Source organism: Streptomyces bottropensis ATCC 25435, from assembly GCF_000383595.1.
GTDB classification, from domain to species: Bacteria; Actinomycetota; Actinomycetes; order Streptomycetales; family Streptomycetaceae; genus Streptomyces; species Streptomyces bottropensis.
In genome coordinates, this window is record NZ_KB911581.1 from 6,983,657 (window position 1) to 7,214,342 (window position 230,686).

At 72.1% G+C, this 230,686-nt stretch carries 185 protein-coding genes, 1 tRNA gene and 4 pseudogenes (1 of these 190 only partly in view); 94 read left to right on the forward strand and 96 right to left on the reverse strand.

Annotation, left to right across the window (positions count from 1 at the left end):
- From STRBO_RS0131055 to STRBO_RS0131075, 5 genes are all read left to right on the forward strand, one after another.
- A protein-coding gene (locus STRBO_RS0131055) for an HNH endonuclease family protein (protein ID WP_005478717.1) crosses the window boundary here: on the forward strand, positions 1 to 378 show its 3' portion. Its footprint begins 267 nt before the window's first position; the window shows 378 of its 645 coding nt (coding positions 268-645); the start codon falls outside the window, past its left edge; it ends in the stop codon at positions 376 to 378.
- Between the two features lie 136 nt (positions 379 to 514).
- Positions 515 to 2,185 (forward strand): alkaline phosphatase D family protein, encoded by a 1,671-nt coding sequence (locus STRBO_RS0131060; protein WP_020115341.1) that lies wholly within the window; start codon positions 515 to 517, stop codon positions 2,183 to 2,185.
- A 195-nt stretch (positions 2,186 to 2,380) separates the two neighbouring features.
- Complete coding sequence (locus tag STRBO_RS0131065; RefSeq protein ID WP_005478724.1) at positions 2,381 to 4,339, forward strand: FAD/NAD(P)-binding protein; 1,959 nt, start codon at positions 2,381 to 2,383, stop codon at positions 4,337 to 4,339.
- A gap of 85 nt (positions 4,340 to 4,424) precedes the next feature.
- Entirely contained in the window at positions 4,425 to 4,880 is a 456-nt protein-coding gene (locus STRBO_RS0131070; protein ID WP_005478726.1) for a DoxX family protein, read from the forward strand.
- 228 nt (positions 4,881 to 5,108) lie between these two features.
- Positions 5,109 to 5,720: a DedA family protein gene (locus STRBO_RS0131075; protein WP_005478728.1), complete on the forward strand. Its 612-nt coding sequence runs from the start codon at positions 5,109 to 5,111 to the stop codon at positions 5,718 to 5,720.
- A gap of 124 nt (positions 5,721 to 5,844) precedes the next feature.
- Here the strand turns inward: STRBO_RS0131075 and STRBO_RS0131080 are convergent, their stop codons facing one another.
- A complete protein-coding gene (locus STRBO_RS0131080) occupies positions 5,845 to 6,072 on the reverse strand; it encodes a DUF2277 domain-containing protein (protein ID WP_005478730.1) in 228 nt (75 codons plus the stop codon).
- Between the two features lie 193 nt (positions 6,073 to 6,265).
- Between STRBO_RS0131080 and STRBO_RS0131085 the strand changes: the two genes are divergently transcribed.
- Positions 6,266 to 7,183, forward strand: coding sequence for a ketopantoate reductase family protein (locus tag STRBO_RS0131085; protein ID WP_005478732.1), 918 nt, complete (start codon positions 6,266 to 6,268; stop codon positions 7,181 to 7,183).
- A gap of 90 nt (positions 7,184 to 7,273) precedes the next feature.
- Here STRBO_RS0131085 and STRBO_RS0131090 read toward each other — a convergent pair whose 3' ends face one another.
- Positions 7,274 to 8,194, reverse strand: a complete 921-nt coding sequence (locus tag STRBO_RS0131090) for a LysR family transcriptional regulator (protein WP_005478733.1) — start codon at positions 8,192 to 8,194, stop codon at positions 7,274 to 7,276.
- A gap of 144 nt (positions 8,195 to 8,338) precedes the next feature.
- On the opposite strand from STRBO_RS0131090, the gene STRBO_RS0131095 reads away from it, so the two are divergent.
- Positions 8,339 to 8,665, forward strand: a complete 327-nt coding sequence (locus STRBO_RS0131095) for a hypothetical protein (RefSeq protein WP_005478735.1) — start codon at positions 8,339 to 8,341, stop codon at positions 8,663 to 8,665.
- A 117-nt stretch (positions 8,666 to 8,782) separates the two neighbouring features.
- Here the strand turns inward: STRBO_RS0131095 and STRBO_RS0131100 are convergent.
- Positions 8,783 to 8,854 (reverse strand) — tRNA-Val (locus STRBO_RS0131100).
- A 162-nt stretch (positions 8,855 to 9,016) separates the two neighbouring features.
- Here STRBO_RS0131100 and STRBO_RS0131105 point away from each other — a divergent pair.
- The 3 genes from STRBO_RS0131105 to STRBO_RS0131115 all read left to right on the forward strand — a co-directional run bounded on the left by STRBO_RS0131105 (position 9,017) and on the right by STRBO_RS0131115 (position 12,069).
- Positions 9,017 to 9,802: a DUF4097 family beta strand repeat-containing protein gene (locus STRBO_RS0131105; protein ID WP_028796943.1), complete on the forward strand. Its 786-nt coding sequence runs from the start codon at positions 9,017 to 9,019 to the stop codon at positions 9,800 to 9,802.
- 101 nt (positions 9,803 to 9,903) lie between these two features.
- Positions 9,904 to 11,316, forward strand: coding sequence for a coiled-coil domain-containing protein (locus tag STRBO_RS0131110; protein WP_005478738.1), 1,413 nt, complete (start codon positions 9,904 to 9,906; stop codon positions 11,314 to 11,316).
- A gap of 99 nt (positions 11,317 to 11,415) precedes the next feature.
- Positions 11,416 to 12,069, forward strand: a complete 654-nt coding sequence (locus STRBO_RS0131115; protein ID WP_005478740.1) for a DUF4383 domain-containing protein — start codon at positions 11,416 to 11,418, stop codon at positions 12,067 to 12,069.
- 27 nt (positions 12,070 to 12,096) lie between these two features.
- Here the strand turns inward: STRBO_RS0131115 and STRBO_RS0131120 are convergent, their stop codons facing one another.
- From STRBO_RS0131120 to STRBO_RS0131130, 3 genes are all read right to left on the reverse strand, one after another.
- Positions 12,097 to 13,227: an amidase domain-containing protein gene (locus tag STRBO_RS0131120; RefSeq protein ID WP_020115344.1), complete on the reverse strand. Its 1,131-nt coding sequence runs from the start codon at positions 13,225 to 13,227 to the stop codon at positions 12,097 to 12,099.
- Between the two features lie 127 nt (positions 13,228 to 13,354).
- Complete coding sequence (locus tag STRBO_RS0131125) at positions 13,355 to 14,644, reverse strand: polysaccharide deacetylase family protein (RefSeq protein ID WP_005478743.1); 1,290 nt, start codon at positions 14,642 to 14,644, stop codon at positions 13,355 to 13,357.
- 47 nt (positions 14,645 to 14,691) lie between these two features.
- Complete coding sequence (locus tag STRBO_RS0131130) at positions 14,692 to 16,818, reverse strand: transglycosylase domain-containing protein (protein ID WP_005478745.1); 2,127 nt, start codon at positions 16,816 to 16,818, stop codon at positions 14,692 to 14,694.
- A gap of 470 nt (positions 16,819 to 17,288) precedes the next feature.
- On the opposite strand from STRBO_RS0131130, the gene STRBO_RS42340 reads away from it, so the two are divergent.
- Both STRBO_RS42340 and STRBO_RS0131140 read left to right on the forward strand, forming a co-directional pair.
- The gene (locus STRBO_RS42340) at positions 17,289 to 17,510 is read left to right on the forward strand and encodes an FmdB family zinc ribbon protein (protein WP_005478746.1); all 222 of its coding nucleotides are present in this window, start codon (positions 17,289 to 17,291) and stop codon (positions 17,508 to 17,510) included.
- A 155-nt stretch (positions 17,511 to 17,665) separates the two neighbouring features.
- Complete coding sequence (locus tag STRBO_RS0131140; protein WP_005478747.1) at positions 17,666 to 18,370, forward strand: DedA family protein; 705 nt, start codon at positions 17,666 to 17,668, stop codon at positions 18,368 to 18,370.
- Positions 18,371 to 18,392: 22 nt separating this feature from the next.
- On the opposite strand, the gene STRBO_RS0131145 is transcribed toward STRBO_RS0131140, so the two are convergent.
- Genes STRBO_RS0131145 through STRBO_RS0131155 form a run of 3 tightly spaced genes read right to left on the reverse strand, consistent with a single transcriptional unit; the run spans position 18,393 to position 22,995 of the window.
- Positions 18,393 to 19,211, reverse strand: a complete 819-nt coding sequence (locus STRBO_RS0131145) for an HAD family hydrolase (protein WP_005478748.1) — start codon at positions 19,209 to 19,211, stop codon at positions 18,393 to 18,395.
- On the reverse strand, positions 19,211 to 21,808 hold the full coding sequence (locus tag STRBO_RS0131150; RefSeq protein WP_005478749.1) for a phosphoribosyltransferase: 2,598 nt from the start codon (positions 21,806 to 21,808) through the stop codon (positions 19,211 to 19,213). The genes STRBO_RS0131145 and STRBO_RS0131150 overlap by 1 nt, the downstream gene beginning before the upstream one ends.
- Before the next feature lie 20 nt (positions 21,809 to 21,828).
- Positions 21,829 to 22,995 (reverse strand): HpcH/HpaI aldolase/citrate lyase family protein, encoded by a 1,167-nt coding sequence (locus tag STRBO_RS0131155; protein ID WP_005478750.1) that lies wholly within the window; start codon positions 22,993 to 22,995, stop codon positions 21,829 to 21,831.
- 190 nt (positions 22,996 to 23,185) lie between these two features.
- Here STRBO_RS0131155 and STRBO_RS0131160 point away from each other — a divergent pair, with 190 nt between their 5' ends.
- Positions 23,186 to 24,016: a TerD family protein gene (locus tag STRBO_RS0131160; protein WP_005478752.1), complete on the forward strand. Its 831-nt coding sequence runs from the start codon at positions 23,186 to 23,188 to the stop codon at positions 24,014 to 24,016.
- 21 nt (positions 24,017 to 24,037) lie between these two features.
- Here STRBO_RS0131160 and STRBO_RS0131165 read toward each other — a convergent pair whose 3' ends face one another.
- The 6 genes from STRBO_RS0131165 to STRBO_RS0131190 form a co-directional block, all read right to left on the reverse strand.
- Positions 24,038 to 24,778, reverse strand: coding sequence for a TerD family protein (locus tag STRBO_RS0131165; protein ID WP_020115346.1), 741 nt, complete (start codon positions 24,776 to 24,778; stop codon positions 24,038 to 24,040).
- A gap of 113 nt (positions 24,779 to 24,891) precedes the next feature.
- The gene (locus STRBO_RS0131170) at positions 24,892 to 26,037 is read right to left on the reverse strand and encodes a DUF475 domain-containing protein (RefSeq protein WP_005478757.1); all 1,146 of its coding nucleotides are present in this window, start codon (positions 26,035 to 26,037) and stop codon (positions 24,892 to 24,894) included.
- Positions 26,038 to 26,162: 125 nt separating this feature from the next.
- The gene (locus STRBO_RS0131175) at positions 26,163 to 26,738 is read right to left on the reverse strand and encodes a TerD family protein (protein ID WP_005478759.1); all 576 of its coding nucleotides are present in this window, start codon (positions 26,736 to 26,738) and stop codon (positions 26,163 to 26,165) included.
- 172 nt (positions 26,739 to 26,910) lie between these two features.
- On the reverse strand, positions 26,911 to 27,486 hold the full coding sequence (locus tag STRBO_RS0131180) for a calcium homeostasis/redox stress adaptation protein (RefSeq protein WP_005478762.1): 576 nt from the start codon (positions 27,484 to 27,486) through the stop codon (positions 26,911 to 26,913).
- A 114-nt stretch (positions 27,487 to 27,600) separates the two neighbouring features.
- Positions 27,601 to 28,059: a peroxiredoxin gene (locus STRBO_RS0131185; RefSeq protein ID WP_020115347.1), complete on the reverse strand. Its 459-nt coding sequence runs from the start codon at positions 28,057 to 28,059 to the stop codon at positions 27,601 to 27,603.
- Between the two features lie 120 nt (positions 28,060 to 28,179).
- Complete coding sequence (locus STRBO_RS0131190) at positions 28,180 to 28,617, reverse strand: DUF3052 domain-containing protein (RefSeq protein WP_020115348.1); 438 nt, start codon at positions 28,615 to 28,617, stop codon at positions 28,180 to 28,182.
- A 413-nt stretch (positions 28,618 to 29,030) separates the two neighbouring features.
- On the opposite strand from STRBO_RS0131190, the gene aceE reads away from it, so the two are divergent.
- Both aceE and STRBO_RS0131200 read left to right on the forward strand, forming a co-directional pair.
- The gene (aceE, locus tag STRBO_RS0131195) at positions 29,031 to 31,778 is read left to right on the forward strand and encodes a pyruvate dehydrogenase (acetyl-transferring), homodimeric type (RefSeq protein WP_005478765.1); all 2,748 of its coding nucleotides are present in this window, start codon (positions 29,031 to 29,033) and stop codon (positions 31,776 to 31,778) included.
- Between the two features lie 71 nt (positions 31,779 to 31,849).
- A complete protein-coding gene (locus STRBO_RS0131200; RefSeq protein ID WP_005478766.1) occupies positions 31,850 to 32,608 on the forward strand; it encodes a potassium channel family protein in 759 nt (252 codons plus the stop codon).
- A 131-nt stretch (positions 32,609 to 32,739) separates the two neighbouring features.
- Here the strand turns inward: STRBO_RS0131200 and STRBO_RS0131205 are convergent, their stop codons facing one another.
- A complete protein-coding gene (locus STRBO_RS0131205) occupies positions 32,740 to 33,048 on the reverse strand; it encodes a hypothetical protein (RefSeq protein WP_005478767.1) in 309 nt (102 codons plus the stop codon).
- 261 nt (positions 33,049 to 33,309) lie between these two features.
- Positions 33,310 to 34,957 (reverse strand): annotated as a pseudogene (locus STRBO_RS0131210) (MFS transporter); the annotation flags it as partial.
- A gap of 100 nt (positions 34,958 to 35,057) precedes the next feature.
- On the opposite strand from STRBO_RS0131210, the gene STRBO_RS0131215 reads away from it, so the two are divergent.
- From STRBO_RS0131215 to STRBO_RS0131225, 3 genes are all read left to right on the forward strand, one after another.
- On the forward strand, positions 35,058 to 35,729 hold the full coding sequence (locus tag STRBO_RS0131215; protein ID WP_005478769.1) for a TetR/AcrR family transcriptional regulator: 672 nt from the start codon (positions 35,058 to 35,060) through the stop codon (positions 35,727 to 35,729).
- A 115-nt stretch (positions 35,730 to 35,844) separates the two neighbouring features.
- Positions 35,845 to 37,053, forward strand: coding sequence for an alpha/beta hydrolase (locus STRBO_RS0131220; protein ID WP_005478770.1), 1,209 nt, complete (start codon positions 35,845 to 35,847; stop codon positions 37,051 to 37,053).
- Between the two features lie 75 nt (positions 37,054 to 37,128).
- A complete protein-coding gene (locus STRBO_RS0131225) occupies positions 37,129 to 37,983 on the forward strand; it encodes a DUF4429 domain-containing protein (RefSeq protein ID WP_005478771.1) in 855 nt (284 codons plus the stop codon).
- Between the two features lie 32 nt (positions 37,984 to 38,015).
- Here STRBO_RS0131225 and STRBO_RS0131230 read toward each other — a convergent pair whose 3' ends face one another.
- Both STRBO_RS0131230 and STRBO_RS0131235 read right to left on the reverse strand, forming a co-directional pair.
- The gene (locus tag STRBO_RS0131230; RefSeq protein ID WP_005478772.1) at positions 38,016 to 39,029 is read right to left on the reverse strand and encodes an aldo/keto reductase; all 1,014 of its coding nucleotides are present in this window, start codon (positions 39,027 to 39,029) and stop codon (positions 38,016 to 38,018) included.
- The gene (locus tag STRBO_RS0131235; protein WP_005478773.1) at positions 39,026 to 39,520 is read right to left on the reverse strand and encodes a MerR family transcriptional regulator; all 495 of its coding nucleotides are present in this window, start codon (positions 39,518 to 39,520) and stop codon (positions 39,026 to 39,028) included. Before STRBO_RS0131235 ends, STRBO_RS0131230 begins: the two co-directional genes overlap by 4 nt.
- A 96-nt stretch (positions 39,521 to 39,616) precedes the next feature.
- Between STRBO_RS0131235 and STRBO_RS0131240 the strand changes: the two genes are divergently transcribed.
- The gene (locus STRBO_RS0131240; protein ID WP_005478774.1) at positions 39,617 to 40,087 is read left to right on the forward strand and encodes a GNAT family N-acetyltransferase; all 471 of its coding nucleotides are present in this window, start codon (positions 39,617 to 39,619) and stop codon (positions 40,085 to 40,087) included.
- Positions 40,088 to 40,106: 19 nt separating this feature from the next.
- Positions 40,107 to 40,928, forward strand: coding sequence for a serine hydrolase domain-containing protein (locus STRBO_RS0131245; protein ID WP_020115351.1), 822 nt, complete (start codon positions 40,107 to 40,109; stop codon positions 40,926 to 40,928).
- A gap of 23 nt (positions 40,929 to 40,951) precedes the next feature.
- Here the strand turns inward: STRBO_RS0131245 and STRBO_RS0131250 are convergent, their stop codons facing one another.
- Entirely contained in the window at positions 40,952 to 41,359 is a 408-nt protein-coding gene (locus STRBO_RS0131250) for an ATP-binding protein (RefSeq protein ID WP_005478776.1), read from the reverse strand.
- Between the two features lie 116 nt (positions 41,360 to 41,475).
- Between STRBO_RS0131250 and STRBO_RS0131255 the strand changes: the two genes are divergently transcribed.
- Both STRBO_RS0131255 and STRBO_RS0131260 read left to right on the forward strand, forming a co-directional pair.
- On the forward strand, positions 41,476 to 42,324 hold the full coding sequence (locus tag STRBO_RS0131255) for a helix-turn-helix domain-containing protein (RefSeq protein ID WP_005478777.1): 849 nt from the start codon (positions 41,476 to 41,478) through the stop codon (positions 42,322 to 42,324).
- A complete protein-coding gene (locus STRBO_RS0131260) occupies positions 42,284 to 42,478 on the forward strand; it encodes a DUF397 domain-containing protein (protein WP_005478781.1) in 195 nt (64 codons plus the stop codon). Before STRBO_RS0131255 ends, STRBO_RS0131260 begins: the two co-directional genes overlap by 41 nt.
- 195 nt (positions 42,479 to 42,673) lie before the next feature.
- Here STRBO_RS0131260 and STRBO_RS0131265 read toward each other — a convergent pair whose 3' ends face one another.
- On the reverse strand, positions 42,674 to 43,009 hold the full coding sequence (locus STRBO_RS0131265) for an ankyrin repeat domain-containing protein (RefSeq protein WP_005478782.1): 336 nt from the start codon (positions 43,007 to 43,009) through the stop codon (positions 42,674 to 42,676).
- Positions 43,010 to 43,232: 223 nt separating this feature from the next.
- Between STRBO_RS0131265 and STRBO_RS0131270 the strand changes: the two genes are divergently transcribed.
- Entirely contained in the window at positions 43,233 to 45,074 is a 1,842-nt protein-coding gene (locus STRBO_RS0131270; protein WP_342364960.1) for a serine/threonine-protein kinase, read from the forward strand.
- A 6-nt stretch (positions 45,075 to 45,080) separates the two neighbouring features.
- Here STRBO_RS0131270 and STRBO_RS0131275 read toward each other — a convergent pair whose 3' ends face one another.
- Entirely contained in the window at positions 45,081 to 45,740 is a 660-nt protein-coding gene (locus tag STRBO_RS0131275) for a pirin family protein (protein WP_020115353.1), read from the reverse strand.
- Between the two features lie 289 nt (positions 45,741 to 46,029).
- Here STRBO_RS0131275 and fasR point away from each other — a divergent pair, with 289 nt between their 5' ends.
- The 5 genes from fasR to fabF all read left to right on the forward strand — a co-directional run bounded on the left by fasR (position 46,030) and on the right by fabF (position 51,017).
- Entirely contained in the window at positions 46,030 to 47,232 is a 1,203-nt protein-coding gene (fasR, locus tag STRBO_RS0131280) for a fatty acid biosynthesis transcriptional regulator FasR (RefSeq protein WP_005478789.1), read from the forward strand.
- Between the two features lie 89 nt (positions 47,233 to 47,321).
- Positions 47,322 to 48,251 (forward strand): ACP S-malonyltransferase, encoded by a 930-nt coding sequence (locus tag STRBO_RS0131285; RefSeq protein ID WP_005478790.1) that lies wholly within the window; start codon positions 47,322 to 47,324, stop codon positions 48,249 to 48,251.
- Between the two features lie 13 nt (positions 48,252 to 48,264).
- The gene (locus STRBO_RS0131290) at positions 48,265 to 49,296 is read left to right on the forward strand and encodes a ketoacyl-ACP synthase III (protein ID WP_005478791.1); all 1,032 of its coding nucleotides are present in this window, start codon (positions 48,265 to 48,267) and stop codon (positions 49,294 to 49,296) included.
- 103 nt (positions 49,297 to 49,399) lie between these two features.
- Positions 49,400 to 49,648 (forward strand): acyl carrier protein, encoded by a 249-nt coding sequence (locus STRBO_RS0131295; RefSeq protein ID WP_005478792.1) that lies wholly within the window; start codon positions 49,400 to 49,402, stop codon positions 49,646 to 49,648.
- Between the two features lie 97 nt (positions 49,649 to 49,745).
- Complete coding sequence (gene fabF / locus STRBO_RS0131300) at positions 49,746 to 51,017, forward strand: beta-ketoacyl-ACP synthase II (RefSeq protein ID WP_020115354.1); 1,272 nt, start codon at positions 49,746 to 49,748, stop codon at positions 51,015 to 51,017.
- Between the two features lie 105 nt (positions 51,018 to 51,122).
- Here fabF and STRBO_RS0131305 read toward each other — a convergent pair whose 3' ends face one another.
- Positions 51,123 to 51,617: a DUF3145 domain-containing protein gene (locus STRBO_RS0131305; protein WP_020665639.1), complete on the reverse strand. Its 495-nt coding sequence runs from the start codon at positions 51,615 to 51,617 to the stop codon at positions 51,123 to 51,125.
- Between the two features lie 343 nt (positions 51,618 to 51,960).
- Between STRBO_RS0131305 and STRBO_RS0131310 the strand changes: the two genes are divergently transcribed.
- Both STRBO_RS0131310 and STRBO_RS0131315 read left to right on the forward strand, forming a co-directional pair.
- Complete coding sequence (locus STRBO_RS0131310; protein ID WP_028796946.1) at positions 51,961 to 52,860, forward strand: SGNH/GDSL hydrolase family protein; 900 nt, start codon at positions 51,961 to 51,963, stop codon at positions 52,858 to 52,860.
- Positions 52,861 to 52,893: 33 nt separating this feature from the next.
- Positions 52,894 to 53,883: an aldose epimerase family protein gene (locus STRBO_RS0131315; protein WP_005478801.1), complete on the forward strand. Its 990-nt coding sequence runs from the start codon at positions 52,894 to 52,896 to the stop codon at positions 53,881 to 53,883.
- On the opposite strand, the gene STRBO_RS0131320 is transcribed toward STRBO_RS0131315, so the two are convergent.
- Entirely contained in the window at positions 53,859 to 56,366 is a 2,508-nt protein-coding gene (locus STRBO_RS0131320; RefSeq protein WP_005478802.1) for a glycoside hydrolase family 3 protein, read from the reverse strand. The genes STRBO_RS0131315 and STRBO_RS0131320 overlap by 25 nt on opposite strands.
- Before the next feature lie 122 nt (positions 56,367 to 56,488).
- On the opposite strand from STRBO_RS0131320, the gene STRBO_RS0131325 reads away from it, so the two are divergent.
- On the forward strand, positions 56,489 to 57,070 hold the full coding sequence (locus tag STRBO_RS0131325; protein ID WP_005478803.1) for a TetR/AcrR family transcriptional regulator: 582 nt from the start codon (positions 56,489 to 56,491) through the stop codon (positions 57,068 to 57,070).
- A gap of 199 nt (positions 57,071 to 57,269) precedes the next feature.
- The gene (locus STRBO_RS0131330; RefSeq protein ID WP_005478804.1) at positions 57,270 to 58,586 is read left to right on the forward strand and encodes a pyroglutamyl-peptidase I; all 1,317 of its coding nucleotides are present in this window, start codon (positions 57,270 to 57,272) and stop codon (positions 58,584 to 58,586) included.
- A gap of 46 nt (positions 58,587 to 58,632) precedes the next feature.
- Here STRBO_RS0131330 and STRBO_RS0131335 read toward each other — a convergent pair whose 3' ends face one another.
- The 4 genes from STRBO_RS0131335 to STRBO_RS0131350 form a co-directional block, all read right to left on the reverse strand.
- Entirely contained in the window at positions 58,633 to 59,451 is an 819-nt protein-coding gene (locus STRBO_RS0131335) for an EI24 domain-containing protein (protein ID WP_005478805.1), read from the reverse strand.
- 10 nt (positions 59,452 to 59,461) lie between these two features.
- A complete protein-coding gene (locus STRBO_RS0131340; RefSeq protein WP_005478806.1) occupies positions 59,462 to 60,736 on the reverse strand; it encodes a GDSL-type esterase/lipase family protein in 1,275 nt (424 codons plus the stop codon).
- A 72-nt stretch (positions 60,737 to 60,808) separates the two neighbouring features.
- On the reverse strand, positions 60,809 to 61,387 hold the full coding sequence (locus STRBO_RS0131345; protein WP_020115356.1) for a TetR/AcrR family transcriptional regulator: 579 nt from the start codon (positions 61,385 to 61,387) through the stop codon (positions 60,809 to 60,811).
- 78 nt (positions 61,388 to 61,465) lie between these two features.
- Positions 61,466 to 62,542: a BUD32 family EKC/KEOPS complex subunit gene (locus tag STRBO_RS0131350; protein ID WP_005478808.1), complete on the reverse strand. Its 1,077-nt coding sequence runs from the start codon at positions 62,540 to 62,542 to the stop codon at positions 61,466 to 61,468.
- A 147-nt stretch (positions 62,543 to 62,689) separates the two neighbouring features.
- Between STRBO_RS0131350 and STRBO_RS0131355 the strand changes: the two genes are divergently transcribed.
- Positions 62,690 to 63,874, forward strand: a complete 1,185-nt coding sequence (locus tag STRBO_RS0131355) for an EstA family serine hydrolase (RefSeq protein WP_020115358.1) — start codon at positions 62,690 to 62,692, stop codon at positions 63,872 to 63,874.
- 112 nt (positions 63,875 to 63,986) lie between these two features.
- Here STRBO_RS0131355 and STRBO_RS0131360 read toward each other — a convergent pair whose 3' ends face one another.
- On the reverse strand, positions 63,987 to 65,009 hold the full coding sequence (locus STRBO_RS0131360; RefSeq protein ID WP_005478812.1) for an NADP-dependent oxidoreductase: 1,023 nt from the start codon (positions 65,007 to 65,009) through the stop codon (positions 63,987 to 63,989).
- Positions 65,010 to 65,135: 126 nt separating this feature from the next.
- Here STRBO_RS0131360 and STRBO_RS0131365 point away from each other — a divergent pair, with 126 nt between their 5' ends.
- Both STRBO_RS0131365 and STRBO_RS0131370 read left to right on the forward strand, forming a co-directional pair.
- A complete protein-coding gene (locus STRBO_RS0131365; protein WP_005478813.1) occupies positions 65,136 to 65,573 on the forward strand; it encodes a MarR family winged helix-turn-helix transcriptional regulator in 438 nt (145 codons plus the stop codon).
- A 113-nt stretch (positions 65,574 to 65,686) separates the two neighbouring features.
- Positions 65,687 to 66,109 (forward strand): GNAT family N-acetyltransferase, encoded by a 423-nt coding sequence (locus STRBO_RS0131370; RefSeq protein WP_005478814.1) that lies wholly within the window; start codon positions 65,687 to 65,689, stop codon positions 66,107 to 66,109.
- Between the two features lie 70 nt (positions 66,110 to 66,179).
- Here STRBO_RS0131370 and yjfF read toward each other — a convergent pair whose 3' ends face one another.
- From yjfF to STRBO_RS0131400, 6 genes are all read right to left on the reverse strand, one after another.
- Positions 66,180 to 67,214 (reverse strand): galactofuranose ABC transporter, permease protein YjfF, encoded by a 1,035-nt coding sequence (gene yjfF / locus STRBO_RS0131375; protein WP_020115360.1) that lies wholly within the window; start codon positions 67,212 to 67,214, stop codon positions 66,180 to 66,182.
- Positions 67,214 to 68,344: an ABC transporter permease gene (locus STRBO_RS0131380; protein WP_005478817.1), complete on the reverse strand. Its 1,131-nt coding sequence runs from the start codon at positions 68,342 to 68,344 to the stop codon at positions 67,214 to 67,216. The genes yjfF and STRBO_RS0131380 overlap by 1 nt, the downstream gene beginning before the upstream one ends.
- 11 nt (positions 68,345 to 68,355) lie before the next feature.
- Positions 68,356 to 69,888, reverse strand: coding sequence for a sugar ABC transporter ATP-binding protein (locus tag STRBO_RS0131385; RefSeq protein WP_020115362.1), 1,533 nt, complete (start codon positions 69,886 to 69,888; stop codon positions 68,356 to 68,358).
- A 100-nt stretch (positions 69,889 to 69,988) separates the two neighbouring features.
- Positions 69,989 to 70,999 (reverse strand): ABC transporter substrate-binding protein, encoded by a 1,011-nt coding sequence (locus STRBO_RS0131390; RefSeq protein ID WP_005478821.1) that lies wholly within the window; start codon positions 70,997 to 70,999, stop codon positions 69,989 to 69,991.
- Positions 71,000 to 71,141: 142 nt separating this feature from the next.
- Positions 71,142 to 72,176 carry a LacI family DNA-binding transcriptional regulator gene (locus tag STRBO_RS0131395; RefSeq protein WP_020115363.1) on the reverse strand — a complete coding sequence of 345 codons (1,035 nt, stop codon included), beginning with the start codon at positions 72,174 to 72,176 and terminating at the stop codon, positions 71,142 to 71,144.
- A 426-nt stretch (positions 72,177 to 72,602) separates the two neighbouring features.
- The gene (locus STRBO_RS0131400; protein WP_005478825.1) at positions 72,603 to 73,454 is read right to left on the reverse strand and encodes an SCO2400 family protein; all 852 of its coding nucleotides are present in this window, start codon (positions 73,452 to 73,454) and stop codon (positions 72,603 to 72,605) included.
- A 258-nt stretch (positions 73,455 to 73,712) separates the two neighbouring features.
- On the opposite strand from STRBO_RS0131400, the gene STRBO_RS0131405 reads away from it, so the two are divergent.
- The 10 genes and pseudogenes from STRBO_RS0131405 (at position 73,713) to STRBO_RS0131455 (ending at position 86,807) form a co-directional block, all read left to right on the forward strand.
- Positions 73,713 to 74,870 carry a mandelate racemase/muconate lactonizing enzyme family protein gene (locus STRBO_RS0131405; protein WP_005478828.1) on the forward strand — a complete coding sequence of 386 codons (1,158 nt, stop codon included), beginning with the start codon at positions 73,713 to 73,715 and terminating at the stop codon, positions 74,868 to 74,870.
- A complete protein-coding gene (locus STRBO_RS0131410; RefSeq protein ID WP_005478834.1) occupies positions 74,867 to 75,907 on the forward strand; it encodes a zinc-dependent alcohol dehydrogenase in 1,041 nt (346 codons plus the stop codon). The genes STRBO_RS0131405 and STRBO_RS0131410 overlap by 4 nt, the downstream gene beginning before the upstream one ends.
- Before the next feature lie 122 nt (positions 75,908 to 76,029).
- Positions 76,030 to 76,998: a hypothetical protein gene (locus STRBO_RS0131415; RefSeq protein ID WP_005478839.1), complete on the forward strand. Its 969-nt coding sequence runs from the start codon at positions 76,030 to 76,032 to the stop codon at positions 76,996 to 76,998.
- A gap of 136 nt (positions 76,999 to 77,134) precedes the next feature.
- On the forward strand, positions 77,135 to 78,247 hold the full coding sequence (gene chvE, locus STRBO_RS0131420; protein ID WP_028796949.1) for a multiple monosaccharide ABC transporter substrate-binding protein: 1,113 nt from the start codon (positions 77,135 to 77,137) through the stop codon (positions 78,245 to 78,247).
- Between the two features lie 43 nt (positions 78,248 to 78,290).
- On the forward strand, positions 78,291 to 79,841 hold the full coding sequence (mmsA, locus tag STRBO_RS0131425) for a multiple monosaccharide ABC transporter ATP-binding protein (RefSeq protein WP_005478843.1): 1,551 nt from the start codon (positions 78,291 to 78,293) through the stop codon (positions 79,839 to 79,841).
- The gene (mmsB, locus tag STRBO_RS0131430) at positions 79,838 to 81,082 is read left to right on the forward strand and encodes a multiple monosaccharide ABC transporter permease (protein WP_005478845.1); all 1,245 of its coding nucleotides are present in this window, start codon (positions 79,838 to 79,840) and stop codon (positions 81,080 to 81,082) included. The genes mmsA and mmsB overlap by 4 nt, the downstream gene beginning before the upstream one ends.
- A 57-nt stretch (positions 81,083 to 81,139) precedes the next feature.
- Positions 81,140 to 82,198: pseudogene (locus tag STRBO_RS0131435) on the forward strand (aldose epimerase family protein); the annotation flags it as partial.
- Positions 82,199 to 82,383: 185 nt separating this feature from the next.
- Positions 82,384 to 84,090: a pyridoxal phosphate-dependent aminotransferase gene (locus STRBO_RS0131440; RefSeq protein ID WP_005478848.1), complete on the forward strand. Its 1,707-nt coding sequence runs from the start codon at positions 82,384 to 82,386 to the stop codon at positions 84,088 to 84,090.
- Between the two features lie 637 nt (positions 84,091 to 84,727).
- Entirely contained in the window at positions 84,728 to 85,963 is a 1,236-nt protein-coding gene (locus STRBO_RS0131445) for an ABC transporter substrate-binding protein (protein ID WP_005478849.1), read from the forward strand.
- A gap of 382 nt (positions 85,964 to 86,345) precedes the next feature.
- Positions 86,346 to 86,807 (forward strand): ATP-binding protein, encoded by a 462-nt coding sequence (locus STRBO_RS0131455; protein ID WP_020115366.1) that lies wholly within the window; start codon positions 86,346 to 86,348, stop codon positions 86,805 to 86,807.
- Positions 86,808 to 86,912: 105 nt separating this feature from the next.
- Here the strand turns inward: STRBO_RS0131455 and STRBO_RS0131460 are convergent, their stop codons facing one another.
- The gene (locus STRBO_RS0131460) at positions 86,913 to 87,371 is read right to left on the reverse strand and encodes an RrF2 family transcriptional regulator (RefSeq protein ID WP_005478853.1); all 459 of its coding nucleotides are present in this window, start codon (positions 87,369 to 87,371) and stop codon (positions 86,913 to 86,915) included.
- A 74-nt stretch (positions 87,372 to 87,445) separates the two neighbouring features.
- A complete protein-coding gene (gene arfA / locus STRBO_RS0131465) occupies positions 87,446 to 88,960 on the reverse strand; it encodes an arabinosylfuranosidase ArfA (protein ID WP_020115367.1) in 1,515 nt (504 codons plus the stop codon).
- Positions 88,961 to 89,342: 382 nt separating this feature from the next.
- Here arfA and STRBO_RS0131470 point away from each other — a divergent pair, with 382 nt between their 5' ends.
- From STRBO_RS0131470 to STRBO_RS0131480, 3 genes are read left to right on the forward strand one after another with little or no spacing between them, the layout of a single operon-like run.
- A complete protein-coding gene (locus STRBO_RS0131470; RefSeq protein WP_020115368.1) occupies positions 89,343 to 89,960 on the forward strand; it encodes a helix-turn-helix domain-containing protein in 618 nt (205 codons plus the stop codon).
- Positions 89,957 to 90,802: a hypothetical protein gene (locus STRBO_RS0131475; RefSeq protein WP_005478856.1), complete on the forward strand. Its 846-nt coding sequence runs from the start codon at positions 89,957 to 89,959 to the stop codon at positions 90,800 to 90,802. The genes STRBO_RS0131470 and STRBO_RS0131475 overlap by 4 nt, the downstream gene beginning before the upstream one ends.
- Positions 90,799 to 92,181, forward strand: a complete 1,383-nt coding sequence (locus tag STRBO_RS0131480) for an MAB_1171c family putative transporter (RefSeq protein ID WP_005478857.1) — start codon at positions 90,799 to 90,801, stop codon at positions 92,179 to 92,181. Before STRBO_RS0131475 ends, STRBO_RS0131480 begins: the two co-directional genes overlap by 4 nt.
- Before the next feature lie 98 nt (positions 92,182 to 92,279).
- On the opposite strand, the gene STRBO_RS0131485 is transcribed toward STRBO_RS0131480, so the two are convergent.
- Genes STRBO_RS0131485 through STRBO_RS0131495 form a run of 3 tightly spaced genes read right to left on the reverse strand, consistent with a single transcriptional unit; the run spans position 92,280 to position 94,291 of the window.
- Entirely contained in the window at positions 92,280 to 93,392 is a 1,113-nt protein-coding gene (locus STRBO_RS0131485; protein ID WP_005478859.1) for a hypothetical protein, read from the reverse strand.
- An 8-nt stretch (positions 93,393 to 93,400) separates the two neighbouring features.
- Positions 93,401 to 93,811, reverse strand: coding sequence for a peptidase inhibitor family I36 protein (locus tag STRBO_RS0131490; RefSeq protein ID WP_020115371.1), 411 nt, complete (start codon positions 93,809 to 93,811; stop codon positions 93,401 to 93,403).
- A gap of 48 nt (positions 93,812 to 93,859) precedes the next feature.
- On the reverse strand, positions 93,860 to 94,291 hold the full coding sequence (locus STRBO_RS0131495; protein ID WP_005478862.1) for a peptidase inhibitor family I36 protein: 432 nt from the start codon (positions 94,289 to 94,291) through the stop codon (positions 93,860 to 93,862).
- A 196-nt stretch (positions 94,292 to 94,487) separates the two neighbouring features.
- On the opposite strand from STRBO_RS0131495, the gene STRBO_RS0131500 reads away from it, so the two are divergent.
- A complete protein-coding gene (locus tag STRBO_RS0131500) occupies positions 94,488 to 97,397 on the forward strand; it encodes an AfsR/SARP family transcriptional regulator (protein WP_005478863.1) in 2,910 nt (969 codons plus the stop codon).
- Positions 97,398 to 97,600: 203 nt separating this feature from the next.
- Positions 97,601 to 98,647, forward strand: coding sequence for an AraC family transcriptional regulator (locus tag STRBO_RS0131505; RefSeq protein ID WP_245170630.1), 1,047 nt, complete (start codon positions 97,601 to 97,603; stop codon positions 98,645 to 98,647).
- Positions 98,648 to 98,698: 51 nt separating this feature from the next.
- On the opposite strand, the gene STRBO_RS0131510 is transcribed toward STRBO_RS0131505, so the two are convergent.
- The 4 genes from STRBO_RS0131510 to STRBO_RS43965 form a co-directional block, all read right to left on the reverse strand.
- The gene (locus STRBO_RS0131510) at positions 98,699 to 99,598 is read right to left on the reverse strand and encodes an SMP-30/gluconolactonase/LRE family protein (RefSeq protein ID WP_005478866.1); all 900 of its coding nucleotides are present in this window, start codon (positions 99,596 to 99,598) and stop codon (positions 98,699 to 98,701) included.
- Positions 99,595 to 100,368 carry an IclR family transcriptional regulator gene (locus tag STRBO_RS0131515; protein WP_028796950.1) on the reverse strand — a complete coding sequence of 258 codons (774 nt, stop codon included), beginning with the start codon at positions 100,366 to 100,368 and terminating at the stop codon, positions 99,595 to 99,597. The genes STRBO_RS0131510 and STRBO_RS0131515 overlap by 4 nt, the downstream gene beginning before the upstream one ends.
- A 759-nt stretch (positions 100,369 to 101,127) precedes the next feature.
- On the reverse strand, positions 101,128 to 102,372 hold the full coding sequence (locus tag STRBO_RS0131520) for a PucR-like N-terminal domain-containing protein (protein WP_005478869.1): 1,245 nt from the start codon (positions 102,370 to 102,372) through the stop codon (positions 101,128 to 101,130).
- Between the two features lie 3 nt (positions 102,373 to 102,375).
- Positions 102,376 to 102,528: a hypothetical protein gene (locus STRBO_RS43965; protein WP_005478871.1), complete on the reverse strand. Its 153-nt coding sequence runs from the start codon at positions 102,526 to 102,528 to the stop codon at positions 102,376 to 102,378.
- Between the two features lie 222 nt (positions 102,529 to 102,750).
- Here STRBO_RS43965 and pgfA point away from each other — a divergent pair, with 222 nt between their 5' ends.
- The 12 genes from pgfA (at position 102,751) to STRBO_RS0131585 (ending at position 116,776) form a co-directional block, all read left to right on the forward strand.
- Positions 102,751 to 103,728, forward strand: a complete 978-nt coding sequence (gene pgfA, locus STRBO_RS0131530; protein ID WP_005478874.1) for a cell envelope lipid trafficking protein PgfA — start codon at positions 102,751 to 102,753, stop codon at positions 103,726 to 103,728.
- Positions 103,729 to 104,036: 308 nt separating this feature from the next.
- Positions 104,037 to 105,188, forward strand: a complete 1,152-nt coding sequence (locus tag STRBO_RS0131535) for a glycosyltransferase family 4 protein (protein ID WP_005478876.1) — start codon at positions 104,037 to 104,039, stop codon at positions 105,186 to 105,188.
- A 149-nt stretch (positions 105,189 to 105,337) separates the two neighbouring features.
- Positions 105,338 to 106,018, forward strand: coding sequence for a class I SAM-dependent methyltransferase (locus tag STRBO_RS0131540; protein WP_202498949.1), 681 nt, complete (start codon positions 105,338 to 105,340; stop codon positions 106,016 to 106,018).
- Positions 106,015 to 110,439 (forward strand): alpha-(1->3)-arabinofuranosyltransferase, encoded by a 4,425-nt coding sequence (locus STRBO_RS0131545; RefSeq protein ID WP_005478880.1) that lies wholly within the window; start codon positions 106,015 to 106,017, stop codon positions 110,437 to 110,439. Before STRBO_RS0131540 ends, STRBO_RS0131545 begins: the two co-directional genes overlap by 4 nt.
- The gene (locus STRBO_RS0131550) at positions 110,436 to 111,884 is read left to right on the forward strand and encodes a hypothetical protein (RefSeq protein WP_005478881.1); all 1,449 of its coding nucleotides are present in this window, start codon (positions 110,436 to 110,438) and stop codon (positions 111,882 to 111,884) included. Before STRBO_RS0131545 ends, STRBO_RS0131550 begins: the two co-directional genes overlap by 4 nt.
- Positions 111,881 to 112,642, forward strand: a complete 762-nt coding sequence (locus STRBO_RS0131555; RefSeq protein ID WP_005478882.1) for a class I SAM-dependent methyltransferase — start codon at positions 111,881 to 111,883, stop codon at positions 112,640 to 112,642. Before STRBO_RS0131550 ends, STRBO_RS0131555 begins: the two co-directional genes overlap by 4 nt.
- Positions 112,643 to 112,645: 3 nt before the next feature.
- Positions 112,646 to 113,695: a hypothetical protein gene (locus STRBO_RS0131560; RefSeq protein ID WP_020115374.1), complete on the forward strand. Its 1,050-nt coding sequence runs from the start codon at positions 112,646 to 112,648 to the stop codon at positions 113,693 to 113,695.
- Positions 113,589 to 113,834, forward strand: a complete 246-nt coding sequence (locus tag STRBO_RS0131565; protein WP_237547361.1) for a Trm112 family protein — start codon at positions 113,589 to 113,591, stop codon at positions 113,832 to 113,834. The genes STRBO_RS0131560 and STRBO_RS0131565 overlap by 107 nt, the downstream gene beginning before the upstream one ends.
- Complete coding sequence (locus STRBO_RS0131570) at positions 113,831 to 114,679, forward strand: FkbM family methyltransferase (protein ID WP_005478888.1); 849 nt, start codon at positions 113,831 to 113,833, stop codon at positions 114,677 to 114,679. The genes STRBO_RS0131565 and STRBO_RS0131570 overlap by 4 nt, the downstream gene beginning before the upstream one ends.
- Positions 114,639 to 115,262 carry a hypothetical protein gene (locus STRBO_RS0131575; protein WP_051085306.1) on the forward strand — a complete coding sequence of 208 codons (624 nt, stop codon included), beginning with the start codon at positions 114,639 to 114,641 and terminating at the stop codon, positions 115,260 to 115,262. The genes STRBO_RS0131570 and STRBO_RS0131575 overlap by 41 nt, the downstream gene beginning before the upstream one ends.
- 189 nt (positions 115,263 to 115,451) lie before the next feature.
- Positions 115,452 to 116,372 (forward strand): MEDS domain-containing protein, encoded by a 921-nt coding sequence (locus tag STRBO_RS0131580; protein ID WP_005478890.1) that lies wholly within the window; start codon positions 115,452 to 115,454, stop codon positions 116,370 to 116,372.
- Positions 116,369 to 116,776: an ATP-binding protein gene (locus STRBO_RS0131585; RefSeq protein WP_005478891.1), complete on the forward strand. Its 408-nt coding sequence runs from the start codon at positions 116,369 to 116,371 to the stop codon at positions 116,774 to 116,776. The genes STRBO_RS0131580 and STRBO_RS0131585 overlap by 4 nt, the downstream gene beginning before the upstream one ends.
- On the opposite strand, the gene STRBO_RS0131590 is transcribed toward STRBO_RS0131585, so the two are convergent.
- From STRBO_RS0131590 to STRBO_RS0131600, 3 genes are all read right to left on the reverse strand, one after another.
- Complete coding sequence (locus STRBO_RS0131590; RefSeq protein ID WP_020115377.1) at positions 116,754 to 119,165, reverse strand: ATP-binding protein; 2,412 nt, start codon at positions 119,163 to 119,165, stop codon at positions 116,754 to 116,756. The two genes, STRBO_RS0131585 and STRBO_RS0131590, sit on opposite strands and share 23 nt — an antisense overlap.
- 137 nt (positions 119,166 to 119,302) lie before the next feature.
- Positions 119,303 to 120,193, reverse strand: a complete 891-nt coding sequence (locus tag STRBO_RS0131595) for an ATP-grasp domain-containing protein (protein ID WP_005478893.1) — start codon at positions 120,191 to 120,193, stop codon at positions 119,303 to 119,305.
- A 121-nt stretch (positions 120,194 to 120,314) separates the two neighbouring features.
- Positions 120,315 to 121,175 (reverse strand): DUF3152 domain-containing protein, encoded by an 861-nt coding sequence (locus tag STRBO_RS0131600; RefSeq protein WP_005478894.1) that lies wholly within the window; start codon positions 121,173 to 121,175, stop codon positions 120,315 to 120,317.
- A gap of 368 nt (positions 121,176 to 121,543) precedes the next feature.
- On the opposite strand from STRBO_RS0131600, the gene STRBO_RS0131605 reads away from it, so the two are divergent.
- On the forward strand, positions 121,544 to 122,620 hold the full coding sequence (locus STRBO_RS0131605) for a MerR family transcriptional regulator (RefSeq protein ID WP_005478895.1): 1,077 nt from the start codon (positions 121,544 to 121,546) through the stop codon (positions 122,618 to 122,620).
- Positions 122,621 to 122,638: 18 nt separating this feature from the next.
- Here the strand turns inward: STRBO_RS0131605 and STRBO_RS0131610 are convergent, their stop codons facing one another.
- The 3 genes from STRBO_RS0131610 to STRBO_RS0131620 all read right to left on the reverse strand — a co-directional run bounded on the left by STRBO_RS0131610 (position 122,639) and on the right by STRBO_RS0131620 (position 125,158).
- A complete protein-coding gene (locus tag STRBO_RS0131610) occupies positions 122,639 to 123,637 on the reverse strand; it encodes a nucleotidyl transferase AbiEii/AbiGii toxin family protein (protein ID WP_005478896.1) in 999 nt (332 codons plus the stop codon).
- The gene (locus STRBO_RS0131615; protein WP_005478897.1) at positions 123,634 to 124,356 is read right to left on the reverse strand and encodes a hypothetical protein; all 723 of its coding nucleotides are present in this window, start codon (positions 124,354 to 124,356) and stop codon (positions 123,634 to 123,636) included. Before STRBO_RS0131615 ends, STRBO_RS0131610 begins: the two co-directional genes overlap by 4 nt.
- A gap of 91 nt (positions 124,357 to 124,447) precedes the next feature.
- Entirely contained in the window at positions 124,448 to 125,158 is a 711-nt protein-coding gene (locus STRBO_RS0131620; protein ID WP_005478898.1) for a FadR/GntR family transcriptional regulator, read from the reverse strand.
- A gap of 223 nt (positions 125,159 to 125,381) precedes the next feature.
- On the opposite strand from STRBO_RS0131620, the gene STRBO_RS0131625 reads away from it, so the two are divergent.
- From STRBO_RS0131625 to STRBO_RS0131645, 5 genes are all read left to right on the forward strand, one after another.
- Positions 125,382 to 126,800, forward strand: coding sequence for an SLC13 family permease (locus tag STRBO_RS0131625; RefSeq protein WP_005478899.1), 1,419 nt, complete (start codon positions 125,382 to 125,384; stop codon positions 126,798 to 126,800).
- A gap of 51 nt (positions 126,801 to 126,851) precedes the next feature.
- Positions 126,852 to 128,339 carry an acyl-CoA synthetase gene (locus tag STRBO_RS0131630; RefSeq protein ID WP_005478900.1) on the forward strand — a complete coding sequence of 496 codons (1,488 nt, stop codon included), beginning with the start codon at positions 126,852 to 126,854 and terminating at the stop codon, positions 128,337 to 128,339.
- Positions 128,332 to 129,798, forward strand: a complete 1,467-nt coding sequence (locus STRBO_RS0131635; protein ID WP_005478906.1) for a carboxyl transferase domain-containing protein — start codon at positions 128,332 to 128,334, stop codon at positions 129,796 to 129,798. The genes STRBO_RS0131630 and STRBO_RS0131635 overlap by 8 nt, the downstream gene beginning before the upstream one ends.
- 238 nt (positions 129,799 to 130,036) lie before the next feature.
- Complete coding sequence (locus tag STRBO_RS0131640) at positions 130,037 to 131,074, forward strand: rod shape-determining protein (RefSeq protein ID WP_028796951.1); 1,038 nt, start codon at positions 130,037 to 130,039, stop codon at positions 131,072 to 131,074.
- A 267-nt stretch (positions 131,075 to 131,341) separates the two neighbouring features.
- Positions 131,342 to 131,833, forward strand: a complete 492-nt coding sequence (locus tag STRBO_RS0131645; protein ID WP_202498806.1) for a hypothetical protein — start codon at positions 131,342 to 131,344, stop codon at positions 131,831 to 131,833.
- Between the two features lie 52 nt (positions 131,834 to 131,885).
- On the opposite strand, the gene STRBO_RS0131650 is transcribed toward STRBO_RS0131645, so the two are convergent.
- Positions 131,886 to 132,800, reverse strand: a complete 915-nt coding sequence (locus STRBO_RS0131650; RefSeq protein ID WP_005478910.1) for a DUF4231 domain-containing protein — start codon at positions 132,798 to 132,800, stop codon at positions 131,886 to 131,888.
- 228 nt (positions 132,801 to 133,028) lie between these two features.
- Between STRBO_RS0131650 and STRBO_RS0131655 the strand changes: the two genes are divergently transcribed.
- The 5 genes from STRBO_RS0131655 (at position 133,029) to fxsT (ending at position 141,605) form a co-directional block, all read left to right on the forward strand.
- Positions 133,029 to 133,208, forward strand: a complete 180-nt coding sequence (locus STRBO_RS0131655; RefSeq protein WP_005478914.1) for a hypothetical protein — start codon at positions 133,029 to 133,031, stop codon at positions 133,206 to 133,208.
- Positions 133,209 to 133,305: 97 nt separating this feature from the next.
- Positions 133,306 to 135,465, forward strand: a complete 2,160-nt coding sequence (fxsBH, locus tag STRBO_RS0131660; protein WP_020115380.1) for a radical SAM/SPASM protein FxsBH, inactivated beta-hydroxylase extension form — start codon at positions 133,306 to 133,308, stop codon at positions 135,463 to 135,465.
- On the forward strand, positions 135,458 to 136,231 hold the full coding sequence (locus STRBO_RS0131665) for an AAC(3) family N-acetyltransferase (RefSeq protein ID WP_005478917.1): 774 nt from the start codon (positions 135,458 to 135,460) through the stop codon (positions 136,229 to 136,231). The genes fxsBH and STRBO_RS0131665 overlap by 8 nt, the downstream gene beginning before the upstream one ends.
- Before the next feature lie 95 nt (positions 136,232 to 136,326).
- On the forward strand, positions 136,327 to 137,646 hold the full coding sequence (locus STRBO_RS0131670) for a TIR-like protein FxsC (protein ID WP_158690962.1): 1,320 nt from the start codon (positions 136,327 to 136,329) through the stop codon (positions 137,644 to 137,646).
- An 8-nt stretch (positions 137,647 to 137,654) separates the two neighbouring features.
- Entirely contained in the window at positions 137,655 to 141,605 is a 3,951-nt protein-coding gene (fxsT, locus tag STRBO_RS0131675) for an FxSxx-COOH system tetratricopeptide repeat protein (protein ID WP_005478920.1), read from the forward strand.
- 50 nt (positions 141,606 to 141,655) lie between these two features.
- Here fxsT and STRBO_RS0131680 read toward each other — a convergent pair whose 3' ends face one another.
- Positions 141,656 to 142,558 (reverse strand): alpha/beta fold hydrolase, encoded by a 903-nt coding sequence (locus STRBO_RS0131680; RefSeq protein ID WP_005478921.1) that lies wholly within the window; start codon positions 142,556 to 142,558, stop codon positions 141,656 to 141,658.
- 277 nt (positions 142,559 to 142,835) lie between these two features.
- On the opposite strand from STRBO_RS0131680, the gene kstD reads away from it, so the two are divergent.
- The gene (gene kstD / locus STRBO_RS0131685) at positions 142,836 to 144,644 is read left to right on the forward strand and encodes a 3-oxosteroid 1-dehydrogenase (RefSeq protein ID WP_005478922.1); all 1,809 of its coding nucleotides are present in this window, start codon (positions 142,836 to 142,838) and stop codon (positions 144,642 to 144,644) included.
- Here the strand turns inward: kstD and STRBO_RS45740 are convergent.
- Positions 144,641 to 146,164: a GNAT family N-acetyltransferase gene (locus STRBO_RS45740; protein WP_005478923.1), complete on the reverse strand. Its 1,524-nt coding sequence runs from the start codon at positions 146,162 to 146,164 to the stop codon at positions 144,641 to 144,643. The two genes, kstD and STRBO_RS45740, sit on opposite strands and share 4 nt — an antisense overlap.
- Before the next feature lie 70 nt (positions 146,165 to 146,234).
- Here STRBO_RS45740 and STRBO_RS0131695 point away from each other — a divergent pair, with 70 nt between their 5' ends.
- Positions 146,235 to 147,158 carry a LysR family transcriptional regulator gene (locus tag STRBO_RS0131695; RefSeq protein WP_005478925.1) on the forward strand — a complete coding sequence of 308 codons (924 nt, stop codon included), beginning with the start codon at positions 146,235 to 146,237 and terminating at the stop codon, positions 147,156 to 147,158.
- 56 nt (positions 147,159 to 147,214) lie between these two features.
- Here the strand turns inward: STRBO_RS0131695 and STRBO_RS0131700 are convergent, their stop codons facing one another.
- Together STRBO_RS0131700 and STRBO_RS0131705 are read right to left on the reverse strand one after the other, a co-directional pair.
- Positions 147,215 to 147,775 carry a TetR/AcrR family transcriptional regulator gene (locus STRBO_RS0131700; RefSeq protein ID WP_005478926.1) on the reverse strand — a complete coding sequence of 187 codons (561 nt, stop codon included), beginning with the start codon at positions 147,773 to 147,775 and terminating at the stop codon, positions 147,215 to 147,217.
- A gap of 115 nt (positions 147,776 to 147,890) precedes the next feature.
- Complete coding sequence (locus STRBO_RS0131705; protein ID WP_005478927.1) at positions 147,891 to 150,107, reverse strand: MMPL family transporter; 2,217 nt, start codon at positions 150,105 to 150,107, stop codon at positions 147,891 to 147,893.
- Between the two features lie 595 nt (positions 150,108 to 150,702).
- Between STRBO_RS0131705 and STRBO_RS0131710 the strand changes: the two genes are divergently transcribed.
- Together STRBO_RS0131710 and STRBO_RS0131715 are read left to right on the forward strand one after the other, a co-directional pair.
- Positions 150,703 to 152,019, forward strand: coding sequence for an FAD-dependent oxidoreductase (locus STRBO_RS0131710; protein WP_245170631.1), 1,317 nt, complete (start codon positions 150,703 to 150,705; stop codon positions 152,017 to 152,019).
- A 66-nt stretch (positions 152,020 to 152,085) separates the two neighbouring features.
- On the forward strand, positions 152,086 to 153,333 hold the full coding sequence (locus STRBO_RS0131715) for a cytochrome P450 (protein WP_005478931.1): 1,248 nt from the start codon (positions 152,086 to 152,088) through the stop codon (positions 153,331 to 153,333).
- Positions 153,334 to 153,570: 237 nt separating this feature from the next.
- Here the strand turns inward: STRBO_RS0131715 and STRBO_RS0131720 are convergent, their stop codons facing one another.
- The 5 genes from STRBO_RS0131720 to STRBO_RS0131735 all read right to left on the reverse strand — a co-directional run bounded on the left by STRBO_RS0131720 (position 153,571) and on the right by STRBO_RS0131735 (position 159,371).
- Positions 153,571 to 154,821, reverse strand: coding sequence for an MFS transporter (locus STRBO_RS0131720; protein WP_005478934.1), 1,251 nt, complete (start codon positions 154,819 to 154,821; stop codon positions 153,571 to 153,573).
- Between the two features lie 109 nt (positions 154,822 to 154,930).
- Positions 154,931 to 155,125 carry a hypothetical protein gene (locus STRBO_RS43555; RefSeq protein WP_005478936.1) on the reverse strand — a complete coding sequence of 65 codons (195 nt, stop codon included), beginning with the start codon at positions 155,123 to 155,125 and terminating at the stop codon, positions 154,931 to 154,933.
- Positions 155,118 to 156,743 (reverse strand): phosphopantetheine-binding protein, encoded by a 1,626-nt coding sequence (locus STRBO_RS0131725; RefSeq protein ID WP_005478938.1) that lies wholly within the window; start codon positions 156,741 to 156,743, stop codon positions 155,118 to 155,120. Before STRBO_RS0131725 ends, STRBO_RS43555 begins: the two co-directional genes overlap by 8 nt.
- Positions 156,733 to 158,316, reverse strand: a complete 1,584-nt coding sequence (locus STRBO_RS0131730) for a class I adenylate-forming enzyme family protein (RefSeq protein WP_005478940.1) — start codon at positions 158,314 to 158,316, stop codon at positions 156,733 to 156,735. The genes STRBO_RS0131725 and STRBO_RS0131730 overlap by 11 nt, the downstream gene beginning before the upstream one ends.
- Positions 158,313 to 159,371, reverse strand: coding sequence for a ketoacyl-ACP synthase III family protein (locus STRBO_RS0131735; protein WP_028796953.1), 1,059 nt, complete (start codon positions 159,369 to 159,371; stop codon positions 158,313 to 158,315). The genes STRBO_RS0131730 and STRBO_RS0131735 overlap by 4 nt, the downstream gene beginning before the upstream one ends.
- A 220-nt stretch (positions 159,372 to 159,591) precedes the next feature.
- Between STRBO_RS0131735 and STRBO_RS0131740 the strand changes: the two genes are divergently transcribed.
- The 3 genes from STRBO_RS0131740 (at position 159,592) to STRBO_RS0131750 (ending at position 162,192) form a co-directional block, all read left to right on the forward strand.
- Positions 159,592 to 161,148: an MFS transporter gene (locus tag STRBO_RS0131740; protein ID WP_020115382.1), complete on the forward strand. Its 1,557-nt coding sequence runs from the start codon at positions 159,592 to 159,594 to the stop codon at positions 161,146 to 161,148.
- A gap of 139 nt (positions 161,149 to 161,287) precedes the next feature.
- Entirely contained in the window at positions 161,288 to 161,815 is a 528-nt protein-coding gene (locus tag STRBO_RS40685) for an SRPBCC family protein (protein ID WP_020115383.1), read from the forward strand.
- On the forward strand, positions 161,812 to 162,192 hold the full coding sequence (locus tag STRBO_RS0131750; protein WP_005478945.1) for a YrdB family protein: 381 nt from the start codon (positions 161,812 to 161,814) through the stop codon (positions 162,190 to 162,192). The genes STRBO_RS40685 and STRBO_RS0131750 overlap by 4 nt, the downstream gene beginning before the upstream one ends.
- A 106-nt stretch (positions 162,193 to 162,298) precedes the next feature.
- Here STRBO_RS0131750 and STRBO_RS0131755 read toward each other — a convergent pair whose 3' ends face one another.
- Together STRBO_RS0131755 and STRBO_RS0131760 are read right to left on the reverse strand one after the other, a co-directional pair.
- Positions 162,299 to 163,105, reverse strand: a complete 807-nt coding sequence (locus tag STRBO_RS0131755; protein WP_237547323.1) for a thioesterase II family protein — start codon at positions 163,103 to 163,105, stop codon at positions 162,299 to 162,301.
- Positions 163,106 to 163,250: 145 nt separating this feature from the next.
- Positions 163,251 to 164,087: an AfsR/SARP family transcriptional regulator gene (locus tag STRBO_RS0131760; protein WP_005478947.1), complete on the reverse strand. Its 837-nt coding sequence runs from the start codon at positions 164,085 to 164,087 to the stop codon at positions 163,251 to 163,253.
- 296 nt (positions 164,088 to 164,383) lie between these two features.
- Here STRBO_RS0131760 and STRBO_RS0131765 point away from each other — a divergent pair, with 296 nt between their 5' ends.
- From STRBO_RS0131765 to STRBO_RS0131780, 4 genes are all read left to right on the forward strand, one after another.
- Positions 164,384 to 164,710 (forward strand): TIGR04351 family putative TOMM peptide, encoded by a 327-nt coding sequence (locus tag STRBO_RS0131765; protein ID WP_005478950.1) that lies wholly within the window; start codon positions 164,384 to 164,386, stop codon positions 164,708 to 164,710.
- Complete coding sequence (locus tag STRBO_RS0131770) at positions 164,707 to 167,082, forward strand: TOMM precursor leader peptide-binding protein (RefSeq protein WP_005478952.1); 2,376 nt, start codon at positions 164,707 to 164,709, stop codon at positions 167,080 to 167,082. Before STRBO_RS0131765 ends, STRBO_RS0131770 begins: the two co-directional genes overlap by 4 nt.
- A gap of 53 nt (positions 167,083 to 167,135) precedes the next feature.
- Entirely contained in the window at positions 167,136 to 168,761 is a 1,626-nt protein-coding gene (locus STRBO_RS0131775) for a SagB/ThcOx family dehydrogenase (protein ID WP_005478954.1), read from the forward strand.
- Between the two features lie 79 nt (positions 168,762 to 168,840).
- Positions 168,841 to 170,094: a sensor histidine kinase gene (locus tag STRBO_RS0131780; RefSeq protein WP_005478955.1), complete on the forward strand. Its 1,254-nt coding sequence runs from the start codon at positions 168,841 to 168,843 to the stop codon at positions 170,092 to 170,094.
- Between the two features lie 132 nt (positions 170,095 to 170,226).
- Here STRBO_RS0131780 and STRBO_RS0131785 read toward each other — a convergent pair whose 3' ends face one another.
- The 6 genes from STRBO_RS0131785 to STRBO_RS0131810 form a co-directional block, all read right to left on the reverse strand.
- Complete coding sequence (locus tag STRBO_RS0131785) at positions 170,227 to 170,832, reverse strand: response regulator transcription factor (RefSeq protein WP_005478956.1); 606 nt, start codon at positions 170,830 to 170,832, stop codon at positions 170,227 to 170,229.
- A 98-nt stretch (positions 170,833 to 170,930) separates the two neighbouring features.
- Entirely contained in the window at positions 170,931 to 171,962 is a 1,032-nt protein-coding gene (locus STRBO_RS0131790; protein WP_005478957.1) for a ScbA/BarX family gamma-butyrolactone biosynthesis protein, read from the reverse strand.
- A gap of 51 nt (positions 171,963 to 172,013) precedes the next feature.
- Positions 172,014 to 173,660, reverse strand: a complete 1,647-nt coding sequence (locus STRBO_RS0131795; protein WP_005478958.1) for an FAD-dependent monooxygenase — start codon at positions 173,658 to 173,660, stop codon at positions 172,014 to 172,016.
- Positions 173,657 to 174,403, reverse strand: coding sequence for an HAD family hydrolase (locus tag STRBO_RS0131800; protein ID WP_237547324.1), 747 nt, complete (start codon positions 174,401 to 174,403; stop codon positions 173,657 to 173,659). Before STRBO_RS0131800 ends, STRBO_RS0131795 begins: the two co-directional genes overlap by 4 nt.
- Positions 174,404 to 174,930: 527 nt before the next feature.
- Complete coding sequence (locus tag STRBO_RS0131805; RefSeq protein ID WP_005478964.1) at positions 174,931 to 177,282, reverse strand: MMPL family transporter; 2,352 nt, start codon at positions 177,280 to 177,282, stop codon at positions 174,931 to 174,933.
- A gap of 105 nt (positions 177,283 to 177,387) precedes the next feature.
- Entirely contained in the window at positions 177,388 to 178,419 is a 1,032-nt protein-coding gene (locus tag STRBO_RS0131810; RefSeq protein ID WP_020115384.1) for an SMP-30/gluconolactonase/LRE family protein, read from the reverse strand.
- A gap of 407 nt (positions 178,420 to 178,826) precedes the next feature.
- Here STRBO_RS0131810 and STRBO_RS0131815 point away from each other — a divergent pair, with 407 nt between their 5' ends.
- The 5 genes from STRBO_RS0131815 (at position 178,827) to STRBO_RS0131835 (ending at position 186,257) form a co-directional block, all read left to right on the forward strand.
- Positions 178,827 to 180,701 carry a 2-oxoacid:acceptor oxidoreductase subunit alpha gene (locus tag STRBO_RS0131815; RefSeq protein WP_245170672.1) on the forward strand — a complete coding sequence of 625 codons (1,875 nt, stop codon included), beginning with the start codon at positions 178,827 to 178,829 and terminating at the stop codon, positions 180,699 to 180,701.
- Positions 180,691 to 181,749, forward strand: a complete 1,059-nt coding sequence (locus STRBO_RS0131820) for a 2-oxoacid:ferredoxin oxidoreductase subunit beta (RefSeq protein WP_005478967.1) — start codon at positions 180,691 to 180,693, stop codon at positions 181,747 to 181,749. The genes STRBO_RS0131815 and STRBO_RS0131820 overlap by 11 nt, the downstream gene beginning before the upstream one ends.
- Positions 181,750 to 181,831: 82 nt before the next feature.
- Positions 181,832 to 182,143 (forward strand): ferredoxin, encoded by a 312-nt coding sequence (gene fdxA, locus STRBO_RS0131825; RefSeq protein WP_005478968.1) that lies wholly within the window; start codon positions 181,832 to 181,834, stop codon positions 182,141 to 182,143.
- A gap of 268 nt (positions 182,144 to 182,411) precedes the next feature.
- A complete protein-coding gene (locus STRBO_RS0131830; protein ID WP_005478969.1) occupies positions 182,412 to 183,437 on the forward strand; it encodes an AfsA-related hotdog domain-containing protein in 1,026 nt (341 codons plus the stop codon).
- A 75-nt stretch (positions 183,438 to 183,512) separates the two neighbouring features.
- On the forward strand, positions 183,513 to 186,257 hold the full coding sequence (locus tag STRBO_RS0131835; protein ID WP_005478970.1) for an AfsR/SARP family transcriptional regulator: 2,745 nt from the start codon (positions 183,513 to 183,515) through the stop codon (positions 186,255 to 186,257).
- Between the two features lie 90 nt (positions 186,258 to 186,347).
- Here the strand turns inward: STRBO_RS0131835 and STRBO_RS0131840 are convergent, their stop codons facing one another.
- From STRBO_RS0131840 to STRBO_RS0131910, 14 genes are all read right to left on the reverse strand, one after another.
- Positions 186,348 to 187,376, reverse strand: coding sequence for an alpha/beta fold hydrolase (locus STRBO_RS0131840; protein WP_005478971.1), 1,029 nt, complete (start codon positions 187,374 to 187,376; stop codon positions 186,348 to 186,350).
- 3 nt (positions 187,377 to 187,379) lie between these two features.
- On the reverse strand, positions 187,380 to 187,622 hold the full coding sequence (locus STRBO_RS40690) for a hypothetical protein (RefSeq protein ID WP_005478973.1): 243 nt from the start codon (positions 187,620 to 187,622) through the stop codon (positions 187,380 to 187,382).
- 349 nt (positions 187,623 to 187,971) lie between these two features.
- Positions 187,972 to 189,309, reverse strand: coding sequence for an alpha/beta fold hydrolase (locus STRBO_RS0131850; RefSeq protein ID WP_005478974.1), 1,338 nt, complete (start codon positions 189,307 to 189,309; stop codon positions 187,972 to 187,974).
- A 375-nt stretch (positions 189,310 to 189,684) separates the two neighbouring features.
- Positions 189,685 to 190,527, reverse strand: coding sequence for a 4'-phosphopantetheinyl transferase family protein (locus tag STRBO_RS0131860; RefSeq protein WP_005478976.1), 843 nt, complete (start codon positions 190,525 to 190,527; stop codon positions 189,685 to 189,687).
- On the reverse strand, positions 190,508 to 191,374 hold the full coding sequence (locus tag STRBO_RS0131865; RefSeq protein ID WP_020115387.1) for a 2-oxo acid dehydrogenase subunit E2: 867 nt from the start codon (positions 191,372 to 191,374) through the stop codon (positions 190,508 to 190,510). Before STRBO_RS0131865 ends, STRBO_RS0131860 begins: the two co-directional genes overlap by 20 nt.
- Positions 191,371 to 191,598, reverse strand: coding sequence for an acyl carrier protein (locus tag STRBO_RS0131870; RefSeq protein ID WP_005478980.1), 228 nt, complete (start codon positions 191,596 to 191,598; stop codon positions 191,371 to 191,373). The genes STRBO_RS0131865 and STRBO_RS0131870 overlap by 4 nt, the downstream gene beginning before the upstream one ends.
- Positions 191,599 to 191,650: 52 nt before the next feature.
- The gene (locus STRBO_RS0131875) at positions 191,651 to 192,709 is read right to left on the reverse strand and encodes a 3-oxoacyl-ACP synthase III family protein (RefSeq protein ID WP_005478983.1); all 1,059 of its coding nucleotides are present in this window, start codon (positions 192,707 to 192,709) and stop codon (positions 191,651 to 191,653) included.
- 61 nt (positions 192,710 to 192,770) lie between these two features.
- Positions 192,771 to 195,818, reverse strand: coding sequence for a type I polyketide synthase (locus STRBO_RS0131880; RefSeq protein WP_005478984.1), 3,048 nt, complete (start codon positions 195,816 to 195,818; stop codon positions 192,771 to 192,773).
- Positions 195,815 to 196,123, reverse strand: a complete 309-nt coding sequence (locus tag STRBO_RS0131885; RefSeq protein ID WP_005478986.1) for an acyl carrier protein — start codon at positions 196,121 to 196,123, stop codon at positions 195,815 to 195,817. The genes STRBO_RS0131880 and STRBO_RS0131885 overlap by 4 nt, the downstream gene beginning before the upstream one ends.
- Before the next feature lie 46 nt (positions 196,124 to 196,169).
- On the reverse strand, positions 196,170 to 197,969 hold the full coding sequence (locus STRBO_RS0131890; RefSeq protein ID WP_005478988.1) for an acyl-CoA dehydrogenase family protein: 1,800 nt from the start codon (positions 197,967 to 197,969) through the stop codon (positions 196,170 to 196,172).
- A complete protein-coding gene (locus tag STRBO_RS0131895) occupies positions 197,963 to 199,915 on the reverse strand; it encodes an acyl-CoA dehydrogenase family protein (RefSeq protein ID WP_005478989.1) in 1,953 nt (650 codons plus the stop codon). The genes STRBO_RS0131890 and STRBO_RS0131895 overlap by 7 nt, the downstream gene beginning before the upstream one ends.
- Positions 199,916 to 199,918: 3 nt before the next feature.
- Positions 199,919 to 201,724: a fatty acyl-AMP ligase gene (locus STRBO_RS0131900; RefSeq protein WP_005478995.1), complete on the reverse strand. Its 1,806-nt coding sequence runs from the start codon at positions 201,722 to 201,724 to the stop codon at positions 199,919 to 199,921.
- A gap of 129 nt (positions 201,725 to 201,853) precedes the next feature.
- Positions 201,854 to 202,186 carry a DUF6059 family protein gene (locus STRBO_RS0131905; protein ID WP_005478996.1) on the reverse strand — a complete coding sequence of 111 codons (333 nt, stop codon included), beginning with the start codon at positions 202,184 to 202,186 and terminating at the stop codon, positions 201,854 to 201,856.
- A 10-nt stretch (positions 202,187 to 202,196) separates the two neighbouring features.
- Complete coding sequence (locus STRBO_RS0131910; protein WP_005478997.1) at positions 202,197 to 204,155, reverse strand: HAD-IIIC family phosphatase; 1,959 nt, start codon at positions 204,153 to 204,155, stop codon at positions 202,197 to 202,199.
- A gap of 332 nt (positions 204,156 to 204,487) precedes the next feature.
- On the opposite strand from STRBO_RS0131910, the gene STRBO_RS0131915 reads away from it, so the two are divergent.
- Positions 204,488 to 207,388: a helix-turn-helix transcriptional regulator gene (locus tag STRBO_RS0131915; protein ID WP_005478998.1), complete on the forward strand. Its 2,901-nt coding sequence runs from the start codon at positions 204,488 to 204,490 to the stop codon at positions 207,386 to 207,388.
- Positions 207,389 to 207,464: 76 nt separating this feature from the next.
- Here the strand turns inward: STRBO_RS0131915 and STRBO_RS0131920 are convergent, their stop codons facing one another.
- The 9 genes from STRBO_RS0131920 to STRBO_RS0131960 all read right to left on the reverse strand — a co-directional run bounded on the left by STRBO_RS0131920 (position 207,465) and on the right by STRBO_RS0131960 (position 220,445).
- A complete protein-coding gene (locus tag STRBO_RS0131920) occupies positions 207,465 to 208,322 on the reverse strand; it encodes a hypothetical protein (protein WP_028796955.1) in 858 nt (285 codons plus the stop codon).
- 216 nt (positions 208,323 to 208,538) lie between these two features.
- Positions 208,539 to 211,544, reverse strand: a complete 3,006-nt coding sequence (locus STRBO_RS0131925; protein ID WP_005479002.1) for an aminotransferase — start codon at positions 211,542 to 211,544, stop codon at positions 208,539 to 208,541.
- A gap of 66 nt (positions 211,545 to 211,610) precedes the next feature.
- Entirely contained in the window at positions 211,611 to 212,051 is a 441-nt protein-coding gene (locus STRBO_RS0131930; protein WP_005479003.1) for an Lrp/AsnC family transcriptional regulator, read from the reverse strand.
- A gap of 292 nt (positions 212,052 to 212,343) precedes the next feature.
- Positions 212,344 to 213,171, reverse strand: coding sequence for an ATP-binding cassette domain-containing protein (locus STRBO_RS0131935; RefSeq protein ID WP_005479009.1), 828 nt, complete (start codon positions 213,169 to 213,171; stop codon positions 212,344 to 212,346).
- On the reverse strand, positions 213,171 to 215,132 hold the full coding sequence (locus STRBO_RS0131940) for a dipeptide/oligopeptide/nickel ABC transporter permease/ATP-binding protein (RefSeq protein ID WP_005479010.1): 1,962 nt from the start codon (positions 215,130 to 215,132) through the stop codon (positions 213,171 to 213,173). Before STRBO_RS0131940 ends, STRBO_RS0131935 begins: the two co-directional genes overlap by 1 nt.
- On the reverse strand, positions 215,122 to 216,153 hold the full coding sequence (locus tag STRBO_RS0131945; protein ID WP_005479012.1) for an ABC transporter permease: 1,032 nt from the start codon (positions 216,151 to 216,153) through the stop codon (positions 215,122 to 215,124). Before STRBO_RS0131945 ends, STRBO_RS0131940 begins: the two co-directional genes overlap by 11 nt.
- Positions 216,150 to 217,577, reverse strand: coding sequence for an amidase (locus STRBO_RS0131950; RefSeq protein ID WP_005479014.1), 1,428 nt, complete (start codon positions 217,575 to 217,577; stop codon positions 216,150 to 216,152). The genes STRBO_RS0131945 and STRBO_RS0131950 overlap by 4 nt, the downstream gene beginning before the upstream one ends.
- A gap of 197 nt (positions 217,578 to 217,774) precedes the next feature.
- Positions 217,775 to 219,355 (reverse strand): ABC transporter substrate-binding protein, encoded by a 1,581-nt coding sequence (locus STRBO_RS0131955; protein ID WP_005479017.1) that lies wholly within the window; start codon positions 219,353 to 219,355, stop codon positions 217,775 to 217,777.
- A 406-nt stretch (positions 219,356 to 219,761) separates the two neighbouring features.
- The gene (locus tag STRBO_RS0131960) at positions 219,762 to 220,445 is read right to left on the reverse strand and encodes a TetR/AcrR family transcriptional regulator (RefSeq protein ID WP_245170632.1); all 684 of its coding nucleotides are present in this window, start codon (positions 220,443 to 220,445) and stop codon (positions 219,762 to 219,764) included.
- A 194-nt stretch (positions 220,446 to 220,639) separates the two neighbouring features.
- Here STRBO_RS0131960 and STRBO_RS0131965 point away from each other — a divergent pair, with 194 nt between their 5' ends.
- Positions 220,640 to 221,080, forward strand: coding sequence for a DUF1775 domain-containing protein (locus tag STRBO_RS0131965; protein WP_005479030.1), 441 nt, complete (start codon positions 220,640 to 220,642; stop codon positions 221,078 to 221,080).
- A 617-nt stretch (positions 221,081 to 221,697) separates the two neighbouring features.
- Here STRBO_RS0131965 and STRBO_RS0131975 read toward each other — a convergent pair.
- Positions 221,698 to 222,399 (reverse strand): response regulator, encoded by a 702-nt coding sequence (locus tag STRBO_RS0131975; RefSeq protein WP_020115390.1) that lies wholly within the window; start codon positions 222,397 to 222,399, stop codon positions 221,698 to 221,700.
- Positions 222,396 to 223,679 (reverse strand): sensor histidine kinase, encoded by a 1,284-nt coding sequence (locus tag STRBO_RS0131980; protein WP_005479036.1) that lies wholly within the window; start codon positions 223,677 to 223,679, stop codon positions 222,396 to 222,398. Before STRBO_RS0131980 ends, STRBO_RS0131975 begins: the two co-directional genes overlap by 4 nt.
- A 228-nt stretch (positions 223,680 to 223,907) precedes the next feature.
- Here STRBO_RS0131980 and STRBO_RS0131990 point away from each other — a divergent pair, with 228 nt between their 5' ends.
- On the forward strand, positions 223,908 to 225,194 hold the full coding sequence (locus tag STRBO_RS0131990; protein ID WP_020115391.1) for an alpha/beta hydrolase family protein: 1,287 nt from the start codon (positions 223,908 to 223,910) through the stop codon (positions 225,192 to 225,194).
- Positions 225,195 to 225,475: 281 nt separating this feature from the next.
- Positions 225,476 to 225,764 (forward strand): annotated as a pseudogene (locus tag STRBO_RS45135) (dihydrodipicolinate synthase family protein); the annotation flags it as partial.
- A 130-nt stretch (positions 225,765 to 225,894) separates the two neighbouring features.
- On the opposite strand, the gene STRBO_RS0132000 reads toward STRBO_RS45135, so the two are convergent.
- Positions 225,895 to 226,566 (reverse strand): response regulator transcription factor, encoded by a 672-nt coding sequence (locus STRBO_RS0132000; protein WP_005479045.1) that lies wholly within the window; start codon positions 226,564 to 226,566, stop codon positions 225,895 to 225,897.
- A 156-nt stretch (positions 226,567 to 226,722) separates the two neighbouring features.
- Here STRBO_RS0132000 and STRBO_RS46110 point away from each other — a divergent pair.
- Positions 226,723 to 226,942 (forward strand): annotated as a pseudogene (locus STRBO_RS46110) (helix-turn-helix domain-containing protein); the annotation flags it as partial.
- Positions 226,943 to 227,208: 266 nt separating this feature from the next.
- On the opposite strand, the gene STRBO_RS0132005 reads toward STRBO_RS46110, so the two are convergent.
- Positions 227,209 to 228,474, reverse strand: coding sequence for a sensor histidine kinase (locus tag STRBO_RS0132005; protein WP_005479048.1), 1,266 nt, complete (start codon positions 228,472 to 228,474; stop codon positions 227,209 to 227,211).
- A 58-nt stretch (positions 228,475 to 228,532) separates the two neighbouring features.
- Entirely contained in the window at positions 228,533 to 230,611 is a 2,079-nt protein-coding gene (locus tag STRBO_RS0132010) for an MMPL family transporter (RefSeq protein ID WP_005479049.1), read from the reverse strand.
- Positions 230,612 to 230,686: the final 75 nt, after the last annotated feature.

Consider the following 230,686-nt stretch of genomic DNA (forward strand, 5'->3'; position numbering starts at 1 on the left):
GTCGTCACCAGCTCCGCCTGCGCCGCCACCAGCGGCAGCTGGTACTCCCCCTACGACGGCGCCACCTGGACCGCCGCCGCCGACCTGGACATCGACCACCTGGTGCCGCTGGCCGAGGCCTGGGACTCCGGCGCCGACGGCTGGACCAGCACCCAGCGCCAGAACTTCGCCAACGACCTCACCCGCCCCCAGCTCATCGCCGTCACCGACAACGTGAACCAGTCCAAGAGCGACCAGGACCCGGCCGAGTGGATGCCGTCGCGCACGGCGTACCGCTGCACGTACGTCCGCGCCTGGGTCCAGGTGAAGTACTACTACGACCTCTCCGTCGACTCCGCCGAGAAGAGCGCCCTCACCAGCTACCTGGCGAGCTGCTGACCCACCCGCCCGGCGGGCCGCCGTCCTCGGCGTGTCCCCGGATCCGGCGAACAATGTGGGCCGGAAACGGTCCGGAACCTCGCCGATCACCTCCGTCGTTCCGTACGGTACGGGGCGACGGAGGAAGGTGATCGCGATGACCGGGCTACGCCTGGGACCACTGCTTCGCTATGTGGACGGCTCGTCCGCGACCGTGTGGATCGAGGCGAGCCGTCCGTGCGTCGCCGAGGTGCGCTGTGCCGGCGGCGGGCGCGGCGAGACCCGCACGTTCCAGATCGCCGGCCACCACTACGCGCTGATCCCGGTGACGGGCCTCACGCCGGGCACGGCCTCGGCGTACGAGGTCCTCCTGGACGGCGCGCCCGTGTGGCCGGAGCCGGACTCCCCCTTCCCGCCCTCCGAGATCCGCACCCCGGCCGAGGGCGACACCGTCCGGGTCGCCTTCGGCTCCTGCCGCTGGGCCGCGCCGCCCGCCGGCGAGCCCGACCCGGTGGGCCCCGACGCGCTGGACACCCTGGCGGTCCGGCTGGCCGCCGCACCCGAGGCCGAGCGCCCCGACGTGCTCCTCCTCCTGGGCGACCAGGTCTACGCGGACGAGACCTCCAAGGCCACCCGCCTCTGGCTCGCCGCCCGCCGCGACCTGAAGGAGCCGCCGGGCGACCAGGTCGCGGACTATGAGGAGTACACCCACCTCTACTACGAGTCCTGGCTCGACCCCCAGATCCGCTGGCTGCTCGCCACCGTCCCCAGCTGCATGATCTTCGACGACCACGACGTCATCGACGACTGGAACACCAGCGAGTCCTGGCTCACCGACATGCGGGCCACCCCCTGGTGGCGCGAGCGGATCCTGAGCGGCCTGATGTCGTACTGGGTCCACCAGCACCTCGGCAACCTCTCCCCCGTCGAACTGGCCGCCGACCCCCTGTACGCCGCCGTACGCGCCACCCCGGACGGCACGGACGCGCTGCGCGCCCACGCCGCCACGGCCGACGAGGACCCCGCCTCGGTCCGCTGGAGCTACCGGCGGGACTTCGGACGTGTACGCGTGCTGATGCTCGACAGCCGGGCCGCCCGCGTCCTCGACGAGCGCGACCGCTCGATGCTCAACCCCGGCGCGGCGCAGTGGCTGCGCACCCAGGCCCTGGACGCGCGCGGCTCCTACGACCATCTGCTCATCGGCACCTCCCTGCCCTGGCTCCTTCCCCACCTCGTGCACGACGCCGAGGCGTGGAGCGCGGCGCTGTGCCGGGGCGAGCGCGGGGAGCGCTGGGCGCGGTTCGGGGAGAAGCTGCGCCGCGGCGCCGATCTGGAGCACTGGGCGGCCTTCCCCTCCTCCTTCGAGGACCTGACCCGGCTGATCGCCGAGGCGGGTACGGGCGAGGACGCCCCGGCGACGGTGCTCGTGCTCTCCGGGGACGTGCATCACGCGTACGTCGCCGAACCGTCGTGGCCGAAGGGGGACACCTACGGCGAGGCGGGGCGTCCGGGCGGGGGCCCCGACGCGCGCGTCCTGCAACTCACCTGTTCGCCCGTGCACAACTCCATCCCGCTCTCGATAAAGCTCGGTTTCCGCTTCGGCTGGAGCGGGACGGGGCGGGCGCTCGGCCGGTGGTTCGGGCGGCACGGGCGGGGTGCGCGGCCGTCGATCGACTGGCACCGGACGGACGGCCCCTGGTTCGGCAACCACCTCATGACGCTGACCCTGCGGGGCCGTTCGGCACGGCTGCGGCTCGACCGCGCGCGGGCCCGGCGGGACGGCGGGGCACGGCTGGAGACGGCATCCGACTCGACGCTCGCCCCTTGATCCACCCCTTGCGCACGGTTGTTACCCCTGTTGTCCGAGATGCTCGTGAGGCATCCCACACCTGACCCGCCCAGGGGTTTCAGAGCTCTGTTCCCGTGACGTACGGCGGCATGATGAGACGGACCGTCCGCTTCCCGGCGGGCGGTCCGCCGCGCCGCGCCCCACCATGCGCCCCACACGCACGGGAGTTGCCCCTTGCCGGACATTCCAGGTTTCCCAGGGACCAGTGACATCGGCATCGCTCTCGTCGGCGCCGGCCCGCGCGGCACCAGCGTCCTGGAACGCCTCTGCGCCTCCGCCCCCGAACTGCTCCGTCCCGGCACCCGTCTGACCGTCCACGTCGTCGACCCCGCGCCGCCCGGCCCCGGCCAGGTCTGGCGCACCGACCAGTCCCCCCACCTGCTGATGAACACGGTGGCCTCCCAGGTCACCCTCTTCACCGACGACAGCGTGGACTGCTCGGGCCCGATCCGGCCGGGCCCGAGCCTGTACGCGTGGGCGACCGGCCGGGAGGGGGACACCCTGGGCCCCGACGACTATCCGACGCGGGCCCGGTACGGGCGTTATCTGGAGTGGGTCTTCGCCGAGGTGGTGCGCGGCGCGCCGCCCGAGATCCGGGTCGAGGTGCACGGTACCCGCGCGATCCGCCTGGAAGACGATCCCGAGGACGCCGGCGGCGGCCAGCGGCTCACCCTCGCCGGCGGCCGCGTGCTCACCGGCCTCGCCGCGGTGGTCCTCACCCAGGGCCACCTGGCCACCGTCCCGGACGGAGCCGAGGCGGACCTGGCCGCCCACGCCGCCCGGCACGGGCTGCGCCACTTCCCGCCGGCCAACCCGGCCGACCTCGACCTCTCCCCCGTCGCCCCGGGGGAACCGGTCCTGCTGCGCGGCCTCGGCCTCAACTTCTTCGACCACATGGCCCTGTTGACGACCGGCCGGGGCGGTCGCTTCGTCCACGATGCCGCGCAAGGGAGCCTGCGATACGTCCCCTCCGGCCGGGAGCCCCGTCTGTACGCCGGTTCCCGGCGCGGTATCCCGTACCAGGCACGCGGGGACAACGCCAAGGGCCCCTACGGCCGCCACACCCCGCTCGTCCTGACTCCCGAGGTCATCGCGGCCTTCCGTAAACGCGCGGACTCCGGTGAGGCACCCGACTTCCTGGCGGAGATATGGCCGTTGGTGGCGAAGGAGGTCGAAACGGTCTACTACGAAGGGGTGTTGAGGGAGCCCCGCTTCGGCGAGGCGCCGGGCTCACGAGCGGTCCTTCCCTTCCGCGACCGATTCCTCGCCACGCCCCACCGCTCCGCCCGGGAGTCCGCCGTTCTGGACGAGTTCGGGGTCGCGGAGGCGGACCGGTGGTCGTGGGACCGGATCGCGCGGCCGTACACGGGGCGGGAGTTCGCGGACGCGGCGCAGTGGCGGGGGTGGCTGCTGGAGTATCTGCGGCAGGACGCGGCGCAGGCCGCGCTCGGGAACGTCGACGGGCCGGTGAAGGCCGCGCTGGACGTGCTGCGGGACCTGCGGAACGAACTGCGGCTGATCGTGGACCACGGCGGGCTGGCGGGCGCGTCGCGCCGCGAGCATCTGGACCGCTGGTACACCCCGTTGAACGCCTTCCTGTCGATCGGCCCGCCCCGCAGCCGTGTCGAGGAGATGGCCGCGCTGATCGAGGCCGGTGTGCTGACCGTGCTCGGCCCCCGGCTCGACGTACGGCCCGAGAGCGGGGCCTGGCTGGCGCGCTCGCCCGAGGTACCGGGGTCGGCGGTCCGGGTGACGACGGTCGTCGAGGCCCGGCTCCCCGAAGCGGACCTGCGCAGGACCGCCGACGGTCTGCTCGCCCACCTGCTCGCGACGGGAGGGTGCCGACCGCACCGGACGAACGGCTACGAGACGGGCGGACTGGACGTGGCCCCTCGCCCTTATCACCTGATAGACCGTCAAGGTTGCGCGCACGCACGGAGGTTCGCGTTCGGCGTGCCCACGGAGGGCGTGCACTGGGTGACGGCGGCGGGCGCGCGCCCAGGAGTTGATTCGGTCACTCTTTCGGACGCCGATGCCGTGGCGCGAGCGGTTCTACGTGCGGCGACGCCTGGGAAAACGCCCGGTGGGCCGGTGCGGAGCTGGCCAGATGTTGAACTTGTAAGTATCGATTAGGCCTGCCTACCGTGGGTGACTCACCGGTAAGAACCGTCCCCACCGGTCCCACAAGGACCGGGTCACCACCGAAGGAGTCCCCCACATGACCGGACGCCTCAACAGCGCCCAGCCATACGCCCTCGGACTGTTCCGCATCGTCATCGGCCTGCTCTTCGCCTGCCACGGCGCCAAGAGTCTCTTCGGCATCCTGGGCGGCGTGGACGGACAGGGCGCGACCGCCGCCGCGGGCACCTGGCCCGGCTGGTACGCGGCCGTGATCGAACTCGTCGGCGGCACGCTGGTCCTCCTCGGCCTGGGCACCCGCGCTGCGGCGTTCATCGCCTCGGGCGCCATGGCCTACGCGTACTTCAAGGTCCACCAGCCGCAGGCCCTGTGGCCGGTCGAGAACGGCGGGGAGGGCGCGGCCCTGTACTGCTGGGCCATGTTCCTCCTGATCTTCACCGGCTCGGGCGCGCTCGGCCTCGACCAGTTCCTCGCCCGGCGCCAGGCCTCGTCCGCGAGCAAGGCCGACAGGGGCAAGGCGCCCGTAGCGGCCTGACCCGCCCCGGTCACCACCGGCACGAACGGGCCGCCGGGGTATCACTCGCCCCCGGCGGCCCACCCGTCCCTTCCCCGCGCCCCTCCCCCGCGCCCCCGATCCGAGCCGATCCGTTGAACACGGTGTGACGGACACATGAGCCCCAGCGGGCCTTCTGTCATACCCGGGGCGTACGCTGTTCGGCTGTCACGGGTTACGTGACGCCGGGGGAAAACAGGAGAGTGCGCGGTGCTTGAGAGTCTGGGCTGGCTGGCCGTCGGCCCATGGATCTATGCCGTCGTGGGCGTGTCCATCGTGCTGGACGTGTTCCTCCCGGTCCTGCCGAGCGGCGTCCTGGTCGTCACGGTGGCGACGGCGGCCGCGGCCGAGACGGCGGCGGGCGCGATGGCCCGCGAGGTCCCCGACATCCTGGTGCTTCTGCTCTCGGCGGCGACCGCGTCCGTGCTCGGTGACCTCGTGGCGTACCGGCTCGCCTGGCGGGGCAGTGCCTGGCTCGACCGTGCCATCGCCCGTTCCCGCCGCCTGACGACGGCGCAGGAACGTCTCGGCGCCGCGCTCGCCCGGGGTGGGGGCCTGCTGGTCGTCGTCGCCCGCTTCGCCCCCGCCGGCCGGTCCGTCGTCTCCCTCGGCGCCGGTGCCGCCCGCCATCGTGCCCGCGACTTCCTGCCCTGGTCCGCCGTCGCGGGTCTCGCCTGGGCCGCCTACAGCGTCGCCCTCGGCTACCTCGGCGCGCAGTGGCTCGGCCCGACCTGGCTCGCGACGGCGGTCTCCCTGGCGGCCCTCTTCGGCGCGGGCGCCGGGGCGGCGTACGTCATGCGCCACCCTCGCACCACGGACTGACGTCCGCGCGGGTCCGCGTACGTCGCCGGGTCCGAGGCTCCCAGGGGCGCGAGGAACTGCGCGGCCAACCCGCACCCACCCCAGGGGCGGCCAAGCCCGCCAAGTCGAAGGCGGGGCTGGGGAACTACCCGGCCCGCCGCGGAGCGCCCCGTACCTCCAGGCCGTCCAGCAACTCCGCCGTCGCCGCCGCGATCACCTCCACCGCGTGGTCGAAGACCTCACGGTTGTGGGCGGCGGGCGCGCGGAAGCCGGAGACCTTGCGGACGTACTGGAGGGCGGCGGCACGGATGTCGTCCTCGGTGGCCTCTTCGGGCAGGACGGGCGGACGAAGGGTCTTGATGCTGCGGCACATGCACCCAGTCTCGCGCGCACGACCGCGCAACCCCAGCCCGACCGCCCAGGTCACCGCCACGGCCAAGTGTTCCCTTGGGCATCGGCAAGGTCCCCCTAGGATTGACTCCGCCATCCACCCCTTGTGATCATCACCGAGCCCGCCTCGCCCCCACCCCCCACCGGCGGCGGCGGCGGACGGAAACGAGGGGATCATGACGAACGAACGGCTCACGGTGGCGGTCCTGGGCCCCGGCGGCGTCGGCGGCCTGCTCGCCGCACTGCTGGCCCGCGCCGGGAACCGGGTGATCTGTCTGGCCGGGGAGGCCACCTCACAGGTCCTGCGCAGTGACGGCATCGAGGTCAGGAGCGCCCGCTTCGGCGAGTTCACCGCCCGCGTCGAGACCGCGACGCAACTCGGCGAACCCGTCGACGCGGCCCTGATCGCGGTGAAGCACACCAGCCTGGCGACGGCCCTGGACCGGCTCCCGGCACCGGCCCTGGGCCCCGGCACCCTGGTCGTACCGTTCCTGAACGGCGTCGAGCACCCGGCACTCCTGCGCGCCCACTACGGCGACACCGTCCCCGTCGCCCCCGCCACCATCCGCGTCGAGTCCACCCGCGTCGCCCCCGGCGTCATCGAACACGGCAGCCCCTTCGCGGAGGTCGACCTGACCGGCGACACGGTCCCCCGCGACCGCCTCAACTCCCTTGCCGGGGCCCTGGAATGGTCCGGCGTGGGCGTCCGCGTCCTCACGGGCACGGCGGACGAGACGGCGGTGCTGTGGGCGAAGATGTCCTTCCTGGCCCCGTTCGCCCTGCTGACGACCCGCCACGGCCTGCCCCTGGGCGAGATCCGCACGCACCACCGTGCGCAACTGACCGCCCTGGTCCAGGAGACGGCGGCGGTCAGCACCGCCGCCGGAGCCCCCGCGGACCCGGCCGAGGCCCTGCGCCGCTACGACGCCTTCCCGCCCACCATCAAGTCCTCCATGCAGCGCGACGCCGAGGCCGGCCGCCCCCTCGAACTGGACGCGATCGGCGGCGCGTTGCTCCGCGCGGCCGAGCGGCACGGCGTCCCCGTACCCGCGACGGCCGAGGTGGTGGCGGAGCTGCGCGCGGCAGGTCACTGAACGACCACCGGACGACCACGAACGGACGACGAACGGACCACGAACGGACGACGACCGGACGACCACCCGCGTCGGCCGGTGGCTGGCCGCCTACACCCCCCGCACCCCACCCCCCACCCGCACCGCGTGCCGGGCCACCGTGTCGGCGAAGGCGCGGGCCGGCGGTGACAGCGCATCCCAGCGCCGTACGGCCCAGCCGACGGTGAGCGGCGGCAGATCGGGGACCGGGACGAAGCGCAGCCCGGGGCGGCCGGGGCCGGTCCAGCCCGGGAGCGCGGGGACGACGGCGGGTCCGACACCGAGTTCGGCGAGGAGGATCGCGGTGTCCCAGTCGGCGACACCGGCGCCGGAGGTGCTGACGGAGATGCCCAACTCCCGGTAGACGGCGTCGAGATGGGCGTACGAGGTGGAGTTCTCCGGCAGTCCGATGAGCCGCATCCCGTCCAGCTCCGCGCCCGCCACCCGCTCCCGCCCGGCGAGTTCGTCGTCGGAGCGGACCGCGAGCACCCAGGGCAGCTGCGCCACCGGCCGCTGCTCGATGCCGCGCACGGCGGGTCCGAGGGTCAGCCAGGACAGGTCGAGGTCGCGCGCCGGGTCGGCCAGGGCATCGCGGCACCCGGCGCTGGACCGTACGGTCTGGAACTCCAGACCCACGTCCGGGTACGCGCGCCGGAAGTCGACGATGCCCTGGGCCATGAAGTGCCGCACGGTCGTACCGCCGGTGGCGATCCGTACGACACCGCCGTCGCCGCGCACCATTTCGGCCAGTCGGCGCAGGGCGAGGTCGAGGCCGCCGATGCCCTCGGCCGCCGCCTCCTGGAGCACGCGTCCGGCCCGGGTGGGCACGACCCCGCGGGCCTGCCGTTCCACGAGCCCGACGCCGGTCTCACGCTCCAGCCGCCGCACGTGCTGGCTCACCGCCGACTGGGTGCAGCCCAGGTCACGAGCCACCGCACTGAGACTTCCGGCCCGGCAGACGGCGACGAAGACACGGAGATCGTCGAGGGTCATGCGAGGACGATACCCAAGGTCGAGCTTGGGTGATGAGCCCACTTCCCAGGGTCTCCTCCGCCACCTCACCCGTTCGCATGAAGCGGAGGCCGAAGTGTCAGAAGGAACTCGCATCCCAAAATCGAACAGGCGTAGCATTGCCGTGTGGCTAAGACCTATGACTTCCCCAGCGACCTCCTCGCCGGTCAGGAGGAGCTGCATCAGGTCCGGGCCGAGCTCCTGGCACTGCTGAAGCGGCTGCCCTGGTCGGTCGAACCCCTGGACGGTTTCAGTGACGACAACGGCTGGCGGAAGATCGAGCGGCCCGCATCCCCGGGCTGGACTCCCGACGAACAGGCCGAGGTGGAGAAGCTCCGCGAGCGCGAGCGTGAACTGGCGGTCTTCGTGAGCTGCCACCGCTTCTGGGCCGAGGTCGACACCGAGGAGAAGGTCGACGCCCGGACCCGGCTGAAGCACACCCGCGGATCCTGAGCACGACCGCACACGACCGCAATACGACCGATGACCGCCCCGGCGACCGAACACGCCTCAGCCCGCCCGGACATGACGAGGACCCCGGCCGATCGGCCGGGGTCCTCGTCTCCACGGTGGGCATGGACGGTTTCGAACCGCCGACATCCTGCTTGTAAGGCAGGCGCTCTACCCCTGAGCTACACGCCCGAGTACGAGTCGACAGCCTACATCGCGCCGGCCGGTGCCCCGCAAACCGATAGTCGGGGGTTATCCCCACCCTTGTTCCGGGAGCGGCCCGGATCCCCCGGCGGACCCCCGCTCCGTACGGTCGAAAGGACAGCGCGGGACCAGGCCCAGGGGGAGATCGTCATGGCACGCACGGCTCGTACGGATCGCAGCTCACGCCGGGGCGCGGTGGCCGTCGCCAGCCTCGCCGTCGCGCTCATGGCCTCCGTCGCCGCGTGCGGGGCGGACGCCGGGGAGGACAGGGACCCGGAGCACCGGAGCTTCGCCCTGGAGGGCCGCACGCTCACGGTCGACTCGGACGACTCCGCGCTCGAACTGGTCGCCGCGGACGTGGACGAGGTCGAGGTGACCCGGTGGTTCGAGGGCCGGGTCATGGTCGGCGGGAAGCCGCGGGTGACGTGGGAGATGAAGGACGACCGGCTGAAGCTGCGGCTGGAGTGCTCGGGCATGGTCGCCGACTGCGCGGCCAAGCACCGGATCGAGGTCCCGCGCGGCATCGCCGTCGTGGTGCGCAGCGACGACGGGAGTGTGGCCGCCAAGGGCTTCGCACAGCCGCTGGAGGTCCGGTCGGCCGACGGCGGTGTGCGCGTGAGCGACTCCACCGGTCCGCTGGAGCTGCACACCGACGACGGTTCGGTGCGGGCGCTCGGTGTCGCCTCGCGGAGCGTCAGGGTGAGCACGCAGGACGGTTCGGTCGCGCTCGAACTCGGCGTCGTACCGGACCTGGTGGAGTCCCGCAGCGACGACGGCTCGATCAGCATCGGGCTGCCGCGTGACGCGTCGTACCGGGTGGAGACCGGCAGCGACGACGGTTCCGTGGAGGTGTCGGTGCCCCGTGACCGGGACAGCTCCCACGTGGTGACCGCCCACACCGAGGACGGCTCGGTGAAGGTGCGCGGCACGAACTGAACACCACCCGGCAAGCCCGAACCGATCGCCCCGTGTTTTCGTCCTTGACCGGTGGGAGAATGGCAACCCGGTCAGGGTGGATGACAGCACGGGAGAGGGAAGTGACGGCGACACCTGCACAGCCGTACACGCCGATGGTGCCGAGCGCACCACAACCCCGCAGCCGTGCACCACGGCCGGCCGGCGCGCCCTCGGCCGGCCGGGACGCGCTCGCCCTGCTCGCTCTCCCCCTCCTCGCCCTTCTCGTCGTGCCCGGCGCCTTCGCCGGCGGGGGTACCCGGCGGTGGTTCGGGGGGCGGGCCGAGGGGCAGCGGGCCGAGGCGCAGGCGGCGAAGGACGCGGCGGCGGCCGCGTTCTACGAGCTGGACACCGCACAGCGCGACCTGCGGATCTCGATAGAGACGATCACGGCGGTGGACGACTCCCCCGGCGCCCGCCGGGCGGCCGACGGCTTCGAGGCGCTGGGGCGGCGCATCAACGAGGTCAGCCAGCAGTACATCAACGCCGTGGACGCCCACGACCTGGACCGGGACGACCTGGAGGCCTCCGTCGCCGCCCACGCCCGGACCGAGCTGACCGCGGCCAAGGAGGAGCTGGGGCGGGTCAAGCGGGAGCTGGACCGGTTCGCCGAGGGGCTCGGGCCGCTGCTCGGCACGGCCGAGACGCAGCTGGCCCGGCTGGTCCCGGCGGTGGAGCGCGCCCGGCAGGGCCTGCTCGCCGCCTCCGACGCCCTGGACGCCGTACGGGCCTCCGAGCTGAAGGCGGACGACCTCGCCGCCCGGCTGGCGGCTCTCGCCCCGGAGCTGACCAAGCTCAACCAGGGCGCGGGGCAGCACGGCGTACGGGAGACGCTGGAGCGGGCCGACCGGGTGGTGCGCGAGGCGGAGGCGGTGCGGGCGGACGCCGAGCGGCTGCCGGAGAAGGCCGCCGAGATCGATCACCGGCTGGTGTCGCTGCGTACCCGCGCGGAGGCGCTGGGCACCCGGGCGGGCCAGGTGCCGCAGGTCCTGAGCGAGCTGCGGCGGCGGTTCGTGGCGGCCTGCTGGCAGGACCTCCAGCAGGTGCCGGACCAGGCCGCACAGGACGTCGAGCAGGCCCGGGTGAAGCTGCGCGAGGCGCGGGCCGCGCGGGATTCCCAGCGCTGGCCGGACGCGACCGCGCTGCTGTCGACGGTACGGGCGCTGCTGAACCACACCGACGAGGCGGTCTCGGCGGCCGGTGACCGGCTGCGGCGGCTGAACGCCGTGCAGAAGGACCCTCAGCAGGAGATCGACCGGACCCGGTTCGCGATCCGGGACGCCCAGCGCCTGGCCATGACCGGCCGCTCCACCCCGGATCCGCGTCACGCCCGCCCGTTGGACGACTCCGTGGGCCGGCTGGACCGTGCGATCGCCTCCCTGGAGGGGCGCCACCCCGACTACTGGCACTTCCTGACCGAGACCGAGGCCGTACGGCAGAACGTGGCCCGGGTCGTCGACCAGATCCGCAAGGAGCGCGGCGCGGGCGCCCCCTGAGACGTACCGCCACGTCCCGGCCGAGGTTGCCCGGCGGGATGCCCCGACGGATGCTGAAGGGGTACGCAGGCCTCCGCTCACACCCGATGGGAGGCGGACATGGCCACGCACGCCACGCACACGCCGCGTCCGAAGGGCCGCCACGCGGGTCCTCCCCGGCGGCGGATCAGGATCGACGAGCATCTGCCCGTCGACCACCGGCTCAGCCGGGTCTACCGGTTCGGGGCGGGCCTGATGGGTCTGTTCCTGCTCGTCTTCGGCGTCCTGGGCCTCATCGACAAGGTGGGCTGGTTCGACACCCGGGGCGACGAGGTCGTGGGGCTGAGCACCAACGGCACGCTGAGCGTGCTGTCGATCGCGGTGGGGTTGTTGCTGCTCGTCGGCATGGTGATCGGCGGGAACTTCGCCTCCACGCTGAACATGACCCTCGGCGTGCTGTTCGTCCTGAGCGGCTTCGCCAACCTGGCCCTGCTGGACACCGACTCCAACTTCCTGGCGTTCCGCATCCAGAACGTCCTGTTCAGCTTTGTCGTCGGTGTCCTGCTGATGACGTTCGGGATGTACGGCAGGGTCGGCACGGCGCTGCCGCACGACAGCCCCTACTGGCGGGCGCGCCACCCGGAGGAGTCGGAGCGCGAGATGCGGCGCAAGGCCGCTGTGGGGATGGCGAAGCTGGAACGCGCCGACGCCCTCCCCGGGTCCGGGCCGGGATCCTCGTCGGGATCCGGGTCGGACGGGAAGGGCGCCGGCTGACACCTGCGAGGGCCCGGAGGCCGTTGATCAGGTGCGGTACGCGTAGTAGTACGAGTTCGGGTACGAGGCGATGATGCTCTGCACCGAACGGCGGTAGGTGTCCGCGTCGTGGTACGTCAGGTACGGCACGCCGCTGGAGCTGCGGTAGGTCGTCATCATGGAGTGGTCCTTGGACCCGTCCCGGTTGAAGTCGACCTGCAGCACGTCGCCGACGTCCATCTGGTAGACGTTCGCCAGCGGGGTGGTGCGCTTGGCGGTCTGGGTGAACCAGGACCACTCGTTGACACCGATCCACGCGTCGGCCGTACCGTTGGAGGCGTAGTACCAGGTGTCGTACTCCTCCGGCGTGACCTTGGATATCTGCGTCCAGCCGCCCGCCAGGAGGCCCTGGCTGAGGTAGTTGGTGCAGTCGCCGCCGGCCGAGTTGTACTTGCGGTACGCCGTGTTGTAGTTCTTCCAGTACTTCTCGGTGTACGTCGCCATCGCGCGGTAGTCGTACTTGCCGCCGTTGATCGTCTTCGGCGCGGCGGCGGCGGGCCAGCTGGTGGCCGCCCTCGGCGCCTGGTGGACGGCCATCGGGGTACGGCTCAGCTTGGCGTCGGCGGCCGGGACCACCGGGTCGTTGATGCGCGAGGCGCCGCCGTCGGTGGAGCGCATGGCGGTCAGCTGCCACGTGCCACCGGCCTGGGCGGTGAAGACCAGCTCGTGGTGCGCGTCGAAGCCCGTGGAGGCGGGCTCGTCGCCACGTATCTTCTTGTACTTGAGGCTGGTGGTCTCGGTGATCTTGACCGTGGCCTTCTTGCCCTTGAGCTTGGCGCTGTCGACGCTGACCTTGGTGTCGGCCGAGGTGTAGGCCTCACCGAGGGCGGCGAGACGGGACTTGGTGCCCTTCAGGGCGGACAGCTTGCCGTCCTCGGCCTTCTTCTGGCCGGACGACAGCGACACTCCACCGGTGGGCTTCAGCGCCTTGCGGGCTGCCTTGCCGCCGAGCAGTACGGCCGTGCGGTCGGTCAGCACGTTGTCCGCGACACGGCCGAAGGCGTCCTTGGTCGCCTTGGTGACCTTGGGCGTCGACGCGGCGGCATTCGCGGCGGCGACGGGCAGCAGTGCGGAGGCCACCACGGCTGCCGCGAGGGTCGAGCCTGCGAGGCTCAACATCCTTCTTCTCACTGGGAATCTCCTTGACCCCGAGTTGGTCGTACCCGGGTACGAATCTTTACATGACCTCCTCAAGCGAAGTGAGGCCAGGGGGTGTAACAAGTGAGCAACATGGGTATCTGTGGGGCTATTTCACGACCGATGCCCAGTCGGCCGGTGCCTGGGCGGGGTCGAGTCCGCGCAGGTTCGCCAGGGTCTGCGGCGACTGGACGTCCATCCAGTCGGCCAGTTCGTCGAAGGACACGCACTTGACGTCCTTCTTCACGCACACGTTCTTGATGACCTCGTCGACGGCGTTCATGTAGATGCCGCCGTTCCACTGCTCGAAGTGGTTGCCGATGAGCAGGGGTGCCCGGCTGCCGTAGTAGACGCGGTTGAAGCCGGCCATGTAGGTGTCGATGGTCTTCTGCTGCCACACCGGGTACTGGGCGGGGTCGCCCTCGGTGGAACCGCCCGACTGGTTGTGGAGGAAGTTGAAGTCCATCGACAGCGCCTGGTACTCGTCGTCGTACGGGAGCAGTTGCAGCGGGAAGTCCCAGATGCCGTTCTTCTTGCCGGGCCAGACCTGGTAGGCGCCCGGAGAACTGGCGTCGTAGCGGTACCCGAAGTCCTTGATGGCTTTGAGCAGGTTGTCCTGGCCCTCCAGGCAGGGGGCCCGGCCGCCCTTGACGGCGTCGACGGTGAAGGGCAGCGGGTCGAGGTCGGTGGCCCCGGTGTTGGTCTTCCAGTTCGCGAGGAAGCCGTTGAACTCCTTGATCTCCTGCTTCCACTCCGCGACACTCCAGTCGCCGCCGCCCTTGGAGCCGCAGAAGTGTCCGTTGAAGTGGGTGCCTATCTCGTTGCCCTCCTTCCATGCCTTGCCCAGCTCGTCCAGCGTCGTGCGGATGTGCTCGTCGGTGGGGTAGCTGATCGCGGCGGCGCCCTTGTCGTGCTGGGGCGGGTCGTAGAGGTCCCGCTTCGCCTTGGGCAGCAGATAGATGCCGGTCAGGAAGAACGTCATGTGGGCGTTGTACGTCTTCGCCATCTGCCGGTAGTGCTCGAAGAGGTTGTCGTCGCCGGCGAGGGCGCCGTCCCAGGAGAAGACGACGAACTGCGGCGGCTTCTCACCCTTCTTGAGCGGTACGGCCTTCAGCCGCCCTTTCTGCGGGCCCGTGTAGGAGGTCGAGCCGTCCCCGATGACCTTGGTCTTGCCGTCCCACACGGGCTCCTTCTTCGCGGACCCCTTGGTGTTCCCGCTGCCGGCCGAGGACGCGGTCGGCGCGGTGTCGGTCGTGCGGTTCAGCACCATGTAGCCGCCGACCAGCGAGGCGACCACGAGGAGCGCGGCCAGGGTCAGGAACTGCGGGCGGGTGGTACGGCGACGCTGCGGGCGTGCCTTGCGACGGCGGCCCTTGTGCGGCTTGCTGCCAGGGTTCATGTGCGGCTCATTCTGCGAGGGTGGCGGGTGCGGGTGCTCGTCGGTGGTCAGCCGATACGCATCGCACGGGACCAGATGTCGTAGGGGACCCCGGCATTGGGTGCTCCGGCGATCCCGTCGAGCCGCAGCGGCTCCAGGCTCTTGGTGAGGTCGATGCGGTAGACGACGACGGCGGTGGAGACGTCGTCGGCCGTTCCGACGTACCAGGCGGCCTTGTCGTCCTGGGTGGTGCCGCCCTTGGCGGCCACCTCGTAGGAGGCGGCGGCGGGCGAGGTGGGGTGGTCCGCGCGGAAGGCGTCCGTGAGCGCCGAGGTGACCTCGGCGGCCACCTTGGGGCCCACCGCGCGCCGGGGCTTCGGCGTGTTCAGGGGGACCCGGGACCCGTTGTGGGTCATCTTCCGCACGGAGTACGGCTCGGTGTGCTTGCCCAGGGCGGCGAAGGTGCTGTATCCGCTGGCCATGCGGATAGCGCTGGGCGTGGCGCTGCCCACGGACAGCGCGGGCACCTGGGCCCCGAAGCTGGAGGAGAGCAGTCCGGCCGCCTCGGCGGTCCCGCGCACCTTGGCCAGTCCGGTGTCCATGCCGAGCTGCATGAAGGGCGTGTTCACCGACCCGGCGAGCGCGTCGTGCAGGCTGATCGGGCCCCAGGACTTCTTGCCGTCGTTGTGGGCGGAGACCCGGTCGCCGTCCCGGTCCCAGTACGGCCCCTCGGGCGTCGTCACCGGGACGCCGTCGTTGCCGTCGTAGATCGTCTGCGGGGTGACAGGTGTAGTCTCGCCGCCGCGCTCCTTGACGACTCCGTGTTCCAGGCCGGCGGCGTAGACGAACGGAAGGAAGGCCGAGCCGGACGGGACGGTGGTCGCGTTCGACTCGTTGTAGCCCTGTCTGCGGTGGTCGGGACCGCCGTAGACCGCGAGGATCCGTCCGTCGGCGTCGACCGAGGAGGCGCCGAAGTGGGCGGTTCTCGCCTTCTTCGGGCTCTCCTTCTGCACCTTCTTGCGCGCCTTGGTGACGGCGTCGGTCAGCTCGGCCTGGCGGCCCTTGTCGAAGGTCGTGTAGATCTGATAGCCACCCCGGTCGAACTCCTGGGCGGTGACGTTCGCGGCCTTCTTCGCGTACTGGGAGGCCAGCTCCACCAGGTAGTCGCTCTGCTTGCCGGTGTCGTACTGGTTCGACGGGTCGAGCGGCTCGGGGAACTTCTTGTACTTGGCGCGCTCGGCCTTGGACAGCTTCCCGATGTCCACCATCCGGTCGAGGATCCAGTCCCAGCGCTCGACCGTCCGCGCGTGGTTGGCCTTGCTGAGGGAGGGGTCGTAGAGGCCGGCGCCCTTGAGGAGGGAGGCGAGGACGGCGGCCTCGCTGACGTTCAGCTCGCTGACGTCCTTGCCGTAGTACGCCTGGGAGGCGCGCTGGATGCCGTAGGTGCCGCGGCCGAACCAGCTGGTGTTGAGGTAGCCCTCCAGGATCTGGTCCTTGCTCATCTTGTTGTCGAGCTTGACGGCGATCATCGCCTCGTCGAACTTGCGTCCGAGCGAGCGGTCCTGGGACAGGTACACGTTCTTGACGTACTGCTGGGTGATCGTCGAGCCACCCTGGGTGTCGCCCTCGCCGACGGTGCGGACCAGGGCGCGGGTGATACCGCTGACGGATATGCCGGGGTCGGAGTAGAAGCTCGCGTTCTCCGCCGCGAGGACCGCCCAGCGCACGTCCTCGGGGACGTCCTTCAGCGGCATCGCCTGGCGCCGCACCCAGCCGGTACGGGCCATGGGTGTGCCGTCGGACCAGAAGTACACATTGTCCTGCTGTGTGGCGAAGGTGTTGAGGTCGGCCGGTATGTCCGTGGCGGCATAGGCGACGGTGAGGAACATGCCGCTGGCGCCCACGGCCAGACCGGCGGCGCCCAGCGACTGCCGCCAGGACGGCACCCAGCGGCGCCAGTCCGCGCGGCCCGGGCGGGGGTACTGCGGACGCATCCGGCTGACGAAGGGGGCGAACGGGGCGAGCCGCGCGCCGGCGACGGCGGTGAATCTGGCCAGAACAGACGGCCTGGGCGCCTTGCGCCGACCGCGACCGCCCGGTTTCGGCTCCTCCTGCGGGAGGTCGAACGAGCCGGGCTCGGGCATTCGCAGCTGCATGGTCTCGTCCGCCGGGGCAGGCGGAAGTTTCAGCTGCATCGTGAGGTCGGACTCCCGGACCTCCTCCGACCGCCCCTCCCCCGGGGCACGCCGACGGCGCGCGCGGTCCTCGCCCTCGGAACCGCCCGGGTTCCTCTGGCTAGCCAAGTCGGACCCCCTCGTAGCGGCGGCCCGAGCGATGCGCGGCAACAATTCGGCGGTGCGTGGCAACCTTTCGCGCGCGCACGGCAACTTGTCGACCGGGAGACGTGGCTCCCGGTCGACAAAGGACAGCGGTCATGACTGTCCCCCCTCCCCACTTGGCATCGCCCGTGTGGTCGGTCACAGTCGCCACTCGCGCGACCATGAGCCCCCTGTTCCCCCAGCCTTCCGGCCTCCACACGGCGACCACAAATTATCAGTCACTTTCACAACTGCTTCTGTCAGAGGCGTGAAAATCTGGCCGATGTGACCGACCAGCCATTTTGCAGGGCCCTTGCCGCCGCGCGGACGCCGGTTAGCCTGGGCCCATGCCTCGCTACGAATACCGCTGCCGTACCTGCGGCGACACCTTCGAACTGAGCCGCCCGATGGCCGAGTCGTCCGCCCCCGCGGACTGCCCCGACGGCCACTCCGACACGGTCAAACTCCTGTCGACGGTCGCCGTCGGAGGGGCTGCCGCCCCGTCCGCACCCGCACCCCGGGCGGGCGGTGGTGGCGGAGGCTGCTGCGGTGGCGGCTGCTGCGGTTGATCGACACACTCCGATCAACGGCCACTGCTCCGGGAGCGTTCACCGGCCCCCGCGGCACTGACTGTTCAAGCATACTTTCGGACAGGCTCCCTGGCGTTCACGGTCCCCTCAGGCTCTCTTCAGCTTCGCTCACCTAGCGTGCCCCCATGACAGCCATGCAAGAGGAGTCGATGAGCGGCGCGCCCCTGTGGATCATCGGTCTGATGGATCTGCTGGGCGCGCCGGGCGCGGCCATCGCCGTCGCGCTGGAGAACCTCTTCCCGCCGATCCCCAGCGAGGTGATCCTCCCCCTCGCCGGCTTCGCCGCGAGCACCGGGCAGATCGGCCTCCTGGCGGCCCTGCTGTGGACCACCGCGGGCTCCGTCGTGGGCGCTCTCGCCCTCTACGGCGTCGGCGCCCTCCTCGGCCGCGACCGCACGGTCGCCCTCGCCGCCCGGCTGCCCCTCGTCAAGCTCTCGGACATCGAGAGGACGGAGGCCTGGTTCCTCAGGCACGGCACCAAGGCGGTCTTCTTCGGGCGCATGATCCCCGTCTTCCGCAGCCTGATCTCCGTACCGGCCGGCGTGGAGCGCATGCCCCTGCCCGTCTTCGCCCTGCTCACCACCCTGGGCAGCGCCCTGTGGAACACGGTCTTCGTCCTGGCCGGCTACTTCCTGGGGGCCAACTGGACGGAGGTCACGGCAATCGTCTCGACGTACTCGAAGATCGTGCTGGGGGCGGCAGCCATAGCGGTTCTGGCATTCACACTGGTCCGCTTCCTGAAAAAGGACCGCGGCAGCCGGGGTCAAGGGGCGCGGGGAACTGCGCGACAAGCCACAGAGCACCCGCGGCCCGAAACGCACAGCACCCCCGCCCCCTGACCGGCACAGTCACCCCGGAGGGTCACCGCTCCCGCGACGCCCGCAGGAACTCCCGAAGAATCCGCTCCCCGGCCAGCACTCCCCGCTCGGGCAGCGCGGTCACCCCGGGCCCCATGAACCCCTCGTCCGCCAGCTCCCCGTGCCCGGGCCGCCAGGCCCGGTCCGCCGCGAGCAGCAGATCCGCGTCGAGCAGCGAGTCACCCGCGGCCACGGTCAGCTCCACCCCGGTCCGACGCGCGACCTCCCGCATCGCCGCCGACTTGGTGAGCGGCTTCGGCACGGCGTAGATCTTGCGCCCCTGCAGGGACACGGTCCAGCCCCGGTTCTCGGCCCACACCGCGAGATCCTTCACCCATTCCTCGGGCAGCAGCTCACGCTCGACGACGAGGTAGACGAAGAGATCCTCCGCGACCCGGTGCTTGCGCACCCACAGCGGGTCCGCCGTGGCCTCCAGATGCGCCCGCACCTCGGCGAGCGGCGCGCACTCGTCCGCGAGCCGGGCGGTGACCCGCTCGTGCCAGGCGACGTCCGTGACGCCGTCCACGAGCAGATGCCCGCCGTTGGCGCAGATCGCGTACGCGGGCGGCGGTCCCGGCAGGTTGATCCGCTGGTACTGCTTGCGCGTGCGGGTGGTCGTCGGCACGAACACTGCCGCGTCCCCCAGTTCGGCGAGCAGCTCCGCGGCCGTCTCCGTCATGTACGACAGCGGTCTGCTCTCGTGCACCTCGACGGTGAGCAGCCGGGGCGCCCGCGCGTCCGGCATGGTCAGCGCGAGCGCGGCGGCCGAGTAGATGAGCGTACGGTCGAGATCGCTCGCGACGAGAACCCGAGGACCCGGCATCAGACCGCCACCGCTCTGCCGTCGGCGCCGGTCGCGCCCCGCGTGTACTGCGGGTGGATCAACCCCACGCATGTGTACGGCAGCTCGGCCACCTCTTCCACCGGTACCCCTCTCTGTTCGGCGAGCAGGCGTACGTGGTCGAGGTCCGCGCCCGCCCCGGCTCGCGCGAGGATCTTCCACGGTACCCGGCGCAACAGCACCCGAGTGGTCTCGCCGACACCGGGCTTGACCAGGTTCACGTCATGGATGCCGTACTCCTCGCTGATGCGCTCGACGGCCGCCCAGCCCTCCCAGGTGGGCGTGCGGTCGGCGGCGAGCAGCTCCTCGACGCGGGCGTCCACGGCGTCCCGGACGTCACCGAAGCGGTCGGAGACGGCGTCCAGGAAGGCCACCGACACATCCACACCGGCCAGCTCCCGGTAGAACTTGGCCCCGTGGAAGTCGTCGGGCCCGACGAGGTCCGCGCGCAGCACGGTCCGCGATATCAGCCCGGAGACGGTGGAGTTGAGACAGGCGGACGGGATGAGGAAGTCCTCCCGTGTGCCGTACGTCCGCACGCACGACCCCGGGTCGGCGAGCACGGCGATCTCCGGGTCGAACCCGGTGACGCCGTCGGTCTTCTCGAACTCCAGCAGGGCGGCGGCGAGTTCACGGGTGATCGCGCCCTTGCCGGTCCAGCCGTCGACGAACACGACGTCGGCGGGGTCGTGATGAGCGGCCAGCCAGCGCAGCGCGTTGGCGTCGATGCCGCGTCCCCGCACGATCGACACGGCGTAGTGCGGCACCTCGATGCCGTGCCGGTACCGCGCCCACCGCCGCATCAGCACCCCCACCGGCGTCCCGGCCCGGGCCAGCGACACGAGGACGGGCCGCGCGGACCGCTCGGCCAGCACGGTCTCGGTCACCACGCCGACGGCCGCCGCGATCCGCTCGGCGGAGGTGTCGAGGGCGCTGTGGAAGAGGGCCTGGTACTGCTCGCTCGGCTGGTACTCGACCGGCAGGGACTCCGCGTAGTGCGCGCCCCCGCTCTGGATGGCCTCCTCCCGCTCCTCGGTGGGTGCCTCCAGCGTGACGTCCGAGAGGTCCCGCAGCAGCCAGCCCACCTCGTCGGCCGCGTAGGAGGAGAAGTCGGGACCACGCAGGGGGTCGGGCAGCATGGAGGGCCTTTCGGTGAGGTGCGGGTCGGGGGGTGTCGGCGCCCGGCGTCCGGGGGTGCGGGCAGCCGCCCCGGGCTCCCGCGCACCGAGGGTGCCCGGCCGGGGCCGCGCGTCGCGGCCGTGCCGGGTCGGGGGGACGTACGACGGCACCACGGCGAGCAGCACGGCGGGTGTGTGGGCGGCGAGGGTGGCCAGCAGGCCGTCGGCGGCGTGCAGGGCGGGGGTGTCGGCCGTCGAGTCGACGACGGCGACGACGGCGTCGAAGCCGCCACCGGCCACGTTGTAGGCGTACCGCTCCCCGGGCCCGTCCGCGGGGTCGTCGTGGGCGGGGAAGACGAGGCGGCTGCGTATCGCGTAGCCGGGGTCGTCCACGGCGAGGACGGGTGACCGCGTGGTGGTGGAGAACCGTATCTCCGCCCCGGCGGCCCGCCCCTCGACGAGCCGTTCCAGTTCGCGGGCCAGCGCCAGCGGCGCGTACATCAGCTCCTCGAAGCCGAGCACCAGCACGCGCCGGGCCCCTGGCGGCAGGGCCTCGGCGAGGCGGGCGGCCATGGCGGGCAGCGCGCCCTCCAGCCGGGCGCGGTGCGCCGGGGTGAAGCCGTGCCGCCCGCCGTCGGGCAGACCCCGCGGCCACCCCAGCTCGACCCGGCTGACCCGCGCGGCCCCGCCCCTCCCGGCCGGCCCGGCGGACGCGGTCTCGTACCGCGCGACCAGCGCCTGCCCCTTCTCCAGCACGCCCTCCGGCAGCCGCACGGTCCCCTTCGCCGCGGTCACCAGGTCCACCCGCGCCCCGATCTCCCGGGCGAACTCGGTGAGCCGACCCTGGTCGGCGGGCGACCGCATGTCGACCAGCGCCACGACGACGTACCGCTCGCGGGGGTACCGGTCGTGCAGGGCGCGGATGGTGTTGAGGACCGTGTTGCCGGTGGAGAACTCGTCGTCGACGAGCACCAGCGGGCCCCGCCCCGCGAGCAGGGTGGGGTCCTCCGGCAGCAGCAGATGCGAGGTCGCGTGCGAGTGGGACTCCTCGAAGCCGCCCGCCCGGTGGACGCCCTCGACCGGGCGCCGGGTGGAGTGGAGATAGGGCGCCTCGCCCAGCCCGTCCGCGACCGAGTGCCCGAGCCCGGTGGCCGTCTCGGCGTACCCGAGGACGACCGCGGTCCGCACCCCGGCCTCCCCCAGCAGCTCGCGCACCCGGCGGCCGAGCGCGAACCCGTGCCCGTGGACGACGGCCGGCGACTGCGGCACGTGCTTGCCGAGGACGTTCGACACCAGCAGATGCGCCCGCTTGGGGTTGCGCCGCAGCGCGAGCCCCAGCAGCCCGCTCAGCTCCGCGTCCCCGACCAGTTCGACCCCGAGCCGCGCACGGACCCAGGTGCCGGACCAGACCCCGCCGGACGGGTCGGGCGTACCGGTCGTGTCGTTCGCTGCGTTGATCATCGATTCCTCAGTCGTGGCGGTCAGTCGGGCAGACCCGCGGCCAACAGGTCCACGAACCCGATGTCCTCGTTGGCGACGCCAAACACCTCGGCGCGCTGCAGAACCCTTTCTGCCCAGGCGCGGTGCGGTTTCACCTCGTTCATTTTGTTACGGGACGCGGAGCGCAGTACGCCACCGCCGTTACGGTCGGGCCGCACGATGTCCTGGGCGTCGCCGAACTCCTCGTGACTGACCACGGACAGCGCGTGCACCGGCAGGACGTGCGAGGGGTGGATGCAGGTCTTGCCGAGCAGCCCGTTGGCCTGGTCCAGGGAGATCTCGCGCAGCAGGCCGTCCAGCGCGTGCTCGATGAGCGACTCGCGCAGCTGACCGGCCCGGTTCGCCAGGAAGGGGCTCGTGCGCAGCTGCGGCTTGAACATGCGCTCCTGGACCCGGAAGTACTCCCACACCGGCCCGGTCACCGTGAACCCGGTGCCGTCGGCCCGCCCGAGCACGTTCACCACGTCCGCGATCACGGAGGCGACGATCTGGACGTCGTAGGCGGTCATGTCGGGCGCCCGGCGCAGGGCGTAGGAGGAGCAGAAGTCGGTGACGCCGAGACGCAGCGCGAGGACCCGGTCGCGGTACTTGTCGACGGTGTGGGCGATGCCCTGGAGTGCCTCTACGCGCGTCTCCCTGTACATCAGTTCCGGCGACTCCAGCACCGGCATACCGAACAGCCGCCGCCCGCTCGCGGACTCGGCGGCGGTGAGCGCCTCCAGGAACGCCACACCCCGCTCCTCGGTGAACTTCGGGAACACGAACCCCGACAGCAGGCGTGCGGACGGGCCGAAACGGCGTACGAGGTCGGGGATCTGCTCGGGGAAGCGGACCCTGATGAACAGCAGCGGAAGCTCGGCGTCCGGCCGCTCGGCGAGGTCGGCGAACTGCCGGACGAGGTTCTCCTCGGCGTCCACGACCTCCTCGTCGCCGATGGAGTCCTCCAGGCACAGCACCATGGAGACCACACCGTTTCCGGCCTGCTTGACGACGTCGTCGGCCAGCCGCTCCCGGGTGGCCGGGCTGTAGAGCGTGGCGCCGAGCGCGGCGGAGAGCACACGGGCCGGGGAGTCGGCGTCGAAGACTCCCGGCTCCCGGTAGAACAGGCGCTGGCGCCGCTCAGGGGCGATGTGCCCGAAATGACGCATGTGGTTCCCCCGTGGCTGCTAGGCGTCCGGTCACGATCGTGGCCGGTAATAGTACGTACAAACGTGTGACATCAGTTTCCACCGGGCGTGAAGTTCTGGTAACCCGGCCATGTCGGGTGCTGAACGATTACACCGGCGGTTCGCCGCCCCCGCGTTGTCGTGATCAGGACCGAGAGGGCAGGATGACCGCATGACGCACGCGATGCTGAAGGGGTCGAACATCCCGATCGAGGCCACGGCGGTCCGCGCCGTGCTGCGCTGGGCGCCCGGGCAGGGCGTCCCGGTGGTCGACGCCTCGGCGCTGCTCCTCGGCCCCGACGGACGCGTACGGTCCGACGAGGACTTCGTCTTCTACAACCAGCCGCGCCACCCCTCCGGCAAGGTGTGGCGGCTCGGCCAGAAACGGGTGGCCGAGGGTCCCACCGACACCATCCAGACCGACCTGGCCGGTGTCGAGTCCGCTGTCAGCCAGATTCTCCTGGTCGCCTCCGCCGGGGACGTCGCCTTCGACCGCGTACCGTCCCTGCGCATCCTGCTGTACGACGCCACGGTCGCCGACGCCGAGCCGCTGGCGTACTTCGACGTCAAGCCCGAGACCGGCGAGGAGACCGCCCTGATCTGCGGCGAGCTGTACCGCCGCGGCGGCGGCTGGAAGTTCCGCGCCCTGGGCGAGGGGTACGTCAACGGCCTGGAGGGTCTCGCCACGAACTTCGGCATCATGGTCGACGAGACGACCGCCGCGGGGGCCGACCAGAGCGGCACCGCCCAGCCCCCGTCCCCCGAGACCTCCGCCCCGATGCCGCCCGAGCAGCCCCCGGCCGGCGTCCCGTCCCAGCCCGGGTACGGCTACCCTCCGGCGGCCCCCACGCAGCCCAGCCAGCCGGCCTACGGCTATCCGCACCCCCAACCGACCCCGGCCACCACCAACGGCCCGGCGTACGGCTACCCCCAGCACACGGCGGCGGCCCTGGACCCCGACTTCCGTCTGCCGCCGCAGGGACCGCAGTTCATCGGCCGCTGACGACGGGGGCGCCGGGGTTCCCTAGGAGCGTTCGGCCTTGCTCTTGTACCCGCGCCCCCACTGCAGCCCCCACCCGTACAGCCGGTCCAGCTCGGCCTGGAAGCCGTAGACGAACCTCACCTCCCGGCGCACGGTGATCTCCCCCTTGACGTTCTCGATCATCACCACGGCGCACGACCGGGCCTGCGGGTGCCTCTCGTCCAGGCCTATCTCGATGCGCGGACCGTTGCTCGGGTACAGGGTCACCACCGCGTGCGTGCGGTCGAACGCCGGCGTCTGGTCGTAGATGTAGACGAACACCAGCATCCGCCGGAAGGCCTCGCGGTGGTCGAGGTTGATGTACATCGTCTCGCCGGACCCCGACCCGAACCGGTCGTCCCCGCTGAGGCGCATGTACGGCGGCTCGTTGATGTCGCCGAGGAAGCCGCCCAGCGGCTGCACGACCCCCTTCGTCCCGTCGGCCAGCTCGTACAGACAGCCGAGGTCGAGGTCGACGTTCACCATGCTCTGGCTGTGCGCCTGGACCTCCTCCGGCCGCAGCGCCCTGAACGGGTGCCGCAGCACGCTCTGGCGCTTCGGTCCGCCGATGTCGGACGTCCGCATCCGCCAGGACAGGTTGACGCGCAGATGGCCCGCCGCGGCGTTCTGCTTGGAGAGGGACACCTTCTGGTGCCGCTTGGTCAGCTCTATCGCGTTGGTCGCCGCGTTGCCCGCGTCGAACTCCGAGGCCCGCCCGCGCCACAGGTTGTCCAGGAAACTCATGCCCGCCCGCCCCACAACTGCCGTCTCGTCACGTCGACCACCAGCGGGGCGGCCGACGAGGACGAATCCTCGTCGGCCGCCCCGCTCAGAGCCTGCCCTCACCTCGCGGGTGATCACACCCCGGAGGAGACCTCCGCCTTGTCGGCGGCGTCAGCTTTTCCCTCTTCGGCCGCCAGCGCCTTGTTGCGGCGCACGGAGGACCAGAACGACCAGCCGATCAGGACGACACCGATGAGACCGGTGATGATCTCGTTGATCTCGTACTGGATGGTGATCAGCAGGATCGCCGCCAGGGCGCCGATCGCGTAGTGCGCGCCGTGCTCCAGGTACACGTAGTCGTCGAGGGTGCCCTGGCGGACCAGGTACACGGTCAGCGACCGGACGTACATCGCGCCGATGCCGAGGCCCAGCGCCATCAGGACGATGTCGTTGGTGATGGCGAAGGCGCCGATGACTCCGTCGAAGGAGAAGGACGCGTCCAGGACCTCCAGGTAGAGGAACATGAAGAACGCGGCCTTGCCCGCGAGGGCGACGGCCGAGCGCGGCTTGCCGCTGCGCGCCGCCTCTTCCTCCTCCTCGTGCTCGCGCTCCTCGTCCTCCTCCAGCTTGCTCTCGAAGTAGCCGGAGAGACCGCCCACGATGAGATAGGTGATGAGGCCCGCGAGTCCGGAGATCAGGACGGTCTGCGCCTTGTCGACATGGGCGCCGCCGTGCTGGTGCGCCTGCGTCGCGAAGGTCATCGAGGTGATCAGCAGGACGATCATGGCGATGCAGGCCGACAGCATGTCGATCTTGCCGAGCTTGGCCAGCGGGCGCTCCAGCCAGCCGAGCCACTTGATGTCCCGGTCCTCGAAGATGAAGTCCAGGAAGATCATCAGCAGGAACATACCGCCGAACGCCGCGATCGACGGGTGGGCGTCGGTCACGTACTGCTGGTACTGGTCCTTGTCGGTGAGCGCCAGGTCGACGGCCTCGATCGGACCCAGCTTGGCGCTGATGGCGACGATGACGACGGGGAAGACCAGCCGCATACCGAAGACGGCGATCAGGATGCCGATGGTGAGGAAGATCTTCTGCCAGAAGGCATTCATCTTCTTCAGGATCCCGGCGTTGACCACCGCGTTGTCGAACGACAGCGAGATCTCCAGGATCGACAGGATCGCGACGAGCCCGAGAGCCGTCCATCCGTCGTAGAGAACCGCTGCTACCAAGCCGAGCGCGGTGACCGCGAACGACCAGCCGAAGGTTTTCAGAACCACTGGCTACCCAATCGTGTGTGTACGGGGTTCCCCCGCGCCGCGCGCGGCTTTACGAAACTTTGAACCCGAAGTCTAGTCGGGTACCCCTCGCACCCCACACGGCCCCGGCTTTTGCGCATATAGCGCTACGAGACGTTCACACCGAAGTCGAGTGCGATGCCCCGCAGACCGGACGCGTACCCCTGCCCCACCGCCCGGAACTTCCACTCGCCGCCGTAGCGGTAGACCTCACCGAAGATCATCGCGGTCTCGGTGGAGGCGTCCTCGGACAGGTCGTAGCGGGCCAGCTCCTGGCCGTCGGCCTGGTTGACGACCCGGATGAAGGCGTTGCTGACCTGGCCGAAGGCCTGGCCGCGGTTCTCGGCGTCGTGGATGGAGACCGGAAAGACGATCTTGTCGACGGTGACCGGCACCCGGGAGAGGTCGATGATCAGCGACTCGTCGTCGCCGTCGCCCTCACCGGTGAGGTTGTCACCGGTGTGCTCGACCGAGCCGTCGGGGCTCTTGAGGTTGTTGTAGAAGACGAACCACTCGTCGCCCAGCACCCGGCCGCCCTGGCAGAGCAAAGCGCTGGCGTCGAGGTCGAAAGGGGCTCCGGTGGTGGTTCTGACGTCCCAGCCGAGGCCGACCAGCACGTGAGTGAGGTTCGGCGCGGCCTTGGAGAGGGAGACATTGCCTCCCTTGGCGAGTGTGACGCCCATGGTGCTGGTCCTCCCCGATTTTCGAGCTTCAGTTGCTCAACTGTTCAGTTGTGTGCGTACGCGCGTGGACGGCCCGCCCCCGTCGTACGAGCGCGTCCGGCGCCGCCGTCGGTGACGACAGCGGCGCCGGACGTGGTGAGTCGGCAAGTCCAGGGGGGTACTCCCCCGCGGCTCAGACGTTCACACCGAAGTCCTGGGCGATCCCGCGCAGACCCGAGGCGTAGCCCTGGCCGATGGCGCGGAACTTCCACTCGGCGCCGTGCCGGTACAGCTCGCCGAAGACCATGGCGGTCTCGGTGGAAGCGTCCTCGGAGAGGTCGTAGCGGGCGATCTCCGCCTCGCCGGCCTGGTTCACCACGCGGATGAACGCGTTGCGGACCTGACCGAAGGACTGCTGGCGGTTCTCGGCGTCGTAGATCGAGACCGGGAAGACGATCTTCTCGATCTCGGCCGGGACGGTGGCGAGGTTGACCTTGATCTGCTCGTCGTCGCCCTCGCCCTCACCGGTGAGGTTGTCACCGGTGTGCTCGACCGAGCCGTCCGGGCTCTTCAGGTTGTTGAAGAAGATGAAGTTGGCGTCACTGCTGACCTTGCCCGACGCGTCCAGCAGCAGGGCACTGGCGTCCAGGTCGAAGTCGGTGCCGGTCGTGGTGCGGATGTCCCACCCCAGTCCGATGATGACCGCGGTCAGGCCCGGCGCCTCCTTGGTCAGCGATACGTTGCCGCCCTTGCTGAGGCTGACTCCCACGAAGTCCTCCGTTTGGTTTCAGGGGCGGGGAGCCCCTGCGTTGCGTTGGTGTCGGATCAACGTGTCGATCCTAGTGACGGGTTCCCGATCCCCGAAGGTCCTGGAACCGAAGAATCACAGGGTGTCGAGGGCGGCGAGGTACTCGTTCAGGTCGCGCGCGTCCGGCAGGGCGTTGACGACCGACCAGCGGACGACGCCCTCCTTGTCGACGATGAACGTGCCGCGCACCGCGCAGCCCTTTTCCGCGTCGAACACGCCGTACGCGCGGGAGACCTCGCCGTGCGGCCAGAAGTCCGACAGCAGCGGATACTCCAGGTTCTCCTGCTCGGCGAAGACCCGCAGCGTGTGGATCGAGTCGTTCGACACGGCCAGCAGCTGCACGTCGTCGTTGACGAACTTCGGCAGGTTGTCCCGCAGCTCGCACAGTTCGCCGGTGCAGACCCCGGTGAACGCGAACGGGTAGAAGAGCACCACCACGTTCTTCTCGCCGCGGAAGTCCGCGAGCCGCACGGTGGCCCCGTGGTTGTCCTTCAGCTCGAAGTCGGGAGCCTTGTCGCCGACCTGGATCGCCATGATGTTCCTGAGTCCCTTCATGGGCCGTTCGGGTGGCCCAGCCTACGCAGGGGAAACGGCGCGCCCCTGGAGGGGTGGCCCCCGTGGGGGCCCTCTCTCCAGGGGCGCGGGTTCACGTCACTACTTCTTCGACTTCGCCGCCTTCGGCGTCACCAGCCGGCTCCCACTCCAGTCCTTGCCGACGCTGACGCTCTTCGACGCGGACAGCCCCGCGGTCGTCGCGGCTTCGGAGATGTCGCTGGGCTCCACATAGCCGTCCCGCCCGGTCTTGGGCGTCAACAGCAGGATCGAGCCACCTTCCTCGATGTACGTGGTGGCGTCCACCAGTACGTCGGTCAGGTCGCCGTCGTCGTCTCGGAACCACAGCACGACGGCATCGGCCACGTCGTCGTAGTCCTCGTCGACGAGCTCACTGCCCACGACTTCTTCGATGGACTCGCGGAGCTCCTGGTCGACGTCGTCGTCGTAGCCGATCTCCTGGACCACCTGCTCGGGCTGGAACCCCAGCCTTGCGGCAGGGTTAGTCCGCTCCTCCGCGTGGTCCGCGGTCGCGCTCACGGGTTGCCTCCTGATCATGTTCGGGTGGGGTCGCCCCCTGGGGAATGAGCCACGCGCGTGCGCGAAGCAATGGCCGTAGTCCACACGGGCGGGACCGATCGCGCAAGTACCCAGCCTTCCAGACCGCCGAAACGGTGACGATCCGGGCCGTGTCACCGCAACTCTCTGCGCCGATTCACCGCCTCACGTGACGCACGCCACACCGTTCTGCCCGTTTTGCGCATTCGGCAACCATCCGGGGGTACGAGCATCGAATACCTTTACTACCTTTGTCGAGCGGACGACCACCCGGGTTACCTCTCGGTAGAGGTGACGTTTACGTCCTTGAGGTACACGATGGTGGCGGTGCAGGCACCTAGAGAACACCCTTGCAGAACCCCTGAAGAGCGGCCCTCTGACAGCTAAGGAACAGCGTGGCTTCCGGATCCGATCGCAATCCGATCATCATTGGCGGCCTTCCGAGTCAGGTCCCTGACTTCGATCCCGAGGAGACCCAGGAGTGGCTCGACTCGCTCGACGCCGCCGTGGACGAGCGCGGCCGTGAGCGCGCGCGCTACCTGATGCTCCGGCTCATCGAGCGGGCCCGTGAGAAGCGCGTGGCCGTGCCCGAGATGCGCAGCACGGACTACGTCAACACCATCCCGACCAAGGCCGAGCCGTTCTTCCCGGGCAACGAGGAGATCGAGCGGAAGATCCTCAACGCGACGCGGTGGAACGCCGCCGTCATGGTGTCGCGCGCCCAGCGGCCCGGCATCGGCGTCGGTGGCCACATCGCGACCTTCGCGTCCTCCGCCTCCCTCTACGACGTGGGCTTCAACCACTTCTTCCGCGGCAAGGACGAGGGCGACGGCGGCGACCAGATCTTCTTCCAGGGCCACGCCTCCCCCGGCATCTACGCCCGCGCGTACCTGCTGGACCGGCTCGACGACCAGCAGCTGGACGCCTTCCGCCAGGAGAAGTCCAAGGCGCCGTACGGCCTGTCCAGCTACCCGCACCCGCGCCTGATGCCGGACTTCTGGGAGTTCCCGACGGTGTCCATGGGCCTCGGTCCGCTGGGCGCGATCTTCCAGGCGCGGATGAACCGGTACATGGAGGCGCGCGGCATCGCGGACACCTCCAAGTCGCATGTCTGGGCGTTCCTCGGCGACGGCGAGATGGACGAGCCGGAGTCGCTCGGCCAGCTCACCATCGCCGCCCGCGAGCACCTCGACAACCTGACCTTCGTGGTGAACTGCAACCTCCAGCGCCTCGACGGCCCGGTGCGCGGCAACGGCAAGGTCATCCAGGAGCTGGAGTCGGTCTTCCGGGGCGCCGGCTGGAATGTGATCAAGCTGGTCTGGGACCGCTCCTGGGACCCGCTGCTCGCCCAGGACCGCGACGGTGTGCTGGTCAACCGGATGAACACCACGCCGGACGGCCAGTACCAGACGTACGCCACCGAGACCGGCGCGTACATCCGGGACCACTTCTTCGGTGACGACCACCGGCTGCGCGCGATGGTCGAGAACATGACCGACGACCAGATCCTGCACCTGGGCCGTGGCGGTCACGACCACCGCAAGATCTACGCGGCGTACAAGGCCGCCTACGAGCACAAGGGCCAGCCGACGGTCATCCTGGCCAAGACGGTCAAGGGCTGGACGCTGGGCCCGAACTTCGAGGGCCGCAACGCCACGCACCAGATGAAGAAGCTGACGGTCGCCGACCTCAAGGGCTTCCGCGACCGCCTCCACCTGCCCATCTCCGACAAGGAGCTGGAGTCCGGCGCCCCGCCGTACTACCACCCGGGGCGGGACTCGGAGGAGATCCAGTACATGCACGACCGCCGCAAGGGGCTCGGCGGGTACGTCCCGACGCGTGTCGTGCGAGCGAAGCCTCTGCCGCTACCCGAGGACAAGACGTACGCGAGTGTGAAGAAGGGCTCCGGTCAGCAGTCGATCGCCACGACCATGGCGTTCGTACGACTGCTGAAGGACCTCATGCGGGACAAGGAGATCGGCAAGCGGTTCGTGCTGATCGCCCCCGATGAGTACCGCACCTTCGGCATGGACTCGTTCTTCCCGAGCGCGAAGATCTACAACCCGCTCGGCCAGCAGTACGAGGCGGTCGACCGCGATCTACTGCTCGCGTACAAGGAGTCGCCGACGGGTCAGATGCTGCACGACGGCATCTCCGAGGCGGGCTGCACGGCCTCCCTCATCGCGGCCGGTTCGGCGTACGCGACGCACGGCGAGCCGCTCATCCCGGTCTACGTCTTCTACTCGATGTTCGGTTTCCAGCGCACCGGCGACCAGTTCTGGCAGATGTCCGACCAGCTGGCACGCGGTTTCGTCCTGGGCGCGACCGCCGGACGGACGACGCTGACCGGCGAGGGTCTGCAGCACGCCGACGGGCACTCGCAGCTGCTCGCCTCGACGAACCCGGGCTGTGTCGCGTACGACCCGGCGTTCGGGTACGAGATCGCGCACATCGTGAAGGACGGTCTGCGCCGGATGTACGGCGAGAGTGCCGACGGCAAGCCGGGCGAGGACGTCTTCTACTACCTCACCGTCTACAACGAGCCGATCCAGCACCCGGCCGAGCCGGCGGACGTGGACGTCGACGGCATCCTCAAGGGCATCCACCGCTACAGGGCGGGCGAGGCGGGCTCGATCCCCGCGCAGATCATCGCCTCCGGCGTGGCCGTGCCGTGGGCGGTCGAGGCGCAGCGGATCCTCGCCGCCGACTGGAACGTGAAGGCGGACGTCTGGTCGGCGACCTCCTGGAACGAGCTGCGCCGTGAGGCCGTCGAGGTCGAGCGGTACAACCTGCTGCACCCCGAGGAGGAGCAGCGCGTTCCGTACGTGACGAAGAAGCTGAGCGGCGCCGAGGGGCCGTTCGTGGCCGTCTCCGACTGGATGCGGTCGGTGCCGGACCAGATCTCGCGGTGGGTGCCGGGCACGTACCAGTCGCTGGGCGCGGACGGCTTCGGCTTCGCGGACACCCGGGGCGCGGCCCGGCGCTTCTTCCACATCGACGCGCAGTCGATCGTGGTGGCCGTCCTGACGGAGCTGGCCCGTGAGGGCAAGGTCGACCGCTCGCTGCTGAAGCAGGCCATCGACCGCTACCAGCTGCTCGACGTGGCGGCGGCGGACCCGGGCGCCGCCGGAGGCGACGCATAGCATCCGTTTCACGGTCAAGGGGTGGTGAACCGGTGGGTTCGCCACCCCTTCACGTTTTCTACTATGCGCCCATGAAACAGCGAGCGGTCTCGGCACAGGTCCGGTGGGAGCAGCACACTCAACGGCCGCTGTTCGCTTTGGCGGCCCTGTTCGCGGTGGCGTACGCCGTGCCGATCGTCCGGCCCGACGCGAGCGGGGAGGTGCGGTGGTGGTGCGACGTCGTCGAGTGGGGGGTGTGGGGCGCGTTCGCGCTCGACTACGTCGTCCGGCTCGCGCTCACCGAGCGGCGCCGGGAGTTCGTGCGGACGCGATGGCTGGACCTGGTGGCCGTGCTGCTGCCGATGATCCAGCCGCTGCGGCTGCTGCGGGTGGTGGCGACGCTGCTGCTGGTCGGGCAGCGGGCGCGGATGGCCTCGCAGATCAAGCTGACGACGTACGTCGGCGGGGCGGTGGTCGGACTGCTGATGTTCGGTTCGCTGGCGGTGCTGTCCGTGGAACGGAAAGCTCCTGGCGGCAACATCCACACGCTGGACGACGCGGTGTGGTGGTCGTTCACGACGATGACGACGGTGGGGTACGGGGACCACGCGCCGACGACCGGGCTGGGACGGGTGATCGCCGTCGGGCTGATGCTGTCCGGGATCGCGCTGCTGGGTGTGGTGACGGCGAACATCGCGGCGTGGTTCATCGCGCGGTTCGAGAAGGACGACGCGGAGGAGCGGCGGCAGACGGCCGCGATCACGGAACTGGCCGAGGAGGTGCGGCTGTTGCGGGCGGAGGTCCTGGCGTTGCGGGCCTCCGGGTCGGCGGTGCCTGAGCAGCGCCGCTGAGCGTGAGGTGGGGGTGGGGGTGGGGTGCGCCGGTGGGCGCGGGTCCGGTGGGGCTTCTCGTGCAGCCCCGCGCCCCTGAGAAGCAGGGGCTGCGCCCGCTGCTTCTCAGGCCGGCCGCCGCGCGGCGGCACTCAGAGGAGGCCGGTTCCCGGCCCGGTCGCGCCGGCCAGCCAGACGAGAGCCAGGACCGTGTCGATGGCGCCGAGCACGACCGCGACGACCGCGGGGACGGGGCGGGTGCCGGACCAGGTACGGTTCATCGCCAGCCAGCCGCAGAGGATCGCCACCGGGCCGAGGATGATGCCCAGGACGAAGAATCCCGCGACCGCGCAGATGACGCCGATGATCCCGAGGGTCGCGCGATCCGGCCCGGACCGTGACCACGTCCGGCCACGTGCTCGGGGGTGCCTGCGCGTACCGTGTCCGAAACCCGCCATCATCAACAACTCCCTGAACCTCGCGGTCAGTTCGCGTACAGAACGACGGGTACCCCTGCGGAGTGGTTGAAACCAGGGGGTATTGGCGGAACCGGCCGCGCGCGCTGCCCCCCTCCGGCAGCGCGCCGCTGACCCCCGGGGTCGTTCCGCCGGCAACGGCCATGCCGTGCGGAGGACTTGACCCACTGTGACCTGCGGCGCGTGCCGGGTGGAAGCGAGCTTGAGCGTTGTCACCCTGATAGGCGAACGCGGGCGAAAACCCGCGCCTGAAGCGGCGGTGGAGCGGTCAGATGTGCGCCGCTCCGGCGCCCGCCTCAGCGTTCTCGCCGCGCTTGGTCAGGAACGCCACGAGGACGGCGACGGCCGCCACTCCGGCGGCCACGAGGGACGCCAGGCCCATGCCGGACATGAACGTGGCGTGCGCGACCGTGGCGATCTTCGCCGCGACCTCCGGCGGCGTGCCCTCGGCGACCGGCGGGACACCGACCTGGACGGCCTCGGAGGCCTTGCCGAGCTGGGCCTCGGTGAGCGGCGGCAGACCGGCGTCCGTCCAGTTGCCCGGGAGGTCGCCGTCGACCTTGGAGGCCATCACGGCACCGAGGACGGCGGTGCCGAGGCTGCCACCGATCTGCATCGCGGCCTGCTGGAGACCGCCGGCGACACCGGACAGCTCCAGGGGCGCGTTGCCGACGATGACCTCGGTGGCGCCGACCATGACCGGGGCGAGGCCGAGGCCGAGGAGCGCGAACCAGAGGGACATCACGGCGCTGCCGGTGTCGGTCTCCAGCGTCGACATGCCGTACATGGCGATCGCGGTGAGCGCCATGCCGCCGGCCAGCGGGACGCGCGGTCCGGCCTTGGTGATCAGCGCGCCGGCCAGCGGCGAGCCGACGATCATCATGCCGGTGAGCGGAAGGAGGTGCAGCCCCGCGTCGATGGGGCTCATGCCGTGCACGTTCTGGAGGTAGAACGTCACGAAGAACAGGCCGCCCATGAAGGCGATGGCCATCAGGACCATCAGGACGACACCCGCCGACAGGGGCACGGAACGGAAGAGGCCCAGCGGGATCAGCGGCTCCCCCACCTTCGTCTCCCAGAAGGCGAAGAGGGCGAAGAGGGCGATGGAGGCGACCAGGAAGGTCCAGGTCAGGCCGTCGCCCCAGCCCCACTCCGGGGCCTTGATGAGGGCCCAGACCAGGCAGAACATGGCCCCGGACAGCAGGGCTATGCCCAGGACGTCGAAGGAGCGCGGGGCGTTCTCGGCGCGGTGGTCCAGCAGGATCCAGGCGCCCAGCGCCACGGCGAGGACACCGACGGGGACGTTGATCCAGAACACGGACTGCCAGCTGACGTTCTCCACGAGGAAGCCGCCGAGGATCGGGCCGCCCGCGGTGGAGGCGCCGATGACCATGCCCCAGATGCCGATCGCCATGTTCAGCTTCTCGGCGGGGAAGGTGGCGCGCAGCAGGCCGAGCGCGGCCGGCATCAGCAGTGCGCCGAACAGACCCTGGAAGACGCGGAAGGTCACCACGAAGGCGACCGAGTCCGACAGGCCGATGGCGCCGGAGGCGGCGGCGAAACCGACCACGCCTATGAGGAAGGTCTGGCGGTGGCCGAAGCGGTCGCCCAGCTTGCCCGCGGTGATGAGGGTGACCGCCAGCGCGAGGAAGTACGCGTTGGTGATCCACTGGACCTCGGCGAAGCTCGCCTTGAGGTCGTCCGCGATGACCGGGTTGGCGATCGCCACGATGGTGCCGTCGAGGGCGACCATCATGACGCCGACGGCCACGGTGAGGAGGGTGAACCAGGGATGGCCGCGCAGGCCCCGGCCCTGGTTCGCCGTCGGGTCCGACGGGACGCCTGGCGCCTTGTCCCCCGGTCCCGTCTTGTCGACAGTTGTCTGACTAGTCATACGCGCGAGACTAATGACAGCGACTGACAGTTGACAAACCAGTTCACAAGTCGGTAACTGTCACGTCACTCGCCGCAGGGGCGGGTGGAGACGAGGGTTCATGGAGACGGCTGCCACGGCGGCGACGGACCGGGAGCGGCCGGGGCTGCGCGAGCGCAAGAAGCAGCGCACCCGCGACGCGCTGCTGCGGGCGGCCCTGGAGCTGTTCACGACCCAGGGGTACGAGACGACGACGGTCGACGAGATCGCCGAGGCCGTCGACGTCTCCCAGCGCACCTTCTTCCGCTACTTCGCGGGCAAGGAGGAGGCGGCCCTCGCGGTCATGGACCTCACCCAGGCACACTTCCTGGCGGCCGTGCGCGCCCGCCCGGCGCACGAGGCGCCGCTGGAGGCGCTGCGCAACGCCGTGCTGGAGGGCTGGGACGCCATCGGCGAGGCCATCGACCGGGTCGTTCCCGTCGACCTCTATCTACGCGTCTACGGCATGGTCGAGTCGACGCCGGCGCTGTTGGCCGCCCATCTGCGCCGCTCGGACGAGGTCGCGCGGGAACTGGAGGGAATCGTCGCCGAGCGCGAGGGGCTCGACGTGCGCACCGACCCCCGTCCGCGCGTGGCGGTGGCCCTCTTCGGCGGGGTGATGCGGGTGACCGAGCGCATGTGGGCCCAGGGCGGCGACCTCAGCAAGGACGCGATGCGTGCACTGACCGCCGCGCATCTGGACGCCGTACGACCGACGTTGGCCGAAAAGTGGCGTCCTGACCGAAAAGCGTAAGGAATGACATCATCGCGACCCTCTGTGCACAGCCCACGGAAGGTGTGTGATCGAAACGTGATCCCTCTCACTTGGCTAACGCGAGACCCTTCCGTTCTCTTAGTGTGTCCTTTCAGTGACTTCCTTCGACTCCTCCCCGCAACTGAACGTCTGGCGCGCACTGCTGGCGCTGGCCGTGGTTTTCGTGATGCTGGCGACCACCGGCTGGACCGCGATCCGCAGCCACCGCGAGGAGTCGCCGCTGCAGGCGTCGCTCTCCGCGTGGCAGCGCGGACACCTCGACGGCCGTGAACTGCCGGACGCCGACGCGGCCCCGCACCGCCTGACGGCCTTCTTCGCCTCGCTCACCGCGCACCAGCGCGGCAGGCTCGCCCACCGCTATCCGCTCGCCGTGGGCAACATGGCCGGCGCCCCCGTGGAACTGCGTTACCGGGCCAACCGCCTCGCGCTCAAGCAACAGAGCGCGCGCGAACGCGAACGCATGCACGACCAGCGGCTCTCCGAGACCGGCCGGTACGAGGCCGGCCGCCGGATGCACCGCTTCGACATGCTCGCCGTGCGGAAGCGGCACATCCTCGCCTTCGATCCCCAGGGCGACGGCCGGGTCGCCGAGGTCTTCGGCAGTCTCGACAAGGCCGAACGCGTCTCGGTCGTCGTCCCCGGCGTCGACACCAACATCATCAACTTCCAGCGCACCAACCGCCGGTTCTCCGCCCCCGTCGGCATGGCCGAGTCGCTCTACGACGCCGAACGCTCGGCCGACCCCGCCACGCGCACGGCCGTGATCGCCTGGGCCGACTACACCGCCCCCACCGGCCTCGGCCTCGACTCGGCCACCGCGCTGCGCGCCGAACAGGGCTCGGTCCGGCTGAACGCGCTGGTGCGCAGCCTGCCCGGCGGCTCCACCGTCGCGCTGGTGTGCCACAGCTACGGCTCCGTCGTGTGCGGGGTCGCCGCGTCCTCGCTGCCGTCCCGGGTCACCGACATCGCGGTCGCCGGCAGCCCCGGCATGCGCGCCGAGACGGTCGGCCAGCTGCGGACGGGGGCCCGGGTGTGGGCCATGCGGGACGCCGACGACTGGATCCAGGACGTGCCCTACCTGGAGGTCGGCGGGCTCGGCCACGGCACCGACCCGGTCTCCTCGGAGTTCGGGGCGCGCATCCTGTCGGCCGCCGACGCCCAGGGGCACAGCGGCTATTTCGAGCCGGGCACGGAGAGTTTGTCCAACTTCGCCGAAATCGGCATCGGCGCCTACGCGTCGGTGCGCTGTGCGCGGGAGGACGACGCCTGTCTGGCGGGTCTGTCCGACAGCGCTGCGGCCTGACGCGCGTAGAGAGGGGTAGAAGTGCGCTTCGCCACGGTCGGGACTTCCCCGCGTCGCCCGCATACGATGAGCCGCATGGGTGACGTACTGGCCGGATTTCATGCCGCCTGGGAGTTCGAGTCCGACTCCGTGCTCATCCGCTTCGAACGGGGGATTCGCACGCCGAAGCTCTTCCAGGCGCTCGGTGAGCGGCGCGTCCCCCTGGAGGCGATCGCGGGGGTGACACTGACGCCCGGGAAGCGGGGCACCGTCGTCCTGCGTGCCGTGCCGCGACCGGGCGCCGATCCGCTGATGGAGGCGGCGGCCGACCAGCTCAAGGAGGGCTCCGACCCGTACCGGCTGGTGCTGCCGGCCGAGCGGGAGACGCTCGCGGAGTACTACGCCGACGAGCTGCGGGCCCGGTTGACCGGGTCGGGGCCGGCCGACCGGTTCCTGGTGGCGGCGCCCGAAGTACCGCTGCAGTTCAAGGCCTACGACGGGAAGGCGTCGTTCGACGGGCGGTCGGTGTCGTTCCGGTGGTCCTGGACGGGTGCGTCCTCGGCGAAGTGGAAGGCCGGGGACCAGAGTTTTCCGGTGAGCGCGCTCAGCGGGGTCGAGTGGCGGTCGCCGGAGGCGTTCGAGGGGTATCTGCGGCTGCTGCGCCGCGATGCCGCCGGCGAGCGGGCGGCTCAGCCGGATCATGATCCGGCCGCCGTCGTGTTCGGGCTGGGATACGGGCCGGTGCACGAGTCGTTGCCGTTCGCCGCGGCGGTGCTGGCCGCGGTGCGGTCCCGCTCCGCGGGGGGTACGGCGGCGGTCGAGGCGGGGCCCCGGCGGGATCCGGCCGACATCGCCGACCGGATCCGGCACCTGGGGGAGTTGCACGAGGCGGGGCTGGTCACCGATGAGGAGTTCAGCGTGAAGAAGGCGGAGCTGCTGGCCGAGCTGTAGCCCGCGCTCCCCCGCCCCGGCGGAGTTCCGCGCTACTCCCTGCCCGCGGAGGTGAACCGCATGTCCGCGTAGCGGTCGCCCGCCACCTGGGCCGCTATCGGCTCCAGCAGGGACATGTCGTCCTCGCCGAGGACGATCCGCGTGGCCGCCGTGTTCTCCTCCACCCGGCCCGGCTTGCGGGTGCCCGGGATGGGGACCACGGGAAGGCCGTGCAGGGGTGCCTGTCGCTGGACCCAGGCCAGGGCGATCTGGCCCGGGGTGGCGCCGTGGGCCTCCGCGACCTTGCGGACCGGGTCCAGCAGGGCCGCGTTGGCGGTGGCGTTGTCGCCGGTGAAGCGGGGCTGCTGACGGCGGAAGTCGTCCGCGGTGAGGTCCTCGGCCTTGGCGAAGGAACCGGTGAGGAAACCGCGGCCCAGCGGCGAGTAGGCGACGAGGGTGACGCCGAGTTCGCGGGCCGCGGGGACGACGCTCGCCTCGATGTCGCGGCTGAACAGCGACCACTCGGACTGCAGGGCGGCGATGGGGTGCACGGCGTGGGCCGCGCGCAGTTCGGCGGCCGTGACCTCGCTGAGGCCCAACTGCCCGACCTTGCCCTCGCGGACCAGGTCGGCCATGACGCCGACGCTCTCCTCGATGGGCACCTCCACGTCACGGCGGTGCATGTAGTAGAGGTCGATCACGTCGACGTCGAGGCGACGCAGACTGCCCTCGACGGACTCCCGTATGTGCGCCTCGTCGTTGCGGATGATCCGCCTCGTCGGGTCTTCGGGGTCGATCGCCAGACCGAACTTGGTGGCGATGACGACCTCGTCGCGGTGCGCCTTGAAGAAGGGGGAGAGGAACCTCTCGTTCTCCCCGGCGCCGTACGCGTGCGCGGTGTCGTAGAGCGTGACGCCCAGTTCCAGGGCACGATCCAGCGTGGCCCTGGACTCCGCCGCGTCCGAGGGGCCGTACGCGAAGCTCATGCCCATGCAGCCGAGGCCCTGTACGCCGACCTCGGGGCCGTCGGAGCCCAGTCGTGCCTTCGCGATCCTGCCGTCCGTCATGAGGCCCTCTCCGACGCCAGGGCCTGCCCGGCGTCAGCGTAGAAGTTGATCTTTCGGTCGAGCACGTTCAGGGTGTCCCGCAGCTCCGCGATCCGGGACAGGACGTCGTCCCTGGTCGACTTGAGCAGGTCGAAGCGCTCGGTGTAGGTGTGGTCGCCCTCGCGCACCAGCTCCGCGTAACGGACCATGTCGGCGACCGGCATGCCGGTCAGCCGGAGCTTGCCGACGAGGTCGAGCCAGTCGAGGTCACGGTTGCGGTAGCGGCGCTGGCCGGTGTGGGAGCGGTCGATGTGCGGCATCAGCCCGATGCGCTCGTACCAGCGCAGCGTGTGCGCCGTCAGACCGGTGAGGTCCACGACCTCGCTGATCGTGTACCTGTCCTGCCCGTCCGGCCGCCGGGGCTTCAGTGGCGGACCGGCGCAACTGTCGGTACCGGCAGTACTCGTGGCACTCGTGGCACTCGGCGTACTCGTGGTCTCCATCACCGTCATGCCCCCCACGCTAAAACCTTGGAGTGCGCTCGAAGCAAGCGAATCCGGTGAGAAAACACGAGGACGTGACGTGATCCCACTGGTTAGCGTGCGGGCATGAGTCTCGTACGACGCGCCACGGCCGAGGACGCCCGGGAACTGCTCCGGCTGCGCCAGGTGATGATCGACTCCATGCGGGGTGCGGACCGCTCCACCGACTGGCACGCCGAGTCACTGCCCACCGTACGCCGCCGACTCGCCGACCCGGACGGGGACTTCGCGGCCTTCGTGGTCGAGCGTCCGGAGCGGCCGGGCACGCTCGCCGCGCTGGTGGCCGGGACCGTCGACTACCGGATCGGGCGGGCCGGGAACCCGCACGGCGCGGTGGGCCATGTCTTCAGCGTCGCCACCGACCCGGGCGCCCGCCGCCGGGGGTACGCCCGCGCCTGCATGGACGCGCTCCTGGACTGGTTCCGTGAACGGGGCGCCGGCCACGTCCACCTCACCGCGTCCCCCGAGGCGGAGCCGCTGTACGCGTCGATGGGCTTCCGGCGCAGATCCGACCCCTTGATGCAGCTGGACCTGTGAGCCGCCTAGGCTCGTGGGCATGTCTCTGCAGAGCCTCGCCTTGATCGAGAACTGGCCGGTTCCCACGGCCGCCGCGGCCGTCGTCCGGGCGGACGGAACCGTCCTCGGGACCCACGGTCCCCTCGGGCACCGCTTCCCGCTGGCCTCGGTCACCAAGCCGCTCGCCGCGTACGCCGCGCTGGTCGCGTCCGAGGAGGGGGCGATCGAGCTGGACGAGGCGGCGGGCCCGGCGGGGTCGACCGTGCGGCATCTGCTGGCGCACACGTCGGGGCTGGCCTTCGACGAGCACCGGGTGACGGCGGTGCCCGGGGAGCGGCGGCTGTACTCCAACGCCGGGTTCGAGGCGCTCGGGGACCATGTGGCCAAGGCGGCGGACATGCCGTTCGCGGAGTACGCGCGGCAGGCGGTGCTCGAACCGCTGGGGATGACGTCCACCTCCCTCGACGGTTCCCCGGCCAAGGACGGCGTCTCGACCGTCGAGGACCTGGCGCGGTTCGCCGCCGAGGTGCAGGCACCCCGGCTGCTGGACCCGCGGACGGTCGCGGAGGCGATGACCGTGCAGTACCCGGGCACGAAGGGCGTGCTGCCGGGCTACGGACACCAGAACCCCAACGACTGGGGGCTCGGCTTCGAGATCCGGAACTCCAAGACGCCGCACTGGACGGGGACTTCGTCGTCGCCGGGGACGTTCGGGCACTTCGGGCAGTCGGGGACGTTCCTGTGGATCGATCCCGTGGCGGGGGTGGCGTGTGTCGCGCTGACGGACCGGGCGTTCGGGCCGTGGGCGGTCGAGGCGTGGACTCCGTTCACGGACGCTGTGCTGGCCGAGGTGCGAGGCTGAGGTACTTCTGATCACCGGAGACCTCACCCTCCGCCCGGCGACTTAGCCAGACATTCGAACCACACCGTCTTGCCCCTCCTGTCGGGGTGCGGCTCCACCCCCCAGCGGTCGGTGACCGCCTCGACGAGGAGCAGGCCACGCCCGCCTTCGGCGAGTGCGTCTCCGGTTGCCGGGACGGGTAGTCGCGAGCAACTGTCGGCGATCTCCACCCGCACGCCATCGCGCCGGAGCAGGAAACAGGTGCGGCAGCGACGGCCGGGTACGTGCCGGACCACGTTGGCGACGAGTTCCGTCAGCGCCAGTTCGGCCGCGTCGGCCACCTCCGGCATGCCCGCGCCCGTGAGGTAGAGCCGCAGAATGCGGCGCAGATGCCGGGCCGAGTGCTCGCCCACCGCGAACTCGGCGCGGTACTCGTCCTCGATGTCCGTCATGCCCGTCGTCGGCGGGCCGGCTACGTGATTCACATCACCAGATTGCAACGCTTCGCTTACGATCGACTACACAAAGAAACGAACGCCGCGAGGCGTTGGAGGCCGGAGGCACCGCAGTGGCCAACATCCAATCGCTCGACCCCAGCGCTTCCCCGCTCGACTACTACGGCTGGGAGTTGCGCAGGCAGCGTGAGGCGCACGGCCTCAAGCAGGGCCAGCTCGGCGAGATCATCTTCTGCACGGGCTCGTTGGTCGGCCAGATCGAGACCACGAAGAAGATTCCCACCCGCGACTTCTCCGAGCGGGTGGACGCGGCGCTCGGCACGGACGGGGTGTTCTCCCGACTGATCGGCCTCGTGCTGCGCAGCCAACTGCCCAACTGGTTTCAGCCGTACGCGGAGATGGAGGCGAAGGCCACGTACATCTCCACGTACCAGGCACAGTTGGTGTACGGACTGCTGCAGACGGAGGAGTACGCGCGGGCGGTGCTGGCCACCGGCATGCCCGACGATCTCGACGGACTGGTCGCGGCCCGGATGGAGCGCCAGCGCATCCTGGAGCGGGAGCAACCGCCGCTGGCCTGGGCGATCCTCGACGAGGCCGTGCTGCACCGGCCCATCGGTGGCCGGGAGATCATGCGAGGGCAACTGGCCCGGTTGTTGGAGTTCACCGAGCACCGGTGGATGCGGGTGCAGGTGCTGCCGAACGTGGCGGGTGAACACGCGAGTCTGGCCGGGTCGTTCAATCTCCTGCGATTCGAGGAGGACCCTGATGTCGTCTACACGGAGGACGTCATCGCCGGTCACATGACCGCCAACCCTGAGACCATCAGGGAGGCCGCACGCCGTTACGCTCATCTCCAGGCCGCCGCACTGTCCGTTGAAGCTTCGGCGGCGTTGATCACCCGTGTGATGGAGGAGCGCTATGGCGAACAGCCCCGATCTGAGGAACGCACAGTGGCGTAAGTCCAGCTACAGCGGAAACACCGGCGGCGACTGCGTCGAGGTGGCCGACGGATTCCCCGGTACGGTCCCCGTGCGCGACAGCAAGAACACCGATGGCACCGTCCTGCTCATCCGCCCGGACACCTGGCGGGCCTTCGTGGACGGGCTCCGCTAGAAGGCGCGTGGGTGGCGCCGGAGGCCCCCACGCGGCCTCAGGGTGGTGGTCGGCGAAGGCATGGTGACCGTGCAGTGCCGGGTGAAGAGCATCCCGCCGGTCCGGTCTCGCCGAGGCCCCGGCGTCGCAAACCCGGCAAGCTCCACGCAAGGACTGCCGAGCCCTTCCTTACCTTCAGAAGCATCGCCTGCACCCTCATCTGTTGCCGGCGGCTCGCCCGCTGATGTGGGCTTGCAGAAGCTTCACCGCCAGGTCGTGGCCGTAGTGATCAGCCATGTCCATGGGGGTGCGTCCGTCGGGATCCGCGAGCTGTGGGTCAGCCCCGAAGGCCAGCAGCACGGCGGTGGTATGCACAGTCAACGCCTCGCCGCTCTGCAGGGAGCCGTCGCCTTCGACGTCGATCGCGTGCGTCAGCAGCGTCCTGTTGCTGCAGATCTCATCGGGATCGGAACCGCCGGCCAGCAACCGGGCCAGAGTCTCCGCATCCTCGTGCTCGACCGCGTGATGGGCGGGTGTCCAGTAGTCGTTCACCGAAGCATTCAACCGCCACCGCAACACCTCTACCAGCCGTCATCCGCGCCGCCGGTCACCAATGGAGACGACTTCTTCATCCGCCGACCGGAAACTCAGCCGCCGCGTGACTTCGGTCAGTCGGGGACGTTCCTGTTCGAGACGCGGACTCCGCTCACGGACACCGCACTGGCCGAGGTCGGACGGTAACCACGCCCCGTAGAAGGGCAGTTGAACCATTCGTATAGCCTCCCCCTGCACGTGGGTACACACACGCCACAGCAGACGCAGGGTTTCGGGGGAAACGATGGGCGAGGTACGACCGGGCGGGCAGCTCCGTCCGCTGGACGGCAGCGACCCGAGGACCGTGGCGGGTTACCGGCTCGCAGCGCGGCTCGGCTCGGGCGGCATGGGCACCGTGTACCTGTCGTACACGCCCGGCGGGCACCCCATCGCCCTCAAGACGATCCGGCCGGAGCTGGGCGAGGATCCCGAGTTCCGCCGCAGGTTCCGGCAGGAGGTGCAGGCAGCCCAGCGGGTGCAGGGTCTGTACACGGCGCCGGTCATCGACTACGACACCGAGGGCGCCCAGCCGTGGCTGGCCACCGCCTATGTGCCGGGTCCGTCACTGCACGCGGCCGTCGCCGAGCACGGCGCGCTGCCGGTCTCCTCGGTCCTGCTGCTGCTCGCCGGGGTGGCGGAAGCGCTGAAGGTGATTCACGCGGCGGGCGTCGTCCACCGTGATCTGAAGCCCTCCAACGTGCTGCTCGCCGCCGACGGCCCCCGGGTCATCGACTTCGGCATCGCCCGCGCCGCCGACGCCACCGCCCTGACCGGCACCGGTGTCTCCATCGGCACCCCGGCGTTCATGTCGCCGGAGCAAGCGGCCGGGAGGCCGGTCACGCCCGCGTCGGACGTGTTCGCGCTCGGCCAGGTGGCGGCGTTCGCGGCACGCGGGTCCGGCGCGTACGGCGACGGCCCCTCGCACGCCGTGCTGTACCGGATCGTCCACGAGGAGCCCGACCTGAGCGGTCTCGCCGACGAACTCCGGTTCATCGAGCGCTGTCTGGCCAAGGACCCGGCCGACCGCCCCTCCCCCACCGAGGTCGTCGCCCTCTGCCAGGAGGCGTCGCCCACCCCGCTGGTGCAGTCGGGTACCTGGCTGCCGGAGGCGATCGGCGTCGACATCACGCGCCGGGTCTCGGCGTCGGCAGAGTTGCTGGCCGCGCGGAACAAGGCGGCGGCACCGACCACAGCGCCCGCGCCCGTTCCACCTACCGCCCCGGTGACCCAGCCGGACGTCCAGGCCACCGGCCACGCCGCACCGTCGGTGCACGCGGGGCCGACCGTGCACGCGGGCCCGGTCACACCGAGGCCGCCCGCCCCTCAGGCCCCCGCCCCATACGTCGCCCAGCCGGTCCCGCACACAGTGCCGATGTACCACGCGCCGTACTCGCAGCCGCCGCGCACCTGGCACCCGCAACCACAGGCGCGCCCGTTTCCCCTCCCGCCTCCCAAGAACACCCTGGGGAAGTGGCTGGGTATCGGCGTGGGGACTCTGTCCGCTCTGATGACGCTCGGGGGCTGCCTTGCATTCCTGAGTTCGTTCGAGGGCTCGTCGGACGACTCCACGAAAGGCTCCGGAGACAGGAACTCCGCGAACGCCAAGCCCCTGCCCGATCCCAAACCGGTGTCGTACAAAGGGATCAACATCCCGCTCGACTACTACATCCGGTTCGCGGACTCGCCCCCGAAGCCGATCCACGACTACACGGCATACAACAGCAGCGAAGCCGACTTCTACTATGACAACCTCAACGGAGACGAGGTGACCAGCCAGAGCAACACGATTGTTCTGCTGAACAACGCCCAAAAGGGCTCGCTGAAGACTTGCCGCGAGGAGACCCGGTACGCCGACGCTGTCTCGCTCTCCCAGCTTTCCGAGGGCACCCAGCTCTGTGTGCACAGCTCCGGCCACATCGCCCTAGTCACCTTCAGGGGCACGGCCCCGGAGAACGACCCCAGTGACTACGTCTCCGTGGACATCACGATCTGGCGCAACGCGGAGGAGCCGACTGACAGCTGACCGCCCTCACTCCCCAAGCTCCCACACCAGTACCTCGGCCGGGGTGGAGACGGCGACCAGCTCCAGCCCCTTCTCCCCCTCGGCCCGCACCGAGTCCCCGGACTCCAGCCGGTGCGGCCCCAGCCCCACCACACCCCGTACGACGTGCACGTACGCCCGTGCCACGTCGGGTACCTCGGCCCGCTCCCCCGCCGTCCCGAGCCGCCGGACGTGCAGCATCGCGCCAGCCTCGGGGACGGCGTACGGGGTGGAGTCGGCGATGCCGCGGACGATCTCGTACGCGGGATCGCCGCCGGGGTCCAGGGGGGCCAGCCACATCTGTACGAAGGTGAGGGGCACCGGGCCGTCGTTGCGCTCGACGTGCCGCACCCCGCCCGCCGAGCTGAGCCGCTGGACGTCACCGGGGCGGACGACCGTCTCGTGGCCGGTGGTGTCACGGTGGGTCAGCTCGCCCTCGACGACCCAGGTGACGATCTCGGTGTGACTGTGCGGATGCTCGTCGAACCCGGCACCGGGAGCGAGCCGCTCCTCGTTGCAGGCGATCACCGCACCGAAGCGGAGGTTGTCGGGGTCGTAGTGCGCGCCGAAGGAGAAGGCGTGCAGCGAGGCGATCCCGGCCTCCGGGTCTCCCCCGGGGTAGCGCGCGCCGGCGCGCCGCAACTCCATCACGGACTCACGGTATCCCTCCGACCGCCCACCTCGGTCCTCGGCTTCGTATCCGGGTCTACCGCCCCCGACCCACGCCCCCTCCGGCGCACGGCACATCCCGCCCCGGCCGACGTACACGCTCCCGGCCGCCACCACCCAGCCCGTCCGGCGTTTGAGGACGAGGTCGCAGGCCGACGGCGGGGGTCCGGGGGCGGCAGCCCCTGGCGCACGCACCCCCGGGCACACTCGCACCCCCGGCCCACACCCTCCGGCACAAGCAAGCGCAGCGATAAGGCAGTCTTGTCCCGTGCCCGAACCCGAAACCAGCAGGCCCGCATCCACCCCGCCCGTCCACGCGCACGTCGCGACCCTGAGGCGGCTGGAGAAGTCGTCCGGAAGTCTCGCCGCGCAGGCCATCGCGCGGATGGACGAAACGCTGCCCTGGTACCGGGCGATGCCGCCCGAGAACCGGTCGTGGATCGGGCTGGTCGCCCAGGCCGGTATCGCCGCGTTCACGGAGTGGTTCCGGCATCCGGACGCCCCGCAGGCCATCTCGACGGACGTGTTCGGGACCGCGCCGCGTGAACTGACCCGGGCGATCACGCTCCGGCAGACCGTGGAGATGGTGCGCACGACCATCGAGGTCATGGAGTCCGCCATCGACGAGGTGGCCGCGCCCGGCGACGAGAGCGTGCTCCGCGAGGCGCTGCTCGTCTACGCGCGCGAGATCGCGTTCGCGACCGCGCAGGTGTACGCCCAGGCCGCCGAGGCACGCGGCGCCTGGGACGCCCGCCTGGAGTCACTGGTCGTGAACGCGGTGCTCAGCGGTGAGGCCGACGAGGGCGCGGTGAGCCGGGCGGCCGCGCTCGGCTGGAACTCCCCCGACCATGTCTGCGTGGTCCTCGGCACCGCCCCGGACGGCGACAGCGAGCTGACCGTGGAGGCCATCCGGCGCGCGGCCCGGCACGCGAAGCTGCAGGTGCTGACCGGTGTGCTGGGCGACCGGCTGGTGGTGATCGCCGGCGGCGACAACAACCCGTTGCAGGTCGCGAAGTCGCTGATCGGGCCGTACGCGGCCGGGCCGGTGGTGGCCGGGCCGATCGTTCCCGACCTGCTGGCCGCGACCCGGTCCGCGCAGGCGGCGGCCGCCGGACTCAAGGCGTGTACGGCGTGGCAGGACGCGCCCCGCCCCGTTCTGGCGGACGATCTGCTTCCGGAGCGCGCGATCGCGGGGGACCCCAGTGCGCGCGAGCAACTGGTGGAGGAGATCTACAGACCGCTGGAGGAGGCCGGCTCCGCTCTCCTGGAGACGCTCAGTGTCTATCTCGAACAAGCCTCAAGTCTTGAGGGCGCGGCCCGCATGCTGTTCGTCCATCCCAACACCGTGCGCTACCGGCTCCGACGTGTGACTGACGTCACCGGCTGGTCACCCTCGGATGTACGCTCGGCCTTCACCTTGCGGATCGCGCTGATCCTGGGGCGTCTGGTCGATGGGGAACCCCAGCTCTAGGGTTTTGTCGAGGTGCTACAAAACCCCTACGTGTTCTTCGTCCCTGTCCCCACGGGCGGCCCGAGCCGTCCTCAAGAGAGAGTGTGAGAGTGCTCGTACTCGTCGCTCCCGGCCAGGGCGCCCAGACGCCCGGCTTCCTGACTCCTTGGCTCGACCTCCCCGGTGCCGCCGACCGCCTCGCCACATGGTCGGACGCCATCGGGCTGGACCTCGTCCACTACGGCACCGAGGCCGACGCCGACGCGATCCGCGACACCTCCGTGGCCCAGCCGCTGCTCGTGGCGGCCGGTGGACTGTCCGCCCTCGCCCTCGGGAAATCCATCCTCGGGGACGTGAACCCCGGTGCGGTCGCCGGGCACAGCGTCGGCGAGATCACCGCGGCCGTGTTCGCCGGTGTCCTCGACGAAACGTCCGCGCTGACCCTCGTACGCAAGCGGGGCCTGGCCATGGCCGAGGCCGCCGCGATCACCGAGACCGGCATGTCCGCGCTGCTCGGCGGCGACCCCGAGGTGACGATCCCGCACCTGGAGAAGCTGGGGCTGACCCCGGCGAACGTGAACGGCGCGGGCCAGATCGTGGCCGCCGGCACCCTGGAGCAGCTGGCCGCCCTGGAGGCGGACAAGCCCGAGGGCGTCCGCCGTGTGGTCGCCCTCAAGGTCGCCGGCGCCTTCCACACGCACCACATGGCTCCCGCCGTGGACACCCTCGCCAAGGCCGCCGAGGAGCTGTCGCCCAAGGACCCCACGGTCACCTATGTCTCGAACAAGGACGGGCAGGCCGTCGCCACCGGCGCCGAGGTGCTCTCCCGTCTCGTCGGTCAGGTCGCCAACCCGGTCCGCTGGGACCTGTGCATGGAGACCTTCAAGGAGCTGGGCGTGACCGCGATCGTCGAGGTGTGCCCCGGCGGCACGCTCACCGGTCTCGCCAAGCGCGCCCTGCCGGGCGTGGCCACGGTCGCGCTCAAGACACCCGACGACCTCGACGCCGCTCGCGCGCTCATCGCCGAGCACCAGAATTAGGAGCCCTGGACCTATGTCGAAGATCAGGCCGAGCAAGGGCGCCCCGTACGCACGCATCCTCGGCGTGGGCGGCTACCGCCCGGTCCGGGTGGTGCCCAACGACGTGATCCTGGAGAAGATCGACTCGTCCGACGAGTGGATCCGCTCCCGCTCCGGCATCGAGACCCGGCACTGGGCGAACGACGAGGAGACCGTCGCCGCCATGTCGGTCGAGGCGTCCGGCAAGGCCATCGCCGACGCCGGGATCACCGCCGAGCAGATCGGCGCGGTCGTCGTCTCGACCGTCTCCCACTTCAGCCAGACCCCGGCCGTCGCCACCGAGATCGCCGACAAGCTCGGCACGGACAAGGCCGCCGCCTTCGACATCTCGGCCGGCTGCGCGGGGTTCGGCTACGGCCTCACCCTCGCCAAGGGCATGGTCGTCGAGGGCTCCGCGGAGTACGTCCTCGTCATCGGGGTCGAGCGGCTGTCCGACCTCACCGACCTGGAGGACCGGGCCACGGCCTTCCTCTTCGGTGACGGTGCCGGCGCGGTCGTCGTCGGCCCCTCCCAGGAGCCGCACATCGGCCCGACGGTCTGGGGCTCCGAGGGCGACAAGTCCCAGACGATCAAGCAGACGATCCCGTGGAACGAGTACCGGGTCGGCGACCTGGAGAAGCTCCCGCTCGACAGCGAGGGCAACGTCAAGTTCCCCGCGATCACGCAGGAGGGCCAGGCGGTGTTCCGCTGGGCCGTGTTCGAGATGGCGAAGGTCGCGCAGCAGGCACTGGACGCGGCCGGGATCACCTCGGACGACCTGGACGTCTTCATTCCCCACCAGGCCAACGAGCGGATCATCGACTCGATGGTGAAGACACTCAAGCTGCCGGAGCACGTCACGGTCGCGCGTGACGTGCGCACCACCGGCAACACCTCGGCCGCCTCGATCCCGCTCGCGATGGAGCGGCTCCTGGCGACCGGTGAGGCCAAGAGCGGCGACACCGCGCTCGTCATCGGCTTCGGGGCGGGTCTCGTGTACGCAGCGACGGTCGTTACCCTCCCCTAGGCACCGCTGCCGGATCTTCGGGTCCGGCGCGGGAAACACGCACAACCTGCCGCTGACGCGGCGGGCCGCCCACCCTCTGGAAAACAACGAAGGAGCGCCCGACATGGCCGCCACCAAGGAAGAGATCGTCGCCGGTCTCGCCGACATCGTGAACGAGATCGCCGGCATCCCGGTCGAGGACGTCCAGCTGGACAAGTCCTTCACCGACGACCTGGACGTCGACTCCCTGTCCATGGTCGAGGTCGTCGTCGCCGCCGAAGAGCGCTTCGACGTCAAGATCCCGGACGACGACGTCAAGAACCTCAAGACGGTCGGTGACGCGACCGACTACATCCTCAAGCACCAGGCCTGATCCGCGGATCGGGTCGGACCGGTCCCTGACCGGCCCGTTTGCCCCGCCACCCGGCGGTGGCGCCGCTGAATCCTCGTAACCGTTGGAGAAAATTCCCGTGAGCTCGACCAATCGCACCGTGGTCGTCACCGGTATCGGCGCAACCACACCGCTGGGTGGCGACGCGACTTCCACCTGGGAGGGTCTGGTCGCCGGCAAGTCCGGCGTCGGTCCCCTGGAGCAGGAGTGGGCCGCCGACCAGGCGGTCCGCATCGCCGCACAGATCGCCGTGGAACCGACCGAGGTCATCCCCCGGCCGCAGGCCCGCCGTCTGGACCGCTCGGCGCAGTTCGCGCTGATCGCGGCCAAGGAGGCGTGGGCCGACGCCGGTTACACGGAGACCTCGGCCGACGACGGCACCGTCGACGCGGACCGTGTCGGCGCGGTCATCGCCTCCGGTATCGGCGGAGTGACGACGCTGCTCGACCAGTACGACGTGCTGAAGGAGAAGGGCGTACGCCGCGTCTCCCCGCACACCGTGCCCATGCTGATGCCCAACGGCCCGTCCGCCAACGTCGGTCTGTACGTCGGCGCGCGCGCCGGTGTGCACACCCCGGTCTCCGCCTGCGCGTCGGGCGCCGAGGCCATCGGCTACGCCATCGAGATGATCCGCACCGGCCGCGCCGACGTCGTGGTCGCCGGTGGCACCGAGGCGGCCATCCACCCGCTGCCGATCGCCGCGTTCGGCAACATGATGGCGATGTCCAAGAACAACGAGGACCCGCAGGGCGCCTCCCGTCCGTACGACACCGGCCGTGACGGCTTCGTCCTCGGCGAGGGTGCCGGTGTCGTCGTCCTGGAGTCGGCCGAGCACGCGGCGGCGCGGGGTGCCCGGGTCTACGCCGAGGCCGTGGGCCAGGGCATCTCCGCCGACGGCCACGACATCGTGCAGCCGGAGCCGGAGGGGCGGGGCATCGCCCAGGCCCTGAAGCACCTGCTGGAGAACACCGACCTGGACCCGGCGGAGATCGTGCACGTCAACGCGCACGGCACGTCGACGCCGGCCGGTGACATCGCCGAACTGAAGGCGCTGCGCAAGGTGTTCGGTGACGACACCGACCACTTCGCGGTGTCCGCGACGAAGTCCATGACCGGGCATCTGCTCGGTGGCGCCGGTGGTGTGGAGACGGTGGCGACGGTGCTCGCGCTGTACCACCGGGTGGCTCCGCCGACGATCAACGTGAACGACCTGGACCCCGAGGCCGAGGCCAACGCGGACATCGTCCGCGGGGAGGCTCGGAAGCTGCCGGTCGAGGGCCGTATCGCCGCGCTCAACGACTCGTTCGGGTTCGGTGGGCACAACGTGGTGCTGGCGTTCCGGACGATCTGATTCGTTCCCCACGCGCGTGTGGCCCGGGTCCCTTTCAGGGATTCGGGCCACATCTGTGTGTGCGTCGAAGGATGTGTGTGCGTCGAAGGATCGGGAACCGGGGGGTCAGACCACCTGGTGCAGCCACCGCACCGGGGCGCCCTCTCCCGCGTACCGGAAGGGCTCCAGTTCGTCGTCCCAGGGCTTGCCGAGGAGCTTGGCGATCTCGGCCTCCAGGTCGGTCTCGCCGCGCTGGGAGCGGGTCAGGGCGGCCCTCAGGCGGTCCTCGGGGATGAGGATGTCGCCGTGGATACCGGTGACGGCGTGGAAGATGCCGAGGTCGGGGGTGCAGCTGTAGCGCTCGCCCTCGGCGGTGGCGCAGGGCTCGGCGGTGACCTCGAAGCGCAGGAGGTGCCAGCCGCGCAGCGCGGAGGCGAGTGTGGAGGCGGTGCCGGCCTGGCCCTGCCAGGAGAACTCGGAGCGCCAGGTGCCCGGCGCGGCCGGCTGCCGGATCCAGTCGAGGTTCACACGGGCCCCGAGAACGCCCGCGACGGCCCACTCGACGTGCGGGCACAGCGCACGCGGCGCGGAGTGCACGTACAGGACTCCACGTGTCGTCACCGGGGCCTCCACAGAGCAGGACGGTTCGCTTTTCGACGGATCGGCGGTGGCAGGGCGGCCACGTGGCGAGGCTACCGTGCGGCGGGGCAAGGAGTGTGACGTACCGTCGGAGCAGGCGCCAGGATGCGGCGCTGTTTCACCCGGCGGGACGCGTGCCGGACTCCCGGCCGGGGGTCCGGGGGTTGTCCCCCGGGAAGACACAGCCACCCGAGGGGACGCCTGTACGGAGGGAACAGTTGCGCCTTCCGTCGCAGTGAATCCCCCGCTCTGCCTTTCCGGGAACTCCCGGGCGTTGTCATGGGTGGGAGCTTGCACGTGCGGGACCGACCGAGGGGACCAGGGGATGCGGAAGCGACGCCACCGTTCGAGGGCGGTGTTCGGCGCGGCCTTGGCGGCGGTCCTGCTGGCCGTGGCGGGATGCGACGCCACCGGTGGCGACTCCCCCGGCCCCGAGGGGACGGGGTCGCGGGCGAAGCCCTCCCCCTCGCCCACCCCCGCCTGGGACAGCAGCCCCGAGTCGCTGGCCGCCGTCGGCGACTCCATCACCCGCGGTTTCGACGCGTGCCAGGTGCTCTCCGACTGCCCCGAGGTGTCCTGGGCGACCGGCACCGACGCCTCGGTCGACAGTCTCGCCTTACGGCTGCTGGGCGCGTCGGGGGCGACGCGGCGGAGCTGGAACTACGCGGTGACCGGGGCCCGGATGGCCGATCTGCCGAGCCAGGTGGCGCGGGCGGTCTCCCGTGAGCCGGAGCTGGTCACGGTGATGATCGGCGCGAACGACGCGTGCCGGGCGAGCGCCGCCGCCATGACCCCGGTCGCCGACTTCCGCGCCGACTTCGAGGACGCGATGGCCACCCTGCGGGACAGCCTGCCGAGGACGCAGGTGTTCGTGGCGAGTGTGCCGGACCTGAAGCGGCTGTGGTCCGAGGGCCGTTCGAACCCGGTCGGCAAGCAGGTCTGGAAGCTGGGCATCTGCCCGTCCATGCTGGCCGACCCCGACCTCCTCACCACGGCGGCGGGCGAGCGGCGCGATGCCGTCCAGAGCCGGGTGGAGGCGTACAACGACGTGCTGCGCGAGGTGTGCGAGAAGGACCGCCACTGCCGCTACGACGGGGGCGCCGTCTTCGACTACCGCTTCGGGCAGGCCCAGCTCAGCCAGTGGGACTGGTTCCATCCGAGCGTGGACGGGCAGGCGCGACTGGCCGAGATCGCGTACCGGATCATCCGCGGGAAGGGCACGTGACCTGCGGTTCTGCCGTGGCCTAGGGTTTCGCTCATGAGTGAACTCTTCGGCACACTTCCGGACGGCACGCCCGTGCACCGCTGGACTCTGGAGCGGGGCGGCGCCCGGGTGCGGATCCTGACGTACGGCGGGATCGTGCAGTCGGTGGAGGTGCCGGACCGTCACGGGCGGCCGGCGGACGTGGTGTTGGGGTTCCCCGGCCTCGACGGGTACCTCCGTCACCCGGGGCCGTTCTTCGGGGCGCTCATCGGCCGGTACGCCAACCGGATCGCCCAGGGCCGGTTCACCCTCGACGGGCGGGTGTACGAGCTGGAGCGCAACAACCCGCCGAACTCGCTGCACGGCGGCTCCCGCGGCTACGACAAGCGCGTGTGGGAGGCCGAGGGGGTCGGGGGCGGGGCCGGGGTGCGGCTGACGCGCGTGAGCCCGGACGGGGAGGGAGGCTTCCCCGGGCGGCTGGCGGTCTGCGCGACGTACTCGCTGGAGGAGGACGGGAGCGCGCTGCGGATCGCGTACGAGGCGGTCACGGACGCGCCGACGGTGGTGAACCTCACGAACCATACGTACTGGAACCTGGGCGGGGCCGCGTCGGGCGCCGCCGGAGGGCACGAGCTGCGGATCGCCGCGTCGCGGATCACCCCGGTCGACGCCGATCTGATCCCGACCGGTGAGCCGGCGGAGGTGGCGGGGACGCGGTTCGACTTCCGGACGGCCCGGAAGGTCGGGAGCGGGTACGACCACAACTTCGTGCTCGACAAGGGGGTCACGGGGAGCGCGGAGCCGGTGGCCGAGCTGTGGGAGCCGGGGTCGGGGCGGGTGCTGAGCGTGGCCACGACCGAGCCGGGGATGCAGCTCTACACGGCCGACCATCTCGACGGCCCCTTCGGCCCGGGGGACGGGATCGCGTTGGAGACGCAGCACTTTCCCGATGCGCCGAACCGGCCGCGGTTTCCCAGTACGGAACTGCGGCCGGGGGCGGTGTACCGGTCGGAGACGGTCTACGGGTTCGGGGTGCGTGCGTAGTTCACCGTCGCCCTGACGCGGCGGTCCTCGATCGAGCGGCCGGCCTCCACCTCGTACGAACCCTCCACCGGCACCCACGCGTTGGCCGACTCGTCCCAGATCTCGAAGGCCCGGCGCGGGAGTCGGACGACGGCCTCCCGCGTCTTTCCGGGCGCCGCGCTCACCGTCGCGAAGCCCACCAGCCAGCGGGTCGGGCGGTTGTCGTCGGGGGTCGTGGGAGCCAGGTAGAGCTGGACGGTCTCCCGGCCCTCGCGGGTGCCCGTGTTGCGGACGCGTACCGTCGCCGTCGTGCCGGTGACGTCGAGGGACTCGTAGGTCCAGTCGGTGTAGCCGAGGCCGTGGCCGAAGGGGTACGAGGGTGTCGCGGAGTGCTTGTCCCAGGCGCGGTAGCCGATGAAGACACCCTCGTCGTAGGGGAGTTCGCCGCCCGTGGGGGTGACCCGGGTGACGGGGGCCTCGGCCAGGGAGCCCCACGTGGTGGGGAGCCGGCCGCCGGGCTCGTGGGCGCCGGTGAGGACGTCGGCGAGGGCGGCGCCGCCCTCCTGGCCGGGGAACCAGGTGAGGAGGACGGCGGCGACGTCGTCGCGCCACGGGAGTTCCACCGGGGAGCCGGCGTTGATGACCACGACGGTGTCGGGGTTGGCGGCGGCCACGGCGCGGACCAGGTCGTCCTGACGGCCGGGGAGGCGCAGGTCCTTGCGGTCGAAGCCCTCGGACTCGACGCGCTCGGTGGTGGCGACCACCACCACGGCCGTGTCGGCGGCGCGCGCGGCCTCGACGGCCTCGGCGATCAGCTCGTCGGGGTCGCGCTGCGGGTCCTGGTGGCACAGGGAGAAGGCGATGGCCTTGAAGAGGGCGTCGGCGGGAAGTTCCGTGACGTGGGTGAGGGAGACCTCGACGGGGGTGTCCGCCGTCAGCTCGACCCGGGCGCGGGGGACGGGGGCGCCGAAGAACGTCACGAAGGGGTCGTCCGTGTCGGTGGTCTGCACGTCGTCGAAGAGGGTCGTGCCGTCGACGGTGAGGGTGAAGGCGCCGAGGCCCTTGATGCCGAAGGTGTGCGTGCCGGTCTCGCGCGGGGTGAAGGTGCCGGTCAGCTCGACGGTGTGCAGGGCGGTGGGGGTCCCCCCGCTCGAGCGAAGCCGAGAGTGGGGGAGGGTGACTCCCTCAGGCAGGTCCGCGCCCATCCACTGGAGCTGGCCGCTCGGTACGGAGCCGGTGCCGAGGACCGTCCCGGTGGTGTCGCGGCAGACGGCCCGAAGGGTGAATCCCTTGTCGGCCACGCCGAGTTCCTCGTTGGGGTCCGCGCCCACGGCGTAGGTGAGGGCGCCGTCGGGGAGGGCGGCGGTGAGGCCGTCGAGGGGGGAGACGACGCGGGAGGGGAAGACCGTGGCGGAGCCGCCGCCGAGGACGCGGGCGTCGCGGGCCGCCGCGCCGATGAGGGCGACCTGCGCACCCGGCTTCAGGGGCAGGGCCGCCCGGCCGTCCCTCACGTCGTTGCGGACCAGGACGAAGGAGCGGCGGGCGATCTCGCGGGCCAGCGCCTCGCCGTCGACGGGGGCGGGCAGTTCGGTGACCACCGGGTCGGCGCCCTCCAGGATGCCGACGCGGGCGGCCAGCCGCAGGACCCGGCGGACCGCCTCGTCGACCTCGGACTCCGCGACCTCGCCGGCGCGGACGGCGGCCGCCAGGGGCTCGCCGTAGATGGTGACCGGGCCGGGCATGGCGACGTCGAGGCCGCCGGTGAGGGCGTCGGCCGTGGAGCGGGCGGCCATCCAGTCGGAGACGTTGAAGCCGTCGAAGCCCCACTCGCCGCGCAGGACCTCGTTCACGAGGTAGCGGTGCTCGCTCATCGTGGTGCCGTTGACCGTGTTGTAGGCGGTCATGATGCCCCAGGGGTGGGCGTTCGCCACGATCGCCTCGAAGGGGGCCAGGTACAGCTCGCGCAGGGCGCGTTCGGAGACCAGGTTGTTCACCGTGAAGCGGTCGGTCTCGGCGTCGTTGGCGACGAAGTGCTTGACGGTGGTGCCGACCCCGCCGGCCTGCACCCCGGTCACATAGCCCGAGCCGATCTCGCCCGTGAGGTAGGGGTCCTCGCTGTACGCCTCGAAGTGGCGGCCGCCGAGCGGGGAGCGGTGCAGGTTGACCGTGGGGGCGAGGAGGACGTGGACGCCCTTGCGGCGGGCCTCCTGGGCCAGTAACACCCCTGCCCGGCGGGCGAGTTCGGGGTCCCAGGTGGCGGCGAGGGCGGTCGGGGACGGCAGGGCCACGGACGGGTCGTCGGCGGTCCAGCGCACTCCTCGCACGCCGATCGGGCCGTCGGACATGACGAGGGAGCCGAGTCCGATCTCGGGCAGCGCGGGCAGGGTCCACATGTCCTGGCCGGAGAGCAGGCTCGCCTTGGCGTCGAGGTCGAGCTTGGCGAGGGCCGCCTCGACGGCCGCCTCACGGGCCTCTTCGGCCGGATCGGTGTGTGTGCCCGCCATGGGGTCCTCCTGGGTTCGGGTCCGTCGGTCCGTGCGGTTCGTCCGTGATCCACCCCATCGTGCATCCGTTACCTGTAGAGCGGTAGGTTTCGTTATCTTTACGTTACTTTCAGGCCTGGAGGATGTCGTACGGTGACGCCATGAACGCCAGGGCCAGGAGTGTGGAGCGGCGGGCGGAGATCGTCCGGGCCGCCCTGGAGGTGATCGCCGAGCGCGGCTACCGGGGGGCGAGCCTGGCGGCCGTCGCCGAGCGGGTCGGACTCACCCAGCAGGGGCTGCTGCACCACTTCCCGACGAAGGAGGCGCTGCTGGTCGCGGTGCTCCACGAACGCGACCAGTGGGACGCGGTGCCGAACACCGCGTGGCGGCTCGATCTGCTGGCCTCGCTCGTGGAGTACAACGCGATGCGGCCCGCCATCATCCAGACCTTCTCGGCGCTGCTCGGCGAGAGCGTCACGGAGGGGCATCCGGCGCGCGAGTACTTCACCGGGCGCTACGACCGGGTGCGCGCAAGCATGGTGGAGGTGCTGCGCGACGAGTACGGCGACCGGCTGCCGAGCGGGCTGACGCCCGAGCGCGTGGCGCCGCTGCTGGTGGCCGTGATGGACGGCCTGCAGTACCAGTGGCTGCTGGATCCGGGGTCCGTGGACATGCCGGGGGCCTTCCGGGACTTCCTGACACTGCTGGGCGAGGACGCGGGCTGAGACCGGCCGTTCACCGCGTACGACCGGCCGTTCACCGCCTGGGACCGGCCGTTCACCGCCTGGGACCGGCCGTTCACCGCCTACGACCGGCTGTCGCGCCCCGGCCGCATGGCGTACGCCCCTTCCGTCACGCGATACTGCCGCCGTCCGGAGCGACACCCCACGGCACGACAGCGACGGAAGGACCTCGACTCCCTTGATGTCCCCACTGATATCTCCCCCGACTTCCCGACGGGCACGCGGAGCGACGATCGCCCTGGCGGCCCTGCTCGCCGGCCTCTGCGCCCCCACCTCCGCCGCCTCCGCCTCGGCGGCGCTCACCGTCGAGGAGCAGCGGCTCGACCGGGCCGTGCCCCAGGAGATCCTGCGGCGGTCCGGATTCGACGCCGTGGCACCGGAGTTCGGGCGGGCCCTGGCCGGCGCGCGGTCGTACGCGCAGGCCGAGCGGATCGTCGTCCGCCAGGGTGCGCGGTTGTGGAAGCGTGCCGTGGACCGGGCGCAGGGGCACGGGCCGGCGGGCGGCGATCTGAGCCGGGACGACGACCGGCCGCTGTACTGGGCGCGGTTGGGGATGACGCGGGAAGTGCGCGGGTGGGAGCCGGGGTTCCGACTGACGGAGCCTCAGAGAGCCTTGCTGTTGCGTGCGTTGGAGCGGGCGTCACGCGGTCAGGACTCCATCCGGTACCCCGGAGGCGGCAAGGGGATGAAGCGGATCCTCGTCACCGGCTTCGACCCGTTCACGCTGGACCGGGACGTGCGGATCTCCAACCCCTCCGGCGCCACGGCGCTCGCTCTCGACGGCACGGTGATCCGGACCGCCGACGGGCCGGCGCGCATCGAGACCGCCGTCTTCCCGGTCCGCTGGGAGGACTTCGCGGACGGCACGGTCGAGCGGACCCTGCGGGGGTCGTTGCCCCGCCTGGACCTCTTCGCGACCGTCAGCCAGGGCCGGGTGGGCCGTTTCGACATCGAGCGGACCAACGGGGCCTGGCGCGGCGGCTTCGCCGACAACGACAACATCGGCCGCACCGGAACCGTCCCGGTGACCGACCCCGCCACGCAGCCCCAGTGGACGACCACGACCCTGCCGTACGCGGACATCGTCGCCGCGGACACGGGCCGCTTCCCGGTGTACGACAACACGAGCGTGACCGAGATCCCCGCGGGCGGCACGGCCGCGGTCGTACGGCCGGACGGGCCGACGCCGGGCTCGACCGCGCGGGCCGGGGGCGGCGGCGACTACCTCTCCAACGAGATCGCCTACCGGGCGACGCTCCTGCGCGACCGGCTGGGTCTCGGCCCCCGGCTGCCGGGCGGGCATGTGCACACGCCCGTCCTGCAGTTCGGCGCCGGCAACACCGACCCGGCGACCGGGGCGGTGACCGATCCGGAGTTCGTGCGGAACCGGCTGGACATCATCGCGCAGGTGCGGGCGATCGTGACGGTCGCGGTGGACGCCGGTGCGACGCGTTCCGGTACGACGGGTTCCGGTACGACGGGGGGTACCCGAGGCTGAGGCCTCCGGCCGTGCGAGGGGGACACGGCGACCGCGAGGGGCTCGTTCAGGCCCCGACCTCGGGCTTGCGGAACATGCCGTTCTGCTGCGGGACCCGGTTGCGTTCGTCCTCGCCGGTCGTCTCCTCGCCCAGCAGGTCGCGGGCCATGAGGGTGGCGCCCGCGACCGCGCCCGGCATCAGGAAGACGGCGACGAACGGCACCAGGAAGGCGATGCCCAGCGGGGTGCCGAAGCCCCAGATCATGGTCTTGCGGGAGCGCAGGAGGGTGAGGCGGGCGCGGAGTTCGACGCGGCGGCGCTGGAGGGCGACGGCGGTCAGTTCCTCGGTGAGGAAGAAGCCGGTCACCATGAAGCCGATCACCGGGACGACCGTCTGGCCGACGAACGGGACGAAACCGAGGCCGAACAGCAGGAGCGCCCACAGCAGCGCCCGTAGGACGATACGGAGGCTGTCCCGGCCCGAGATCCACAACTCCCGCCACAGCGGCAGGCCGGACTCCGGGGCGGTGCCGTCCGGGGAGACGTCCCGGTCGACCTTCTCCGAGAGGTTCTCGTAGAACGGCTGGCCGATGAGGAGGGTCATGGCGGTGAAGGTGATGACCGCGAGGGCCAGGGCGAGGGCGAACAGCACGGCGGTGAGCAGGCCGCGGAACAGGCCGGCCCAGGGGCTGGACCAGTCGTCCGCGAAGGGGGTGGCCCAGGTGACGAAGTCCGGGCCCCAGACGCCGAGCGCGACCAGGGCGCCGAGGTAGAGGACAAGTGTGATCAGGCCTGGGATCAGGCCGAAGCCGTACTGCTTGCCGTGCCTGGCCACCCAGCGCTGGCCCTGCACGAGGTACTGGAAACCCACCCCGAAATCACGCATGGAGCAAATTTTACCCAGCGGGGTGCGGGGAGTCCGCAGTGGGCGCGAAGGCTCCCTCCGGCTCGAAGGCCAGCTTCGCGAAGCGTTCGCCGATGAGGCGGTGGGTCTCGGCGTCCGGGTGCAGGTCGTCCGGGAGCGGGAGGGTTTCGGCGTCGGACTTGCCGTAGAGGCTGAGGCCGTCGAGGTGGTGGAGGGCGGGGTCCTCGGCTGAGCGCTGGGCGACGATCGCCGCGAGTTCCTCGCGGATGACCCGGAGGGTGAGTCTGCCGGGGGTGAGGTCGTCCGGGTCGCCCATGGCGCGGAAGCGGAGCCGCCCTTCGGCGAGGTCGGTGAAGTCGGGAGCGCTGGGGCCGGGGGTGTCCTCGTGGATGGGGCAGAGGATCGGGGAGACGACGAGGAGGGGCGTGGTGGGGTGGCCGTCGCGGATCGTGTCCAGGAAGCCGTGGACGGCGGGGCCGAAGGCGCGCAGCCGCATCACGTCGTGGTTCACGAGGTTGATGCCGATCTTGACACTGATCAGGTCGGCGGGGGTGTCCCGGATGGCGCGGGCGGTGAAGGGGTCGAGCAGGGCGCTGCCGCCGAGGCCCAGGTTGATGAGGTCGACGCCGGCGAGGGAAGCGGCGTGGGCGGGCCAGATCTCGGTGGGGCCGGCGGCGTCGGAGCCGTGGCTGATGGAGCTGCCGTGGTGCAGCCAGACCCGGCGGCCCCGGTCCGGGGCGGGCTCGACGGGGGCGTCGGTGCGCAGGGCGAGGAGTTCGGTGGTCTCGTTGTGCGGGAGCCAGATCTCGACCGTCTTGGGGCCGGCGGGGAGGCCGGTGAAAGCCACGGTGCCGGGTGGGCCGGGGCGGTGCTCGGACTGTCCGGTGGTCATGTCGAGGGTGATGGTGTTGCCGTCGGGCACGCTCGCGCGGGCGGTCAGCCGGCCGTCGACGAGGAGGTCGTACAGGCCGTCCGGGCGGGGCGGGGCGCCCACGTAGGCGCGCTTGGTGCGCAGGGCGTCCAGTTCGACGGCGGTGGCGCGGGTGCGGAAGACCAGGCGTACGCCGGAGGGCTGGGACTCGACCACGGCCAGCTGCGGATCGGTGCACTGGGCGCGGGCCCGGGCCGGCAGCCGGTGGGGCAGCACACCGTGCTCGGTTCGCTCCAACTCCAGGGCGCCGCGCAGGAGTTCGGCGGTGATGGGGGTGGTGATCCAGTGGGGGTTCGCGGAGTGCTCGGAGTGCTCGGAGTGCTCGGAGTGCTCGGAGTGCTCGGAGTGCTCGGAGTGCTCGGGGTGCGTGGGCATGACCTGACCTGAGGATCGGTGGGGTGGATGGTCCGGCGGTGCGTGGTGAGCGACCCGGGGCCGCCGCGCGGATCAACCGGGTGGCGGGACCGGCCAGTTGCGCAGGAGGGCGTCGAGGGCGTCGAGGATCCGGTCCCAGCTCTCCCGCGAGTCGGGGGCGCTGTGGCTGAAGCCGCCGGCCGACTCCAGGCTGACGTAGCCGTGGAAGACGCTGCCGAGGAGCCGGACGGCGTGGGTCTGGTCCGGTTCGGTGAGGTCGTAGCCGCGCAGGATCGCCCGCGTCATCTGCGCGTGCCGGCCACCCGCGCTCGCCGCGGCCGCCTCCGGGTCCAGCCTGAGCCGGGCCGCCGCATAGCGGCCGGGATGTGCGCGGGCGTAGTCGCGGTAGACGTTCCCCAGCGCCGCCAACGCGTCCTTCCCGGCCCGCCCGGCGAGCGCGGTGGCACCCCGGTCGGCCATCTCCTCCAGGGCGAGCAGGGCGATCCGGGTCCTGAGGTCCTGGGAGTTGCGCACATGCGAGTACAGACTCGCGACCTTCACATCGAACCGCCGGGCGAGCTCGGAAACGGTCACCTCCCCAAAGCCGATCTCATCGGCCAACTCCGCCCCCGCCTGAGCGAGACGCTCCGGGGTGAGCCCTGCGCGTGCCATGACCGTCCTTCACTCGACCGGGGTCGACGGGTGCCGACTGGATGGATTATGCAATTGCCTAAAGGGTTTAGGCAAGGATCAATTGATCTTAGGTAAACGGTCCAGGCACCGGCCGAGCTCCTCCACGGGGTACGGGGTGCTGCTCTCGGTCTCCAGAAGACGGAAGAAGTCCGCCGTCACGGTGGCGAGCGGCGCGTACCGGGCGATCACCGCCGCGGCCCCGTCCGGGATCCCGGTGGGGCGTTCTCCCTGAGCGTACGCCCGCGTTCGAACCTCCCGTTCCTCCCGGTCGAGGTCGTACAGGTCCTTGAGCAGCCAGTTCACCAGGTGACTCAGGGAGTAGCAGCGGTCGTAGTCGCGATGACGGTCGAAGAAGGCGCGCTCCTGCGGTGCCAGGTCGAAGCGTGAGGAGAGCGCGAGGCCGAAGTCTGCGAAGTAAAGGCGGTGACCGTCGGTCAGGATGTTCTGGAAGTGGGCGTCGAAGTGGAGCAGGCCCCGGCTGTTCATGAACGCGATGCCGGCGGCCAGTTCCCGCTCCACCAGGGCGCAGGCCCGGTCGGCGGCCCCGGCCCCGGCCGCCGTCTGTTCGCCGAGCCACTCGTGGAGGGTGCGCGGGATGCACTCCAGGAACAACACGACGCTCGCCGTGGACCTCCCGCGGGCCACGATGCGCTCGCGTACGCCCGGGGCGCCACCCCAGTGGGCGACGGCCCGTTCGACGTCGGACAGCTCCCCGGGGAGGGGCGGGGAGTCCGGCAGCACCCGCCAGTGGTGCATGAGCGGGAAGCTGTCGTACTCCCCCGCGAGCACCCAGTTCGTCGTCATCGTGTGGACGGCGAGTTCGCGCCAGGCGCCGAAGCCGGGGCTGCCGACAGCGCCGACGCCGTACTGGCACCAGAGCGGCAGCCCGAAGAGGTTTGCCGTGGAGTGGGCGTTCTCCGGGCGTCGTTCGAGGTCCGTGAGGGGCACCCGCTTCACGAAGATCTGAAGTCCGTCGAGCTCCAGCAGTGCCGATGTGCCGCCAATACCGGAGCCGCACGGGGCAGCCTTGTCGAGGAGCCTGCTCAGGGAACGGTCGCTGTGTCGGGCGAGGGCGGTGGCGGCCGTGTGGTGGGAGGTCAGGCGCGTGCCGCGGAACATGCCGGGAGAGTTCATCCACGATGCGTATCACTTCGGCGGACGCCGGTGCGGCGGCTCCGCTCCGCCCCAACTACAGTCCGCAGCCTCCAAGGGAATTCACGCAGATGGGGCGGGTGTTGATGGTGGGTGGGGGATGGGTGGCGTCGAGGAGAGGGAGTGGGGATGAGTGAGGGGACCCGGGTGGTCGGTGTCCAGGGGACGGTCGCCGATGGCTTCGAAGCGGTGCGTGAGGCGTTCGCTTTGTTCGTGGCCGGGGAACGGGCTGATTACGAGGGGCAGTTGACCGCGTATGTGCACGGGCGGCGGGTCGTGGACCTGTGGGCCGGCCCCGAGGCCGAGGCGGAGACCGGTGGTGACACGCTGCACGGGGTGTTCTCCTCGACCAAGGGGGCCGCGCACCTCGTCGTCGCGCACCTCGTCCAGGACGGCGTGCTGGAGCTGGACCGGGAAGTCGCCCACTACTGGCCGGAGTTCGCGGCCGAGGGCAAGGGGGCGGTGACCCTGCGGGAGCTGCTGGCGCACCGCGCGGGGCTCGTCGGCACCGATGCCGGGTTCACGCTGGAGGAGCTGGCGGACGACCGGGTGATCGCCGAGCGCCTCGCCGTCCAGCGCCCGTTCTGGCGGCCGGGCACGGCGTTCGGGTACCACGCGCTCGTGATCGGCGCGCTCACCGGAGAGGTCGTACGGCGGGCGACGGGGCGCACGCTGCAGGAGGTGTACGAGGAGCGGGTTCGCACCCCGTACGGGCTCGATCTCTTCCTGGGGCTGCCGGCCGAGCACGAGCCCCGGTTCCGGAGCGTGCTGCCGATGACACCGACGCCCGCGCAGCAGGCCGAGCTGGACGCCGTACCGCACGGCCCGCACACGCTGGCGTCGATCGCGTTCAACTCCCAGGTGCCGGAGCCGGGCGAGCTGACGGACTTCCCCAACGCGCGGATCGTGCGGGCGAGCGGGCAGGCGTCCGCGGGCGGTGTCGGCTCGGCGCGCGGGCTCGCCGGGATGTACGCGGCGGCCATCAGCACGGTGGACGGCCGGCCGCCGCTGCTGAAGCCGGACACCGTCGGCGAGTTCGGCCAGATCCACTCCGTCGGCCACGACCTGGTGGCCCGCGCCCCCAAGGCGTTCTGCCTCGGTTTCCAGGCGACCGCCGAGAACCTCTACCCGTTCCTCGGCGCCGGCACCTTCGGCCACAGCGGCGCCGGCGGTTCCCAGGCCTTCGCCGACCCCCGCAGCGGCCTCGCCTACGGCTACACCCGCCGCCGGATGGCCTTCCCCGGCGGGGCGGCGCCGGAGAACACGGGATTCGTCCGGGCCGTGCACACGGCGGCGCTGGCGTCGGCGCTCTGAGACACCCGCGCACCACGGAGTCCACACATGACGGAGTCCGCGCCCCACGTCCAGGGGTGCGGACTCCGTCATCTGCAACGAACGTGTGCGGGCGTCCGTCACGGGGTGGGGATCAGAGCTTGACGATCATCTTGCCGGTGTTGTCGCCGCGCAGGACGCCGAGGAAGGCCTCCAGGTTGTTCTCGATGCCCTCGACGACGGTCTCGCGGTACTTGAGGGCGCCGGAGGCGACCCAGGGGCCGACCTCCTGGACGAACTGGGGCTGGAAGTCGTAGTGGTCGCCGACGAGGACGCCCTCGACGCGGAGGCGGTTCTGCAGGATCTTGACCATGTTGCGCGGGCCGGGGGTCGCCTCGGTCGAGTTGTACTGGGAGATCATGCCGCAGATCACGGCCCGGCCCCGCAGGTTGAGCGCGCCGATAGCGGCCTCCAGGTGCTCGCCGCCCACGTTGTCGAAGTAGACGTCGATGCCGTCGGGGGCCGCTTCCTTGAGCTGCTCCCACACCGGGCCGTTCTTGTAGTTGAAGGCGGCGTCGAAGCCGTACTCCTCCACCAGCAGCTTGACCTTCTCGTCGGAGCCGGCGGAGCCGATGACCCGCGAGGCGCCCTTCAGCTTGGCGATCTGGCCGACCTGGCTGCCGACGGCACCGGCGGCGCCGGAGACGAACACGGCGTCGCCCTCCTTGAAGGCGCCGACCCTCAGCAGGCCCGCGTAGGCGGTGAGGCCGGTCATGCCGAGGACGCCGAGGTAGGTGGAGAGCGGCGCGGCGTCCGGGTCGACCTTCACGGCCTGCTTGGCATCGATGGTGGCGTACTCGCGCCAGCCGCCGAAGTGCAGCACGTGGTCGCCGACGGCGACGCCGTCCGCCGCCGAGGCGACGACCTCGCCGACCGCGCCGCCCTGCATGACCTTGCCCAGCTCGAACGGGGCGACGTACGACTTCGCGTCGCTCATGCGGCCACGCATGTACGGGTCCACGGAGAGGTACTTGTTCCGTACGAGGACCTCACCCGCGCCGGGCTGCCGGATCTCCGCCTCGACCAGGGCGAAGTCCTCGTCCTTGGGCCAGCCGACGGGGCGGCTCAGCAGGTGCCATTCGCGGCTGGTGGCGGGGAGGGCGGGGGTGTCGGACATGGGGGTGTGCCTTCCTGCGGGTGCGTGGTGCGAGCGGTGGTGCATACCGCACGGTTACTTCAGTGTCTGAAACAACCATGCGCTTGAATATTTCATGTTGTCAAGTAAAGAGGTAGCCTCGACCTCATGCCCACGCAGAAGACGACCCCCCGCCTCGACCCCTTGACCATGGAGGTCGTCGAACTCATCGGCACGGTGGTGGCCCGCTACCACGAGGAGTACGAGGACGCCGCCGCCGAACACACACTCACCGGCGCCCAGGCCCGCCTCCTCGGTCTCCTCTCCCTGGAACCGCTGCCCATGCGCCGCCTCGCCCAGAAACTCCGCTGCGAACCGTCGAACGTGACGGGCATCGTGGACCGGCTGGAGGCCCGGGGCCTGGTGGAGCGCCGCCCCGACCCCGGCGACCGCCGCGTGAAGCTGGCGGCGGCCACGGCCGAGGGGCGCCGGGTGGCCGGCAGCCTGCGGGACTCCCTGGACTTCGCCCGGGAGCCGCTGGCGGGACTGAGCTCGGCCGAGCGGGAGGTGCTGCGGGATCTGCTGCGGCGGATGGTGGGGGCGTGAGATGGCCACGCACCCAGGCAAGGCCATCGTCGAACCGCACCCCGGTCACCGCCGGCCCGCACCCGGGCCACCACCGAGCCGCAGGGCAGGCCCAGCCCGCTATCGTGTAACGCATGCCCACCCAGAGTGACCCTTACGAATTGAGCGTCGGCGTGCCCTCGGTCGAGGTCTACCGCCGACTGCGCACCGATGCCGGCCTGTCGGACAAGAGCCCCGAGGCGGTCGCGCTCGCGCTGCCGCACACCTGGCACGGGGTGCTGCTCCGCCACGCGGGGCAGCCCATCGGCATGGGGCGGGTCGTCGGGGACGGCGGTACGGCCTTCCAGATCGTCGACATCTGCGTACACCCCGCCCACCAGGGCCGCGGCCTCGGCAGGCGCATCATGGCCGCGCTCACGGAGGAACTGGAGCGCCGGGCGCCCGCCACGGCGTACGTCTCCCTCATCGCGGACGGCCCCGCCCGCTTCCTCTACGAGAAGTTCGGCTTCGCCGACACCGCCACGCACGGTTCGATCGGCATGTACCGGGTGCTGTGAGGGCCGGAGAGAAACGAGAGAGGGGACGCCCGCCCTTCCCGGGCGGACGTCCCCTGCTGCTCAGGAGCACTCAGGCTTTCTTCCGTGCCGTCATCGCCCGCTGGATCAGGATGAACGCGCACAGCAGCACACCCGTGGCGATCTTCGTCCACCAGGAGCTGAGGGTGCCCTCGAACTGGATGATGCTCTTGATCAGGCCCAGGACGAGGACGCCGAACAGGGTGCCGACGACGTAGCCGGAGCCGCCCGTGAGCAGCGTGCCGCCGATGACGACCGCGGCGATCGCGTCGAGTTCCATGCCGGTGGCGTGCAGGGGGTCACCGGACTGGATGTAGAGGGTGAACAGCAGGCCCGCCAGGGCCGAGCAGAAGCCGGACACCGTGTAGACGGCGATCTTGGTGCCGCCCTGCGGGAGCCCCATCAGCATCGCGGACTGCTCGTTGCCGCCGATGGCGTACACCCGCCGGCCGAAGCGGCTGTAGTGGAGGATGTAGAACGCCGCGGCCAGGACCACCAGCGCGACGATCGCGCCGACGGAGAGGAAGCCCACGCCCAGTTGTGCCTGCGCCTGGGCCAGGCTGCTCACCGTCGGGTCGTCGATGGCGATGGACTCCTTGCTGATGACCAGACACAGGCCCCGGAAGAGGAAGAGGCCGGCCAGGGTCACGATGAAGGGCTGGATCTCGTAGTTCTGGATCACGTAGCCCATCAGGAAGCCGCCCAGGGCCCCCACGGCCAGGGCCAGGGGAATGACCGCCAGGATCGGCAGACCCTGGCGTTCCACCAGCCAGGCCGTGAGCATCGTGGTGAAGCCGATGACCGAGCCGACGGACAGGTCGATGCCGCCGGAGAGGATCACGAAGGTCGCGCCGACGGCGGCCACCAGCAGGTAGCCGTTGTCGATGAAGAGGTTGAGGAAGACCTGCGGTTCGCCGAAGCCGTAGTTCTGGTAGCGGCCCAGGCCCGTGATGTACATCGCGAGGAAGAGCACGGCGGTCACCAGGACGGGCAGGCGCCGGTCGGAGAGGAGAGCCGAGACCTTGGACGGGGACGCGGATGCCGTGAGGCCGTCCTGGGACGGCGGGGTCTTGGTGGTCGCGGTCATCACGACACCTCCATCTTCGGGGCCGCGTCGGCGGGTGTCGTGGCGGTCTTCGCCGGGGCCGCGGGTGCCGTGCCGCCACCGGTCGCGCCGGGCTTGGAGCCGAAGCGGGCGCCGAAGACCTTGGCGCGGAACTTCGGGGACTGGAGCAGGCAGACGACGATGACGACGGCGGCCTTGAAGACCAGGTTGGTCTGGGTGGGCACGCCGATCGTGTAGATCGTCGTGGTGAGGGTCTGGATGACCAGGGCGCCGACGACCGTGCCGCCGATGGAGAACCGGCCGCCCAGCAGTGAGGTGCCGCCGATCACCACGGCGAGGATCGCGTCCAGCTCGATCCACAGTCCGGCGTTGTTGCCGTCCGCCGCCGAGGTGTTGGAGCTGATCATCAGGCCCGCGATGCCCGCGCACAGGGCGCAGAAGACGTAGACCATGATCTTGATGCGCATGGACCGGATGCCGACCAGACGGCTGGCCTCGGCGTTGCCGCCGACCGACTCGACGAGGAGGCCGAGGGCGGTCCTGCGGGTCAGGGCCACCGTGATGGCGACGACCGCGGCGACGACGAAGATCGAGAAGGGCAGCGTCAGCCAGTAGCCGCCGCCGATCAGCTTGTACGGCTCGCTGTTGATGGTGATGATCTGGCCGTCGGTGATCAGCTGGGCGACGCCCCGGCCGGCGACCATGATGATGAGGGTCGCGATGATGGGCTGGATGCCCATCCGGGCCACCAGGAAGCCGTTCCACAGGCCGCAGACCACGGCCGCCACCAGGCCGATGCCCATGGCCAGGAAGACTCCCGACAGCGCGCTCTGGTCGGCCTGATCGCTGATGTACGAGCAGGTCAGCGCGCCGGTGATAGCGACGACCGCGCCCACGGAGAGGTCGATGCCGCCGGTGGCGATGACCAGGGTCATGCCGACCGCCACCAGGATCAGGGGCGAGCCGAACAGCACGATCGAGACGAGGCTGCCGTAGAGGTGCCCGTCGGTCATCTTGATCGCGAAGAAGTCGGGCGTGAAGGGGACGTTGACGAGCAGCAGGGCCACCAGGACCGCGACCGGCCAGAAGAGGTGGTGGTGCGTCAGCGCCCGCCAGCGGGCCGCCGTGCCGGTCGTGGCCGTCGTCGCCACGGGTGGGGTGCTCACTGGTGTTCTCCGCTCGCGATGGTCTCCAGGATCCGACTGGTGGTGATCTCCGGCCCGTTGGTGAGCTTCGCCACCAGCTTGCGGTCACGCAGCACGCCGATGGTGTGGCTGAGGCGGAGGACCTCTTCCAGCTCGGCCGCGATGTAGAGCACGGACATGCCGTCCTCGGAGAGGGACACCACGAGCTTCTGGATCTCGGCCTTGGCGCCGACGTCGATGCCGCGGGTGGGCTCGTCGAGGATCAGCAGCTTCGGCTGGGTGATCAGCCAGCGGGCGAGCAGCACCTTCTGCTGGTTGCCGCCGCTGAGCTGGCCGACGCGGGCCTCGGGGTTGGCGGGCCGGATGTCGAGGGCCTTGATGTACTTGGCGACCAGTTCGTCGCGCTGGGCGGCCGGGATGGGCCGGGTCCAGCCGCGGGACGCCTGGAGGGCCAGGATGATGTTCTCCCGGACCGTCAGATCGGGGACGAGGCCCTCGGTCTTGCGGTTCTCCGAGCAGAAGGCGACCCCGGCGCCGATGGCGTCGTTCGGGGCGTGCATCGGGACCTGCTTGCCGCCCACGGTGACCTTGCCGCTGTCGGGCTGGTCGGCGCCGAAGAGCAGCCGGGCGAGTTCGGTGCGGCCGGAGCCGAGCAGTCCGGCGAGGCCCACGACCTCGCCCTTCTTGATGTCCAGGTCGAAGGGGGCGATCCCGCCCGTGCGGCCGAGTCCCTCGGCGTGCAGCAGAGTCTCGCCGACGTCGGCGTGCAGCTGCTGCTCGTGCAGTTCCTCCAGCTGGTCCAGGTCCTTGCCGATCATCAGCTGGATGAGGCCGACCTGGTCGAGTTCGCTGACCATGTGCTCGCCGACGAGGGTGCCGTTGCGCAGGACGGTCATGCGGTCGCAGATCTCGTAGATCTGGTCGAGGAAGTGCGAGACGAAGAGGATCGCCACGCCGTCGTCCTTCAACCGCCGCATCAGGCGGAAGAGTTCGAGGACCTCGTCGCGGTCGAGGCTGGACGTCGGCTCGTCGAGGACGAGGACCTTGGTGCCCTTGCCCTCCTCACCGCCGGTGCCCACCGACCGTACGATCGCGACCAGTTGCTGCACGGCCAGCGGGTACGAGGACAGCGGGGCCGTCACGTCGATGTCGAGGCCGAGCCGCTCGACCAGCTCCGCGGCCTCCTGGCGCAGCCGCTTCCACTGGATACGGCCGTAGCGGGTGGGTTCGCGGCCGATGAAGATGTTCTCCGCCACCGACAGGTTGGGGCAGAGGTTGACCTCCTGGTAGACCGTGTTGATCCCGGCCTGCTGCGCCTGCAGCGGGCTGGCGAACCGCACGGACTCGCCGTCGAGGGTGATCGTTCCGCCGTCCAGGGTGTAGACCCCGGTGAGCACCTTGATCAGGGTGGACTTGCCGGCGCCGTTCTCGCCCATCAGAGCGTGTATCTCGCCGGGGAAGAGCCGGAAGTCGACGCCCGACAGAGCCCGTACCCCCGGAAACTCTTTGACAATGCCCGTCATCTCCAGGACGGGCAGCGGCTCTGCCATGGCAGCGCTCCTCATGGAATTCATCGAAGTCGTCCAGGCCCGCAGGGAGCCCCGGGACCGGGGGGCCGGTCCGACGGGGACTCCCTGCCGGTGGGGTGGGTCAGTACTTGCGGGTGGGGAGGGCGTCCTTGGCCTGGTCCTGCATGAAGTCGCTCTCCTTGGTCTTGATCCAGCGCTCGACCTTCTCGCCGTTCTTGACCTTCTCCACGACCTCCATCAGCTGGGGGCCGAGCAGCGGGTTGCACTCCACGATGGCGTTGATCTTGCCCTCGGACATCGCGATGAAGCCGTCCTTCACGCCGTCGACCGTGACGATCAGGATGTCCTTGCCGGGCTTCTTGCCGGCCGCCTCGATGGCCTGGATGGCACCGATGCCCATGTCGTCGTTGTGCGCGAACAGCACGTCGATGTCCGGGTTGGACTGCAGGAAGGCCGCCATGACCTGCTTGCCGCCGGCGCGGGTGAACTCACCGGTCTGGCTGACGACGATCTCCCAGTCGTCCTTGTGCTCCGCGTCCATGACCTCCTTGAAGCCCTTGGCGCGCTCGATCGCGGGGGCGGCACCGGTGGTGCCCTCCAGCTGTGCGATCTTCACCTTGCCCTTGTGGCCGGCCTTCTCCAGGACCTTCTCCAGGATCTTGGCGGCGCGGCGGCCCTCGTCGGTGAAGTCGGAGCCGACCAGGGTGACGAACAGGGACTCGTCGGAGGTCTCGACGGAGCGGTCGGTCAGGACGACCGGGATCTTCTTGGCCTTGGCCTCCTTCAGCACCGCGTCCCAGCCGGTGACGACCACCGGCGAGAAGGCGATGACGTCCACGCCCTGGGTGATGTAGCTGCGGATCGCGGAGATCTGGTTCTCCTGCTTCTGCTGCGCGTCGGAGAACTTGAGGTTGTAACCCGCCTCCTTGGCCGCCGACTTGACCGAGTCGGTGTTGGCGCTGCGCCAGCCGCTCTCCGAGCCGACCTGGGAGAAGCCGAGGGTGATCTTCTTGTTGTCGCCACCGCCGGAGCCGGAGGTACCGGAGGAGCTGTCCTCCTTGGCGCAGGCCGCGAGGCCCGTCGCAGCCGCCACGCCGACCGCCGCGGTGAGGAAGTTACGTCTGTTGAGCATGTCTTCTCCTTTGAAGAGCCGGTCCGGGAACGGACCGTTGGTACTCGTGGTGGACCGGCCGCACTGCGTCCAACCTGTCGATCATTGTTCGAAATGTCGGCCACACTGAGGGATGAAAAGCGTTCGGTTGTTCGCTGCCGCGTCAGCCCGGCGGGGGCAGGTACGGGAAGGTGCTGGCGCGGACGACGAGTTGGGGTTCGATGGCGATGGAGGACGGTCCGGCGGGGGGCCGCCCCTCGATCAGGTCGAGCAGCAGGGCGATGCTCCGCTGGCCCACCGTCGCGAAGTCCTGCCGGACGGTGGTGAGCGGTGGGGCGAAGAACTCCGACTCCGGGATGTCGTCGAAGCCGACCACCGCCACGTCCTGCGGCGTGCGTACGCCCGCCTCCCGCAGCGCGCGCAACACCCCCAGCGCCATCTGGTCGTTGGCGACGAAGACCGCGGTCAGCCCCCGGCCCACCCAGCCGGCCAGTTCCTGGCCCGCCCGGTAGCCCGACAGCGGGCTCCAGTCCCCGCGCAACGGCTGCGGCGGTTCGATGCCCGCCTCTTCGAGGGTGGCCCGCCAGCCGACGGTCCGGTCCGCCGACTCCTGCCAGTCCTCGGGTCCGGCGAGGTGCCAGACCTTGCGGTGCCCCGCGGCGAGCAGATGGCCGGTGGCCAGCCGCGCGCCCAGCTCCTGGTCCACGTTGACGCTGGGGACCTCCGAGCCGGAGCCGGTGCCCACGGCCACCACCGGGAAGGGGAGCCGCAGTTCGGCCAGGGCCGCGACCGCCGACCGCTGCGGGGCGAGGGCGATCACTCCGTCCACGCCGCCGTCGCTGAGGCGGTCGACGGCCTCGGAGAGCGTCTCCACGGTCAGTTCGCGCAGACTGACCGTCGAGACGAGGTACCCCTCGGCCAGGGCCGCCTCCTCCAGCGCGAACAGTGTGCTGGCCGGCCCGTAGAGCGTGGTGTTGGAGGCGACCACGCCCAGCGTCTGGGTGCGCCGGGTCACCAGGGCCCGTGCGGAGGAGTTGCGACGGTAGCCCATCTCCTCGATCGCGCGCTGCACCCTGGTCCGGGTCTCGTCCCGCACGTTGGGGTGGTCCCCCAGGACGCGCGAGACGGTCTGGTGGGAGACACCGGCCTGGCGTGCCACGTCGGCCATGGTGGGCGGCCGGAGCTGCGAGTGGGTCACGGCCGCACCTCCTCGGTGGTCGACGGTGGACGGGTCCTGCGCTGCGGGCGATTTGGTACTGCGGGTAAGTCCTGTGGTGGCGATGGTTCCCGCGCCACGGACGGGCCCTGTGCGGCGGGCGGATGGTTCCGCGCCGTCGGCTTCACGCCGGGGTCCCGGAAAACCCCAGGTCGGCCGCTGGTGAGGCGAGTGGGGGCGGTGCCGGCAAGACGCTCGTACCTCCTCGGATGCCCTGGGGCGTCGACTGGTGAATGCGGAGGTCATTGTGAGCGCTAACAATTCATGGCGGTCAAGAGGGATGCATCAGGGAAGTCGTCACGGTTGAGTAACGCGGCCGTCCGAGGGGCCCCCGGAGAGGGCGGCCGCGGCATGCCGGAGCCCCTGGGCACTGACTCCAGCCCAGGGGCTCTGACCTGCGCGTTCTCCTTACGAGCACCACCACAGGAACTGCTTGCACGTCGCCGAGGGACTCGGTTGCGGGGCGGGTTCGTCCGCGGTCGGTCCGGCGGTCGGGTCGTCGGCCTCCTCGGGGTCCGGGGTCGGATCTCCGGCCGAAGGGGCGGGGCTCACGGTCGCGTTGGACGCCGAGCGGTCCGCGGGCCTGTCGTCGTCCTCATCGGCGTCCTCGTCCTTGGATCTCCCCGACTCGGAGGCGGACGGAGAGGCCGACTTGTCCGGCTTCTTCCTGTCCTTCTCGGCGCCGGCCGGCCCGTCCGGGCCCTCGCCGGCCTCCTCGGCGCCGTCCGCCGAGGCCGACGGGGAGGCGTCGGAGACGTCGTCGACGGAGGCCGCGCGCGGCTCCTTCGGAGGTGCCTCCATGCCGAGTTCGGCGAGGCTCAGCCCGCCGGCGGCGAGCAGCAGACCGGCCCCGATCATCAGCACCCGCCGACGTCGGCGCCGGTGCGCGGCGGCCTTGCGGTCCCGCCGTCCGGCTCGCGCGTCCCGCCCACGGCCACGCCCCCGGGACCGGCCGGGAGGCCCGCCGGCCTCCGGGTCGTCACCCCCGGTGACCTGCTCGGACGCGCCGGCGTGTCCGTCCACGGCCGGGGCCTGCCGCACGGCCCGCGCACCGCGACCGCGGCCCCGGGCGCGGCGGCCGCCCGGACTCGCGGGGGCGGCTTCGGCGGGCGCGAAAGGACTCTCGTGCGGGTCCGCGATCGTCTCGTCCCCGGCGGACAGGGCGTCCGGATGGGTGCGGCACTCTTCGGCCGACGCGCCGCACCCCGAGCAGGAGAGGGCGCCATTGAGGTGCCGTTGGCACGGGTGGCAGTAGTCCATGACGCCGGAAGATTATGTTCCGCACCGGTGACGTTCCCGGGTGGGCCCGTGAACGTTGTGTAGGAACCTCGTGGACCGGGGTGTCGCGGCGAGAGGATCGGTCCTGTTTGCCCGCTGTCCGCGTCTTCGACCCCCCTCGACCCGGAACCGTTGTGCGTTCGACCCATTGACACTCAGACCGGGTCGTCCTTACTGTCGCGATCAGCATTTCGAACGAGCGACGAAATTTCGAACAGACCACAAAGGACAGGGAGTACCGTGCGCATCACGGGAATCAGCACGCACGTGGTCGGGACGCCGTGGCGGAACCTGACCTACGTACAGGTGCACACCGACGAGGGGCTCACCGGCGTCGGCGAGACCCGCATGCTGGGCCACACCGACGCGCTGCTCGGCTATCTGCACGAGGCACAGACCAATCACATTCTCGGGTCGGACCCGTTCGCTGTCGAGGACCTCGTCAAGCGGATGAAGTACGGCGACTACGGCCGGGCCGGCGAGATCGTGATGTCGGGCATCGCCGTCATCGAGATGGCCTGCTGGGACATCAAGGGCAAGGCCCTCGGCGTGCCCGTCTGGCAGCTGCTGGGCGGCAAGGTCACCGACAAGGTCAAGGCGTACGCCAACGGCTGGTACACCACCGAGCGCACGCCGGAGGCGTACCACAAGGCGGCGCAGGGCGTCATGGAGCGCGGCTACAAGGCGCTCAAGATCGACCCCTTCGGGACCGGCCACTTCGAGCTGGACCACGAGCAGAGCCTGTACGCCGTCTCGCTGATCGAGGCCGTGCGCGACGCCATCGGTCCGGACGCCGAGCTGATGCTGGAGATGCACGGCCGGTTCTCGCCCTCCACCGCCGTTCGTCTCGCCAAGGACCTGGCGCCCTTCAAGCCCGCGTGGCTGGAGGAGCCGTGCCCGCCGGAGAACCTGAAGGCGCTGGAGAAGGTCGCCGCCAAGGTCGACATCCCGGTGGCCACGGGTGAGCGCATCCACGACCGGATCGAGTTCCGGGAGCTCTTCGAGAGCCAGGCCGTGGACATCATCCAGCCCGACGTCGGCCACATCGGCGGCATCTGGGAGACCCGCAAGCTGGCCGCCACCGCCGAGACCCACTACACGCTGGTCGCGCCGCACAACGTGGGCGGTCCGGTGCTGACGGCGGCCTCGCTGCAGGTGGGCTTCACCGCGCCGAACTTCAAGATCCTTGAGCACTTCAACGACTTCGCGGACGCGGAGATCAAGAAGGTCGTCTCGGGGGCCCCGGAGGTCGTGGACGGCTACTTCCACCTGTCCGACAAGCCCGGCCTCGGCGTCGAGCTGGACGTGGACGCGGCGGCGGAGTTCCCGCAGCAGCAGGCCCGCTTCGACCTCTGGGCCGAGGGCTGGGAGCAGCGCAAGCCCAAGGGCAGCCAGTGACCGCCTCGCCCGACGCGGCCGACGCCGGTTCACCGGCCACCGCCGTCGTCATCGAGGCGCCGGGCGAGCACCGGCTGGTGCCGCACGAGCCCCGGCAGCCGGGGGCCGGCGAGGCCCTGGTCCGGGTGCACGCCTCCGGGATCTGCGGCAGCGACCGCGAGGTCTTCCAGGGCAACAGGCCCGAGGGGTACGTCCGTTACCCCCTCACACCGGGCCACGAGTGGTCCGGGACGGTCACGGCGGTCGGTGACGGTGTCCCTTCAAGTCTTGTAGGCCGTAAGGTCGTCGGCGAGGGCTTCCGCAACTGCCAGGTGTGCGACCGCTGTCACGCGGGCGAGACCACGCTGTGCTCCGCTGGATACGAGGAGACCGGGTTCACCCAGCCCGGCGCGATGGCCACGACCCTCACGCTCCCCGCCCGTCTGCTGCACGTCCTCCCGGACGACGCGGACCTGTCGGCGGCGGCGCTGCTGGAGCCGGCCGCGTGCATCGCGGCCGCCGCGCTCAAGGCGAACGCCGTCCCGGGCGAGCGGGTGGCCGTGGTCGGCACGGGAACGCTCGGCATGTTCGCCGTTCAGTTCCTGAAGGCGGCGTCCCCGGCCGAGCTGCTCGTCGTGGGCACCCGGCCGGACCGGGCGGAGCTGTCGAAGCGGTTCGGGGCCACGGACTTCCGTACCAAGGACCAGGAGCTGCCGGGCGACTTCGACGTCGTCATCGAGACCGCCGGGTCCGCGGACGCGGCGCGCACCGCCGCCGCCCTGCTGCGACGCGGCGGGCGGCTGGTCCTGACCGGCATCCCGGCGGCGGGCGCGGACGGGCTCGACCCGACCGATCTCGTCGTACGGCAGCTGGAGGTGCACACGGTGTTCGGCGCGGCGCCGGACGCCTGGGCCCACACCGTGCGGGTCTTCGGGGCCGGTCTGCTGGACCCGCTGCCGCTCATCACGCACGAGCTGCCGCTGGAGCAGTTCCCGCAGGCCATCGAGCTGGTGGGGTCCGGCGACCCGACTGTCGGAAAGGTCCTGCTGCGGCCATGACACACCCCTGAGCCGTGCGCCGGTGCGGGGTACCTGACGACTTCGTACCGGCGCACACCCAAGAGCTTTGTGCACCAAGAGCCGCGAACCTTGTCCGAAATATCGAACCTGAAGGACAGCTTGTGACCGACACCACCGCTCCGGCGCCGCGCCGACCCGGCGAGCAGGCCCTCGCCGCGCTCGGGCTGAACGCACCCGCCCTCGATCCCTCCGACGCCTCCCCGCACTCCTTCCCCGGCGGTGGCCGCTGGCGCACCGAGGTGCCCTCCGTCGAGGGCCCCGAGGCACTCGGCGTGGTCCTCAAGGAAGCCTCGCGGCTCGACGTGCCGATCCACCGGATCAGCCAGGGCAGCGGCGTGTGGATGCTCACCGACGCCGAGATCACCGAGATGGTGGAGGCGACGGCCGAGCGCGACATCGAGCTCTGCCTGTTCACCGGCCCGCGTGGCACCTGGGACATCGGCGGCTCGACCCGTACCGACTCCAAGGGCGGCGGCCTGCGGGCCCGCGGCCACGACGCGGTGGCCGGGTGCGTCGAGGACGCCGTGCGCGCGACCGAGCTGGGCGTGAAGTGCCTCCTCGTCGCCGACGAGGGCGTGCTGTGGACGCTGCACCGGGCGCGGGTGGAGGGGATCATCCCGGCCGACACGACGTTCAAGGTGTCGGCGCTCATCGGGCCGGTGAACCCGACCGCGTACGCCGTGTACGAGAACCTCGGCGGCGACTCGATCAACGTGCCGAGCGATCTGACGCTCGATCACCTCACCGAGATCCGGCGGGTGTCCGGCGCTCCCATGGACATGTACATCGAGGCGCCCGACGACCTCGGCGGCTATGTGAGGATGTACGAGGTCGCCGAGCTGATCCGGCGCGGCGCACCGATCTACCTGAAGTTCGGCCTGTCGAAGGCCCCCGGGATCTACCCCTACGGGCACCACATGCGGGACCTCACCCTGTCCACGGCCAAGGAACGCGTACGGCGCGGCCGACTGGCCCTGGACCTTCTGGCGCGCCACGGAGCGGACGGCGACATGGCTCCGCTCGGTACCCGTTTGCCCGGAGATCTGAAGCGCTTCGGAAATCCCTCATAACGAAGCGGACAACTGGCTTCACAGAAGAAGACGCAGTCACACAGAATCCACCACATCTCCTCTGGCTCCTTTCGGCTCATGAAGTGCCGTCCCCGCCAGAACGTACAGAGCCTTCAAGACATCAAGGATGATGATCATGCGCACTCGCCGAGCCGCACTCGCCGCCATAGCCTCCACCGCCTCCCTCGCCCTGACTCTGACCGCCTGTGGCCAGAGCGGCGAGGGTGGCAGTGAGGACAAGGGCGGCAGCACCGAGGGCGCCACCATCGGCATCGCGATGCCGACCAAGTCCTCCGAGCGCTGGATCGCCGACGGCAAGAACGTCGTGACCAACCTCGAGAAGATGGGCTACAAGACCAAGCTCGTCTACGGCGAGGACGACCCGGACCAGCAGGTCGGCCAGATCGAGAACCTGATCACGCAGGGCGTGAAGGCCCTCATCGTCGCCGCCATCGACAACAAGTCGATGAACAACGTGCTCCAGCAGGCCGCCGACGCCGACATCCCGGTCATCTCCTACGACCGCCTGATCCTCGGCACGAAGAACGTCGACTACTACGCGTCCTTCGACAACGAGAAGGTCGGCGAGCTCCAGGGCAACTACATCCTGGAGAAGCTCGGCCTGAAGGACGGCTCCAAGAAGGGCCCCTTCAACATCGAGCTGTTCGCCGGCTCCAACGACGACAACAACACGCGCTACTTCTTCCAGGGCGCCATGAACGTCCTGCAGCCCTACATCGACAAGAAGCAGCTCGTCGTCAAGTCCGGCCAGACCCAGCTGAACCAGGTCACCACCCTGCGCTGGGACGGCGGCACCGCCCAGAAGCGCATGGACGACATCCTGACCTCGGCGTACAAGAGCGACCCCGTGGACGCCGTCCTCTCCCCCTACGACGGCATCTCCATCGGCATCCTGTCCGCGCTGAAGTCGGACGACTACGGGTCCAAGAGCAAGCCGCTGCCGATCGTCACCGGCCAGGACGCCGAGGTCGCCTCGGTGAAGTCGATCATCGCCGGTGACCAGTCGATGACCGTGTACAAGGACACCCGTGAGCTGGCCAAGGTCGCCTCGAACATGGTCGACGCGCTGCTGAAGGACAAGAAGCCCGAGGTCAACGACACCAAGACCTACGACAACGGCTCGAAGGTCGTCCCCGCCTACCTGCTGGAGCCGGTCAGCGTCGACAAGTCGAACTACAAGGAGACCGTCGTCGACTCCGGCTACATCAAGGAGAGCGACCTCAAGTAGTACGACGGCTTCCCCGACCGACCACTGATTGGAAGGCACGACCATGGCGGGACCCGTCCTGGAAATGCGCTCGATCGTCAAGACCTTTCCCGGCGTCAAAGCGCTGTCGGACGTCACACTGACCGTCCAGCAGGGCGAGGTCCATGCCATCTGCGGCGAGAACGGCGCCGGCAAGTCGACCCTCATGAAGGTCCTCTCCGGCGTCCACCCGCACGGCAGCTACGACGGCGACATCCTCTTCGAGGGTGAGCCCTGCGAGTTCAAGGACATCAGGGCCAGCGAGCAGCGCGGCATCGTCATCATCCACCAGGAGCTGGCGCTGTCGCCGTACCTCTCCCTCGCGGAGAACATCTTCCTCGGCAACGAGCACGCCAAGCGCGGGTTCATCGACTGGCGGGAGACGCTGCGGCACGCCACCGAGCTGCTGCGCAGGGTGGGGCTCTCCGACCACCCGGACACCCGCGTCGCCGACATCGGCGTGGGCAAGCAGCAGCTCGTGGAGATCGCCAAGGCGCTCTCGAAGAAGGTGAAGCTCCTCATCCTGGACGAGCCGACGGCCGCCCTGAACGACGAGGACAGCGACAAACTCCTGGATCTCATCCTGGAGTTGAAGAAGCAGGGCATCACCTCGATCATCATTTCCCACAAGCTGAACGAGATCCGCAAGGTCGCCGACTCGGTGACGATCATCCGCGACGGCCAGACCATCGAGACCCTCGACGTGAAGGCCGCGGAGACCACCGAGGACCGGATCATCAGCGGCATGGTGGGGCGCGACCTGGAGCACCGCTTCCCGGAGCGCACCCCGCACGAGCCGGAGCAGGGCTCCTCGCCCGCCCTGGAGATCCGCAACTGGACCGTGCACCACCCGATCGACCAGCAGCGCAAGGTCGTCGACGACGTGTCGGTCCAGGTGCGGCGCGGTGAGATCGTCGGCATCGCGGGCCTCATGGGCGCCGGCCGTACGGAACTGGCGATGAGCGTCTTCGGCCGCACCTACGGCCGCTACAGCGGCGGCACGGTCCTCAAGGACGGCAAGGAGATCCGTACCAGGACCGTCCCCGAGGCGGTCGACAACGGTATCGCCTACGTCACCGAGGACCGCAAGCACTACGGTCTCAACCTCATCGACACCATCAACCGCAACATCTCGCTCAGCGCGCTGAGCAAGGTCGCCAAGGCCGGGGTGGTCGACGAGCACGAGGAGCGCAAGGTCGCCGAGCGCTTCCGCACGTCCATGAACATCAAGGCGCCGACCGTCTTCGAGCCGGTGGGCAAGCTGTCCGGCGGCAACCAGCAGAAGGTCGTCCTCAGCAAGTGGATCTTCGCGGGTCCCGATGTGCTGATCCTGGACGAGCCGACCCGCGGGATCGACGTCGGCGCCAAGTACGAGATCTACACGGTCATCGACAAGCTGGCGGCGGAGGGCAAGGCGGTCGTCTTCATCTCCTCCGAGCTGCCGGAACTGCTCGGGATGTGCGACCGCATCTACACGATGGCCGCAGGAAGGCTGACGGGTGAGTTCTCGCGTGCCGAGGCCACGCAGGAATCGCTGATGCGTCAGATGACGAAGGACAAAGAGGTAACCCGATGAGCACCGATGTGACCGCCAAGAGCCCGGCCCCCGCGCCGCCCGGCAAGAGCGGGACGGCGGCGGGCGGCGGCCTGCTCCAGCTGGTACTGGACGGCATGCGCCGCAACATGCGGCAGTACGGCATGCTGATCGCCCTCGGCCTGATCGTGGCGCTGTTCGCGGTGTGGACCGACGGTGACCTGCTGCTGCCGCGCAACGTCTCCAACCTGGTGCTGCAGAACAGCTACATCCTGATCCTCGCGATCGGCATGATGCTGGTCATCATCGCGGGCCACATCGACCTGTCCGTGGGCTCCCTGACCGCGTTCATCGGCTCGATGGCCGCCGTCTTCATGGTCGACAACGACCTGCCGTGGCCGCTGGCCGTGCTGCTGTGTCTGGCCGTGGGCGCCGCCGCGGGTGCCGCGCAGGGCTTCTTCATCGCGTATCTCGGCATACCGTCGTTCATCGTGACCCTCGCGGGCATGCTCGTCTTCCGCGGTCTCACCGAGATCTTCCTCAAGGGCCAGACCCTCGGCCCGTTCCCGGAGGGCCTGCAGAAGGTCGCCAACGGCTTCCTCCCCGAGGTCGGCCCGGACACCAACTACCACAACCTGACGCTGCTGCTGGGCTTCGCCGTCATCGCCTTCGTGGTCCTCCAGGAGTTCCGCGACCGGCGCCGGCAGCAGGAGTTCGCGCTCGACGTGCCGCCGATGAACCTGTTCGTCCTCAAGCTCGTCGCGATCTCCGCCGCCCTGCTCACCGTCACCATGCTGCTCGCCAGCTACAAGGGCGCCCCGATCGTCCTGCTGATCCTCGGCGCGCTGGTCGTCGGCTTCGGTTACGTGATGCGCAACGCGATCATCGGCCGCCACATCTACGCCATCGGCGGCAACCTGCCCGCCGCCAAGCTGTCCGGTGTGAAGGACAAGAAGGTCACCTTCCTGATCTTCCTGAACATGGGCATGATGGCCGCGCTGGCCGGTCTGGTCTTCGCCGCCCGCTTCAACGCGGCGTCCCCGAAGGCGGGCCTCAACTTCGAGCTGGAGGCCATCGCGGCCTCGTTCATCGGCGGCGCGTCGATGAGCGGCGGCGTCGGCACCGTGCTCGGCGCGATCATCGGTGGTGTCGTCCTCGGTGTCCTCAACAACGGTATGAACCTCGTCGGCATCGGCACCGACTGGCAGCAGGTCATCAAGGGCCTCGTCCTGCTGGCGGCCGTCGGATTCGACGTGTGGAACAAGCGCAAGGGCGGCAACTGACCGCACCGCGAACGGGGCCTCGCCGAAAACGGTGGGGCCCCTTTCCCATGGGAGAAAGGCGGGACGTCACCCGTGAAGGAACTCTTCGGCAAGCTCGCCGACGGCACCGAGATCCACCGCTGGTCGCTGGAGAACGGCGGCACCCGTCTCAAGGTCCTGTCCTACGGCGGAATCGTGCAGTCCCTGGAGACCCCGGACCGCGACGGCCGGTACGCGAACATCTCGCTGAACTTCGACAGCATCGAGGACTACGTCGCCGGATCGCCCTACTTCGGCGCGCTGATCGGCCGCTACGGCAACCGGATCGGCGCCGGGCGCTTCACGCTGGACGGCGCGACCCACGAACTACCCGCCAACGACGGCGCGAACAGCCTGCACGGCGGGACGCACGGCTTCGACCGCGCCGTGTGGGACGTCGAGCCGTTCACGGACGGCCCGGACGTGGGTCTGCGGCTGTCGTACACCAGCCCCGACGGCGAGATGGGCTACCCCGGCACCCTGACCGTCCAGGTCCTCTACACACTCACCGAGCGGGGCGAGTGGCGGATCGACTACACGGCGACCACGGACCGGACCACCGTCGTCAACCTCACCCACCACGTGTACTGGAACCTCGCGGGCGAGGGCAGCGGCCCGGTCCACGACCACCGGCTGACCATCCCCGCCGCCCGCTACACCCCCGTCGACTCCGGCCTGATCCCCCTCGGCGAGCCGGCCGAGGTCGCGGGCACCCCCTTCGACTTCCGAACGGACAAGGCGGTCGGCGACGACCTGCGCAGGGCCGATCCGCAACTGCTGCACGCCAAGGGGTTCGACCACAACTGGGTCCTGGACAAGGGCGTCACGGCCGAGCCGGAATGGGCCGCCACCCTCACCGACCCGGCGTCCGGCCGCACCCTGCGGATCTCCACGACCGAGCCGGGGCTGCAGTTCTACTCCGGGAACTTCCTGGACGGCACGCTCGTGGGAGCCTCCGGGAGGGTCTACCGGCAGGGCGACGCGCTGTGCCTGGAGACCCAGCACTTCCCCGACTCGCCGAACCAGCCGTCGTACCCGTCGACCGTGCTGCGCCCCGGGCAGACGTACCGGTCCACGACGGTCCACGCGTTCGGCTGACAGCGGCTCGACGGCGCCCCTGGCGGCCTTTCACAGATCACTCACAAGTTCTTACCGAAATTTCAGCGGTTGAACGGAACCTCCTCGGCCTCCGTATGTAGGGGCGGCCCGTGCTCCCCCGCACGGGCCGCCCTTAGTCGTCGGGCCCGGTCGTCCCCAACGGGCCCGCCCCCTACGGAGGTTCCATGTCCGACAACGTCACCTCGCTGTTCCGCAGCACCGCGGCGCACAGCCCCTCGATGGCTGCGCTGACGCGTGAGGGCGGCGACGGGGTGGGGCCGGTGGACTTCTGTATCCCGTGCAATCCGTACTTCCCCACTCCCGCCATGTTCGACGACATGGCGAGCAGACTGCGCGACATCATCACGTACTACCCGAGCAGCGCCGACACCATCACGGCCGAGCTGTGTAATCTGCTCCAACTGCCGCCGCAGTGCGTGGCGATGGGCAACGGCTCGACCGAACTCATCACCTGGCTCGACCATCTGATGGTCCGTGAGTCACTCGCCGTGCCCGTCCCCACCTTCGGCCGCTGGACCGACCAGCCGATGGAGACCGGCAAGCGGGTCGACATGTTCCCGCTCCAGGAGTCCAGCGGCTTCGCCCTCGACCTCGCGCAGTACGCCGAGTTCATCCGGGCCCGGGGCACCCGGGTCGCCGTCATCTGCAACCCGAACAACCCCGACGGCGGCTTCCTGCACCGGCACGCGCTGGTGCAGTTCATGGACGCGATGGCCGACCTGGACCTGATCGTCATCGACGAGTCGTTCCTGGAGTTCGCCGACGCCGAGTCCGAGCCGTCCACGGTGCAGGACGCGGTCATGCGGCCCAACGTGGTCGTGCTGCGCAGCCTCGGCAAGAACTTCGGCCTGCACGGCATCCGCTTCGGCTACCTGGTCGCCAACCCGGCGCTCGCCGGCAAGGTCCGCTCGATGCTGCCGAAGTGGAACCTCAACTCCTTCGCCGAGCACGTGGTGTTCATGCTGAAGAACCACGGCCCCGAGTACATGGAGAGTCTGCACCAGGTCCGCCGCGACCGGCTGGACATGGCCCGCCAGCTCTCCGCCCTCCCCGGGCTGACGGTCTACCCGTCGCAGGGGAACTTCCTCTTCGTGCGCCTGCCCGTGGGCGCCGAGGGCACCGTGGTCCGCGACCGGCTCCTCACCGAGCACCGGGTCCTGGTCCGCGAGTGCGGCAACAAGGTCGGCTCGTCCAGTCGCTTCCTGCGACTCGTGGTCCGGCCCCAGGTGGACGTGCGTCGCCTGGTGTCCGGCCTGGAGTCGGTTCTCTACGGGTCCAGGAGGGGAGCCGCCGTACCCGAGCTGGGCACCGGGACCAGCTACAGCTCGGGTACGGCGGCCGTGGACCGGCTGATGAGCGAGACCAACGGCACCGGGATGCACAATCTCGCGGCGCAGGCCATGAGCATGCCCGCCCCGGCGCCCGCGTCCTCCATGCAGTTCGCCTCCCCCGCTCCGGCGCCCGTTCCCGCCGCCGCGTCCATGCAGTTCGCCTCCCCCGCCCCGACGCCCGTCCCCGCCGCCGCGTCCATGCAGTTCGCCTCCCCCGCCCCGGCGCCCGCCGCGCCGATGCAGTTCCCGAACCCGGCACCCGCTCCGGCCCCGATGCCGGCTCCGATGCCGATGCCGATGCCGGTTCCCGCGCAGGCCCCGATGCCCGCCGCACCGGCCGCCGCCATGCCGGTCCCCGGCCTGCAGCCCGTCGCCCAGACCGGCATGCCCGGCCTCGCGACCGCCGCCCAGGGCCGCCGCACGATGGGCGCGGCCCAGGGTCTCACCGCCGCCCAGGTACGCGGCCGCACCCAGCCGGACCCCCTGGAGGAGCCGCAGGGGTGGCCCGCGGCGGGGGCGGTCTACAACCAGGTGGGGTGAGCCCGGCTTCCCCCGGCTCCCCCTGACGGACCCCATGGGGCGACGCCCCCGACCGGCCTGTACGGGCCGCGGTCGGGGGCGTCGCCCTGTTCCCGTGCGACCGGGGCCGCCGGAGAGGGAGTCGTCGCCCTTGCCGCCGTGGAGGGCGTCGTCGCCGACCGGCCGCGCAGGGTGTATTTGCCGGGGGTTGTAGCGAAAAGCCCTCCTGCACACGCACGGAGCCGGTTTCATCCGGTGTTTCCTCGTGGGAGTCCCTGAGTTCACTCCGCGGCCACGCCTCGGACCTGGCCGTCTCGGGCCGGGTGAACGACGCTCGCGCCGGATCCGTACTCCCTGACGCCGGTGGGGCATCCCGGTCATCGCCGTCGGGCCGTCACACCGTCGGAATCAAAACGCAACGCCCCCGGCCCCGTGCTCACCGGTGCGCGCCCTACGATCAAGCCCGTTCTCTGCTCCTTTACACATGTGCCAGGTGCGACTGGCAGCCGGAAGTGGGTGGACCGTGCGTCGAAAGACCCGGCCGAGTCAGCAGGTCCGGACGAGTCAGCGGGTCCGGACGAGCCGGCAGGCCCGGACGAGCCCTCGGGCGAGCCGGGCGGGCCGGGGGGTCCGGACGAGTCGCCGGACCCGGGCGGTCGTGGCGGTCACGGCCGTGCTGGGGCTCGCGGTCGGCCTGTCCGGCTGCGGCGGCAGCGCGGACGCGGAGTCGAAACCGGTCTCCCTGACCGTCGTCGCGACCAACTACGGCGACAGCGTCCGCAAGAACTCCGAGGGCTACTGGGACCGCGTCACCCTGGCGTTCGGCGCCGAACACCCCGGCATCGACGTGGACGTGCGGGTCTACGGCCCGGACGAGGTCGACAAGAAGGTCGCGGAGCTGGTCGAGCGGGGCGAGGCTCCCGACATCGTGCAGACGGACAGCTACTCCGAGTATGCCGCCCGGGACCTCCTCTACAGCGCGGACGAGGTGTTGTCCGTCCCGGTGCAGGCCTCGTTCGTGAGCAGCCTCGCGAACGCCGGGGAGATGGACCGGGCGCAGTACGGCCTGCCGTTCACCGCGAGCACCCGGCTGCTCTACTACAACAAGGACCTGTTCGAGCGGGCGGGCCTGAAGCCACCGAAGACCTGGGACCAACTCCTCGCCGCCGCAAGGGCGTTGAAGGCGCAGGGGGTGAAGTACCCGATCGCCGTGCCGCTGGGGCCGGAGGAGGCGGAGGCCGAGACGCTGATGTGGCTGCTGGCCGGCGACGGCGGCTACACCGACTCCACCAACCGCTACGACATCGCCTCCCCCGCCAACGTGGCGACCCTGACCTGGCTGAAGGAGAACCTGGTCGGCGAGGGACTGACCGGCCCGGTCGCGCCCGGCGAGCTGAACCGCCGGGAGGCCGTGGACGCCTTCCTCACCGGTGACGCGGCCATGGTCAACGCCCCGCTGTCGCTGGTCCGCCAGATCGCGGACTCCTCCGACTCCGTGCCCTACGACGCCGTGCCGCTGCCGAGCCGCGACGGCAAGGAGACGCCCACGATGGGCACCGCGGACTGGGTCTTCGCCTTCAAGAACGACGACCGTCGCGCCGCCATCGGGCAGTTCCTCGACTTCCTCTACACCGACAAGTACGTGACCGAGCAGGCCGCCCAGTACGAACTGCTCCCCGTCACCACCTCCGCCGCCGACGCCATGCGGGCCGACAAGGCGCACCGGGCGCTGTGGAGCGGCCTCGACACCCTGCAGAACCTCCGCCTCTACCCCGTCGCCGAGACCAACTGGTCGGCGGTGGCCGCGACCATCCGCAAGCGGATCGGCAAGGCGGTGGCGCCGGACGGCAGCCCGCGGGAGGTGCTGGAGTCGATCGCGAAGGTGACGAAGTAGGCGGGTGGGGCGTGGCGAGGCGTACACGGTCGGCCGGGGCGGGGTGATCGCCGCCGGCAGGGCGAGGCGGGACGTGGAGTCGGGCTGACGTAGCCGGCCCCTTCCCCTCCGGGGCACCGGCTCCCTCCCGGACCGTAGGGGAGGGAGCCGGTGACGGATGCCGAACACCGAACACCGAACGCCAACCGATCAGCCGAGGCCGGGCAGGATCGATCACACCTCGATCGAAATCATAAGGTTTTGACCAGGCACGATGTCCTCTCGATCTCCTGGGTACTCATCGGACGAGCGCGGCTAGCGTGGGCGAGGTGTGGCAGTTCGCCTTTGACGCCCAGCACCCGTGCTCGTACCCATCGAGTCCCATCGAGAGGAGGCGGCCGTGATGCCGGGCGGGGAGACGGACAGCGGTACAGGAACGATCGGCGGCCCGAGCGGCGACAGCCCGGACCATGCCCACGGAACACTCCTGCTGAAGCGCCACTTCACGGGCGAGAACCTCCCCCTGGTGCGCGCTCAGGTGGAGGACACGGCCGCGGCGGCCGGTCTGTGCGGCGTACGGCTCGGCGAGTTCACCCTCGCGGTCAGCGAGATCGCCGCCAACGCGGTCGAGCACGCCGGCGGCCAGGGCCGCCTCGAACTCCGCCGCCTGGCCCACGAACTGGAGTGCCGCATCACCGACAACGGCCCCGGCTTCACCCCCACCCTCCCCGAACTCCTCCCCGGCCTCGGCACCTGCCCCGGCCGCGGCCTCTGGCTGGCCCACCTGGTCACGGACCGCATGACGGTGACGACGGACATCACGGGGACGGGGGCCGAGGTGACGTTGGCCGTGCGGCTGGGGTGAGGGGGCGCAGGACAGTCGAGCGCCGATCGGCCCGCGCACGGCCCACGAGGCCCCGGCCGGCCCATCGGTCCGCCGGGGTCCATCGGTCCCCCGGAGCCCACCGGGTCACGGGTTTTCCCAGGCCGCCGGTTCCGCCGCCAGGTTCTTCACCGGATCGGGGAGGGTGCCGGCCGCGATGTCGGCCACCGTGACGCCCTCCAGGATGCGGCGGACGCTGGCCCGCAGGGCGATCCACAGGGGGAGCAGCGGTTCGGCGGAGCCGGTGTAGGTGAGGCCGGTGGGGCGTTCGCCGCGTACCGACACGATCGGGCCGTCGACGGCACGGATCACGTCGGCGACGGTGATGGCGGCGGCTTCGCGCGCGAGCCGGTACCCGCCGCTGCCGCCCCGCCTGCTGGTGACCAGGCCGCCTCGCCGCAGATCGCCGAGGATGCCCTCCAGGAACTTGTGCGGAATCTCCTGGACGGTCGCGATGACTTCCGCCTTCACCGGGCCGCTGTCCTGCCGTACGGCGACTTCCAGTACCGCGCGTACGGCGTAGTCCGCCCGTGCCGAGATCCTCATGGCCCCATTGTCGGCCACGCGGACGGCGCGGCGGTCCCGCGCTCCGCAGGGGGCGCGGGACCGGGCACGGCGGCTCAGCCCAGCCGGATGACGTTCCACGACAGCGGCTCCAGGACCACGCTCAGTACGCCGTCCCGCAGCGCAGCCCCCGCACCCGCGTGCGGAGCGACCCGCTCGGGGTCCGTGAGAGTGTTGCGTGCGTCCGGGTCCGTGTCGGCCAGCACGCTGTGCTCGACGATCCGGGTCAACTCCAGTCCGTTCAGGGCGCCTTCGAGCGGCAGGGCGTCCGTACGACCCCGGTTGACCGCGAACACGGTCACCGAACCGTCCTCGGCCCGCACCGCCGTCGCGTGCAGCAGATCCGCCTCGCCGTACTTCTTCGTCCCGTACGTCGGCGAGTCCACCCGTACGTCGAGCACCTCGCCCCGGCCGTACTTCGCGGCCTGCGCGAAGGGGAAGAACGTCGTCTGCCGCCAGGCGGGGCCGCCCGGCTCGGTCATGATCGGGGCGATGACGTTGACGAGCTGGGCGAGGCAGGCGACGGTGACGCGGTCGGCGTGCCGGAGCAGCGCGATGAGCAGGGAGCCGAAGACGACCGCGTCCATGACGCTGTAGTTGTCCTCCAGCAGGCGGGGGGCCTGCGCCCAGTCCCGCTCGCCGGAGTTCTCGATCTCGTGCCACTTGGAGATGTACCAGACGTTCCACTCGTCGAAGGAGAGGTTGATCTTCTTCTTGGACTTGAGTTTCGCGCCCACGTGGTCGGCGGTGGCGACCACGTTCTCGATGAAGGACTCCATGTCGACGGCGGAGGCGAGGAAGGAGTCGATGTCGCCGTCCTCGGGCTGGTAGTAGGCGTGCAGGGAGATGTGGTCGACGAGGTCGTACGTCTCCGTCAGGACCGTCGCCTCCCACTCGGCGAACGTCGGCATGGACTGGCTGGAGGAGCCGCAGGCGACGAGTTCGACGCCCGGGTCGATCTGGCGCATCGCGCGGGCGGTCTCGGCGGCGATACGGCCGTACTCGGTCGCCGTCTTGTGGCCGGTCTGCCAGGGGCCGTCCATCTCGTTGCCCAGACACCAGAGGGTGATGCCGAAGGGGTCCTTGTCGCCGTGGGCCGCGCGGAGGTCGGACAGGGCGGTGCCGGCGGGGTGGTTGGCGTACTCCTGGAGTTCGAGGGCCTCGGCGACGCCTCGGGTGCCGAGGTTGAGGGCCATCATGGGCTCGGCCTGCGGGCCGATCTTCTTCAGGAAGGCGATGTACTCGGACAGGCCGAAGCGGTTGGTCTCGGTGGAGCGCCAGGCGAGGTCGAGGCGGCGGGGGCGGTCCTCGACGGGGCCGACGGAGTCCTCCCACTTGTAGCCGGAGACGAAGTTGCCGCCGGGGTAGCGGATCGTGGTGACGCCCAGCTCACGGATCATTTCCAGTACGTCGGTGCGCAGACCCGCCTCGTCCGCCGCGGGGTGGCCCGGCTCGAAGATGCCCGTGTAGACGCAGCGGCCGAGGTGCTCGACGAAGGAGCCGAAGAGTCGGGGGTTGACCTCGCCGACCTTGAACGCGGGGTCGAGGGTGAAGCGCGCGGTGCGGGTCATGGAGGGGGCCCCTTCGGTGTTCGGCGTGCGGTGTTCGGCGTGCGGTGTTCGGCGTGCGGCGTGCGGGCGTTCGGTATTGCGGATGCTGATCGTTGAGCCGAACGGGACGCTAGGGTCGAAGTCGGGACCCGTCAATGGGGCGAGGGGCCGAGGGCCCGTTGAGGGTCTATTGAGGGCTTGTCGGGGGCCTGCTGAGGGCTGATGCGGGCTGTTCAGGGCCGATACCGGACTGCCGAGGGGCCGTCGCGGGTTCGGCACCGTCCGCTCCTCGGAGGGGCCGCGGCCGGGGGCCCCGCCGGGTGGCTCAACCATCGTTCGTCAAAATTCAACGATCGTTGGAATCTCATGGTGCCGGGGTCCCCGGGGCACGTAGGGTCGGCGCGTGCCCGTGCTGCCCGACACCCTTGCCGAGACCTTGAGACGACTCGACGCCCGTATCGCGGAGGCCGGCGCCGACCGTGGTCTCCTGCTGGATGTCCGGGCGTTGGCGGACCGCACCGCCCTCGCCGAGGGCGTGGTGCGGGCGCTGCTCGACGGGCACGGGCCCGCCGCCGACCGGGTCGACGACCGGGTGCGGGGGCGGGTGCGCGCACTGCACGAGGCGTATGCCGCGCGGAGCGGCAAGCGGGCCGGTGAGGTCGGCCGGGAGGTGGCGGAGCGGCTCTCCATCAGTCCCGAGTGGGCCCGGCAGTTGCTGCTCGGCAAGAAGATGCCGAACGTGCCCGACCTGACCGCGCTCGCGGAGTTCTTCGGCGTCGAGGAGGGCGTCCGGTTCTTCACCGACCCGGCCGCGGCCGTTTTGAACCGGGAACTCGGGCGCCTGCTCGCAGGACTTGAGGTGGACACGGACGGCGACGGGCCGCTGGTGGAGTTCGCCACCCGGCACGGGGTCGTCACGCTCGCGCTGCGCGGCCATCGGCTGACCCCCCGCAAACAGGAGGCGCTCGCCGTCATGCTCGAAGGGCTGCTCGGTGTCGACGACGAGGAGGCACGCCGATGAGTCATGGCGCCGACCGAGGCCGCGGCGCCGACCCGAGCCATGGCGCGGAGCGGCGCGGCCGGGCCGCGCGCGTCACCCGGGGCACGGGCGGGCTGGGACTGCGCGGGGTCGTCGGCCGGCTCCGGGCCGCGTTGGCGCCCTCGCGGTCCGCCGCCGAGATGCGCAAACTGACCGCCGGGCTCAGCAAGGCGGTGCGGGGAAGGCTCGACGGGCCCGTCGGCGTACGGGAGTTGGGTGCGGCGCTGTGTGCGGAGATGAGCGCGCGGCGGGGCGGACGGCCGGTGAAGCTGCGGTTCGAGCGGTTCCCGGACGGGATAGGGGTGACCGGACTGTGGATGGAGTTCCCCGACTTCGACCTGGTGATCGTCGAGGAGCGGGCGGAGACCGTGCAGCAACTGGTCATCCTGGGGCACGAGTTGTGGCACATGCACGCCGGGCACTGTCATCACCCGCTGCCGGGACCGGACTCCGCCGCGCTCACACAGCCGGGCCCGGACTCCGCCGCGCTCGCGCTGTCGGACGGGGTGGCCGAGCGGGAGGAGCCCGGTGCGCCGGACGCGTCGCACGCTTCGGTCGGGACGGCGTCCGCGCTGCCGCCGCTGTCCCCCGAGCTGTCCGCCGCGCTCGGGCAGGGCGGCACACCCATCGCCGCGCGCAACGGTTCGCACGAGTCGGACGAGCAGGAGGCCGAGGACTTCGGGCACCGGCTGGCGACCGCCTTCCGGCCCTGGGTGGACGCAGGGCCGGGCGGGTCGGCCGACGCGGCGCATCCGGGCGACCCGGCCGACCCCGTCGGGCAGGCCATCCAGGCGTGCCTCGGCTATCGCCGGCCCCGCGGATGAGGGGGACGGCCGTGCCCGCGACGACGACCGCCCTCAGCCCCGCTGACTTCTTCGGTGAGCTGTACATCTCGTTCTGGATCCCCACGGCCGTACTGACCGCCGCCCTGGTGATCAAGCTGCCCAGCATCGTGAAGCTGTGGCGGGACTCGCTGCTGCGGGCGGTGGGCGGGCTGCTGCTCCTCGCCTGCTGCGTCTTCGTGTTCGCGGTGCCGTCGGTCATCGCGTGGACCAACCGGACCGTGGGCGTCCCGAACGTCGCTGCGCCCTGGGTGTATTCGCTGATCACCGCGTTCTGCGCGTGCTGTCTGCTGCTGATCGTCGCCTGGCGCAACGGCCCGGCCGACCGGTCCCGGGCGACCCGCCGCCTCATGCGGTGGGTCGTCGCCGTGTACGCGGCGGTGATCGTCGTGCTGTGGGTGCTGTTCGCGCTCGCGGACGTCCCCCGGGAGCGGCTGCGCGACCTCGACACGTACTACGCGACCACGCCCTTCATGCGCGAGGAGATCCTGCTCTACCTCGGCGCGCACACGGCGGCCTGTGTGATCACCTACCGGCTGATCCGCAACTGGGTCCGCGCGGACGGCCTCGACCGGTGGCTGCGCGGCGGCCTGCGGGCGCTGGGCCTGGGCTGCGCGCTCAATCTGGCGTTCGACGCCGCGAAGCTCACGGCCGTGGTCGCCCGCTGGACGGGGCACGACCTGGACTGGCTGAGCACGCATGTGGCACCGCCGGTCGCCGCCCTGGCGGCCATCTGCATCGCGGTGGGCTTCATCCTTCCGCACGGCGGCCAGTATCTGCGGGACCGCTGGAGGGTGCGGGCACGCCACATACGGCTGCGGCCCCTGTATCTGCTGACCCGGACCGTCGACGACTCCCGCGTCCCCTTCGCCCTGCGCGCCACCCCGGAGCTGCGCCTCACCCGCCGGGAGACGTTCATCCGGGACGCCCTGCTCGGGCTGACCCGCCACCTCGACGACGACCTGCGGCGCCGGGCGTACGACGCCGCGCTGGACCTCGGGCACGAGCCGGGCCGGGCGAAGGCCCTCGCCGCCGCGGTCACCGTCCAGGCGGCGATCGCCGCGCGGCGGCGATCGCCGGCCAAGGGCGCGACGGGCACCCCGGCCGCGGGAGAACCGGCTGCGGGCACCCCGGCTGCGGGCGTGCTCGCCACCGGCCCCCTCACCACGGGCCCCCTCGTCCTCGGCCGGGCGGACGCGGTGGCCTGCCCCGCGTTCACGGTCTCCTCCGGCCCCGCCGATCTGCTCCGGGACATCGAGGCCGTATCGCTGGTGCTGCGTGAACCCGCCGAGATCGAGGCGGTACGAACGCTCGCCACCGCCTCCGCCGCGGCGGAGCGCGGTGTGCCCGCGCACGAGTGAACGTCTCCCGACGAGCGGGCCTGTCCTCCGCGCACGGCCGCTGGACTCCCTCTCGCGGTCCGGGAGTCCTCGGCCTCGCCGCGGGCCCACGCGCGCGCTCACCTGGCGAGGTGCCGCCATGTGCCGTCGAGTGCGATCCGCCTGAGTTGCCGGAGGGTGAGGGCCGGGTCGGCACGGCTCGCGCGCAGTCCGTAGCCCCTGGCGTTGACCGCCATGACCACCACCCGGAAGCCGTCGTCCCGAAGAACGTCGACGGACCGTTCGACGGCGCCCTTCCCGCCATGGGGAGAAGGCTCCTCGGCGATTCTGACACGGGTGCCGTCAGGCAGGGTGGTCGACTTCTCGAACACCTTCGCCATCCGGGTGTCGCCGGGCTTCCAGCGTTGCACGTTGGCCGCGACGAGGCTCTCGCCACGGCCGTCGTCGACGACGACATGCCCGAAGCCGTCCGAGCCTGCCGGCTGACGGACTCGCAGGCCGGTCGGGAGCAACGCGGCGAGGGCGCGAGCGATCTCCTTTCCGGGCACTCCCCCGGTCGCTTCGGCCCGCTCGCTGTCGGGCGGCTTCGGCATCCTGGAGAGGACGGGCTTCCACCGCGGCGAGGTCGCGACGGCCGAAAGCCGTCCACCGGCCAGCGGAAGTGACGTGTCCCCACCCGCCGGCCACTGGCCGGGCCGCATCTCGGTCTGTGTCACCACGACCTGTTCGCCGCCGCCGTAGGTGAACTGGGCGGTGAGGACTTCGACACCGGACGGTTCGGAACCCTTCGCGGGCGACCGATCGAGAGTCAGTTTTCCGCCGCCGGGCACCCTGGTCTCCGTGCACCGGCTGAACGGCGCGTACGCGGTGTCGGGACACTGCAGGAACAGCGGAGGAACGGGAACACCCCATCGGTAGAGGGAAACCGACACCTTGGCCTCGTTCCCGTCCCGGCCGTAGACGAGCGAGGCAGAAGGCGCCGTGGAACCACTGCCCAGCCCCCGGCCCCGCTGCCCGGAAAACCTCCCTTCGGGGAGCAGCGTCTCCAGGACGCGCACCATCTGCTGTGCCGACGGCGAACCGGACCCCGAGGGGCCGATCTCGTGTGCGGGGGTCAGGGAACTGCAGCCGGAGAGCACGGCGGCGCTCAGGCAGACGGACACGGCCGACGCCAGGGCGGGGCGGTGGCGCTTCCCGGCAAAGGTGTCACGCAGAGCGGTACGCGTGGACATGGGCCGCCTCAGCAGCTTCCCGGGCGCCACACGCTGATCTTGTCCTGCATATAGGAATTGATGTTCGGCCAGGTCTCGCGACCGCCGATCCCGAAAGTCAGGCCCGCGAAGTAGTAGTGCTGGTAGAAGCAGTACCCGCTGCTCGAATTGTTGACGATCGCCGAGGTCCTGTCGTCCATGTAGTGCCCGGGGAGGCTGAAGGACGGGCCGTCCTCGCGCTGGGCGAGCACCCGGCCGTTGTAGGTCGTGTGCTCGTAGACGCAGAGCGTGTACCCGTCACACGTGCGCGGCGTCCCGTTGCCCGTCAGGTTGTACCACTGCTGCGCGGACGCCTGCGTCGGAAGGGCGGCCATCACCAAGGCCGCCGCCGTCGCAGCGACAACCGTCGCCCGCTTCCCCAGCGCAGAGAATGTGAACATCTCGAAGAATTCCTTCCGTTCGGCCGGACTACAACTCGATTTCGGCGATCAGTAGCAGTTTCCGGGGTGGAATGCGCTGATCTTGTCCACGATGTAGCCGTTGATGTAGGGCCAGTTCTCGTTGCCGTGGATCAGGAAAGTCAGACCCTTGAGGTCCCAGTGCTCGTAGAAGCAATAGGCACTGCTCGAATTGTTGACCATGGACGAGATCTTGTCGTTCATGTAGGTGTCCGTCCAGGAATTGCCACTGACCGGAGAAACCCACTTGAAGGACGCGCCCCCCACGCCGGTGAATCCGGCCATGTCGCCGTTGTAGACCGTGTGCTGGTACAGACACAGCTGGAAGTTGGCACACGTACCGGTGGTTCCGTTCCCTGTTCTCTGGATGTATGCGGACGCGTCCGTCACCGCCGCGCCGAGCGCCAGGGTCGCCGTCACGGCGACTATCGCCGTCCGTGTCCGCCGGGAGGTCCAGGCCATGGAGAGTCTCCTCTTCTTGTCGTTTTCCTTTCGGTGAGCAGCAGTCAACTACAGGAGAAACGGTGCGTATTGAACCTGGGCGTCACGCATGGGATTGTGGTGCCACATTGCCGCGCGGGATGTCGCGGCCATCTGTGCACTGGCGATCAGAAAACGGACCTGCCCACCGGTATCGGACGGGCATTCCGCGAGGAGGATGCGGGTGGAAGGGCGATTACGGTTCTCGGTGCTGGGGCCGGTAGGGGCGTGGCGCGACGAGACCGAGATCGAGCTGGGGCCGCCCCAGCAGCGCGCGGTGCTGGCCGTGCTGCTGCTGGCGGAGGGTGCGCAGGTGCCGACGAGCGGCCTGGTCGACGCGGTGTGGGGAGCCAGGGCCCCCGCTTCCGTTCTCGGCATCCTGCGGACGTACGTCCACCGGCTGCGCAAGGCACTGGAGCCCGGCGGGGACACGGCGTCGTCCGTGATCCGTTTCACGGGCGACGGCTACCGGCTTCGTGTCGCGCCGGACGCGTTCGACCTCGCCGCCTTCCGGCAGGGGCTGGCCCGGGCGGAGCGGGAGCGCCGTGCCGGAGACATCGAGGGTGCGGTGCACCAGCTGCGGGAGGCGCTCGCCCTGTGGCGGGGGACGGCGCTGGCCGGTGTCCGGGGCGAGTTCGCGCGGAACCGGCGGCAGCGGCTCACCGACCTGCGCCTGTCCACGGAAGCGGCCCGCCTCACGGCCGAACTCGACCTGGGCGCCTTGGCACAGGCCGCCGCGGAGCTGACCGGGCTGGTCGCCGAGCATCCGCTGGACGAGCGCTTCCGGGAGCTGCTGATGCTCGCCCTCTACCGGTCGGGGCGGCAGGCGGCGGCCCTCGCCACCTACCGCGAGGCGCGGAACCTGCTCGTGGAGGAGCTGGGGGTGGACCCCGGCCCGGCCCTGCAGACGATGTACCAGCGGGTGCTGCGGGCGGACACCGCGCTCCTCGCTCCGCCGCACCCGCCCTCGCCGGCCCCCGCACCGGAACCAGAACCCGCACCCGCACCCGCACCCGCACCCGCACCCGCCCAACTACCGGCCGGGCTGCCGGTCTTCGTCGGCCGCGACGCCGAACTGGCCGAGGCGGTCCGGCTGGCTCCGGGCGGCACGGTGGTGGTCAGCGCCATCGCGGGCATGGCGGGCGTTGGCAAGACCACCTTCGCGGTGCACTGGGCGCGACAGGTCGCCGACCGCTTCCCGGACGGCCAGTTGTACCTGAATCTGCGGGGCTTCGACCCGGTCGGTCTGCCGGTCGCGCCGGAACACGCCCTGCGCACGCTGCTGGAGTCGCTGGGCGTCGACGCACGCGGGCTGCCACAGGGCGTCGACGCGCTCGCCGCCCTGTACCGCACCCTGCTCACCGGCAGGCGCGTGCTGGTGCTGCTGGACAACGCCCGTGACGCCGCACAGGTCCGGCCGCTGCTGCCCGGAGCCCCCGGCTGTCTGGTCATGGTCACCAGCCGTAACCGGCTCTCCGGGCTGGTCGCCGTGGACGGCGCCCACCCCGTCCACCTCGACGTGCTCTCCGTGGCGGAGTCCCGTGGGCTGCTCGCCCGACGCCTCGGTGCCGACCGGGTCGCCGCCGAACCGGACGCGGTCGAGGAGATCATCGCCTGGTGCGCACGGCTGCCGCTCGCGCTGGCGGTCGCCGCCGCCAGTGCGGCGACCCGGTCCGCGCTCCCGCTGTCGGCCATCGCCGCAGAACTGCGCGAAAGCGCCGACGGTCTCAACGCGTTTTACGACGTGGACACGGTGGCCGACGTGCGCTCCGTCTTCTCCTGGTCCTACCACGCCCTCACTTCCGACGCCGCCCGCCTGTTCCGGCTGCTCGGCCTGCACCCCGGCCCCGACATCGCACTGCCCGCAGCGGCCAGCCTGGCCGGGCTCACCGTCCCGCACACCCGGCAGTTGCTGTCCGAACTCATCCATGCCCACCTCGTGGACGAACACGTCCCCGGCCGCTACTCCTCGCACGACCTGCTGCGCGCCTACGCCACCGAGCTCGCCGAAGCCGTCGGGCCGCCCCGGCAGACGCAGGCGGCCCGGCACCGGATGTTCGACCACTATCTGCACACCGCCCGTGAGGCGGCCGCGCTGACCGCCTCACGGCTACTGGTCTCTCTGGCTCCTGCGGCCGACGGGGTGCGCGCCGAGGAGTTCGACGGAGACACGGCGAAGGCCACGGCCTGGTTCGCCGCCGAGCAGGCGGTGCTGCTCGCGACCGTCGAACAGGCCATCGCCCACCGGTACGACGTCCACACCTGGAAACTCAGCTGGGCCATGGGGCACCATCTGCACTGGCGTGGCCTGTGGCGGGAGAAGGAAGCCGTGCACCTCGCCGCCATGGACGCGGCGTGTCGGCTGGGCGACCGGACCGCACAGGGCCATGCCCACGACGGTCTCGCCCTTGCCACGGGGGATCTGGGCCGCATCGACGAGGCACGGCTTCATGCCGAGCGGGCCATCGAACTGTTCACCGAATCGGGCGACATGAGAGCCTGCGCCGAGGCTCATCTCACGTTGGCCTGGGTGGGGGAGCGGCTGGGCGATCTGGAAGCCTCGCTCGGTGCCGCGCAGCGGTTCCTCGCGATCCTCCGGGCACATGACGATCGTGGCGCCGACGACAGCCGCAGCCGGATGGCGATGGCAACCGCGCTCAACGCGGTCGGCTGGTGCCACACCATGTTTGGACAGCATCAGCAGGCCCTCGACCACTGCCGACAGGCGCTGGCCCTGCAGCAGGAACTCGGAGACGACACCAACGCGGCACACACCTGGGACAGCATCGGCCACGCCCACCATCACCTCGGCCAGTACGAGCAGGCCGTCGTCGCCTATCGCAGCGCCCACGCCCTCTACCTGCAATCCGGCGGCGTGCCCTGGATGATGGCCGGCACCCTCAAGCGCCTCGGGGACACCCACGTCAGCGCGGGCCACACCGAACCGGCCCGCGCCGCGTGGACCGAGGCGCTGGAGATCCTCACGCGGCTCGGCCATCCCGACGCCGAGTCCCTGCGCACGCGGCTGGGTCGGCTCGCCGAGCCGAGTGGCTCCGCCGAGGCGGGCGTGGTGCTCACCGACTCGTAGGCGGCGCTCGCTCGGGACCCGGCCGGCCGGACGCCGACGGCCGGGCCCGCTCGGCGTGCGGTCCGGGGCGGAAACGGACGTCAACGCTCCGTGGAGTGGTCGTCAACGGGTCGTGTACCCCGGGCTGGTTTCTTGATCGGACGACGGGCGGGCGCGCAGGGCCGCTCGTCGAAGCCGATCCAGCGGCCGAGAGGAGACTCATCGTGAGTGACCGGGCGTCGAACCCGCACTCCACCAGTTCACCGAGGTGGTGGCGAGCCACGGAATTCGAGCTCGAACTGAATCTCACGGCTCCGGAGATCCGAGATGCCGGCCCCTTGTTCCATGAATGGAGAGTCGGCCCTTTATCCCATCTCACACACCTGCAGATCAGCGAGCCCGCTCCCCATGGATTCCGCGTGTCCGCGCGTGGTCACCACTTCGGCGACCTGCTCTCGATCGATTTTCGTTCCGATGCGCTGACCGGTGTTTCCGGGAGAAATCTTGACCGGGACCCGATCGTGGCGGATCTGGTCGTCTCGGGCAGGCTCGATTTCCGCAGGGAGGGAAGGAGATACCCGGTCCTGCCGGGGCAGATCTGTATTCGGGACACCAGATTCACATGGCGCTTCTCCTGTGCACCGGCGACGCGTGTGCGCGTGGTCTCGATACCCCGGCATGCGCTCACCGCACGCATCGGATCGCCGAAGAGGCTCGACCGCGCCCACATCGAGGACGCCGGATCCCCCGAGGTCGGCCTCTTCGTCCACTTCCTGGAGGCGCTGGAGAAATCCCGCGACGACCTGGATCGCTCCGCGTGGGCGCGGAGCATCGCCCTTGATTCCTGCGCCACCCTGCTGGCGGGAATACTGGCCACACCTCAGGAAACCCGGAGCGGAACCGGCGCGAACGGCCATCGGGAGGCCACGCTCCGGGCCGCGATGCATGCCATAGAAACACATCTCGACAGGCCCGATCTTTCTCCCGAGCTGATCGCCCGGGCCCTCGGCGTCTCGCTCCGGACGCTGCACCGCTCCTTCTCCGGTTCGAGTGATTCCGTCATGTCGTTCGCTCGTCGTCTCCGGCTCCAGGGAGCGCACGACGACCTCGTGCGGGCGGGTGGCACCGCCGGGGTCTCCGAGATCGCGGCCCGATGGAATTTCTCGGACGCGAGTCATTTCATCAGGAACTTCAGGGAGTTCTACGGGACGACTCCGGCCGCCTACGTGCTCGCACGCGGGCACCGGGACCGTCATCGACGTCATGGGTGAGGGGTGGCCGCCCCCGTCGCGGCGGACGGCCGTACGGCGCCGGGCCCCGGATCAGCCCGCGAACGCCGGCTGGGCCAGGCCCTTGCCCGCGCCCGGTACGACCAGCAGGGAGCCCGACAGGGGGTGCGGGGTGTCGGTGCCCGTGCGGGCCGTCGTGATGTAGAGGTCGGTGAGGTCGGGGCCGCCGAAGGCGCAGGCCGTGGGACGGGGGGTGGGGAGGGGGACGACGCGGTCCAGGGTGCCGTCCGGGGTGTAGCGGCGGACGGCGCTCCCCTCCCAGAGGGCGACCCAGACACAGCCCTCGGCGTCGACGGTGAGGCCGTCGGGGAAGCCGCCGCCGTCCTCGATGGTCACGAAGGGGCGCCGGTTCACGGGCAGACGGCCGTCCGCCGCGCCCCCGCCCGTGGCCGCACCCGGGTCCGTGTAGTCGAAGACGTCGATCCGGCGGGTCGGCGAGTCGATGTAGTACATCAGCCGTCCGTCCGGGCTCCAGCCGGTGCCGTTGCTGACGGCGACGTCGTCGAGGACGGTGGTGGCGAGCCCGTCGGCGGTGAAGCGGGCCAGGGTGCCGCCGCCCGGGGCCTCGTCGTAGCGCATGGTGCCGGCGAAGAGGGAGCCGTCGGGTGCGACGGCGGCGTCGTTGGCCCGGCGGCCCGGGACGGGCTCGTGGTGCAGCCACCGGAAGCCGCCGTCGGGGTCGGTCAGAGCGACGCCGTCACGGAGGTTCAGCACGAGGCCGCCGCCGGCGCGGGGCTTGACCGCGCCGACGTGCTGCTCGGTGACGAACACCGTGCGGCGGCCCGAGGCGGGGTCGTAGGTGTGGACGCGCGACCCGAGGATGTCGATCCAGATCAGGCGCTGGGCGTCGGCGTCCCAGGTGGGACCCTCGCCGAGGGCCGCGTACTCCCGGACCGCGACCTCGTAGCCCGGGGGACTCGTGCGGGCGCTCATGCCACGATCCGGTGGCCGAGGCGCTCGGACAGCTCCGCGGCGCCCTTGGCGGCGAGCTGCTCCAGCTCGATCCGGCGCTCGTCGCTCCAGCGGATCATGGGGACGGAGATGGAGATCGCGGCGACGACCCTGCCGGTGCGGTCGCGGACCGGCGCGGCGACGCAGGAGACGTCCGGGTTGGACTCGCGGTTCTCCACGGCGAGACCCCGCTCACGGATCCGGGCCAGGGTCTCGCGCAGGGCGGCCGGGTCGGTGATGCTGTTGGGGGTCATGGCGAGCAGGTCGGCGTCGTCCGGGATGCGGGCGTTCAGCTCGGCCTCGGGAAGGGAGGCGAGGAGCATCTTGCCGACGGAGGTGCAGTGCGCCGGGAGGCGGCGGCCCGCGGCGGAGACCATGCGCACGGCGTGCGTGGAGTCGACCTTGGCGATGTAGATGACGTCCGTGTACTCCAGGATCGCCACGTGCACCGTCTCGTCGCAGGTCTCGGCGACGGACCTGGCCACCTGCTGGCCCTCGGCGGCGAGGTCCAGCTGCTCGGCGTAACGGCTGCCGAGCTGGTACGGGCGGACTCCGAGGCGGTAACGTCCCGGCTGTCCCTGTACCTGGACGATGTATCCCCTGGCGGCGAGCGTGGTGACCAGCTCGTGCACGGTGGTGCGGGGCAGTTGGAGTCTGCGCACGATGTCGGGGGCGGACAGCGTGCCGTCCCCGTCCAGGAAGAGCTCCAATATGTCGAGCGCCCGGGTCACGGCAGGTACTAGGCGTCCCACGGTCGGTCCCCTCCCTTGAGTCTGTCTGCGGCGAGTGTTCGAGATTTCAACTGTCGATCGGCATAACGAACACAGGCTAGTCATAGTGCCCATGGCCGGGCAATGGTCGGGGGCTACCGGGGTTTGCGTGGGGGCGGCCGGATCCGGGGGTCGGTGGTCGGGTGCGGGCCCGGCGGGGGTTCTCGCGCAGTTCCCCGCGCCCCTGAAAAGCAAGGGCTACGCCCCATGCTTTTCACCCCACAGACCACAGCACCGCCACCCACACCGCCACGCAGCGCCGCAGACCCGTCACGCCGCAGACCCACAGGACCCTCACCCTTCAAGGCCCAGAGAGCCTGAGGCCGCCGGGCCGCCGGGCCTCCGGGCCTCCAGGCCTCCGGGCCTCCAGGCCTCCAGGCCTCCAGGTCTCCAGACCCCCAGGCCGCCAGACCCCCAGGCCGCCGGGTCGCCAGGCCTCCAGGTCGCCGGGTCGCGGGACCCGGGTTCTTTCAGGACCACAGGAACCCGGCGCGACCTCGCAAGCCGCCCGGCCGGGTCTTCCAAGGCCACGGCAGCCGGGCGGCCCTTCCAAGCCGCCGGCCCGCGATCTTTCAGTGCACGGGAGCCTGGTGTCACTGAAAGCCGCCGAGTCCGGGGCTCAGGGGCGCGGGGAACTGCGCGAGAACCCCCACCCGAGCCGCACCCGCCACCCCTCCCGCACCCCCACCCACCCGGCGCGCACACCCCCGCCCCCGCCACCGGCACGCCACCCGGTGCCGGTCACCGTCGGGGGCGTGGATCTCCCAGTTCCCCCCGCAGCCGCTGCGCCCTCAGCACCAGCTCCAGCTCGAAGCGGCGGTCGGAGTCGTCGATCTCGTCGCCCCAGAGTTCGCGGATCTGCCGCAGGCGATAGCGAACGGTTTGCGGGTGCACACCAAGGCGGGCGGCGATCTCGGGTGCGCCGCCGCGGGTCTCCAGCCAGGCGAGGAGCGTCTCGGCGAGGCGGCGCCCATGGGTGGGGCCGCAGTGGGCCAGGGGCGCGAGGCAGCGCAGGGCGAGGTCGTCGATCAGCTCCTCGGGCTGGAGGAGGACAAGGGCCTCGGTGTGCTCGGTGCAGTGCAGGACCTCGCCGCCGGGCAGCAGCCGGCGCTCCATGAGACGGACGGCGGCCTCCGCCCAGCGCAGCGACTTCGCCGCGTCGGCCAGCGGCACCGGCGGGCCGATCGCGCCCGACCAGCCGGTCAGGGCCCGGTGGAGGAGTTCGGGGCGGCCGGCCGCGTCCGGTTCGGGGACGACCATGCGGGGTTGCTCGTACTCCATGTCCAGCAGGACGCCCTGGCCGACGGCGGGGGCCATGGCCTCGCGGGCGGGCCGTAACAGGACCCCGACCGCGACCTTCTCCGGCAGGGTCCAGCCGATCCGGGCCGCGCGTTCGGTGAGCGCGTCCGCCGGGTCGCCCCGATGGTGCTCGGCGAGGAGGAGTTCCATCAACCGGCGTTGCAGTCGCAGCCGTTCGCCGGCCTGCCGGGCCGCCGCCTCCGCGTAGCCGCGCACCGACTGGTCCACCAGACCGTCCAGGTATTCGTACCCGGCGTCCACCAGCTCGTACATGGCGGGCGGCGGGATCTCCACACGCTGGCCGATCTCCGCGAAACGGCGCCAGGCCAGGCGTACGCCGAGCCGGTAGATCGCCTGCAGCGAGTCGAGGCTGCGGCCGTTCAGCCCCTCGCCGCGGCCGAACTCCTGGAAGACGCCGGGAGGAACGCGCGGCCGGCCCTCGGCGGTCTCCAGGTGCTGGACGAAGACCTCGATCGCGCGGCGGATGCCGATGAGCGCCATCGGCTCGCCGGAGTCGTCGAGGACGACGGGAAGGTGGGGGTACTCGCGGCGGATCTCGCGCAGGATCTCCTCGGCGAGGGCGGGGGCCTCGGCCATGGCGATCGCGGCGAACTCGCGCACCTGCAGGCGCGGCACGTCGTGCCAGGCGGAGCGGACGGTGACGGTTCCCGGGCCTCCGGTCGTCACCCCTCAGCGCTCCTGACCGGCGTTCTCATAGGTGATGAGCGGGGTGTTCGGCTGGTCCGGGGTGGCGTCGAGCAGGGCGACGGCGCCGAACGCGGCCCCCACGGCGAGAGCGGCGGCGACCGCCATGGTCAGCGCGGCGGCGAGCAGTCTGGACATCGCAGGGGCAGCCTCTCGGTCGACAGGTCGTCCCCACCCAGGGCACCCCGCGGACTCAGTGTCAGCAATGCATTGACACTGCGTCAAGACTCCGCCTACGGTTCCCGGCCCATACACAGCCCCCACCCCCAGCCCCCGTCCGCACGCGCACATTCCCCCAGGCGTCGCACTTTCCGCACGCCTACCCGAGTCGCACCTCCCAACGCCCCCTGGAGTGCCCGGATGCGCCGTACAGCTTCACCACTCTCGCTGGTCCTGCTGGGCCTCGGCACGTTTCTGCTGGTCCTCGCGCCCTTGCTCGCCTGGTACGTGGAGCCGAGAGCAGCCGTGAATCCGATCGACATCGACACGACCGCCGTCTACTCCGGCACCGGCAGCGTCTTCGACGTCGAGCAGGTGAAGACCGTGCCGGACCAGGAGATCACCGTGACCCAGCGGGTACGCGGCGATGTGGCCGAAAGTGAGCGCAGCGGGGCCGCGGTGTGGGACGTGATCACCTCGGTCGACACCGACAAGTCGCTGCCGGCGGCCGATCCGCACGACGCGCTGGACTTCTCCCCGCACCGCTGGGTCAGCGACCGGAGGACCAACCGGCCCGTGCACTGCTGCGACGAGAAGCCGTACTTCGAGGGCGAGGCGTACCTGAAGTTCCCCTTCGACGTGCAGAAGCGTTCCTACCGCTGGTGGGACAACACGCTCGGCGCGACGGTGACGCTCCACTACGAGGGCCGGAAGAAGATCCGGGGCTACGAGGGGCTGCGCTTCACGGCGAAGGTTCCGGCCACGAAGACCGGCACCCGACTGGTCCCCGGCGCACTCGTCGACGAGCCGGGCCGGCCGCAGGTGCTCGCCGAGGAGTGGTACGCCAACCACGGTCTCGAACTGGTCGTCGACCAGAGCACGGGACGCGTGCTCTACGCGCAGACCGGCCCGCGCCGGACGCTGCGGGCGCCGGGCGGCACCGAGGACGCGGCGGTGCTGCTCGACAGCCAGAAGCTCGCCTTCACCCCGGCGACGCAGAAGTTCGCGGTGGACCAGGCGGAGAAGGACAGCGGACTGCTGCGCCTGGTGGGGCGGACGGTGCCGATCGGTGCCACTGTGGTCGGTTTCGTCCTCGCCGTGGCCGGTGCCGTTCTGGTCGCACGTGGCAGGCGGCGCCCCGATACGTCCGAGTCGTCCCAGGAAGAGATCACGATGTGACAGGGCGTCAGTTGAATAAACCCCGGAAATTGTCACGCCGGTGAGTAGCAGCTTCGTACCGCTGGGCGAAAACTGTCCACCCCACCTGAGCACAGCCCACCCACACCTCACCCACAGCGACTCCCGGCAATCCCCCGCAACTCCGAGCACCTCCCAGCACTTTCCAGCACCTGCAAGCACCTTCCAGCACCTTCGAGGAACGAGAGAACCGAACGACCCCACCCGGACCCCCGCCCACTGGAACATCCCCCACGGCGAACGTCCTTCTCCCCGCTGAGTTCCGCACCCCGAGACGAGTTGGAGCACCCATGCCCCAGCACGTGCCGTTCTCGCTGGTCGAGGTGTTTCCGCGCCTTGATCAGCACCGGTCCGCAGGCCCCCCGCAGCCCCGCCGGATCGTCTTTCTCGCCCGCCGTGACCTCGGTAATCCGGCGGCGGGGGGCTCCGAGCTCCTCGTCGACCGGCTCGCCGACGGCCTGACCCGGCTCGGCCACCAGGTCACCCTGCTGTGCGGCGGCCCCGCCGCCTACCGCGACTACCGGGTCGTGTCGGCGGGCGGCGACCTGAGCCACCATCTGCGCGCCAGATCGGCCCTGGCCCGGCAGGTCGGCGACTGCGACCTGCTGGTCGAGGTGTGCAACGGCATGCCCTACCTCGCCCCGCTCTGGCACCAGGGCCCCACGCTGTGCCTGGTCAACCATGTGCACACGGATCTGTGGCAGTTGCGGTTCGGCGGCGCGCTGGCGCCGGCCGCGCGGCTCGGCCGCAGACTCGAACACTGGTCGCTGACCGCCGCGCAGCGCCGCAATCTCGTGGTCGCCGTCTCCTCCTCCACGGCCGGCGCGCTCCGCGACATCGGCGTGGAGCGGGAGCGCATACGCGTCGTGCACAACGGGGTCGAGGAGCCGGGGCCGCGTGCCGAGCGGTCGGCCGAGCCGCTGTTCGTGGCCGTGGGCCGACTGGTCGAGTACAAGCGGATCGATCTGTTGCTGCGGCTGTGGGAACGGGTGCGGCCGGTGACGGGCGGGAGGCTCGTGATCGTCGGGGACGGGCCCGAACGGGCGCCGCTGCAGGCGATGGCCGGGCCCGGGGTCGAGTTCGCCGGGCACGTGTCCGAGGAGGAGAAGCACCGGCTGCTGTGCGCGGCCTGGCTGCTGCTCCATCCCTCCGCCGTGGAGGGCTGGGGGCTCGTCGTCACGGAGGCCGCCGTGCGGGAGACGCCCTCGATCGCCTTCGACGTGCCCGGCCTGCGGGACTCCGTCGTGGACGGGGAGACCGGGGTGCTGGCCCGGGGCGAGTCCTCCTTCGCCGCCGCGTGGGGTGCGCTGGCCCTGTCGACCGATCGGCGGGTGCTGATGGGGAAGGCCGCCCGGGAGCGGGCCGCGCACTACCGGTGGGGGCACACGGTCCGGCAGTTCCGGGCGGTGGCCGCGGAGGCGGTGCGGGGTTGGTCGCCTTGAGCGCGAAACGGGGTGCCGCGACACCGCGTTGGCGAGCGCGGGTGCGTGGTGGCCGGTCGCTTCCCCATCGCGGCGGAGCACAGGGCACACCCCTGCGCCCCTTTCGCGACCCCTCGGTGAAACGCTCCGTGTCCCTCTTCCGGGCGTTCATGCGGGAGCAGGACGATCCGGAGTACTGCTACACGCTGCTCGCGCGTGACGCCGTCGACCAGGTCGAGGCGTACGGCGGCCGGCCCGTGGACGGGCTGACCGTCGTCGATGTCGGCGGTGGCAGCGGGTACTTCACCGAGGAGTTCCGGCGGCGGGGTGCCCAGGCGTATCTCTTCGAGCCGGACCTGAGGGAGTTGGGGACCAAGCCGCCCGACGGGTCCGTCGTCGCCGACGGGTATCTCCTCCCCCTGGCCGACGGGATCGCGGACGTCACCTTCACCTCCAACGTGCTGGAGCACGTCGCCGATCCGCCGACCTTCCTCAGCGAACTCGCGCGGGTCACCCGGCCCGGCGGGCTGATCTACGTGTCGTTCACGAACTGGCTGTCTCCCTGGGGCGGGCACGAGTGGGCGCCCTGGCACTACCTGGGGGCCGACCGGGCGCGGGCCCGCTATCGGCGCCGTACGGGCAAGGACGCCAAGCACACCCTCGGCGAGAACCTCTTCGCCGTGCACATCGGACGCACTCTGCGGCAGGTGCGCGGCCGGGACGACGTGACGGTCGTGTCGGCGCGCTCCCGCTACTGGCCGTTTCTCGCGGAGACCGTCGTGAAGGCGCCGGGACTGCGTGAGTTCGCCACCTGGAACCTCCTCCTCATCCTCCGGCGGTGTCCACCATGACGAGCACGGTCCAGGCTCCACCCCCCGCGCCGGTACGGCCCGCGGGCACGACCGAGGGACCTCCCGAGGGCCCCCGGTCGCGGCGCTGGCTGCTGGGATTCTGGGCCGTGGTGTTCGTCCTGCTGGTCGCCGCCCAACCGGGCCGGCAGACCTTCGACACCAAGCTCGGCGTCACCACCGACCCGTGGCAGTTCGTCTCCGACCTCGGTCAGCTGTGGCACGACCGGGGCGGGTTCGGCGGCATCCAGGACCAGTACGTCGGATACCTGTGGCCGATGCTGCCGTACTACGGGCTGACCGATCTGGTCGGGCTGCCGGTGTGGCTGGCGGAGCGGCTGTGGCTGTCGCTGATCGTGTCGGTGGCCTTCTGGGGCGCGCTGCGGCTGGCGGAGCGGCTGGGCGTGGGAAGTTCGGCGTCGAGGCTGCTCGCCGCCTCGGCCTACGCGCTGTGGCCCGTGTTCACCACCGTCGTCGGGTCGACCTCGGCCGCCGCGCTGCCGGGGGCGTTCCTGCCGTGGGTGCTGCTGCCGCTGACGAACGAGCGGTACAGCGCGCGGGTGGCCGCCCTGCGGTCGGCGCTCGTCATCCCCTTCATGGGCGGGGTCAACGCGTCCGCGACCCTGGCCTCGCTGCTGCCCGTGGGGCTGTATCTGCTCACCCGCAGGCCGGGGCCCCGGCAGCGCGGGCTGATCGCCTGGTGGGTGCCGGGGGTGCTCCTGGCGACCGCGTGGTGGGTGGTCCCGCTGCTGCTGCTCGGCTTCTACGGCGAGAACTTCCTTCCCTACGTGGAGAGTTCGCAGACGACGACGGCCACGATGTCCGCCACCGAGGCGCTGCGCGGCGCCGGGAACTGGGTGGGCTATCTGAACTTCGGTGAGCCCTGGCTGCCGGCCGGCTGGTCCGTCGCCGCGTCCGTGGTCGTCATCCTGGCGTCGGCGGTGGCCGCGGGGCTGGGGCTGGCCGGGCTGGCCCGGCGGGACATGCCCGAGCGCCGGTGGCTGGTGCTGACCGTGCTGGTGGTCGCGCTGTTCACCCTGGCCGGGTACGGCGGCGCGTTCGGGGCGCCCTTCCACGGGGTGGTCCAGGACTGGCTGAACGGGGGCCTCGTGCCCTTCCGGAACATCTACAAGTTCCAGACGGGGCTGGCTCTCGCGCTCGTCCTCGGGCTCGCGCACCTGGTGGGCGTGGCCGCTCGGGCGCAGGGGGCCCGGCGGGTGCGGGGGCGGCGGTTCGCGCCGCTGGTCGCGGCCTTCCTGGTCGTACCGGGACTGCTGTGGCCGTACCTCAACGGGTCGGTCCTGCAACCGGGTTCGTTCCAGGAGCTGCCCAAGTACTGGCAGGCGACGGCGAACTGGCTGGAGAAGTACTCCCCGGACTCCCGCGCACTGGTCGTACCGGCCACCGCGCACGGCATCCACACCTGGGGCACCACCGTCGACCAGCCCCTCGACGTCCTCGCCGACTCCCGCTGGGCACAGCGCGACTACGTCCCCTTCGGCACCCCCGGCAACCGGCGCGCCATGGACGCCGTCGAGCAGGCACTGCTGACCGGGGGCGAAGTCCCCGGTCTGGGCGACTACTTGAGCCGTGCGGGCCTGTACTACGTCGTCGTACGCAACGACCTGGACCCCGACCAGATCGGCGCGGTGCCGACGGCGACCGTGAAGCGGACCCTTGAGCAGTCCGGGTACGAGCGGGTGACCGGGCTCGGGCCGGTGATGACCGGCGGACGGATCGCCGAGGGCACCCCGATGCAGGTCGAGGGCCTGTACGCGCGACAGCGGGCCGTGGAGATCTACCGCCCGGCCGAGGACGTGCCGCGCCCCGGGCAGGCCGGGCTGAAGGCGATCGCCGACACGGCCGTCGTCTCCGGCGGCCCCGAGTCGCTGCTGCCGCTGGCCGCCGACCCGGAGCTGCGCGACCGTGCCACCGTGCTGACCGGCGACAACCACCCCGGGCTCGGTACGCCGGCCGTGCAGGTGGTCGGTGACGGGCTGCGCCGCGCGGACACCCGCTTCGGCCTGGTCAACGCCAACACGTCGTACACGTACACGGCGAACGAGCGGAATCCGAGCGGGAGCGTGCAGGACCCCGGTGCGCAGCCGAAGCAGATCCTGCCGGTGTCGGGTCTCGACCACCAGACGGTGGCCGAGCTGCGGGGCGCCAAGTCGGTGACCGCCTCGACCAGCGGCAACTGGCTGTTCCATCTGCCGCAGTACGACCCGGTGAACGCCTTCGACGGCGACCGGGGCACCGCCTGGGCGGAGGGCGCGGCCGGTTCGGCGGACGGGCAGTGGCTGCGGATCGACTTCGACGGCAGCCAGGACATCCCGGCGACCTTCGAGGTCACACCGCTGCCGCAGGACGGGGTGCGGTCGGCGCCGACCCGGATCGAGGTGGAGACCGAGCGGGGCTCACGCTCCACGAACCTCCAGGCCGACGGCTCCACCCAGACGGTCGACGCCGCTCCCGGCGACACGAATTGGCTGAAGATCACGATCCTCGACTCGGCGGAGCGGCACACCGGGCTCGTCGGCGCCGGCTTCTCCGAGATCGACCTGCCCGGCGTCAAGGTCACCCGGATGCTGCGGCTGCCCACGGACGCCCAGGACCCCGACGGCACGGCCGCCTCCGCCGAGATGGTCTCGCTGCGGCGGGCCGCCGACCCGACCGGCCTCTCCCCCACGGGCACGGAACCGGGGCTGCACCGCACCTTCGGCACCAGCACGGCGGGGACGTACGAGGTGAAGGCCACGGCCGTCCCCGTGCCGGGCGACGAACTCGACAAGCTGCTCTACAAGGCCGCCCCCGAGCAGCAGAGCCAGATCAAGGCGAGCGCGGAGTCCACGGCCTCCCTCGGGGCCGGGCTCTCGCCGCGCAACCTGACCGACGGCGACCTGACCACGGCGTGGATCGCGGGCGACGACCCCACGATCCACCTCGCCTGGGGCGACAAGTGGCCGGTCGGCTCGCTCGTCCTGGCCCCGGCGGGCGGCCTGTCGGCCCGGCCGACCCAGGTCGAGATCAGCTCCCCGGACGGTGCCGCCATCGCCGGTGTCGACGAGAACGGCTGGGTCCGCTTCGACCCGATCACCACCGACCGGCTCGACATCACCGTCACCGAGACGGCCCCGCTGACCGTCCACAACCCCGTCGCCGACGACGACCTGCAGCTTCCGGTCGGCCTCACGGAGGCGTACGTCCCGGCCCTGGACCAGTTCCGCACCCCGCGGCCCGCCCCGACCCGGGAGTTCGAGCTGGGTTGCGGCGAGGGTCCGTCGGTCGAGGTCGACGGGACGCTGTACGAGACGAGCGCGCGGGGGACGGTACGGGACCTCACGGAGCGGCGGCCGGTCGACCTGACGCTCTGCCGGGACGGCAGTGCGCAGGGCGCGCTGGAACTCGGCGCGGACGACCGGCACACCTTCGAGTCCGAGGACACGGGCGCGCTGGCCGTCACCACCGTGACCCTCACCCGGGGCACGATCGCCGAACCCGCCGTCAGTGGACGGGAGTTGGGCATACGCGACTGGCTCGGCGACCGCCGCGAGGTCACCGTCGGCGACGGCGCGGCCTCCTACCTGACGACGTACGAGAACTTCAACGACGGCTGGAAGGCCACGCTGGGCGGCCGTGAGCTGACCCCCGTGCGGCTCGACGGCTGGCAGCAGGGCTGGCGCGTCCCCGGCGGCGCGGGCGGCACCGTCAAGCTGTCGTTCGAGCCGTCCGTGACGTACGAGGCCGGGTTGATCGGCGCCGGTGTGGGCCTCGCGGCCCTGATCGGGCTGGCCCTGTGGCGCCGCCAGGAGCCCAACCCGCACGCGCCCCAGCCGGCGCCGCCGGGGCCCGGCCTCTGGCTCGGCACGGTCGCCCTCACCCTGGTCGGCATCGTCGTCGCGGGCTTCCTCGGCCTCCTCGTCCCGCTCCTGGCCCTGCTGGCCTGGAAGCGGCACACCCTGCTCGTCCCGATCGCCTTCCTCGCTCTGGTCGGCGCCGGTGTCGCCGCCGCGTTCGGAGCGGGGGAGCCGGTCGCGGCGGGTGAGGGCGCGTTCGGTCACCTCGCCCAACTCCTCGCGCTGACCGGCCTGTTCGCGGCGCTGGTGAGTGTGGGGGCCGGGGTGGAGGCCGGCCCCGGACGGCCCGGCACGACACGGCGGTTCGCGCTGCCGCCGGGGGCACAGGCGCCGACGGAGCCGTTGCCGCAGCGCAGGCGGGTGGACCGGACGCTGAACGGCGGGCCAGGAGGCGCGGGCGACGGTTCCGTGGCCGGTCCGACGGTCTCGGCGCGCGGACCGGGCTCCCCGCAGGGCGAGCCGGACACCCCGACCCGGCGCATCGCGTTCACCAAGCCGAGGCCCCGGACGCCGGAGGACGGCGGCCCCGCGGGAAGCGGCGGTACCGGTAAGGGGGAGCCCGGATGACGACGCTGGACCACCCCGCGCGGGACGACGCCGCCCCCGGCCCCGTCCGCATCCCCTTCCCGGTGGTCGACGAGGTGTCCCGGCACTGCGCCCAGGAGGAGGAACCCGAGACCGTCCACATCGAGGTCCACCTTCCCGGCCGGCTCGACCCCGACCGGCTGCGCACGGCCTTCGTCACCGCCCTGCGGGCCCACCCCCGCATCCTCATGCGGGAGGCGCCGGGGCGCTGGTACAGGCGCCGCTACGAGTGGGAGCTGACCGAGGGGCCGGACGTCGAGGTGGTGGCCTTCCCGCCCGCCGGCCCGCACGCGCTGCGGGACGCGCGGACCAGGGCCCTGGTCGAGGCGCCCCCGCTGACGCTGTCGCCGCCGATCCGCCTGGAGGTGGTGGAGGGAGCGGGGCCCGCGGTGGGAAGCGAGGCGAGCGACGCGGTCGGCCTCACGCCGGGCGGTCGGGCCGGCGGGGCGACGGCGCCCCGGTCCGCCGAGCGGCAGAACCCCCGTCCGGCGGCCCCCGGCCCCGGACGCCCGAAAGGCACGGTCCTCTTCCTCACCATCAACCACACCGCACTCGACGGCCCGGCCTGCCTCCGCATCCTGGCCACCGCCGCCCAGCTCTACGGCGGCGAGGACAACGCCCCCACGGCCCCGCCCGTCCGCCCCGCCCCCGCCCCCGACGAACCGGCCCCGCCCGAGGCGGACACCCCCTCCCCCTGGGCCCGGCCCGCCCGCGTCGCCGCCGGCACCCCCGAACCCTCACCCGGCAACGGCCTGCTCGTCACCGAACTGCCCGTGCCCCGCCGCCCCAAGGGCGCCCCCTACACCGTGAACGACCAGCTCATGGTCACCACCGCCCTGACGCTCGCCCACTGGAACCGGGAACACGGCGCCCACCCCCGCCCCCTGCGCATCACCATGCCCGTGGACGACCGGCCGAGGGACACGGACATGGCGATCGGCAACGGCACCCGTCTGGTCGAAGTCGCCTTCCACCCCGCCGAGTTGCGCACCGATCACACTCCGCTGCCCGTGCTCCTGCGCCGCACGGCCGAACGCACCCGCGCCCTGAAGTCGCTCCCCCGGCCCCAACTCGGCCACGGCGCCTCGCTGTTGACGGCTCCGGTGGTCCCCGTCTCCTGGCGGGCGGCCGTCACCCGGGGCCTGCGCAGAGCCGCGGCCCCCTGGACGTCGACCACCCTGCTCAGCAACATCGGCCGCATCCCCTACGCGCTGGACTTCGGCGAGGAGGCCGGACGCGCGCACGCCGTGTGGTTCTCGGCCCCGGCCCGCATGCCGCGCGGCCTCACCGTCACGACCGCCTCCACGGCGGGCCGCCTGCATGTGGCCCTGCGCTGGTCCCGCGCCCTGCTCAGCCACGGTGACGGAGCCCACCTCCGGGACCTCTTCGAGCACTATCTGCACACGACGGAAGAGGAGACCCGTTGACGCCGGCCACCTCGCCCACCTCCACGTCGACCGAGCCGCCCGCGCGGGGCCTGCGGGACTTCTACGAGGACCCCTCCGTCCCCGTCGCCTCCGGCACCCCCCGCAGCCTCGCCCAGGCCCGCATGCTGGCCGCCGCCCTCGGCCCGGCGGCCACGACGGGCCCCCGTACCGTCCTCGACATCGGCTGCGGCGACGGCACCGCCGCCGCCACCGCCGCCCCCCTCCTCGCCGGACACCGCGTCATCGGGGTCGACTGGTCCCAGGACGCCCTCAGGCGGGCCCGCACCCGCATCCCGTACGCGATCCGCGGCGAACTCACCGACGGGGGGCTGCCGTTGCGGGCGGAGTCCGCCGACGCCGTCCTGTTCAGCGAGGTCATCGAGCACCTGGTCGACCCGGACGCGGCCCTCGACGAGATCCGCCGCGTCCTGCGCCCCGGCGGCCATCTGATGCTGTCGACACCCAATCTCGCCGCCTGGTACAACCGCGCCCTGCTGCTGGCGGGCGTCCAGCCGGTGTTCTCGGAGGTGAGCCTGCGCGGCATCCACGGCCGCCCGGGGAAGGAGGTCGTGGGCCATCTGCGGCTCTACACCGCCCGCGCGCTGCGGGAGTTCGTGGCCGCGTCCGGCTTCGAGGTCGTCCGGCTGCGCGGGGCGCCCTTCCACGGCGTACCGCGCCCGCTGCGGCCACTGGACCGCCTGGCCTGCGCCGCCCCCTCGGTGGCGTCGATCCTGCTGCTGCATGCCCGAAGGACGTAGGCGATGTGGTGGGGAGTGGCCGCGGCCCTGTTGGCGAACGCGCTGTACAGCACCGGGTTCGTCCTGGAGAAACGGGCGCTCACCGCCATGCCGCCGGTGTCGGTCCGCGCACCGGTGAAGCTGCTGCGGCAGGTCGTCGGCAGTCCGCTGTGGATCGCCGGCTCGCTGTCGCTGGCCGCCGGGTTCGCCGCCCAGCTCGCCGTGTACCGGACCCTGCCGATCGCCGCCGCCCAGGGCATCTTCGTGTCGGGGCTGGTCCTGCTGGTCCTGCTCTCGGCGCGGCTGCTCGGCGAGCGGACCACGGGCCGGGAGCGGTACGCCCTCGGGGCCATCCTCGCCGCGCTGCTGATGGTGGTGCTGTCGCTGGACGAGGGCTCCGACACCGTCGGCCGCGGGGCGCCGTACGCGCTGGTCCTGACGATCTGCCTGCCCGCCCTCGCGGCCGGGGTGGGGCTGTACCGGTCCGCCGAACGGCGCGCCCGGCACCGGCACCGGCTGCCCACCACGGGCGTCGAGTACGGCGTGGCCGTGGGCCTGCTGTACGGCGTCAGCTCACTCGCGATCAAGGGCGTGTCGAGCCGTCTGACCACCGGCGGGGCCGGGGACGCGGTGGTCGGCCTGCTGCGCTCCCCGTACCCGTACCTCCTGCTCGTCACCGGCGCCTTCGGTCTGGTGATGTCGCAGGCGGCGCTGCAGCGCTGCCGGGCCTCGCTGATCGTGCCGGTCTGTACGACGGTGACCTCGCTGTTCACGGCGGTGCTCGGCACGCTGTCGTTCGGCGAGTCGCTGCCCGACGATCCCCTGCGGCTGACCCTGCGCCTGTCCGGCACGGTGCTGGCGGTCGCGGTACTGCTGAGCATGCCCAAGCACGACGCCCCGGCGCCCCCGGCGCCCCGACCCCCGGTACCGGCCAAGGAGCTGACCTCCCATGAACCCCGACGACCCGTTGCTCCGGATCCTGGCGTGCCCGCTGGACAAGGGGCCGCTGCACCTGGTGGTCCACGAGGAGGAGAAGCGGCCCGGGACCACGACCACCGAGGCCCGGGGGTCTGAGTCGCTCTACAACCCCCGGCTGCACCGCCGCTACCCGATCGTCGACGGCATTCCGCAGCTGCTTCCGTCGTCGGGCGAGCAGGTGACCGAGGACGAGCACGAGAAGCTCTCCGCACTGCTGAGGAGGACGGGTTCATGACCACACTCGCCGCACGGCTGGCGCCGCTCCTGCCGGACCGGCTGGTCGCCGCGACCGCACGGCTGCTCTACCCGCGCTTCGAACCGGAGCTGTCCCGGCTCGACGAGCTGTGCCCGCCGGACTGTGGGACGGCGGTGGACGTCGGCGGCTGGTACGGCCCCTGGACCCACCGGCTGTCGGGACGGGCCACGCGCGTGGTGACCGTGGAGCCCGCGCCCCGGCTGGCCCGGCTGCTCGCCGCGTCGGCCCCCGCCAACGTCCGCGTCGTCCAGGCCGCCGCCTCGGACGCCCCGGGCACGGCCCGCCTGTGGCTGCCGTCCGGCGACGACGGCGGCCGCGGGGTGTCCTCCCTGGTCCGACGGGACATCCACGCCCGCGCGCTGGACGTCGACTGCGTCACCCTGGACGGGCTCGGCCTGACGGACGTCGGCTTCGTCAAGATCGACGTCGACGGCAACGAACTGGCCGTGCTGCGCGGCGCGTCGGAGCTTCTGGCCCGGGACCGCCCGGCCCTCTTCGTCGAGCTGGAGGCCCGTATCCAGCCGATCGCGCCGGTCGTCGACCTCCTGACCGGCCTCGGCTACGCCGGCTGGGTCCTGCCCGCCGGCACCTGGCTCCCCCTCGTCCCGGCCGCCCTGGAGGCGCACCAGGCACGCACGTCGCACCGGGCGTCCAAGGGGCTGCTCCGGCGGGTCCTGCCGTTCGCCGGGCGGTACGTCAACTCGGTGCTGTTCCTGCCGGACGGGCGCCGCCCGGGTGAGCGGGCCGGTGGCCGCCGGGCCGCGTCCGGTGCCGTACGCCACGATGGACCCCATGCCCTCCGCGAAGCGCCCCGGCCCCGATAGGCCCTCCGGTCCGTTCACCCCCCTGGACTTCCAGCTCGTGATGCTGCGCCGGATGGCCGACCACAATCCGGGACTCGTCGAGGACGCCCGCCGTGCGCTGGGCGTCTCCGTCGCGGACATGCGGGAGGCCAACCGGCGGTGGCAGGCGATGGTGCGCTCGCCCCGGTCGCGGGGCTCGGCGTCGCGGTACCGGTCGGTGCTGGGGGCGCCGGAGTCCGTCACGGTCCAGAAGATCGGCGACCTGGACTGCGAGGCCTGGCTGTGGCCGGTGCCGCTGTGGGCCGGCCTCCGCTTCGAGGTGCTGCTCGCGCCGAACGGGGCGGTGTGGAACGAGTGGCTGGTGCGGGCCCCGGGAGTGGCGGGGCCCGAGTTGCGCGCGCTGGAGGATCTGGCGCCGTGGTCCTGCACGGTGGACGAGGTGGCGCGGGCCTTCGCGCCGGCGCGGCCGCTGGAGGGGACGGCGCCGACGCGGTGGGGGCTCAGGTTCTCCGCGCCCGACGGGGAGGGCGTGCGGCGGGAGTGTGTCGCGGAGTTCACGTGGGGGCTGTTGCAGCGGATCACCACGGTGGACGCGCGGCCCTGACAGCGCCGGATCGCACCTGATCGCCACTCGTCAGTTCACGCACACCGTCGATCACCTTCTTCCCCAACCGCTCGCAAGAGCACCCCCAAGCGGAAGATTGGCGATCATCGGGCCGTGCGGGACACCGCTGGGCCTACTGTCCGTGAAGAGTTCCGATCTCACGTTGCGATCTCACGGAGAGGCAGCCCCATGACGACCCGGCACCCCGCGGAGCGAACCGTGCCCGTCGAGCGGCTGCGACTGGGGGATCACGCGTGCATGGGGCCGGGGGACCTGGAGGATGCCGGGGAGTCCCCGTGGAAGGTGTTCACCGCCTACACCCGGACCAGCCTGGCGCGCGGGGAGAAGGTCCTGCTGGTCATGGACCCGGACGACCTGAGCGACGACGAGGTGGTCGCGCTGCTGGACCGGGGCAGCGGGCAGGTCGTGGCGGCGCGGGCCGACGGTCAGCTGTCGCTCAAGCGCAACACCGACATCTACGCCCCCGACGGCCGCTTCCGGGAGCGGCGCACGATCGACGCCTACGCCTCCGAGGTCGACCGCGCCTGCGACGAGGGCTGGACGGGGCTGCGGGTCACCGCCGACATGAGCTGGGCGCCCCGGATGAACGTCGGCCACGACCGGCTGCTCGACTACGAGGCGTCCGTGGCGCCGCTGTTCGCGGATCCGCTGTTCACCGCGATCTGCTGGTACGACCGCCGGCGCTTCGACGACGACCTGACGGCCCGCGTCGGCAAGGTCCACCCGCTGCGGGTCATGGACCGCCTCGACGCCCTGGAGGTCACCGAGACCCCGGACGGCGGGCGGATCGCCGGCACCGCCGAGCTGAGCACCCGCACGGAGTTCGTCGAGGCCCTGCGCGATGCGCTGGAACGCCGTGACGAGGCCGGCCCCAGCCACCTCGTCCTCGACCTGCGTGACCTGTGCTTCATGGAGGCCCACTGCGCCTGGCAGCTGATCAGCCTCGCCGCGTCGCTCCCGGCCGGCAGCGAGGTCACCGTGCGCTGCGGCGAGCTGCTGGGGCTGGTGCTTGAGCAGCTGGGCGCCGACGAGGTGCCCCAACTGCTGGTCAGCGTCGAGGCGGAAGAAGACGAGGGAGACGCCGGGTGAGCGGGGTTCCGCTGCTGCGGACGGAGTTCGGCGCGGCCGATCTCCCGCTGCTGCGCTCGCTCGTCGAGGAGGCCTGCGTCCGGGCCGGTCTCGCCGCCGCCGTCCGAGGGGTTCTCGTGCAGGCCGTGGCGGAGATCGCGACGAACGCCGTGGAGCACGGAAGCGGCGCCGGTCTCGTCGAACTCCGCTCCCATGAGGGCGAGTTGTGCTGCGAGGTGACGGGGTACGGGCCAGGCCCCGCGGCGGGGCGGCCCACGGGGCTCGGGCCCCGGCTCGCCGGGGCGCTGATCGCGGGCGCGGTGCCGGGCGCCGGCGCCCTCCGGGTGCGCGGCACCGAGCAGGGCACCCTCGTCACCCTGTCCGCGCCCCTGCCGGGCTCCGCTACAGCCCCGCCCGCGCGCTGAACCAGGCCGCGACCTGACTGCGGTTGTGGAAGCCGAGCTTCACGAGGATGCGTTCGACATGGCCCTCGGCGGTGCGGCGGGCGATGACCAGGTGATCGGCGATCTGCCGGTTGGTGCGACCCTGGGCGACGAGGGCGGCGACCTGGAGTTCACGGCGGGTGAGGGGGACGGGGTCGGCGCACACGTGATCGGCACCCGGTTCCGGTGCCGCGCCCGCGGGTCCCCCGGCCGGGGCGGCCCCCGCGCACCCGGCGGAGGCGGCCCGCGTCCGGGGAGCCGGGGCGGGATCCTCCGCCGCGCGCACGCCGGGCGCCTGACGCCGGGCCGGCTCGCCGAGGGCGTACGCCACCGCCTGCTCCGGGGTCAGACGGCCGCCCCGGCGGTGGGCCAGGGTGTAGGCGTGGTCGCCGAGGGCGCGGCGGGCGTGCTGTTCGGCGGCGCGGGGGCGGCCGGGCCCCAGGGCGTCCATGGGGTTGCCGCCGATGTCGTGCCAGATGCGGTCGACGGCGCCGCGCAGGACGCCCGCCCGCTCGGCGTCGCCCGCCAGGGCCTCGGCGGCGGCGAGCAGGTCGAGGGTGCGGGCGAGGCTCTGGTGCTGGCGCACGGTGTACGGCAGCCGCAGACAGGCGCGGGCCTGCTCGGCGGCCCGGTCGTACTGCCCGGCCGACCAGTGCGCGAGGGCGAGGGTGCGCAGTGCCCAGGAGCGGGCCCACTGTTCGCCGTGCGCCTCGCAGAGGGCGACGGCCTCGGCGCACAGCGGGATGGCCTGCGCGGCCCGGCCCCGGCTGACGAGGGTGCAGGCCAGTTCGACGCGGGTGAGGACGACGAAGGCGGTGGAGACGCGGGCCCGGCCCGGGGCGAGGGCGCCGGCGGGCACGGGCGGGGGCGCGGGCACCGGGAGTTCCCCGTCGTCGGCGGCGGCCGCCGCCCGCACCGGGTCGAGGCCGGCCAGGACGGCGGCGGAGCGGCTGTGGACCAACGAGGTCAGGGCGCCCGCCCACATGGCGCGGGTCAGCACCACGTCCGGCCGTGCCCCGGCCCGCAGGGCGCCGTCCATCCAGTGCCGGCCCTCGCCCCAGATGCCGCCCGCGACCCAGTGGAACCACAGGCGGGGGGCGAGCCGCAGGCCGTGCTGGGCCTCGCCCGGGGTGGTGAGGCAGAAGTCGAGGGCGGCCCGGTAGTTGTCCTGGTCGATGCGGAGGCGTTCGGTGATCTCCGCCTGGTCGGGGCCGAACCAGGCCTGCTCGTACTCGGCGCCGAGACGGGCGAAGTGATCGCGGTGGCGTCGCCGGGTGCCGGTCGCCTCACCGAGGCCGTGCAGCTTCTCCAGCCCGTAGTCGCGCAGGGAGACCAGCAGCCGGTAGCGGACCTGTCCGGCGTGGTCCTCCCGGAGAAGCACCGACTTGTCGACGAGCCCGGCGACGGCGTCCAGGACGGCGCCCGCCGTCATCTCCTCCCCGGCGCGGGTGGCCTCGGAGGCGCAGACGGCCTCGGCGGCGGCGAGGCCGAAGCCGCCGACGAACACCGACAGCCGCGCCCACACCAACTGCTCCTGCGGGGTGCACAGTTCATGGCTCCAGTCGACGGCGGAGCGCAGGGTGCGGTGGCGGGGCGCGGAGGTCGGGCTGCCGCAGGTGAGGAGCTGGTAGCGGTCGTCGAGGCGTTCGACGAGCTGGTCCACGCCGAGGGCGCGCACCCGGACCGCCGCCAGTTCGATGGCGAGCGGCAGTCCGTCGAGGCGACGGCAGAGGCGGGCCACCGCCCGCTGGTTCGCCTCGCCGACGGTGAAGCCGGGGACCACGGCCGCGGCCCGGTCGGCGAACAGTCTGAGCGCGGGGAAGGAGTCGACCGCCGACGGAGTCAGCTCCTCCGGCGCGGGCGCGGGCAGCGGCGGCACCTCGAAGAGCTGTTCCCCGGCCAGACCGAGCCGGTGTCGGCTGGTGGCGAGGATCCGTACGCCCTCCGTGGCCGCCAGGACGGCCTGGGCGAGGACCGCGCAACTGCGTAGCAGGTGCTCACAGTTGTCGAGCACGATGAGGAGTCGCCGCTCGCGCAGGTGGTCGACGAGGATCTCCAGCGGGGGCCGTACGGTCTCGTTGCGTACGCCGAGCGCGTCGTTCACGGCGTGCGGGACGAACGCCTCGTCGCTCAAGGCGGCCAGGGGCACGAGCCAGACGCCGTCCGGGAAGGCCCGGGCGACCTGGCCCGCCACATGTCCGGCGAGCCGGGTCTTGCCCACCCCGCCGGGTCCGGTCAGGGTCAGCAGTCTGCCCGCCGCCAACAGCCTTCTGACATCAGCGGCCTCGTCCCGTCGCCCCACGAAGCTCGTCAGCTCCGCCGGGAAACCGGACGGGCGCCGCGACTCCGATCCGCCCACGATGCCGCTCACGCCCTCAGATGTGGTTCCCGTACGCGCTGTTGTAACCGCGAAGGGTGGGCAGCGGGTACGGGCGGGACGCGCGCTTCGTGGATTTCCCGCCTCTTCGGGTGAGGAGGGCTCGCCCGGCCGGGAGCGGGTGCCGCGGGTCAGCCGGTGGTCGCCGCCTCCGTGATCGCCTCGACGACCCGGGGCAGCGAGTCGGGGTGCAGCCACAGGAAGAGGTTGGGCTCGACCAGCTCCAACTCCATCACGCACGGCCGCCCGTCCTCCCCAGTGACGAGGTCGACGCGCGCGTACAGCAGCTCGGGCTCTCCGGGTACGGCCGCCAGCGCCCGCTCGGCGACGGCGAGTTCGGCCTCGGTCGGGGTCCAGGGTTCCAGGTCCGGGTGGGGGGTCTTGTCGGCGTCGTAGGCGGTGCCCGGCGCGAGCACCGCCCCCTTGCGGCTGGCGTGCAGCAGCCGGCCGCCGAAGAACTGCAGGGCCCGCTCCCCCTCGGTGTCGATGCTGGTCACGAACGGCTGCACCATCGCGGTGAGCCCCTCGGCGTGCATCCGCTCGACATGCCCCGCGGCGGTGTCCCGCTGGTCGGGCGTGTAGCGGGCGGCAAAGCGGGCGCCCGCGCCTGAGGTGGGCTTCACGACGTACTCGTGGGTCCGCGGAAGCTCCACGGGCTCGCCCGGCGCGAGGTAGGCCGTCGGCACGACGGGCACCCCGGCGGCGGCGAGGTCACCGATGTACCGCTTGTCGGTGTTCCAGCGCACGACCCCGGCCGGGTTGGCGAGCCGGGTGGCCGCGCCCGCCTTCTCCGCCCAGGCCACGAACTCGGCCGCGCGCCAGCTGTAGTCCCAGGTGGACCGGATGACGACGAGGTCGTACCCGGCCCAGTCGGCCGCCGGGTCGTCCCAGTGCACGGCCGCCGCCTCGGCCCCGGCCTCCCCCAGCGCCCGCACCAGCACCGGCAGGTCCCGGTCGTGGCTCGCCCCCGGACCGGGGTCGTAGGTGGCGACGGCGATTCGGGGGGCGGCTGTGCGGGCCACGGGGGCTCCATTCTCGGACGGCTGCGGGTGGCCCCCGGGCGGGTGTCCAGGGGGTCATGGGCGCAGGCTAACAACCGCGCGTGCCGGGGAGGGAGGGGGTTTTCCGCGAGCGCTCTCCCGCTCACGGCACGGCGGGGCCCGTGAGGAAGCGGCCGTCGCCGTCGTACGGCCAGACGTTGGGGACGCAGCCGTTCATGCCCTTGATCTGCTGCATCATCGCCGGGGCGGGCTCGCCCTCGCCGGGGCAGCCGACGTGGCCCTGGCCGAGGAAGTGGCCGACCTCGTGGTTGATGATCAGGGCGCGGTAGGCCTCGACGTCCTTGGCGTAGACGGGGGTCGCCAGTTCCCAGCGTTCGAGGTTGACCATGACCTTGTCGTTCACGTTGCAGTTGAACTCGCCGCCGGTGTCCAGCCCGCCCGTGCCGCAGACGTCGTCGACGGTACCGGGGGTCGCCACCTTGACGACGAAGTCGAACGTGCCGCCGGAGACCCGCTGGAAGGCGTGGTCGCCGCCGGCCGTCCAGCCGCGCGGGTCGGCCAGGACGCGTTCCACCTCGTCGGCGACGTCGGCGAGGGAGAGCGACAGCCCCTTCTCGACCTCGACCCGGTAGCGCAGGGGCGTGCCCTTGCCCACCTTGCCGCTGCCGCCGGGCGCCGTGGCGAACGTCCCGGGCCCGGTTCTCGGGATGGTCACCGGCTTGCGGCTCGGGGACGGGGGCTTCGACTCGTCCGGAGACGTCTCGGGCGAGGCGGCGGCGGAGGAGGAAGGGGGGGAGGAGGAGGGGCTGCGGGGGGCGCCGGCGCCGGAACTCCTGCCGCCCGTGGAACCCTTGCCGCCCCCCGGGCCGGGGTCGGCCGAGCGCCGGGACCGCTCGGACGAGGGCTCCGCCGACGCGGTGGGCTCCGCCTCGGCCGCCACCTCCCGCGTGCCGCCGTTCATCCAGCTCACCGCCGCGAACCCGGCGACGCCGAGGACCGCCACGACCCCGAGACCACCCCACAGGGGTCCTTTCCCGCGCCGCTCGGGGGCTCTGCGTCTGCGCCCCGGCCCCCTCTCCCTGCCCGCGGCCGTCGCCTTGGCGGAATCCTGCGCGGTGACACGCGGCGGGCCGCCGCGGCGGGTACGCCTGCCGGAAGGTGTTGCGTGGTGGGCGGTCATGTTCCTTCAGAGTGTGATCGACATGTGATCGGATGTGGCCGAGTCAGTCACGAAAAGATAACGGATGATCGGCACGGCTCCGCACCACCGCTTGACCTTCCCCTTCGGTGAAGCCCCAGCATCGATCGCGGAACGAGGAACGGTCAGGGCCGAAAGAGCCGAGAGCCGGCCGGTGGGAGCCAGGGGGAGTCATGGAGATGCTGACGATCGGGGCCTTCGCGAAGGCGTGCCGGCTGTCACCGAAGGCGCTGCGGCTCTACGACGAGCTGGAGCTCCTCCGGCCCGCCCACGTCGACCCCGACACCGGCTACCGCTACTACGCCACCGCGCAGTTGGAACAGGCGCAACTGGTGGCCTGGCTGCGCCGCCTCGGCATGCCGCTGGCCCGTATCCGTACGGTGTGCGCGCTGGAACCGGGCCCGGCGGCCCGGGAGATCCGGGCGTACTGGGCCGGGGTCGAGGCCGAGACGGCGACCCGACGCGATCTGGCGGCCTTCCTCGTGCACCACCTCACCCACCCGTCCGAGGAGGACACCACGATGCCGGAACTCCGTTACGCCGCCCTCTCCGACACCGGCCTGGTCCGCGCCGCCAACCAGGACACCGCCTACGCCGGGTCCCGCGTCCTCGCCGTCGCCGACGGCTTCGGCCCGGCGGGTGCCCCCGCGAGCACGGCCGCCGTGGAGGCGCTGAAGACGCTGGACCGCGCCACCCTGCCGGCGGGCGGCGTGCTGAACCTGCTGGAGGACGCGGTGCGGGGCGCGAGCGCCGCCGTCCGGGACATCGCGGGCACCGGGGAGGACGGGACGACCCTGACCGCGATGCTCTGGACCGGCTCCCAGCTCGCCCTCGTCCACATCGGCGACTCCCGCGCCTATCTGCTGCGCGAGGAGCGGCTGTTCCGGATCACCCACGACCACACCGTCGTCCAGTCGATGATCGACGAGGGCCGGCTGACCCCGGAGGAGGCGACCACCCACCCCCGACCCGCCCTGCTGCTCAAGGCGTTGACCAACAGCGAGACCGTCGCCACCCCCGACCTGCGCCTGCACGACGCCCACCCCGGCGACCGCTATCTCCTGTGCTCCGACGGCCTGTCGACGGTCGTGCCCGACCCGGAGATCCGGCGCGTCCTGTCCACCGCCCCGGACCCGGAGGCCGCCGCGCACGCCCTCGTCTCCGAGGCGAACCGGGCGGGCGGCCCGGACAACGTGAGCTGCGTGGTGGCGGACGTGGTGCGGGAGGGGGACGGGACGCGCCGGGGGTGACGAGGACCGCGGGAAGTCCTACGGCCCGGCCCGCCGGGCCGCCCGCCGCGGCATCGCCTCCAGCGCCCTGTCCAGGCGTTCGAGCCACTCCTCCGCCGTGCCCCGCACCCGCGGATGGGCGGCGCGGAAGTCCGTCCAGTCGGCGGGGTCCGGTGCGACCACGTCCAGGCGTGAGGTGTCCGCGACCGCCGGGTCCCCGGGGCCGTGGCGGAAGACCTCGCGCAGCAGCCGCGGGGACAGTTCGGTGACGTCCGCCTCCGCGAGGAGGACGGCGTCGTGGAGGTCCTTGGCCCGGGCGCGGCCCTCGGTGGCGCAGTCGGTGTGCAGCCACAGGAGTTTCCAGGCGAGGGACAGGCCGGGGCCGGGGGTGCGGACGACGGTGCGGCCGGAGCCGTCGCCGCGGGGTACCGCCGTCCACACGGGCGGCTCGGGGAGCCTCTCGTCGCGGGCGAAGTCCAGCCGCGCCTCGCCGGGCGGGAGGCCTTCCGCCGCCCAGGGGATGGTCAGGCGGGTGCCGGGGGTCTCGTACTGCGTGTAGGTCCAGGTGCCGTCGGGGCGGGCGGCGGACGCGTCGAGCACCACCCCCGTCGCGGCCACCGGACGCTGACGCGCCAGGTCGAGCACCGCGAGGTGCGGCGGGTGTTCCTCCGGCTCCGCCTCGACCACCCAGTGCAGCCCCTCGGGCGGGACCGCCGGCCGCAGGCCCTGGGTGTCGAACTCCTCGAACGTCCACATCTCGTACCGCCCGGCGCCGTCGGCCGCCTCCGGCCACTGCTGTACGGCCTCCAGCCCCTCCACGTACGGATAGGGGTGCGCGGCGTCCACCGGGACCAGCAGCGGCCGGGGGACGATCCAGTCGAGGTCGGCGGGCTCCCGCGCCCTCTCCCCCACCCACGCCGGCATCACCATGCTCCCGCGCAGCACCAGGTCGTTCCCCAGGGGCGAGTCGGCGACGAGCCGGACCAGGTGGTCGAGCACGGCCCGGTGGGCGGCCCGCCACCGCTCGGACGAGGTCACGAGGTCTCCGCCCGCACGTCCGTCCGCAGATCCCCCCGCGCCGTCGTGCGCAGGTCCGCCCGCCCTGCCGCCCCCTCGTCGATCCACCCGCTGTCCAGGTCCGGGCGGTCGTCGTGCACGACGAACTCCTCCTCCACCTCCACGGCCTCGAACCCCGCCTCCGCGAGCGCGTCGAGGAGGGCGTCCAGACGGCGGCGGGCCTCGGGGCGGCCCACGTCACGGCAGCGCTGGGTGACGAACCGCTCATGACCGCGCCCGCCACGACCGCCCACCGCACGGCGGGCGTTGCGCGAGACATGGGCCGCGTGCCGCTCGGCGAGGGCGCGCACCCGTCCGACCTCGCGGTCGTCGGCGAGGGCGAGCTTGACATGGTGTTCGAAGTAGCAGCCGGGAGGCAGGGCGCGGGCCTCGGCGGCCGTCAGCGGCACGTCCTCGTTCCAGGGGGCCGCCTCGATCTTCACCCGGGCCACCCCGAACCCCTCGGTGCCCAGCCGCTCGACCCACTCGGACGCGGCCGCGCGCCGCGCCGACAGGGAGCCCTCGCCGCGCACCGTCAGCATCGGCTGGTCGGGCGTCGCGCCCCGGTCGAGCACGATCCGTGTGTACTTGACCCGGTGGCGCCGCGCCCACCGACGTACGCGCCCCTCGCCCCCGCCCCGGGACTCGTCCCCGATCACCACCGTCAGGTGGGTCTCGAACTCCCCCGCGAACTCCCGCACCCCGGCCCCGCATTCCCCGTGCACATCCGCCCGCCCGCTTCCCGGCGGCCGACTGTACCGACCACCACCGACAGGGGCGCGGGGGCCGGGCTCAGGGCGCCGGGTCCCCCGGGTCCCAGTCCAGCAGGCGGACCTTGGCGACCGTCCGCACATGGCGCCGCATCGCCGCGGCGGCCTGTGAGGGCTGCTCGGCGGCGATGGCGTCGAGGATGGCCCGGTGCTGGGCGAGGGAACGGTCGGGGCGGCCCGGCTGGCGCAGGGACTCGGTGCGGCTCTCGGCGATCTGGTCGGCGATGGACCGCATGAACTCGGCGAGCAGACTGCTGTGCGCGGCCGCCGTGACCGCCGCGTGGAACAGCCGGTCGCCCTCGATGCCGTGCCCGTCGTGCTCGATCTCCCCGGCCATGTGCGTGAGCGCGTCCCGCATCGCGGCCAGGTCGTCCTCCGTACGGCGCTCGGCGGCCAGTTCGGCGAGCTTCGTCTCCAGCGCCTCGCGGGCCTCCAGCACATCGGGCAGCCGTCGGCGCCGTTCGACCATGTCCTCGACGGGCTCGACGTCGAGGCTGTCCCGCACGAGATACGTGCCACCGCCGTGCCGTGCCTCCACCAGACCCTGGACCTCCAGCACCACGATGGCCTGCTTGACCGAGGCCCGGCTCACCCCCAGCCGCTGGGCCAGGTCCCGCTCGGGCGGCAGCCGGTCCCCCGCCCTCAGACCGCCCTCGGCGACGTACTGACGCAACCGGTCCAGGACCTGCTCGTAGAGCCGCTGCTTGGCCATGGGGCGCAGGGCGTCGCTCACGGGTCCCCCTCTGGTCCGGCATCGCTCGCCGGGAGCGTAACACCGGCGGGCGCCAGTGGCCCGGTGGCCGAGTGGCTGAGCCAATTTCCGCGCGACCCCTTGACGCCACCGTCGTACGCCCCCACGCTGGCCCCACCGCGAGTGGCTCAGCCACTCGTCCACTCCCCCACTCGCCCCGCTTGCTCAGCCCCTGTGTTTCCGGGACCCAACGACGGGAGCCCGCATGTCCCCCGAACTCATCTCGATCCTCGTCCTCGCCGTGGTGTTCGTCATCGCCACGACCCGTTCCGTGAACATGGGCGCGCTCGCCTTCGCCGCCGCCTTCGGGGTGGGCGAACTGGTCGCCGACCTCGACGCGGACGGCATCTTCGCCGGCTTCCCCGGAGACCTGTTCGTCGTCCTCGTCGGCGTCACCTACCTCTTCGCGATCGCGCGCTCCAACGGCACCACCGACTGGCTCGTGCACGCCTCGATCCGGCTCGTGCGGGGCCGGGTGGCGCTGATCCCCTGGGTGATGTTCTTCGTCACCGGCGCACTCACGGCGATCGGCGCGGTCAGCCCGGCGGCGGTCGCGATCGTCGCCCCCATCGCGCTCAGCTTCGCCTCGCGGTACGGCATCAGCCCCCTGCTGATGGGCGCGATGGTCGTCCACGGGGCCCAGGGCGGTGGCTTCTCCCCGATCAGCATCTACGGCACGATCGTCAACGGCATCGTCGAACGCGAGAACCTCCCGGGCAACGCGACAGCCCTCTTCCTGATCTCCCTGATCGCCAACCTCGTCATCGCGGGCGTGGTGTTCGTGCTGTTCGGCGGCCTGAAGCTGTGGAAGCGGCCCCCGGCCGAACCCGCACCCGACCCCGAGCGCCCCGAGGCCGCCCCCGCGACGCAGACACAGGTCGCCCCCGCGACCGGCCCGGCGGCGGGCACGCAGCCCGGTCCCGCGACCGGCCTCACCGTGGGCACACAGCCCGCTCCCGCGGTGGGCACCCGGCCCGCTCCCGCGGCGGGCACCGGAACAGCCCCCACGGCGGGCACCGAGGCGGTCCTCACCCCCGCCCGCATCGCCACGCTCGCCTCCCTCGCCGTCCTGGTCGTCGCGGTCCTCGCCTTCGACCTGGACGCGGGCCTCACCGCGGTGACCCTCGCCGCCGTCCTCAGCGCGCTCTGGCCGGACGACAGCCGCAAGGCGGTGGGCCAGATCGCCTGGTCCACGGTCCTCCTCATCTGCGGGGTCCTGACCTATGTGGGCGTCCTCGACGAGATGGGCACCATCACCTGGGCCGGCGAGGGCGTCGGCGGCATCGGCGTCCCTCTCCTCGCCGCCGTGCTGCTCTGCTACATCGGCGCGATCGTGTCCGCCTTCGCCTCCTCCGTGGGCATCATGGGCGCCCTGATCCCCCTGGCCGTACCGTTCCTGGCGCAGGGCGAGATCGGCGCGGTCGGCATGATCGCGGCGCTCGCCGTGTCCGCGACGGTCGTGGACGTGAGTCCCTTCTCCACGAACGGCGCGCTGGTCCTGGCCGCGGCACCGGACGTGGACCGCGAGCGTTTCTTCCGCCAGTTGATGGTCTACGGAGGGATCGTGGTGGCGGTCGTGCCCGCGGTGGTGTGGCTGGTGCTGGTGGTCCCGGGGTTCGGGTAGTCACCTGTGCGGTAGCGGTCCCCGGACGACGACAACCAAGGAGTACGAGACGTGTCCCCTCTCTTCCCGGCCCTCACCGGCGAAGCCCGGACCTCCGGGCGCCCCGCCCTGCGCTTCGGCGACCGGTCTCTGACGTACGCGGAACTCGCGGCCGTCACCGACCTCCTGGCGGAGCGCCTGCGGGGCGCCGGCCGGGTCGCCGTCTGGGCGACCCCCACGCTGGAGACCGCCGTGGCCGTGGTGGCGGCGCTACGGGCCGGCGTACCCGCAGTACCCCTGAACCCCAAGTCCGGGGAGAAGGAACTCGGCCACATCCTCGGCGACAGCGCACCGTCACTCGTCCTCGCCGCACCGAACGACGAACTCCCGTCCCCGCTCAGCCGGTTGCCACGCATCGATGTCGAGGTGGAGGCCGATGTCGAGGCCGAGGCGAACGGTGCGGGCGGCCGGCCCGCCCCGGCCAAGGAGCCGGCCGCCGAGGAAGACGCGGCCCTCGTCGTCTACACCTCCGGCACCACCGGCCCGCCCAAGGGCGCCGTCATCCCCCGCCGGGCCGTCACGACCACCCTGGACGCGCTGGCCGACGCCTGGCAGTGGACCGCCGACGACGTCCTGGTCCACGCCCTTCCCCTCTTCCACGTCCACGGCCTGATCCTGGGCGTCCTGGGCCCGCTGCGGCGCGGCGGCGCGGTCCGCCACCTCGGCAGGTTCGACACGGCCGCGGTGGCCCGGGAGCTGTCGGCCGGCGCGACGATGCTGTTCGGGGTCCCCACGATGTACCACCGCATCGCGGAGACCCTGCCCACCGACCCGGAGCTGGCGAAGGCGCTCGGCGGCGCCCGCCTCCTGGTCTCCGGCTCGGCCGCGCTGCCGGTGCACGACCACGAACGGATCGCGGCGGCCACCGGACGCCGGGTGATCGAGCGGTACGGCATGACGGAGACCCTCATGAACACGAGCGTCCGCGCGGACGGCGAGGCGCGCGCCGGCACGGTCGGACTCCCGCTGCCGGGCGTGGAGTTGCGGCTGGTCGAGGAGGACGGCACCCCGCTCACCGCGTACGACGGCGAGTCGGTCGGCGAGATCCAGGTGCGCGGCCCCAACCTCTTCACCGAGTACCTCAACCGCCCCGACGCGACCGCCGCCGCGTTCGCCCCCGACGGCTGGTTCCGCACCGGCGACATGGCCGTCCGCGACCCCGACGGCTACGTACGCATCGTCGGCCGCAAGGCCACCGACCTCATCAAGAGCGGCGGTTACAAGATCGGCGCGGGCGAGATCGAGAACGCCCTGCTGGAACACCCGGGGGTACGCGAAGCCGCCGTCACCGGCGAACCGGACCCCGACCTCGGCGAGCGCGTCGTCGCCTGGATCGTCCCGGCGGATCCCCAGTCCCCGCCCCCGGCCGGCGAGTTGGCGGCCCATGTGGCCACCCACCTGTCCCCCCACAAGCGCCCCCGACGGGTCCACTACCTCTCCGCCCTGCCCCGCAACGACATGGGCAAGATCATGAAGCGGGCGCTGAAGACGGATGAGTGAGCGGCGCGTGACGGCCCGCGAGGCCCTCGCCTCCCTGACCGACGACTTCACCGAACTCCCCACGCCCGAGCGGGAGTACGCCCCCGACGGCCCGCTCGCCTGGCACGGCTACGACACCTCCCGCGCCCGCGCCGCCGAGCGCACCGGCGAGGAGGAGTCGGTGGTGTGGGGGCGGGCGGTGATCGGCGGTACGGCGGCCGTGCTGATCTCCTTCGAGTTCGGCTTCCTCGGCGGCTCGCTCGGCGAACGGACCGGCGACCGTCTTCAGGCGGCGTACGCCCACGCCCGCGCGCACCGCCTCCCGGTCGTCTCCCTGGTCGCCACCGGCGGCAGCCGTATGCAGGAGGGCATGCGCGCCCTCAGCCAGCTCCAGCGCGTGGCACGCGAGTCGGCGCTGACGGCGGCTGCCGGGCTGCCCCGGATCGCGGTGCTCCGTGACCCCACGACGGGCGGCGGCTGGGCCACGCTCGGTGCGGGCGCCGACATCGTCCTCGCCCTCCCCGACGCCCAGGTCGGTTTCGCGGGCTCCCGGGTACGCCCGCCCGAGGCGGACCCGACGGCGTACACGGCGGAGTCCCAGCTCGCGGCGGGTTCGATCGACGCGGTGGTCCCCCCGACGGCCCTACGCCGCGTCCTCACCCTCTACCTGACCCTTCTGACCACCCCCTCCACCACCCCGGCACCTCCGCCCCACGCCCTCCCCGAGGGCCGCGGGCCTGCCAGGGGCGCGGGGAACCGCGCGACCAGCCCCCACCCACCCGTAGCCGCCGTCCAGCCGAACCCCCCGCCCCCGAAGGCACCCCTCCCCACCACCGGCTGGGAAGCCGTACAACGCGCCCGCTCTCCCCTACGCGCCCGCGCCGAGACCTACTTGGACACCTACTTCACCCGTCGAGTCCCCTTGCAAGGGGACCGCGCCGGCGGCACCGACCCCGGCATGCTGTGCGGCTTCGGTGCCCACGAGGGCCGTACCGTCGCCTACGCGGCCCAGTGCGGCACCGCGACGCGCCCGGCGGGCTATCGCACCGCCGCCCGTCTGATCCGTCTCGCCGACCGCCTCGGCATCCCCGTCCTGACCCTCGTCGACACCCCCGGCGCGGCGAACGACGCCGCGGCGGAACGCGAGGGCGCGGGCCCCGCCATCGCCGACCTCTTCACCGCCGTCGCCACCGCCCGCACCCCCCTCACCACCCTCCTGATCGGCGAGGGCGGCTCCGGCGGCGCCCTCGCGCTCGCCGCCCCCGGCAACACCTGGGCCACCCCGGACAGCTACTTCTCGGTGATCGCGCCGGAACTGGCGGCCGCCATCCTCAAGCGGCCGGAGGAACTGGTGCGGGCGACGGCGGACGAACTGCGCGTGCGCCCCCAGGACCTGGTGGAGCTGGGGGTGGTGCGGGGGGTCGTGGGGGAGCTAGCACGGGAGGGAGCCGAACCCGCGACGACGCGCCCACCCGACTGACGGGCCCCCGGCCGACCCCACCCCGCTCACACCCCTTTCCGGCCCGTCCTCCCGCTACTGCCGGGCCCTCGCCGCCTGACCTGCCGTCACCCGAACCACCCGTCCAGCGGCACCCCACCCGGCCCACCCCAGCGGGCAGTCCGGCGCCGGCCCGCGCACGATGCAAGGGAACCAGGGAACCGCCGACCGGTGGCGGCCCGCTCGGTCCGTGCTCTCGGGAGGATCCGCAATGACCGCGATGACCGCCAGTCTGGAGCAGCTGCGCCGCTGCCACTTCGGCGTCGATCTGGGAGCCGCGCGGACCCGCGTGTACGTGAAGGGCGCGGGCCTGGTGGTGGACCAGCCGAGCGTGGCCGCCGTGAACACCCGGACGGGCGCGCTGATCGCCGTCGGGGAGTTCGCCGAGAAGATGATGGGCCGTACGCCCGACTACATCCGGGTGGTCCGGCCCGTCGCCAGCGGCACGGTGGTCGACATCGAGATGGCCCAACGGATGCTGCGTCAGCTGCTGGGCGACCGGGTCCGCCGCAACCTGCGCCGCAAGCCCGTCCTGCGCGCGGCCGCCTGCACCCCGCACGACGCGGACCCGCTCGCCCAGCGCGCCACGATCGAGACCCTGGTGGGCCTCGGGGCCCGGCGCGTGGAGCTGGTCGACACCCTGATCGCGGCGGCCGTGGGCTGCGGGCTGCCCGTCGAGCAGCCCGAGGCCACGATGATCATGGTCTGCGGTGCGGGGGCCACCGAGCTGGCCGTCCTCTCCCTCGGTTCGGTCGTCAGCGCCGTACGCATCCCCGTCGGCGGTGAGGCCATCGACCACGCGATCGTGCAGCACCTGCGGCTGCGCCACGAACTGACGCTGCCCAGCCAGTCCGTACGACCGCTCCAGCTCGCCCTCTCCGGCAACGGCCTCACCCCGCACGGTCCCGCCTCCACCGAGATCCACGGCCTCGACGTGGCGACCGGGCTGGCGCGCTCCGTCCAGGTGGACACCGCGGCCGTGCGCGACGCCATCCAGACCCCGCTCACCGCGGTGGTCGACGGCATCGGCAAGGTGCTGCGCGACTGCCCGCCCGACCTGGTGGCCGACCTCGCCGACCGCGGCATCATGATGGTCGGCGGCAGTGCCCTCCTCCCCGGCTTCGACCAGATGCTCCGGCACGCCACCGGCATGCCGGTCAACATCGCCGAACGCCCCGACGTCTGCGCCGCCCTCGGCATCGGTGCCATGCTGGACGGCCGTATCGCCCCCATCAGCCTGGACCCGGTGGGCGACTGACGGCAGACAGGCGCGACCGGCGCACGGCCGCCCCGCCGTGCCATCGTGCCGCCACCGCTCGGCACCCGGCGGACACGTCTACGGCCATCCCGCCGAACATTCCCACCAGCCGCAGCACGCGGAGCGCGCGAGGGCGGTCGGCGCCACGGCGGTCGCCCGGCGGTCGCCCCCGTGAGCCCCACCGAACGCCCGTACGTGTCGTTCTCGCGGACGCCGTCCGACGCTAGGGTTACTCGGAGGAACGCGGCCACGGAGGTGAGCGCTCGGATGCCAGGCCACGTGACCCGGATCGGTATCACCGGACACCGCGAGATCCCGGACGCCGCCCTCCCCGCCGTCCGCGCGGGCCTGCGGGCGGAGTTGGGGGGCCGCCCCGCCACCACCCGGGCCCTCAGCAGCCTCGCCGCCGGCGCCGACCAGCTCTTCGCGGAGATCGCCCTGGAGAGCGGCCTGCAGCTGACCGCCGTGATCCCCGGTATGGACTACGAGGCCCACCTCGGCGACGACGAGGTCAGGGCCGCCTACCGCCGGCTCCTGAAGTGCTGCGGCGAACGCGTCGAACTGCCGCGCGAACGCACCCACGAGGAGGCGTACCACGCGGCCGGCCGCTACATCGTCGACCACGCCGACCGCCTGATCGCCGTCTGGGACGGCGACCCGCCCCGTGGCCTCGGCGGGACGGCCGACATCGTCGACTACGCCCGCCTCACGTGCGTCCCGGTGACGGTGCTGTGGAGCCCGGGCGTACGCCGCGCCTGACGTCCCGTCTCCCCTCCCGCCTCCCGTCCCGTTCGCCGCCTCGCCGTGGCGGTCAGGACCCGAACCGCACCAGCCAGTCCGTGTGCTGGGGCGAGACGACCCGCTCCGCCTCCGCGACCGCGTCGGCCCAGCCGTCCTCACCGACCGTGGTGCTCATGGCGACGCGCAGGGTGTCCAGGTCCTGTTCGACGAGCTTGTGCGCGTACGTCAGCGGCCGGTGCCGCCGGACCTCCTGCCAGGCGACGCCCGCGGCGGCCGCGGCGCTCAGCACCCCGGTGGGGTCCCAGCGGCCGTCGATCGTCCCCAGGGCCCGCAACACGGCGGTGACCAGCGCCAGCAGCGTCAGAAAGGTCGTCATGCCCGACCATCGCACGGACGAGCGATGCGCCTCCCCGGCGCTGTTGCCGTACCAGGAGAGCTGTTCCAGGACGCGGTCGCGGAGATAGATGTCGCGCCGCGCCGCGAACGGCTTGGCGCGGACCGCGCGCATCATGGGCGTGATCTGCCCGAGCCCGAGTTCGGTGACGGCCTCCCGGGGGTCGTCCCACCCGACCTTGCGCAGCTCGCTGAGCCGTTCCTCCAGCCGCTCCGCGAACAGCGCCTCGGGATTGACGAGCCGTGAGGGGAACGGCCCGCCATGCACCATGAACTGCCAGGCCAGCGACTTGACCACCTCGGCCGCCGCCCGATGCGCCTGCCACTGCACCCGGGCACGACGACGGGACGCGTAGACCCCGATGCCCATCGTCAGGGCGTACAGCACGGCCGCCACGGCCGACGGCACCCGGCTGCCCATCCGCTCGGCCAGGGAAGCGGTCGCGGTGGCGAGCAGCAGCACGACCAGCTGCGTGCGGACGACCTTGAAGGATTCCCCCTGATGGGCCACCGCCTTCTCGTCGCACACATGGAACAACGGGGACAGGTCTCGATCACTCACCGTGGTGCTGGGGCCGGGCGTCGCAGCCATGCACACCTCGTACGGATGCCGAAGTCGACGGAACGGTCATGCTCTCGTCAATCTTGAATTCGCGCCAGGCCGCCTCCCGCTCATATCGCGCAGCGAACACCTGTCGGCGCATGATAGAAACGCGCACGTCTGTAGTCTGTCGTCCCCCCTCATGTCCGAGCCTCGACCAAAAGGATCTCGTCAGCAAGGGACCGATGACAGCGTCCCTTTTTTCGAACTGGAGCGACGATGAACCTTTCCCTCACGAAGACGGCACGTGGATCGGACACCACCCGGTCGGCCCACAGGAGGCTCACCCCGCTCGCGACGGTCGCCGCACACGAGCCCCGTACCCAGCGTTCCACCGGACGGGTGACGGACGCGCGCGACCTGGACCTCGCCAGGCAGGGCTTCACCTCCAGCATCTGACACGGGCCGGCCGGGGCCTCAACCTCCTTGTTGATCAAGGAAGTTGGGCCCCGTCGTCATGTCTTCCCCGGATGGCGCGAGGGCTTACACTGCCGAAGTGAGGGACCCCGCGATCCAGCAACTGGTACTCAAGATCCACAGTCGGTGCGACCTGGCGTGCGACCACTGTTACGTGTATGAGGCCTCCGACCAGTCATGGCGTTCGCGGCCGACCGTCATCTCCGAGGAAACCGTCGTCCAAGTGGCCCGACGCCTCACCGAGTACGTGCTGGCGAGAAATCTGGATTCCGTCACCGTCATTCTGCACGGCGGTGAACCGCTCCTTGCCGGACCGGCTCGGCTCCGGCGAATCTGCGCGGAACTCACCCGCGCCCTCGCCCCGGTCACCGCCCTCGATCTGCGTATTCACACCAACGCCGTACGGTTGAACAGAGATCATTTGCAGATCTTCGACGAATTCCGGGTAAAGGTGGGGGTCTCGCTCGACGGCGACCGTGTCGCCAACGACCGCCACCGGCTCGACCGTCGGGGCCGCAGCAGCTACGACCGGGTCCTGCGGGCGATCGAACTCCTCCGCCTCCCCGAACACCGGCATCTGTACCAGGGCCTTCTGTGCACGGTGGACGTGGCCAACGACCCGGTCGCCGTGCACGACGCGCTGACCTCGCTCGATCCGCCCCGGATCGACTACCTGCTCCCCCACTCCACCTGGGACTTCCCGCCCCTCGGTCAGCAAGCCGGCGGACCGCCGACGCCCTACGCCGACTGGCTCCTGAGGGTCTTCGACCGGTGGGAGGAACAGGGGCGCCCCATGCCGGTGCGCACCTTCGAGTCGGTGCTCAGCACGCTGCGCGGCGGCCCCAGTCTCACCGAGGCACTGGGGCTCGCGCCGTCCGACCTGGCCGTGATCGAGACCGACGGCACCTTCGAGCAGGCGGACTCGCTCAAGACGGCGTACGAGGGTGCCCCGGCGACCGGCTACGACGTCTTCCGGCACGGTTTCGCGGAGTTCGCCGAGCATCCCGGTGTCCGGGCCCGCCAGCTGGGCATCGCCGGCATCAGCGACACCTGCCGCCGCTGCCCGGTCGTGGAGTCCTGCGGCGGCGGCCTCTACGCTCATCGCCACAGCGCGGAGAAGGGCTTCGACAACCCTTCGGTGTTCTGCGCCGACCTGCGGGGCCTGGTGGAGGGCATCGCGGAGCGGATCACCGACCACGCGCTCCACCCGGCGGTCACCGACGCCGAGGAACTGCGGCTGGCGCAACTGCGGTTGGACCGGGACCTGCTGGCCCGGGTCAACGCGCGGCTGGCGGGCGACCCCGACTGGGACGCGGCCTGGCGGGTGCTGGTCCGGCTGGACGCCGACGGCGCCACCGCCGCGCACCTCAACACCGTCCTCGCCCACCCGTATCTGCGGACCGTGCTGCGCCGCTCGCTGGACGGCCCCGCGGACCTCCCCCGACTGCTGGCGGCCGTCACGGCGGGCGCCGTGTCGGCGGGCGCGGAGGCCGCCCTCGCCTGGCGGCAGCCCGGCCCGGACCTCCACCTGCCCACCCTCGGCACCGTGCGGCTGTCGGGCCCCGGACGGGTCGAGTGCGTGAGCACGGCGAACGGTCTCCAGGTGCACGGCACGGGGGACGACGGCAAGGAACTCACCGCCGAGTGGCGGCCGTCGGAGACGGTGGAACTCCTCGACGGACCGGCGCTGCTCCTCGACGACGCCGATCCCTCCCGCGACCGCTTCGAGGCGCCGGTCACGGACCCCCTGGCTCCGAGCGACCTGGCCCTCTTCGTGAAGCGGCTGCAGGCGGCCCACGAGGCGCTGGACTCGCGGGAGCCCGGCTGGCGCAAGGCCGCCGACGCACTCGTCGTGACCACGATCACCCCGCTCGCCCCGGGCTGCGGACTACGGCTCGGCGCCCACGCGTTCGGCGCGCTCGGTGTGGCCGTCGACTTCGAGCCGGACGCGTTCGTGCGGGAACTGCCGCTGCTGGGGCGCAGATCCAGGCTCGCGGCCCTGCGGGAGGTCACGGATCTGTGCGTGCCGGGCAGTGACGCCGGGCGGTTGCTCGACGAGGCGAGCGAGTGCGTGGCAGGGCTCGCCGCGGCCCCGCGCGACACCGCCGCGTCGCTGCGCCGACAGGCGGAGGACGCCCTGGACAGGCTCGTCTCCACCTCCTCGGGCCGTCACCTCACGTCGAGCGGGCTGCACCTGGTCGACGAGCTGCGAGCGGAACTGGCGGTGGCGCATGGCTGACGCGACTCGGCCGCGCGACGCGCTCGCCGGCATCGGTGTCCGGCCCGGTGGTGTCCTCATGGTCCACTCCTCGTTGCGCGGCACCGGATGGAGCCCCACCGAGGTACGCAACGCCCTGCTGGACACGCTCGGCCGCGACGGGACACTCGTCGTCCCCGCCTTCACCCCGGAGAACTCCGACACCTCCCCCGCCCATCACCGCCGTACCGAGGGGATGACCGAGCGGGAGAAGGCCGAGTTCCGCGCGTCGATGCCCCCGTTCGAACCGAACGCCACCCCCTGTCCCACCATGGGCGCGCTCGCCGAGTGTGTGCGGACCACTCCCGGGGCGGTGCGCAGCGCGCATCCACAGACCTCGTTCGCCGCGATCGGACGCCGGGCCGAGGAGCTTCTCGCCGGCCACGACCCGTACTGCCACCTCGGTGAGCGGTCCCCGTTGGCGGCGCTGTACGAGGCGGGCGCGCAGGTGCTGCTGCTGCGGGTCGGCTTCGAGGTGTGCACCGCCTTCCATCTCGCCGAGTACCGGATGACCCCGCCGCCGCCCACCCGGACGTATCGCTGTGTGGTGGAGGACAAGGGCAATTGGATCGAGTATCCGGATCTCTCTTTGTTCGACGGCGACTTCGCGGCGATCGGCGCTCGACTTCCGCATGCTTTGTTCACGGAAAGGGAGTTCGCGGGAAAACCGACGTTTCTGTTCGAGATACGCGATGCTGTCGACACGGCACGGCATCTGATGTCCGGATATCGCTCTGAAATGACGTGAAACGAGCCATGTGCCCAGGGGTTGATCGGGCACATTGTTGGTTCCGGCTGGAGGGCGCCTGGGCGGGGGCACGAGGCATCGAAAGGCGGGGGCGTGTGGACACATCTGCGCGGGGGCGGGCTCCGGACAATCGGCCGTACTTCTTTCTCAGTTACGCGCACACACCGCCTTCGGGACCCGACAGCGGCGATCCCGACCACTGGGTGCACCTGCTCTACAAGGATCTGTGCGCGGACGTCCTGGCCCTCACCGCTCATCCGCGGGGGACGCCCGCGGGATTCCTGGACCGGGAGATGCGGTCCGGGGAGGGCTGGCCCGACCGGCTCAGTGAGAACCTCGCGCACTGCCGGGTGTTCGTCCCGCTGTACTCGCCCCGCTATTTCTCCAGCGACAACTGCGGACGTGAGTGGTTCGCCTTCGACGAGCGCATACGCGAGGCCCGCAACGCGGGCCTCGGTGACATCCCGGCCATCGTCCCGGCCCTGTGGACGAGCATGGATCTGGAGAACCTCCCCGAGTCCGTACGACAGATCCAGGTCGAGCGCTCCCAGTACGGGGAGCGCTACGCGTCGTACGGGATCTACGGGCTGATCAAACTCAAACGGCTGCGGGACGAGTACGAGGAGATCGTGTTCGGTCTCGCCCAGCGGATCGTGCAGGTCGCCGAGAACACCCCGCTGCCGTCGAGCCGGCCCCGGCCCTACGAGTCCACGCACAGCGCGTTCCGGCCGCACGGCGAGGGGCCACGCCGTATCCACCTCACCGTGGCCGCGCCCAGCCGGAGTTCGGTCCCGGAAGGCCGCGACGCCGTCCCCTACGGCGAGGACGCCACGGAGTGGAACCCGTACCACAGCGAGTCCAGGCGACCGCTGTCCGCACTGGCCGAGGAACTGATCCGGTCGCTGGACTACCGGATCACCGTGTCGGACTTCGATCTCCCGGATCCCGGCACCGACGGTCTCACCCCGGCCGACACCGAGGCCGACGGCACCGGGCAGCCGCTCGAACCCCATCCGGGCATCCTGCTGCTCGACCGCTGGGCGCTGCTCGACCGGGACCGGCGCCACCGGCTCAAGTCGTTCGACTCGGCCGCTCACCCGTGGGTCGGTGTGATCGTCCCCTGGAACCGCCTCGACCTCCAGTGCCGCGGTGAACAGGGCGAGCGGCTGAAGGAGCAGCTGGAGGACACCCTGCCGGTGATCCTGGAGCGGGGGCGCCGCGCCAAGTGCTGGGCGGCGGTCAACGGCGTACCGACGCTGAAGCAGTTCACCGAGATCCTGCCGGTGGTCGTGGCCCAGGCGACCCGGCAGTTCCTCAGACACGCCAAGGCCCACCCGCCCCCCGGCCCGGTCACCCCGAGGCCCCGGCTGAGTCTCGCCGATCCGACCTACCCCGATGCGGATTCCGACGACTGAGGAGAAGCATGACGGCCCGTAAGGACGGACGCATCATCACCTTCTACTCGTACAAGGGCGGTACGGGCCGCACGATGGCCCTCGCCAACGCGGCCTGGATCCTGGCCGCCAACGGCAAGCGGGTCCTGGCCGTCGACTGGGACCTGGAGGCACCGGGCCTGGACCGCTTCTTCCAGCCGTTCCTCGATCCGAGCGTCCTCGCGTCCACCACCGGCGTGCTGGACATGATCACCGAGTACTGCTGGGCCGCGACCACCGGAGGCCCGCGCAGCGGACCCTGGCACCGGGACTACGCCCGGGTCGAGCAGCACGCCGTGTCCCTCGGCCCCGAGCGGCTCGGGCTGTCCTTCCCCGAGGGCGGCTCGCTCGACTTCCTGTCGGCCGGCCGGCGGAACCGGGAGTACTCGGCGACCGTGTCGTCGTTCGAATGGGACAACTTCTACGAGCGGCTGGGAGGCGGCCAGTTCCTGGACGCCCTGCGCGAGGACATGAAGGGGTCCTACGACTACGTCCTCATCGACAGCCGCACCGGCCTGTCGGACAGCGCGGACATCTGCACCATCCAGATGCCCGACGTGCTCGTCGACTGCTTCACGCTCAGCGGTCAGTCCCTGGACGGGGCCGCCGCGGTGGCCCGCAGCGTCGAGGGCGGCCAGCACAAACGGCGGATCAGGGTGCTGCCGGTGCTGATGCGCATCGACGAGGGCGAGAAGCGGAAGGTCGACGCGGGCCGGGCCCTGGCACGGCTGCGGTTCGAGGGGCTGCCCAGGGGCCTGGACGGCGAGGAGCTCGGCGCCGAGCAACAGGACGCCTACTGGGGCGCGATGGAGATTCCGTACGTCCCGTTCTACGCGTACGAGGAGACGCTCGCCACCGTCGGCGACAAGAGCAACATCGCCAACTCCCTGCTGTCCGCCTTCGAACGGCTGACGAAGGTGATCTCCGACGGCGAGGTCACCGCGCTCCCACCGATCCCCGAACCGGTGCGCCAGCGCTGCCTGGAGGCGTTCACCCGGCGGCAGCCGATGACGGACATCCTCATCGTGTACGCGGCGGAGAACCGGATGTGGGCGGACTGGGTGGAGGCCGTCCTCAGACAGGCCGGGTGCAACGTCACCCTGCACGACGTCTCCACCGGCCCCCCGGAGCGCCTGGACACCGCCACGCGCGCCCTGCTGCTGGTGTCCCACGCCTTCCAGAAGTCCCGGCACGCCCAGTCGGTCTGGCGCTCGCTGGCCGACACCGCCCTGGCGATGCCACGCGCCGCCACGGTGCCGCTGCGCGTGGACGAGGTCCGTTTCCCCGACGCGTACGTCGACCACGAGCCGGTCGACCTCTACCGGTTCGACGCCGGCCAGTGCGTCTCCGCCCTGCTCGGTGCCCTGAAGCTGCCCGAGCGGCCCGACGACCTCGTGGTCGTGGAACCCCGCTTCCCGGGCAGCGCGCCGACCGTGTGGAACGCGCCGCAGCGCAACACCACGTTCACCGGCCGCAGCCGCATCCTGGACGAGCTGCGTGAACAGCTGCGGGGCGGGGTGTCGGCCGTGGGGAGCCAGCCCAAGACCCTGTTCGGTCTCGGTGGCGTCGGCAAGACCCAGGTCGCGCTGGAGTACGTGCACCGGTTCATGGCCGACTACGACCTGGTGTGGTGGATCTCCGCCGAGCACGGCGACGGCGTCACCTCCGCCCTCGCCGAACTCGGCGCGCGCATCCACGCGCCCGGCGGCGACGACATGACACTGGTCAGCCAGGAGACCGTACGGATGCTCGCCGAGGGGGTGCCGACCAAGCGCTGGATCCTGGTCTTCGACAACGCCGACAACCCCGAGGAGCTGACCAGGTTCTTTCCGCAGGGTGGCGGCGGTCACATCCTCGTCACCTCCCGCAACCAGACCTGGGAGCAACGGGGCACCTCGCTGCCCGTCGACGTCTTCCCCCGGCACGAGAGCGTCGAGCACCTGTCGCGGCGCGCCCCCGGACTGAGCGCCGACGAGGCGGACCGGGTGGCGGAGGCGGTCGGCGACCTGCCGCTGGCGGTGGAGCAGGCGGCCGCCTGGCTCGCCGAGACGGCCACTCCCATCGAGGAGTACCTGCGCCAGCTGAACGAGCAGACCACCGGTGTTCTGGACCTCAACCAGCCCGCCGACTACCCACAGACGGTGGCGGCGACCTGGAACATCTCCATCACCCGGCTGCGGGATCGCTCGCCCGCCTCGGTGCGGCTGCTGCAGCTGTGTGCCTTCATGGCCCCCGAGCCGATCTCCTCGCACCTGCTGTACAGCCGGGAGATGCTCGACGAGCTGAAGAAGGTCGACCCGAGTCTGCAGGAGAGCCTGATGCTGGGCCGGGTCATCCGGGAGATCGGCCGCTTCGCCCTCGCCAAGGTCGACCAGGCCAGCACCAGCATCCAGGTCCACCGTCTGGTGCAGGCCGTGATCCGCTCCCGGCTCACCGAGGAGGAGCAGCGGCAGGCCCGGCACGTGGTCCACACGATGCTCGTCGGTGCCCGTCCGCCCGGGGACGAACCCATCGACGATGCCGAGACCTGGCCCCGCTTCGCCATCATCTGGCCGCATCTGAACGCCTCCGAGCTGCGCGACTGCCACGAGGTCGAACCCCGTCGGCTGCTCATCGACCGGGTCCGCTACCTGTGGAAGCGCGGCGACTTCCCCGGTGCGCGCAGACTCGCCGAGGACCTGCTGGCGTACTGGAAGGAGACGCTCGGCGAGGACGACATGCAGTACATGTACCTGCACGGCCAGCTCGCCAACGTGCTGCGCACACAGGGGCGTTTCGTGGAGGCACGCGACATCGACGAGGAGGTGCGCGAGCGGCAGCTGAGGGTGCTGGGCCCCACCCATCCCCACACCTACGTCACCACCTCCAGCCTCGCCAGTGACCTCGCCGCCCTCGGCGAGTACACCAAGGCGGTGAAGCTGGCCCGCGAGGCCCATCAGGGGTTCAGCCAGATCTTCCACGAGTCGCACGGCCGGACGCTCAACGCCGCGAACAACCTCGCGCTCGCGCTGCGCATGGTCGGTCACTACGACGAGGCCCGCGACGTCGACCAGGACACCTACACCCGTCGCCGGGAGGTTCTCGGGCCCGACCACCCCTACACGCTGATCTCGGCCCAGGGACTCGGCCGCGATCTGCGCGAGGTCGGCCGCTACACCGACTCGGTGGCGGTCCTGTCCGAGGCGTACGAGATTCACAAGCGGATTCTCGGCAAGGACTTCCCCGGCACGCTCAGCTGCGCCAAGTCGCTCGCCGTGTCGCTGAGGCGGGCGGGTCAGTTCGTGGACGCGCATCGGCTGACCCGGGCGACGCTCACCCAGTACCGGACCCAGTACACGAGGGACAAGTACCCGGAGCCGATCCCCGACTCGCTCGCCTGTGAGCTGAACCTGGCGGCCGACCTGTACGCCGCCGACGAGCCGGACCGGGCGCGCGAGACCGTCCGGAGCGTGTTGGAGCACTATGTGCAGGTGCCGGGCAGGGAACACCCCTACACCCAGGCCGCGCTCAACAACCTCGGCATCTACCTGTGGGCCTGCGGGGACGCGGAGGAGGCCGAGGAGGTGTTCCAGCAGGTCACGGAGCGCATGGCGGCGGGGCTCGGCGAGGAGCACCCCCACACCCTCTTCGCCCGCGCGAACCACGCCAACGTACTGGCGGAGAAGGGGCGTCCGGAGGAGGCCTGGGCCCTGGAGGAGCCGGCCCGCAACGTCCTGAAGTCCCTCCTCGGCCCCCAGCACCCCGAGACCCTCGCCGTCGTCAGCAACTCCGCGTTGACGCTGCGTGCCCTGGGCCGCGAGGAGGAGGCCCAGCGCCTGCGAGAGGCGACCCTCGCGGAGCTGCGCCGGCTCGGCCAGAAGCTGGGCGAGGGCAACGGGATCACCCGTCTGGTGGGTCAGCGGCGGCGGGTGTACCGGGACCTGGAACCGCTGGCCGTGTGAGGAGGCGCGCCCGGTGTCCTCGGGCACGGCGGACCGGGCGAGCGGCCCGTTCACGCCGCCGCCGGCTCCGTGGCGGTGAGGAGCCAGCTCAGGACGCCCGGCAGGGCCCGGATCGCGGCGAAGTGGGCGGCCGCGGGTTCGTAGACGGTGACGGCGCCGGGGATGCGGTCGGCGAGCCAGGAGGAGTGGGCGGAGGGGGTGAAGACGTCCTTTCCGGCGTGCCAGAGCAGGACGGGGACCCTGATCTGCGCCGGGTCGAAACCCCAGGGGCCGGTCAGCGCGAGCGCGTCGTCGATCCAGCCGTACGGCGAGGTCCGCAGCGCCTCGTGGTAGTTGCGCAGCAGCATCGACCGGATGCCGTTGTCCGAGACGATCGCCCGGTCCTCGTCGGTGAGATCGCCGCGCAGTTCGTCGAGCAGCCGGGCGGGGTCGGACCGGATGGCTGCCGACCGGGGAATGAGCTGGGCGACGAAGCCCCGGGGGTCGGTGAGGACCGAGCGGAACTCACGGACGTTGTGCGGGGCCATGCCGGCGAACCAGTCGAGTCCCTCCGCGTCCTGCGGCGCGAGCGTCACGAGTGCGGCGGCCCGGGTCACCCGGTGGGGCAGCAGAGCGGCACAGGCCAGCGCGTGCGGGGCCCCGCCGGACCGGCCCACGACGGCGAAGCGGTCCAGCCCCAGCGCGTCGGCGACCACTTCGACGTCCCTCACGACATCCACGACCCGTCGTCCCGGTCGCCGGTCCGAACCGCCGTACCCGGGGCGGTCGTAGCTGATCAGTCGAGCGCCGCGGTGATAGAGGAAGATGGACCGGGGTCTCGGTCCCACCCTGCTCCCGGGCATGCCGTGCAACAGGAACACCGGCCGTCCGCCCGGATCCCCCGCGCACTCGACCCGCAACCGCCGCCCGTCGGCCGTCCGGACCTGGTCCGGCGTCCGTACGAGGTCATGCACAGCGTCCCCCTCCCCCCGGTCCGCAGACCGGGACCACGCTGCCCGAACATTTCCCGCGCGCCTACCCCGCGAAACGAACACGCAGGTCAAATGGGGCCTACGCAGGGCCTGAGCAGGGCCTGAGCAGCGGAATCTGATGAAGCGTCAGTACACGTCTTGACTTCACCACCCCTTCCCGTCAGATTCGAGGCTCCGCACACCGCCCGGCGCGAACGGGACCGTCGCCGCCGCGGCGGCAGCACGGCCACCATCCCTTCGTGAGGCTGGAGCGTCCGGCATGTCCAAGAGCGCGGATCCTGAGGCACGTACGGGGGCGGAGGCCGGCCCCAGTCGGCGGCGGGTGCTCGGTACGGCCGCGGGGGCGGGAGCCGCCGTGGCGGCCGGTGGGCTCGTGGGGAGTCCGGCCGTGGCCGCCGCCCCGCCGGTCCTCGGCACCTACGACGTGGTCGTCGTCGGCTCCGGCGCGGCCGGGATGACCGCCGCGCTCACGGCGGCGAAGCAGGGGCTGAGTTGTGTCGTCGTGGAGAAGGCGCCGACGTTCGGGGGGTCGGCGGCGCGGTCGGGGGCCGGGATCTGGCTGCCCAACAACAGTGTGATCAAGGCGGCGGGGGTGCCGGACACGCCCGCCAAGGCGGCGCAGTACCTCGCGGCCGTGGTCGGGCCCGAGGTGCCCGCCGACCGGCAGAAGGCGTTCCTCGACCACGGGCCCGCGATGCTGTCGTTCGTCATGGCCAACAGCCCGCTGAGGTTCCGGTGGATGGAGGGGTACAGCGACTACTACCCGGAGCTGCCGGGCGGGCTGGCGAACGGGCGGTCCGTCGAACCGGACCAGTTCGACGGGAACCTGCTGGGCGACGAGCTGGCCCGGCTCAATCCCGCCTATCTGGCGACTCCGGCCGGGATGGTGGTGTTCAGCGCCGACTACAAGTGGCTCGCGCTGACCACCGTGAGCGCGAAGGGCCTGGCCGTCGCGACCGAGTGCCTGGCCCGGGGGACGAAGGCCGCGCTGCTCGGGCAGAAGCCGCTCACCATGGGGCAGGCGCTGGCGGGCGGGCTGCGGGCCGGACTGCTCGGCGCCGGTGTGCCGGTGTGGCTGAACACCCCGCTGACGGACCTGTACCTGGAGAACGGGGCCGTGGCGGGAGCGGTCGTGACCAGGAACGGCTCCACCGGGCTGGTCCGCGCCCGCAAGGGTGTCGTCGTCGGCTCCGGCGGCTTCGAGCACAACGCGGCCATGCGGGCGCAGTACCAGGAGCAGCCGGTCGGGGCGCGGTGGACGGTGGGGGCGAAGGAGAACACCGGGGACGGGATCCGGGCCGGTCAGCGGGCCGGTGCCGATCTCGCGCTGATGGACGACGCCTGGTGGGGGCCCGCGATCGACACTCCGGGTGAGGCCTGGTTCTGTCTCGCCGAACGCACCCTGCCCGGTGGGCTGTTGGTCAACGGGGCCGGTGCGCGGTTCGTCAACGAGGCGGGGCCGTACAGCGACGTCGTCCACACGATGTACGAGAAGGACACGTCGTCCGCCTCGCACATCCCGGCCTGGCTGATCGTCGACCAGAACTACCGCAACCGGTATCTGTTCAAGGACATCGTGCCGACCTTCCCGTTCCCGGACGAGTGGTACGACGCCGGGGCCGCCCACAAGGCGTGGACGATCGACGCGCTGGCCGGTGCGATCGGTGTCCCCGCCGCCGCCCTGCGTTCCACCGTCGACCGCTTCAACTCCCTTGCCCGGCAAGGGGACGACACGGACTTCGGGCGGGGCGACAGCGCGTACGACCACTACTACACGGATCCGTCCGTGCGCCCCAACTCCTGCTTGGCGCCCCTGTGGCTGCCGCCCTTCTACGCCCTGCGGATCGTCCCGGGCGACCTCGGCACCAAGGGCGGCCTCCTCACCGACGCGCGCGCCCGCGTCCTGCGCCCGGACGGCACGGTGATCGCCGGTCTGTACGCGGCGGGCAACGCCAGCGCCGCCGTGATGGGCCGCAGTTACGCGGGCGCCGGTTCGACGATCGGGCCCGCGATGACGTTCGGCTACGTGGCCGCGCTGGACATCGCGGGGAAGCTCCAGGGGCGCTAGGGGGTGTCGCCCGGCACCGTCTCTTCGAGCCGGAGGTCGATGTACGGGATCGTGTCCCCGTCCAGCAGGTAGCGCTCGGTCTCGACGAATCCGTGGCCGAGCGCGAACCGCAGGCCGTCCTCGTTGGACGCGAGGACGCAGGTCTCGATCACCCGGGCGTCCAGCTCCCGCGCCCGCCGCACCGCCCGCTCGTACAGCCGCTCGCCGAATCCGCGCCCGCGATGTTCGGCGAGCACGCGCGCGATGACCACGGCCGTCGCCGTGTCCGGGCCGGGAGGGCGGACCGTGGAGTTGCCCACGAGAACGCCGTCGGCGTACGCGAGTGCCAGGTCGTTGCGCGCGGCCCGCTGCCGGACGTCGTCGAGCGAGAGCTGATGCGGGGGGATGACCGTGTTGTGGACGTACCGCCAGGCTTCGAGGTCCTCGTCGCTCGCGGTGGCGTCCAGGCGCCTGATGTCGAGGTCGGTCATGGGGGCAGCCTGGGCGGGGTCCGCGCCCGGCTCGTGGACGTCGTCGGTGTCGCCGTCGTCGTCGAGGAGGGCGTACGCCCGTACCGGAAACGTGCCCATGCCCTCGACGGCCGGGGGCGCGGCGTGGAACCGGAAGCCCCGCGGGGGCAGTCGGTCCAGGCCCCGCAGGTGTTCCACCACGGGGATGCCGGCGGCGAGCAGGCCGGTGTGGGCGGGGCGGGTGCCGTCGTCGGTGTCGTCGATGTTGAGGGAGTCGATGCCGACGAGGGCGGCGCCCCGCTCGACGAGCAGGGCGACGGCTTCGGCGGTGAGGTAGGGGTGGCCGTGCCCGTACCGGTCGGTGCCCCAGTGCCGGTCCCAGCCGGTGTGGATCAGCACGGCCCGCCCGGAGACGTCGTACGGCAGCAGCGCCTTGCGGTCCACCGCCCGGCTCCCGGTGTCCTGGACGCGTACGACGACGCCGTCGAGGTCGGTGAACCTGTCGATCGGCAGCGCGGCGAGGTCGTGTCCGGCGCCGAAGCGGTGGAAGGGGCTGTCGAGGTAGGTGCCGGTGTTGGACACCATCGAGATACGGCCGATGGCGAACTCGGTGCCGGGCGCGTAGACCTCCCGTGAGGCGTCGCGCGTGAGGTGCTCGCCGATCTCGGGGCCGGGGAGCCCGGGGTAGGTGGTCATGCCGTGCCGGATGGTGTGGCTCAGGTCGACGATCCGGCGGGCGCCCTTCCCCCGTACGGGCTCGCGCGGCCCGCCCGCGGTGTCCGTCACGCCCCGCGACCCCTTGTGCGGCTCCCGCACCGCTTCCCGGCTCCTGATGTGCACCTTGTCGACCATGAGCAGCCCGAGGTGCCGGACGAACGATTCGGCCAGTTCGCCGTCCCCGATCTCCGCGTCCGGTACGTCCAGCAGGAAGCCCCGGGTCTCCAGTCCGCCGCCGTTGCCGAAGACCACCTCGGCGTCGAACCGGATCCGCCACTGCCCGCCGGTGCCGCTCCGGTCGCCGTCGCCGTGTTGTGCGGCGCTTCCGCCCTGGTCGTCGCTGTGCTCGCTCATGGCCCGATCCTCCCTGCAGTCCCACTTCACCACAAGCAAGATTTACTGAAGCGGCACTACAGTGCCGCTTATGGAACTGGATCCTCGCCGGCTGCGCGTCCTGCGTGCGGTGGCGTTGCGCGGCGGGGTGGTGGACGCGGCGAAGGTGCTGCATCTGACGCCCTCGGCCGTCTCGCAGCATCTGGCGCAGCTGGAGCGGGAGGTGGGACAGCCGCTGGTGGACCGTTCGCGGCGCCGGGCGGGGCTGACCCCGGCGGGGCGGTTGCTGGCGGCGCGGGCCGAGCGCATCGAGCAGGAACTGGCCGAGGCCCGCCGGGAACTGGCCGAACTGACCGGCCGCACGACGGGGCCGGTGACGGTCGCCGCGTTCTCCTCCGCGGTGTGCCATCTGCTCGTCCCCGCCCTCGGCGCCCTCGCCCGCACCCATCCGGGGCTGGAACCGCGGGTGGTGGAGGCCGAGGGCGCCGAGGTCCTGCGCGATCTGCGCACCGGAGGGCTGGATCTGCTGGTCGTCGAGTACGACGGTGACGATCCCGATCCGGACGAGCAGTGGCGCGACCTGGCGTCCGCGCCGGTCGCCGACGACGCGTACCGCGTGATCACCCCCGCCGACTGGTCCCCGCCGCCCCGTTCGGTCAGGGACCTCGCCGGGCGCCCCTGGGTCACCGCCCCGCCCGGCACCGCCTGCGGTCGCGCCCTGGCCCGTATCTCCGCCCAGTACGCCTTCACCCCGCTCCGCGCGCACACGGCCCTGGAGTTCCCGACGGCCCTCGCCCTGGTCCGGGCGGGCCTCGGCGCGGCCGTCGTCCCCACGCTCGCCCTCACCGACGCCCCGCCGGAGACCGTGGCCCTCCCGACGGTCCCGGTCGCCGGTCATCGCCGTATCGCGGCGGTCTGGCCGGCCTCGCCGTCCGGCCCGCAGCCCCGGACCTCGGCTCTGGTCGAGGCGCTCCGGCTCGCCGCGGTGCGACTGGGGCTGCCGCCCGCGCCCTGACCGGGCGGCAGCCCCAGTTCGTCACGAGGGTTCCGGGCGGGGCCCCGCACCGGCCGTCAGGGCGTCTTGATGAGCGTGTGGATCGCCCGGCCGAACGCGTCGGGGTCGGCGTCGTCGCCCATGGCCAGGCGCAGGGTGTATCCGGTGAGGAGGGCCAGGAGCACGTTCGCCGCGCCGGTGGCGTGCGGGTCGTCGGAGAGTCCGTGCCCGGTGCGTTCGTCGCGGATGAGGTCGGCGGCCTTCGCGTGGGCGGTGGCCAGGTGGCGGCGGACCTGTTCCGCCAGGCTCGGGGAGACGGCCGCCTCGCCCCAGATCTGCGCCATGAGCCGCGCGTGCTCCCGCCCGTCGCCGGTGCCGTGGACGCGCTCCGGCGACGCCGACAGGTCCGGCGAGGTGACGTGGTCCAGCGCCCGGTGGATGGTGTCCTCGCACACGGCCCGCACGAGGTGGTCCTTGCTCGGGAAGTAGCTGTAGATCGCCCCGCTCGACAGTTGGGACCGCGCGACGATGTCGCCGGTGGAGGCCCGCACGAACCCCTTCTCGGCGAACACGGAGCGGGCGGCGTCCAGGATCTGCCGGCGCCGGGCGTTTCGATGGGCCTCGGTGACCTTCGGCATGGGCGGGCGGCCTTTCGTCGTCGTGGACGCGTGGGTTCTTCGCTGATCACGAGGCGCTCGGGTCCGGGGCCGCCTACGGCCCCGGGCCCGAGTCGCGCCGCCCGGCCGCGGACCGTCAGGCGACGGGTGCGGAGGTCTTGTCCGGAGCCTCCGGAGCCGGAACCTGAGCGGGTGCGGGGGCGGGATCGGGGGCGGTGGAGTGTTCCATCCGGTCGAGGCGGAGCGCGCGGTGCAGGGCACGCAGAGGGGACGGGGCCCACCAGTTGGCGGCGCCGAGGAGGGCCATGAGGGAGGGGACGAGGAAGGCGCGGACCACGGTCGCGTCGATGAGGACGGCGAACGCCGCGCCCAGGCCCAGTTCCTGGATGAACACCAGCCGGGACATCGCCAGCGCGCCCACCGGCACACAGAACAGGACGGCAGCGGAGGTCACGATCCCGCCGGTGCGGGACAGCCCCTGGGCCACCGCCTCACGGTTGTCCAGGCCCTGCGCCCGGGCCTCCTTGATCCGGCTCAGCAGGAAGACGTTGTAGTCCGTGGAGAGTCCGAAGGCGAGCGCGAAGACCAGGACGGGCGTGGTGGCCTCCAGCCCGGTCTGCGCGGAGAATCCGAGGTTGCCGTCCTGGAAGACCCACACCAGGAAGCCGAACGCGGCGCCGGTGGACAGCAGGTTCATCAGCAGGGCCTTCAGCGGCAGCACCACCGAGCCGGAGAAGGCGAAGAGCAGCAGCAGGGTGACACCGACCAGGATGCCGCCGGCCAGGGGCAGGCTGTCGCCGATGCTCTGACGCTGCGCCAGGAAGTCCGCCGTCCGGCCGGTGTAGCGGGCGGGGTAGGGGGCGGCCAGGTCCTGGACGGCGTCGACGGCGTCCAGGGACGTGTCGGCCAGGGGGTCCTCGGTGAGGACGGCGTCGATCTCCCAGTGCCGGTCGTCCAGTTCGACGGGGGTGCCCACCGCCTCGACGCCGGGTACGGCGCCGATCCGCTCCGTGTAGTCGCCGAGCCGGGTGGTGTCCGGGGCGCCGCCGGTCTCCAGGACGATCTGCAGGGGTGAGGTGGCCCGGGAGTCGTACTCCTCGTCGAGCACCGCGGCCACCTTGCCCGCACTGGTCTCCTCGGGCAGGAGCGTGGGGTCCACGCCGGTGAAGCGGACGCCCAGCAGCGGCGAGGCGATCACCAGCAGCACGGCCGTGGCCAGCAGGGCGAACACCGCCGGGCGGCGCATCACGGTCTGCGCCAGGCGGTACCAGCGCCCTTCGGTGGCCCCCGAGGCACCGGCCGTACGCTGCCAGCCGCGCGGGGCGAGGGAGTTGACCCGCCTGCCCAGCACGGCCAGCAGCGGGGGCAGCCCGAGCAGGGCGAACAGCGCGGCGGACACCACGGTGATGACGCCGGCCAGCCCCATGGACCGCAGATACGGCTGCGGGAACGCGGTCAGCGCGGCGAGCGCCGCGGCCACTGTGAGGGCGCTGAAGAGAACGGTGCGGCCCGCGGTGGCGACGGTGCGCAGCACCGCCTCCGCGCCCGGTCCCCGCTCCGCCAGTTCCTCGCGGTAGCGGGAGACGAGCAGCAGGCCGAAGTCGATGGACAGGCCGAGCCCCAGGGCGAAGGCGAGGCTCATGGCGCCGGTGGAGACGTTCATGAACTCGGTGGCGACGCGCAGGCCCGCCATGGTGAGCAGCAGCGAGACGATGCCGCCCAGCAGGGGGATCAGGGCGGCGACCAGCCCCCGGAAGACCAGGAAGAGGACCACCAGGATCACCGGGGTGGCGAGGAGTTCGGCCTGGGTCAGGTCGGTGTCCGAGACCTCGGCGACCTGGACGTGGCCGGGAGTGGCGCCGCCGAGCCAGGTGCGGCCGCGCAGGGCGGGATCGTCCTCGATGGCCTTCTGCAGCTCCGCCTCGGCCCGTACGCTCTCGGCGTCCGTCAGGGATCCCACGGACCCCACGACCACGGTGCTGCGACCGTCACGGGCGATGAGCGCGGTGCCGTCGGGGGAGGTGTAGTCCACGACCGACTCGACCTCGGGGCGGGAGCGCAGCAGCGCCACGGCGGCGGTGACCGCCTTCGGCGGGGCGGTGGTCGCCTCGACCCGCTCGTCGGTGCGTACCAGCAGGACGTGGCCCTGCTGGGGGTCGCTGCCCGTGGCCCGTTCGATGATCTCGCGGGCCGCGACGTTGCCGCCGCCCGGGTCGTCGTAGTCCGAGAGGCCGTTGGAGAGTTTCTCCGCCACGGTGCCGCCGTAGACCGTGGCCAGGGCGGTGACCAGGAGGGACAGGAGGAGGACGGCGATCCTTCGGCGGTGAAGGGCCGAGCCCAGAGCGGAGAACATGTTTCCTTCCTTCTTCCTCCCGCCTGCGGGCCGTGATCCGCAGGGCCGTGGAGGATGCGCTGGCTGCCCGGGACGGGCTGGTGGGGGGCACGCGGGCGGGCGCGGTGTCCGCATCGGCCGGGACGCTCCCGCCGACCGTCACGCGCGACGGCCAGCATCGGGCACGGCGCTGTATTCCCACTGAAGCCCGGGCGCCAGGCCTCGTGGGCCACGTGCGGCAGCCCTGTGGGCCGGTCCGGCAGCCCGTGCGCCAGGACCGACAGTCCTGTACGCCGGGTCCGGCAGCCCGTGCGCCAGGACCGACAGTCCTGTACGCCGGGTCCGGCAGTCCCGTGGGCGCGCGCGGCGGCGAAGGACGCAAGACCGGCTTTAGGAGGCGCCCGAAGCATGGCGGCGCCGCGTACGACGAGCCTCGGCCGGGACCGCCCCGTGTCCGGCCGGCCTGCGCCACGGCGCGGTGCGGCTCCGCCCGGGAGTGCCCCGGGCGGAGCCGTCGGGGAGGCAGCCGACGGGGCGCGACACCGTCAGGGCTTCCCCCTGGGCCGTGAGGCCGACTTCTCCCCGACGAGGGGCCGACGTGCAGGAGGGACAGCCCGTGACGGGATCTGACAGGGCCAGGCCGGCCGGGAACGCGGCGGTGCACACCCAGGTGTGCATCATCGGCGGCGGACCGGCGGGGATGACACTCGGCCTCGAACTGGCCCGCCGCTCGGTCGAGGTCGTCGTCGTGGAACAGAGCGGCCACTTCGACCGCTCTTTCCGCGGTGAGTCGATCTCACCCGACTCGGTGTGGCTGCTGGAACGTCTGGGGATCCTGGACAAGGTCCGGGACCAGACCCTGGAAACCCGCCGGATGCAGATCATGGACGGCGGCCGGGTGGTGCTGGACGCCGACTTCTCCGCGTTCGACCAGCCGTGCCGCTACCCGATGGAGCTTCCGCAGCCGCCGCTGCTGACGGCGCTGGCCGAGGAGGGTGCCTCGCTTCCGGGGTTCACCCTGCTGCGGCGGAGCACCGCGGTGGAACTGCTGCGGGACGGCGAGGCGGTGACCGGCGCCCGGGTCCGGGGCCCCGACGGGGAGGTCGAGGTGCGGGCCGCGCTGACGGTGGGCGCGGACGGCCGGTTCAGCAAGGTGCGTCAGATGGCGGGCCTGCCGTTCGAGAAGATCCCGCTGGAGCGGGACTTCGTCTGGTTCAAGGTGCCGGTGCCCGAGGCCTGGGACCCGCACACCTACCGGGTACGGATCCGGGGGAACCGGCACGGCCTGTTCATCCCCACCGTGCCCGACCTGGTACGGGTCGGCTTCAACATCCCCAAGGGCGGCCTGCGCGAGATGCGGGGGCAGGGCCTGCCCGCGCTGTACGAGCGGATCGACGAGCTGGCCCCCGAGATCTCCCGGGAGGTGCGGGAGTCCGTCACCAGCTGGTCCGACACCTCCATGCTGGACATCTTCACCACGGTCGTGTCCCGCTGGTCCATGCCCGGCCTGGTACTGATCGGCGACGCGGCGCACACGCTGACGCCGGTGCTCGGACAGGGCGTGAACCACGCCATCACCGACGCCGTGATGCTCGCGCCCCTGGTGGCTCCCGTCCTGCGGGGCTCCGGTGACCACCGGTCGGCGCTGCTCAGGGCCACCGAGCGTTTCCAGCACGAGCGGGAGCCGGCCGTGGCCCGCTCCCGTGACCTGCAGTTGCGCCAGGAACGCGCGTTCGCGCTCTCCGGCACCGTGCCGGTGGCGCTGCGGGGGCTCGCCTACCGACTGGTGAGCTCCAACGACGCCCTGAAGCGGCGGATCGTCGCGGGCATCTACTACCCGCTCCAGGAAGCGCACCGCACCGGCCGCACCGTGGTGCGGGTGGCGCCCACCGTGCCCGCCGCCCGTCTCGGCGCCGACCCGTCCGACGTCTGACCCCGCGGCCTGCCCGGCCGCCCCACGCCACCCGACTCCGACGCGCTACGAAGAGGACTCACGACCATGACCGCACAGCCCGAGACAGCACCCGACACGGCTCCCACGCACTCCGCCCCCGACGACGAGACGGTACGTCCCTACCCCTTCGAACGGCCGTCCGCGATGCAGGCCTGCCCGGTGTACAAGGACCTGCGGGAGACCTGCCCCGTGTCCAAGGTGCGGATGCCCAGCGGCGACCAGGCCTTCCTGGTCACCACGTACGACGAGGTCCGCACCGTCCTGTCGGACCAGCGGTTCAGCCGGGCCGCCACGCTGGAGGACGGCGCCCCCCGGCTGGCGGCCGCCCCGCAGAAGTTCAAGAGCCTGCTCAACATGGACCCGCCGGAGCACTCCCGGGTGCGCAAGCTGGTCTCCCGGGAGTTCACCGCCCGCCGGGTCACGGCACTGCGCCCGCGGATCCAGGAGCACACGGACGCGCTGCTGGACGCGATGGCCGAGCAGGAGGGCCCGCTGGACCTCATCCCGGCCCTGGCCTTCCCGCTTCCGGTGATCGTGATCTGCGAGCTGCTCGGCGTGCCCTTCGACGACCGGGAGAAGTTCGCCGCCTGGGCGAGCGCCTTCCTGGCCACCACCTCGCGGACCAAGGAGGAGATGCTGGAGGCCCAGATCGGTCTGTTCACGTACCTCTCCGAACTCGTCGAGGCCAAGCGCGAGAACCCCGGTGAGGACCTGCTCTCGGCCCTGGTCCAGATCCACGACGAGGACGGTGACCGGCTCAGCCACGAGGAGCTGATCTTCCTGGGCATCAGCCTGCTGGTGGCCGGCCACGAGACGACGGTCAACCAGATCGCGAACAGCGTGGTCGCGCTGCTCACCCACCCCGAACAACTGGCCGCCCTGCGCGCCGATCCGGAGCTGATCGGCAACGCCATGGAGGAGATGCTGCGCGCCTACCCGCCCGGCGACGAGGCCCTGCTCCGGATCGCCACGGAGGACGTCGAGCTCGGCGGTGTGCTGATTCCGGCGGGCAGCGCCGTGCTGCCGGGCCTGGCGTCGGCCAACCGGGACGCGAGCCAGTTCAGCGACCCGGACGGCCTCGACTTCCACCGGCCGACGAACCCGCACTTCGCCTTCAGCCACGGCCCGCACTACTGCATCGGCTCCGGCCTCGCCCGTCTGGAGCTCCAGATAGCGATCGGCACGCTCATCGAGCGCTTCCCGACACTCCAGCTGGCGGTGGCGCCGGAGGAGCTGCCCCGTCCGTCCGGGATGCTCGTCCACGGCATCACCGCGTTGCCCGTCACCTGGTGACGGAACCTCCTACGACTCCTTCTCCACGCGGTACGCAGCTCCCCGGGCGGGGCCGGTCCTCCGGCCCCGCCCGGGGCGTTCGTGCGGGCGGTGTACCACGCGTACCCGCCATGGGGCGGACGAGTGGTCCGCCGTCCGCACGAGTGGTCTGCGGGCCGGACGCGGACGCACGTGGGCCCCGGCCTGATCAGGCCGGGGCCCACGTGCGGCGAGCCGGAGGGTGCCGGGCGGAGCGCGTCAGGTCCGCTCGCGTACGGCCGCGGAACGCGCCCGTACGACGAAGACGAAGGCGACCGCCGCTCCCAGTGCGGGCGGCACCGCGGCCAGCAGCAGGATCTCGCGGCCCGGGACGTCCAGGGCGAGGAGCCCGCCACCGACCGCCGGACCGACGATGGAGCCGGTGCGGCCGAGCGCGGCGGCGTAGGCGACACCGGTCGTGCGGGTCGCGGTGGGGTACAGGGTCACCGCGAGGGCCGTCTGGCCGAGCACGCCCGCGACGATGCCGGCACCGGCCGCGGCCAGCATCACCAGCAACGCCGCGCGGCCGGTGTCCGCCCACGCCGTCGCGACGAGGAACACGACGGCCGCCAGCGCCATCACGGTCAGGGCGCGCGGCGTACCGAGCCGTGCGCACAGGGGAACCATCACCAGACCCCCGATCACCCCGCCCACGGCGATCATCGACGTGCCCACCGGCGCCTGCTCGGGAGTGAAGCCGTATCCCCGGGCGAGCAGGGTCGGCAGCCAGGTGAGGAGGCCGTAGTTCGTCGTGTACATCAGCAGGGCGAAGCACCACAGCAGGACCGTCTGCACGGCGGTGCCCGGCTCGAACAGCCGGCGTACGGAGGGGTCCGCCGCCTCCGCGCGCGGTACGGAGGAGGCGGGGGTACCGGGCAGTCCCCGCACCAGCAGCGGCACCATCAGCGCGGGCAGCACGGCGCCGGCCCAGAACACGGAGGTCCATCCGAACGCGGTGATCAGGGGCGTGCTGACGAGGCCGCCGGCGACGGCGCCGACGGCGATCGCGAGGACGACCCCGACGCTGGCGGACTCCCGCCGCGCGGGGGGCACGTGGTCCGCGGTGAGGGAGACGCACGCGGGCAGCACGATGCCGAGACCGAGCGCGGTCACCAGGCGCGCCACGCCCAGCGTCGTCACCGAGTCCACGGGCACGGTCAGTGCCGACCCCGCCGCGAACACCAGGGTCCCGGTGACGATCAGGGGTTTGCGCCCGAAGCGCGCGGCGGCACGCGCGGAGCACAGGTAACCGATCACCACACCGAGGTTCGTGGCGACGAGCGCCGGGGTGAACGCCGATTCGTCCAGGTTCCACTCCCGCGCCAGCGTCGGGACGACGAAGCCGAGCGACGCCGTGTCGAATCCGTCGAGAAAGATGGTCAGGAAGGCGAGGACGACGACGCGCCGACTCCCCGTCCCGACACCTCCCTCGGCCGTCGCGTCCGCCGGACGCTCGTGAGTCGTGGTCATCTGCTCTCACCTTGGGTTCACGGGCGCGGGCCCGCGCCCTGGTGTGCGGGGTGTGCGGTCGGAAGGGGGCGGACGACCGCCGCCGGAACCGAGGCGGTTCCGGCGGCGGTCAGGCCCGGTGTCCGGAGCCTGCGGGCTCCGGACACCGTCGGACCCCTGCCGAGGGGATGGATGTCATGTGGCGGTGACGCAGCAGGCTGTCGGCCGCGCCGCCCTCCACGCGGGAGACGGCGGCCAGCCACTCGCTCAGGGCGGTGCGGCCCAGCAGGGACCGCAGCCTTTCGTCGGCACCCGGCTCAGACACGGCCCGCGGCCTGCTCGCGCAGGGCGGACACCACGCGCCACAGCGAGGCGGGGGTGGCGAAGGTGTCGGCCATCAGCTCGGAGTCCGGGACGGCGATGCCGTACGTCTCCTCCACCCGGACCAGGACCTCCACCATCGCGAGCGAGTCCAGGCCCGCCGCCTTGAGGCTGGTGTCGGGCTTCAGCTCGCCCTGGGCGGCGAGCCGGGGCAGGGCCTCCTGGAGCAGTGCCGCGTACGTCGGGTCCCAGGGCGCGGCCGGTTCGTCGGCCGTGCCGGCGGGCGTCGTCCCCGTGGTCGTCTCGGTCATGGCGGTGATGTCCTCCGTACGTGATGCGGTGAGGGGGGAGACGGTGTGGCGCCGCAGGGCCAGGCGGCTGGCGGAGACGGTCTCGGCGCCGTCCACGACGAGTTCGGCGGGCGCCGGGTGGCCGAGGAAGCCGAGCAGGCTCGCGGACAGTCCGTAGGCGCCCACGTTGGGGAAGGCCAGCAGGTCGCCCGGGCGCAGCCCCGGCAGGTCCGCCGCGCGGGCGAGGATGTCCGCGGGGGTGCACAGCGGACCGGCGAGGGTGACCAGGGCGGGTTCCCGGTCACCGGCCTCGTGCGCCGCCGGGCCGGGGCCCGACAGCGGCTGGGCGGACAGGGGCAGCAGACGGCCCAGGCCCGACAGGCCACCCAGGTGGTTGATGCCGGAGTCGAGCACCGCGTAGGTGTTGCCGCGGCTGTTCTTCACGTCGGTGACGGTGCTCACCAGCCGGCCGCTGTCGCCGACCAGATAGCGGCCGGACTCGAAGGCGACCACCGGTTCGCCGTCGCGCCAGCCCGGCAGACTCTCGTCGAGCACGGCGGACAGTGCCGACCGCAGACCGGGGTACGCGGGCCGCTCACCGGGGGTCGCGTACGGGGCGGCGAAGCCGCCGCCGAGGTCCAGCAGGTGCAGCGGGATGCCGAGTTCGTCCCGGAGGCGGGCGGCGGTACGCACGCTCTGGGCCAGTTCGGCGAGGAGGCCGTCCTCGTCCCGGGCGTTGGTGAGCGGGAAGAAGTGCATGCCGATGATCCGGACGCCCTTCACCAGGAGCCGGGCCCCGTGCTCGGTCAGATCGTCGAGGTCGAACCCGAACTGGGACGGGCCCCCGGTCATCCGCAGGCCGCCCTGGCCCGGCGCCCCGGCCGCGTTGATCCGCAGCACACAGTCCGCGGTGACGCCCCGGGCGTCCGCGGCGGCGCCGATCCGGTCCAGATCGCCGAAGGACTCGGCGGAGAAGGTGCGCATCCCCGCCGCGATCGCCTCCTCCAGCTCGGCCGGGACCTTGCCGGGGCCGGAGTACATCAGTTCCGCCGCCGGATGACCCGCTTCGAGGGCCGCGGCCAGTTCGCCGCGTGAGGTCACCTCGGCGCGGGCGCCGCCCCGGCGCAGCTCGGCGACGAGATCGGGGTGCGAATTGGCCTTCAGCGAGTAGTAGACGCGGGACGGCTGGGGCAGGGCCGCCCGCAGGTCCTCCAGCGCGGTGCGCACCCGGGCCAGGTCGTAGACGTACAGGGGGCTGCCGTACTGCTCGACGAGGCGGCGGACCGTCAGGTCGTCGCCGGGGGGCCCGGTGCGGTCGCGGTCAGTGGACATAGGTGCCCTCCAAGAGCCGCCGGCGCAGCTCCTTGCGGTCGGTCTTGCCGTTGGGGGTGAGCGGAAGGGCGTCCAGCACATGGCAGACGTCCGGCACCTTGGCGGCTTCGAGGCGGTCCCCCAGCCGGGCCAGCACCTGCTCCCCCTTCACGTCGGAGGTCTCGCCGACGACGAAGAGGACCATGTCGCGGTCGTCCTCCGGCACGAGCAGCGCCGCTTCCCGCACGCCGTCGATGTCGAGCACGGCGGCCTCGATCTCGACGGAGGTCATCCGCGAGCCGCGCCGCTTGAACAGGTCGTCCCGGCGGCCCTGGAAGTAGACGTGCCCGTCCTCGTCGAGGCGGCCGTAGTCACCGGTGTGCAGGGTGACCGGGCCGCCGTCCGCGCCCGGCCGGAACCGCAGGGCGGTCTGCTCGGGGGAACGCCAGTAGCCGGCCATCAGGTGCGGGCCGCGCACCACGATCTCGCCGGTCTCCCCCGTCGGGAGCGGCCGTCCGTCGTCGTCGACGACGAGCACCTCGGTGCCGGGCAGCGCGGGCCCCACCGAGCCGGGGCGGGCGAGATCGCCGTCGGGTTCGAGGATGGTGATCCGCTTGCACTCGGTGGTGCCGTACATGGGCGCCACCGACGCGCCGGGGAACGTCTCCCGCAGCGTGGCGATGAGCGGGGCGTTGAGGGCGGCCCCGGTGTTGGTGAACAGGCGGATCCGGGTGGGCCGCTGGTCGCGGGAGGCGAGTTTGACGAGCAGTTCGCCCAGGGACGGCACGAGGGGCAGGACGGTCGCCCCGTGGTCCCGGGCGAAACCGAGCAGCCGGGCGTGGTCGGCGGGGCCCGACAGCAGCAGTTCGGCGCCCGCCAGCGCGCTGAGGAAGACCTGGTAGAGGCCGTAGTCGAAGGAGAGCGGGACGGCGGTGAGCACGACGTCGTCGGGCCGGTAGTCCAGCCGTGCCGCGATGGCGCGGGCGGCGAACGCCACGGGCCCGTGCGGGCAGGCCACCCCCTTGGGCGCCGCGGTGCTGCCCGAGGTGTAGATGAGCAGGGCGAGCCGGTCGGCGGGCACCTCGGTCTGGGTACGGGCGGCCGGGTCGGCCGGACCGGACAGGTCCAGCTCGGAGGCGACCGCGACCGGCACCCCGGACGGCCAGCTCAGTCCGTCGGCACCGTCGCGCTCGGCGTCCTCGACGACGATCAGCGAGGGCTCGGAGTCGGCGAGCACCGACTGGAGGTGGAAGGCCTTCATGCCGGGGTTGATGGGCACCAGGACGGCACCGTGCCGCCAGGTCCCGTACAGCAGGGCGGTGAACTCGCGGCTGCTGCCGACGCGGGCCAGCACCCGGTCGCCGGGCTTGATGCCGTGGCCGTCCAGGAGCCGGGCGAAGGAGTCGGCGGCGGCGTCGAGTTCGGCGTAGGTCCACATGCCGTAGCGGTCCCGCACGGCGGGGGCGTCGGGGTGCCGGGCGGCGGCGGCCGTCAGGAACACCTCGGCGGCGTTGTCGACCCGGGGGGCGGTCGCGGTCCCGACGGCGTCGTCGATCAGGGCCGAGGCGGGAAAGGACGTCAGTGTGCTGGTCACGACCGCGCCTCCTCGTCGTGCGCGGCGGGGTTCTGCCAGGCGGGTTCCTCGGTGATCTCCAGCACGGCGCAGGTGGAGGTGAACCCCGATCCGGCGCCGATCAGCAGGACCGTGTCGCCGACCCGCAGCAGCCCGCGCTCGGCGAGGTCGTTGAGCCCCGCGAACTGGTCGCCCGCGCCCAGGTGTCCGCTGCGCCGGGCGAACTCCCAGCTGGTGCGGTCCTCCGCCAGCCCCAGGACGGTGCCGGCCTGCCACTCCATCTTGCTGCGGCCGCTGGCCGGGATCACGGCCCAGGTGATGTCCTCGCGCTCCTTGCCGGCGTCGGCCAGCGCCGCGTCGACGGCGGCCACCGCCACGCCCACCAGACGCTGGGTGGCCTCGCGCAGGTTGCCGTGGTGCTGGAGGTAGTGTCCGAGCCGCTCGGCGAGCCCGAGCGGCTTCTCGTCGGGCAGCGGGGTGAACCCGGGGCCGCGGGTGACCACTTCCAGCGAGTTGTCGGCCCGGGTGGCCGTCGACAGCAGCTTGGCGAATCCGCTCTGGTTGGAGAGCAGCAGCGCGGTGCCGCCGTCGCCGTAGACGATCCCGGCCTCGTCGCGCCAGCGGTCGATCAGCGGTTCGCCGAAGCGGTCCGCGGTGGTGAGCATCGCGGCGGTGGCACCGGGCGTGGTGGCCAGGTGGCGGGCGGCCAGTTCCATGGCGCCCGTCCCGGCGTTGCACTCCTGCTTGAGTTCGAACGCGGGGACGTCCCTGCCGAGCGCCTTGTCCGCGACGTACGAGGCCACCGGCCACAGGGTCTGCCCCTGGAACCAGACGTAGCTGTGCAGCAGCAGGCTCACGGTCTCCGGGTCAAGCCCGGAGCGCTTGAGTGCCGTGGTGGCCGCCTGCACGGCCATGTCGGGCGGCGCGACGTCCTCGTCGGCCACCCGGATGGACAGCAGGGCGTCGGCCTCGAACTGCTCGGGGTCGTACCTGCCCGCTTCCACAGCCGCACGTGTCGGATACGGCTCCGGGAGCCAGGATCCCGTGGCCGCCACGTAAACGCTTTCCCAGCGCATGGTCCTCCCATCATCGGTGGCTGATCTCTCGGCGTCGTGTCGTGTCAGGAGATGAGCCCTCAGGCGGATCGTGCGGGTGACGGCTTTGGCCCGGCTAAAGAGAAGGGACCGCCGGGGTCCCTTGGCGTGCGGGCGCAAGTGCGGCTTCAGCGACCCCGCCCAGGCTCGGGGCGCGTGACGTTCGGAACGCCGCGTTCAGGCCGCCGAAAGGAGCCGGCACATGTACAGGACCGAGGGGGACGGCCCACACCCCAGGCGGTGGTGGATGCTCGGGATACTGTCCCTGGCGTTGTTCGCCATCGTGCTGAACAACGGGCTGCTCAATGTGGCGATACCGGTGCTGATGCGCGAGCTGGGCGCGGACATCGGGCAGGCCCAGTGGATCGTCGACAGCTACGCCCTGGCCTTCGGCGGCGCCCTGCTGACCGCGGGGGCGGTGGCCGACCGGTTCGGCCGCAAGCGGGCCACGCTCGGCGGCGCGGCGGTCTTCGGGGCCGGATCCCTGATCGCGCTCGGCGCGGACTCCCCCGGCCAGCTGATGACGGCACGGGTCGTGATGGGCCTGGGCGCCGCCTTCATCATGCCCGGCACGCTCGCCCTCATCGTCGACGTCTTCCCGGAGAGCGAGCGGGCCCGGGCGATCGGGGTGTGGAGCGGGGTCTCCGCCCTGGGGGTCGCCGCCGGCCCGGTGGCCGGCGGTGCCCTGGTCGGCCACTTCTGGTGGGGGTCGATCTTCCTGGTCAACCTGGTACCGGTGGCCGTGGTCCTGGTCGGCGGAGCGCTGCTGCTGCGCGAGTCCGCCGACCGGGCGCCGCGGCCACCCGACCCGGTCGGCGCGCTGCTCGGCACCGCCGCCGTGGCGGGGCTGGTGTTCGGCGTCATCCAGACCTCGGGGCACGCGCTCGCCTCGCTGCCCGTGGCCGGCGGACTGGCCGTGGCCGCGGCGGCGGGCACCGTGTTCGTGGTGTGGGAGCGGCGGCACCCGCATCCGCTGCTCGACACGGACCTGCTGCGCCGGCCGGCGTTCATCGGGGCGAGCGCGAGCATTCTGCTCCTGATGCTGGGGCTGGCGGGCACCCTGTTCGTGCTCACCCAGCGGCTTCAGTTCGTGCTGGGTTACACCCCGTTGCGCTCGGGGCTGTCCGTGATGCCGGTGGCTCTCGCGGTGCTGCTGGGCACGCTGTTGTGTCCGGCGCTGGACCGGCGGGCCGGGGCGCGGGGCTGTGTGGCCGTGGGCCTGTCGGCCGCCGCGTGCGGTGTGCTGGTGCTGGGGCAGTGGGGCGAGGGGTATCCGCCGGTGTTCGCGGGTCTGGTGCTCATCGGAGTGGGCTTCGGCCTGTCCATGGCCCCCACCACCCACGTGGTGATGTCCCTGGTGCCCCCGGAGCGGTCGGGGTCCACCGCCTCCCTGGACATGACCATGCAGGAGCTGGGCACCGCCCTGGGGGTGGCCGTGGTGGGCAGCGTGCTCGCCGGCCGTTACGCCGACGCCCTGGCGGGCGCGCCCGGGACCGTGGGCGAGACCCTGCGCGCGGCCGAGCGGACCGGGGGCGAGGCCGGGCACGTCCTGGCCGCCGCCGCCCGCCGGGCCTTCGACGACGCGTCGGCGGCGGGGCTCGGTGTCGCGGCGGCGGCCGTCGCCTGCGGAGCGGTGGTCGCCGCGCTGCTGCTGCCGGGACGGGCGGGTGCCGAGGCGGCCGTCGCGCCTTCGACCGCCGGCCCCCGTGAGACCGAACCGTCCCCTGCCCACCAGGGCTCCGCCCGCCCCCGAGCCTGAGCGCGTGCCGTACCCGTACGGCCGTGACGGCGACCGCTTCAGCGATTCTCCAGCGGCGGGGGCGACGCTGGAGACCTGGTCGTCCCGTGCCCCGTTCGCGTGGCGCCGGCACCACGAACAGCATGAGGAGATTCACCAGATGACCGTTCAGCAAAGCTCGTTCCTGGGCAGAGCCCTGTATGTCGGCCCGTCACTGCGGACCCTGCACGAGCAGTACGCCAAGCACGGGACCGTCGACGCCGGTGCGCCCGTACTCGCATCCTGCGAAGTCACTGTCCGAGCCCCGTCGTCGGAGGTGTGGGAACTGCTGGCCGACATCGCTCGATGGCCCTCCTGGGTACCGGGGGTCCGGGAGGCGCGCCCGGGCGGCGAACCCGCGCCGGACGTGCCGTTCCGCTGGGTGCTGAACGGAATGCGCGTCAAGTCCACGCTGGCCGTGGTCCAGCCCGGCTCCGAGCTGTCGTGGACCGGCACGCTCGCCGGGACCCGCGGAGTGCATCGCTTCCTGCTGGAGCCGGCGCACGGCGGCACCCTGGTGCGGTCCGAGGAGTCGATCGGCGGTCCGCTGGCGGGCCTCCTCTACAGCAGCGACAAACTGCGGGCCGTCCTGGCCGACTGGACCGCGGCCCTCAAGTCCCAGGCGGAGAAGGCGGGATCGACTCGATGACCATCGCGCTGGCCTACAACCCGTTCTTCCTCGCCCTGCGGTTCCTGCTGGAGGTGTTCGCGCTGGGCTGCTACGCCGTGTGGGGCTGGCGCGCGGTCCCGGGGCCGCTGCGTTTCGTCGCCGCGATCGCCGTCCCCGTGGCGATGGCGATGCTGTGGGGCAACTTCGCCACCGCCGGCGACGAGGCCCGCTCGGGTGAGACCACCTTCGACACCCCCGGTCCGCTGCGGCTGCTGCTGGAGCTCGCCGTGCTCGGCGGGGCCTGGGCCGCGCTGCGGCACATCGGAGCCCTGCAGGTGGCCAAGTACTACCTGATCGTGCTGGTGGTCTACCACGTCTGCGCGTACGACAGGATCTGGTGGCTGCTGCGGCACTGACCGGGTCGCACGAGGGCCCGGCGCACCCGGCCGCTCCTCGCCCACGTCGGCGGGCCGTCCGCTCCGATCCCGGAGCGGACGGCCCGTCGGTCGCGTGCGCGGTGCGTCAGACGCCGACCGTCTGAGGGGTCTCCGCGAAGTCGCGGCCGCCCACACCGGTGCGGTGGACGGTCTCGTAGCGTCGCAGCGCCTCGGAGAGCCGGTCGAGGAAGGCGCTCTCCTGTTCCCTGATGTAGAAGTGGCCGCCCGGAATCACGACGGTCTCGCAGCCCTCGGTGGAGTACAGGGACCACTCCCGTACCTCCGGGACGGTCACCAGGCGGTCGTCGGCGCCGGCGAAGGTGTGCAGCGGAATCGGCAGCGGGGTACGGTCCACACTCCCGGCGCCCTCGCAGAGCATCAGATCGCCCCTGACGACGGGCAGCAGCGCCGCCAGCCACTCGGGCCGGTCCAGCAGCACCCTCGGCAGACCCCCCAACGCGGCCAGCCCGCGCATGAGTTCCGCGTCGTCCGCCACGTAGCCGTGGGTGAGGGGCGGGGCGGGCAGGTGCGGGGCGCGGTGGGCCCCGAGGAGGAGCGCGAGGGGGAGCCGTTCGCCGCGGGCCCGGCGGTGCTGGGCCAGGGCGAAGGCGACGAGCGCCCCCATGCTGTGCCCGAACAGCACGTGCGGGTGGTCGAGTTCCTCGCCGAGCTCCCGGTCCAGGTCCGCCACGAGCGCGGGGAGATCGGTGAAGCGCGGCTCCGTCATCCGGCCCTCACGGCCCGGCAGCTGCACCGGCAGCACCTCGACCCCGGTTCCCAGCCGGCGCTGCCACCCGGCGTAGGCGGAGGCGCCCCCGCCCGCGTAGGGGAAGCAGAACATGCGCAGGCGACCGTCGTGGCGTGGACCACCGCGTCTCAGATATCGCGTCATAGTGACCGGAACTCCTCTCGTTGCGCGGTGGCCACCAGGTGGCCGGTACCCGCCGTACCCACAGCGTCGGGAGCGGCGCTTAAGGGCCGCCAAACGCCCAGGGAGCGGAGAGGAACGCTCCAGGCCCGCCTCGGGGAGGCGGGGCTCAGACGGAGGCGGGTGTCAGAGGTACGGCGCGCAGTCCGTCGCCGGCGGACACGGCCGGATCCGGTGACTCCAGGACGGGGTCGGCCCGCAGGATCGCCTGGTGCAGCCGCTGCAGCCGCGTCGACGGCTCCAGCGCGAGTTCCCGGATCAGGCACTGGCGCAGCCGCTGGTAGATGCCGAGGGCGTGGGAGGGCCTGCCGGAGCGGTAGAGCGCGAGCATCAGCTGCGCGTGCACGGTCTCGTGCAGCGGGTGCTGGGCGGCCAGCGCGGTCAGCTCCCCGAGCAGCGCGGCGTGCCGGCCGAGCCGCATGTCGGCTTCGATCCTGGCGTCCAGCGCGCCCAGTCTGGTCTCCTCCAGCCGTACGGTCTCCACCTCCAGCGCCCGGCCGATCTGCACATCGGCCAGGGCGGGCCCCCGCCACAGCGCCAGCGCCTGGTGCAGCAGCGCGGACGCCTCCCGGGCGGCGCCCTCGCGCAGCGCCGTCTGCCCGGCCACGGACAGCCGCTGGAACTGCGTGGCGTCGTCGGGCCCGGCCACGTCCAGGGCGTAGCCGCCGTAGCGCGTGCACAGGATGTCCTTCGGCCCGCGTACCGCGGTCGGGCCCAGCACCGTGCCCAGCCTGCGGCGCAGTTGCCGTATATAGGTCTGGAGGGTGGCGGGCGCGGTGCGCGGCGGGGCGTCCCCCCAGAGTTCGTCGAGCAGGGTGGACACGGTCACGACCTGGCCCGCGTGCAGGGCCAGCAGGGCGAGCACCTGACGGGGCTTGGCCGCGCTGGGCACCACGGACGTGTGGTCGAGATGGGCGACGAGCGGCCCCAGGACCCGGATCTCCATATGTGGACTCCCTCCAGCCAAAACCGCTCGGGATGCGTTTCGGGGCTCTCCACAGTGGCATGACGGCCCGTGCCGTCCCAGTGATCGCTTCATCGCTCACGCGTGAATTACCGAGGAGGTGACCCATGACGGATTCACACGTGAGGCATGAGCGGAACACTGTCGGTGACGACCCCCGTCCCCGAAGAATCCTGTCTGCCGGTCCGACCACGGCGACGTCCGATCCACCACACACAGGTTCAACGGAGGGCAACGTGCACGAAGGCGTTATTTCCACTCTCGACGGTGCGTGCGACATGGACCAGACCGTAGGTCTCGACCGGACCCCCGCCCAGGAACTGCGGTTCATGGAGCTGGTCGCACAGGCGTGGCTGGAGCCCGAGCTTTCGCGCCGCTACCAGGTGGACGCCCGTTCGGTGCTCGACGAGTTCGGCATCACGCTGGCCCAGGGACAGCAGCCCCCCGCGCTGCCCGAGAACCCGGCGTGCGAGCTGACCATCGAGGAACTCTCGCGGCCGGCGAGCGCCCACGCGTTCCTCTGCTTCTGCCTGGCGCCCGACAACCCGACCCCGGCCCGCCAGTACACGAGCGCGGGGGCCGGGAGCCGGGCGGTCCTGCGGTGACCGCCCTCTACGGGGAGCGTCCGGCACAGGCGCCGAGAACGCACGACCGGCGGCTCGTGGGATTCCGCAGCCATCTCAGAGCGGAGGTCGTCGCCGACGACGCGGCCTATCTGCTGTCCGACCGGGGGGTGACCGCTCTGCAGGGCGATCACATAGAGGCTCTGGTGCCCCTGCTGGACGGCACCAGGGACCTGACGTCCGTGCTGCGGGACGCGGCCCCCGAGATTCCTCCCGAGCGGGTGGGGCGCCTGATCGGGCGGCTCGCGCAGGCCGGTCTCGTGGGGTACTCGGCACCGGCTTCGGCCGGCGGCTGCGACGACCCGACGCGGCCCGCCCACGCGTACTGGGAGCTGGCCGGGCTGGACGGCACGGCGGCCCTCGGGCGGGTGGCCGCCGCTCCGCTGGACGTCCTGACGGTGGGCGGCGCGAACGCCGAGGGAGTGGTGGAGGCGTGCCGGGCCGCGGGACTGGCGATCTCCGGTGACGGCCACGGTGCGCACCATGTGGTCGGGGACGACGCCACCCGGCTGTCCCTCGTCGTCTGCGACGACTACCTGAACCCCGAGCTGCGCGAGATCGACGCCCTGCACCGGGCCACGGGGCGGTCCTGGCTGCTGGCCAGGCCCGGTGCCTCCACCGCGTGGGTCGGCCCGGTGTTCCGGCCGGGCGCCGGCCCCTGCTGGTCCTGCCTGGCCCACCGGCTGCGCGGCCACCGGCTGTGCGAGGCCCCGGTGCGGCGGGCGCTCGGTCTGACCGGGCCGGTGCCCCGGCCAGCCGCCCAGGTGCCGCCGACCGCCGCCGCGGCCGCGCAGCTCACCGCGCTGGAGACGGCGAAGTGGCTGGCCGGTTACCGCTATCCGGGCCAGTCGGCGGTCCTGACCCTGGACACCCTCGCCCTGACGACCCGTCATCACGAGCTGCGGCGCCGCCCCCAGTGCCCGGACTGCGGCGACCCCGGCCTCGTCGCGCGGCAGGTGCGGCAGCCGGTGACGCTCGCCTCCCGGCCCAAGGCGCCGCGCGCCGGAGGGGGGCATCGGGCGCACTCCCCGCAGGAGGTCCGCGACCGCTACCAGCACCTGGTCAGCCCGGTGACCGGGGTGATCGAGGAGATACGCCGGGACCCGCGGGCCCCGGAAGGTCTGCACTGCTACCTGGCGGGCCGCAACGCCGCGCTGGGCGGGACCGACCTGGCACGGCTGCGGGCCGGTCTGCGTCAGCTCAGCGGCGGCAAGGGCGCCACCGCGCTGGACGCCGAGGTGAGCGCCATGTGCGAGGCGCTGGAGCGGTACAGCGGTACCCTCCAGGGGGACGAGCCGCGCGTGCGGGACAGCCTGCGCGGTCTGGGGGACGCGGCCGTCTCCCCGGACGCCTGCCAGTTGTTCGCCGCCCGGCAGTTCCGTGACCGCGAGCGGTGGAACGCCCTGCACGGCGCGTTCCAGTACGTTCCCGAACCCTTCGACGACCGGGCTCCGGTCGACTGGACCCCGGTGTGGTCCCTCACCGAGGGCCGGCAGCGGCTGCTGCCCACCGGCATGCTGTACTTCCCGGGCTCGCTGGACGGGGCCTGCCCGCCGGTCGCGGGGCGTCGCTCGCTGCGCGCCGACTCCAACGGCAACGCCGCGGGCAGCAGTCCCGAGGACGCGATCCTGCACGGCTTCCTGGAACTCGTCGAGCGGGACGCCGTGGCCCTGTGGTGGTACAACCGCACCCGTCAGCCGGGCGTACGGCTGGACGGCCCGGGCGGTTTCGGTGACGGCTGGAGCGAGGAACTGCTCGACGTGTACCGGCACATGAACCGTGAGGTGTGGGCACTGGACCTCACCTCCGACCTGGGTATTCCGGTGTTCGCGGCCCTCTCGCGGCGCACCGACAAGCCCGCCGAGGACATCATGTTCGGGTTCGGCGCGCACTTCGACCCGGCCGTCGCGCTGCGCCGCGCCCTGACCGAGATGAACCAGTTACTCCCCGCGGTCATCGGCGCCGGGCCCGACGGCACGGGCTACGGCTCGACGGACCCCGAGCCGCTCGGCTGGTGGTGGGGGGCGACCGTCGCCACCCAGCCCTACCTGCTGCCCGACCCCGCGCAACCGGCGCGCGGCCCGGCCGACTTCGTCTTCCGCGACCGTCCGGACCTGCGGGAGGACGTCGAGGACGTGGTGGAGCTGCTGCGCGGGCACGGCATGGATCTGCTGGTGCTCGACCAGACCAGGCCCGACCTCGGGATTCCGGTCATGAAGGTCGTCGTACCGGGGCTGCGCCACTTCTGGGCCCGGTACGCGCCGGGCCGGCTGTTCGACGTACCGGTGCGGTTGGGCCGACTGGCCGCGCCGACCCCGTACGAGGACCTGAACCCCGTCCCTCTGTTCGTCTGACTGTTCGTCCGGAACGGCGCCCCACCGCCGTTCCCGTCCCTCAGGAGCCCCCGATGTCCGCCGAAAGGCCGTTCAGCTCAGCCGCGACGACGCGGAGCGACAGGCGCTGTGTCGCCCTGTGGTCGCTCCGCGAGGACGTTCTGGTGGACATGGGGGGTGCGGACGGTTCCGTGGTGCTCTCCGGGCGGTGGGGGGAGTCCCGGCTGCTCCGGGCGGGCCCGCTGGTGCGCGAGGCCCTGCGGCGGATGAGTCTCGGCCCGATCTCGCTGGCCAACGTGGTGGCCGAGATGGCCGCCGAAGGCACCGTGCGCCCCTCCTCCCCCGGGGGGCGCACGGCCGGCGCCGCGGACGAGCAGGCCGAGATACTGATGCTGCTGCACCGGTTGCGGCACCTGGTGGTGCGCTCGCTGATGCTGGAGGACGCCGAGCAGCCGCTGCTGTCGGTGGTCCCGATCGTGCAGTCCGCGCGGTACCGGCCGGACACCGTCGACCGGGACCGTCCGGTGCGGCTGTCCCGCTTCGCGTTCCTGCGCAGCGAGGGCGAGGGCTTCGTCCTGGAGAGCCCCGTGTCGCTGTACCGGGTCGTGGTGCACGGTCCGGAGGCCGCCTGGGTGATCGGGATGCTCGGCCGCGCGCACACCGTCGACGAGATCACGGCGGCCGTCCCCCTGCCCGCCCCGGCGGTCGCGGAGATCATCGCCTATCTGCTGGGGACCGGCATGCTCCTCGCCTCCGAGCGGGTGCCCGCCGAGGGAGACCTCCCGAGCCGGGCGGGCGCGGACGAGGACGGCAGAGGCGGCGGCGCCGTCCCGACGTTCGCGGAGGACCAGGACCCGGCGCTGCTGTCGTGGGGCGCCGTCGACCTGCTCTTCCACAGCCGCTCCACCCTCGGCCGGCACGACGCGGACTTCGGCGCCACCTATCCGCTCGCCGACCGCCTGCCCCCCGCCCCGGCCGTCAAGCCGCTGCCGGACGGACCGCGCTTCTTGCTGCCCCGGCCCTGTCTGAGCGAGGTGGCGGCCGCGGATCCGCCGCTCACCACCGTGGTGGAGGAGCGGCACAGCATCCGGTCCTACGGCTCGGAGCCGCTCACCGCCGCCGTCCTGGGCGAGTTCCTGTACCGGGCCCTGCGGGTCCGCGGCCTGCACGAGCAGCCCGGCGAGGGCCGGCACGCGGAGGGGTACACCGACCGGCCGTATCCCAGCGGCGGCCGCGCCTACGAGCTCGAGTTCTACCTCACCGTCCGGGACTGCGCCGGCATCCCCTCGGGCACCCACTACTACGCGCCGCTGGAGCACTGCCTGGTGCACCTCGGCGAGGGCGCGACGGACGCGGCGACGGTTGAACTGCTCGCGGAGGCGCAGATCAGCGCCGGGCTGGACGCACCGCCCCCCGTGGTCATCACCATCACCTCGCGCATCCACCGGCTGTCGTGGAAGTACAGCGGCCTCCCCTACTCCCTGACGCTGAAGCACGTCGGCGCGGTGATCCAGAACCTGTATCTGATCGGGACCGCGATGGGGCTGGCCTCCTGCGCCCTCGGCAGCGGCGACATCGAACTGGCCGCCCGCACCACCGGAACCGACTGGCTCACCGAGCCGAGCGTGGGCGGCTTCGCCCTGGGGGTGACCCCTCAGCCGTCAGCAAGCATCCACGTAAAGCACACAGTTGATCCATGAGTCCTGCATCTAATACTTAAAGTTCATAGTTCCCGCTTAGACTGATCGCTCCTTGATCCCGTTCGTGTGAGGGGTATTCATGGAGGCAGCCGCGCCGGACGCGGAGACAGACGCCGACATTTCCTTAAAGGACCCCGCCGACGGCGGGGTCGGCGGCAATCCCCCTCTCTCGGCGGCGGTGCGGTTCCTGGGCCTCAGTGCCCCGCCGCCCCGGCTCGCCCGAAGCGTCGTTCTCGTCGTCGAGTGCGGGTTCGTCCTGACCGGCTTCCTGAACATCGCGGACGCCGAGCCCGGACCGCTCACCCTGGTCGCCTCGGCGTTCGGTTTCAGCCTGGTCTTCCTTCTCCAACTGGTGCACACCGCACAGCGGTTCCGGCGATTCCGGGCCCGCTGGTACCGGTGGACACTCACCCTCCAGGCTCTGATCACCTATCTGCCGCTGTTCGCCCTGGGCTTCGGGTGGGGCGGGATGGCGGGATTCCTGGGCGCCTCCCTCCTGCTCGTACTCCGGCAGACGGTGGCCTGGCCGCTGTTCGGGCTGGTCGCCGTGGCGGCCGCCGCGACCGGGCCGCTGCTGGGCATGGACCTCGTCGGCTCGGTGTACATCGCCGTCTCCACCGTGCTGACGGGACTGATCGTGTACGGCCTGAACCGGCTCGCCCAGCTGGTGGTCGAGGTGCACGCGGCCCAGACGGAACTCGCCCGGCTGGCCGTCACCCAGGAGCGGCTCCGCTTCGCGCGTGACCTGCACGACCTGCTCGGCTTCAGCCTGTCCGCCGTGACCCTCAAGAGCGAACTGGCGTGCCGTCTGGTGCCCGCGGCCCCCGAGCGGGCCCTGGAGGAGCTCCGGAGCATCCTGGAGATCTCCCGGCAGGCGCTCGCCGACGTACGCACGGTCGCCCGCGGCTACCGGGACATGTCGCTGACCACCGAGGCGGTGTCGGCGCAGGCCGTCCTGGCGGCCGCCGGCATCCAGGCGGAGGTGCGGTGCCGTGTGGACCTCCCCGAGGGGGACGTGAACACCATCATGGCCACCGTGCTCCGGGAGGCCATCACCAATCTGCTGCGCCACAGCAAGGCGGAGCACTGCCGGATCGAGAGCCGCAGGACGTCCTCGGGCGAGCTGGAGCTGACCATCGCCAACGACGGGGTGCAGAAGACCGCCACGGGCTTCCGGGACCCCTCCTCCGACGCGGACGGCAGCGGTCTGGGCAATCTGCAGTTCCGGCTGACGGCGGTCGGCGGCCGGCTGACGTCCGGGCTGGACGAGCAGGGGTGGTTCGTCCTGCGGGCCACCGCCCCGCTGCGCCGGGGCGCCCGTCACAGCGCCTGAGCACCCGCCTTGGGGCGGGCCGCCGCCCGCGCCGGCGTCACGGGCGGCGGAAGGGAGCGAGGGCCGGGCGGGTGGTCGTACCACCCGCCCGGCCCTCGTGGTCCTCCTGGCGGCTCGGCGCCGCGCGCCGGGCTACAGCCAGCCGCTCTCCCTGGCCACCCGGATCGCGTCGACGCGGTTGCGCGCGTTGAGCTTGGTGACGACGGTCGTCAGGTAGTTGCGCACCGTGCCCACCGAGAGGAACAGCCGGCTCGCTATGTCGGCGGCCTCCGCTCCGTCGGCGGCCATCCGCAGCACCTCCGTCTCACGGGGCGTCAGCGGGTTCTCCCCGTTGTCGAAGGCCGCGAGGGCCAGCTGGGGGTCGATCACCCGCTTCCCCGCCGCGACGTCGCGCACCGCGTCGGCCAGCCGGTCCGGCGGCGCGTCCTTGAGGAGGAAGCCGCCCACCTGGGCCGCGAGCGCCTTGCGGAGCGTGCCGGGACGGCCGAGGCTGGTCAGGATCAGCGTGCGGCACGAGGGCAGTCGCCCGGCCAGCTGGGCCGCGGCGCTCAGTCCGTCGAGACCGGGCAGGTCGACGTCGATGACGGCGACATCGGGCTCACACTCCAGCGCCGTGGGGACGATCCGGTCCCCGCGCTCGACCTCGGCCACCACCGTGAGGTCATCCTCCAGGGTCAGCAGGGCGACTAACGCCCCCCGGACCATGTGCATGTCCTCGGCGAGCAGGATGCGGATCACTGTGCTCCCCCCGTCGGGCCGAGACGATCAGGACGGCCCGTTCGACGAGGACACTACTTGACCCAGAGTGTGCGTAAAAGATCAGAGAGCGATTTCCTTTAAACTTCATCTTCATTGCGGGGGCACTGCGCCACTTCGAGCCGCATGGCGGTGGTGACCGTGTCCTCCTGCACGGCCTCCACCGCGACCGGGATGGTGAAGGTGCCCAGGGCCTCGTCCGACCGGAATCCGCCCACCGTCGCCCGAAGGCTGGTGATCCGGTCCAGTTCGGCATAGTCGGTGAAATCGGTCTCTATGGAGGCGACGGACAGGCTGCCCGGGTCCAGGCCGTGCAGCCGGGCCACGGAGGCCACCGCCAGCTGACGCGCCGCCTCCATCTGCAGATGGCCCGGCACATGGTCCAGCGGGTGGTCGAAGACGTGCGGATGACTGGTGTCCACCACCAACTGGCAGGCGAAACGGCCCTGTTCGCTGTCCGCGACGGGCTCGGTGACGAACACGTTCCTGGCGTCGCGCCGCCCCACGGAGCACGGTTCGGCCGCCGTGAACCGCGGCAGCAGGAACCCGGGGTGGTCCGGCAGCTGCCGCCTGCTGCGCATCGCCCGGTACGCGGCCCTGGACAGGATCAGCAGCCCGCCCTCTCCGCGCATCGCGGGCCGCCCGTCGACGGCGACGTCCCCGGTGAAGGTGAACCCCTGGATCCGGCCCGCCCTGTTGCGCCGGGTCCGCACGCTCACGTCGATGCGCAGATCGGCCGGCCGGCGGCCGATGCGCAACGGTTCGAACGCGGTGACCCGCAGCCGGAGGTCCCGGAAGATGAACGCCGAGCCCAGCTCGACCTCCAGATGGCGGTGGGCGATCAGGACCCCGGCCTGCCGCACCACCTCCACCAGCAGGGTGAAGTCGTACGACGGGGAGGCCTCCCCGATCAGATGGCCGCGCGGCAGCTGGGCGGCGACCGCGTACGTGTCCTCGCCCGTCTGCGCCGAGTCGGTGACGAAGACCTCGGCTATCGAGGCCCGGTGGACCAGGGTGCGGGGAACGGTCGCGTCGTAGCTCAGCTCCGCCTCGGGGGTTCGTGGGCACACCGGTGCCGTCTCGGACGCGAGGGCGGACGTGGAAATGCTCATGGTCGGTCCTTCCAACAAAGTCTCGGTGTCGCGAACGGTGGGCCGAGCCGGTCAGGGCAGCTCGGCGGGGACCGGCGCCGTGAGGGCCGGACGGGACGGCAGCCGGGCGAGGAGCCCGTCGAGGCCGGCCGGGGCTGAGCGGGCCGCGACGACACCGTCCGGCCGCACGTACGCGATCCACGGGGAGCCGGCCCCGCCGAGCGTGTCGCCCTGCTCCCGGGCGACGATCAACTCGCCCTCCCCGTGCGGTACTTGCGCGTCGGCGGTGTCCGCGGGCCGGATCCACAGCACCTGAGCGATGTCGTCGGCGCCACGCTCGCGCACCGCCGCCGCGGCGCGCGCGGCCACCGCACCGGCCGCCCCGGCGCCGTGCACCAGCAGGGTGTGCCGCCCGGCCGCCAGGTGGTCGTGCAGCGTCGCCGCGGCCGTGCCGCGCACCGGGGTCAGTGCCGCGTCGGGGGCCCGCCGCCCGGGCCTCAGCGTGCGCGGCGCACCGGCCACCGCGTCGGACACGGTCACCGCCGGGCTCCCGGAGTGGTCCAGGTCGAGCTGGGCGAGCAGGGGGATCACCTTGCGCTCCAGCAGGCCGGTCGCGGACAGCACCCGCATGACCGTGTTCCGCAGGAGCCGGGCCGCCGGATTGCGCAGCAGCCACATCCGGGTCTGCTGGTCGCCGTTCGCGACCGCTCGGACGGACGCGGGGCGGCGCTCTGCCTCGTAGCTGTCGAGCAGGGCCGGGTCACCGCCGCGGACGACGCTCGCGAGCTTCCAGCCCACGTCGTAGCCGTCCTGGACACCGGTGTTGAGCCCCTGGCCGCCGGCGGTGGTGTGGGCGTGCACCGCGTCGCCCGCCAGCAGGACCGGGCCCTCACGGAACCTCGGGGCGACCTTGGCGTGCACCCGGAAGCGGCTGGTCCACCAGGTGCCGTGCAGCCGCAGCCCGCCCGGGCCCCGCTCGTCGAGGAGCCGCTGCAGCAGCTGTTCGGAGGGCGGTTCGGTCCGCTCGTCCGGTTCCGTGTCGAAGAAGACCCGGTGACCGTCGGGCTGGGGGACGATCACCAGCACCCCGTCGGGCGTGATGTGGTGCTGGACCTCGGCCTCGGCGGACGCGCCCTCCAGCCGGCCGTCCCCGATCAGGAACGTACGGTCGAAGGTGTGCCCCTCGAAGGGGATGCCGACGCTGTCGCGCACCAGGCTGCGGGCGCCGTCGGCGGCGACGAGCCAGGGCACCGTCACCGACTCCTCGCCCCCGGCCGCGCTCAGGGCGACGGTCACCGACTCCTCGGGGCCGCCCCGGTGCACGGTCACCGCCGTGACCTCGGTGTCCCACTCGACCGTGCCGCCCAGCTCCGTCAGCCGGTCCAGCAGCGCCCGTTCGGTGACCGGCTGCGGCACACAGAGGGGGCCGGGGAACGCGGTGTTCGTCAGGGTGCCGAACCGCGCACCGGCGATGCGCCTGCCGTTCGACCAGTACGACGCCCCGGCCAGCGGCAGCGCGGTCCCGGTGAGCTTCTCGGCGACCCCCAGGCGCGCCAGGCATTCGAGCGCGCCGCTCCACAGCACCAGCCCCTTGGGGGCGATGCCGGGGCCGGGACGCCGGTCGACGACCCGGCAGGGCACGCCGAGGTCCCACATCGCGCAGGCGGCGCTGAGCCCGGTGGGCCCGGCGCCGACGACCAGGACGGGCGTGGCGGTCACCGGGCACCTCCCGCCGCCGCGGCGGCCACGGCCACCGGGCGGTGCAGCAGCGCCGAGATCTCGCGGACGGCGCTGTCGGTGTCGGCGAACCGCACGGTCCGCATGCCGAGTTCGGCGGCGGCCCGGCAGTTCTCGTCCGTGTCGTCGACGAACAGGCACCGCTTCGCCGGGGTGCCGAGCCGGTCCAGCAGGATCCGGTAGACGGCGGGGTCCGGCTTGCGCACGCCCTCCCGGTGCGAGTCCACGACCACGTCGAAGAGTTCGTCGACGGGGACCTGGGCGCGCCACAGCGGTTCCCACTCGCGGACGTTGTTGGTGAGCAGGGCGAGCCGGTAGCCGTCGCGGCGCAGGGCGCGCAGGAAGGACAGGAACGGCTCGTTGGGGCGCCGGCCCCGGAACCACAGCTCGCCGAAGCCGCGTCCGTCCGCCAGGATCCGGCCCGCACCCTCGGGGAGCTGCGCGAGGATCCGGTCCACCATCTGCCGCTCGGTGATCTCGCCGGTCTCCAGGGCGGCCATCGGGGTCTCCCCGTGCAGCTGCGTCGCCGCCAGGAACGCCTGGGCGAGGTCGCCCGCCTCGATGCCGGCCAGTTCGGCGAAGGCGGCGAAGGTCTCCACGAGCGGGTTGGTCAGTACTCCTCCGTAGTCGACGACGATCGTGTCGACCGCCATGGCGCTCCCCTCGCCCACCGCGACGCGGCGTACGAACCGCGCCTGTGGCCCGGTCTGGTGTGTGGATGTCATCGGACTGGTCCCCCTTGCTCTGGTCGATCTGGTTGATCTGGTGGGTCTGGTCGATCTGGTGGGTCGGTGGGTCTGTCGATCTCTTGGGGCTGATGCGGCTGGTGGGCCTCGTGGGTCTCGTGGGTCTCGTGGGTCTCGTCGATCCCTTGAGACTCCGGGGACCCGGGCCATGTGGATCTCGTAGGCCCAGACCCGGGCGGCGCGTGCCGGTGCGGGCGGCGGGTGTCGTGCGGGCGGTCCTGACGGAAACGGCAGGTGCCGACGGACCGGCAGGTGCCGCTGGATCGGCCGAGTCGGCCGTTCCGGCGCGTCCGGACTCGGTGCGGGCCCGGCGCGGGCCCGGCGCGGGCCCGGCGGTGCCGTAGGCCTTCGGGCGGCCGGCGGCCGGGCGGGCGCCCGTTGCCGCCGCGGCGTCCGCCCGACGCGTTGCCCGGACGCTAACGGCGGTCGCTTGTGCCCGGGCAAAGAGGTGCGGGAGGACCTGTCGAGGTCCTCCCGCACCCTGTGTTCGCCGGTCCGACGTACCGTCAGCCGGACGGCTTTCCGGCCGCCGCGCCGACCGTGTCGGCCCGTTCCTTCTCCTGCGGTACCGACGCGGCCGGCTCGACCGGACCGTCCGGTGCCGGTGCGGCGGGGGCCGGGCCGCCCTCACGGATGCCGAACCGGGCGTGCAGCCGGCGCAGCGGCCCGGGGGCCCACCAGGTCGCCCGGCCGGTGAGCGACAGCACGGCGGGGACGAGGAGCGTGCGGATCACCATGGCGTCCATGAGGATGGCCAGGGCGACCCCCAGCCCGAGCATCTTCGTGTTGGTGATCCGGGACGTGCCGATGGCCACCATGACCACCGACAGGACGAGCGCGGCGGCGGTGATGACTCCACCGGTGGAGCGGATCCCCTCGATCACCGCGGCCCGGTGGTCGTGCGTGCGCTCCTGCTCCTCCTTGATCCGGGAGAGCAGGAAGACCCCGTAGTCCATGGAGAGTCCGAAGGCGAGGCAGAACATCAGCACCGGCAGGGCCGTCTCGATGCTCCCGGTCGGGGTGAAGCCCAGCAGCCCCGACAGATGCCCGTCCTGGAAGACCCACACCACGGCCCCCAGCATCGCGGTGAGGCTGAGCGCGTTGAGCAGGACGGCCTGGAGCGGCACCAGCACACTGCCGGTCAGCAGGAACACCAGGACCAGGGTGGCGAGCACGATGATGCCGACCGCCCACGGCAGACCGCGTCCGATGGCCGCCTGGCTGTCGACGAGGGCCGCGGTCGTTCCGGAGGCGGACGCGGGGAAGTCCGTGTCCACCGCCCTGACGTCCCGCACCAGGTCCTTGCCCTCGTCGGAGACGGCCTCCACGCCGGGCACCACGGTGAGGTACGCGATCTCGCCGGCGGTCCGGCCCGGCTGCGCGGGTCCGGCGGCCCGGCCGCCGGTGTAGGTGCCCGTCGGCGCGTCCACCCGCAGCACCCCCTCGATCCGGGACAGCCGCTCGGCGTACTCGCCCAGTCCGGCGGCGGGCGCCCGGCGGGTGACGACCTCGATCGCGCCGGTGGGACTGCCCTGGAAACGGTCCCTGATGTGCTCCTGCACCACCCGGGAGTCGGCGGACGCGGGCAGCTGCCGGTAGTCGGCGGTGCCGAAGTCGACGTTCAGGAACGGCGCGCCCAGCAGCAACAGCACGGCGAGGGTGCCGGTGGCCACCAGCGGGGCGCGCCGCATCACCCACCGGGCCAGCCGGGCCCAGCCTGCCCCGGCCGCCGCGGGCTCCCGGCGCTCGCGGGAGCGGCGCCGGACCAGCCTGCGTACGTCGAGGGCGTCGATCCGCCGGCCCAGGACGGCGAGCAGGGCCGGCAGCACCACCAGGGCCGCGACGGCGGCGAGGACGACCACGCTGATCCCGGCGTAGGCGAGGGAGCGCAGGAAGTACAGCGGGAACACCAGCATCGCGGCGAGCGAGACGGCGACCGTCGCGGCCGAGAACAGCACGGTCCGGCCGGCGGTGTTGAGGGTGACGGCGAGCGCGCCGGGCATGTCCCGGCCGGCGGCGAGTTCCTCGCGGTAGCGGCGCACGATCAGCAGCGCGTAGTCGATGGCGAGGCCCAGGCCGAGGGCGGTGGTGAGGTTGGTGGCGAAGACGGAGACGTCGGTGAAGGAGGTGAGGACCCGCAGCACCGCGTTGGTGCCGAGGATCGCGATCACCCCGATGCCGACCGGGAGCAGCGCGGCGACCGCGCTGCCGAACACGACCATGAGGATGAGGAGCGTGATCGGCAACGCGATGACCTCGGCACGCACGAGATCCTCGCGGATGAAGGTCTGCTGCTCGTTCTGGACGGCGACGCTGCCTCCGATCCGGACCGTCAGATCGCCCTGCCGTCCGTCGAAGTGCCCGACGACACGGTCCTCCAGGGTGCGGTCGGCCTCCAGTTCGTCCCCGGTGAGCCGGGCGACCACCAGGGCCTGACTGCCGTCCTCGGAGCGCAGCGCCCCGGAGCCGGTGTCCCAGTAGGAGGTGACGCCGGTGACGCCCCGCTCGTCGGCGAGCCGGGCGGCCAGCTCCCGTCCCTGACGCGCCACGTCGGCGTCGTCGACACCGGCGTCGGCACGGACCAGCAGAACGAGGTTGGGGCGGGCCCCGGGGAACTCCCGTTCCAGGACGCCGGCGGCGTACGAGGACTCGGAGGAGGGGTCGACGACACCGCCGCTGCCGCCGCTGCGCAGCCGGTCGGCCACGCCGCTGCCGAGGACGACGGCCCCGGCGAGCAGGACCACGGTGAGCACGAGCAGCAGACGGGCACGGCCGGCGGCCAGCCGGGCGAGGGCGGTGAACGCCCCGGGGGGCGGGGCGGTTTCGGGGGGCGGATTGTCTTTGGTCACTGAGGTCATGGGGGCTCCCGGGACGTCGGGGTGGGTGAGGTGCGTGCCGGGTCGGCTACGGCACCCGCGGCGCCGTACGCGGCCCCGGACGCCCGGGGACGCCGACCGGTGCCGTCAGCGGCGGCGCAGGTGGAACTTGCCGGGCGTGGTCGAGGGGACGCCGGTGAGGATCTCGCGGAGTCCGCCGCTGACCACGTAGTCGCCGTACGGCGTCACGGCGACCGTCGTGGGGTCCTCGTGCGGCCAGGTCTGGTCCTGGACGGTGCGCGCGGTGCGCCAGCCGTCGGTGGAGCGCAGCACCAGGACGGCGTCCCGGCTCTGCCGTCCGCCGGAGAGCGACAGGTCGTTGGAGACGACGACCAGCGAGCCGTCGGGGCGCAGGGCCATGCCGTCGAGGGAGGCCGGCGCGCCGTCCAGGCGGACCTCGCTGACCTTCGGGCGCGCCGAGCAGGGGCGGTCGATGCGGAAGAGGCGGCCGCCCTCGTACTTGCCCATGAGGAGGAAGCCGGCGGGGTGGTGGACGATGCCGTTGGGGCCGGTGTCGGCGGTGGCGAAACGGTCGTCGCGGAGGATCTGGAGGACCTCGCCGTCGCGGCTCACCGTGGTGACCGTGTCGACGCCGGTGTCGGTGACGTGGATGGTTCCGTCGCGGTCCACGGTCAGGTCGTTGGCACGCGGCAGGGGCTGTCCGTCGGACACGTCCACCAGGTGCTGTACGGCGCCGGTGGCGAGGTCGAAGACACCGACCCCGGAGACCGGGGGCAGCGAGGGGTCCACGATGCCCATCAGCCGGAAGAAGTAGTCGGTGTAGGCGGCCAGGACCCGGCGGCGGGGCGCGTCGACCGTGATGCCGAGGACCGACACCCGGGCGAAGGGGGCCACCAGCGGGGTCACGGTGCCGTCCGCCCGGACCACGGAGATCGTGCCCTGCGCGCTGGACCCCACGAGGAACGCCTTCCTCGTGGGGTCCCAGGCGACGCCCTCCGGGTACAGGCCCGGGGCGGTGACGGTGAGGCTGCGCGGCAGCGGGCAGCGCGCGGGTTTCGCGAACGCCGGCATCGGGGTGGCGGCGAGCGCCCCGCCCAGGCCGGCGGCGGTGGCGACTCTCAGCAGGGTCCGGCGGGAGGCCGAAGCTGACGCGTCCAAGGGGTGCTCCTTCGTACGGGGCGAAGAGGGGAAGTCGGGCAGGCCGGTGCGCGGTGGCGGCGGGCGGGGGCCGTGGGTGCCCCGCCGGGGAAGAGAACGCCGAACCCGGCTGTCCACCGGCCGTGGACAGGGTCGCGAGCCGCTCTGGAGAACCGCTGAACCTCCGCTGAACCGGCGGCGGGCGGTCGGCAGCGCTAGCCGGAGGCCCGCGCGGGGCGCTTTGGCCCGGCGCAAGGCGGCCTGCCTAGCGTCCCGGTCAGGCAGGTCCTGTCGGCACGTTCCCGCCCACCGGGACGACGGGGGCGCGGCGGCAGGGCCTGGCCCGCGCAGCGGCGCCGGACAGCGGAAAGCCAGAGGAGACGAGACGCGTGACGGTAGACACCGTGGACATCGAACAGGCCGAGCCGATGCCGGCCGGGATCCGCACCAAGGACGTGCGCCGCCTGGACAGGGTGGTCATCCGGTTCGCCGGGGATTCCGGTGACGGGATGCAGCTCACGGGTGACCGGTTCACCTCCGAGACGGCGTCGTTCGGCAACGACCTCTCCACCCTGCCGAACTTCCCCGCCGAGATCCGCGCCCCCGCCGGCACCCTGCCCGGCGTCTCCAGCTTCCAGCTGCACTTCGCCGACCACGACATCCTCACCCCCGGCGACGCCCCCGACGTCCTCGTCGCGATGAACCCCGCCGCACTCAAGGCCAACATCGCCGACCTGCCCCGCGGCGCCGAGATCATCGTCAACACCGACGAATTCACCAGACGCGCCCTGCAAAAAGTCGGCTACACCACCAGCCCCCTGGACGACGGCCAACTGGACGGCTACAACGTCCACCCCGTCCCCCTGACCACCCTGACCGTCGAAGCCCTCAAAACCTTCGACCTCAGCCGCAAGGAAGCCGAACGCAGCAAGAACATGTTCGCGCTGGGGCTGCTGTCCTGGATGTACCACCGGCCCACCGAAGGCACCGAAAAGTTCCTGGCCGCCAAATTCGCCAAGAAACCCGCAATCGCGGCCGCCAACCTCGCCGCGTTCCGCGCCGGCTGGAACTTCGGCGAGACCACCGAGGACTTCGCCGTCAGCTACGAAGTCGCCCCCGCCACCACCGCCTTCCCCCCCGGCACCTACCGCAACATCAGCGGCAACCTCGCCCTGTCCCTGGGCCTCATCGCCGCCTCCCGCCAGGCCGACCTGCCCCTCTACCTCGGCTCCTACCCCATCACCCCCGCCTCCGACATCCTCCACGAACTCTCCCGCCACAAAAACTTCGGCGTCCGCACCTTCCAGGCCGAGGACGAGATCGCCGCCATCGGCGCCGCACTCGGCGCCGCCTTCGGCGGATCACTCGCCGTCACCACCACCTCCGGACCCGGCGTGGCACTGAAATCGGAGACCATCGGCCTCGCCGTCTCCCTGGAACTGCCCCTGCTCGTCGTCGCCATCCAGCGCGGCGGACCCTCCACCGGCCTGCCCACCAAGACCGAACAGGCCGACCTCCTCCAGGCCATGTTCGGCCGCAACGGCGAAGCCCCCGTACCCGTCGTGGCACCCAGGACACCGGCCGACTGCTTCGACGCGGCGATTGAGGCCGCCCGGATCGCGCTCACCTACCGCACCCCCGTCTTCCTCCTCAGCGACGGCTACCTCGCCAACGGCTCCGAACCCTGGCGCATCCCCGACACCGACGAACTGCCCGACCTGACCGTCCAGTTCGCCCAGGGACCCAACCACACCCTCGACGACGGCACCGAGGTGTTCTGGCCCTACAAACGCGACCCCCACACCCTCGCCCGCCCCTGGGCGATCCCCGGCACCCCCGGCCTCCAGCACCGCATCGGCGGCATCGAGAAGCAGGACGGCACCGGCAACATCTCCTACGACCCGGCCAACCACGACCTCATGGTCCGCACCCGCCAGGCCAAGATTGACGGGATCGACGTGCCCGACATCGAGGTCGACGACCCGCAGCGGGCCGACACCCTGGTCCTGGGCTGGGGATCCACCTACGGCCCCATCACCGCGGCCGTCCGACAGCTGCGCACCACCGGGGAATCCATCGCACAGGCACACCTGCGCCACCTCAACCCCTTCCCCAAAAACCTCGGCGAGGTCCTCGCACGGTACGAGCGGGTCGTCGTGCCCGAGATGAACCTCGGCCAACTCGCCATGCTCATCCGGGCGAAGTACCTCGTCGACGTGCACTCCTGCACCCAGGTCACCGGTTCACCGTTCAAGGCGGGCCAGCTCGCCCACACACTGCGGGAGACGATCCGTGGGAACTGAACTCCGGCTCCAGCCGAAGGACTTCAAGTCGGATCAGGAGGTGCGCTGGTGCCCCGGCTGCGGTGACTACGCGATCCTCGCCGCCGTCCAGGGCTTCATGCCCGAACTCGGCCTGGCCAAGGAGAACATCGTCTTCGTCTCCGGCATCGGCTGCTCCTCCCGCTTCCCGTACTACATGGACACCTACGGGATGCACTCCATCCACGGCCGCGCCCCCGCCATCGCCACCGGACTCGCCACCTCACGACGCGACCTGTCCGTCTGGGTCGTCACCGGCGACGGCGACGCCCTCTCCATCGGCGGCAACCACCTCATCCACGCCCTGCGCCGCAACGTCAACCTCAAAATCCTCCTCTTCAACAACCGCATCTACGGCCTCACCAAAGGCCAGTACAGCCCCACCTCCGAAACCGGCAAAATCACCAAATCCACACCCATGGGCTCCCTCGACGCCCCCTTCAACCCCGTCTCCCTCGCCATCGGAGCCGAAGCCTCCTTCGTCGCCCGCACCATCGACTCCGACCGCAAACACCTCACCGACGTCCTGCGCCAGGCCGCCGCCCACCCCGGCACCGCCCTCGTCGAGATCTACCAGAACTGCAACATCTTCAACGACGGCGCCTTCGACGCCCTCAAGGACCGGCAGCAGGCGGAGGAGGCCGTGATCCGGCTGGAGCACGGCGAACAGATCCGGTTCGGGGCGGACCGCGCGCGAGGGGTCGTACGCGACGAGGCGACCGGTGATCTGCGGGTCGTCACGGTCACGCCCGAGAACGAATCGCGGGTCCTGGTGCACGACGCGCACGCGGCGTCCCCGACGACCGCCTTCGCCCTCTCCCGCCTCGCCGACCCCGACACCCTCCACCACACCCCCATCGGCGTCCTGCGCTCCGTCCGACGACCCGTCTACGACACCCAGATGGCCGACCAACTCGACACCGCCATCGACCAGCACGGCAAAGGCGACCTCGCCGCACTCCTGACCGGCAAGGACACCTGGACCGTCGGGCGTTCCGCCCGGCCCGCCGCATCCCCCGTGGCCCGTTGACCGCGACCACCCGGCCACAGCCGCCCGACCACAACCGTCCGACCACAAACCGTTTCACCGCACCATCCCGGGGAGGGACAGCATGACGTACGTGATCGCTCAGCCCTGTGTCGACGTCAAGGACCGGGCATGCATCGACGAGTGCCCGGTCGACTGCATCTACGAGGGACCGAGGAAGCTCTACATCCAGCCCGACGAATGCGTCGACTGCGGTGCCTGCGAACCCGTCTGCCCGGTGGAGGCCATCTTCTTCGAGGACGACGTACCGGCCGAGTGGAGCGGCTACCGGTCGGTGGACGCGGAGGTCTTCGCCGACCTCGGATCACCCGGCGGAGCCAGCGCGGCGGGCCCGCTCGCCGCCGACCACCCCCTGGTCTCCGCGCGGGCCGCGTAGACCTCGCGCGGGCCTCGCGCAGGCCTCGTGCAAGCGTCGCGCAGGCCTCACGCAGGCCCGCAGTGCCCGGTGTTCGGCCCCTGGATGGCCCGATTCCGCCGTGATACAGCCCGGTTCCAGGCCAGGTACAGGCCGATACCAGTGATCCAGGACACCGTGGAGGCGGTGGCGGAATCTTTTCGCCACCGCCCTGTGGCGTTGTGCGCGCCGGCCCCGTCGGCCGTGCCCCGCGCCGCGCGCACCCCGGGCCATCCCAGAAGGAGCTGCAATGGACATCACCTTCACCTCCCAGCCCGCCGCGTCCGCTCGGGACTCCAGAGGTCTCGCCGCACCGCTCCATCTGCTGCACAGACCCGTCACACCGGAGGGCTTCCTGCTGGACGCCACCGCTCCGGTGGAACAGCACTTCGCGCTCTCCGCCGAACTGCCCTCCGGGCACGGGACGTTCAACGACGGGCCGGGCACCTTCCACGATCTGCTCTTCGTCGCCGAGACGCTGCGCGAGGCGACGCACTTCGTCGCCCACCAGTACTTCCGGGTCCCCGCCGAGCGCCCCGCGGTCTTCGTCTCCAGCGGGCTCGACGTCCTCGACCTCGCCCCGTGGCGTCCCACCGGCGGGCCGGCCCATCTGACCCTGGACATCACCCTTGTCCCCGTGGACGTGGTCAACGGCGTTCCGCGCGGCCTCGACTGCCGTGGTGACGTGGCCATAAACGGTGTCGGGTGTGGGAGCGCTTCCGCGCGGATCCAGTTCCTGATGCCCGGGGTGTACCGGTCGCACCGTGAGGTGGGGCGCCAGGAGAGTCTGCGGAGCACCGCCCCGGTGGTGCGCCCGCTGGCCTCGATGACGGCGGCCTCCCAGGAGGAGCCGCCTGCCGTGTCGCCCGGGTCGGTCGGCCGCCAGGACCCGCGCAATGTCGTCGTGGGACCGCCGCTGCGGGCGCCGTACGGGGAGTTCGTCCTGCCCGTGGCCTGCGATCCCGGTCACGAGGTCTTCGCGGCCGTACCCGGCGACCACGTCCCCGGTCCGGTGTTCCTGGAGGCATCCCGGCAGGCCTCGCTGCTCGCCGCCGAGGAACTGCACGGGCTGCGTCCCTCCCACGCCATGCTGACCCGGTGGCGGGCGTCGTTCCGCGGTTTCGGGGACGCCGACCTTCCGCTGACCTGCACGGTCGTCGCGGACGAGCCGGTTCGCGACGAGGCGGGCCGGCCCACCGTGCGGTCCCGGCTCGCCTTCAGCCAGGGCAGCCGTGTCCTGTGCACCGCCTCGGCCGTCCTGCTGCAGGACTGCTGACAGCACGCCGCCGCCCGGACCGGCCGACGCTCTCCCCTCCCATCCCACTCGATTTCCTGATCAAGGAGCTCTCCGATGCGTTTCCGGGTTCTGGGGCCGGTGAGTCTGTCGCCCCGCACTCCCTCCGCGGCGAAACCGCGCGCCCTGCTGGCCACCCTGCTCGTGCAGGCCGGTGAAGTGGTCCCGGTGCACAGCCTGATCGACGAACTGTGGGGGACGGAGCCACCGCGCACCGCGACCACCACCCTCCAGGTGTACGTGTCCCAGTTGCGCAAGGTGCTCGCCGACGGCGGCAGTCCGGCGCCCGCCGGTGAGCTGCTGACCCGGGCTCCCGGCTACCTCCTGGCGGTGCCCGAGCTGGAGTTCGACCTGCCCTGCTTCGAGCAGCTGCGGGCCCAGGGCCGCACGGCGTACCAGGAGGGGGACTTCGACGATGCCTCCCGGTTGCTTCGCGAGGCGCTCGCCCTGTGGACCGGCCCGGCCCTGTCGGGGATCCCGCACGGTGTGCGGCTGGAGTCCGCCGCCATCCGGCTGGACGAGCTGCGGATGGAGGTCCTGGAGCAGCGGATCGTCGCCGACCTGCGGCTGGGCCGCCACCAGGAACTCGCCGGGGAACTGCTGGCCCTGGCCAACGAGTACCCGTTGCGGGAGAGCCTGCACGGACATCTGATGGTTGCGCTGTACCGGACGGGCCGCGGATCCGACGCGCTGAGGGTGTACGGGCGGCTGCGCCACTCCCTCGTGGAGGAACTCGGCGTCGAACCGGGCCCGGGCCTGTCCCGGCTGCACGAACGCGTTCTGCGCCGGGACCCCTCCCTGGACTGGCAGCCACCCCGCGGCGCGCGGGACGCGGGCCGCGCCGACACGGGCCGCGGGACCGGCGCCCCGGCGTACCCGGGTGCACCCCGGCGTGGCACGGGGCCGGCCGGCGGACCGCGCCCCCTGCCCGGTCCGCCTCCGGCGCTGCCCTCCGCACCGCCCGGGTTCGTCGGCCGGCACGAGGAACTCGTTCACGGGGAACGGGCGTTGCGCGGGAGTGTCGGTAAGCCTCCGGCCCGGGTCCTGGCCTTGTCCGGGCCGGCCGGCGTCGGCAAGACGGCGCTGGCGTTGCAGCTCGCCCACCGGACGGCGGACCTGTTCCCGGACGGCGGGCTGCTGATCGGGTTGCGCGGGCCGCAGGGTCGCCCGCTGAGCGCCTCGCAGGCGGGAGCGGCCCTGCTGCGCCGCCTCACCGACGACGTCTCCGACGCCCCGCTCACCGATCCCGAGGAGCTGACGGACCGGCTGCGGCGCGCCCTGGGGGGACGCCGGATCCTGCTGATCCTGGACGACGCCGCCTCGGAACAGCAGATACGACCGCTCCTGCGGGCCTTCGCGGAGGGCACGGTGATCCTCACCGGCCGGCGCCGGGCCGCCGCCCTCGACGGCGCGGAGCATCTGGGGCTGGACGCCGTACGGCCGGAGGAGGCGGTGGAACTCCTGCTCGCCGCCGGTGGCGAGCGGATGGCGCAGGACCCGGTGGCGGCCGCCGAGATCGCCCGGCTGTGCGCGTGCTTCCCGCTGGCGCTGCGCGTGGCCGCGGCGGCCCTGACGGCCCGGCCGCACACCACGCCCGCCGCGCTGGCGGGCCGGCTGCGCGACGAGCGGACCCGTCTCGGCGTACTGCGCGAGGGCGATCTCGATCTGCGCTCCAGCCTGCTGACGGGGTACCAGGAGGCCGGGCCCGCGCTGCGGCGCGCCTTCCGTCTGCTGTCGCTGGCTCCGACCGCCGACTTCACGGGGTGGACCGTCGCGGCCCTGCTCGGCACCGGGCCGGCGGAGGCGGAGGAGACGGCCGAGGAGCTCGTACGGGCCCAGCTGCTGGAGGCCCGGACCGACGGGCAGTCGGTCCGCTACGGCTTCCACTCGCTGCTGCGGGTGCTGGCCACCGAACTGCGGGAGGCGGAACCGGACGCCGCCCGGACGCGACGGGACGCCGTCGAGCGGCTGGGCCGGGCCTGTGTCGCACTGGCCCGCCATGCGGACGGGCGGCTCACCCCGGGTCGGGACTGGCGGTCCCGCCCCCTCGACGCGGCTCCGGGGTCCGACGCCGCCGCGATCGTCGGCGCGAGCCCTCTGGGATGGTTCCGCGAGGAGGCCACCGGCCTGGTGGAGACCGTACGGCAGGCGCACGCGGCGGGGCTGTGGTCCCTGGTGTGGCAGCTCGCGGGGAGCGCCGCCGGGTACTTCCACGCCCGCGCCGCGTGGGAGGAGTGGGAGGAGACCCACCGGCTCGCGCTGGACGCCGCGCGGCGGGCCGGGAGCGTCGAGGCGGAGGCGGTGGTGCAGTACTCGCTGGGCGACCTCGCCTGGCAGCGCCGCCAGGCCGACCGGGCGCTGCGCCACCACACCGCCGCCCAGCACGCGTTCGAGCTGGTCCGCGACCGGACCGGGGTCGCCCGCTGCCGGATCGGCGCGGCCGACGTCCTGCTCGGCCAGGGTCTGCCGGAACCCGCCGCGCGGCGGTACGGGCGGGCGCTCGCGATGTGCTCGGCGGAAGGGGACCTGCGGGGCGAGGTGGCCGCGCTGAACGGGCTGGCCCTGGTGAACCTGCGGCGGGGCCGCCCGGAGGTGGCCATGCGGCATCTGGAGCAGTGCCGGCGGGCCGCGGAACGGCTCGGTGACCGCCGCTGGACGGAGTACGTCCGTCGCACCGCGGCCCGCCTGGCACCGGACTCCTCCCGCCGTCCGTCCCCGCTCGCTCACGCGGTCGAGGTCCGCCCGGGGATGTGGCTCATCGGAACGGCCGGCTCGGCCCTGACCCCGGCGGGGGCCGCCTGACGTCCTGTCCGCCGGCTCCCGGACTCCCGGGTGGCCGGCGGTGTGCGCGGGCCGCGCGGTGCACCTCTTGGGACACCGCGCGGCCCGCCGTCATCCGGTGGCCCGCCCCTGGAGGGGGTGGGCGCCGCGGTGACGGGCGCGGCGGGTGCGCAGCAGCTGCCGCCACTCCTCGGCGCTGAACCGGGCGGGCTCGGTACGGCGGATGAAGTCGTGGAGTACGCCGAGGAAGCGTTCCGGGTCGGAGTGGAACGGGAAGTGTCCCGCCTCCTCGAAGATCTCCAGCCGGCTGCCGGGCATGGAGACGTGTCCGAGGCCGGCGTGGAGGGCCGGGACGACCATGTCCCGGCCGCCCCACAGCAGCATGGTGGGCATGCCCTCGGTCAGATAGCACCGGTCGAGCAGGGTGCCGACCTGCCCGCGCCAGTCGACGACGGCCCGCAGGGTCCGTACGAAGGCGCTGCGCGAACTCGCGTCCGGCAGGGCGTCGACCACCCTCAGCAGATCCGGCGCGTCGACGCCCAGGCCGGTGTCCAGCGTCTTCATGATCTTGACGAACATCCGCAACTGCCAGCGCACCGTCGGCAGTTGCAGTGCGGACAGCAACAGCTCGGCACCGGGCAGGGTGGCGGCCCGCAGCAGCGGGGAGACCTGGCGGCCGATGCCTCCGCTGCCGACCAGGACCAGGCGCTCGGTGCGCTCCGGGAACTGGTAGGCGAACTGGGCGGCCACCGCGCCGCCGAGCGAGTGACCGACGAGGGTGGCCCGCTCGATGCCGAGGGCGCTGAGCAGGTCCCGCAGTCCGTTGGCGTACGCCCCGGGTGAGTAGTCGCCGCGGGGTTTGGCCGACGCCCCGTGGCCGAGCAGGTCGGGGGCGACGACCCGGTGGCGGGCGGCCAGGCCCGGGATGATGTCGGCCCAGGTCGCCGAGGAGTCGCCGATGCCGTGGATGAGCACCACGGCGGACTCGCCCTTGCCGGCCATCCGGTAGGCGAAGCGGTAGCCGTGCAGGTGACGGGTGCGGACGCGCACCTCGTTGCGGCCCACCGCACGGGGTCCGGGCCGCCCCGGCTGGCGGCTGGGCCGGAAGGCCGAGCGGGCGGTGAAGGGGGCGTCGGCCATGGTTCAGGCCTCCTGCGGAATCGGGTGACGGTCACGGACGGGGCGGCGCGGGACGGGTGCGGACTCGACGACGTCCGGTGCGCCGGGCAGCTGGGCGGCGGGGACGCTCTCGGGGTCGGGTTCGGGGTCGAGCCCGAGCGACATCAGGGACCGCCACGGCTGCGCCTGCCCGGGGGTACGCGTCCGCCACGGAGCGAACACCTGGGCCTGCGAGGAGGGAGCGCGGAGGGTGTGCACGGAGGACATGACAGTCACCTCTGGATAGGTGTGCGAGGAAGAACGCGGGATCGCTGCCGCTCGGCCTGGCGGCGTGCGGCCTGGGGAGCCGGCGGACGGGCGGGTACGCGCGCTCGCCGGGAGCCGGCGGAACGCGAGACCCTCACCCGACCGCGGCCGACACTCGGACGCGGGACGCCGGCCCGGCGGGAGTCGGTAGGCAGCACACGGGACGCGCACCCGGCGGGAGCCGGCGGGCATGCGCGGGACGATCACCCGGGGGAGCCGACGAACGGACTCGGGGCTCCCGCCCGGCGACAGCCGACGGACAGACGCGGGACGGTCACCCTTAGGGAACCGGCGGGCGGATGCCGGACGGTCACTCGGCGGGGGTCGGCCGTGGCTGCCGGGGCACGGCGTCGGCGTAGCCGCCCGCCCCGGGACCGGCCGGGATCGTCGGACCGGTGCCGGTCGCGACGGACGGGCCGGGCGCGGTGGTGCGGTACGGACCGGGCGCGGCGGTGCGGGACGGACCGGCCACGCCGGCGCCGGCACCGACGGACGGCCCCGTGGCACCGGCTCCCGTCCGGGCGGAGGCACCGGTTCCGGTCCGGACGGACAGACCAGCCGCAGCGGTGCCGGTCGCCGCGGGCGGTCTCCCGGTGCTCGTCGAAAGGGCGGCGTGGCGGGGGGCGGAGCGGTTCGTGAGGCGGGCCCGTAGCAGGGAGGCGATCAGCCACTTGCGCATGGCGCCCAGGTGCGCCGGAGAGCCGTGCACGTCGTCGAACTCCTTGAAACGCACGCGGGGCAGCGCGGCGGCGAGCAGTCGCCGTTCCGTGGGAGGGATGATCTCGTCGCGTGCGCTGACCACGTACCCGACCGGGATGTCGAGCGCGCCGAGGACGTCGGGGCCGAGCGGGAAGTCCGCGAGCAGGGACCGCAGTTCGTCGTCGGAGGCCGCGCCGGTGAGCCGGCGCAGCGTGGCGACGGTGATCCCCGGCACCTCGGGCCACCAGGCGGGATCGGCGAAGAACCCGGCCACGGGGGCGCCCACGGTGTGGACGGAGCGGATGCGCGGGTCCGCGGCCGCCGCGCGCAGCGCCAGGTGGCCGCTGAAGCTGAGGCCGAGGACCGAGGTGCGGGTCACCGCGGCGCGGCCGGCCAGCCGGTCCATCAGGAACGGCAGCAGCCGCCAGGAGTCCGCGTGGTAGCGCAGGGTGTTCTCCCCGACGCCGGGCATCTCGGTGACCACCGCCGCGTACCCCAGCCGGGCGAGCCGGGGCAGCAGGGGCGCCCACTGCTCCTTGACGCTGACGATGCCGCCCATGACCACGAGCAGCGGCCGCCGGCGACGCGCGTCGAGCCCGCTCGCCCAGCAGGCGACCGTGCCGTCCGGGTGGTCGAGGACCAGGCGTTCGACGCCCCGTCGGCGACGCCAGTCGTCGAAGGTCCGTACGCAGTTGTCCTGGGCCCGGCGGCGGACGTCGTCGCCGTGGTAGGGGAAACGGGCGAGCGCGTAGTGGCGGCAGGCGTCGAGCGGGCGGCCGGCGACGGCCAGCCGGTCGGCCTCGCCGGTCCACACCCGGGCCCAGGACGCGGGGTGCCCCGGCTCGTCGTTGGTGATCCTCGGCAGGACGGCGGCCACCTGCCGGTCGCCGATGCCCTGGCCGCGGGCGTGCAGCCGGGCGAACTCCTTGAGTTCTCCGAGATGGTCCATCGCTGTTCTCCGTCTCCTCCGGGGTGCGGGGCCGATGCCCGGGGGATGCGGCCGGAGGGCTCGGTGGCCTTCCTGGTCGTACCGGCGGCGGGCGGGGCTGTCCGGTCGTACGGCGGGCGGGCCCCCGGCCGGGAGCGGGGGACGTCCCCCGGCTGGGCGGCCCGCCCGGAGACGATGCTGGCCGCCGTCCCTTAAGCCGGGCTGGCGCACGGGCTGCGCCTCGCTAAGCGCCGCGCGGGAGGTGCCGTCGACCGTCCCGGCGGCACACAGACACCCGCACCGGCACCGGCACCCGCCCCGCACCCACACGACGGCACACGGCGGCGCGCCGGCGCGAAGAGACTCCTCTTCGCGCCGGCGCGCCGTCGTCGGCCCTCACCAGTCCAGCAGCTCGTCCTCCCCGTCCCGGTCCTCCGCTTCCGCGTCGTCGCCCAGGGCCTCGGCCACCGCCGCGACCACCCGCGGATCGAGCATGGTGCGCGCGGCCGTGTCCCGTGTGCCTCCGAAGCCGGCGTCGCTCACCGCGACGCTGACGACGTAGCCGCCGTCCACGGAGAAGGTGCGGAACTGCCATTCGACACCCGTGCCCGGTGCCCCGTCCGGGGCCAGGACCCGCGCGGGCCGGCCGTCGCCGCTGAAGCCGAAGTCGGTGAAGCGGAACCGCAGCCCCTGCCCGATGGCCTTGCTGTAGGCCTCCTTCAGCGTCCACATGCGCACCAGCGCCGCGCCCCGCCGCTGCGCGGGTAGCCGCTCCAGGACGGTCAGTTCGTGCGGCGTGCAGACGTGGCGGTGCAGCCCGCGCGTGTAGAGCGGACGGTCCGCCCGCTCGGCGTCCACCCCGATCAGCCCCTTGGTGGCGAGCCCGATGAGCAGCAGGTCCTCGGTGTGGCTGAGGCTGATGTCCACCGCGTCGTAGCCCCGCAGATAGGGCCGGCCGGTGGGGCCGTAGCCGAGTTCGACGGCCTGCGGGGGCACGCGCAGCGCCACCGCGGCGGCGAACTTCAGCAGCACCCGGGAGGCGGCGAACCTCGTCCGCACGTCCGGGTGCGTCATCTCCAGGTAGCGGTCCCAGTCCCGGCCCAGCAGGGCGCGCAGCCGCGGGCCGCCCGCCCGGTCCGGCCGCCAGTCGGCGAGCCGGGCGTGCAACACCGCGACCTCGTGCTTCTCCAGGTCCGCGCGCACCTGGTCCCAGGCTCCGTCACGACCGGAGATCCGCACCGGCTCCCCGAGCGATGGGCTGGGTGCCGTCGTCCTCCGCGCCGTCATCGAAGCCCTCCATTTCCTGCTTGAGATCACCGAGTACGTCGGCGGCGGCTCCGCCGTCGATGATCCGGTGGTCGAAGGTGAGTCCGAGCCGCATCACCGGGGCGATCGCCAGCCGCCCGTCCCTGACGACCGGCCGGTCGACGACGCGGCCCGCGCACAGGGTGACGGCGGTGCCCCCGCTGGAGTGGAAGCCGTCGACGGGGCGGTGGCCCAGCGAGCTGACCGCCACGGTGCCGAAGACGCCCGGCCGTCCGGCGGGGTCGCGCGTCGCGGCGGCGAAGGCCAGCCGGCCGAGCGGCACCGGCAGCCGGCCGAGCAGCCGGACACCGCGGAACTCGGCCAGTTGTTCGGTGCCGGGTCCGCGGTAGCGGTCCACGCGCCGCTGGATCTCGTCCAGGCCGGCGCGCTCCAGGGCGGGCAGCAGCGCGGAGAGCACGGTCCGTTCCCCGTCCACGGTGCGGTCCAGCGCCAGTTTGGCGGTGACCTCCGTGAACCGCAGGGTCCTCGGTCCGCGCAGCCCGAACAGCCGCGCCGGGGCGAGTGCCGCGTTGGCCTCCGGGTGCCGGTGCAGCACCCGGCCGGTGGCGTGCAGCAGATAGGTGACGACCGAGTAGCGCCGCCCGGCGGCCCGCGCCGTCGCGCGATGGGCCTCGATCCGGGTCATGTCGATGTCGGTGTCGAGGTGGACGGGCCGCTGCCGGGCGGCGTGTTCCAGGAAGTACAGGGTGTGCCTGCGCCGGCGCTCGGGGTGCGCCCGGGCGGGGGCCGGCGGGTTCCCGCCGGCCCCGGAACCGGTCACGGCCGGGCCGCCAGCTGGTAGATCTCGCCGAGGCTGCGGGCCTCCAGCAGCCGGCCCACGGGCAGCGAGCGGCCGGCGGCCTGTTCCAGGGCGGTGACCAGTTTCAGCAGGTACAGCGAGTCCCATTCGGGCAGCTGGTCCAGGTCGGCGGAGACCTGGTACTCCTCCAGCGGCATACCGAGCTCGTCCCTGACGAGGCGGACGAAGTCGTCGATGGTGTCCATGCGTACGGCCCTCCGGGGCGGTGTGTGACGGGGCGGGTGTGTGGGGGGACGGTCAGATCTTTTCGAGGGCGAAACCGGACTTGATCCACTTGCTGGACTCGACGGCGACCGCCAGCGCGCGCTGCCCCTGGCCGATCTTCTCCAGCAGCGCCTCCAGCTGGAGGAAGGGCAGGGCGTTGCCGTTGTTCCCGGTGTCCGCGACACAGGACACCTCGACGGCGCCGGGCAGGCCGAGTTCCTCCGCGATCCGCCGCGTCATCCGGCCGGACAGCTGCGGCGGGAGCAGGAAGTCGACCTGTTCGGGGGTCCAGTCGAGGTCCTCCAGCAGCTCCCAGAGGATCTCCACGGCCATGACGGGGACGGACTCCTCGATGGCCTTGTAGTCCTCGCGTACCGCCTGCCGGTCCTCGTGCCGGTCGGCGAGCCCGAACCAGTCGATGATCTGGCCGGGCTCCCGGCCGAGGCCGGTGAACCGGTTGAGGACGTTGCGCAGGGCCAGGCGCTGTCCGCGCGGCTCCGAGGTGACCACGGCGGCGCCCGCTCCGTCGCCGAACAGCACGTAGTTGACGAGGTCGCTGGGGGCGGCCGCGGACAGGTCCCGGTTCAGGTCGAGGTGCTTGCTGCAGACGTCGCCGCCGATCACCAGGCCCGCCGCGTGTCCCCCGCCGGTGACCAGGGTGTGGCCCAGCTGCAGGGCCTGTACGGCACCGGCGCAGCCGGACTGGAGCTGGTAGGTGGGGATCTGGTCCAGGCCGAGCTGGTCGGCGACGTGGTTGACGGTGGCGGGCATGAGGTGGTCCGGGGTCGCGGTGCCCATGACCACGAAGTCGATCTCGTGCGGGTCGAGACCGGACGCGGCGAGCGCCCGTTCGGCGGCCCGGGCGCACAGGTCGGCGAGCGACCAGCGCACCTCGCCGGTCTCCAGGTCCCGGGCGAAGTGCCGGGTCCGGGTGCCGATGAACACGTCGATCCACTCTTCGTTGACGCCGAGCGTCCTCGCCAGCGCCGCGTTGTCGACCGGGTCTCCCGGCAGCGCGGTACCGACCGCGGCGAGGTAGGAGACCGGCCCGCCAGGGGCGGAGCCGTGCTGGGTGGGGTGTTCCGACTGCATACGAGCGGTCCTTCCTTGGAGTCCGTCACGGTGCGACGCCCTTGCCGTGACCACGGGGTGGTTACGCGACGGCCGAACCGGCGCGGTCCTGGAGGTAGTCGGCGAGGTCACCGACCGAGGACAGCCGGGGGAGGAGGTCCTGCACGCTGATCGTCTCCAGGCCGTCCAGCCGTTCCTGGAGCCGGTCCTTGAGCTCCATGATCATCACCGAGTCGAAGCCCAGGTCCTCGTAGAGCAGGGACTGCCGCGAGACCTCGTCCGTGGCGTAGCCGCCCACCTCCGCGACGGCCTCGATGACGGCGCGCGCCACCGGGGTCGCCGACGCGTCCTCCGCGGCGGTGGGCAGCACGGCGGTGAGGACGGCACCGTGCGCGGCCGGCTGCTCCCGGGGGTGCGGCGAGCCGGTGTCCGCGCGGTCGGGTACGACGCTGAGGTCGGCCGCCGGAGCGGCCCGTACGGCGGTGCGGGTCCAGAACCGGTGGGCGTCGGAGAAGGCGTAGGGGGCAAGCCGCTGCGGCTGTCGCTCCTCCTGCGGGTAGACGGCGTCCCAGTGGGGGTCGAGTCCGCTGCGGAAGAGTTCGGCCAGCGCCTCGGCGAACGTGCGGCCGTCGGCGTCCTCACCCGACACGGGGGCCACGGCGTGCACCCCGGCTCCGGCGGCGGAGCGCAGGGAGCGCGCCATGCCGCTGAGCACCGGGCGGGGGCCGACCTCCACCAGATGGGTGGGTCCCGCCTCCAGCAGCCGGGTCATCGCGTCACCGAACAGCACGGGGGCGCCGATGTGTTCGGTCCAGTACTTGGCGTCCATGGGCTCCGCCTCCAGGAGCCGCCCGCGCACGGTGGAGTACACCGGGAGCTTCGGTACTCCGCCGCCGATCTCGTCCGCGAGCGCGGCGAACCGGTCCAGCATCGGATCCATCAGCGGCGAGTGGAAGGCGTGCGAGACCTCCAGGCGCCGGGTCCTGACGCCCCGCCGGGTGAGCTGGTCCTCGATCCGCCCCAGCGCCACCAGGTCCCCGGAGAGCACGGTGGCCCGGGGGCCGTTGACCGCGCCGACCCCCACCAGGGGTTCGGTGGCGACGAGTTCGGTCAGCTCGGCGAGCGGCGCCCGTACGGCGAGCATGCCGCCGCCCTCGGGCAGCCGCTCCATCAGGGCGCCCCGGGCGGCGATCAGCCGGGCGGCCTGTTCCAGCGGGAAGACCTCGGCCAGCACGGCCGCGGCGTACTCGCCGACGCTGTGTCCGAGCAGCAGCGCGGGCGGCACCCCGAGTTCGCCGAGACTCGCCGCCACGGCGTACTCGACGGCGAACAGGGCGGGCTGGGCCCATCCGGTGCGGTGCACGGCCTCGTCCCCGGCGAGCAGCAGGTCGCGCACCGAGCCGCCGACGTGCGGGGCGAGCGCCTCGTCGGCCTCGTTGAGGAACCTGCGGTACAGCGGCGACTGCAGGTACAGCCGCGCGGTCATCGCCGGGTACTGCGAGCCCTGGCCGGTGAACAGCAGCGCCACCTGGGGCCTGCCCGCCGTGTTGCCGACGAGCCGGGCCAGCAGGTCGTCGTCGGTGGCGGCCTCGCGCAGCGTCGTCACCAGTTCGCCGGTGTCCTGGGCGGGCACCGCGAAGCGGTAGCGGTGGCCCGTCTTGGTGCGGTTGCTGCTCCAGGACAGCGGGCCCGCCGGCACCCTGCGCTTCTCCAGGGTGTCGGCCTGGACCAGCAGGTTGCGGCGGAGGGCGGCCGTCGAGGGGGCGGTCAGCGTGAAGACGCCGGCGCCCAGCCCCGTGGCACCGGTGGTCCGGCCGGTACGCCCCGGCCCGGTGTCCTCCGCCTCGGGGCGCGCGGCGTAGGGCGGCGCGGACTCCAGGACGGCGTGGGCGTTGGTGCCGCCCATCCCGAAGCTGCTCAGGCCGCCGATCGCCGGCCCCGAGCGCAGCCGCAGCGGTGCCTTGAGCAGCCGTATCCCCAGCTTGGCGAGTTTCAACGCGGGGTTCTCCCGGGCGGCGAACCGGCTGGCGGGGACCGTCTTGTGATGCAGCGACAGGGCGACCTTGATGAGTCCGGCGATGCCCGCGGCGCCCTCGGTGTGCCCGATGTTGCCCTTGACCGAGCCGAGGGCCAGCGGGCGCCCGGAGCGCCCGGCGTGCAGCTGGCCGAGGGCCTTGGTCTCGATCATGTCGCCCAGGACGGTGCCGGTGCCGTGGGCCTCGGTGAAGACGACGTCGGACGGCTCGACACCGGCCCGGCGGTAGGCGGCGGCCAGCACCTCCTGCTGGGACCAGCGGTTGGGGGCGGTGATGCCGTTGCTGCGGCCGTCCTGGTTGACGGCGGTGCCACGGATCACCGCGTACACCGGCTGGCCGTCGGCGATCGCGTCCTCCAGCCGGCGCAGCACCACCGCGCCGACCCCCTCGCCCCGGCCGATGCCGTCGGCGTCGGCGCTGAAGGGCTTGCACCGGCCGTCGGGGGCGGACAGCCCGGCCTGCGTGTAGAAGATGCCGAGCGCCGGGGTGAGCGCCACGTTGACCCCGGCGGCGATGGCGGTGTCGCACTCCCCCGCCAGCAGCGCGTTGCAGGCCAGGTGGACGGCGACGAGGGAGGAGGAGCAGGCGGTGTCCACCGCCAGGCTGGGCCCCTTGAGGTCGAGGTGGTACGAGACCCGGTTGGCGGTCATGCAGTAGCCGTTGCCGGAGCCGAGCTGGGCGGTGACCTGGGCGTAGTCGGTCATGTGCAGGTGCGCCCACTCGTTGCCCATGATGCCCACGAAGACGCCGGTGTCGGTGCCGGCCAGGCGCTGCGGGGCGATCCCGGCGTCCTCGACGGCACGCCAGGCGCACTGGAGCAGCAGCCGCTGCTGCGGATCCATCGCGGCCGCCTCGCGCGGCGAGACGGTGAAGAACTCGTTGTCGAAGGCGTCCGGGTCGGAGATGAACCCGCCCTCGGTGGTGTTGGAGTGTCCTTCCGCGCCGGCGCGCGAGTGGAAGTCACGGGCGTCCCAGCGTTGCCGGGGCACCTTCCCCACCCCGTCGCCGGAACGCATCAGCATGTCCCAGTAGGCGGCCGGGTCGGGCGCCCCCGGGAACCGGCAGTCGATGCCGACGATGGCGACGGGCCTCATCGATTCTCTCCCTCCATCGCCCGCAGTTCCTCCACCAGGTGCTCGGCCAGCGCCGCGACGGTCGGGTAGTCCCAGGCCACAGTGGGTTCGAGGACGAGGTCGAAGTCCTCCTCGATGTCGCCGCACAGGCTCAGCGCCGCGACCGAGTCCAGCCCGTACTCGGCCAGCGGCACGGTGGGCGAGATCTCGGACGGCGTGCGCCTGAGGTACAGGGCGATCCGGTCGGCGAGCCAGCTGCTCAGCGACTCGACGGTGTGTGCGGTGTGCTCGTTGTTCGCGGTGCGGTCGGTCGCGGGGACAGTCATGGAAGAACTCCTCGGTGAAGGCGCGTCGGGTCCGCTCGGCCGGCGGTCAGCCGGCCAGCGGGGTGTCGTAGAGGTCGTAGCTGCGGCGTTCGTGGAAGCGCCGGAGCACTTCCTCGTGCACCCGGCCCTCGCACCCGGGCGGCAGGTCGGCCGGGCGCTGCCCGAGCCGGCGCGCGAGCCGGTGCAGTGCGGCGGCCACCCAGGCCGGGTCGGCCAGGAAGGGATCGTCGCCGCCCTGCGCCCCGCGCCAGACGCCGAGCACGGACGCGGCCGCGAGGAACACCGCGTAGCGGTCGGCGAGCGCGAAGCTGGCGGGGCTGGCGAGGGCGGTGCGGTCCTGCGGGGAGAGGTTCAGGCTGTCCTCCTGGAGCTGGCGCAGCTGGTCCAGCATCCGCATGACGAGGGCCTGCACCGCGAGTTCCTCGGGGGAGCCGCTGGGCAGCCCGTCGGCGGCGGCGACCAGCGAGGCGCTCAGGCTGTCCCGGCCACTGGCGAGCGCGAGGCTCCCGAAGGGGATGCCGGGCAGCCCCTCCCGCGGCCGGAACAGGCTCTGCGGGGCCTCGTCGCCGGAGAACCAGGCGCGCCGGGCCAGCCGGGACAGCTGCGGGATGATGGTGGCCTGGCAGGCCGCCGAGCCCGCGTGGCCGAGGCTGAGCACCGGCAGGTCGCGGACGTGCTTCTGGAAGAGGCCGAACTCCCCCTCACGCACGTAGAACCGCGCCCCGAGCACGATCGACAGGTCGTACATGGTGTCGGTGAGCATCTTGGGCACCAGGTACTTCACGGCCGCCGCGTAGACGCTGGTCTCGTCGGGCAGCAGATGCACCGCCCGGGTGCCGACCGTCGCCATGCTGTCGCAGATGAGCAGGTCGAGGAAGGCGCCGGTGAGGGTGGAGGAGGCGTGCGGGATCTCCATCACCGAGCGCCGGTAGAGCTGACGCCCGAGGGCGAACCGCACCACCGTGCGCAGGCTCGTGTCGAGGGCGCCGATGGCCATGCTGGGCACGGCGCTGCGGGTGATCTGGAAGGAGCGCAGCGCCAGTTCCACGCCCTGGCCCCGGGCGCCGAGCAGGGTGCTGTCGGGCACCGGGCAGTCGGTGAAGTCCAGCCCGGACAGCCGGCAGCCGCGCACCCCGACGGCGGTGTAGCGGGGCAGGACCGCGAAGCGCTCCCGGTCGAGCTGGTCGCGTTCGACGAGCAGCACCGAGTGGCTGCGGCTGCCCGGACTGTCGTCGGTACGGCTGAACAGGGCGAAGGCGTCGGCCCGGTCCGCGTTGTTGATGACCTCCTTGCGGCCGTCGAGACGGAAGCCGCCGGGCACGGGGTCGGCCCGGAACTCGTTGCGCACGAAGTCGTTGCCGTGCGGCAGCTCGTGATAGGCGACGGAGACCTTCGATCCGCCCAGCAGCAGCTGCGCCGTCCGGCGGCGCTGCTCCTCGCTGCCGGCCGTCCACACGTTGACGGCGGCCATGAAGGACGTGATGCCGTAGCCGAGGCCGAGGGCGACGTCGCGCCGGAAGACCTGCCGCATCACGCGGACGAGCGTGTCGAGCCGGTCCAGCCGCCCGCCGAGGTCGGTGGGCACGAACTCGGCGTTGAGGACCACGTCGTCGAGGAGCCGCTCACCGGCGGCGGGCAGTTCCCCGGCCTCGTCGGCGGCCAGCAGCTCGGCGGCGCCGAGCGGGTTGGCGGGGTCCTGGGGGTCTCCGAAACGGTTCTCCAGGTCGGCGATCCTGGCCTGGACCGCGCTCTCGCGCGCCTGATGCGTGGCCGGGTCGGTGACAGGGGCGGTACCGGCCGGGGCTGCCTTGCCGTGCAGCCCCTGGACCGCGGGATCACTCAGCATGACGTCCCCTCGGGTGTCCGGGTGCCGCCGGCGGCGGCCCGGGTATCGGTGTGTCCTTGCGGTACGGCGGCCGGCGGACCGCCGTCACCGCCGGGTGCGTGGGTGCGCGGGGTGGCGCCGCCGGGTGCATGGGTGCGCGGGGTGGCGCCGCCGGATGCGTGGGTGCTCCGGGCGTCCCCGCCGGGTGCCCCGGTGCCCCGCTCGGTGGTCCCGCCCAGGGTGAACGGGATCAGGGAGAACAGCTCGCCCGCCTCCCGCGCGGCCCGCAGCCGCTCCAGCAGCGCGGGGTAGGCGTCGGGGTCCCCCGCGTCCGGTTCGCCCAGCTTCACCAACAGCCGGTCGAGGACGGGCCACAGCCACACCCCGTTGCGCCACAGCTCCCCGGTGCGTCCCGCGTCCGCCGCCCGGTGGTTGTACGTCCACAGGCCGAGGCAGGCGGCGCCGGCCAGGCACAGGCCGTACCGTCGGGCCACGTCGAAGGCGGCGGGCGGGACGTCGGAGACCACGGCGCGGTGGGCGTCCATCTCCTCGTGGACCCGGCCGGTCACGGCGAGCAGCCGCTCCGCCGCCCCGAGCGCGCCCTTGAGTTCCGGCCGCCGGGCGGCCTCGGCGCGCAGCGCCGCGACCGACGTCGGCAGCGTCGCCATGATGCCGCTGCCGCGCCGGGCCACGAGGGAGAGCCGTGCCGGGTCCAGCGGGGGAAGCTCGGTGGCCAGGTCGAAGGCGCGGACGGCGCCCTTCGTGTCGCCGCCGCCGCGCAGCCAGCCCCGGGACAGCGAACGGAACTGGTTGACCAGGGAGTTGAGGTTGACCAGGGTGTTGCCGTCGAAGAGGCCGACGATGCGGTGGTCGCGGTCGACCTTCTGGAACATGCCCCGGGCGTGGACGTCCTTCAGGAAGGCCCGGGCGCCGAGCAACCGGGTCAGCTCGCCGATCACGCCCTCGGTCCCGGTGGGCACCAGGTACTTGGTGACCGCGGCGGCCACGCTCAGCTCGTCGGGGACGGTGTGCACGGACCGGGCGGCGACCGTGGCCAGTGCCTCCCCGGCCAGGACGTCCGCCGCGGCCGAGGCGAGCACGTGCCGTGCCTGCGGCAGGTCGATCAGCCGCCGTCCGAACAGCTCGCGCCGCTCGGCGAAGTCCAGGGCGATGCCCAGCGCGTGGTCGGCCGCGCCCAGGGACAGCGAGGCGCACATGGTGCGGGTGAGCTGGAGGGCCTTGAGCACGGTCTCGACGCCGCCGCCCTCCCCGCCGACCGCCGCGTCCGCCGGCACCGGGGCGCCGTCGAGGACGATCCCGCTGATGTCGGCGCCCCGGATGCCGTGCGTGCGGATCTTGTCCACGTGGCGGTAGTGCTCCCCCTCGGTCAGCCGCCGCTTGTCGACGAGCAGCACGGTGAAGCCGCGCGGCCCGCCGTCCTCGGAGGTGCGGGTGAGCACCGACAGGAGGCTGCCCCGGGTGGCGTTGTTGATCAGCCACTTCTCGCCGCTGACACGCCAGCCGCCGGCGCCGTCGGCCTCGCACCGCACGTCCCCGGCGAGCAGGTCGCTGCCGTGGGCGCGCTCGGTGAGGGCCAGCGAGACCGGCACCCCGGCCCGGATGTCCGCGGCCAGGCCGCGGGCCTGCTCGGGGGTGCCGGAGATCCAGACGCAGACCCCGCCCAGATAGGTCTTGCCGTGGCCGACGGCGACGGTCAGATCGCGGCGGGCCACCACCCGCATGACCTGCATGACGGTCTCGTAGTCGGTGAGCCTGCCGCCGTACTCGGCCGGGATGTAGAACTCCTGCAGCCCCCAGCCCTCCAGCAGCCGGCAGAGGTCGGCCGGGAACTCCTCGTTCTCGTCCAGTTCCAGGCTGCGGGCGTGGGAGAAGACCGTGCCGGGGGCCTCGGGATCGCCGAGCAGCGACTCCAGCTCCTGCGCGACTCTGTAGGGAGGATGGTCCATGGCTCAGCCCACCGGTGCCATGGCCGGGTCGGCCGCCGGGGCGCCCTGGGCGCCGTCCGGGTTTCCCTCGACGAGCGAGCGCACCGACGGGTCCAGCACGGAGTGCAGCGCGGTGACCGCTCCCTGGAGGAACAGCTTGCGCATCAGCGTCCGCTGGATCTTGCCGCTGGTGGTCCTGCGCACGGTGCCGGGACGGACCAGCAGCACGTTGCCCGCCGGGACGGCGAACTCCATGCCGATGTGCCGCTGGATCTGGGTGGCGACGTCCTTCAGTTCCGCGCCGGCCGCGGCGGCCCGGATCTCGTGGATCACCACCAGATGCTCCTGGCCACCGGTGTCGACGGCGAACACGGCCCCGGCGCCGATCGCCGGGTTCAGGCCGCGCACCGCGCTCTCCACGTCGTACGGGTAGATGTTGCGGCCGTTGATCAGGACCATCTCCTTCAGACGGCCCGTCACGAACAGTTCGCCGCCGCCCAGGACGCCCATGTCGCCGGTGCGCAGCCAGGTGCCCAGCTCCTCCTGGCCGGCGATCCGCGCGCCGAAGATCTCCGCGTTCACCTCCGGCCGCTCCCAGTAGCCGGAGGCCACGCTGGCGCCGCGCACCCAGATCTCCCCGACCTGGCCCTCGGGCCGCTCGGCGAGCGTCTCGGCGTCGACGATCCGCACCTCGAAGTCCTCGGCCAGGGCGACCCCGCTGCTGACCAGGGTCCGTCGCGGCGCGCCCAGGTACGGGCCCGTCAGGGTGCCCTGCTCCAGTCCGGCCGCGTCCACCTCGCGCAGCAGCGCGCCGCGCGTCTTCGGGGTGCCGGTGACCAGCAGGGTGGTCTCGGCCATGCCGTAGCAGGGGAACATGGTCTCCGGCCGGAACCCGTAGGGACCGAAGCGCTCGGTGAACGCCTGCAGGGTCTCGGCCCTGACGGGTTCGGCGCCGTTGCAGGCGGTCCGCCACGACGACAGGTCCAGGCCCTCCAGCTGGGCGTCGGTGACCCGGCGGACGCACAGGTCGTAGGCGAAGTTGGGGCCGCCGCTGGCGTTCACGCCGTACTCGCTGACCAGTTCCAGCCAGCGGACGGGCTTGCGCAGGAAGGACACCGGCGGGATGAGCACACTGGTGGTCCCCAGCCACAGCGGCTGGAGGATGTGCCCGATCAGACCCATGTCGTGGTAGAAGGGCAGCCACCCGCCGATCATCGTGTCGGGGGTGTTGCCGGTGGAGCGGGCGATGGCCGCCTCGTTGGCGAGCAGGTTGCCGTGCGAGACCATCACGCCCTTGGGGGCGCTGGTGGATCCCGAGGTGTACTGCAGGAACGCCAGGTGCTCCGGGCTCAGCCGCGGGTCGCGCCAGGCGGCCGCGTCACCGACGGGCCCCTGGTCGGTGGGCAGGCACACCACGTCCGAGAAGCCCTCGGCCGCCAGCCACGCCTCCACCTCCGGGGCGTGCTCGGCGAGGGTCAGTACGGCGCCGACCCGGGCGTCGCGGACGATCCCGGACACCCGGCGGAAGTGCTGGCCCTGCTCGGAGGGCAGCGGCGCCGGCACCGCGACGGCCCCGGCGTAGAGGCAGGCCGTGAACGCCTTCACGAAGTCCAGGCCCGAGGGGTAGAGCAGCAGGACCTGACGTCCTGCCAGACCCCGTTCCTGCAGCCAGGACGCGATGTCCTTGGCCGCGCGGTCCAGGTTCCGGTACGGCAGTCGCTCGGGCTCCTTGCCCCGTACGCCGTCCGCGAGGAACACGAACGCGTCCGTGTCACCCCGTTCGTCCGACCGCGTCAGCACGACCTCCGCGAATGAACCGAATTCCGCCACCGTCTTTCCCCTCGCCTCGAAGCGACTCGTATCGCGTTGACATCGAATCGGCCCGGTCGGGCCGACTGTCCGCCGGACCCGTCGTGCCGATCGTCGGGTCCGTCTCTAAAGCCCCTCTTGCGGCCGGCGTCACTCCCGCCGACCGGGGCCGTCCTCCACCCGTCCGTGCCTCTCCAGCTGCGCCCACAGCTCCCGTTCGCGCGGGGAGAGCGGGACATCGGCGACCAGGCGCTCGGGGTGCGCGGGCGGCGGCTCGTCGAGCGGGAGCGCGCCGGCCGGTCTCCCGGGGTCCGCGTCGTCGAGCCACCACTGCCTGGCCTGCTCCACGGAGGCCGGCGGCACCATGCCGAAGATGACGGCGAGCGCCCCGAAGCCGTCCACGAAGAACGTGACGACGCCCTTGCGGATCCGTCGCGCCGCCGGGCGCGCGGACCACCACCCGCTGCCGGGCGAAGCGGCCACGCCGGCCGCCTCAGGACGAGCGCCGGGTGAAGTCCGTCCGCAGACGGACGTGCACCGGCGCCGCCGGCAGGTGTTCCTCGGACAGGTCGTGCCGGAACGACACGGTGCCGTCGGTGTCCTCGCCCGTCTCGGCGAAGCCCAGCGACGGGTACAGACCGCGCACCCGGTGGTTCTTGGCCGTCGGACGGTAGCGGGCGTACACGGCGCCCGCCCCCCGGGCCCGGGCCTCGCGCAGCACGGCGGTCAGGCAGGCCTGCTCGATGCCGCGCGCGAACACCCGGCAGCTCAACAGCATGTTGTCGATGTGCCAGCCGCCGCCGTCCGCCCCGCCGTCCGTGCCGACGCCGCTCACCAGGACCGCTCCCACCAGTCCGTTGTCCCCGAACCGGTCGGCCGAGCGGATCGCCAGCACCAGCCCGTCGGCGGACTCGTGGCGGGCCCGCACATCGGCCTGCTGGAGCCGCTCGGTGGTGAGGTTGAACTGGTTGGTGCGCAGCGTCACCTGGGAGACCCGCGGGATCTCGTGGTCGCGCGGGGGCGACAGCGAGACCTCGACGCCCAGTTCGGCGAGGTAGTCCTCCATGGAGTCCGCGCCCTCCAGGAGGTCCTGGCGGGCCACCTCGGTGCGGTACTGCGTCGAGCGGGCCCGGTCCTCGGCGGTCAGCTCCCGTACGTCGAACCAGCCGTCCGCCAGCAGCCGTTCGATGTGCAGGGCGGGTTCCTCGTCGAGCCGGACCACGGCGACGCCGGGCAGGCTGCGGGAGACCAGACCGCACTCGAAGGGCGAGTCGTCGGCGAAGACGAAGCTGTCCACGCCCAGGTTGAGCCGCTGGGCGATCTCCAGCAGGTTCCGGTCCTTGGGCTCCCAGTTGGCGGTGACCTGCACGAAGTCGGTCTCCCGCAGGGCCATGTCGGGGTGCTCGCGCAGCACGGCGCGGACCGGCTCGATGTCGTTCTTGCTGCACACCGCGAGCAGCACGCCCTGCGCGCCGAGCTGCCCGACGGTCTTCTGGAACCGGCCGAACGCCTCCCCCCGGTAGGTGGTGGCGGCGGCGATGCCGTCCGGGCCGTCGTCGCCGAGGATGCCGTCCCACAGGGTGTTGTCCAGGTCGACCACCAGCACCTTCTTGCTGCGCCCGCGCAGCACCCGGGCCAGGTGGCCGATCTCCCGTGCGTACCCGGCCAGGAGTTCCTCGCCGAACTGCACCTTGGCGTAGGCGGCGAGCCGCGGCTCGTTGACCGGGCCGCTGGAGGCGACCAGCGGTTCGAGGTCCACGACGTGGACGCGCTCGTGCACGACGGCCAGCCGCAGCAGGCCGGCGTTGAACTCCCGCCAGATCACCCCGAGCCGGGCCCTGGAGCGGGCGTCGACCAGGCGGCGCAGGTGGCCGCGCAGCAGGGGGACGGTGTTGAGGACCAGGGTGCCGCCGCCGCGCGTGACGTAGCGCTCCACCAGCGAGCCGATGAGGTTCAGCTTTCCGGCGGTGACGCGCTGGACGTCCTCCACCAGCCAGGGGTGCGGGAGTTCACCGAAGACGATCTCGGCGTCCAGCACGCACAGCGCCAGGTCGGCGTCGTACATCTCGCTGGCGGTGTTGTGCAGGTCGCGGCGCCAGGAGTCGTAGTCGCCCTCGTGCAGCGTCGACAGCAGGCCGTGCCGGGCGAGTTCGGCGGTCAGCGGGGCCGTGAGCCCGCTCAGGGTGGAGCCGCCGGTGACGGCGACGGTGATCGTCTCGGTACCGGGGTGCTCGCGCAGCACCTCGTCCCGGTCCAGCCGGGACAGCAGCTGCCCGGCTCGCGCCAGGTCGGGTGCCGGAGGTCCGGCGGGGTCCCCCGCCGCGGCCAGTTCGGACAGCAGACCGGGCACCTCGTCGTACGCGTCGGCGAGGCGTCCTTCGGCATGGAGGGCGCGCAGCCGGTCCAGCGGTCCGGTCCGCTCGCCCACGGCGGTGCTCACAACCGTGGCCATGGTGTCTCCATTCACTGAATCGCCCGTCGCTCGGCCCTCCCGGTCCCCCGGGAGCACCGACGCGGGTCCGCACCCCATCCCGGACACGGACCCACCACCACTGCCGGTGGCCGTCCCGAGCGTGCCGAGCGCTTCTTAAGCGCCCCTTGAGCGCTCGGACGGCGCGGGACCTCGGACCGGCGGCCCGCCGTGTGACATCCGTCCGTTCCGTTGCGCCGACGCGGTGGTCACGACGATCAGCGGGAGATGATGATGTGTGGGGGGAAGGTGAAGACAGGGGGGCAACTGTGGGCGCCGATAGGGTGGTTGGGGACGGCGGGAACAGGGCCCCGTTGCTGGGCCGCTCCGCCGAGCTGGCCCGGTTGGACGCGCTGCTCGACCGTGCGGCGGGCGGCACGGCGGAGAGCGGGGAGTTCCCCGACGGCGGCCGCTCCCGGCTCGTCGACATCACCGGGGTGGCCGGCATCGGCAAGAGCCGGCTGCTCGGCGAGGTCTGCGCACGGGCGCGCCGGCGCGGCATGACGGTCCTGCGCGGCAGGGCCACGGAGTACGAGCGGCGGGTGCCCTTCCAGGTGTTCACCGACGCGCTCGCCCACCTCGATGCCGGCGCCGACGGCTTCCCGGAGGCCGACGCGGTGGCGCCCCTGCTGCAGCGCGGCGGCGCGGTCGACCGTTTCGCACTGCATCGGTCCACGGCCGCCCTGCTCGCCCGGCTCGCCGCCCCGTCCGGGCTGCTACTGGCCCTCGACGACCTGCACTGGGCGGACCCGGCCTCACTGGAGCTGCTGGACCATCTCGTACGGCATCCCGTGCACGCCCCCGTCGTCCTGGCCGTGACACGCCGTGACCGCCAGAGCCCCGAGTCCCTCACCGCCGGGCTCACCCGAGGACGCGACACCGGCGCGGTCGTCGGACTCGCCCTGCGACCGCTGAGCGCACGCGACTGCGCCGAACTGGCCGGCCCCGGCCTGCCGCCAGCCGAGACCGCCGCGCTGTACGCCACGAGCGAGGGCAACCCGTTCTACTTCCTGACCCTCCTCCAGGCCCACCGCGCGGGTACGGCGCCCGGGGCCGCCGAGCCGCCCGGCCTCGGCACCCTGCTGCTGGACGAACTCACCGTGCTCACCCCCGCCCGGCGCGGCATCGTGGAGGCGGTGGCCGTCCTGGGCGAGCACGCCACCCCGGCGATGGTGAGCCGGGTGACCGGCCGCTCCGGCCCCGCGTTCGTCGACGACGTCCACGCGCTCACCCGCCGCGACCTGCTGCGCCCCACCCCACCAGGGCTGTTGACCCTGCGGCATCCGGTCGTACGGACCCTCGTCCACGAGAGCACGCCCTTCCTGAGGCGCGTCGAGATCCACCGGCTCGCCGCGCGGGAACTGGCCCGGGTGGGCGCCTCGGCCGCCGAGCGGGCCCACCATGTGGAACAGTCGCTGACCTCCTGGGACCCGGAGGCGGTGGCGGTGCTCGACGAGGCCGCCGCGCGCACCGCCCGCACGGCCCCGGCGAGCTGCGCCCACTGGCTCGATGTGGCCCTGCGCCACCTCCCGGACACTGCCGAACACGCCGTCCGAAGACGTGAGTTGGTTCTGAGGCGGGCCCGCGCGCTGGCCGCGTGCGGGGGCCTGCGCGAGAGCCGCGCCCTGCTCCAGGAGCTGATCGCCACCCCGCGGGCGCCCGACGACCCGGCCACCGGCGACGACCTGGGCCTCAGGGTGCGCGCGGTCGTCCTGTGCGCGCTGGTGGAGCGTCATCTGGGGCGCTCCACCGAGGCCGTCGCGCTGCTGCGCCGCGAACTGGCCCGCGGCCCCGCGCCGGGCCATGTCGTCCGGCTCGGCCTGGAGCTGGGCTCGGCCGCGCCCCTGGACAGCGCCACCTCGTACGCCCAGGTGCGCACGGAGGTCGAGGCGGCGCTCGCGGCGGCCCGGTCCACGGGGGACGAGGTCGGGGAGGCGGGCGTCCTCGCCGTCGCCGCCCTGGGAGAGGCGTACGAGGGCGACATGAGCGCGGCGCACCGGCTCGCCCGGCAGGCCGCCGCCCTGGTCGACTCCCTGCCCGACAATGACCTCACCGCGTTGTGCGAACCACTGGCCCGGCTCGGCTGGGCGGAGGCGTTCCTGGAGCACTATCCCGACGCGGAGCGGCACGCCGAGCGCGGCCTCGACATCGCCCGCCGCAGCGGTCAGCTCTATGTCGTGCCCCATCTGCTGCTGTGCCTGTCCCACGTCCGGGTCCAGACCTGCCGGATCCCGTCGGCGCTGGAACTCGCCGACCGGGCCGAGGACATCGCCCGCGGGGTCGGCAGCGACCAGTTGCTCGCGTTCGTCCTCGCGAGCAGGGCCGCCGCGCTCGTCGCCGGCTGCCCGCCGGGCGATCCGCGCCCCCTGGCCGTCGCCGAGGAGGCGGTGGCCGCGGCCGGGAACGGGGTCGACTGGTGGGCCTCCACGGCCTGGTGCATCTTCGGCTGGGCCGCGCTCATGGCCGGCGATCCGGTCCGCGCCCGGGACGCGATGCTCCGGGCCGGCGGCCCCGAACTGCAGCGCATCCAGCCCTCGATGCGGCCGCTCTACCTGGAGATACTGGTCACGTCCGCACTGGTGACGGGGCTGCCCGAGGAGGCCCGTGGCTGGGCCGAGCGGGCCCGTAAGGAGGCGGAACAACTGGGGCTGCCGATGCAGCGGGCCTCCGCGCTGCGCAGCACCGCCCATCTGCCGCTGGCACAGGGCGACACGGCAGCGGCGGCGGACCTGTTCGCGCAGGCCGCGGCGGAGAGCGCCCGCTGTGGCGCGGTCTTCTGGGAGGCCCACTCCCTGCTGCTCGGCGCCCCGCTGGAAGCGGCGGCGGGCCGGGGCCGGGACGGCACGCAGGCCTGGCTCAGGGGGCGCCGGCTCGCCGAGGCGGGCGGCAGCGCCCTGCTGGTCGGCCTCGCCGACGCCACCCGTCCGCCCGGTGGTGGCGCCGAGGCCCCGTACGGTTCCCCGGACCGCGCCGACGTCACCGAACGGCTGGCCACACTGACCGCGAGGGAGCTGGAGATCGCCGAGCTGGTGGCGCAGGGGCTCACCAGCCAGGCCATCGCGGACCGGCTCTACGTCAGCCGGCGCACCGTCGAGACCCATGTCTCGCGCACCTTCCGCAAGACCGGGATCTCCTCGCGGACCGCCCTGGCCGGTCTGATGGCTCGCCGCCGCACCGGGAGCCGTTTCGGGGACGCTCGCGCGGAGCGGGACTGAGCGTGCTACGGGTGCCCTCGGCGGTGGTCGGTGAGCCCCCGCGCACCGACCACCGCCGTCCCGGCCGGGAGTGTGCCTACCTGACGTCGACGTAGTCGCCGGGCGCCGTCGCGGAGCCGGTCGTGCCGGTGCCGGCGAAGACGAAGCGGTAGTAGCCGTCGGAGCCGGCCCTGGTGGTGGTGCTCAGGGTGCCGGTGCCGCTGGTCCTGACCGTCTTGAGGGTGGTGTAGGTGCTGCTGCCCCTCTTGCGGAACTGCAGTTTCACCGGCTGGGCCCCGTATCCCGCGTTCTTGCCCGTGCTCCAGTTGGCGCGGCTCAGCTTGCCGGTGACCGTGATGGTCCGGCCGGCCCGCACCGGCTCCGGGGAGGCGTTGGCGGTCAGCGCGGCGGCACGCTTCATCCGGGTCCGGGCGACGTCGTCGTCGTAACTGGCGTTCGCGTAGAGGTCGTAGGCGCCCAGGAAGAGTTTCCAGGTTCCCGCGGTGCCGTTGCCGTCCTTGAAGGCGACCGCGGGGTCGATGGTGAAGACCGTGGTGCAGCTGTAGCTGTAGCCGCCCTGGACCGGCGTCTCCGTGCAGGTGGGGTAGGCGTCCGACTCCAGGGCGCCGGTGATGGTGTCCGTGTTCGAACTGTCGGTGCCCTGCCAGAGGAAGGCCTGGGTGATGGCGACGCCTTCCTCGTCGAAGGCGGTGAACGTGACCGGGACGGCCTTCTTGCCCTTCACTCCGAGAACGATGTCCTTGCCCTTGTTGACGACCCCGTTCTTGAAGGTGGTGCCGCCCAGCGCGTCCTTCGGCCGGAGGCTCTGTGCGGTGACCGCTCGGAGATCCGTCGCCGCCCCGGAGTGCTCCGCCGCCTGCGCGGCGCCCGGAAGAACGAACGCCGAGAGCACGACGGCGCCGGAGACGACGGTGGCCACAGTGTGTGTACGCAAGTGGTTCCCCCATGATGAGGTCGGTCGGCCCAGCCGGACTGCCCCCGTGGCAGGGCCTGTTGATGTGGTGAAGAGACCGGCGCCCGCACGCCGGTGTCGTCATGTACGCAAGCAAACGGCACGGGGGTCAGGGGCGCGTCGGTAGGAGTACGTATTCCACGTACGTACTCGAACGGCCGACAGCCCGCCGACCGCCGGGCCTTCGGATGTGCCGCGTCAGCGGGAGTGGCCGAGCTGGGTGAGGGCCAGGTCGAGCATGTCGGTGAAGAAGTCGACCGCGGTGGCGTCGATGCACAGCGGTGGCTTGATCTTGAGGATGTTGAGGTGGTCCCCGGTGGGCTGGACGATCACGCCGAGGTCGAGCACGCGGTCGCAGAGTTCGGCGGTCTCCTCCGTGGCGGGTTCCAGGCTCACGTCGTCCCGGACGAGTTCGAGGCCGAGGTAGAGACCCGAGCCGTGGACGGCGCCGATGATGCCGTGGCGCTCGGCCAGTGCCTCCAGGCGGGCTTTCAGACGGCCGCCGACGCGGGCCGCGTTGCCCTGGAGGTCTTCGTCGCGCAGGGTGTCCAGGACGGTGAGGCCCACGACGCTGGAGACGGGGCTGCCGCCGGTGGAGGAGAAGAAGTAGCCCTGGTCGCGGTACCGGTCCGCGACGGCCCTGGACGTGATGACGGCGCCGAGGGGGTGTCCGTTGCCCATGGCCTTGGCGACACAGACGATGTCGGGCACGACCCCCTGCTGCTCGAAGCCCCAGAACCAGTGCCCCAGGCGGCCGTATCCGACCTGGACCTCGTCGGCGACGGCCAGGCCGCCGTGCCGCCGTACCGCCGCGTAGACCTGGGCGAGATAGCCGTCGGGCAGGGCGACTCCCCCGGCGTTGCCGTAGAAGGTCTCGCCGATGAACGCTCCCGCCGGGCGGCCGGTGGCGGCCAGTTCGTCGAACAAGGCGACGGCCTCGGGCGCGTAGCGCACGGCTTCCGGTCCGCGGTGGCGGCCGCGGTAGGGGTTGGGCGAGTCCACGGTGTGCACCCAGCCCGGACGGGTGGCCAGGGCCTCGGGGTTGTCCTGGAGCGAGGTGGAGACCGCGTCGGAGGCGTACGTCCAGCCGTGGTACGCCTCGCGCAGCGCCACGACGTCGTGCCGGCCGGAGGCCCCGATGGCCAGGCGCAGGCCCAGATCCACCGCCTCCGAACCGGAGTTGACGAGGAACACCGTGTCCAGCGGGTCGGGCAGGAGCGCGGCGAGGCGCTCGGTGAACTCCACGACGGAGGCGTAGTGGAAACGCGAGTTGGTGTTGAGCCGCCGCAACTGCCGGGAGACCGCCCGCTCGACGCGGGGGTGGGCGTGGCCCAGTGGTGTGACGTTGTTGACGATGTCGAGGTACGACCGGCCGTCGGTGGACAGCAGATGATGGCGCCAACCGCGTTCGATCCGCGGGGGGTCGGCGTAGTAGTGCCCCTGCACGGTGGCGAACACGGCGTCGCGCCGGGCGAGCAGGTCCCTCTCGCCCGTACGGTCGGAGTCGGCCGGGAGGCCGAGGAGCGGGGCGGGGTCGGCGGTGAGCGCGAGCCAGCCGGCGGCGTACTCGGGACGGACCAGGCGCGGGACGGCGGGGCCGTCGGCGGCGCGCAGCGCGACGTGGACCGCGGCACCGGCGCCGAGGTGGGCGATGTCCTCGCCCGCCCGCACCGTCGCACCGGTCGTCACCACGGGCTGGACCGTGCCCGGGAAGGTCAGCGTCAACACCCTTGTGTCGTAGGTGAGTTCCACCTGTCCCGGCGCCGCGGCGAGGACCCTGCCCGCGGCGGGCGCCTGCGCCACGGCGTCCCGGCCGAGCCTGAGGTCGATGCCGGTGGGCACCGTGGCGGCGGACCGCGCCGACAGCGCCGGTGTCCGGGTCAGGCGCGCACGGGCGTACCGGGTGGCGACGGCGGCCGCTCCGTCCGCGAGCGCGGAGGTCGTCAGCCGGGCCTCGGCGCCGGGGTCCGTCCAGGCTCCGTGGTCCAGGCAGTCGGCGTCGGTGGACAGGTCGAGGACGGTGATGCCGTCGGCGGCGAGGTCCCGCAGGAGAGGACGTACCGGCGCGTCGGCGCGCGCGGTCCGGGCGGGCTCGTCGGCACGCGCGGTCCGGGCGGGTGTGTCGGCCGTGCCGACCGTGCCGGTCGCGTTCCTGACGAGGTGGATCATCACCGCCAGGGGCAGGCTGGTGGCCTGTTCGAATATGCGCCATTCGCGGTCCAGCGCGTCCTTGGCGTAGGCGTTGTCCTCGTCGACGACGGCCTGGTGCCGCCCGCTGGCCACCAGGACGGCGGCGCGCAGCACCACGAGCGGCCACACCGCCTCGGCCTCCTCGGCGCTGAGCGGCCGGACGGCGTGGAAGGCGCGGACGGCCGGCAGGACGTGGTGGGGCTCGATGCCGTCGTGGTGGAGCATCGAGGACAGGGACACGGCGAGTTCGCCGACCGCCCAGCTCGTGGTCACGTCACCGAAGTCGATGACCCCGTCGGGCAGGGGCGGACGGCTGTCGGGCGAGCGGATCAGATTGTCGTCGGTGAGGTCCAGGTGCACGGCCTGCGACGGCAGCGTGGCGGCGAGCCTGTCGACCTGGGCCCAGGCCTGCGCGGTCGCGGCCCGGACGGCGGCGCGCCGGTCGGGCTCGGCGATGTGCCCGGCGAGTTCGGCGACGACGCGATCGGCGTACCGCGGGTCCCACTGGAGCACTCGGTCGAGGCCCGGGTGCCGGAAGTCGCGCAGGGCGGTGCCGGCCCTTCCGGCGATCGTGCCCATGGCCGCCACGGTGCGGGGAGACAGGTGCCGGGGTCCGGAGAGTGTTCCGCCGGGCAGGTGGCGCAGCAGGCGCGCGACGGCCGGACCGCTGTCGGTGGCCACCGTCGTGCGCCGGGGGGAGCCGTCGGGGCGGCGCAGGACCGTGGCGATCCGCAGGTCCGGGCAGGCCGAGGCGATCAGGTCGGCGGCGGCGTCCGCGGCCTCGATCTCCGTCGCGTCGAAGGCGGGGTTCGCGATCTTCAGGATCGCCGCGGGCGTCCCGTCGTCGGCGCGCAGCAGGAAGTTGGCGTCCTGCTGGCTGCCCAGCGCCTGCGCGCGAGCGGTGACGCCGAGGTGCTCGGCGGCGATGCGCTCGGCCTCGGCCGGGGTCAGGCGGGGCGCGGGAAGGGCGCCCTCGGTGAAGAAGTCGATCGTGCGGTGCTCGTCGGGCAGCATGCGGGGTTCCTCGGCTGGTGCGGTCGGACGGAGGGGGCTCGGACGGCGCTCGGACACTGCGCCGCCTCAGTCGACGTGCCACAGGAAGCGGTGGGTGTGGATCCCGAAGTACGGGAAGTTCTCCACGGACGCGACCCCCTCGACGGGCCGTACGACGTCGTTGATGAAATCCAGGAGGTCCCGGGGCCCGGGGCACACCACCTCGGCGAACAGGTCGAAGCCGCCGGCCGTCAGGACCGTGTAGACGACCTCCTCGTGCCGGGACAGTTCATCGGCGACGGCGCGGGGATCGCCGTCGACGCCCAGGCCCAGCAGTGCCATCGCCTGCTGGCCCATGGTCATCGGGTCGGTCACCCCGACGACCTGGACCGCCTTGGTGTCGATCAGCCGCTGCAGCCGGAGTCTCGCGGCCGAGGGCGACAGCCCCACCTTCGGGCCCAGGTCGGCGTACGGGATCCGGCCGTCGACCTGCAGCTCCCTCAGGATGGCCCGGTCGATGTCGTCCATGCGGACCTCTCCCCTGTGTGAACGGCAAGCATGGTGCTTGTTTCAAGCACCATGCCCGATCCATACGCTCGATTCAAGCGTCTGGACGATGGAATCGAGCAAGAGCCGAGGGTGAGGGATCGAGCGGCTCACGTGGATCACCCATCGCGCGGCCGGAGACCGGGCCGGTGCGGGGTGTTCGGCGGGGTGACGAGGGGGTGCCGCGCCGGTCGCGGTGCGGGCGGAACATGCCGCGGCCCGCCGACCGGCCAGGGCCGGTCGGCGGGCCGGAAGCCGCGCCGCGTCCGCCGGTTCACACCGCGGCGGGCTCGTCGTCGAGGCGGAACCTCGGGTCGCCCGGGACGGACGCGAGGAGTCGAGCGGTGTACGGATGGTTCGGCTCGGCGAAGGTGGCTCCGGTCGGGCCGAGTTCGACGAGGTCCCCGTGCAGCAGGACCGCGACCGTGTCGCTCACGTGCCGGACGACGGCCAGGTCGTGCGAGATGAACAGCATCGTCAGCGAGAGCCGGCGGCGCAGATCGGCGAGCAGGTTGAGGATCTCGGCCTGCGTCGTCAGGTCGAGGGCCGAGGTGATCTCGTCGGCGATGACGAACCGGGGACCCGGCGCCAGGGCCCGTGCGATGGCCAGCCGCTGGCGTTGGCCGCCGGAGAACTCGTGCGGATAGCGGTCCATGCCGTCCGGGTCGAGGCTCACCTGACGGAGCAGCTCGGCGATCCGGGGCCGGACCGGTGCGACCCTGGCCCGGATCGGATCGAGTGCCTCGGCGAGCGACTGCGCGACGGTGCGCCGCGGGTCGAACGAGGAGTACGGGTCCTGCGGGATCATCTGGACCGTCGCGGCTCCCGCCCGTCCGCGTGAGGCGCGCAGCGGGGCGCCGTCCACGAGGATCCGGCCCCCCGACGGCCGGTGGACGCCGACGAGGGTCCGCGCGAGGGTGGTCTTGCCCGACCCGGACTCGCCGACGAGTGCGAGGGTGCTGCCCCGGGGGATGTCGAAGGAGACCCCCTTGAGCACCCTGCGGGCCGCGGCGCCGTGGCCGAGTTCGACGGTGAGGTCCTCGACGCGCAGCAGCGGGTCGGCGGTCCCCGCGTCCGGTGCGGTGGTGGCTGTGGCGGACATCAGCGGCTCCCTTCCGCGGCCGGCGGGCGGCCCGCGGCTGTGTCGGAAAGGTCGTCCGGCGGCGTTGCGTGCGGCGGTATCCCATCCAGCGGCTTCCCGTCCGGCGACTTCCCGTCGGGCGGAGTCCCGCCCAGCAGCTTCCCGTCCAGCGGCTTCCCGTCGGGCGGAGTCCCGTCCAGCGAAGTCCCGTCCGGCTGGGCCGGAGCCGTGTCGGCCGTCCACCGGACCGCGCTGAGCGGACCGCCCGCCTCGACCGCGGCGGGCGTCGCCGCGAGCAGTGCGCGGGTGTACGGGTGGGTGACGGTCCCCTGCCGCAGGTCACGGCCCGTCGTACGGTCGACGACCCGGCCGCCGTGGAGCACCAGGACGGTGTCGCAGAGCACGCCGACCACGCCGATGTCGTGCGAGATGAACAGCATCGCCGTGCCATGCTCACGGTTGATGCGGCGGAACTGCCGCAGCACCTCCGCCTGGACGGTGACGTCGAGTGCCGTCGTGGGCTCGTCGGCGATGAGGAGCCGCGGGTTCGTCGTCATCGCGGAGGCGATCGAGGCGCGCTGGAGCATGCCGCCGCTCAGCTCGTGCGGGTGCTGGCGCAGCCGCCGCTCGGGCTCGGTGACGTGGATGTCGGCGAGGGCACGGACCATGTCCCGCGTGGCCTGACGCCGGGGCGTCCCCAGATGCGCCCTGGCCACCTCGGTGAGCTGGGTACCGAGCCGCAGCGCCGGGTTGAACGTGCCGATCGGGTCCTGGTAGACGATGCCGATCTCGGTCGCGAGGCGTCGCTCCGGCGGTGTGCCGAGCAGGTCGAGGTCGCCGAGGGCGAGGCGCGACGCGTTCGCCCGTACGCCCTCGGGGAGCAGGCCCGCGACCGCCATGGCGATGGTGGACTTGCCCGAGCCCGACTCCCCGACGAGGCCGACGATCCGGCCGGCCCCGATGGTGAACGACACGTCGTCGACGAGGGTCCGGTCACCGGCCCGCACGGTCAGCCCGGCGACGGTCAGCAGCCCGTCCTGCTCCGTCTCGGCCACGGCCCCCGCACCACCCGACGCCCCAAGCCCACGAGACGCCTCGGCCGGGCCGGCCGGGCCGGCCGCGTCCGCCGTCCCGGCCGGAGCGGGCGCCGTGCCGCGGGTGCGGGGGTCGACGAGTGAGGCCACGCCGTCGCCGAGGAGCATGGCGCCCACACCGGTGACGATGAGCATGATCGACGGGGCGAGGACGACCGACGGCTGGGCGAAGATCGACGGCAGCGCCTCGTTGAGCAGCCGGCCCCAGTCGTACTGCGGGCTCTGCACACCGAGGCCGACGAAGGACAGGCTGCTGATGTCGAGCAGGGACAGGGTGAAGCTCGAACTGAGGAGCACCAGCAGCGGCCCGCCGATGTTCGGCAGGACGTGCCGGCCCAGGATGCGCGGGCCGGGTACGCCGAGCAGCCGCGCGGTGAGCACGTAGTCCTTGTCCGCGACGGTCGCGGCGAGATTGGCCGTCAGCCGGGCGAACCCGGGGACGCCGGCGACGGCGATCGCGACGATCGCGGAACCCGTGCCCGGTCCGAGCACCGCCGCGATGACGAGGGCGAGCACGAGCGAGGGGAAGGCCACCGCCGAGTCGACGAGCCGCAGACAGGTCTCCCGCAGCCACCCGGGGGCCAGGTGGACGAGCGCGCCGATCGCGACGCCGACGACGAACGAGGCGGCGGTGGCGGCGGCGGCCATGAGCAGGGTGAGCCGGGTCGCGACGAGCGCGCGGGCGAGGACGTCACGGCCGAAGGCGTCGGTGCCGAGGAGATGTTCGGCTCCGGGCCCCAGCCGCGCGTTGTCGGTGAGCGTCTCGGCGGAACCGCTCAGCAGCGGCGGGGCCACGAGCGCCACGACGAGGAGCAGTCCGAGGATCACCGCGCCGGCCGGCAGCGACGGGTTGCGGCGCCAGGGGCGCGCGGTCGTGTCAGTGGCCACGCCGGCCTCCGTCGAGAGTGCGGGGGTCGACGATGCCGAGGACGACGTCGACGAGGAGGTTGACGAGCAGGGCGAGCATGCCGACGACGAGGATGATGCCCTGGATCACCGGATAGTCCTTGTAGATGATCGCCTGGACGACCTCGGTGCCGAGGCCCGGATAGGTGAAGACGTTCTCCAGGATGATCGTTCCGCCGAGCAGCGACGTGAGGACGAGTCCGCTCAGGGTGAGGACGCTCGTCACCAGGTTGGGCAGCGCGTGGCGGAGGTGGAGGCGCACGGATCCCAGGCGGTGGCCGCGGGCGGTCCTCATGTAGTCCTGGGCGAGCACCGAGCCCGTCTCCTGGCGGACGACCCGGGCGATGGCGAAGGCCGGGCCGATGCAGAGCGCGGCGATCGGCAGGACGAGCGCGCTCGGTGTCGTGGCGCCGCCGGACGGCAGCAGCCCGAGGCTGATCGAGAACAGGACGATGAGGAGGGTCGCGACGACGTAGACCGGCGCCGACGCGAGGAGTCCGGCGACCGTGCCGAAGCCGACGCCGAGCCGGCGTCGGCGTCCGTCACGGGTGAGGACGCCGACGGCCATGCCCAGTGGGACGGCGATGAGCAGGGAGAGCAGGACGGCCGGGATGACGAGCTGGACCGTGTACGGGAGCCGGGTCGAGACGATGTCCGCGACCGGGGTGTCGAACCGGAACGAGGTGCCGAGCCGTCCGGACGCGATGTCGCCGAGATAGTGGACGAACCGGGTCGCCATCGGCTCGTCGAGACCCAGCCGTTCGCGGATCGCCGCGAGCGTGGCCGGGGACGTGTTGGTGCCGGCGATCGCGCGGGCCGGGTCCCCGGGCAGCAGCGGCACGATGAGGAACGTCACGACGACGAGCAGCAGCATGGACATCAGCAGCCCGCCCGCCCGGCGCACGGCGAACCCGGCCCAGCCGCCGCCGAGGCGCAGCCGGGGAACCCGCCGGACGGCCGCGGCGGGCAGCGGCCCCGTCGGGACCGCGGACCCGGCGCTCACAGCGCCCCCGCGAGCGCCGCGTCGTCCGGATGCCGCTCGTACCAGCGGAACCGCGGTTCGAGCTGGGCGGACAGCCGCAGCAGCGTCGCCTCGTCGTAGGGCGCGCCGATCAGCTGGGCACCGACCGGCAGCCCGTCCGCGGTCGTGTGGACGGGCAGCGAGATCGCGGGCAGCCCGGCGATGTTGACGAACGCCGTGAACGAGACCATCCGCGTCTCGGTGGCCCGGGGACCGTCCGGGTCGGAGTTCGCCTCGTCGTACACGGGGCCGACCGGCGGCGCCACGACCGCCGTGGTCGGGGTGAGGAGCACGTCGAAGTCCCGGCCCCACTGGGCGACCACCTCGCGGGACTCGGCCTGCAGGCGCGCCGCCGTCCGGGCGTAGTCGCCCGCGGTGACCTCCAGGGCGGTCTCCCGGCGGCGCCGGATGTAGGGGTCCACCGCGTCGGGGTCGTCGACCTCGATGGCGTAGGTGGAGGCACTGATGATCGTCCAGGTGAAGCCCATGATGGCCTCGTGGGAGAACATCTTCGGGCGGGCCTCGACGACGTCGTGGCCGAGGTCGCGCAGTGCCTGCACGGTCGTCAGCGCCGCCGTGCGGCACTCCTCGTCGACGGGCAGCCCGGTCGGCGCGTCGAGGAGCAGGCCGATCCGCAGCCGCCCGGGGTCGGCACCGACCTCGTCGAGGTAGGGGCGCACCGGTTCGGGCGCGCTGTACCAGGAGAGCCGGTCGCTGCGCCCCATGACGTCGAGCAGGAGGGCCGTGTCGCCGACGGTGCGGGTGATCGCGCCCTCGGTCGTGGAGTGTTCCCAGGCCCGGACGAACGCGGGCACGCGTCCCCGGCTCGGCTTGAGTCCGATGAGGCCGGTGACGGACGCCGGGACCCGGATAGATCCGCCGCCGTCGCCGGCGTGCGCCACCGGGGCGAGCCCGGCCGCGACGGCCGCCGACGCGCCGCCGCTCGACCCGCCGGAGGTGTGGGCCGTGTTCCACGGGTTGCGCGTCTTGCCGTGCCGGGCGTTCTCGGAGACGGTCAGCGCGCCGAACTCCGGCGAGTTGGTCCGGCCGAGGGGGATCGCGCCGGCGTCGAGGAGGAGCTGGACGTCGGGGTCCGTGACCGTCTGCGGGGTGTCCCGGACGGCCAGCGAGGACATCGTGTTGGGCTGTCCCGCGACGGAGCTGAGGTCCTTGATGGGGACGGGCACGCCGTGCAGCGGGCCGAGTCGGTCGCCGCGCAGCACCGCCCGCTCGGCCCGGACGGCCGCCGCGCGTACGGCGTCGGCGTCGAGCCAGACGACGGCGTTGACGGCGGGGTTGATCCGCTCGATGCGGTCGAGGTAGGTCTCGGCCACCTCCACCGGGCTGACCTCTTTGGTGCGTATGAGGTCGGCGATCTGCTGGGCGGTGCTGAAAGGGTCGATCACCAGGGGGCTCCTGTGTCGGAAACGGGGCACGGGGGATGCGGGGCGCCGGAACGGCGCGGGCCGTACGGGACGGACGGGCCGCCCGGTACGGGACGGACGGCCGCCCGCATGGGCCTGCGGGTGTACGGGCGGCCTGTCCGTCAGCCGGTGATGCTCAGCCGGTGACGCTGAGCCGGTGATGCTCAGCCGGACGACGCTCAGCCGGTGATGCGCAGGATCGGGTCGTCGAGCGAGCCGCCGAGCATCTGCGCGCCGAAGCCCTTGCGCAGGGCGTAGATGAAGGGGTCGTTGACCAGCGGCACCGCGTCCACCTGCGAGATCAGGGCCTTGGCCGCCTTCTGGTAGGCGGCGCAGCGGGCGCTCTCGTTCGTCGCCTCGGCGCCCTGGGCGAAGGCCTTGTCCAGCGCGGGGTTCTTCACCGCGCCGAGGTTGCCGCCGCCCTCGGGCACGGTCGGGCCCACGAAGTGGCCGAGCGGGTTGGCGAGGGTGCCGAGGAAGTTGAGGTCGGCGAAGACCGTGAGGTCCCAGGCGTCGGGCTTGCCGAACACGGTCCCGACCCAGGCCCCGACGTCGACGTTGGCGAGGGTGACGTCCGCCCCCGCGGCCCGCAGCGCCTCCTGTATGTACTGGTTGCCTGCGCCGGCGGGCCCGACGACCTGGGGGCCGACGAGGCGGATCTTCTTGCCCTTGAGCACGGCGGCCGCCGCGCCCTTGTCCTTCGGTACGAGGAACGAGGAGCCGGGGTCGTTGCAGGGGATGTTCTTCTGCACGAACATCGTCGACGGCTCACCCGTGTCCTTGGAGACGACCTTGGTGAAGGCGGCGCGGTCGACGGCCTGGGCGACGGCGCGGCGGGTGTCGACGTCCGCGAAGACCGTGCCGGGGCGTTCGTTGAAGAGCAGGTAGAAGTCGGAGAACCGGCTGATGCTGACGCTACGGCCGTCCACGCCGTCGAAGCGCGGAATGCCCGAGGCGTCGATCTTGCCGATGTCGAGCTGGCCGCTGGTCACGAGGTTGCCGGTCGCGGTCGGGTCGGGCGAGACCAGGTACTCCATGGTCGTGGCGACCTTGCCGGGGATCTTCGTGCGCCAGGCCGGCCATGCCTTGTACTCCGGGCGGAGCGTGTAGGAGTACGAGACGCCCGACTGGGACTTCCCGAGAAGGTAGGGGCCGGACTGCGAGCCCTTGGCCTTTCCGGCGGCCAGGGCCTTGAGGTCCTTGAGTCCGGCCGGGCAGACGATGCCCGTGCTCGCGATCGACAGGCCGGTGACCATGTCGCCCCACGGCCGGGTCAGCGCGATCCTCACGGTGTGCGCGGCGTCGTCGGCGGTCACCTTCACCGTGTTGCCGGGGCCGAAGACCGTCGGGAGGTCGGGCGCCGCCGTCTTCGGTTCGGCGAAGCGGTCGAGGGAGGCCTTGACGATCGTCGGCGTGATCGGTGTCCCGTCGGCGCACGTGGCGTCGGTGCGCAGGGTGAACGTCGCCGAGGTCGGTGTGTTCTTCCATGCGGTGGCCAGCCCGCCGACGAGCCCGCCGTCGTCCTTGCGCACGAGGGTGTCGTAACTGTTCCGGGCGAGCTGGTAGTCCGGCAGGGACAGGGCCTTGGCCGGGTCGAAGCCGGCCGGTACGTCGATCGTCGTCCGGATCCTCGTCGTGGCAGCGGCATCGCCGCCGCCCGGGTCTGCGGACGTCGAGCCCGTGGTGGTGCAGCCGGCGAGGACGGCGGTGATGGCTACGGCCGCGGTCACCGGGACCGCGCGGGTACGGGTGTGGCGCATGGGTGCTCCTGGAGAGGGGTGTCGCGCTCTGCGCGGGTCGCACGGGATCGGGCGGGACGAGCGCGAGCAGTTCGGGGCGGAGGCGGTGCGCGCGGCGCTCGGCGGACGCTGCGTGGGAGCGAACCGTGGAGCACTCGGTGGGGAGAGGATGCAGCCAAGTGAATGACGTAGTCAATAGCGTTAACTATCTTTGCTCGCGCCGGACCGGAACGCGGCTGGACGGGAGGAGGGGTGAGGCCTGGAACGGAACTGGACGGGAGCGGTGAGCCCGGACCGCTGCCGCGCGGGAGCGGCCAAGCCCGGCGGAGGGTGCGCGGGAGCGGCGAAGCCCGGCGGAGGGTGCGCGGGAGCGGTGAGCCCGGACCGCTGCCGCGCGGGAGCGGCGAAGCCCGGCGGAGGGTGCGCGTCAGTCGCGCGGGAGCGCCGCCGCCTCCGCCTGGAGGGCCGCGAGGAGGATGTCCATCTGGCGGTGGAAGACGTCGGTCATGTCGAGGCTGCGCAGATGTTCCTTCGCCGCCTCGGCGTAGGGGTAGGTGGCGGGGTTCGCCGGCTGGTACTCCTGCACCCAGTTCACCTCGGCGCCGAACCGCTGGTTGACGAGCCGCCAGGCGTTGTTGCTCGCCATGGCGAGGGCGAAGTTCGAGAACGCCTGGTAGTGCAGGACGGCCGCCCGGCCACGCCAGCCGCCGCGGTGGAACGCTTCCAGGACGGCGTCGACGGCGCGCAGTTCGTGCACGCCCCGGGTGACTCTCCCCATGCACAGCGCGGCGGCGGCCGGGTGGTCCAGGGCGGTGTTCCAGGCTCGGATCGCCAGGTCCCGCAGCGACTCGGTCCACGACTCGTGCGGCTCGTAGCCGTCGAGGGAGAGCCGGTCGAGCTCCTCCGCGACGGCGACCATGATGTGGTCGCGACTCGCGAAGTGCCGGTAGACGGCGGTCGCGGAGGCGGACAGTTCCTTGCCGAGCCGCTGGAAGGTCAGCGCGTCCGGCCCGTCCTGGTCGAGGATCCGCAGCGCGGTCGCCACGATGAGCCCCTGGGAGAGGGTTCCCCGTTGGAGCCGCTTCGTCGACCGGCCACCAGCCGCTGCCACTCGAACGCCTCCCTCGGACGGACGGCGAGCGCTCGCCGCCGCGGCCTGCACCTCTTCACCGGCGACCACGGGGCCAGCCTATGCGACCGTTTTCGAGCGGGTCTCCAAGGCTCACTCGGACAGGCCCTGGTCCAGCCGCAGAAGCCGAGGCCCTTCAGTGGCCGCTGCACGTTCGGGGCAGTTTTCTGTTGGGCGTGAAGGGACCGGCCCTGAAGGCCGGTGAGGACGCCGAGTACTCGGTCGTCGTCCGGCAGCTGCCCGACGCCAAGGAGCTGGCCTTCAAGACGCTCCAGACCTACAGCGACGGCAAGATCGACCGCTGGATCGAGTTGGGTGAGGCCGATGCCGGAGGGCACGGAAACGAGGCTCCGGTCCTCAAGCTGAAGGCCGCCGCACCGGGCGCCAAGCCGGTCAGCCCCTCCCCCAGCGAGTCGGCGAGCCCGTCCCCGACCGCCACGCCCACGCCGACCGCTGAGGAGACGGCCGACTCGTCCTCCCCTCAGGCGGCCGACAGCGAGAAGGAGGACGAGGGCGGGCTGTCCGCCGGCGCCTGGATCGGCATCGGCGCGGCCATCCTCGTCGCGATCGCGGCCGTGGTCTTCGCCGTCCGCCGCCGGGGCGAAACCCAGCAGTGATCCGAAACTGACAGAGTGTCCTTTCGTCCTCCTGGGCGAAGGGGCACTCTGTTCACACTCCCCGTCCGGAGGTGCGGCAGCGCGTCAGCGGGGACCGGCGGCGTCATACCGGCGCCGGGACACAAGGGCGAGCCCAGGCCCACTCTCCCCCCAGTCAGTCACTCTCCCCCCAGTCAGTGAGGGGGCTGCGGCCCTCTCGGCGGGCGCTGTATCAGAAGTTGTCCACGAGCCAGGTCGCCGCAACCAGCAACAGGGCAGCGGAGGCCAGCACCACGATCGTCTCGGCAACCCGACGGGGAATCCTGTTCATCGCGTTCCACCTCACCTAGGGGCCTGACGGGGTTCCTACCCCGTGGCGCGGCGCCCACCACACCCACGTGCCGGTGAACCCGCCCGATTCGGGTAGCCCCAGCCACACGGCGGCCTCGAAGGTGGAGTTCCCTGACCTCTGCGACAGCACGCGCGACCCTGGCGGTGGTCGCCGCCACCGCCCTCGCCCTCACCAGCGCCTGCGACAGCGGCGGTGACGGGGGAGGTACCCGGTTGCGGGATCGCGCCGCTCCAGGGCACCGGCCAGGCGGGCAGCCCTCGCGGCCGCATCGCCGCCGACGGGGAGCTCAGGGCAGTGCGTCGGCGGCCGGCGGGGTGGTGTTGTCTCCGGTGGGGCTGACGAGTCCGGTCTGGTAGGCGACGATGACGGCTTGGACGCGGTCGCGGAGCCCGAGTTTGGCAAGGATACGGGCGACGTGGGTTTTGACGGTGGCCTCCGACAGGTGGAGGTGGTCGGCGAGCTCGGCGTTGTTCAGCCCTCGGGCCAGCAGTCGCAGGACTTCGAGTTCGCGCGGGGTCAGCGCGGCCAGGTCGCGGTGGATCGCGGTGGCGTTGGAGTCGTGTCGGGCGAATCGTTCGACGAGACGGCGGGTGATGGCCGGGGCCAGCAGCGCGTCGCCGGAGCGGACCATGCGGACGGCGGCGACGAGGTGTTCGGGTGTGGTGTCCTTGAGGAGGAAACCGGCGGCCCCCGCGGACAGGGCCGCGTAGACGTAGCGGTCGAGGTCGAACGTGGTCAGGATGATCACACGTGGTTCGTGGTCCGTTCCGGTCAGGATGTGGCGAGTGGCTTCCAGGCCGTCCAGTTCCGGCATGCGGATGTCCATCAGGACCACGTCGGGTCTGGTGCGCCGGACCGCGTCGACGGCTTCCGTGCCGTTGGTCGCCTCGGCGACCACGTCGATGCCGTCGGCCGTGAGGATCATCCGGAAGCCGGTGCGGACCAGTGCCTGGTCGTCGGCGATCACCACGCGCGGCGAGCAGGTCACGAGGCCTCCAAGGGGATCAGTGCGGTGACGCGGTAGCCGCCGGCGTGGTGTGGCCCGGTGCGCAGGGTTCCCCCGTAGACGGCGAGGCGCTCGCGCAGGCCGATCAGCCCGCGTCCGGCTCCGGTGGCGCTGTCGGTGGTCCTGGACGTACCTGGTGTGCCGCCGGTGTCGGTGACCTCTACTCGCAGGTGGGTGGCTGCGTAGTCGACCGTGACCGCCGCGCTCGCGCCTGCCGCGTGCTTGACCGTGTTGGTCAGTGCCTCCTGCACCACCCGGTAGGCGGCCAGTTCGATCCCGGACGGCAGTGGACGCGTTCGCCCGGTCACCGTCAGCTCGACCGGCATCCCTGTCTTGCACACCCGTGCGACCAGCGTCTCCAGCCGGCCCAGCCCCGGCTGTGGCGCCAGATCCACCATGCCGGCCGGGCCGTGGCTGTCGGGGTCGGCAGGAGTGTCCGTGGTGAGCAGCCCCATGACGTGGCGCAGTTCGGTCATCGCCGCCCGGCCGCCGGCCTCGACCGCGAGGAGCGCCTCGCGGGCTTGGTCGGGGTGAGCGTCCAGGACTTTGCGGGCGGCTCCGGCCTGGATGACCATCACACTGACGTTGTGCGTCACCACGTCGTGCAGTTCACGGGCGATCCTGGCGCGTTCGTGTTCGATCGCGCGGCGCAGCGCCTCGGCTTGCTCACGTTCCATCGCGGACAGGCGCCTGCGGCCCTCGTCCGTTCTGAGCTTCCAGGTGCGCAGGCCGTTGGCCGCCACGACGATCGGGACCAGGATCAGGTACGGGGCGTACTGGTCGGGGACAGTGGGCAACGCCGAGTCCGTGCTGACCAGCAGCACCGCCATCCCCAGGCTTGCCAGGGTGGGAATCCGGTGGGGGCTGTAGGCGGCGGCGCTGTAGGCGGCGACGACGCAGGCGTAGAAGGTGAGCCGCGGTGCATCGTGTGGCGTCACCACGACGGCGGCCAGCACGATCCACAGCACGGCGAGCGGGTACCGGCGACGCAGCGTCAGAGGTGCCGAGGCGATGATCGCCACGATCACCGGACTGATCCACTCGCCCGGCGCGGGCACGGGCCGGTCTCCTCGGTCGACGATGCCGGTCATGTTGTCGAGCACGTAGTAGACGGAGCCGACGCCGACGGCCAGCGCCATCGCTGCGTCGAAGGTCCGGCCGCGCCGGGTGGGCCGCGGCGGCGGACCGGTCGGGCGCGTCAGCAGTCTGAACCACTCCCCCGGTCGGTCCCGTTTGACCCGCTCCAGCAGTCGGTCCGCCATAGGCACGGTCGTCACCGGCTCATTCTCGCCGACGTCCCCGGCCGCGACATCCGTCCATGTGATCAGCGTGATCCTCCGGGATACATCGATCGACTACATCGCGAGGATGACGCCGTACGGCCTCCTCCCGACGAGGTACCGGAGACAGCCCCGGCGGCCGACGCGCCCGGACCCGCCCCGCTCCTAGCGTCCAGGGAACCGGAGTTGGCGACCGAAGGAGAAGCGACCATGACCGCGCCACTGACCGAACCGCCCGCCGTGAGCCGTGACGACGAGACCAGGACCCCGGGCAGCCCACCGTCGGCACCCCGGAACCGGATCCTGCGCCGCGGCCTGGCCGCCCTGGCCGGGCTCCTCGTCATGGGGACGTGCGTGCCCGTCTCCACCGCAGACGCGTCCACCGCGGCCGATCCCGCCGAATCGCCGGCCGTATCGAGCGTCACACCGCATCTGCCCAGGCCCACCGGCCCGCACCCGGTCGGCAGGGCCTCCCTGCATCTGAAGGATGCCTCCCGCCCCGACCCGTGGGTCCCCGGCGTGAACGCGAGGGAACTCATGATCTCCGTGTGGTACCCGGCGCAACCCTCGGGCGGGCGACGAGTCCAGTACATGACGCCGACGGAGTCGAAGCTCCTGCTCGAAGACGGCGGCATCACCGATGTGCCGCCCGCCGTGTTGAGCACGACACGAACCAACGCGATCAGCGACGCCGAACCGGCAGGACGCCGACACGCTCTGCCCCTGATCGTGCTCTCGCCCGGCTTCACCAAACCCCGCGCCACGCTCACCTCGCTGGCCGAGGACCTGGCGAGCCGAGGTTACGTAGTGGCAGGAATCGATCACACATATGAGAATGTCGCCACCACCTTCCCCGACGGGCGAGTTGCCACCTGCGCCGCCTGCGAGGTCGACCATGACCAGGCGTTCTGGGAGAAGCTGGTGACAGGCCGAGCAGCCGACGTCTCCTTCGTGCTCGACGAACTGACCGGACCACGGCCCCAGTGGAAAGGCGCTCGGCTGATCGACCCGCGCCGGATCGCGATGGCGGGCCACTCCGTCGGGGGCGCGAGCACCAGCGCCGCCATGCTCGCCGACCCCCGGATACGCGCCGGGATCGACATCGACGGCACCACCCAAGTCCCGATTCCTGACAGCGGTCTGGCGCGGCCGTTTTTGTTCCTGGGCAGGCAGTCCACCTACACCCCGGGAGGTGGAGGCCCAGCCGTCACCTGGGAGCGCGACTGGGAGCACCTGACCGGGTGGAAGCGATGGCTCGTGGTCGCCGGCGCCGAGCACGCCTCCTTCACCGACGTCGGACTCCTCGCGGAACAACTCGGCCTCGACATCGGCGCCACCCTGCCCGCCGCCCGCACCTCACAGATCACCCGCCGCTACACACGGGCGTTCTTCGACCTCCATCTCCACAACACGCCACAACCCCTGCTGGACCAGCCGTCACCCCAGTACCCCGAAGTCGGGTTCTGCTCCGTGGACACGCTGAACTGCGGTAACTGATCCCCTTCCTCGAAACCGCAGCGGGCGCTCGGCCTCGACCGGCACCACGTCGCCGCTCTGTCGGAGATGTTCCATGCCATCACCGACGCCTGCGCGGGCGGCGGGATGTGGGGAGACCGACCAGGCTTCCTCCAGTTCCTCCAGTTCCTCCAGTTCCTCCAGTTCCTCCAGTTCCTCCGATTCGTCCAGGGCGCGCCGGGCCTCGGCGATGCGCTCGCGCGGCTCCTGTTCCGGGTCAGCGTGCCGGCCGGGTCTGAGGTGGTCGACACCACGCCGGCGATGGGGCGGACGGGGCCGTGCCCGGGCTCGGAAACGTGGATCCGCACGGGTACGTCCGTCTCCACCGCCTCTGCCGCGCGGGCGACTGGGAGCGCGCCCGGGCCGAACAGGGGCGGTTGTGCGCGTTGTTCGGGATGGTCCACGTCGGCGACCGGGCCCGGAGGGGAGGGGGTTCGTCGGGACTCGGCGCGTTCGAGGCCGCGCCGTATCTGGAGGGTTGTTGCGTGTCCGGTTACGGCGGAACCGGAGGTTGCCTTGTCGACGGGGGAGGTTGAGCGGGTGGGCAGGTAGGGCGACCACCCCCGCAGCGCCCACTCAAGCGGACTTCCGCAGGACCGAACGCCCCCGCAGGCGGGGGTACAGCCAGGCGGCCTGCCGCTCGGCAAGATGCCCATGCTCGTCGCGGCGGCGGTTCGAAACGTCACCCCTCGCCCGGCACCACCAGCCCCGACTCATACGCCACCATCACCAACTGCGCCCGATCCCGCGCCCCCAACTTCCCCATGACCCGGCTGACATGGGTCTTGGCCGTGAGCGGGCTCAACCCCAACGCCTCAGCGATCTCGGTGTTGTTGAGCCCACGTGCGACCAGGGTCAGAACCTGGCGTTCCCGCTCGGAGAGCTCCTCGGGACCACCCGTCGCGGAAGCCATGGCGTGCGGCGCGCGCAGAAAACGGGCGATCAGGCGCGACGTCGGGCCCGGCGACAGGAGCGACTCGCCGGCGGCCACCGTACGGATGGCGTCGAGGAGTTCGGCAGGCTTGGTGTCCTTCACGAGGAACCCGGAGGCTCCGGCGCGCAGTGCCTCGACGATGTGCTCGTCGGTGTCGTACGTCGTCAGGACCAGGACCTTGACCCCGGCCAGGTCCTCGTCGGCGGCGATGAGCCGGGTCGCCTCGATCCCGTCGAGGTCGGGCATACGGATGTCCATCACCACGAGATCCGCCCGTTCCGAACGGGCCAGCTCCACGGCCTGCCGCCCGGTACCCGCCTGCCCCACGACCTCCATGTCCCCGGCCGACTCGACGAGCATGGCGAAGGCGGACCGCACGAGGGTCTGGTCGTCGGCGAGCAGAACACGAATCACGGTCATCTGGATTCCTCCGTGGATACCCCCGCCTTCAGGCGGGGGAGCAAGCGGACTCCTGCGGAGCAGGGCAGGGAAAGCAGATCCGCCCCCCTGCGCGGATCGGCGTCGCCCATCAACTACCCGTAGAGAGTCACGAGTTGATGTGCTGGTTGGTGCGACATGGCCACTCACGTGAAGCGGGCCTTCAAGTCCCGCTTCTATCCGGCCGATGCGCAGGCAGCCGAGCTGTCGCGCACCTTCGGATGCGTGCGCAAGGCCGCCTTCCGCTTCCGCGACGGCCGTCTGACGCTTGCGAGGACGGCCGACCCGTTGGACATCGCCTGGTCGCGTCCCCTGCCCGAGGGGACGGTGCCGAACCACGGTGACCGTCAGCCGGGACAAAACCCGAACCCCGACCCGCGCCCCGCGGCAGCCTCGCTGAGGCGATGCCGCTGCGCGTCCGCACCTGGATGTGCGACAGCTGCGGCACGGCCCACGACCGGGACGTGAACGCGGCGAACAACCCTCTCGCCGCCGCGCTGGCGGTGACAGTGTGTGGAGGCGTTGTAGGACCTCAACGGACAACTCCGGGCGGGCAGTCGGCGGTGAAGCAGAAACCCCACGGCGCGAGCCGTAGGGCTCCCCCTCGCTCACGAGGGGAGGAAGTCAACGGGCCTCTTCTCGTTGCTGCTGCGCGTGCACGGACGGCGCGGACGGCTCGGTTGACGGGCGCGTCGCAGACAGTGCAGGCAGCTCAGGCAGTACAGCGGTCACCTCGAACCCCCCGGCGGCCCCCGGCCCGGCGTCCAGTGTGCCGCCCACACTCCGCGCCCGCTCCCGCATCCCGACGAGACCGAACCCAGGGATGTCCGTGGAGCACGGCCCCGTGCCGTCGTCGGTGACCGAGACGTGCAGGGCGCTGTCCTTCTCGTACACGTGCACCTGGACCGAAAGCCCCGGTCCCCCGTGCCGTACGGAGTTGGTCAGCGCCTCCTGCACGATGCGGTACGCGGCGGCGCCCACGGCGGGCGGCGCGTGGTCGGCCCGTACGGTCGACTCGACCCGTGCCCCGGCGGTGCGGGCGGTCTCCGCGAGGTGGGCGATGCCGTCGAGGCCGGGCAGCGGCCCGCGGCCGTCGCCGTGCTCGGCGGCGCGCAGCACCTCGAGGGTGGTGCGGAGTTCACCGCGGGCGGTGCGGCAGGTGTAGGCGATGTCGTCGAACGCCTTCGCGACGGCCTCGCGGTCGAGGCGGTCCGGGTCGGCGGCCAGTACGTGGGCGGCGACGGAGGTCTGCACGCCGATGAGCGTGATGCTGTGCGCGAGCAGGTCGTGCAGGTCACGGGCGATGCGCAGCCGCTCCTCGGCGACCCGGCGGCGGGCCTCCTCCTCGCGGGTGCGTGCGGCGCGTTCGGCACGTTCCAGGGCGGACGCGAGGTACTGGCGGTGGACGCGGACGTAGCCGCCGAGGAGCAGTACGGAGATGAGCCAGCCGGTGATGCGGATGATCTCGGCGAGTCCGTCCGGATTGGTGACCGCGTTGACGGTGAGGGTCATGCCGATGAGGACGGTCCCGATGAGCAGGGCGCGGCGGGCGCTGCCGGCGACGGCGACGGTGTAGAGCGCGAGCAGGGTCGCGGGAACGGGGGCGCTGTGGGTGTAGTCGAGCGCGTGGTACGGGACGACGCAGGCCACCATGGCCAGCATCACGGTCATGGGGTGGCGCCGACGCCAGATCAGCGGGACGTTCGCGCCCAGCAGCAGCAGCCACGCGAGGAGGTCCGGCTGGCGCCCGTCCTTGAGGAAGAGGGCCATGACCGTGGTGAGGGCGGCCACCGCGGCGGCGAGGTGCGCGTCGTTGCGCAGGGAGGGGACCGCCGGAGGGTAGTTGACGGCGGTCAGGGCCCGCTCGATGAGGGATTGGGGGCGCGGCACTGCTCCATCTTCCGTCAGGCGGGCGTCACTCCGGCAGTGGGAGGGACGCCCGCGGTGTCTACGGAACTGCGACAGGCTCCTGTGCGTCAGGAACCGGCTCCGGTTCCCGCGACAGGCGACCCGGCCACCACATCTTCCGCCGCAGGGCGACGCTTGCGCTGGTCACCAGGTACGTCCGTACGAGGAAGGTGTCCAGCAGCACTCCGACCGAGATGACGAAGCCCAGCTCGACCAGTTGCACCAGGCCCATGTTCACCAGCACGGCGAAGGTCGCGGCAAGGACGAGGCCCGCGGAGGCGATGACGCCCCCCGTCGTCCGCAGCGCGGTGAGCGCGGCGGCCACGGGTTCCTTGCCGGACAGGGATTCCTCGCGCATCCGGTGCATGAGGAAGATGCCGTAGTCGACGCCGAGGGCGACCAGGAACACGAAGGAGAGCAGTCCGAGTCCGGGATCGGTTCCCTCGAAGCCGAAGACCGGGCCGAAAACCAGTCCGCCGATGCCGAGCGCCGCACCCCACACGGCGACCACGGCGGCCACCAGCAGCAGCGGGGCGACCAGGCTGCGCAGCAACGCGATCAGGATCAGCAGCACGGAGCCGAGGACGAGCGGCACGACGACCTTGGTGTCGCCGGCGTTGGTGTCCTTGAGGTCGATCTGTTCGGCGCTCGGACCGCCGAGGTAGGACCCGTCGAGCTCCGAGCGCAGGGACTCGATCGTCGCGCTCTCGCCTGCCGACTGGGGCGGGTCCTTGGCGATCACGGAGATCTCCGTCCAGCCGTCCCCACTGCGTCCCCGCTCGGCGCTCGCGACACCGTCATGGTCACGCACCGCCGCCAGGGTCTCGTCGACCTGCCCGCTGGGAGTGATCACATCGAGCGGCTGGCTGCTCTGCTCGGGGTAGGCCGCGGCGAGCGTCTCCATCGCGGCGACCGCTTCCGGCTTGTCGACGAAGGAGTCCTCCTGCTTGACCGCTCCGGGCAGGTTCAGCATGCCGGTGGCGAGCGCGCCGAGCAGGACCACACCGCCCGCGAGCACGGCCAGCGGCCGACGCCTCGCGGAACTGCCCATCGCGGTGAACAGCGACCTGCGCTCCTTCGGCCGGCTGCCGAACGCGGGCACCATCGGCCAGAACACCCGGCGGCCCAGCAGTACGAGGAGCGCGGGCAGCAGCGTCAGCATGGCGACAAGCGCGCACAGTACGCCGACGGTGCCGAGCGGCCCCATACCGCGGCTGCTGTTGAGGTCGGCGGCGAGCAGGCACAGCAGTCCGGCGGCGACCGTGCCGGACGAGGCGAGAACGGCAGGGCCGCAGCCGCGCAGGGCGGCCCGCATGGCGTCGTACGGCCGCTCGACGCGCCGCAGTTCCTCCCGGTAGCGGGCGATCAGCAGCAGCGCGTAGTCGGTGCCCACGCCGAACACGAGGATCGTCATGATGCCCGTGCTCTGGCCGGAGACGGTCGTACCGAACGCCGAGTTGAGGCCGTACGCGACGCCCATCGAGAGGTAGTCGGCGACGCCCGCGACGGCGAGCGGCACGAGCCACAGCAGCGGGCTGCGGTAGATGAGGATCAGCAGGATCGCGACCACGCCGACGGTGGTGTAGAGCAGTGGCCCGTCGAGCGAGTCGTACACCTCGTTCGCGTCGGTGTCCAGCGCCCCCGGGCCGCCCACCTCGACGCTCAGCCCGCCGTCCCCCTGAGCGACATCGCGTACATCTTTGACGAACTCGTCCCGGAGTGTCTCGTCGATGCCCGGTTCGTTGCTGGCGACCGGGTACATCAAGGTGGTCCCGTCCTCGGACGGCACCACCTTGGGCGTCGCGGTCAGCCGGACCGCGCCCGCGATCTCCTCGACCTGCTGGGCCGCCGTCTCGCGGTCGGTGGTGGTCAGCCCGCCGTCCCGGTGGTAGACGAGCACCAGTTCGGTGGTCTCGCCGCCGGGCAACTGCTCCTGGATCTTGGCGACTTGGGTGGAGTCCGCGCTCGCCGGCAGATTGTCGACGGCTCGGTCCTGCTGCACATCGGACAGCTTGGACGCGAACGGCAAGGTCAGGGCGAGCACGGCCACCCAGAGCCCGAGCAGCACCCAGGGCACGGCTCGTCGCCGCGTACGCGTGGTTGTCTTTCCGGGCCCCATGGCGGGGTCCCCCTTCCCTTGGACGGTGTCTGGACTCCACCAGACTCCCGGCGCGAAGGGCCGGAATCGTCGCGC

What these genes read in the sequence shown, in the direction of transcription:
- STRBO_RS0131060 (WP_020115341.1), top strand. Translation starts at nt 515, where the DNA reads ATGACCGGGCTACGCCTGGGACCACTGCTTCGCTATGTGGACGGCTCG.
- STRBO_RS0131070 (WP_005478726.1), top strand. Translation starts at nt 4,425, where the DNA reads ATGACCGGACGCCTCAACAGCGCCCAGCCATACGCCCTCGGACTGTTC.
- STRBO_RS0131080 (WP_005478730.1), bottom strand. Translation starts at nt 6,072, where the DNA reads ATGTGCCGCAGCATCAAGACCCTTCGTCCGCCCGTCCTGCCCGAAGAG.
- STRBO_RS0131085 (WP_005478732.1), top strand. Translation starts at nt 6,266, where the DNA reads ATGACGAACGAACGGCTCACGGTGGCGGTCCTGGGCCCCGGCGGCGTC.
- STRBO_RS0131090 (WP_005478733.1), bottom strand. Translation starts at nt 8,194, where the DNA reads ATGACCCTCGACGATCTCCGTGTCTTCGTCGCCGTCTGCCGGGCCGGA.
- STRBO_RS0131105 (WP_028796943.1), top strand. Translation starts at nt 9,017, where the DNA reads ATGGCACGCACGGCTCGTACGGATCGCAGCTCACGCCGGGGCGCGGTG.
- STRBO_RS0131115 (WP_005478740.1), top strand. Translation starts at nt 11,416, where the DNA reads ATGGCCACGCACGCCACGCACACGCCGCGTCCGAAGGGCCGCCACGCG.
- STRBO_RS0131120 (WP_020115344.1), bottom strand. Translation starts at nt 13,227, where the DNA reads ATGTTGAGCCTCGCAGGCTCGACCCTCGCGGCAGCCGTGGTGGCCTCC.
- STRBO_RS0131125 (WP_005478743.1), bottom strand. Translation starts at nt 14,644, where the DNA reads ATGAACCCTGGCAGCAAGCCGCACAAGGGCCGCCGTCGCAAGGCACGC.
- STRBO_RS0131130 (WP_005478745.1), bottom strand. Translation starts at nt 16,818, where the DNA reads ATGCAGCTGAAACTTCCGCCTGCCCCGGCGGACGAGACCATGCAGCTG.
- STRBO_RS42340 (WP_005478746.1), top strand. Translation starts at nt 17,289, where the DNA reads ATGCCTCGCTACGAATACCGCTGCCGTACCTGCGGCGACACCTTCGAA.
- STRBO_RS0131140 (WP_005478747.1), top strand. Translation starts at nt 17,666, where the DNA reads ATGCAAGAGGAGTCGATGAGCGGCGCGCCCCTGTGGATCATCGGTCTG.
- STRBO_RS0131145 (WP_005478748.1), bottom strand. Translation starts at nt 19,211, where the DNA reads ATGCCGGGTCCTCGGGTTCTCGTCGCGAGCGATCTCGACCGTACGCTC.
- STRBO_RS0131150 (WP_005478749.1), bottom strand. Translation starts at nt 21,808, where the DNA reads ATGATCAACGCAGCGAACGACACGACCGGTACGCCCGACCCGTCCGGC.
- STRBO_RS0131155 (WP_005478750.1), bottom strand. Translation starts at nt 22,995, where the DNA reads ATGCGTCATTTCGGGCACATCGCCCCTGAGCGGCGCCAGCGCCTGTTC.
- STRBO_RS0131160 (WP_005478752.1), top strand. Translation starts at nt 23,186, where the DNA reads ATGACGCACGCGATGCTGAAGGGGTCGAACATCCCGATCGAGGCCACG.
- STRBO_RS0131165 (WP_020115346.1), bottom strand. Translation starts at nt 24,778, where the DNA reads ATGAGTTTCCTGGACAACCTGTGGCGCGGGCGGGCCTCGGAGTTCGAC.
- STRBO_RS0131175 (WP_005478759.1), bottom strand. Translation starts at nt 26,738, where the DNA reads ATGGGCGTCACACTCGCCAAGGGAGGCAATGTCTCCCTCTCCAAGGCC.
- STRBO_RS0131185 (WP_020115347.1), bottom strand. Translation starts at nt 28,059, where the DNA reads ATGGCGATCCAGGTCGGCGACAAGGCTCCCGACTTCGAGCTGAAGGAC.
- STRBO_RS0131200 (WP_005478766.1), top strand. Translation starts at nt 31,850, where the DNA reads ATGAAACAGCGAGCGGTCTCGGCACAGGTCCGGTGGGAGCAGCACACT.
- STRBO_RS0131205 (WP_005478767.1), bottom strand. Translation starts at nt 33,048, where the DNA reads ATGATGGCGGGTTTCGGACACGGTACGCGCAGGCACCCCCGAGCACGT.
- STRBO_RS0131215 (WP_005478769.1), top strand. Translation starts at nt 35,058, where the DNA reads ATGGAGACGGCTGCCACGGCGGCGACGGACCGGGAGCGGCCGGGGCTG.
- STRBO_RS0131225 (WP_005478771.1), top strand. Translation starts at nt 37,129, where the DNA reads ATGGGTGACGTACTGGCCGGATTTCATGCCGCCTGGGAGTTCGAGTCC.
- STRBO_RS0131230 (WP_005478772.1), bottom strand. Translation starts at nt 39,029, where the DNA reads ATGACGGACGGCAGGATCGCGAAGGCACGACTGGGCTCCGACGGCCCC.
- STRBO_RS0131235 (WP_005478773.1), bottom strand. Translation starts at nt 39,520, where the DNA reads ATGACGGTGATGGAGACCACGAGTACGCCGAGTGCCACGAGTGCCACG.
- STRBO_RS0131240 (WP_005478774.1), top strand. Translation starts at nt 39,617, where the DNA reads ATGAGTCTCGTACGACGCGCCACGGCCGAGGACGCCCGGGAACTGCTC.
- STRBO_RS0131245 (WP_020115351.1), top strand. Translation starts at nt 40,107, where the DNA reads ATGTCTCTGCAGAGCCTCGCCTTGATCGAGAACTGGCCGGTTCCCACG.
- STRBO_RS0131250 (WP_005478776.1), bottom strand. Translation starts at nt 41,359, where the DNA reads ATGACGGACATCGAGGACGAGTACCGCGCCGAGTTCGCGGTGGGCGAG.
- STRBO_RS0131260 (WP_005478781.1), top strand. Translation starts at nt 42,284, where the DNA reads ATGGCGAACAGCCCCGATCTGAGGAACGCACAGTGGCGTAAGTCCAGC.
- STRBO_RS0131275 (WP_020115353.1), bottom strand. Translation starts at nt 45,740, where the DNA reads ATGGAGTTGCGGCGCGCCGGCGCGCGCTACCCCGGGGGAGACCCGGAG.
- STRBO_RS0131290 (WP_005478791.1), top strand. Translation starts at nt 48,265, where the DNA reads ATGTCGAAGATCAGGCCGAGCAAGGGCGCCCCGTACGCACGCATCCTC.
- STRBO_RS0131295 (WP_005478792.1), top strand. Translation starts at nt 49,400, where the DNA reads ATGGCCGCCACCAAGGAAGAGATCGTCGCCGGTCTCGCCGACATCGTG.
- STRBO_RS0131310 (WP_028796946.1), top strand. Translation starts at nt 51,961, where the DNA reads ATGCGGAAGCGACGCCACCGTTCGAGGGCGGTGTTCGGCGCGGCCTTG.
- STRBO_RS0131315 (WP_005478801.1), top strand. Translation starts at nt 52,894, where the DNA reads ATGAGTGAACTCTTCGGCACACTTCCGGACGGCACGCCCGTGCACCGC.
- STRBO_RS0131320 (WP_005478802.1), bottom strand. Translation starts at nt 56,366, where the DNA reads ATGGCGGGCACACACACCGATCCGGCCGAAGAGGCCCGTGAGGCGGCC.
- STRBO_RS0131325 (WP_005478803.1), top strand. Translation starts at nt 56,489, where the DNA reads ATGTCGTACGGTGACGCCATGAACGCCAGGGCCAGGAGTGTGGAGCGG.
- STRBO_RS0131330 (WP_005478804.1), top strand. Translation starts at nt 57,270, where the DNA reads ATGTCCCCACTGATATCTCCCCCGACTTCCCGACGGGCACGCGGAGCG.
- STRBO_RS0131335 (WP_005478805.1), bottom strand. Translation starts at nt 59,451, where the DNA reads ATGCGTGATTTCGGGGTGGGTTTCCAGTACCTCGTGCAGGGCCAGCGC.
- STRBO_RS0131340 (WP_005478806.1), bottom strand. Translation starts at nt 60,736, where the DNA reads ATGCCCACGCACCCCGAGCACTCCGAGCACTCCGAGCACTCCGAGCAC.
- STRBO_RS0131345 (WP_020115356.1), bottom strand. Translation starts at nt 61,387, where the DNA reads ATGGCACGCGCAGGGCTCACCCCGGAGCGTCTCGCTCAGGCGGGGGCG.
- STRBO_RS0131350 (WP_005478808.1), bottom strand. Translation starts at nt 62,542, where the DNA reads ATGAACTCTCCCGGCATGTTCCGCGGCACGCGCCTGACCTCCCACCAC.
- STRBO_RS0131355 (WP_020115358.1), top strand. Translation starts at nt 62,690, where the DNA reads ATGAGTGAGGGGACCCGGGTGGTCGGTGTCCAGGGGACGGTCGCCGAT.
- STRBO_RS0131360 (WP_005478812.1), bottom strand. Translation starts at nt 65,009, where the DNA reads ATGTCCGACACCCCCGCCCTCCCCGCCACCAGCCGCGAATGGCACCTG.
- STRBO_RS0131365 (WP_005478813.1), top strand. Translation starts at nt 65,136, where the DNA reads ATGCCCACGCAGAAGACGACCCCCCGCCTCGACCCCTTGACCATGGAG.
- STRBO_RS0131370 (WP_005478814.1), top strand. Translation starts at nt 65,687, where the DNA reads ATGCCCACCCAGAGTGACCCTTACGAATTGAGCGTCGGCGTGCCCTCG.
- yjfF (WP_020115360.1), bottom strand. Translation starts at nt 67,214, where the DNA reads ATGACCGCGACCACCAAGACCCCGCCGTCCCAGGACGGCCTCACGGCA.
- STRBO_RS0131385 (WP_020115362.1), bottom strand. Translation starts at nt 69,888, where the DNA reads ATGGCAGAGCCGCTGCCCGTCCTGGAGATGACGGGCATTGTCAAAGAG.
- STRBO_RS0131390 (WP_005478821.1), bottom strand. Translation starts at nt 70,999, where the DNA reads ATGCTCAACAGACGTAACTTCCTCACCGCGGCGGTCGGCGTGGCGGCT.
- STRBO_RS0131400 (WP_005478825.1), bottom strand. Translation starts at nt 73,454, where the DNA reads ATGGACTACTGCCACCCGTGCCAACGGCACCTCAATGGCGCCCTCTCC.
- chvE (WP_028796949.1), top strand. Translation starts at nt 77,135, where the DNA reads ATGCGCACTCGCCGAGCCGCACTCGCCGCCATAGCCTCCACCGCCTCC.
- mmsA (WP_005478843.1), top strand. Translation starts at nt 78,291, where the DNA reads ATGGCGGGACCCGTCCTGGAAATGCGCTCGATCGTCAAGACCTTTCCC.
- mmsB (WP_005478845.1), top strand. Translation starts at nt 79,838, where the DNA reads ATGAGCACCGATGTGACCGCCAAGAGCCCGGCCCCCGCGCCGCCCGGC.
- STRBO_RS0131440 (WP_005478848.1), top strand. Translation starts at nt 82,384, where the DNA reads ATGTCCGACAACGTCACCTCGCTGTTCCGCAGCACCGCGGCGCACAGC.
- STRBO_RS0131455 (WP_020115366.1), top strand. Translation starts at nt 86,346, where the DNA reads ATGCCGGGCGGGGAGACGGACAGCGGTACAGGAACGATCGGCGGCCCG.
- STRBO_RS0131460 (WP_005478853.1), bottom strand. Translation starts at nt 87,371, where the DNA reads ATGAGGATCTCGGCACGGGCGGACTACGCCGTACGCGCGGTACTGGAA.
- arfA (WP_020115367.1), bottom strand. Translation starts at nt 88,960, where the DNA reads ATGACCCGCACCGCGCGCTTCACCCTCGACCCCGCGTTCAAGGTCGGC.
- STRBO_RS0131475 (WP_005478856.1), top strand. Translation starts at nt 89,957, where the DNA reads ATGAGTCATGGCGCCGACCGAGGCCGCGGCGCCGACCCGAGCCATGGC.
- STRBO_RS0131480 (WP_005478857.1), top strand. Translation starts at nt 90,799, where the DNA reads ATGAGGGGGACGGCCGTGCCCGCGACGACGACCGCCCTCAGCCCCGCT.
- STRBO_RS0131485 (WP_005478859.1), bottom strand. Translation starts at nt 93,392, where the DNA reads ATGTCCACGCGTACCGCTCTGCGTGACACCTTTGCCGGGAAGCGCCAC.
- STRBO_RS0131490 (WP_020115371.1), bottom strand. Translation starts at nt 93,811, where the DNA reads ATGTTCACATTCTCTGCGCTGGGGAAGCGGGCGACGGTTGTCGCTGCG.
- STRBO_RS0131495 (WP_005478862.1), bottom strand. Translation starts at nt 94,291, where the DNA reads ATGGCCTGGACCTCCCGGCGGACACGGACGGCGATAGTCGCCGTGACG.
- STRBO_RS0131500 (WP_005478863.1), top strand. Translation starts at nt 94,488, where the DNA reads ATGCGGGTGGAAGGGCGATTACGGTTCTCGGTGCTGGGGCCGGTAGGG.
- STRBO_RS0131510 (WP_005478866.1), bottom strand. Translation starts at nt 99,598, where the DNA reads ATGAGCGCCCGCACGAGTCCCCCGGGCTACGAGGTCGCGGTCCGGGAG.
- STRBO_RS43965 (WP_005478871.1), bottom strand. Translation starts at nt 102,528, where the DNA reads ATGTCCAGACTGCTCGCCGCCGCGCTGACCATGGCGGTCGCCGCCGCT.
- pgfA (WP_005478874.1), top strand. Translation starts at nt 102,751, where the DNA reads ATGCGCCGTACAGCTTCACCACTCTCGCTGGTCCTGCTGGGCCTCGGC.
- STRBO_RS0131535 (WP_005478876.1), top strand. Translation starts at nt 104,037, where the DNA reads ATGCCCCAGCACGTGCCGTTCTCGCTGGTCGAGGTGTTTCCGCGCCTT.
- STRBO_RS0131540 (WP_202498949.1), top strand. Translation starts at nt 105,338, where the DNA reads ATGCGGGAGCAGGACGATCCGGAGTACTGCTACACGCTGCTCGCGCGT.
- STRBO_RS0131545 (WP_005478880.1), top strand. Translation starts at nt 106,015, where the DNA reads ATGACGAGCACGGTCCAGGCTCCACCCCCCGCGCCGGTACGGCCCGCG.
- STRBO_RS0131550 (WP_005478881.1), top strand. Translation starts at nt 110,436, where the DNA reads ATGACGACGCTGGACCACCCCGCGCGGGACGACGCCGCCCCCGGCCCC.
- STRBO_RS0131560 (WP_020115374.1), top strand. Translation starts at nt 112,646, where the DNA reads ATGTGGTGGGGAGTGGCCGCGGCCCTGTTGGCGAACGCGCTGTACAGC.
- STRBO_RS0131570 (WP_005478888.1), top strand. Translation starts at nt 113,831, where the DNA reads ATGACCACACTCGCCGCACGGCTGGCGCCGCTCCTGCCGGACCGGCTG.
- STRBO_RS0131575 (WP_051085306.1), top strand. Translation starts at nt 114,639, where the DNA reads ATGGACCCCATGCCCTCCGCGAAGCGCCCCGGCCCCGATAGGCCCTCC.
- STRBO_RS0131580 (WP_005478890.1), top strand. Translation starts at nt 115,452, where the DNA reads ATGACGACCCGGCACCCCGCGGAGCGAACCGTGCCCGTCGAGCGGCTG.
- STRBO_RS0131605 (WP_005478895.1), top strand. Translation starts at nt 121,544, where the DNA reads ATGGAGATGCTGACGATCGGGGCCTTCGCGAAGGCGTGCCGGCTGTCA.
- STRBO_RS0131625 (WP_005478899.1), top strand. Translation starts at nt 125,382, where the DNA reads ATGTCCCCCGAACTCATCTCGATCCTCGTCCTCGCCGTGGTGTTCGTC.
- STRBO_RS0131635 (WP_005478906.1), top strand. Translation starts at nt 128,332, where the DNA reads ATGAGTGAGCGGCGCGTGACGGCCCGCGAGGCCCTCGCCTCCCTGACC.
- STRBO_RS0131640 (WP_028796951.1), top strand. Translation starts at nt 130,037, where the DNA reads ATGACCGCCAGTCTGGAGCAGCTGCGCCGCTGCCACTTCGGCGTCGAT.
- STRBO_RS0131645 (WP_202498806.1), top strand. Translation starts at nt 131,342, where the DNA reads ATGCCAGGCCACGTGACCCGGATCGGTATCACCGGACACCGCGAGATC.
- STRBO_RS0131650 (WP_005478910.1), bottom strand. Translation starts at nt 132,800, where the DNA reads ATGGCTGCGACGCCCGGCCCCAGCACCACGGTGAGTGATCGAGACCTG.
- STRBO_RS0131655 (WP_005478914.1), top strand. Translation starts at nt 133,029, where the DNA reads ATGAACCTTTCCCTCACGAAGACGGCACGTGGATCGGACACCACCCGG.
- STRBO_RS0131665 (WP_005478917.1), top strand. Translation starts at nt 135,458, where the DNA reads ATGGCTGACGCGACTCGGCCGCGCGACGCGCTCGCCGGCATCGGTGTC.
- fxsT (WP_005478920.1), top strand. Translation starts at nt 137,655, where the DNA reads ATGACGGCCCGTAAGGACGGACGCATCATCACCTTCTACTCGTACAAG.
- kstD (WP_005478922.1), top strand. Translation starts at nt 142,836, where the DNA reads ATGTCCAAGAGCGCGGATCCTGAGGCACGTACGGGGGCGGAGGCCGGC.
- STRBO_RS45740 (WP_005478923.1), bottom strand. Translation starts at nt 146,164, where the DNA reads ATGAGCGAGCACAGCGACGACCAGGGCGGAAGCGCCGCACAACACGGC.
- STRBO_RS0131695 (WP_005478925.1), top strand. Translation starts at nt 146,235, where the DNA reads ATGGAACTGGATCCTCGCCGGCTGCGCGTCCTGCGTGCGGTGGCGTTG.
- STRBO_RS0131700 (WP_005478926.1), bottom strand. Translation starts at nt 147,775, where the DNA reads ATGCCGAAGGTCACCGAGGCCCATCGAAACGCCCGGCGCCGGCAGATC.
- STRBO_RS0131705 (WP_005478927.1), bottom strand. Translation starts at nt 150,107, where the DNA reads ATGTTCTCCGCTCTGGGCTCGGCCCTTCACCGCCGAAGGATCGCCGTC.
- STRBO_RS0131715 (WP_005478931.1), top strand. Translation starts at nt 152,086, where the DNA reads ATGACCGCACAGCCCGAGACAGCACCCGACACGGCTCCCACGCACTCC.
- STRBO_RS0131720 (WP_005478934.1), bottom strand. Translation starts at nt 154,821, where the DNA reads ATGACCACGACTCACGAGCGTCCGGCGGACGCGACGGCCGAGGGAGGT.
- STRBO_RS0131725 (WP_005478938.1), bottom strand. Translation starts at nt 156,743, where the DNA reads ATGTCCACTGACCGCGACCGCACCGGGCCCCCCGGCGACGACCTGACG.
- STRBO_RS0131735 (WP_028796953.1), bottom strand. Translation starts at nt 159,371, where the DNA reads ATGCGCTGGGAAAGCGTTTACGTGGCGGCCACGGGATCCTGGCTCCCG.
- STRBO_RS0131740 (WP_020115382.1), top strand. Translation starts at nt 159,592, where the DNA reads ATGTACAGGACCGAGGGGGACGGCCCACACCCCAGGCGGTGGTGGATG.
- STRBO_RS40685 (WP_020115383.1), top strand. Translation starts at nt 161,288, where the DNA reads ATGACCGTTCAGCAAAGCTCGTTCCTGGGCAGAGCCCTGTATGTCGGC.
- STRBO_RS0131750 (WP_005478945.1), top strand. Translation starts at nt 161,812, where the DNA reads ATGACCATCGCGCTGGCCTACAACCCGTTCTTCCTCGCCCTGCGGTTC.
- STRBO_RS0131755 (WP_237547323.1), bottom strand. Translation starts at nt 163,105, where the DNA reads ATGACGCGATATCTGAGACGCGGTGGTCCACGCCACGACGGTCGCCTG.
- STRBO_RS0131760 (WP_005478947.1), bottom strand. Translation starts at nt 164,087, where the DNA reads ATGGAGATCCGGGTCCTGGGGCCGCTCGTCGCCCATCTCGACCACACG.
- STRBO_RS0131765 (WP_005478950.1), top strand. Translation starts at nt 164,384, where the DNA reads ATGGACCAGACCGTAGGTCTCGACCGGACCCCCGCCCAGGAACTGCGG.
- STRBO_RS0131775 (WP_005478954.1), top strand. Translation starts at nt 167,136, where the DNA reads ATGTCCGCCGAAAGGCCGTTCAGCTCAGCCGCGACGACGCGGAGCGAC.
- STRBO_RS0131780 (WP_005478955.1), top strand. Translation starts at nt 168,841, where the DNA reads ATGGAGGCAGCCGCGCCGGACGCGGAGACAGACGCCGACATTTCCTTA.
- STRBO_RS0131790 (WP_005478957.1), bottom strand. Translation starts at nt 171,962, where the DNA reads ATGAGCATTTCCACGTCCGCCCTCGCGTCCGAGACGGCACCGGTGTGC.
- STRBO_RS0131800 (WP_237547324.1), bottom strand. Translation starts at nt 174,403, where the DNA reads ATGACATCCACACACCAGACCGGGCCACAGGCGCGGTTCGTACGCCGC.
- STRBO_RS0131805 (WP_005478964.1), bottom strand. Translation starts at nt 177,282, where the DNA reads ATGACCTCAGTGACCAAAGACAATCCGCCCCCCGAAACCGCCCCGCCC.
- STRBO_RS0131815 (WP_245170672.1), top strand. Translation starts at nt 178,827, where the DNA reads ATGCCGGCCGGGATCCGCACCAAGGACGTGCGCCGCCTGGACAGGGTG.
- fdxA (WP_005478968.1), top strand. Translation starts at nt 181,832, where the DNA reads ATGACGTACGTGATCGCTCAGCCCTGTGTCGACGTCAAGGACCGGGCA.
- STRBO_RS0131830 (WP_005478969.1), top strand. Translation starts at nt 182,412, where the DNA reads ATGGACATCACCTTCACCTCCCAGCCCGCCGCGTCCGCTCGGGACTCC.
- STRBO_RS0131835 (WP_005478970.1), top strand. Translation starts at nt 183,513, where the DNA reads ATGCGTTTCCGGGTTCTGGGGCCGGTGAGTCTGTCGCCCCGCACTCCC.
- STRBO_RS0131840 (WP_005478971.1), bottom strand. Translation starts at nt 187,376, where the DNA reads ATGGCCGACGCCCCCTTCACCGCCCGCTCGGCCTTCCGGCCCAGCCGC.
- STRBO_RS40690 (WP_005478973.1), bottom strand. Translation starts at nt 187,622, where the DNA reads ATGTCCTCCGTGCACACCCTCCGCGCTCCCTCCTCGCAGGCCCAGGTG.
- STRBO_RS0131850 (WP_005478974.1), bottom strand. Translation starts at nt 189,309, where the DNA reads ATGGACCATCTCGGAGAACTCAAGGAGTTCGCCCGGCTGCACGCCCGC.
- STRBO_RS0131870 (WP_005478980.1), bottom strand. Translation starts at nt 191,598, where the DNA reads ATGGACACCATCGACGACTTCGTCCGCCTCGTCAGGGACGAGCTCGGT.
- STRBO_RS0131875 (WP_005478983.1), bottom strand. Translation starts at nt 192,709, where the DNA reads ATGCAGTCGGAACACCCCACCCAGCACGGCTCCGCCCCTGGCGGGCCG.
- STRBO_RS0131880 (WP_005478984.1), bottom strand. Translation starts at nt 195,818, where the DNA reads ATGAGGCCCGTCGCCATCGTCGGCATCGACTGCCGGTTCCCGGGGGCG.
- STRBO_RS0131885 (WP_005478986.1), bottom strand. Translation starts at nt 196,123, where the DNA reads ATGACTGTCCCCGCGACCGACCGCACCGCGAACAACGAGCACACCGCA.
- STRBO_RS0131890 (WP_005478988.1), bottom strand. Translation starts at nt 197,969, where the DNA reads ATGCTGAGTGATCCCGCGGTCCAGGGGCTGCACGGCAAGGCAGCCCCG.
- STRBO_RS0131895 (WP_005478989.1), bottom strand. Translation starts at nt 199,915, where the DNA reads ATGGACCATCCTCCCTACAGAGTCGCGCAGGAGCTGGAGTCGCTGCTC.
- STRBO_RS0131910 (WP_005478997.1), bottom strand. Translation starts at nt 204,155, where the DNA reads ATGGCCACGGTTGTGAGCACCGCCGTGGGCGAGCGGACCGGACCGCTG.
- STRBO_RS0131925 (WP_005479002.1), bottom strand. Translation starts at nt 211,544, where the DNA reads ATGCTGCCCGACGAGCACCGCACGATCGACTTCTTCACCGAGGGCGCC.
- STRBO_RS0131930 (WP_005479003.1), bottom strand. Translation starts at nt 212,051, where the DNA reads ATGGACGACATCGACCGGGCCATCCTGAGGGAGCTGCAGGTCGACGGC.
- STRBO_RS0131935 (WP_005479009.1), bottom strand. Translation starts at nt 213,171, where the DNA reads ATGTCCGCCACAGCCACCACCGCACCGGACGCGGGGACCGCCGACCCG.
- STRBO_RS0131955 (WP_005479017.1), bottom strand. Translation starts at nt 219,355, where the DNA reads ATGCGCCACACCCGTACCCGCGCGGTCCCGGTGACCGCGGCCGTAGCC.
- STRBO_RS0131980 (WP_005479036.1), bottom strand. Translation starts at nt 223,679, where the DNA reads ATGGCGGACCGACTGCTGGAGCGGGTCAAACGGGACCGACCGGGGGAG.
- STRBO_RS0131990 (WP_020115391.1), top strand. Translation starts at nt 223,908, where the DNA reads ATGACCGCGCCACTGACCGAACCGCCCGCCGTGAGCCGTGACGACGAG.
- STRBO_RS0132000 (WP_005479045.1), bottom strand. Translation starts at nt 226,566, where the DNA reads ATGACCGTGATTCGTGTTCTGCTCGCCGACGACCAGACCCTCGTGCGG.
- STRBO_RS0132010 (WP_005479049.1), bottom strand. Translation starts at nt 230,611, where the DNA reads ATGGGGCCCGGAAAGACAACCACGCGTACGCGGCGACGAGCCGTGCCC.